General features: G+C 39.9%; 218 protein-coding genes and 1 tRNA gene (2 of these 219 only partly in view). 107 read left to right on the plus strand and 112 right to left on the minus strand.

Translation table 11 applies throughout. The features are described from left to right. On the plus strand, nucleotides 1-164 hold the 3' end of the coding sequence (locus ACEQ81_RS00300; RefSeq protein ID WP_411028842.1) for a DUF983 domain-containing protein. It extends 235 nt beyond the left edge of the window; the window shows 164 of its 399 coding nt (coding positions 236-399); its start codon lies off the left edge, out of view; the stop codon is at nucleotides 162-164. A gap of 15 nt (nucleotides 165-179) precedes the next feature. On the opposite strand, the gene ACEQ81_RS00305 is transcribed toward ACEQ81_RS00300, so the two are convergent. From ACEQ81_RS00305 to ACEQ81_RS00360, 12 genes are all read right to left on the minus strand, one after another. Further along, a complete protein-coding gene (locus tag ACEQ81_RS00305; protein WP_411028843.1) occupies nucleotides 180-683 on the minus strand; it encodes a hypothetical protein in 504 nt (167 codons plus the stop codon). Between the two features lie 116 nt (nucleotides 684-799). Continuing rightward, nucleotides 800-1,504, minus strand: a complete 705-nt coding sequence (locus ACEQ81_RS00310; RefSeq protein WP_411028844.1) for a LytR/AlgR family response regulator transcription factor — start codon at nucleotides 1,502-1,504, stop codon at nucleotides 800-802. Further along, nucleotides 1,497-2,564, minus strand: a complete 1,068-nt coding sequence (locus tag ACEQ81_RS00315; RefSeq protein ID WP_411028845.1) for a sensor histidine kinase — start codon at nucleotides 2,562-2,564, stop codon at nucleotides 1,497-1,499. The genes ACEQ81_RS00310 and ACEQ81_RS00315 overlap by 8 nt, the downstream gene beginning before the upstream one ends. Nucleotides 2,565-2,653: 89 nt before the next feature. After that, nucleotides 2,654-4,852 (minus strand): DUF5916 domain-containing protein, encoded by a 2,199-nt coding sequence (locus ACEQ81_RS00320; protein ID WP_411028846.1) that lies wholly within the window; start codon nucleotides 4,850-4,852, stop codon nucleotides 2,654-2,656. A gap of 165 nt (nucleotides 4,853-5,017) precedes the next feature. Next, nucleotides 5,018-6,079, minus strand: a complete 1,062-nt coding sequence (locus tag ACEQ81_RS00325) for an NAD(P)/FAD-dependent oxidoreductase (protein WP_411028847.1) — start codon at nucleotides 6,077-6,079, stop codon at nucleotides 5,018-5,020. A gap of 129 nt (nucleotides 6,080-6,208) precedes the next feature. Continuing rightward, nucleotides 6,209-7,111 (minus strand): gliding motility protein GldN, encoded by a 903-nt coding sequence (gene gldN, locus ACEQ81_RS00330; RefSeq protein WP_411028848.1) that lies wholly within the window; start codon nucleotides 7,109-7,111, stop codon nucleotides 6,209-6,211. A gap of 101 nt (nucleotides 7,112-7,212) precedes the next feature. Then, on the minus strand, nucleotides 7,213-8,784 hold the full coding sequence (gldM, locus tag ACEQ81_RS00335) for a gliding motility protein GldM (protein ID WP_411028849.1): 1,572 nt from the start codon (nucleotides 8,782-8,784) through the stop codon (nucleotides 7,213-7,215). Between the two features lie 55 nt (nucleotides 8,785-8,839). Further along, nucleotides 8,840-9,487, minus strand: a complete 648-nt coding sequence (gene gldL, locus ACEQ81_RS00340) for a gliding motility protein GldL (protein ID WP_411028850.1) — start codon at nucleotides 9,485-9,487, stop codon at nucleotides 8,840-8,842. An 82-nt stretch (nucleotides 9,488-9,569) separates the two neighbouring features. Next, the gene (gene gldK, locus ACEQ81_RS00345; RefSeq protein WP_411028851.1) at nucleotides 9,570-10,928 is read right to left on the minus strand and encodes a gliding motility lipoprotein GldK; all 1,359 of its coding nucleotides are present in this window, start codon (nucleotides 10,926-10,928) and stop codon (nucleotides 9,570-9,572) included. A 116-nt stretch (nucleotides 10,929-11,044) separates the two neighbouring features. Then, on the minus strand, nucleotides 11,045-12,202 hold the full coding sequence (locus ACEQ81_RS00350; protein WP_411028852.1) for a formimidoylglutamase: 1,158 nt from the start codon (nucleotides 12,200-12,202) through the stop codon (nucleotides 11,045-11,047). A 123-nt stretch (nucleotides 12,203-12,325) separates the two neighbouring features. Beyond that, nucleotides 12,326-14,815 carry a type I DNA topoisomerase gene (gene topA / locus ACEQ81_RS00355; protein ID WP_411028853.1) on the minus strand — a complete coding sequence of 830 codons (2,490 nt, stop codon included), beginning with the start codon at nucleotides 14,813-14,815 and terminating at the stop codon, nucleotides 12,326-12,328. A 120-nt stretch (nucleotides 14,816-14,935) separates the two neighbouring features. Further along, nucleotides 14,936-16,177, minus strand: coding sequence for an LVIVD repeat-containing protein (locus ACEQ81_RS00360; RefSeq protein WP_411028854.1), 1,242 nt, complete (start codon nucleotides 16,175-16,177; stop codon nucleotides 14,936-14,938). A gap of 154 nt (nucleotides 16,178-16,331) precedes the next feature. On the opposite strand from ACEQ81_RS00360, the gene miaB reads away from it, so the two are divergent. The 7 genes from miaB to groL all read left to right on the plus strand — a co-directional run bounded on the left by miaB (nucleotide 16,332) and on the right by groL (nucleotide 23,157). Beyond that, the gene (gene miaB / locus ACEQ81_RS00365; RefSeq protein ID WP_411028855.1) at nucleotides 16,332-17,777 is read left to right on the plus strand and encodes a tRNA (N6-isopentenyl adenosine(37)-C2)-methylthiotransferase MiaB; all 1,446 of its coding nucleotides are present in this window, start codon (nucleotides 16,332-16,334) and stop codon (nucleotides 17,775-17,777) included. 97 nt (nucleotides 17,778-17,874) lie between these two features. Beyond that, a complete protein-coding gene (locus tag ACEQ81_RS00370) occupies nucleotides 17,875-19,149 on the plus strand; it encodes a sigma 54-interacting transcriptional regulator (RefSeq protein ID WP_411028856.1) in 1,275 nt (424 codons plus the stop codon). Between the two features lie 32 nt (nucleotides 19,150-19,181). Continuing rightward, nucleotides 19,182-19,700: an LPS assembly lipoprotein LptE gene (gene lptE, locus ACEQ81_RS00375; RefSeq protein ID WP_411028857.1), complete on the plus strand. Its 519-nt coding sequence runs from the start codon at nucleotides 19,182-19,184 to the stop codon at nucleotides 19,698-19,700. Between the two features lie 3 nt (nucleotides 19,701-19,703). Then, a complete protein-coding gene (locus ACEQ81_RS00380; protein ID WP_411028858.1) occupies nucleotides 19,704-20,633 on the plus strand; it encodes a hypothetical protein in 930 nt (309 codons plus the stop codon). After that, nucleotides 20,633-20,983: a preprotein translocase subunit SecG gene (gene secG, locus ACEQ81_RS00385; RefSeq protein WP_411028859.1), complete on the plus strand. Its 351-nt coding sequence runs from the start codon at nucleotides 20,633-20,635 to the stop codon at nucleotides 20,981-20,983. The genes ACEQ81_RS00380 and secG overlap by 1 nt, the downstream gene beginning before the upstream one ends. 145 nt (nucleotides 20,984-21,128) lie before the next feature. Continuing rightward, the gene (groES, locus tag ACEQ81_RS00390; protein ID WP_411028860.1) at nucleotides 21,129-21,407 is read left to right on the plus strand and encodes a co-chaperone GroES; all 279 of its coding nucleotides are present in this window, start codon (nucleotides 21,129-21,131) and stop codon (nucleotides 21,405-21,407) included. Between the two features lie 115 nt (nucleotides 21,408-21,522). Beyond that, a complete protein-coding gene (gene groL, locus ACEQ81_RS00395) occupies nucleotides 21,523-23,157 on the plus strand; it encodes a chaperonin GroEL (protein ID WP_411028861.1) in 1,635 nt (544 codons plus the stop codon). Between the two features lie 57 nt (nucleotides 23,158-23,214). On the opposite strand, the gene ACEQ81_RS00400 is transcribed toward groL, so the two are convergent. From ACEQ81_RS00400 to ACEQ81_RS00420, 5 genes are all read right to left on the minus strand, one after another. Next, complete coding sequence (locus ACEQ81_RS00400; protein ID WP_411028862.1) at nucleotides 23,215-23,943, minus strand: heavy-metal-associated domain-containing protein; 729 nt, start codon at nucleotides 23,941-23,943, stop codon at nucleotides 23,215-23,217. Nucleotides 23,944-23,954: 11 nt separating this feature from the next. Further along, nucleotides 23,955-24,785: an NHL repeat-containing protein gene (locus ACEQ81_RS00405; protein WP_411028863.1), complete on the minus strand. Its 831-nt coding sequence runs from the start codon at nucleotides 24,783-24,785 to the stop codon at nucleotides 23,955-23,957. A 53-nt stretch (nucleotides 24,786-24,838) separates the two neighbouring features. After that, the gene (locus tag ACEQ81_RS00410; RefSeq protein WP_411028864.1) at nucleotides 24,839-25,465 is read right to left on the minus strand and encodes a heavy-metal-associated domain-containing protein; all 627 of its coding nucleotides are present in this window, start codon (nucleotides 25,463-25,465) and stop codon (nucleotides 24,839-24,841) included. A 34-nt stretch (nucleotides 25,466-25,499) separates the two neighbouring features. Then, complete coding sequence (locus tag ACEQ81_RS00415; protein WP_411028865.1) at nucleotides 25,500-26,270, minus strand: hypothetical protein; 771 nt, start codon at nucleotides 26,268-26,270, stop codon at nucleotides 25,500-25,502. A 141-nt stretch (nucleotides 26,271-26,411) separates the two neighbouring features. Continuing rightward, nucleotides 26,412-26,819, minus strand: coding sequence for an HYC_CC_PP family protein (locus ACEQ81_RS00420; protein WP_411028866.1), 408 nt, complete (start codon nucleotides 26,817-26,819; stop codon nucleotides 26,412-26,414). A gap of 142 nt (nucleotides 26,820-26,961) precedes the next feature. Here ACEQ81_RS00420 and ACEQ81_RS00425 point away from each other — a divergent pair, with 142 nt between their 5' ends. From ACEQ81_RS00425 to rodA, 7 genes are all read left to right on the plus strand, one after another. After that, entirely contained in the window at nucleotides 26,962-27,414 is a 453-nt protein-coding gene (locus tag ACEQ81_RS00425) for a GAF domain-containing protein (protein WP_411028867.1), read from the plus strand. Nucleotides 27,415-27,611: 197 nt separating this feature from the next. Continuing rightward, nucleotides 27,612-29,141 carry a bifunctional phosphoribosylaminoimidazolecarboxamide formyltransferase/IMP cyclohydrolase gene (gene purH / locus ACEQ81_RS00430; protein WP_411028868.1) on the plus strand — a complete coding sequence of 510 codons (1,530 nt, stop codon included), beginning with the start codon at nucleotides 27,612-27,614 and terminating at the stop codon, nucleotides 29,139-29,141. Nucleotides 29,142-29,196: 55 nt separating this feature from the next. Continuing rightward, nucleotides 29,197-30,225, plus strand: a complete 1,029-nt coding sequence (locus ACEQ81_RS00435) for a rod shape-determining protein (protein WP_138657482.1) — start codon at nucleotides 29,197-29,199, stop codon at nucleotides 30,223-30,225. A gap of 82 nt (nucleotides 30,226-30,307) precedes the next feature. Next, nucleotides 30,308-31,126, plus strand: coding sequence for a rod shape-determining protein MreC (gene mreC, locus ACEQ81_RS00440; RefSeq protein WP_411028869.1), 819 nt, complete (start codon nucleotides 30,308-30,310; stop codon nucleotides 31,124-31,126). After that, nucleotides 31,116-31,625 (plus strand): rod shape-determining protein MreD, encoded by a 510-nt coding sequence (locus tag ACEQ81_RS00445; RefSeq protein WP_411028870.1) that lies wholly within the window; start codon nucleotides 31,116-31,118, stop codon nucleotides 31,623-31,625. Before mreC ends, ACEQ81_RS00445 begins: the two co-directional genes overlap by 11 nt. A gap of 64 nt (nucleotides 31,626-31,689) precedes the next feature. After that, nucleotides 31,690-33,558, plus strand: coding sequence for a peptidoglycan D,D-transpeptidase FtsI family protein (locus tag ACEQ81_RS00450; protein ID WP_411028871.1), 1,869 nt, complete (start codon nucleotides 31,690-31,692; stop codon nucleotides 33,556-33,558). Beyond that, nucleotides 33,548-34,831: a rod shape-determining protein RodA gene (rodA, locus tag ACEQ81_RS00455; RefSeq protein ID WP_411028872.1), complete on the plus strand. Its 1,284-nt coding sequence runs from the start codon at nucleotides 33,548-33,550 to the stop codon at nucleotides 34,829-34,831. The genes ACEQ81_RS00450 and rodA overlap by 11 nt, the downstream gene beginning before the upstream one ends. Here the strand turns inward: rodA and ACEQ81_RS00460 are convergent. From ACEQ81_RS00460 to ACEQ81_RS00470, 3 genes are all read right to left on the minus strand, one after another. Then, nucleotides 34,828-35,628 (minus strand): DNA/RNA non-specific endonuclease, encoded by an 801-nt coding sequence (locus ACEQ81_RS00460; protein WP_411028873.1) that lies wholly within the window; start codon nucleotides 35,626-35,628, stop codon nucleotides 34,828-34,830. The genes rodA and ACEQ81_RS00460 overlap by 4 nt on opposite strands. A gap of 73 nt (nucleotides 35,629-35,701) precedes the next feature. After that, the gene (locus ACEQ81_RS00465) at nucleotides 35,702-37,279 is read right to left on the minus strand and encodes an aryl-sulfate sulfotransferase (RefSeq protein ID WP_411028874.1); all 1,578 of its coding nucleotides are present in this window, start codon (nucleotides 37,277-37,279) and stop codon (nucleotides 35,702-35,704) included. Nucleotides 37,280-37,432: 153 nt separating this feature from the next. Then, a complete protein-coding gene (locus tag ACEQ81_RS00470; RefSeq protein ID WP_411028875.1) occupies nucleotides 37,433-39,562 on the minus strand; it encodes a carboxy terminal-processing peptidase in 2,130 nt (709 codons plus the stop codon). A gap of 313 nt (nucleotides 39,563-39,875) precedes the next feature. On the opposite strand from ACEQ81_RS00470, the gene surE reads away from it, so the two are divergent. From surE to ACEQ81_RS00495, 5 genes are read left to right on the plus strand one after another with little or no spacing between them, the layout of a single operon-like run. Next, complete coding sequence (gene surE / locus ACEQ81_RS00475; RefSeq protein WP_411028876.1) at nucleotides 39,876-40,652, plus strand: 5'/3'-nucleotidase SurE; 777 nt, start codon at nucleotides 39,876-39,878, stop codon at nucleotides 40,650-40,652. Then, nucleotides 40,642-40,926 (plus strand): hypothetical protein, encoded by a 285-nt coding sequence (locus ACEQ81_RS00480; protein ID WP_411028877.1) that lies wholly within the window; start codon nucleotides 40,642-40,644, stop codon nucleotides 40,924-40,926. The genes surE and ACEQ81_RS00480 overlap by 11 nt, the downstream gene beginning before the upstream one ends. Next, complete coding sequence (gene lpxB, locus ACEQ81_RS00485; RefSeq protein ID WP_411028878.1) at nucleotides 40,927-42,039, plus strand: lipid-A-disaccharide synthase; 1,113 nt, start codon at nucleotides 40,927-40,929, stop codon at nucleotides 42,037-42,039. A 33-nt stretch (nucleotides 42,040-42,072) separates the two neighbouring features. Further along, nucleotides 42,073-42,627 carry a C40 family peptidase gene (locus ACEQ81_RS00490; RefSeq protein WP_411028879.1) on the plus strand — a complete coding sequence of 185 codons (555 nt, stop codon included), beginning with the start codon at nucleotides 42,073-42,075 and terminating at the stop codon, nucleotides 42,625-42,627. A gap of 1 nt (nucleotide 42,628) precedes the next feature. Beyond that, entirely contained in the window at nucleotides 42,629-44,647 is a 2,019-nt protein-coding gene (locus tag ACEQ81_RS00495) for a ComEC/Rec2 family competence protein (RefSeq protein ID WP_411028880.1), read from the plus strand. Nucleotides 44,648-44,663: 16 nt separating this feature from the next. On the opposite strand, the gene ACEQ81_RS00500 is transcribed toward ACEQ81_RS00495, so the two are convergent. Further along, entirely contained in the window at nucleotides 44,664-46,196 is a 1,533-nt protein-coding gene (locus tag ACEQ81_RS00500) for a peptide MFS transporter (protein ID WP_411028881.1), read from the minus strand. A 17-nt stretch (nucleotides 46,197-46,213) separates the two neighbouring features. Then, nucleotides 46,214-48,379: a S9 family peptidase gene (locus tag ACEQ81_RS00505; protein ID WP_411028882.1), complete on the minus strand. Its 2,166-nt coding sequence runs from the start codon at nucleotides 48,377-48,379 to the stop codon at nucleotides 46,214-46,216. A 167-nt stretch (nucleotides 48,380-48,546) separates the two neighbouring features. Here ACEQ81_RS00505 and ACEQ81_RS00510 point away from each other — a divergent pair, with 167 nt between their 5' ends. Continuing rightward, nucleotides 48,547-49,869, plus strand: coding sequence for a hydroxymethylglutaryl-CoA reductase, degradative (locus ACEQ81_RS00510; RefSeq protein ID WP_411028883.1), 1,323 nt, complete (start codon nucleotides 48,547-48,549; stop codon nucleotides 49,867-49,869). Beyond that, nucleotides 49,866-50,789 carry a GYDIA family GHMP kinase gene (locus tag ACEQ81_RS00515; protein WP_411028884.1) on the plus strand — a complete coding sequence of 308 codons (924 nt, stop codon included), beginning with the start codon at nucleotides 49,866-49,868 and terminating at the stop codon, nucleotides 50,787-50,789. The genes ACEQ81_RS00510 and ACEQ81_RS00515 overlap by 4 nt, the downstream gene beginning before the upstream one ends. Before the next feature lie 10 nt (nucleotides 50,790-50,799). Here ACEQ81_RS00515 and ACEQ81_RS00520 read toward each other — a convergent pair whose 3' ends face one another. The 7 genes from ACEQ81_RS00520 to ACEQ81_RS00550 form a co-directional block, all read right to left on the minus strand. Beyond that, complete coding sequence (locus ACEQ81_RS00520; RefSeq protein WP_411028885.1) at nucleotides 50,800-52,923, minus strand: peptidylprolyl isomerase; 2,124 nt, start codon at nucleotides 52,921-52,923, stop codon at nucleotides 50,800-50,802. A 91-nt stretch (nucleotides 52,924-53,014) separates the two neighbouring features. After that, nucleotides 53,015-54,304: a hemolysin family protein gene (locus ACEQ81_RS00525; RefSeq protein WP_411028886.1), complete on the minus strand. Its 1,290-nt coding sequence runs from the start codon at nucleotides 54,302-54,304 to the stop codon at nucleotides 53,015-53,017. A 2-nt stretch (nucleotides 54,305-54,306) separates the two neighbouring features. Then, nucleotides 54,307-54,510: a hypothetical protein gene (locus ACEQ81_RS00530; RefSeq protein WP_411028887.1), complete on the minus strand. Its 204-nt coding sequence runs from the start codon at nucleotides 54,508-54,510 to the stop codon at nucleotides 54,307-54,309. Further along, complete coding sequence (lptC, locus tag ACEQ81_RS00535; RefSeq protein ID WP_411028888.1) at nucleotides 54,511-55,110, minus strand: LPS export ABC transporter periplasmic protein LptC; 600 nt, start codon at nucleotides 55,108-55,110, stop codon at nucleotides 54,511-54,513. It lies immediately after the preceding gene. A gap of 1 nt (nucleotide 55,111) precedes the next feature. Further along, complete coding sequence (locus ACEQ81_RS00540; RefSeq protein WP_411028889.1) at nucleotides 55,112-56,482, minus strand: tetratricopeptide repeat protein; 1,371 nt, start codon at nucleotides 56,480-56,482, stop codon at nucleotides 55,112-55,114. A 40-nt stretch (nucleotides 56,483-56,522) separates the two neighbouring features. Beyond that, entirely contained in the window at nucleotides 56,523-57,791 is a 1,269-nt protein-coding gene (locus ACEQ81_RS00545; protein WP_411028890.1) for a hypothetical protein, read from the minus strand. Beyond that, a complete protein-coding gene (locus ACEQ81_RS00550) occupies nucleotides 57,792-58,520 on the minus strand; it encodes a type III pantothenate kinase (protein ID WP_411028891.1) in 729 nt (242 codons plus the stop codon). 179 nt (nucleotides 58,521-58,699) lie between these two features. Between ACEQ81_RS00550 and ACEQ81_RS00555 the strand changes: the two genes are divergently transcribed. Beyond that, nucleotides 58,700-58,772, plus strand: a tRNA-Phe gene (locus ACEQ81_RS00555). An 82-nt stretch (nucleotides 58,773-58,854) separates the two neighbouring features. On the opposite strand, the gene ACEQ81_RS00560 is transcribed toward ACEQ81_RS00555, so the two are convergent. The 3 genes from ACEQ81_RS00560 to ACEQ81_RS00570 form a co-directional block, all read right to left on the minus strand. Continuing rightward, on the minus strand, nucleotides 58,855-59,763 hold the full coding sequence (locus ACEQ81_RS00560; RefSeq protein WP_411028892.1) for a TolB family protein: 909 nt from the start codon (nucleotides 59,761-59,763) through the stop codon (nucleotides 58,855-58,857). A gap of 190 nt (nucleotides 59,764-59,953) precedes the next feature. After that, entirely contained in the window at nucleotides 59,954-60,331 is a 378-nt protein-coding gene (locus tag ACEQ81_RS00565; RefSeq protein ID WP_411028893.1) for a hypothetical protein, read from the minus strand. Between the two features lie 123 nt (nucleotides 60,332-60,454). Next, entirely contained in the window at nucleotides 60,455-61,516 is a 1,062-nt protein-coding gene (locus ACEQ81_RS00570) for a Gfo/Idh/MocA family protein (RefSeq protein WP_411028894.1), read from the minus strand. Between the two features lie 223 nt (nucleotides 61,517-61,739). On the opposite strand from ACEQ81_RS00570, the gene ACEQ81_RS00575 reads away from it, so the two are divergent. Further along, on the plus strand, nucleotides 61,740-62,189 hold the full coding sequence (locus ACEQ81_RS00575; RefSeq protein ID WP_411028895.1) for a RidA family protein: 450 nt from the start codon (nucleotides 61,740-61,742) through the stop codon (nucleotides 62,187-62,189). Nucleotides 62,190-62,228: 39 nt separating this feature from the next. Next, the gene (locus ACEQ81_RS00580) at nucleotides 62,229-63,140 is read left to right on the plus strand and encodes a RimK family alpha-L-glutamate ligase (protein WP_411028896.1); all 912 of its coding nucleotides are present in this window, start codon (nucleotides 62,229-62,231) and stop codon (nucleotides 63,138-63,140) included. Between the two features lie 72 nt (nucleotides 63,141-63,212). Here ACEQ81_RS00580 and ACEQ81_RS00585 read toward each other — a convergent pair whose 3' ends face one another. Both ACEQ81_RS00585 and ACEQ81_RS00590 read right to left on the minus strand, forming a co-directional pair. Continuing rightward, nucleotides 63,213-64,178, minus strand: coding sequence for an NAD(P)-dependent alcohol dehydrogenase (locus ACEQ81_RS00585; RefSeq protein ID WP_411028897.1), 966 nt, complete (start codon nucleotides 64,176-64,178; stop codon nucleotides 63,213-63,215). Between the two features lie 51 nt (nucleotides 64,179-64,229). Next, the gene (locus ACEQ81_RS00590) at nucleotides 64,230-64,625 is read right to left on the minus strand and encodes a hypothetical protein (protein WP_411028898.1); all 396 of its coding nucleotides are present in this window, start codon (nucleotides 64,623-64,625) and stop codon (nucleotides 64,230-64,232) included. Between the two features lie 245 nt (nucleotides 64,626-64,870). Here ACEQ81_RS00590 and ACEQ81_RS00595 point away from each other — a divergent pair, with 245 nt between their 5' ends. Then, a complete protein-coding gene (locus tag ACEQ81_RS00595; protein ID WP_411028899.1) occupies nucleotides 64,871-65,023 on the plus strand; it encodes a hypothetical protein in 153 nt (50 codons plus the stop codon). A gap of 11 nt (nucleotides 65,024-65,034) precedes the next feature. Then, nucleotides 65,035-65,496, plus strand: coding sequence for a hypothetical protein (locus tag ACEQ81_RS00600; RefSeq protein ID WP_411028900.1), 462 nt, complete (start codon nucleotides 65,035-65,037; stop codon nucleotides 65,494-65,496). A 251-nt stretch (nucleotides 65,497-65,747) separates the two neighbouring features. Here ACEQ81_RS00600 and ACEQ81_RS00605 read toward each other — a convergent pair whose 3' ends face one another. The 6 genes from ACEQ81_RS00605 to ACEQ81_RS00630 all read right to left on the minus strand — a co-directional run bounded on the left by ACEQ81_RS00605 (nucleotide 65,748) and on the right by ACEQ81_RS00630 (nucleotide 68,954). Further along, nucleotides 65,748-66,443: a DUF4386 domain-containing protein gene (locus ACEQ81_RS00605; RefSeq protein ID WP_411028901.1), complete on the minus strand. Its 696-nt coding sequence runs from the start codon at nucleotides 66,441-66,443 to the stop codon at nucleotides 65,748-65,750. A 248-nt stretch (nucleotides 66,444-66,691) separates the two neighbouring features. Then, the gene (locus ACEQ81_RS00610) at nucleotides 66,692-66,991 is read right to left on the minus strand and encodes a type II toxin-antitoxin system RelE/ParE family toxin (protein ID WP_411028902.1); all 300 of its coding nucleotides are present in this window, start codon (nucleotides 66,989-66,991) and stop codon (nucleotides 66,692-66,694) included. Further along, a complete protein-coding gene (locus ACEQ81_RS00615) occupies nucleotides 66,984-67,235 on the minus strand; it encodes a type II toxin-antitoxin system ParD family antitoxin (protein ID WP_411028903.1) in 252 nt (83 codons plus the stop codon). Before ACEQ81_RS00615 ends, ACEQ81_RS00610 begins: the two co-directional genes overlap by 8 nt. 199 nt (nucleotides 67,236-67,434) lie before the next feature. Beyond that, a complete protein-coding gene (locus ACEQ81_RS00620) occupies nucleotides 67,435-67,929 on the minus strand; it encodes a hypothetical protein (protein WP_411028904.1) in 495 nt (164 codons plus the stop codon). Between the two features lie 48 nt (nucleotides 67,930-67,977). Then, entirely contained in the window at nucleotides 67,978-68,460 is a 483-nt protein-coding gene (locus ACEQ81_RS00625; RefSeq protein ID WP_411028905.1) for a DMP19 family protein, read from the minus strand. Between the two features lie 146 nt (nucleotides 68,461-68,606). Next, complete coding sequence (locus ACEQ81_RS00630) at nucleotides 68,607-68,954, minus strand: helix-turn-helix domain-containing protein (protein WP_411028906.1); 348 nt, start codon at nucleotides 68,952-68,954, stop codon at nucleotides 68,607-68,609. On the opposite strand from ACEQ81_RS00630, the gene ACEQ81_RS00635 reads away from it, so the two are divergent. Both ACEQ81_RS00635 and ACEQ81_RS00640 read left to right on the plus strand, forming a co-directional pair. Further along, nucleotides 68,852-69,400: a hypothetical protein gene (locus tag ACEQ81_RS00635; RefSeq protein ID WP_411030385.1), complete on the plus strand. Its 549-nt coding sequence runs from the start codon at nucleotides 68,852-68,854 to the stop codon at nucleotides 69,398-69,400. The genes ACEQ81_RS00630 and ACEQ81_RS00635 overlap by 103 nt on opposite strands. Nucleotides 69,401-69,708: 308 nt before the next feature. Continuing rightward, nucleotides 69,709-69,879, plus strand: a complete 171-nt coding sequence (locus ACEQ81_RS00640; RefSeq protein ID WP_411028907.1) for a DUF6747 family protein — start codon at nucleotides 69,709-69,711, stop codon at nucleotides 69,877-69,879. 171 nt (nucleotides 69,880-70,050) lie between these two features. On the opposite strand, the gene ACEQ81_RS00645 is transcribed toward ACEQ81_RS00640, so the two are convergent. Then, nucleotides 70,051-71,616 carry a glycoside hydrolase family 32 protein gene (locus ACEQ81_RS00645; RefSeq protein WP_411028908.1) on the minus strand — a complete coding sequence of 522 codons (1,566 nt, stop codon included), beginning with the start codon at nucleotides 71,614-71,616 and terminating at the stop codon, nucleotides 70,051-70,053. 219 nt (nucleotides 71,617-71,835) lie between these two features. Here ACEQ81_RS00645 and ACEQ81_RS00650 point away from each other — a divergent pair, with 219 nt between their 5' ends. The 5 genes from ACEQ81_RS00650 (at nucleotide 71,836) to ACEQ81_RS00670 (ending at nucleotide 75,929) form a co-directional block, all read left to right on the plus strand. Continuing rightward, nucleotides 71,836-72,465 carry a TIGR04282 family arsenosugar biosynthesis glycosyltransferase gene (locus tag ACEQ81_RS00650; RefSeq protein ID WP_411028909.1) on the plus strand — a complete coding sequence of 210 codons (630 nt, stop codon included), beginning with the start codon at nucleotides 71,836-71,838 and terminating at the stop codon, nucleotides 72,463-72,465. Further along, entirely contained in the window at nucleotides 72,455-73,270 is an 816-nt protein-coding gene (locus ACEQ81_RS00655) for a purine-nucleoside phosphorylase (RefSeq protein WP_411028910.1), read from the plus strand. The genes ACEQ81_RS00650 and ACEQ81_RS00655 overlap by 11 nt, the downstream gene beginning before the upstream one ends. Then, a complete protein-coding gene (gene arsM / locus ACEQ81_RS00660) occupies nucleotides 73,267-74,232 on the plus strand; it encodes an arsenosugar biosynthesis arsenite methyltransferase ArsM (RefSeq protein WP_411028911.1) in 966 nt (321 codons plus the stop codon). The genes ACEQ81_RS00655 and arsM overlap by 4 nt, the downstream gene beginning before the upstream one ends. 76 nt (nucleotides 74,233-74,308) lie before the next feature. Continuing rightward, nucleotides 74,309-75,232, plus strand: a complete 924-nt coding sequence (locus tag ACEQ81_RS00665) for a DUF547 domain-containing protein (RefSeq protein WP_411028912.1) — start codon at nucleotides 74,309-74,311, stop codon at nucleotides 75,230-75,232. Then, a complete protein-coding gene (locus tag ACEQ81_RS00670; protein WP_411028913.1) occupies nucleotides 75,219-75,929 on the plus strand; it encodes a TIGR04283 family arsenosugar biosynthesis glycosyltransferase in 711 nt (236 codons plus the stop codon). The genes ACEQ81_RS00665 and ACEQ81_RS00670 overlap by 14 nt, the downstream gene beginning before the upstream one ends. 10 nt (nucleotides 75,930-75,939) lie before the next feature. On the opposite strand, the gene ACEQ81_RS00675 is transcribed toward ACEQ81_RS00670, so the two are convergent. From ACEQ81_RS00675 to ACEQ81_RS00700, 6 genes are all read right to left on the minus strand, one after another. After that, nucleotides 75,940-76,971 (minus strand): N-acetylmuramoyl-L-alanine amidase family protein, encoded by a 1,032-nt coding sequence (locus ACEQ81_RS00675; protein WP_411028914.1) that lies wholly within the window; start codon nucleotides 76,969-76,971, stop codon nucleotides 75,940-75,942. An 83-nt stretch (nucleotides 76,972-77,054) separates the two neighbouring features. Next, nucleotides 77,055-78,038: a hypothetical protein gene (locus tag ACEQ81_RS00680; protein ID WP_411028915.1), complete on the minus strand. Its 984-nt coding sequence runs from the start codon at nucleotides 78,036-78,038 to the stop codon at nucleotides 77,055-77,057. Nucleotides 78,039-78,067: 29 nt separating this feature from the next. Beyond that, nucleotides 78,068-79,327: a POTRA domain-containing protein gene (locus ACEQ81_RS00685; protein WP_411028916.1), complete on the minus strand. Its 1,260-nt coding sequence runs from the start codon at nucleotides 79,325-79,327 to the stop codon at nucleotides 78,068-78,070. Between the two features lie 174 nt (nucleotides 79,328-79,501). After that, nucleotides 79,502-80,503, minus strand: coding sequence for a glycoside hydrolase family 113 (locus tag ACEQ81_RS00690; protein WP_411028917.1), 1,002 nt, complete (start codon nucleotides 80,501-80,503; stop codon nucleotides 79,502-79,504). 48 nt (nucleotides 80,504-80,551) lie between these two features. After that, the gene (locus ACEQ81_RS00695; RefSeq protein ID WP_411030353.1) at nucleotides 80,552-81,427 is read right to left on the minus strand and encodes a hypothetical protein; all 876 of its coding nucleotides are present in this window, start codon (nucleotides 81,425-81,427) and stop codon (nucleotides 80,552-80,554) included. A gap of 28 nt (nucleotides 81,428-81,455) precedes the next feature. Then, nucleotides 81,456-82,178: a DUF547 domain-containing protein gene (locus ACEQ81_RS00700; RefSeq protein WP_411028918.1), complete on the minus strand. Its 723-nt coding sequence runs from the start codon at nucleotides 82,176-82,178 to the stop codon at nucleotides 81,456-81,458. 237 nt (nucleotides 82,179-82,415) lie between these two features. On the opposite strand from ACEQ81_RS00700, the gene ACEQ81_RS00705 reads away from it, so the two are divergent. The 17 genes from ACEQ81_RS00705 to argH all read left to right on the plus strand — a co-directional run bounded on the left by ACEQ81_RS00705 (nucleotide 82,416) and on the right by argH (nucleotide 100,686). Beyond that, nucleotides 82,416-83,762: an NAD(P)/FAD-dependent oxidoreductase gene (locus ACEQ81_RS00705; RefSeq protein ID WP_411028919.1), complete on the plus strand. Its 1,347-nt coding sequence runs from the start codon at nucleotides 82,416-82,418 to the stop codon at nucleotides 83,760-83,762. A 14-nt stretch (nucleotides 83,763-83,776) separates the two neighbouring features. Continuing rightward, nucleotides 83,777-85,360 (plus strand): 4Fe-4S binding protein, encoded by a 1,584-nt coding sequence (locus ACEQ81_RS00710; RefSeq protein ID WP_411028920.1) that lies wholly within the window; start codon nucleotides 83,777-83,779, stop codon nucleotides 85,358-85,360. A 43-nt stretch (nucleotides 85,361-85,403) separates the two neighbouring features. Beyond that, nucleotides 85,404-85,889: a toxin-antitoxin system YwqK family antitoxin gene (locus ACEQ81_RS00715; protein WP_411028921.1), complete on the plus strand. Its 486-nt coding sequence runs from the start codon at nucleotides 85,404-85,406 to the stop codon at nucleotides 85,887-85,889. After that, nucleotides 85,889-86,578, plus strand: a complete 690-nt coding sequence (locus ACEQ81_RS00720) for a glycosyltransferase family 2 protein (protein ID WP_411028922.1) — start codon at nucleotides 85,889-85,891, stop codon at nucleotides 86,576-86,578. The genes ACEQ81_RS00715 and ACEQ81_RS00720 overlap by 1 nt, the downstream gene beginning before the upstream one ends. 1 nt (nucleotide 86,579) lies before the next feature. Continuing rightward, a complete protein-coding gene (locus ACEQ81_RS00725; protein WP_411028923.1) occupies nucleotides 86,580-88,064 on the plus strand; it encodes a cellulose synthase family protein in 1,485 nt (494 codons plus the stop codon). 169 nt (nucleotides 88,065-88,233) lie between these two features. Then, nucleotides 88,234-89,595 (plus strand): polyprenol phosphomannose-dependent alpha 1,6 mannosyltransferase MptB, encoded by a 1,362-nt coding sequence (gene mptB, locus ACEQ81_RS00730; RefSeq protein WP_411028924.1) that lies wholly within the window; start codon nucleotides 88,234-88,236, stop codon nucleotides 89,593-89,595. Between the two features lie 220 nt (nucleotides 89,596-89,815). Continuing rightward, on the plus strand, nucleotides 89,816-90,442 hold the full coding sequence (locus ACEQ81_RS00735) for a GNAT family N-acetyltransferase (protein ID WP_411028925.1): 627 nt from the start codon (nucleotides 89,816-89,818) through the stop codon (nucleotides 90,440-90,442). A 52-nt stretch (nucleotides 90,443-90,494) separates the two neighbouring features. Further along, nucleotides 90,495-91,685: an argininosuccinate synthase gene (locus ACEQ81_RS00740; RefSeq protein WP_411028926.1), complete on the plus strand. Its 1,191-nt coding sequence runs from the start codon at nucleotides 90,495-90,497 to the stop codon at nucleotides 91,683-91,685. Continuing rightward, a complete protein-coding gene (gene argC, locus ACEQ81_RS00745) occupies nucleotides 91,678-92,652 on the plus strand; it encodes an N-acetyl-gamma-glutamyl-phosphate reductase (protein WP_411028927.1) in 975 nt (324 codons plus the stop codon). Before ACEQ81_RS00740 ends, argC begins: the two co-directional genes overlap by 8 nt. Nucleotides 92,653-92,728: 76 nt before the next feature. Then, nucleotides 92,729-93,529, plus strand: coding sequence for a pyrroline-5-carboxylate reductase (gene proC / locus ACEQ81_RS00750; protein WP_411028928.1), 801 nt, complete (start codon nucleotides 92,729-92,731; stop codon nucleotides 93,527-93,529). Further along, nucleotides 93,526-94,653 (plus strand): aspartate aminotransferase family protein, encoded by a 1,128-nt coding sequence (locus ACEQ81_RS00755; RefSeq protein ID WP_411028929.1) that lies wholly within the window; start codon nucleotides 93,526-93,528, stop codon nucleotides 94,651-94,653. The genes proC and ACEQ81_RS00755 overlap by 4 nt, the downstream gene beginning before the upstream one ends. After that, a complete protein-coding gene (locus ACEQ81_RS00760) occupies nucleotides 94,650-95,846 on the plus strand; it encodes a glutamate-5-semialdehyde dehydrogenase (RefSeq protein ID WP_411028930.1) in 1,197 nt (398 codons plus the stop codon). The genes ACEQ81_RS00755 and ACEQ81_RS00760 overlap by 4 nt, the downstream gene beginning before the upstream one ends. A 1-nt stretch (nucleotide 95,847) precedes the next feature. Next, nucleotides 95,848-96,609: a glutamate 5-kinase gene (gene proB / locus ACEQ81_RS00765; RefSeq protein ID WP_411028931.1), complete on the plus strand. Its 762-nt coding sequence runs from the start codon at nucleotides 95,848-95,850 to the stop codon at nucleotides 96,607-96,609. Beyond that, complete coding sequence (locus tag ACEQ81_RS00770) at nucleotides 96,609-97,544, plus strand: N-acetylornithine carbamoyltransferase (RefSeq protein WP_411028932.1); 936 nt, start codon at nucleotides 96,609-96,611, stop codon at nucleotides 97,542-97,544. Before proB ends, ACEQ81_RS00770 begins: the two co-directional genes overlap by 1 nt. Next, nucleotides 97,541-98,320: an acetylglutamate kinase gene (gene argB, locus ACEQ81_RS00775; RefSeq protein WP_411028933.1), complete on the plus strand. Its 780-nt coding sequence runs from the start codon at nucleotides 97,541-97,543 to the stop codon at nucleotides 98,318-98,320. The genes ACEQ81_RS00770 and argB overlap by 4 nt, the downstream gene beginning before the upstream one ends. 2 nt (nucleotides 98,321-98,322) lie before the next feature. Further along, a complete protein-coding gene (locus tag ACEQ81_RS00780) occupies nucleotides 98,323-99,387 on the plus strand; it encodes a M20 family metallo-hydrolase (RefSeq protein WP_411028934.1) in 1,065 nt (354 codons plus the stop codon). 15 nt (nucleotides 99,388-99,402) lie between these two features. Further along, nucleotides 99,403-100,686, plus strand: a complete 1,284-nt coding sequence (argH, locus tag ACEQ81_RS00785; RefSeq protein ID WP_411028935.1) for an argininosuccinate lyase — start codon at nucleotides 99,403-99,405, stop codon at nucleotides 100,684-100,686. 46 nt (nucleotides 100,687-100,732) lie between these two features. On the opposite strand, the gene ACEQ81_RS00790 is transcribed toward argH, so the two are convergent. From ACEQ81_RS00790 to ACEQ81_RS00810, 5 genes are all read right to left on the minus strand, one after another. Next, a complete protein-coding gene (locus tag ACEQ81_RS00790) occupies nucleotides 100,733-101,557 on the minus strand; it encodes a pseudouridine synthase (protein ID WP_411028936.1) in 825 nt (274 codons plus the stop codon). Between the two features lie 79 nt (nucleotides 101,558-101,636). Further along, the gene (locus tag ACEQ81_RS00795; RefSeq protein ID WP_411028937.1) at nucleotides 101,637-102,587 is read right to left on the minus strand and encodes a carbon-nitrogen hydrolase family protein; all 951 of its coding nucleotides are present in this window, start codon (nucleotides 102,585-102,587) and stop codon (nucleotides 101,637-101,639) included. After that, on the minus strand, nucleotides 102,587-103,492 hold the full coding sequence (locus ACEQ81_RS00800; protein ID WP_411028938.1) for a geranylgeranylglycerol-phosphate geranylgeranyltransferase: 906 nt from the start codon (nucleotides 103,490-103,492) through the stop codon (nucleotides 102,587-102,589). Before ACEQ81_RS00800 ends, ACEQ81_RS00795 begins: the two co-directional genes overlap by 1 nt. 10 nt (nucleotides 103,493-103,502) lie before the next feature. Then, nucleotides 103,503-104,441 carry a mevalonate kinase gene (locus ACEQ81_RS00805; RefSeq protein ID WP_411028939.1) on the minus strand — a complete coding sequence of 313 codons (939 nt, stop codon included), beginning with the start codon at nucleotides 104,439-104,441 and terminating at the stop codon, nucleotides 103,503-103,505. 73 nt (nucleotides 104,442-104,514) lie between these two features. Further along, the gene (locus ACEQ81_RS00810) at nucleotides 104,515-105,597 is read right to left on the minus strand and encodes a diphosphomevalonate/mevalonate 3,5-bisphosphate decarboxylase family protein (protein ID WP_411028940.1); all 1,083 of its coding nucleotides are present in this window, start codon (nucleotides 105,595-105,597) and stop codon (nucleotides 104,515-104,517) included. 94 nt (nucleotides 105,598-105,691) lie between these two features. On the opposite strand from ACEQ81_RS00810, the gene ACEQ81_RS00815 reads away from it, so the two are divergent. Continuing rightward, nucleotides 105,692-106,165: a TspO/MBR family protein gene (locus tag ACEQ81_RS00815; protein WP_411028941.1), complete on the plus strand. Its 474-nt coding sequence runs from the start codon at nucleotides 105,692-105,694 to the stop codon at nucleotides 106,163-106,165. Here ACEQ81_RS00815 and ACEQ81_RS00820 read toward each other — a convergent pair. Next, nucleotides 106,162-106,704 (minus strand): DUF1697 domain-containing protein, encoded by a 543-nt coding sequence (locus ACEQ81_RS00820; protein WP_411028942.1) that lies wholly within the window; start codon nucleotides 106,702-106,704, stop codon nucleotides 106,162-106,164. The two genes, ACEQ81_RS00815 and ACEQ81_RS00820, sit on opposite strands and share 4 nt — an antisense overlap. 108 nt (nucleotides 106,705-106,812) lie before the next feature. Between ACEQ81_RS00820 and glpK the strand changes: the two genes are divergently transcribed. Together glpK and ACEQ81_RS00830 are read left to right on the plus strand one after the other, a co-directional pair. Beyond that, nucleotides 106,813-108,309 carry a glycerol kinase GlpK gene (gene glpK / locus ACEQ81_RS00825; RefSeq protein WP_411028943.1) on the plus strand — a complete coding sequence of 499 codons (1,497 nt, stop codon included), beginning with the start codon at nucleotides 106,813-106,815 and terminating at the stop codon, nucleotides 108,307-108,309. Between the two features lie 12 nt (nucleotides 108,310-108,321). Then, entirely contained in the window at nucleotides 108,322-109,050 is a 729-nt protein-coding gene (locus tag ACEQ81_RS00830) for an MIP/aquaporin family protein (RefSeq protein WP_411028944.1), read from the plus strand. Nucleotides 109,051-109,072: 22 nt separating this feature from the next. Here the strand turns inward: ACEQ81_RS00830 and ACEQ81_RS00835 are convergent, their stop codons facing one another. Together ACEQ81_RS00835 and ACEQ81_RS00840 are read right to left on the minus strand one after the other, a co-directional pair. Then, entirely contained in the window at nucleotides 109,073-110,356 is a 1,284-nt protein-coding gene (locus ACEQ81_RS00835) for an NAD(P)/FAD-dependent oxidoreductase (RefSeq protein ID WP_411028945.1), read from the minus strand. After that, complete coding sequence (locus tag ACEQ81_RS00840) at nucleotides 110,356-111,108, minus strand: glycerophosphodiester phosphodiesterase (protein ID WP_411028946.1); 753 nt, start codon at nucleotides 111,106-111,108, stop codon at nucleotides 110,356-110,358. The genes ACEQ81_RS00835 and ACEQ81_RS00840 overlap by 1 nt, the downstream gene beginning before the upstream one ends. A gap of 191 nt (nucleotides 111,109-111,299) precedes the next feature. Between ACEQ81_RS00840 and ACEQ81_RS00845 the strand changes: the two genes are divergently transcribed. After that, complete coding sequence (locus ACEQ81_RS00845) at nucleotides 111,300-111,725, plus strand: hypothetical protein (RefSeq protein WP_411028947.1); 426 nt, start codon at nucleotides 111,300-111,302, stop codon at nucleotides 111,723-111,725. Between the two features lie 85 nt (nucleotides 111,726-111,810). Here ACEQ81_RS00845 and ACEQ81_RS00850 read toward each other — a convergent pair whose 3' ends face one another. The 4 genes from ACEQ81_RS00850 to ACEQ81_RS00865 are packed head-to-tail and all read right to left on the minus strand — an operon-like array spanning nucleotide 111,811 to nucleotide 117,712. Beyond that, nucleotides 111,811-113,697: an alpha-amylase family glycosyl hydrolase gene (locus ACEQ81_RS00850; protein WP_411028948.1), complete on the minus strand. Its 1,887-nt coding sequence runs from the start codon at nucleotides 113,695-113,697 to the stop codon at nucleotides 111,811-111,813. 4 nt (nucleotides 113,698-113,701) lie between these two features. Further along, nucleotides 113,702-116,008 carry a glycoside hydrolase family 65 protein gene (locus ACEQ81_RS00855; RefSeq protein ID WP_411028949.1) on the minus strand — a complete coding sequence of 769 codons (2,307 nt, stop codon included), beginning with the start codon at nucleotides 116,006-116,008 and terminating at the stop codon, nucleotides 113,702-113,704. A 1-nt stretch (nucleotide 116,009) separates the two neighbouring features. After that, nucleotides 116,010-116,666: a beta-phosphoglucomutase gene (gene pgmB, locus ACEQ81_RS00860; RefSeq protein ID WP_411028950.1), complete on the minus strand. Its 657-nt coding sequence runs from the start codon at nucleotides 116,664-116,666 to the stop codon at nucleotides 116,010-116,012. A gap of 20 nt (nucleotides 116,667-116,686) precedes the next feature. Beyond that, nucleotides 116,687-117,712 (minus strand): LacI family DNA-binding transcriptional regulator, encoded by a 1,026-nt coding sequence (locus tag ACEQ81_RS00865; protein ID WP_411028951.1) that lies wholly within the window; start codon nucleotides 117,710-117,712, stop codon nucleotides 116,687-116,689. 381 nt (nucleotides 117,713-118,093) lie between these two features. Between ACEQ81_RS00865 and ACEQ81_RS00870 the strand changes: the two genes are divergently transcribed. The 4 genes from ACEQ81_RS00870 (at nucleotide 118,094) to ACEQ81_RS00885 (ending at nucleotide 124,860) form a co-directional block, all read left to right on the plus strand. Continuing rightward, on the plus strand, nucleotides 118,094-121,156 hold the full coding sequence (locus ACEQ81_RS00870; protein ID WP_411028952.1) for a SusC/RagA family TonB-linked outer membrane protein: 3,063 nt from the start codon (nucleotides 118,094-118,096) through the stop codon (nucleotides 121,154-121,156). A gap of 16 nt (nucleotides 121,157-121,172) precedes the next feature. Next, on the plus strand, nucleotides 121,173-122,723 hold the full coding sequence (locus tag ACEQ81_RS00875) for a RagB/SusD family nutrient uptake outer membrane protein (RefSeq protein WP_411028953.1): 1,551 nt from the start codon (nucleotides 121,173-121,175) through the stop codon (nucleotides 122,721-122,723). 149 nt (nucleotides 122,724-122,872) lie between these two features. After that, nucleotides 122,873-123,805 (plus strand): YeiH family protein, encoded by a 933-nt coding sequence (locus ACEQ81_RS00880; RefSeq protein WP_411028954.1) that lies wholly within the window; start codon nucleotides 122,873-122,875, stop codon nucleotides 123,803-123,805. Nucleotides 123,806-123,858: 53 nt separating this feature from the next. Continuing rightward, nucleotides 123,859-124,860, plus strand: a complete 1,002-nt coding sequence (locus ACEQ81_RS00885) for a LacI family DNA-binding transcriptional regulator (RefSeq protein WP_411028955.1) — start codon at nucleotides 123,859-123,861, stop codon at nucleotides 124,858-124,860. Nucleotides 124,861-124,877: 17 nt separating this feature from the next. Here ACEQ81_RS00885 and ACEQ81_RS00890 read toward each other — a convergent pair whose 3' ends face one another. Next, on the minus strand, nucleotides 124,878-125,420 hold the full coding sequence (locus ACEQ81_RS00890; RefSeq protein WP_411028956.1) for an NADPH-dependent FMN reductase: 543 nt from the start codon (nucleotides 125,418-125,420) through the stop codon (nucleotides 124,878-124,880). Nucleotides 125,421-125,544: 124 nt separating this feature from the next. On the opposite strand from ACEQ81_RS00890, the gene ACEQ81_RS00895 reads away from it, so the two are divergent. The 3 genes from ACEQ81_RS00895 (at nucleotide 125,545) to ACEQ81_RS00905 (ending at nucleotide 129,322) form a co-directional block, all read left to right on the plus strand. After that, entirely contained in the window at nucleotides 125,545-126,432 is an 888-nt protein-coding gene (locus ACEQ81_RS00895; protein WP_411028957.1) for an aldo/keto reductase family oxidoreductase, read from the plus strand. A gap of 26 nt (nucleotides 126,433-126,458) precedes the next feature. Continuing rightward, the gene (locus ACEQ81_RS00900) at nucleotides 126,459-127,616 is read left to right on the plus strand and encodes an LLM class flavin-dependent oxidoreductase (protein ID WP_411028958.1); all 1,158 of its coding nucleotides are present in this window, start codon (nucleotides 126,459-126,461) and stop codon (nucleotides 127,614-127,616) included. Between the two features lie 161 nt (nucleotides 127,617-127,777). Then, entirely contained in the window at nucleotides 127,778-129,322 is a 1,545-nt protein-coding gene (locus ACEQ81_RS00905; protein WP_411028959.1) for an SLC5 family protein, read from the plus strand. A gap of 123 nt (nucleotides 129,323-129,445) precedes the next feature. Here the strand turns inward: ACEQ81_RS00905 and ACEQ81_RS00910 are convergent, their stop codons facing one another. Beyond that, on the minus strand, nucleotides 129,446-131,098 hold the full coding sequence (locus ACEQ81_RS00910; RefSeq protein ID WP_411028960.1) for a solute:sodium symporter family transporter: 1,653 nt from the start codon (nucleotides 131,096-131,098) through the stop codon (nucleotides 129,446-129,448). A 202-nt stretch (nucleotides 131,099-131,300) separates the two neighbouring features. On the opposite strand from ACEQ81_RS00910, the gene ACEQ81_RS00915 reads away from it, so the two are divergent. From ACEQ81_RS00915 to ACEQ81_RS00940, 6 genes are read left to right on the plus strand one after another with little or no spacing between them, the layout of a single operon-like run. After that, a complete protein-coding gene (locus tag ACEQ81_RS00915; RefSeq protein WP_411028961.1) occupies nucleotides 131,301-134,621 on the plus strand; it encodes a VCBS repeat-containing protein in 3,321 nt (1,106 codons plus the stop codon). 43 nt (nucleotides 134,622-134,664) lie between these two features. Then, a complete protein-coding gene (locus ACEQ81_RS00920; RefSeq protein ID WP_411028962.1) occupies nucleotides 134,665-138,012 on the plus strand; it encodes a VCBS repeat-containing protein in 3,348 nt (1,115 codons plus the stop codon). After that, nucleotides 138,005-141,256 (plus strand): VCBS repeat-containing protein, encoded by a 3,252-nt coding sequence (locus tag ACEQ81_RS00925; RefSeq protein ID WP_411028963.1) that lies wholly within the window; start codon nucleotides 138,005-138,007, stop codon nucleotides 141,254-141,256. The genes ACEQ81_RS00920 and ACEQ81_RS00925 overlap by 8 nt, the downstream gene beginning before the upstream one ends. After that, entirely contained in the window at nucleotides 141,228-142,604 is a 1,377-nt protein-coding gene (locus tag ACEQ81_RS00930) for a vanadium-dependent haloperoxidase (protein WP_411028964.1), read from the plus strand. The genes ACEQ81_RS00925 and ACEQ81_RS00930 overlap by 29 nt, the downstream gene beginning before the upstream one ends. 4 nt (nucleotides 142,605-142,608) lie before the next feature. Beyond that, nucleotides 142,609-143,523 (plus strand): hypothetical protein, encoded by a 915-nt coding sequence (locus ACEQ81_RS00935; RefSeq protein ID WP_411028965.1) that lies wholly within the window; start codon nucleotides 142,609-142,611, stop codon nucleotides 143,521-143,523. Nucleotides 143,524-143,527: 4 nt separating this feature from the next. After that, nucleotides 143,528-144,376, plus strand: a complete 849-nt coding sequence (locus tag ACEQ81_RS00940) for a hypothetical protein (protein WP_411028966.1) — start codon at nucleotides 143,528-143,530, stop codon at nucleotides 144,374-144,376. Here ACEQ81_RS00940 and ACEQ81_RS00945 read toward each other — a convergent pair whose 3' ends face one another. Continuing rightward, entirely contained in the window at nucleotides 144,377-148,069 is a 3,693-nt protein-coding gene (locus ACEQ81_RS00945; RefSeq protein ID WP_411028967.1) for a metallophosphoesterase, read from the minus strand. It lies immediately after the preceding gene. A 55-nt stretch (nucleotides 148,070-148,124) separates the two neighbouring features. On the opposite strand from ACEQ81_RS00945, the gene ACEQ81_RS00950 reads away from it, so the two are divergent. Continuing rightward, complete coding sequence (locus ACEQ81_RS00950) at nucleotides 148,125-149,318, plus strand: Pycsar system effector family protein (protein WP_411028968.1); 1,194 nt, start codon at nucleotides 148,125-148,127, stop codon at nucleotides 149,316-149,318. An 18-nt stretch (nucleotides 149,319-149,336) separates the two neighbouring features. On the opposite strand, the gene ACEQ81_RS00955 is transcribed toward ACEQ81_RS00950, so the two are convergent. Beyond that, nucleotides 149,337-151,706, minus strand: coding sequence for a GAF domain-containing protein (locus tag ACEQ81_RS00955; RefSeq protein ID WP_411028969.1), 2,370 nt, complete (start codon nucleotides 151,704-151,706; stop codon nucleotides 149,337-149,339). A gap of 114 nt (nucleotides 151,707-151,820) precedes the next feature. On the opposite strand from ACEQ81_RS00955, the gene ACEQ81_RS00960 reads away from it, so the two are divergent. After that, the gene (locus ACEQ81_RS00960) at nucleotides 151,821-152,717 is read left to right on the plus strand and encodes a metallophosphoesterase (RefSeq protein ID WP_411028970.1); all 897 of its coding nucleotides are present in this window, start codon (nucleotides 151,821-151,823) and stop codon (nucleotides 152,715-152,717) included. 45 nt (nucleotides 152,718-152,762) lie between these two features. On the opposite strand, the gene ACEQ81_RS00965 is transcribed toward ACEQ81_RS00960, so the two are convergent. Then, complete coding sequence (locus tag ACEQ81_RS00965; RefSeq protein ID WP_411028971.1) at nucleotides 152,763-153,485, minus strand: energy transducer TonB; 723 nt, start codon at nucleotides 153,483-153,485, stop codon at nucleotides 152,763-152,765. A 287-nt stretch (nucleotides 153,486-153,772) separates the two neighbouring features. Between ACEQ81_RS00965 and ACEQ81_RS00970 the strand changes: the two genes are divergently transcribed. Continuing rightward, entirely contained in the window at nucleotides 153,773-154,405 is a 633-nt protein-coding gene (locus ACEQ81_RS00970; RefSeq protein WP_411028972.1) for a hypothetical protein, read from the plus strand. 16 nt (nucleotides 154,406-154,421) lie between these two features. Here ACEQ81_RS00970 and ACEQ81_RS00975 read toward each other — a convergent pair whose 3' ends face one another. Both ACEQ81_RS00975 and ACEQ81_RS00980 read right to left on the minus strand, forming a co-directional pair. Further along, entirely contained in the window at nucleotides 154,422-156,593 is a 2,172-nt protein-coding gene (locus ACEQ81_RS00975; protein WP_411028973.1) for an acylase, read from the minus strand. 72 nt (nucleotides 156,594-156,665) lie between these two features. Continuing rightward, nucleotides 156,666-156,881 (minus strand): alkylphosphonate utilization protein, encoded by a 216-nt coding sequence (locus ACEQ81_RS00980; RefSeq protein ID WP_411028974.1) that lies wholly within the window; start codon nucleotides 156,879-156,881, stop codon nucleotides 156,666-156,668. A gap of 146 nt (nucleotides 156,882-157,027) precedes the next feature. Between ACEQ81_RS00980 and ACEQ81_RS00985 the strand changes: the two genes are divergently transcribed. Continuing rightward, nucleotides 157,028-158,764 carry an ABC transporter ATP-binding protein gene (locus ACEQ81_RS00985; protein WP_411028975.1) on the plus strand — a complete coding sequence of 579 codons (1,737 nt, stop codon included), beginning with the start codon at nucleotides 157,028-157,030 and terminating at the stop codon, nucleotides 158,762-158,764. Nucleotides 158,765-158,802: 38 nt separating this feature from the next. Here the strand turns inward: ACEQ81_RS00985 and ACEQ81_RS00990 are convergent, their stop codons facing one another. The 7 genes from ACEQ81_RS00990 to trmB all read right to left on the minus strand — a co-directional run bounded on the left by ACEQ81_RS00990 (nucleotide 158,803) and on the right by trmB (nucleotide 163,524). Next, nucleotides 158,803-159,132, minus strand: a complete 330-nt coding sequence (locus ACEQ81_RS00990) for a 2Fe-2S iron-sulfur cluster-binding protein (protein WP_411028976.1) — start codon at nucleotides 159,130-159,132, stop codon at nucleotides 158,803-158,805. A 16-nt stretch (nucleotides 159,133-159,148) separates the two neighbouring features. After that, nucleotides 159,149-160,198, minus strand: coding sequence for an NAD(P)/FAD-dependent oxidoreductase (locus ACEQ81_RS00995; RefSeq protein ID WP_411028977.1), 1,050 nt, complete (start codon nucleotides 160,196-160,198; stop codon nucleotides 159,149-159,151). Between the two features lie 75 nt (nucleotides 160,199-160,273). Then, nucleotides 160,274-160,513 (minus strand): NifU family protein, encoded by a 240-nt coding sequence (locus ACEQ81_RS01000; RefSeq protein ID WP_411028978.1) that lies wholly within the window; start codon nucleotides 160,511-160,513, stop codon nucleotides 160,274-160,276. A 2-nt stretch (nucleotides 160,514-160,515) separates the two neighbouring features. Beyond that, nucleotides 160,516-161,655 carry a P-loop NTPase gene (locus ACEQ81_RS01005; protein ID WP_411028979.1) on the minus strand — a complete coding sequence of 380 codons (1,140 nt, stop codon included), beginning with the start codon at nucleotides 161,653-161,655 and terminating at the stop codon, nucleotides 160,516-160,518. 157 nt (nucleotides 161,656-161,812) lie between these two features. Continuing rightward, complete coding sequence (locus tag ACEQ81_RS01010; RefSeq protein ID WP_411028980.1) at nucleotides 161,813-162,148, minus strand: MGMT family protein; 336 nt, start codon at nucleotides 162,146-162,148, stop codon at nucleotides 161,813-161,815. A 74-nt stretch (nucleotides 162,149-162,222) separates the two neighbouring features. Then, entirely contained in the window at nucleotides 162,223-162,849 is a 627-nt protein-coding gene (locus ACEQ81_RS01015; protein WP_411030354.1) for a LysE family transporter, read from the minus strand. A gap of 3 nt (nucleotides 162,850-162,852) precedes the next feature. Further along, nucleotides 162,853-163,524, minus strand: a complete 672-nt coding sequence (gene trmB / locus ACEQ81_RS01020; RefSeq protein ID WP_411028981.1) for a tRNA (guanosine(46)-N7)-methyltransferase TrmB — start codon at nucleotides 163,522-163,524, stop codon at nucleotides 162,853-162,855. Between the two features lie 73 nt (nucleotides 163,525-163,597). Between trmB and ACEQ81_RS01025 the strand changes: the two genes are divergently transcribed. Beyond that, on the plus strand, nucleotides 163,598-164,710 hold the full coding sequence (locus ACEQ81_RS01025) for a glycosyltransferase (protein WP_411028982.1): 1,113 nt from the start codon (nucleotides 163,598-163,600) through the stop codon (nucleotides 164,708-164,710). On the opposite strand, the gene ACEQ81_RS01030 is transcribed toward ACEQ81_RS01025, so the two are convergent. Continuing rightward, nucleotides 164,635-165,690 carry a sensor histidine kinase gene (locus ACEQ81_RS01030; protein WP_411028983.1) on the minus strand — a complete coding sequence of 352 codons (1,056 nt, stop codon included), beginning with the start codon at nucleotides 165,688-165,690 and terminating at the stop codon, nucleotides 164,635-164,637. The genes ACEQ81_RS01025 and ACEQ81_RS01030 overlap by 76 nt on opposite strands. Next, entirely contained in the window at nucleotides 165,690-166,376 is a 687-nt protein-coding gene (locus tag ACEQ81_RS01035; RefSeq protein ID WP_411028984.1) for a response regulator transcription factor, read from the minus strand. Before ACEQ81_RS01035 ends, ACEQ81_RS01030 begins: the two co-directional genes overlap by 1 nt. A gap of 181 nt (nucleotides 166,377-166,557) precedes the next feature. Between ACEQ81_RS01035 and ACEQ81_RS01040 the strand changes: the two genes are divergently transcribed. The 5 genes from ACEQ81_RS01040 to ACEQ81_RS01060 all read left to right on the plus strand — a co-directional run bounded on the left by ACEQ81_RS01040 (nucleotide 166,558) and on the right by ACEQ81_RS01060 (nucleotide 172,759). Then, on the plus strand, nucleotides 166,558-169,380 hold the full coding sequence (locus tag ACEQ81_RS01040; RefSeq protein WP_411028985.1) for a TonB-dependent receptor domain-containing protein: 2,823 nt from the start codon (nucleotides 166,558-166,560) through the stop codon (nucleotides 169,378-169,380). 21 nt (nucleotides 169,381-169,401) lie between these two features. Next, nucleotides 169,402-170,592, plus strand: a complete 1,191-nt coding sequence (locus tag ACEQ81_RS01045; protein ID WP_411028986.1) for a multidrug transporter — start codon at nucleotides 169,402-169,404, stop codon at nucleotides 170,590-170,592. 291 nt (nucleotides 170,593-170,883) lie between these two features. Then, nucleotides 170,884-171,192: a T9SS type A sorting domain-containing protein gene (locus tag ACEQ81_RS01050; RefSeq protein WP_411028987.1), complete on the plus strand. Its 309-nt coding sequence runs from the start codon at nucleotides 170,884-170,886 to the stop codon at nucleotides 171,190-171,192. A gap of 199 nt (nucleotides 171,193-171,391) precedes the next feature. Continuing rightward, nucleotides 171,392-171,715, plus strand: coding sequence for a T9SS type A sorting domain-containing protein (locus ACEQ81_RS01055; protein ID WP_411028988.1), 324 nt, complete (start codon nucleotides 171,392-171,394; stop codon nucleotides 171,713-171,715). Between the two features lie 66 nt (nucleotides 171,716-171,781). Beyond that, a complete protein-coding gene (locus tag ACEQ81_RS01060) occupies nucleotides 171,782-172,759 on the plus strand; it encodes an acyl transferase (protein WP_411028989.1) in 978 nt (325 codons plus the stop codon). An 11-nt stretch (nucleotides 172,760-172,770) separates the two neighbouring features. Here the strand turns inward: ACEQ81_RS01060 and tyrS are convergent, their stop codons facing one another. After that, nucleotides 172,771-174,069 (minus strand): tyrosine--tRNA ligase, encoded by a 1,299-nt coding sequence (tyrS, locus tag ACEQ81_RS01065; RefSeq protein ID WP_411028990.1) that lies wholly within the window; start codon nucleotides 174,067-174,069, stop codon nucleotides 172,771-172,773. Between the two features lie 175 nt (nucleotides 174,070-174,244). On the opposite strand from tyrS, the gene ACEQ81_RS01070 reads away from it, so the two are divergent. Further along, nucleotides 174,245-175,249, plus strand: coding sequence for an NAD-dependent epimerase/dehydratase family protein (locus ACEQ81_RS01070; RefSeq protein ID WP_411028991.1), 1,005 nt, complete (start codon nucleotides 174,245-174,247; stop codon nucleotides 175,247-175,249). Here the strand turns inward: ACEQ81_RS01070 and ACEQ81_RS01075 are convergent. Genes ACEQ81_RS01075 through ACEQ81_RS01085 form a run of 3 tightly spaced genes read right to left on the minus strand, consistent with a single transcriptional unit; the run spans nucleotide 175,230 to nucleotide 177,731 of the window. Then, nucleotides 175,230-175,670 carry a DUF4296 domain-containing protein gene (locus ACEQ81_RS01075; RefSeq protein WP_411028992.1) on the minus strand — a complete coding sequence of 147 codons (441 nt, stop codon included), beginning with the start codon at nucleotides 175,668-175,670 and terminating at the stop codon, nucleotides 175,230-175,232. The two genes, ACEQ81_RS01070 and ACEQ81_RS01075, sit on opposite strands and share 20 nt — an antisense overlap. Further along, the gene (locus ACEQ81_RS01080) at nucleotides 175,667-177,001 is read right to left on the minus strand and encodes a dihydroorotase (protein ID WP_411028993.1); all 1,335 of its coding nucleotides are present in this window, start codon (nucleotides 176,999-177,001) and stop codon (nucleotides 175,667-175,669) included. The genes ACEQ81_RS01075 and ACEQ81_RS01080 overlap by 4 nt, the downstream gene beginning before the upstream one ends. Before the next feature lies 1 nt (nucleotide 177,002). After that, the gene (locus ACEQ81_RS01085) at nucleotides 177,003-177,731 is read right to left on the minus strand and encodes a polyprenol monophosphomannose synthase (protein ID WP_411028994.1); all 729 of its coding nucleotides are present in this window, start codon (nucleotides 177,729-177,731) and stop codon (nucleotides 177,003-177,005) included. A gap of 124 nt (nucleotides 177,732-177,855) precedes the next feature. Here ACEQ81_RS01085 and ACEQ81_RS01090 point away from each other — a divergent pair, with 124 nt between their 5' ends. From ACEQ81_RS01090 to ACEQ81_RS01100, 3 genes are read left to right on the plus strand one after another with little or no spacing between them, the layout of a single operon-like run. Next, the gene (locus ACEQ81_RS01090) at nucleotides 177,856-179,529 is read left to right on the plus strand and encodes an ArnT family glycosyltransferase (RefSeq protein ID WP_411028995.1); all 1,674 of its coding nucleotides are present in this window, start codon (nucleotides 177,856-177,858) and stop codon (nucleotides 179,527-179,529) included. Next, a complete protein-coding gene (locus ACEQ81_RS01095) occupies nucleotides 179,529-180,185 on the plus strand; it encodes a DUF4271 domain-containing protein (protein ID WP_411028996.1) in 657 nt (218 codons plus the stop codon). The genes ACEQ81_RS01090 and ACEQ81_RS01095 overlap by 1 nt, the downstream gene beginning before the upstream one ends. A gap of 5 nt (nucleotides 180,186-180,190) precedes the next feature. Further along, complete coding sequence (locus ACEQ81_RS01100; RefSeq protein ID WP_411028997.1) at nucleotides 180,191-180,937, plus strand: uroporphyrinogen-III synthase; 747 nt, start codon at nucleotides 180,191-180,193, stop codon at nucleotides 180,935-180,937. A 33-nt stretch (nucleotides 180,938-180,970) separates the two neighbouring features. Here ACEQ81_RS01100 and pckA read toward each other — a convergent pair whose 3' ends face one another. Next, nucleotides 180,971-182,587, minus strand: coding sequence for a phosphoenolpyruvate carboxykinase (ATP) (pckA, locus tag ACEQ81_RS01105; RefSeq protein WP_411028998.1), 1,617 nt, complete (start codon nucleotides 182,585-182,587; stop codon nucleotides 180,971-180,973). Between the two features lie 67 nt (nucleotides 182,588-182,654). Beyond that, nucleotides 182,655-183,041: a DUF423 domain-containing protein gene (locus tag ACEQ81_RS01110; RefSeq protein WP_411028999.1), complete on the minus strand. Its 387-nt coding sequence runs from the start codon at nucleotides 183,039-183,041 to the stop codon at nucleotides 182,655-182,657. An 82-nt stretch (nucleotides 183,042-183,123) separates the two neighbouring features. On the opposite strand from ACEQ81_RS01110, the gene ACEQ81_RS01115 reads away from it, so the two are divergent. Both ACEQ81_RS01115 and ACEQ81_RS01120 read left to right on the plus strand, forming a co-directional pair. Continuing rightward, entirely contained in the window at nucleotides 183,124-184,497 is a 1,374-nt protein-coding gene (locus tag ACEQ81_RS01115) for a saccharopine dehydrogenase family protein (RefSeq protein WP_411029000.1), read from the plus strand. Between the two features lie 135 nt (nucleotides 184,498-184,632). Next, nucleotides 184,633-185,103 carry an Lrp/AsnC ligand binding domain-containing protein gene (locus ACEQ81_RS01120; protein WP_411029001.1) on the plus strand — a complete coding sequence of 157 codons (471 nt, stop codon included), beginning with the start codon at nucleotides 184,633-184,635 and terminating at the stop codon, nucleotides 185,101-185,103. Nucleotide 185,104: 1 nt separating this feature from the next. Here the strand turns inward: ACEQ81_RS01120 and ACEQ81_RS01125 are convergent, their stop codons facing one another. From ACEQ81_RS01125 to leuS, 3 genes are all read right to left on the minus strand, one after another. Further along, on the minus strand, nucleotides 185,105-185,800 hold the full coding sequence (locus tag ACEQ81_RS01125; RefSeq protein ID WP_411029002.1) for a zinc metallopeptidase: 696 nt from the start codon (nucleotides 185,798-185,800) through the stop codon (nucleotides 185,105-185,107). Nucleotides 185,801-185,900: 100 nt separating this feature from the next. Further along, on the minus strand, nucleotides 185,901-186,158 hold the full coding sequence (locus ACEQ81_RS01130) for a SemiSWEET family sugar transporter (RefSeq protein WP_411029003.1): 258 nt from the start codon (nucleotides 186,156-186,158) through the stop codon (nucleotides 185,901-185,903). Between the two features lie 94 nt (nucleotides 186,159-186,252). Next, a complete protein-coding gene (leuS, locus tag ACEQ81_RS01135; protein ID WP_411029004.1) occupies nucleotides 186,253-189,084 on the minus strand; it encodes a leucine--tRNA ligase in 2,832 nt (943 codons plus the stop codon). A 170-nt stretch (nucleotides 189,085-189,254) separates the two neighbouring features. Between leuS and ACEQ81_RS01140 the strand changes: the two genes are divergently transcribed. From ACEQ81_RS01140 to ACEQ81_RS01160, 5 genes are all read left to right on the plus strand, one after another. Further along, complete coding sequence (locus ACEQ81_RS01140) at nucleotides 189,255-190,133, plus strand: cell division protein FtsX (RefSeq protein WP_411029005.1); 879 nt, start codon at nucleotides 189,255-189,257, stop codon at nucleotides 190,131-190,133. Nucleotides 190,134-190,142: 9 nt separating this feature from the next. Then, nucleotides 190,143-190,412, plus strand: coding sequence for a DUF3098 domain-containing protein (locus tag ACEQ81_RS01145; RefSeq protein WP_411029006.1), 270 nt, complete (start codon nucleotides 190,143-190,145; stop codon nucleotides 190,410-190,412). 1 nt (nucleotide 190,413) lies between these two features. After that, a complete protein-coding gene (locus ACEQ81_RS01150) occupies nucleotides 190,414-191,208 on the plus strand; it encodes an undecaprenyl-diphosphate phosphatase (protein WP_411029007.1) in 795 nt (264 codons plus the stop codon). Between the two features lie 30 nt (nucleotides 191,209-191,238). Next, the gene (gene truB / locus ACEQ81_RS01155; protein WP_411029008.1) at nucleotides 191,239-191,928 is read left to right on the plus strand and encodes a tRNA pseudouridine(55) synthase TruB; all 690 of its coding nucleotides are present in this window, start codon (nucleotides 191,239-191,241) and stop codon (nucleotides 191,926-191,928) included. Nucleotides 191,929-192,010: 82 nt separating this feature from the next. Next, nucleotides 192,011-192,736, plus strand: coding sequence for a hypothetical protein (locus ACEQ81_RS01160; RefSeq protein ID WP_411029009.1), 726 nt, complete (start codon nucleotides 192,011-192,013; stop codon nucleotides 192,734-192,736). Here the strand turns inward: ACEQ81_RS01160 and ACEQ81_RS01165 are convergent. From ACEQ81_RS01165 to ACEQ81_RS01190, 6 genes are all read right to left on the minus strand, one after another. After that, a complete protein-coding gene (locus ACEQ81_RS01165) occupies nucleotides 192,719-193,354 on the minus strand; it encodes a thioredoxin family protein (RefSeq protein ID WP_411029010.1) in 636 nt (211 codons plus the stop codon). The genes ACEQ81_RS01160 and ACEQ81_RS01165 overlap by 18 nt on opposite strands. 94 nt (nucleotides 193,355-193,448) lie before the next feature. Further along, nucleotides 193,449-194,384, minus strand: coding sequence for a YitT family protein (locus ACEQ81_RS01170; RefSeq protein ID WP_411029011.1), 936 nt, complete (start codon nucleotides 194,382-194,384; stop codon nucleotides 193,449-193,451). Between the two features lie 27 nt (nucleotides 194,385-194,411). Further along, complete coding sequence (locus ACEQ81_RS01175; protein WP_411029012.1) at nucleotides 194,412-195,821, minus strand: TolC family protein; 1,410 nt, start codon at nucleotides 195,819-195,821, stop codon at nucleotides 194,412-194,414. Next, nucleotides 195,818-197,170, minus strand: a complete 1,353-nt coding sequence (locus ACEQ81_RS01180) for an HlyD family secretion protein (protein ID WP_411029013.1) — start codon at nucleotides 197,168-197,170, stop codon at nucleotides 195,818-195,820. The genes ACEQ81_RS01175 and ACEQ81_RS01180 overlap by 4 nt, the downstream gene beginning before the upstream one ends. 5 nt (nucleotides 197,171-197,175) lie before the next feature. Further along, complete coding sequence (locus tag ACEQ81_RS01185) at nucleotides 197,176-198,843, minus strand: peptidase domain-containing ABC transporter (RefSeq protein ID WP_411029014.1); 1,668 nt, start codon at nucleotides 198,841-198,843, stop codon at nucleotides 197,176-197,178. After that, nucleotides 198,836-199,522: a TetR/AcrR family transcriptional regulator gene (locus ACEQ81_RS01190; protein ID WP_411029015.1), complete on the minus strand. Its 687-nt coding sequence runs from the start codon at nucleotides 199,520-199,522 to the stop codon at nucleotides 198,836-198,838. The genes ACEQ81_RS01185 and ACEQ81_RS01190 overlap by 8 nt, the downstream gene beginning before the upstream one ends. 157 nt (nucleotides 199,523-199,679) lie before the next feature. Between ACEQ81_RS01190 and ACEQ81_RS01195 the strand changes: the two genes are divergently transcribed. Together ACEQ81_RS01195 and ACEQ81_RS01200 are read left to right on the plus strand one after the other, a co-directional pair. Further along, nucleotides 199,680-200,063, plus strand: a complete 384-nt coding sequence (locus ACEQ81_RS01195) for a hypothetical protein (protein WP_411029016.1) — start codon at nucleotides 199,680-199,682, stop codon at nucleotides 200,061-200,063. A 215-nt stretch (nucleotides 200,064-200,278) separates the two neighbouring features. Then, on the plus strand, nucleotides 200,279-200,554 hold the full coding sequence (locus ACEQ81_RS01200; protein WP_411029017.1) for a hypothetical protein: 276 nt from the start codon (nucleotides 200,279-200,281) through the stop codon (nucleotides 200,552-200,554). A gap of 18 nt (nucleotides 200,555-200,572) precedes the next feature. Here ACEQ81_RS01200 and ACEQ81_RS01205 read toward each other — a convergent pair whose 3' ends face one another. Then, nucleotides 200,573-201,496, minus strand: a complete 924-nt coding sequence (locus ACEQ81_RS01205) for a LysR substrate-binding domain-containing protein (RefSeq protein ID WP_411029018.1) — start codon at nucleotides 201,494-201,496, stop codon at nucleotides 200,573-200,575. A gap of 116 nt (nucleotides 201,497-201,612) precedes the next feature. Here ACEQ81_RS01205 and ACEQ81_RS01210 point away from each other — a divergent pair, with 116 nt between their 5' ends. The 6 genes from ACEQ81_RS01210 (at nucleotide 201,613) to ACEQ81_RS01235 (ending at nucleotide 205,481) form a co-directional block, all read left to right on the plus strand. Further along, nucleotides 201,613-201,921, plus strand: a complete 309-nt coding sequence (locus tag ACEQ81_RS01210; RefSeq protein WP_411029019.1) for a hypothetical protein — start codon at nucleotides 201,613-201,615, stop codon at nucleotides 201,919-201,921. Nucleotides 201,922-202,204: 283 nt separating this feature from the next. Continuing rightward, nucleotides 202,205-202,612 carry a hypothetical protein gene (locus ACEQ81_RS01215; RefSeq protein ID WP_411029020.1) on the plus strand — a complete coding sequence of 136 codons (408 nt, stop codon included), beginning with the start codon at nucleotides 202,205-202,207 and terminating at the stop codon, nucleotides 202,610-202,612. Further along, a complete protein-coding gene (locus tag ACEQ81_RS01220; RefSeq protein WP_411029021.1) occupies nucleotides 202,590-203,555 on the plus strand; it encodes a sodium-dependent bicarbonate transport family permease in 966 nt (321 codons plus the stop codon). The genes ACEQ81_RS01215 and ACEQ81_RS01220 overlap by 23 nt, the downstream gene beginning before the upstream one ends. Nucleotides 203,556-203,676: 121 nt before the next feature. Then, nucleotides 203,677-204,240: a DNA-3-methyladenine glycosylase I gene (locus tag ACEQ81_RS01225; protein WP_411029022.1), complete on the plus strand. Its 564-nt coding sequence runs from the start codon at nucleotides 203,677-203,679 to the stop codon at nucleotides 204,238-204,240. Continuing rightward, complete coding sequence (locus tag ACEQ81_RS01230; protein WP_411029023.1) at nucleotides 204,227-204,811, plus strand: hypothetical protein; 585 nt, start codon at nucleotides 204,227-204,229, stop codon at nucleotides 204,809-204,811. The genes ACEQ81_RS01225 and ACEQ81_RS01230 overlap by 14 nt, the downstream gene beginning before the upstream one ends. Further along, complete coding sequence (locus ACEQ81_RS01235) at nucleotides 204,798-205,481, plus strand: DUF2490 domain-containing protein (protein WP_411029024.1); 684 nt, start codon at nucleotides 204,798-204,800, stop codon at nucleotides 205,479-205,481. The genes ACEQ81_RS01230 and ACEQ81_RS01235 overlap by 14 nt, the downstream gene beginning before the upstream one ends. On the opposite strand, the gene aat is transcribed toward ACEQ81_RS01235, so the two are convergent. The 3 genes from aat to ACEQ81_RS01250 all read right to left on the minus strand — a co-directional run bounded on the left by aat (nucleotide 205,464) and on the right by ACEQ81_RS01250 (nucleotide 207,493). Next, complete coding sequence (aat, locus tag ACEQ81_RS01240) at nucleotides 205,464-206,105, minus strand: leucyl/phenylalanyl-tRNA--protein transferase (protein WP_411029025.1); 642 nt, start codon at nucleotides 206,103-206,105, stop codon at nucleotides 205,464-205,466. The genes ACEQ81_RS01235 and aat overlap by 18 nt on opposite strands. Nucleotides 206,106-206,236: 131 nt before the next feature. Further along, a complete protein-coding gene (locus tag ACEQ81_RS01245) occupies nucleotides 206,237-206,614 on the minus strand; it encodes a DUF3127 domain-containing protein (RefSeq protein WP_411029026.1) in 378 nt (125 codons plus the stop codon). 3 nt (nucleotides 206,615-206,617) lie between these two features. Beyond that, nucleotides 206,618-207,493, minus strand: a complete 876-nt coding sequence (locus ACEQ81_RS01250) for a flavin reductase family protein (RefSeq protein WP_411030355.1) — start codon at nucleotides 207,491-207,493, stop codon at nucleotides 206,618-206,620. Between the two features lie 117 nt (nucleotides 207,494-207,610). Between ACEQ81_RS01250 and ACEQ81_RS01255 the strand changes: the two genes are divergently transcribed. Together ACEQ81_RS01255 and ACEQ81_RS01260 are read left to right on the plus strand one after the other, a co-directional pair. Beyond that, a complete protein-coding gene (locus ACEQ81_RS01255; RefSeq protein ID WP_411029027.1) occupies nucleotides 207,611-208,759 on the plus strand; it encodes a sensor histidine kinase in 1,149 nt (382 codons plus the stop codon). Nucleotides 208,760-208,761: 2 nt separating this feature from the next. Further along, complete coding sequence (locus ACEQ81_RS01260; RefSeq protein ID WP_411029028.1) at nucleotides 208,762-209,118, plus strand: hypothetical protein; 357 nt, start codon at nucleotides 208,762-208,764, stop codon at nucleotides 209,116-209,118. Here ACEQ81_RS01260 and ACEQ81_RS01265 read toward each other — a convergent pair. Next, nucleotides 209,105-209,497: an HIT family protein gene (locus ACEQ81_RS01265; RefSeq protein WP_411029029.1), complete on the minus strand. Its 393-nt coding sequence runs from the start codon at nucleotides 209,495-209,497 to the stop codon at nucleotides 209,105-209,107. The two genes, ACEQ81_RS01260 and ACEQ81_RS01265, sit on opposite strands and share 14 nt — an antisense overlap. Before the next feature lie 74 nt (nucleotides 209,498-209,571). After that, the gene (greA, locus tag ACEQ81_RS01270) at nucleotides 209,572-210,048 is read right to left on the minus strand and encodes a transcription elongation factor GreA (protein ID WP_411029030.1); all 477 of its coding nucleotides are present in this window, start codon (nucleotides 210,046-210,048) and stop codon (nucleotides 209,572-209,574) included. 135 nt (nucleotides 210,049-210,183) lie between these two features. Here greA and ACEQ81_RS01275 point away from each other — a divergent pair, with 135 nt between their 5' ends. Both ACEQ81_RS01275 and ACEQ81_RS01280 read left to right on the plus strand, forming a co-directional pair. Beyond that, nucleotides 210,184-210,621, plus strand: a complete 438-nt coding sequence (locus tag ACEQ81_RS01275) for a hypothetical protein (RefSeq protein WP_411029031.1) — start codon at nucleotides 210,184-210,186, stop codon at nucleotides 210,619-210,621. 36 nt (nucleotides 210,622-210,657) lie between these two features. Then, entirely contained in the window at nucleotides 210,658-211,644 is a 987-nt protein-coding gene (locus ACEQ81_RS01280) for an aldo/keto reductase (protein ID WP_411029032.1), read from the plus strand. A 4-nt stretch (nucleotides 211,645-211,648) separates the two neighbouring features. Here the strand turns inward: ACEQ81_RS01280 and ACEQ81_RS01285 are convergent, their stop codons facing one another. Beyond that, the gene (locus tag ACEQ81_RS01285; RefSeq protein ID WP_411029033.1) at nucleotides 211,649-213,820 is read right to left on the minus strand and encodes a TonB-dependent receptor; all 2,172 of its coding nucleotides are present in this window, start codon (nucleotides 213,818-213,820) and stop codon (nucleotides 211,649-211,651) included. Nucleotides 213,821-214,123: 303 nt separating this feature from the next. On the opposite strand from ACEQ81_RS01285, the gene ACEQ81_RS01290 reads away from it, so the two are divergent. Next, the gene (locus ACEQ81_RS01290; RefSeq protein WP_411029034.1) at nucleotides 214,124-216,595 is read left to right on the plus strand and encodes a hybrid sensor histidine kinase/response regulator; all 2,472 of its coding nucleotides are present in this window, start codon (nucleotides 214,124-214,126) and stop codon (nucleotides 216,593-216,595) included. Here ACEQ81_RS01290 and ACEQ81_RS01295 read toward each other — a convergent pair. The 8 genes from ACEQ81_RS01295 to ACEQ81_RS01330 form a co-directional block, all read right to left on the minus strand. Beyond that, nucleotides 216,570-217,904: a sigma-54-dependent transcriptional regulator gene (locus tag ACEQ81_RS01295; protein ID WP_411029035.1), complete on the minus strand. Its 1,335-nt coding sequence runs from the start codon at nucleotides 217,902-217,904 to the stop codon at nucleotides 216,570-216,572. The two genes, ACEQ81_RS01290 and ACEQ81_RS01295, sit on opposite strands and share 26 nt — an antisense overlap. A gap of 148 nt (nucleotides 217,905-218,052) precedes the next feature. After that, nucleotides 218,053-218,355: a hypothetical protein gene (locus ACEQ81_RS01300; protein WP_411029036.1), complete on the minus strand. Its 303-nt coding sequence runs from the start codon at nucleotides 218,353-218,355 to the stop codon at nucleotides 218,053-218,055. A 279-nt stretch (nucleotides 218,356-218,634) separates the two neighbouring features. Then, entirely contained in the window at nucleotides 218,635-218,934 is a 300-nt protein-coding gene (locus ACEQ81_RS01305; RefSeq protein WP_411029037.1) for a hypothetical protein, read from the minus strand. A 200-nt stretch (nucleotides 218,935-219,134) separates the two neighbouring features. After that, nucleotides 219,135-220,676 (minus strand): DUF4301 family protein, encoded by a 1,542-nt coding sequence (locus ACEQ81_RS01310; protein ID WP_411029038.1) that lies wholly within the window; start codon nucleotides 220,674-220,676, stop codon nucleotides 219,135-219,137. After that, complete coding sequence (locus tag ACEQ81_RS01315) at nucleotides 220,673-221,236, minus strand: AAA family ATPase (RefSeq protein ID WP_411029039.1); 564 nt, start codon at nucleotides 221,234-221,236, stop codon at nucleotides 220,673-220,675. The genes ACEQ81_RS01310 and ACEQ81_RS01315 overlap by 4 nt, the downstream gene beginning before the upstream one ends. Beyond that, nucleotides 221,191-221,829 carry a nicotinamide riboside transporter PnuC gene (gene pnuC / locus ACEQ81_RS01320; RefSeq protein ID WP_411029040.1) on the minus strand — a complete coding sequence of 213 codons (639 nt, stop codon included), beginning with the start codon at nucleotides 221,827-221,829 and terminating at the stop codon, nucleotides 221,191-221,193. The genes ACEQ81_RS01315 and pnuC overlap by 46 nt, the downstream gene beginning before the upstream one ends. After that, a complete protein-coding gene (locus ACEQ81_RS01325; RefSeq protein ID WP_411029041.1) occupies nucleotides 221,813-222,073 on the minus strand; it encodes a thiamine-binding protein in 261 nt (86 codons plus the stop codon). Before ACEQ81_RS01325 ends, pnuC begins: the two co-directional genes overlap by 17 nt. A gap of 81 nt (nucleotides 222,074-222,154) precedes the next feature. After that, nucleotides 222,155-222,796, minus strand: coding sequence for a 4'-phosphopantetheinyl transferase family protein (locus tag ACEQ81_RS01330; protein ID WP_411029042.1), 642 nt, complete (start codon nucleotides 222,794-222,796; stop codon nucleotides 222,155-222,157). A gap of 83 nt (nucleotides 222,797-222,879) precedes the next feature. Between ACEQ81_RS01330 and ahcY the strand changes: the two genes are divergently transcribed. Both ahcY and ACEQ81_RS01340 read left to right on the plus strand, forming a co-directional pair. Then, entirely contained in the window at nucleotides 222,880-224,196 is a 1,317-nt protein-coding gene (gene ahcY / locus ACEQ81_RS01335) for an adenosylhomocysteinase (protein WP_411029043.1), read from the plus strand. A 213-nt stretch (nucleotides 224,197-224,409) separates the two neighbouring features. Next, a complete protein-coding gene (locus tag ACEQ81_RS01340) occupies nucleotides 224,410-224,898 on the plus strand; it encodes a DUF1569 domain-containing protein (RefSeq protein ID WP_411029044.1) in 489 nt (162 codons plus the stop codon). 45 nt (nucleotides 224,899-224,943) lie between these two features. On the opposite strand, the gene ACEQ81_RS01345 is transcribed toward ACEQ81_RS01340, so the two are convergent. From ACEQ81_RS01345 to ACEQ81_RS01375, 7 genes are all read right to left on the minus strand, one after another. Beyond that, nucleotides 224,944-225,243 carry a hypothetical protein gene (locus ACEQ81_RS01345; RefSeq protein ID WP_411029045.1) on the minus strand — a complete coding sequence of 100 codons (300 nt, stop codon included), beginning with the start codon at nucleotides 225,241-225,243 and terminating at the stop codon, nucleotides 224,944-224,946. 23 nt (nucleotides 225,244-225,266) lie between these two features. Then, a complete protein-coding gene (locus ACEQ81_RS01350) occupies nucleotides 225,267-225,605 on the minus strand; it encodes a DoxX family protein (protein ID WP_411029046.1) in 339 nt (112 codons plus the stop codon). A gap of 73 nt (nucleotides 225,606-225,678) precedes the next feature. Beyond that, nucleotides 225,679-226,020: a helix-turn-helix domain-containing protein gene (locus ACEQ81_RS01355; protein ID WP_411029047.1), complete on the minus strand. Its 342-nt coding sequence runs from the start codon at nucleotides 226,018-226,020 to the stop codon at nucleotides 225,679-225,681. 159 nt (nucleotides 226,021-226,179) lie between these two features. After that, nucleotides 226,180-226,440 (minus strand): 50S ribosomal protein L27, encoded by a 261-nt coding sequence (gene rpmA / locus ACEQ81_RS01360; RefSeq protein ID WP_099544685.1) that lies wholly within the window; start codon nucleotides 226,438-226,440, stop codon nucleotides 226,180-226,182. A 19-nt stretch (nucleotides 226,441-226,459) separates the two neighbouring features. Continuing rightward, on the minus strand, nucleotides 226,460-227,056 hold the full coding sequence (rplU, locus tag ACEQ81_RS01365) for a 50S ribosomal protein L21 (protein WP_411029048.1): 597 nt from the start codon (nucleotides 227,054-227,056) through the stop codon (nucleotides 226,460-226,462). A gap of 137 nt (nucleotides 227,057-227,193) precedes the next feature. Beyond that, nucleotides 227,194-227,649: a DUF4199 domain-containing protein gene (locus tag ACEQ81_RS01370; protein ID WP_411029049.1), complete on the minus strand. Its 456-nt coding sequence runs from the start codon at nucleotides 227,647-227,649 to the stop codon at nucleotides 227,194-227,196. 183 nt (nucleotides 227,650-227,832) lie between these two features. Next, complete coding sequence (locus ACEQ81_RS01375; RefSeq protein ID WP_411029050.1) at nucleotides 227,833-228,699, minus strand: DMT family transporter; 867 nt, start codon at nucleotides 228,697-228,699, stop codon at nucleotides 227,833-227,835. 11 nt (nucleotides 228,700-228,710) lie between these two features. Between ACEQ81_RS01375 and ACEQ81_RS01380 the strand changes: the two genes are divergently transcribed. The 3 genes from ACEQ81_RS01380 to ACEQ81_RS01390 all read left to right on the plus strand — a co-directional run. Then, on the plus strand, nucleotides 228,711-229,187 hold the full coding sequence (locus tag ACEQ81_RS01380) for a hypothetical protein (RefSeq protein WP_411029051.1): 477 nt from the start codon (nucleotides 228,711-228,713) through the stop codon (nucleotides 229,185-229,187). Between the two features lie 136 nt (nucleotides 229,188-229,323). Next, complete coding sequence (locus ACEQ81_RS01385; RefSeq protein ID WP_411029052.1) at nucleotides 229,324-230,346, plus strand: transporter; 1,023 nt, start codon at nucleotides 229,324-229,326, stop codon at nucleotides 230,344-230,346. 90 nt (nucleotides 230,347-230,436) lie between these two features. Beyond that, a protein-coding gene (locus ACEQ81_RS01390; protein ID WP_411029053.1) for a hypothetical protein crosses the window boundary here: on the plus strand, nucleotides 230,437-230,686 show its 5' portion. Its footprint extends 179 nt past the window's final position; only the first 250 of its 429 coding nucleotides appear in the window; its start codon is at nucleotides 230,437-230,439; the stop codon falls past the right edge of the window.

Here is a 230,686-nt window from a genome sequence, read left to right on the forward strand (position 1 = left end):
CATTTTTGGTCATCGGAGCCTCCTTGGTACATACTTTCATCGCCATTGTTGTTACCATGGTTTTTTCTTTGCCCATTATCATTAGGCTATCTCGGAATATTTGGATCAACTTTTTCTTTAAGTACGATCCCGCAGCATCCAAAGAGGGGATAACTACAAGATAGGCCTTTATGCCGCTATTATATTTCTTTGAACCGATTCTTTAATATGGTTTGGGTTAGCCCTTTTTCTAACAAATAGGCATGTAGATCTTTGGCATTATCACCTCCTTTTTTGGTATGGTGAAGCAAGGTGAGCCCATGGGGACCAACAGCATTAAGCAATTGTGGATAAGCTTCTATTAGATTTATTACCAAGGTTGTTTTTCCCAAAAAGCTAAGGGCAAAAATATCTAGGGCACAACCTTTGCTCATCAAATAGGATACAACCTCATGCAACCCCATATGGGCAGCGGCACCCATGGCAGTCTCAAAATCGCCGTTTCCCCAGTCCCACGAGGCATTTAAAAGCGTTGGCGTTTTTTCCAACATGGTTTTCACTACACTAAAATCGGAATGGGCGATTCGTACAAATTCTTGTACCATTTCCGGATCAAGTCCTTTTAAAATGGCTACTGGCGAGTTGCCCAATAATTGATAGGTGGGAAATAAGAATATGGAGGACATGCCAACCGTGTTTTTCATGAAGGCTCTTCTAGAGTTTTTCATTATTTCAGTAATTAGGGTTTCTCCAATTTACTCCGCAAATAGAGGAAACATGGGTTATGTGGGATAAAATGATCTTATTTAGGTACGAACGCTTAGCCGATGAGTTGTTTCACCGTCTCGCGATACGACTTAGACGATGGGATGCTTTTGGAGTTAGACATGGTAAAGAGATAATCTCCATGACAAATGTGCTTCATTTTGAGAATTTGCAACTCATTGATTATGTACTTCCTATGTATTCTAGAAAACTGATGGTCCAATTCGGTTTGAATGGCAGTAAGGGAAGTTCTCTTTTTTACCACTTTGTCTTTTAAGCAAATTAGAACGTAGTTTAGGGCAGATTTTATATAAATGATTTCTGCCAATGGTATGCGGTGTACTTCCTTTCCATCCTTGGCCAGCACATATTTATTCTCTGGTATTTGCACTTTACCCAAATGTTTGAGCATTCGCTTCACCAACTTGGCAAACCTAACATCATCAAAAGGTTTCAGTAAATAATCCAAGGCCTCCTGCTCAAAAGCTTTGATGGCATATTGGCCGTGGGCGGTAATAAAAACCAAAATATGATAGTCCGCCGGAGTTAGGATCTTTAAGATTTCGAAACCGTTCAATACGGGCATCTCTATGTCCAAAAGCACTACATCGGGCTTATAGGACTTAATGGCCTTTAACGTTTCCATACCGTTGGAGGTTTGCGCCACCACCCTAAAGTTTGGATACTTTTTCAACTGAGCCACTATCCTTTCCCTGGTAAGTGCCTCATCATCCGCCACCAATACCGTATAGCTAGTCATCTCTTAGTTTTTTAGGAATGGTAATCTGTACACTGGCACCCGGATGAAGGTCTTTAATAGTTAAATCAAAATCTTTGTTATAAAAATAACCCAATCTGTTTTTTAGGTTGTTAAGCCCAGTACCCAATATCGTATTTTTAGCGTCCATATTGAAACCTGGCCCGTCATCCAAAACGGCCAAAACCAAGGTTTTTTCGGTAGCCTTAATTTCTATTCTTATCTTCATTGGTCTTCCTGTCTTTGCAAATCCATGTTTGATAGAATTTTCTACCAAAGGTTGTAACAACAAAGCCGGGATGAGGACCAAACTTAATCCGTCTTCAACTTGTAACGAATATTTAATCTTATTACCGAATCTAAGTTTTTGAAAGTTGAGATACTTTTGGGTAATATCGATCTCCTTTTCCAACTCTGTAAAGTCATTGTTCAGTTGATTGATTGAAAACCTTAGAATATCACTTAGATTGGTAACTGCTTTATCGGCCAGTTTTTCATCCTTATAGATTAAATTGGAAATGGTCTGCATACTATTAAATAGAAAGTGCGGTTGCAATTGATATTTAAGGTTCTGTATTCTGGACTGCACCAAATTTTCTTCTAGTTTTGCCTTCAACTCAGAGACTTTCCTATTTCTTAAGTAAAGCATATACCCTGTGAGCAATCCGACTAAAATAACGTAAGTGATAAACCCTTCTACCAAAACCTCTCCAAAATAGTTAGACAGGTATTGCGGAAAGTTCATATGGTCTCCCCAAAGGCCCAATATATTCTGTGTTTCGTAATCCAACCTTAAAAAAAGATACCCCTGTATTGGCAAGAGGACCATTGCAACCAATAAATGAAAGGATACTATGGTATACCATTGCCATGACGAGGCAAACAAAATATTGGTGATTAGTAAAATCAGCGGGGTAAGCAATATCCACAGTACGGAGGAGTTAAAATTAAATAAAAAAAGATGGCTCCAATGGACCTCTTTACCTACCGACAAAAGGTAAATACTATATTTAAAACTAAGCAATAGTGCAATTAATATCCAAATAAGTGTTATTACCATCATAAACCTGGACCATTTTAACCCTCCCAGTAAATTATGATTTTCTTTAGGACCCATCCTTAGGTAGATTTTAATTTGCCGTTCATTTTGTTTTAGAACTGTTTAAGATAAGTAATCTTGGTAATAAACTGCCGGTTATTTATTACTGGTTCTAGGCTGTTTATCTGGGAGTCATTAAAAACCAAATAAATAAAAGACAATGGGGAATATTCCCAGCCAAGGCGTACATTCCATCTGCCCTGATCATCAAAAGAATTGAACTGATAAAATGTGGAGAGCTGTGCTCTTGGGTTTAGGGCCAATCTTAGGCTTGCCGTATACAAATCGGTCTCCAAGTCTTGGGAATTGATTCCTATGCTGTTTAGATTGTTATGTTCATAATCACCCGTTAATGCTATATGGGGAATGGGGGCATACCTAATTCCGGCCGTATAGGTATTTCTTTGCCCATCGTAGAACTTTCCAAAATCGGCTCCTATGGAGGCAGACCATTTTTTAGAGCGATCCGTTCGATATCTAAAGCGATATCGATTATAGAAATATCTTCCCTGCTCTATCTGCAGTCCAAGAGGTGCAAAATTAAAATTAATATTCTGCCACGTAGGCGTGGTGGAAAGTTCGATAAAGCTGTTGTCTTTAAACCATGTAAATACTGGAAAGATGTAAAGGCTGGCCTGTTGAAATTCCAGAGTCCCGGTGGCATCGTGATTGTAGTTTACGAACACTCCCGGATCCCATTGTCTTATCCAATCTGCCTTTTTGGGGCGCCAGATATAAAATCCGCCGGGATTATGACTTACAATATTATTTTGGCGAACAAATCCTATTCTGGGGTTATACTTCTCATCAATAAACTCCGTAAGCCATTCAAAACTAAACTTATTACTATTGTTGTTCACTGCAAGTCTTGCGGCATAACCGGTATCTCCGGTTACCTCATCCGTGGCCACAGAAGCCAAATAACTGATGCCCCATTCACTTTTAGGGCGTACCAAACCATCTATGGTTATTGTAGTGTTATTACTGTTTTCCAGGCCTAGAGCATTACTTTTTTCATCCAATCTATGGGTTAGCATAACACCAACATTATTTTCTTTGCCATAATTCTGTTGATATCGGAATACGGAGAAATTAGCAGCCTGGGCATTATCTGCTTCGCGTTGATGCACGTACAACCCAGCTATGGCCCTCTTTTCATTCCGTTCAGTGTATCTGGCACCTACATCTATCGGTGCAGGTGTAGCATTAAATTCGCCTTGTAATCCTATCCTCCTACTAAAAAAAGGAGTTATTGATGAGTTATTGGCACCCGCCCAAATCCCAGAATTTTCTAAGAAGAACTGTCTTTGTTCCGGAAAAAAAATATTAAAGCGCTCCAAGTTGTTTACCGCTCTGTCCACATCTGCCTGGGCAAAATCAGTGTTCACAGTTAAATCAACAACTGCTTTTGGGGTAATTGCCCATTTAACATCTACACCCATTTTTAAATCATTGGACGAATCTAAAGTGCCATTGCCACTTTTGCTTTCGTCATATTGATAAAGTGCATAGGGTTCTACCCGTATGTTCGCTGCTGGCGGTGGGAGTTCTATGCCTATTAACTTTGCCGCATAGGTCATTCTATAGGGTGTAAACGACTGTGGTATAGCCGGAAAAGTAGTTTCCTCAATATCTCGTCGAGCGTAGCGAACAAGGGTCATCCCCCAACTTATAGCCTTTCCCTTTTCCGGCAAATCATACCGCAAGGACTTAAATGGGATGGCAAATTCCGCATAATATCCTGTTGCTGTTTTATGCGTACGTACACGCCATAGGGTGTTCCATCCTATATCAAAGGAATCGCCATTGAAATTTTGAAAATCGCGCTGGTTGCCATACGGTGTGGTTTGAAACCCTACTGCGTATTGTTTCAGGTTCTGTGGATCCAATGCGATACCGATGATATCATTTTCCCCCCATGTAAAATCGCGTCTAAGGTCTTGGACCCTAATACCCTTTATCCCTATAGAATCACTACAGAACGCCCCTACATATAAATTTTTGTTATCGTATAGAAAACGTACTTCGGTCTTGTACTTATAATCCCCACCCTGTCTTGGTTCCCTTCTAAAAAAATCATCAGTGATTACTGCATTTTCCCAATCGGCTTCATTCAGTTTACCATCAATTTTAATAGTTCTGATAGCCCGGCCAACCAATACTTCCGCAGCTGTCTGTGGCGGGGCAAAAGTTTCTTGTCCGTAAACCGTCATCACGGTTATCAAAAAAAAGGGTAAAACGAAAATTCTCATAGAGCATACTTAGTTTAAGAATGGTATTTCTTTGCTGGTAAAACTAAGTGCCCTTCCGGCGCTAAAGTAAAAAACGCATATGGAAGCATCCTATTTGGGGATGAAAATTGGTGGGGCGCATTTTCTAGGCAAAAAAGGAGTTATAACACTGTTATGGGCCGAAGATTATTTATGAGGTAAAAAGTGCTTATTTGTAAAACGTGCAATATCCATTTCCGGATCTAGTTGCGCTCCTTGTTCTATGAAGTGGTATAGTTGTTTGGCGGCATAGGGAGCAATCATTACCCCTCTAGAGCCCAATCCGTTAAGGACATACAAATTTTGGTGTTCTGGATGCCTTCCTACCAAAGGTCTTCTGTCGCTTACCGTTGGGCGTATACCGGCCACATGGCTTACAACTTCATAATCCACTTTTAAAAAAGATGCTAACTTCTCCAAAAGCTCTGATTTGGCGTCTTCCGTGGGAATATTTGTCTTGTCTTTCCATTTGTAGGTTGCGCCGACACTGTAAAGATCATTCCCAAGAGGTATGATGAACACCCCGGATTTAATAATATTACTTTCCCTTAGGTTGGGTATTTTAACGGTCAATAATTCGCCTTTTGTTCCATTCAATGGTAAATAGTTGAAATATGGATCTTTTCCCAGACCAAATCCCATCGCAAAAACCAAATGTTTGGCTTTTAGCGACTTGTAACGTATTGCATTTCCCTTCATTTGTAGTGCCTCAAAATCAAAAGCTTCTTCTTGCAAAACGTTCTTACTTCTTAAATAATTGGCATACTCAAAAATCAGTTTTTTGGTGTTCACACGACCTGTTTGCAATACTTCGCCATAGCCATGCGGTGCATCGATTGCAGCATTTATGTTTTGCACAATTTTGGTAGATAGGTAGGGTCCTAGTTGTGGTCTGTCAGCAGCTTCGAACCAAAGATTTTGTTCTTCAACGGAGGCAAACCTTCTGTAGACCGGTATTCTAGAATCCAAGGTTACCGATAGTTTTTTTTCTAAGTCGGCATAGAACGGAAAGGCCATGGTCAGTTGTTCTTTTGCCTTCCAAGCCAATGTAAACCGTTTTAAGATCACCGGGTTATACAACCCCCCGGCCACTTGGGAAGCCTTCTGGGAGTCATTGTTTATTACGGTGAAGGTCTTTTGGTTTTTTTCCAGAACCTCGCAGAAAGAAATGCCCGCCAATCCCAACCCAACGATTAAATAATCTTGCATGGGTTAAAGGTATATAATCTTTAAAAAATCCGTGGTATGGGTACTGACTTTTGGGAATAAAAAGAGAGGTTGCCTTTCGACAACCTCTCTTTCATTTTATGAATTGAATTGGAATATTATTCTACAGACCTAATACGCCCACATATCTTGTTCCCTATCTCGGATAGTTTCTTTAATACGTTTGGCCTCGAGTAATTGGAAAAGGGCGTTATCTGCCACATAATCCTTAACCCGACGGTCACCGTGAATGTTATCTTCCTTGTAAATAGTAGCGTTGAACCGTCTTGCATTCAAGAGCATATCAAAGGAAATGGGTTGGGCAGAATTGCGCTGGTTAAAAACTTTGGCATCGTGTAATATCTGCCTAGCTCCCGGAAACCATACCCAGAAAAGGGCAACTTTGGCTTCATCCGCATCCATATTGTCGTTATCAATGAAGTTAACGTCTGGCGCAACTGGGGCAATACCCAATAAACGGTACTTAAGCTCTCCTTGACGTTTGTCAAAATACCACATTCCTTTTATGAGGTATTCTTCCAAGTCGGCCGCGGTAAGTTCTCTCTGGTTAATATATTCAGGAGAAATTTCCTCACCGGCATTGTACTGTTCGTAGCCGTAATCTGTGGTATCTGTCTTCTTCAAGGTGGCTTCTAGATCACTAAATTCTCTCTTCTCAGTGAAATAAGAGTCCACATATACATCTTTAAGTTTTCCATTTTTGATATTCTTCAATAGAACATCATAAAGAGACCGTCTGTCGGCACCAATATCTACGGTATCTATTGGATAATACAATGGAAAATTAACACGCTCGTCCAGGTCAATAACCTCCCATATGGTCTTGGACCAAAGGATATCCCTATCGTCTACGTAACCATATTCTAATGGAGCATCATTATCCAGTGCTTTCTGCGCTTCTGTTTTTTTTCCAATTTCCTCGGGCCTTTTGGCATTCAAAATATTTGCCTGGGCCATCATGGAAATGGGTAACAGTGTTACAGCTCCTATTAATAAAACATTCTTCCAATTCATTTGTTAAAATTTATTTTAATACGTCAAATGTAATTCGCCATTAAGAATCATTTGGTTACAAACTATCCGTCATGGCGAATTTCATAAATTTAGTTTACTTACTAGTTTGTAATCTCAACAATTACAGGAGATACTTTCTTTAATTTATATGTCCTGTTGTTGGTAATATAAGCTTCTATGTCAAAAATCTGTAGGGCATCTCCACGTCTTGCTCTTTTTAAGGCAGACTTGGCCCTACTATCTAGTTTTCCTCCTCTAACGTTAACTGTAGGCTGTCCTGGCACTTTAAATTTAAAGCCGCTAACTGCTAGGTTAAGGTCAAAATCAAAATCTTCCAATAGCGCACCAACAGTGGCAATTTCCAAGTTTCTTCTTGGCATTTTAGCACTTCCTGTTTCTCCTCTAATAGATCCTGCAGGTCTAGGGATATCTTTGATCCTAAATTCTGCTGGGGTAGAGATACGTTGTCCATCTGGTAACACACCAGAAGCTACAATCTTTATAGTTCTACCTTTTCCTGGATTCATGATATACTTACTACCACTTCTCTTGGTAAGACCAGGAGCGGAAGCAGTTACTTTATTATCAGGGATGCCTGGTATAGAAATTGTCATTGGGTTGGCAACTCCACGATAAACCACGTTCATTTTATCAGCAGCAATAACGGCTGCATTTGGTTTATTGATCGTAGAGAATACGTTGTTTACGTCTACTGGGATTTCTTCCCCGTCTTGCATGTAAAACAACTTACCTTTCAATTCATGGTCACCAGCACTACCAGCGCTGATCAACATTTTTACACCACCAGATTCAAGGGCATAATCTCTGTCTTGCGTCAATTTTCTACCGTCAAGAGTCAACTCAGCACGTACTGGCTTTGAGGACTTATCGGTTTTACCTAGAACAATGCTTCCATCGAACTTCTCACCTGCATAGAATACAGATTTCTTCTGATCTAATAAGGTTTGGAAGTTAGAAAGTGATATTTCACCTGTAAGCTGATCTTCCAACATGGCTTTAAGCGCATCTTGTTCGGTAGACTTAACGTCGGCCTGGATCTGTGTGATCTTGGTAAGCGAGGCAACTAAAGGAAACCCTTCGAAATGGTAGTTTAACCAATCTAATCTGTTTCCGTCTCGGTTGGTAACCTTACCGTCCTTATCGCCGGTTTCAAACCTAGCGTTGGCCGAGGTTCTTACCTCTTTAAATTGCTCATCGGAAAGGATTGTTGCAACCTGAGTACGGTAGTCATTGATCCTTTTCATGAATTCCTTACCTTCTTTACTTAGGTTATCTCCTTGGAAAAATCGTTGATCCAAGAAATCGGTTTTGTCCATGACCTCATATTCCGTTGGGTCTTCCAAACCTTCCTTCATCTTCTTCTTAAGACCTTCCAAGTATGAATAATACTCTTGTGATAAGTCTTTTATCTTGGTAGCTTTTTCGTAGAGCTTACTATATTTCTCTGCGTTTTCAGACGCTTTGGTTTCCAAGCCGCCTAAGAACGCTAGATTGTTCTGATCGGCCTTTATATTAGAAGCTTCTAACTTTTCGTTCAAAAGACCGAAAGCGGATAGAACTTCTTTACTCATATTTAACGCCAGCATAGCGATGAAGATCAAATACATTAAGTTGATCATCTTCTGACGTGGTGATAGCTTTCCTCCTGCCATGTTTTCTAATTAGATTTAATTGTTACTTTGATTTGGGTTTGGTCCACTAATCTAATTAGTTTCTGTTCATTGCAGTTAACATACCACCGTAAACTCCATTCAAGGAAGAAAGGTTAGTAGCTAAGGATTCCATCTGATCTTTAAGAGCACCGGCATTCTGAACAACTTCCTCGTTGATAGAAGCTTGTCTGCTTGCGCTTTCTAATTGTACCTTATAAAGACTGTTCAAAGATTCCATCTGAGAAGCTGCTTGTGATAACTCTTCTGAGTATTTCTTGGTATGTTCAATGGCATCGGCTGTAGGAGCGATTCCTTTGGCAGCACCTTCAAAATTTCTAATGCTGTTACCTAAGCTATCGAATAATTGGGCATCTATATTGGCTTCTTTTAGTAATTCATCCAACTTTCTTGAAAGGATACCTTCGGCTTCCTTAGCTTCGGCAGCTGCATTTTTACCATTGGATTGTCCACCACTCAATTCTGGATATACTAAAGACCAATCATATTCATCATCTACTGGTTCAAATGCACTGATCGCAAAAATAAGTGCTTCTGTAATAAGACCAACTGCTAGTAAAAGTCCACCTGTAAGTGGTCCAAACTCCCAGTGAAGAATTTTAAACAATGCACCTATAATTACTACGGATGCACCAAGGCCATAGGCCATGTTGAATAGTTTTTTTGTTGATTTTGACTGTGCCATAATTCTAAATTTAATTTAAAGTTTAATGTTAATAATAAGTATTTGGTTTTCGTTTAAATAAGGTTTGCGTAACTACTTTTTTTTATTGTGTTGAATCTTCTTCTCCCATGTAATCTTGTACCGTTCTAAAACCGATATAGCTACGGGCAGAATCTTTATATTCATAATCCCTGGTACTTACTTGTAAGAAATAAGCAACGTCTTTCCAAGATCCTCCGCGAATTACCCTACGGGCATTTTGGTTGCTATCGCTCCCATTGGGATTCATTGTGGAAACATAGTCATAAGCACTTGGATCGTAGGTAGAATTTGTCCATTCCGATACGTTTCCTGCCATATTATATAAGTTGTAATCATTGGGTTCATAGGACTTGGCTTCTACGGTATACAAGGCCGCATCTGCTGCATAATCGCCACGTTGTGGTTTAAAGTTTGCCATAAAGCAACCAGTGTCACTTATTACATAAGGACCACCCCAAGGATAGCTACCTCCTTCAATACCACCTCGGGCGGCATATTCCCATTCTGCTTCCGTAGGTAACCTAAATTGATTTACAAATTGTTTACCTCTGTCTTTCTGATCATCGTTCTTAAACTTGGTCCTCCAGTTACAGAAAGCTTTTGCTTGTTGCCAAGAGACACCCACTACAGGATATTCGCTATAGGCATCGTGCCAAAAATAATCGTTGTGCATTGGTTCGTTATAGGAGTATTCAAAATCCCTGATCCAAACCGTGGTATCTGGGTAAATCTCCAATTGCTCCTGACGGATAAAATCTTTTCTTCTGCCCGATCTAGATCTTGCAGCTGCTTCAATATCCATCCAACTGTAAGAATATTTTAATTGGGTAACGTCTATAGTTCGTTGGCCGTTGTACGATTCCTCTTCTGGGATGTACAAAGAATCCATAACCTCGGCATAGTACTCATCCGGATAATCCGATGTGTCCCAAATTAATTCTTCGTCTTTGTTAAGCGCCCTACCCTCGTAGCCGGTCTCTCCCATGCCAGAATAATTATCCAACATGTACTTATCATAAACCGAGGCTTTGGTAGTATCGGCATCTTTAAAAGCATACTCTCCAATTCCTTCATCTTCTGGACCTAGTCCTAACTCGTCTGCAAGGATGGCCAATTTGGTTCTGGTAATAGAATCTTTTACCCACTCTACAAACTGACGATATTCGCTGTTTGTAATTTCGGTATCGTCCATATAAAAAGAACGCACCGTTACTGTCTTGGTAGGAGCGTTCAAAACCTGTGCCATATCCTCTTCACTTTTACCCATGATAAAAGATCCACGTGGGATTAATTCCATTCCATATGGTTTCTCGGGATACCACTTTTTGCCTTTGGCCCCGACTAGTTCTCCTTTTGTTTTGGACCCACAACTTGTGAGTAAAAAAACAAATGCTATAGATAATAACAATAGCTTCTTCATACTTATAGGTTAATTTCGATTAAGATCATAAATTGCAAACACAATTATTACTTTCTAAAACTACTTTTTAAGCAATTTATTGTATAAAACTATTTATGCGTTAAAAATATTTTTGATCATGTAAAGCCTTTCTTATAGGCCTTAAACCACCTTTCTGGAATATTCTGATTACATGCGTCCAAATAATCCCCTTCGGTGCATGGTAATAACGCAGGTGAATTGGTTTTAGTATGTGAAGTTAAAATAGAGGGTACTTCTACCCACCATCTATCTGTAAGATCGCTTTTGTAAAAGATAAGTTCCTCGTCTTCAGTAGGAACCATGAACTTTACAAAACCCTTATTTTGCTCTTGTGGGGATTCGTCCACCCGGAAGTTGAAACCTTCTATAAAATACCAGATAATCTGGGCCATAAGTTGGAAGGATTGCACGGTATTTTCACTTTCGTAAATGCCAAAAACCGATACATTATCACTTATTCCTGCATATCTGGATATGGCACAAATTTCCCTTCCGTTAAAGCCGTTGGGGGAAAAATTATCGGACATGCCTACCTCCCCGGCCCTAATGGCCCGGGCATCGACACTTACGATATGGGCACTTCTAAGAATGGGTTCTACCGAAGAAATATCCGAAACGATCTCGCCCAACCGATAGGCATCAAAAAAAAGACGCTCCATCAAATCCACCTCCTCTTGGGCATTGAAATAACTTTGATATCCAATATTGGAAAAATTAAAAAGGTTATTGGGCTTGTCCGTAATAATTTTGCTCATATAGGAACTGGACGAAATTAGTTCTTCATCCGCGCCAAAATCGAACCTGCTATCCACGGCAACCAGGTTTATCATATCCTTTATACCATCAAAGGCCCTATAACTTGGGTAGGTAATATCTTGTGTTGCACCAATGATAACGGGTACAATATTCTCTTCCAAAAGACCTGCAACAATTTCCTTTACAACAAAATAGGTGTCCTCTACCGTTTCTCCTTCTTCAATATCGCCCATATCCACAATAGTGGAATTCCAATTTCCCAACAATAGTTTGTACAGTTGTATTCTAATCTGGGAAATATCCAAGCGCTCTTTTTTCTTTTCAAAAGCGTTGCGAGACTCGTTTACTCCCATAATTGCAATGGAAGCATTTGCAAGTACGGGCAATCCTTTTCTAGCAGAGTGTTTGTGTATGTTCTTTCCGAGTGACTGGGGCGGAAGCAGTTCGCAATGGGCCAATACTTTATCCGCTACAGGAACTAAAAAGTCAAATGCCATTTTTGGGACCTTTACAAGGTTTGTCAGTTATTTTTGTGCTGTCCTTTTGCACATTATTATGTAAAAATAACTTTTCCAAACTTCCTAAAACAACATTCTTAAAAAAAATACTGTGATGGCCGATTATTTTTTGGCCTTGGGTTTTGCTTTTGCCTTTTTCTTTGGTGTTTTCTTTGCAATAAGTTCTTTTGCATTTTCTAGCGACACCTTGGTAGCATCCACATCTTTTGATAGTTCAACCTTGATTTTCCCCTTAATTATGGTATGCCTACCCCATCTGGCCTTCTCTATGCGTATGCCTTCTTCTGGCCAATCCTGAACAAGTTTGTCGATCTCTTTCTGTTTTTTCGTCTCGATCAATTCAACAATATCATCTTGGGAAAGATTGTCAAAATCGTATTTTTTGTTCACGTTGATGAATATGCCGTTCCATTTAATGAAAGGTCCAAACCTACCTACGCCTTTGCTAACATCCTTACCCTCATAATTACTGATGGGGGCATCTGCCCGTTGTTTCTCCTTAATAAGTTCTATGGCCCTATCCAAATCTATATCCATGGCGCTGTCTCCTTTACCCATGGAGACAAACTTTTTACCAAATCTTACATAGGGTCCAAAACGTCCTACATTGGCCTCTATTTCTTCGCCCTCATAAACACCTAGTTTTCGGGGAAGTTTAAAAAGATCCATAGCCTCCTCAAAAGTGATGGTGTTTAAAGACTGATCGGGTAACAGGCTTGCAAAGAGCGGTTTTTCCTCTTCTTCTACTGTACCCACTTGTACCATGGGGCCAAATCTTCCCAAACGCACCGCTACCTGTCTGCCTGTTTTGGGATCGCTTCCAAGTACACGTTCGCCACTGGCCCTAACGGCATTCTCTTCCACATCTACAACTGTAGGATGAAATTCTTTATAGAAGTCCTTCATCATTTTTTGCCAGTCCTCATCGCCAGCAGCAATTTCATCAAAATCTCCCTCTACTTTGGCCGTAAAATTATAATCGAGAATGTTGGCAAAATGACTCACCAAAAAGTCGTTTACAATCATACCTATATCTGTAGGTACAAGTTTTCCTTTGTCGGAACCTACCATTTCCGTTAAATTCTTTTCAGATACTTCGTTGGATTGTAGTAGCAGTTGCACATATTTTCTTTGCGACCCTTCTACCGTTCCTTTTTCTATATACCCCCTATTCTGTATCGTGGAGATGGTAGGGGCATATGTAGATGGTCTTCCTATACCGAGCTCTTCCAATTTCTTTACCAAGGATGCTTCCGTATATCTATAAGGTGGTCTTGAGAAACGTTCTGTGGCGGTAATAAAGTTATTATGGAGTGTATCGTTCATTTTCATGGCCGGAAGTCTTCCTTCCTCCTCTTCCACAGAATCTTCCTCATCCTTACCTTCCATGTATACTTTAAGGAAACCATCAAATTTTATAACTTCTCCATTGGCACTAAACGCTTCGCCATGGGTGTTCGCTTTTATCTTTACGTTGGTACGTTCCAATTCGGCATCACTCATTTGTGAGGCCAGCGTACGTTTCCATATTAATTCATACAATTTGGACTGGTCGCGTTCCAAGGATGGTGACTGCCTTTTCATATCGGTAGGACGTACCGCCTCATGGGCCTCCTGTGCCCCCTTGGCCTTTCCTTTAAAATTTCTGACTTTACTATAGGAGTCCCCATAATTTTCAATTATAGCTTCTTTTGCCGCATTTAAGGCCTCCGGAGATAGGTTAACACTATCGGTCCTCATATAGGTAATCAATCCGGCCTCATATAACCGTTGGGCAACTTGCATGGTTCTGCCCACTGAAAAATAAAGTTTTCTTGAAGCTTCTTGCTGTAGCGTAGAAGTTGTGAACGGTGCGGCGGGAGATTTTTTGGCCGGTTTTTTATCCAGGGCCGCAACGGAAAAATTGGCTCCGATATTCTTCTTCAGGAACTCTTCGGCCTCATGCTTCTGCGAAAATGTTTTATTCAATTTTGCCGAGAAAACTGCGCCATTGGCGGTCTTAAACTGTGCAACCACCCTATAGGATGCTTCGGGTTTAAAAACGTCAATATCGCGTTCTCTTTCTACTATTAACCGCACTGCTACGGATTGTACCCTACCTGCAGACAATCCGGGTTTTATCTTTTTCCATAGTACAGGAGACAGCTCATAGCCCACCAGCCTATCCAATACCCTTCTTGCTTGTTGTGCATTTACAAGATTGTAATTGATATCCCTAGGGTTTTCAATGGCGTGTTGAACTGCAGATTTAGTAATTGAATTAAATACGATGCGCTTGGTCTTGTCCTTATCCAATTTTAACTCTTCCACCAAATGCCAAGAAATAGCCTCCCCTTCTCTATCCTCATCACTTGCCAGCCATATAGTTTCTGCCTTGGCGGCCAAATCCCTCAGTTTTTTAACAAGAGCTTTTTTCTCTTTATCAACAATATATTTTGGCTTAAAATCATTCTCTACGTCTACGCCCAATTCTTTGGAAGGAAGGTCTGCTATGTGCCCAAAACTGGACTCTACCTTGTAATCCTTACCTAAAAATTTCTCTATCGTTTTTGCTTTTGCAGGAGACTCTACAATTACTAAATTCTTTGCCATCAATGAATTCTTTAAGGTCACAAAAGTATGTCAATTTTTTTATTTAACATTTTATGATTGTGTTATCAATAAAAAAAACGCCCGTGTATAGCGGACGTTTTAATCTATTTAAGGTGTAAATTAATCCAATGGTAGCGTACTGATTAACTGGATTGAACTGTCCAAATATTTATATTGATACAAGACCTCGTCCCCAACCATCAAAAGATTCTCCTCCATGGGGATTACATCAAAAGTTACTATATCTTCAAAATGATTAAGTGATGTTAGGTTTTCAATATCGGTTTTATCATAAACCTTTAGTCCGGAGGCTCCATCGCATACAAAAAGCTTTTCGTCTTTTATACCTAAGCCGTAGGGTTCGTCCATAGGGTAGGTCTCTGCCAGAACCGGATTGGTAATCTCCGAAATGTCTACAATGAACAAGCCACTTTCGGTAGCTCCACAATTATTGCCCCCACGAAGGGTAACATAGGCATAGTCCCCATCTACCACAACAGGGTCGCAAGCAGTACCGTGTTGAAATTCCGAAACAAAAGTAGGCGTGGCCGGAGAGGAGATATCATAGATATACATTCCCCGCATACTTCCTAAAAATAGATGTTGCCCTCTATTAAAGATAGTCTCTATATCAAAACCTGCATAAACGTCTTCCAAATCTTCCGGGTTCTCCAAATCTTGGATATTGAATACGTTGATGTTATGGCTATCCACGGCATACAGAAAATCATCAACGATCTTAAATCTGGCCAAGGATCCGCCTTGACCTACTGCGTTGTCACCAGCAGCTTCGGCCAGTGCAAAATCAATGGTATTGAAACGTTCATCAAATTCGCTTATCAATCTACGTTCGGTGGTGGTTTCCCACCCAACAATGATCTCGTTTTGATGATCTATCTCCCCATATTCAAAAAAATCGGCGTCAAACGGAAAAAATACGTTGTTTCTAAGCACATTTTCCAACCTATTTACTACACTAATATTGGAAATGTCGGAAATGTCGAGCACTACAAGGTCCATAAGACTATCCGCATAGAGATAATCGTCTTTGACGGAGATATCCACATTCCCGGCAATTTTGATAAAGGATATTTTCTTGGGGGATTCCGGATTGCTGTTATCAATAACATGCACTCCCTTAGCCTTGTCGTTTACAAAAACATAATCTTTATAGGCATATATCTTCCCAGATAGGTCAATAGGTCGTGGGGCAATTATGTCCACGCCATCTTTAAATTCGGTGATGCTAATCTTTAATGGTCTTGCCACTAAATAATCTGCATACTTACCATCATCATTGTCATCGCAAGAAATAATCATAAGAAAAGCGATGAACAACAGGCATACTTTGTTCTTTTTCATATTGTTTGTTTAATGGTGTTGTTATCCTGTAGATGTAAACCTTTGGTCCTAGTTGCGCTGATTTTTGCTAAATATTTAACTGTCATATTGTCACTAAAATGAATTTAGTACTATCTTTGCAGACCCATATAAGGGTTAAGTCAATTCATAATAAATGGAGAAGATCATAGACGAGGCAATTCAGGGAAATACCCTTTCTATAGAAGATAGCAAGCAAAATACCCGCAAATTGTATATTGAAAGTTATGGTTGCCAAATGAATTTTTCGGACAGCGAAATTGTAGCTGCTATTTTGGCGAAGGAAGGATTTAATACCACTCAAAATTTAGAAGATGCGGACTTGGTATTGGTAAATACCTGTTCTATCCGTGAAAAAGCGGAGCTTACGGTTCGCAAACGTTTGGAAAAATTCAATGCTGTTAAAAAATCGCGCCCAAATCTAAAAGTAGGGGTCTTGGGGTGTATGGCGGAACGGTTGAAAAGTAAATTTTTGGAAGAGGAAAAAATTGTGGACCTGGTGGTTGGCCCGGATGCCTACAAAGATCTTCCCAACCTTATCCAAGAGATAGACGAAGGAAGAAATGCCGTTAATGTTATCCTTTCCAAAGACGAGACCTATGGCGATGTAGCACCTGTACGCTTAAATTCGAACGGAGTAACCGCCTTTGTTTCCATTACACGGGGATGCGACAATATGTGTACGTTCTGTGTGGTTCCTTTTACCAGGGGAAGGGAAAGAAGCAGGGATGCGCAATCTATCATTGCCGAAGTAAACGACCTTTGGTCCAAAGGTTTTAAAGAAGTAACCCTATTAGGACAGAACGTTGATAGTTATCTCTGGTTTGGAGGCGGCTTGAAGAAAGATTTTGACAAGGCATCGGAAATGCAAAAAGCAACTTCCATAAATTTTGCCAAACTCTTGGAAATGGTGGCCAAGGCCCAGCCTAAGATGCGGATCCGTTTTTCTACATCCAATCCTCAGGATATGACCTTGGACGTTATAGAAACCATGGCCAAGTATGAAAATATCTGCAACTATATACATCTGCCTGTGCAGAGCGGAAGCAACAGAATTCTGAAAGAAATGAACCGCCTGCATACCCGTGAGGAATATTTTCAATTGATTAAAGATATACGAAGCATTATCCCAGATTGCGCTATTTCTCAGGACATGATTTCTGGCTTTCCAACGGAAACGGAAGAAGATCATAAGGACACATTGTCTTTAATGGAATTTGTGAAATACGATTTTGGTTTTATGTTCGCCTATTCCGAAAGGCCAGGTACTTTGGCAGCGCGTAAGTTGAAAGACGACGTGCCTGATGAAATTAAAAAAAGGAGACTGACCGAAATTATAAATTTGCAACGAGGGCATGGATTGTACCGTACGCAGCAACATGTTGGCAAAGTAGTAGAGGTTTTAATTGAAGGAACCTCCAAAAAATCTGACCAACATTGGATGGGCCGTAACTCCCAAAACACGGTTGTGGTGTTCCCAAAAGAGTATTATAAGGTCGGGGAGTTTGTAAACGTAAAAATAGAGGATTGTACTTCTGCCACACTTATTGGTAAGGCAATAGCACACAGCAAAAATAATTAACAACGGTTCCCTTGCGGAATCCAATAAATACGATGATGTCCTTAACTGTTCCATTTAAACACCAACCAAGGGCATAACACATAGGAATATCTTTAATATGGAAACGATACAGGCAATAAAACAACGTTTTGAAATCATCGGCAGCGATGTAAAACTGAACCGTGCCATAGAAAAGGCCATACAGGTTGCACCTACGGATATTTCTGTTCTGGTTACTGGTGAGAGTGGGGTTGGTAAGGAGTCTATCCCTAAAATTATCCATTCCCTTTCGCATAGAAAGCATGCCAAATATATTGCTGTAAACTGCGGTGCCATTCCGGAAGGAACCATAGATAGTGAGCTTTTTGGGCATGAGAAAGGTGCCTTTACAGGGGCCACATCTACCCGTAGTGGTTATTTTGAAGTAGCAGACGGAGGTACCATTTTTTTGGATGAGGTGGGAGAATTGCCATTGACCACACAGGTTAGACTGCTTCGGGTTTTGGAAAATGGCGAGTTTTTAAAAGTGGGCTCATCCCAAGTACAGAAAACCAACGTTCGGATTGTTGCCGCAACGAATATCAATATGTTCGAAGCGATTAAAAAGGAAAAATTCAGGGAAGATCTTTACTATAGGTTAAGCACTGTAGAAATAAATATTCCGGCTTTAAGGGAAAGACAGGGCGACATCCATTTGTTATTCAGAAAATTTGCTTCAGATTTCGGACAGAAGTATAAAATGCCTACGATTCGGTTAGAAGACAATGCCGTTCAGTTATTGTTAAAGTATCGCTGGCCCGGTAACATACGTCAACTTAGGAATATTGCTGAACAAATATCCGTATTGGAGGAAAAAAGGCTCATTTCTTTGACTACCCTTAACGGTTACCTTCCCAATTCTGGAGAATCCAATCTGCCTGCTGTTATTGGCAGTGAAAAGAAGGGGGCCGATTTCAGTAACGAGCGTGAAATTTTGTACAAGGTGCTTTTTGATATGAAGGGCGATTTAAACGACCTCAAAAAACTTACGCTAGAACTGCTTAAAAACAAGGATACTGAAAAGGTACAAGAGGAAAATGAGAACCTTATCCGAAAAATTTACGGTGAAAACGGAGAAGGAACCCCAAGGGAAGAAGAAACCACCAAATCGGTAGAAGTACTTCAGCTTCCCGAACCTACTACAGGAAGCACCTCAGGGCCTGCCCCACGGGAAGACAAGTATCATTTCGCCGAAGAAATAGAAGAAGAAGAAACCCTATCTTTACAGCAAAGAGAGATTGAATTAATAAAAAAATCCTTGGAACGTAATCGGGGGAAACGTAAAGCCGCAGCGTCCGAACTTGGAATTTCGGAACGTACGCTCTACAGAAAGATTAAACAATATGATCTTTAATACCTGTAGTTTTTTACAAAGATGTAATTTGAATGAAAAGAACTAGCATAATAATCTCAGTTGTATTTAGTGCCTTATTGGCATTTAGTTGTGGAGTTTACAATTTTACTGGCGGCGACGTAGGTTCAGCAACCACCTTTCAGGTAAATTACTTCCAAAACTATGCTTCCCAAAGCCCAGGTTCTACTTTTGACCCAGGGTTGGACAGGGATTTTACCTTAGCACTGCAAGATGTAATCCTTAACCAGACCAGTCTAGATTTAGTAACTTCCAACGGAGACCTACTCTATGAGGGGGAAATTGTGGAATACAGGGTATCGCCAATGACGGCAACAGCACAGCAAACCGCAGCCCAAAACAGATTGACCATCGCAATTAAAGTCCGGTTTTTTAACAATACAAAGGAAGATGCCGATTTTGACCAGCGTTTTTCCTTCTTTTTTGATTACGACGCAACCTCTCAACTGTCCGCGGTTAGATCAGAAGCCCACGAAGTTATATTTGAACGTTTAACACAAGATATTTTCAATGCCTCATTAGCAGATTGGTAACCCATGAACGTACCCGATTTTACATATCTGTTGCAACATCCGCATAAAGTGGTCTCCCCCATGCAAACCAAGCAATTGGAAGATGTACTGCAAGAATATCCGTATTTTCAGGCGGCAAGGGCAATACAATTAAAAGGTCTTAAAAACCTGAACAGTTTTAAGTACAACAACGCGCTTAAAGTTACAGCTGCATATACGGCAGATAGAGACGTTTTATTCGATTTCATAACCTCAAAGGAATTTCTTCAAAATACCATAGCAGATAGCATATCGGGCAAAACCCCATCTTTAAAAGACCAAGAAATAATTTCAGAAGAGGTGGTGCCAAGTGAGGCTACAGAAAAAACACTTATAGACGGATCACAAGACAACCCTTTGCCACAGACCGCTAAGGATGCCGATCAAATTTTAGACCCTTCCCTTTTTAAATCCAAAGATCCCGAAGTGGACAAGGCCATTGCGCAAGAAAAAAAGAGGGCACAGGAAGTGTTGGCATTGGGCGAACCATTACCCTTTACCAAAAAGGAAAAATATTCCTTTGTGGAATGGTTGCAACTTACATCATCAAAATCCATAAAAAGAAAAACTACGGACCAAGAGGTAGAACCTCTTAAAGAAATACACTTTCCTTTAGAGGAAAATCCGGAAAAAAAGAAAAAGTTTGAACTCATTGATAAGTTCATTGAGAGCAATCCAAAGATTAAACCTACCGAAGACAAAACCGCCAAAGTTGACATTAGCGAATCCATTAAACTGGATAAAAATGAACTAATGACAGAGACGCTGGCAAAGGTATATCTAGAACAGAAAAAGTATAAAAAAGCTATACAGGCTTATAAAATTTTAAGTTTGAAATATCCGGAAAAAAGTGGTTTCTTTGCAGACCGAATTAGGGCAGTAGAAAAAATTCAACAAGAAAATACAAATTCATAATGAGTACGTTTTCAATATTTTTGATCCTAATAATCACAGTATGCCTATTGTTGGTGCTGGTTATTATGGTACAAAATCCTAAAGGAGGAGGATTATCTTCTTCATTTGGAGGTGGGGGCAATCAGGTCGTTGGTGGTGTTAAAAAAACAGGTGACTTTTTAGATAAGAGTACATGGACTTTGGCCACTTTGCTCATTGTATTGATATTATTATCGAATGTGGCATTGAAAGGAAATTTTGGGGAAGCAGATTCCAAGTTGCTTCAAGGTGATGATATTGAGACAACGGTACCTGAGGAGGTACTACCAGATGAAGTTCCATCGACCAGTCCTTTGGATACCATCCAGTAATTAAAAAAATAGAAATGTTCTAACAAAATGCCAGCCTAAATGACAAGCTGGCATTTTTGTTTTACAAACTGTCAGTTATTTTTAAATGGCATAATTTCTGCCATCACAAACAAGAATTTTAAACTTTCAACTAAAAATTAAAAATATGGCTAAAGTTAACATCAAACCATTAGCGGATAGGGTTCTTATAGAACCCATGGCAGCCGAAACCAAAACTGCTTCCGGAATTATTATTCCGGATACCGCTAAGGAAAAACCACAAAAGGGTAAAGTAGTGGCCGTTGGCCCTGGCACCAAAGACGATAAGATTACTGTAAAGGTTGGTGATACCGTACTTTATGGTAAATACGCAGGTACCGAGTTAAAATTTGAAGGTGCCGACTACCTAATGATGCGAGAAAGTGACATTTTAGCAATAATATAAAGTCCTCGTTTGCCTCGCTGTTCGGTACGATTAATTCGGCAGGGGCCAAACCAAAACAAACTAGTATAATCAAATAAGGTTCTCTCCTAATAGGGAACTACAAACAAAACCAATTATGGCAAAAGATATAAAATTTGATATTGAAGCTCGCGATGGCCTTAGGAGAGGTGTTGATGCCTTAGCCAACGCAGTAAAAGTTACCTTAGGACCTAAGGGAAGAAATGTAATTATAAGTAAATCCTTTGGCGCCCCACAAGTTACAAAGGATGGGGTAACCGTTGCCAAGGAAATTGAGTTGGCCGAAGCCCTAGAGAACATGGGTGCCCAGATGGTGAAGGAAGTGGCTTCCAAAACCAATGACCTGGCCGGTGATGGTACAACTACCGCTACGGTACTTGCACAAGCCATTGTTAAGGAAGGATTAAAAAATGTAGCAGCTGGGGCCAATCCTATGGATCTTAAAAGAGGTATAGACAAAGCTGTTGAAGCCATTGTTGCCAATTTAACAAAGCAATCCAAAAAAGTAGGAGATTCTTCTGAGAAGATTAAGCAAGTTGCATCTATCTCTGCCAATAACGACGAAACCATAGGTGACCTAATTGCCCAAGCTTTTGAAAAAGTTGGAAAAGAAGGCGTTATTACCGTAGAAGAAGCAAAAGGTACCGATACCTATGTAGATGTTGTTGAAGGAATGCAGTTTGATCGTGGCTATCTATCTCCTTACTTTGTAACGGACTCCGAAAAAATGATAGCCGATTTGGAGAATCCGTACATCTTACTTTTCGACAAGAAGATTTCGGCAATGAAAGATTTACTGCCGGTTTTAGAACCTGTGGCACAATCTGGTAAGCCGTTATTGATCATTGCAGAAGATGTAGATGGTGAAGCATTAGCTACCTTAGTGGTTAATAAACTACGAGGTTCTTTAAAAATAGCCGCAGTGAAAGCTCCTGGCTTTGGCGATAGAAGAAAGGCTATGCTAGAGGACATTGCTATTTTGACCAATGGAACCGTTATTTCTGAAGAAAGAGGATTTACTTTAGAAAATACATCCTTGGATATGTTGGGCAGCTGCGAAAAAGTAACGATCGATAAAGACAATACTACCATAGTAAATGGTGCAGGTGCTGCTAAAAACATTAAGGCAAGAGTAAGCCAGATCAAATCACAGATTGAAACCACTACTTCCGATTATGACAAGGAAAAGTTGCAAGAGCGCTTGGCCAAATTAGCGGGTGGTGTAGCCGTACTTTATGTAGGTGCCGCCTCCGAGGTTGAAATGAAGGAGAAAAAGGACCGTGTTGATGATGCCCTACATTCTACAAGAGCAGCTGTAGAAGAAGGAATAGTTGCTGGTGGAGGAGTGGCCTTAATACGTGCCAAATCTGTACTCTCCAAAGTAAACGTAGAGAATTCCGATGAGGAAACCGGATTGCAAATTGTAACCAGAGCCATAGAATCACCATTGCGTACCATTGTTGAAAATGCTGGTGGGGAAGGTTCTGTTGTGGTTGCAAAAGTGTTGGATGGAAAGGGAGATTTTGGTTATGATGCCAAATCCGAATCTTATGTAGACATGCTAAAAGCCGGAATTATAGATCCTAAAAAAGTAACCAGGGTAGCTTTAGAGAACGCTGCTTCCGTTGCTGGAATGATCTTGACCACGGAATGCGCATTAACGGATATTAAGGAAGATACTCCTGTTGCTGGCCCACCAATGGGCGGCGGCGGAATGCCCGGAATGATGTAATGACATCTATCCCATATAATTTTATAAAAACGCTTCGGAAACCCGAAGCGTTTTTTGTTAAGGCAGTGCAAAGAATAACATCCAAATGGCCATTACCAGCATAATGGCATTTTCTATAAATGTTGCTTCGGTCATGGGAAGTTTTAAAGCTGTTCCCAAGCAGGCACAGCGAATGCTCTTTTTATCTAACAGGGTTTTGGTTACCCCAATAGTGGTGATTCCTAAAACAATTAGGGTAATCGTAAGGGCAGTTTGGATCTGAAACCGCATTAAGAACATAAGTCCCAAGATTACCTCAATAAATGGATAAATCCACCCGTAAGCAGGTACCGCCTTTGCCAAAGGATCATACATCCCAAAACTCTCTGGAAAACCCTTCAGATCCAAAAGTTTAAAAAAACTGAACACAATATAGAAGAGCCCCATAAAATCTAACATAGCGCTCCCCGTATCCCAGTCATTTATATTCAGCAAAAAAGAAGTAGTAAAAAGATATAGGAAAATTAAAAATAGTGGTTTTAACTGCTTCCATTTAGAAGTTGACGCTATATCGGTTGCAGCCATTGATGAAGCCCTTGGCAAATCCTTTTTGGAAATTGTAAATTTATCCGGTAGGGCCGCTCTAAAAATTCCTAATAAAATATGGCGGTCCATAGTTATCTCCGCCTCTTCTTTTTCCAGGTCTACCACTACCTCCGTAACACCATCTACCTTTATGAGCTCGTTGGTAACCGTGGCAACACAGGAATTGCATGTCATCCCTAACACTGAATATGTATGTGTCATCGGCTATGTTTTTAGATTTTCAACTTTTCCTTTAACTCGTACCGGTTTAATCTTCCATCTCTATAGTTAATTATCAACAACGCATCATCCTTTATTAAAATATCCGTTGGTTTATGAATCGCTTCTTTTAATTCTTGCTTTAGGTTTCCTTCAAAATCGAAAATCAAAACCCGGTCGTTCTCAAAGTCTGTCACAAAAACTTCCCTATCAGAAACGTAGATACCAGTGGCTGCGTTCATTTTTTGATCAACCCCGATCATCCGAAGAAATTCTCCCTGTTTATTAAACACCTGGACTCTATTATTGTATGCATCGGCTACCCATATCCTATCAGATGTTATCTGGACATCGGTTGGGTAATAAAATTCTCCGGCGGCATTACCTTCCTTTCCAAATGTTATCCAAGCGTTTCCATTACTATATAAGATTCTGTTGTTGTAAAAATCTGCAATAGCCTTTTCATTCTTATAAACGGATATCCCTGCAGGGGCATCCAAACTATCTTTCAACACCAACGCAGTTTTCTTGCCGTTGTTAAAAACAGCTACATTATCTAGCCCATATTGTGGTATAAACAGCGCGCTTTCGTCCGCGGCAATATGCATGGGTCTATCTAAAGAATCTATTGTCTTAACAACCTTACCCTTCTCATCTATCTTTACCAGTCTATTGTGATCCCCATCGGAAAGCCAGATTTCACTATTTAATGCTGCAATTCCTATAGGATTGACGCCCTCTATCTGAATGGTCTCTGTTAAAGACCAAGCCATTTCCTTCGGTGCTTTTTCCGAACATCCAAGAATTATTGCGATCAAACTCGATACTAAAATTACCTTTTTCATTTTAATTATGAATTATAAAAATGCCCTGCTCCTAAAAACAGGGCACAAAATTATTATTGAATTCTCTCGTAATGGCAACAAGCCGGAAGGTTTCCGTAGGTATCTGTTTTAGCCGCATGGTTTTTCGTATCGTGCCCTACCTTGGCAATTGCTTTTTCAATATCGGACATGGAGGCCTTATCTTGGTCAAAGCTTACAGATAACAGTTTGGTCTCCTTGTCCCATGTGGCACCGACCACTCCTGTCACATCCATGGCCGCCTTGGTTATCCTTGCTTCGCACATGCCGCAATTACCGGCAACCCTTACCTGTTTTTCTTGCAAACTTGCCGCACTTTCCCGGTTTATTGGTTTACTCCCGGATTCTTCCACAGTACCATCTGCCCGTACAATTTTGGAAGTGACAGGTGTATACCCGGCCTTCTCTACCTGTTTGGTAACTGCTTCCATACTAAGGGCTTTCTCACTAGGGTAACTAAAACTGAAGTCACCCGTTTCAATATCTATTTTTACTTGTTTTATTCCTTTAAACTCTTTAAACTTCTTTTCCAGTCCATAGGCACAGAAAGGACAGCCAAGTCCATCTACCTGCACCAGAAAATTATCCATCGCCTTCTGCGCATTTGCACTGAAGACAGTCAGTATTGTTATGACCAAAGTTGTTACTATTGTTTTTTTCATGATTCTTTAATTTTATAACAGATTCATTGTTTTGTTAAAAGGTGTATCTCGTTCCCAAGAATATACTATAGTTTAATTTCCTTCCATTGTCTACATCATTTACAAGGGGTACTTGTACGGCAAGATCGAACGTAATGTTCTTTCTGGCGTATTGTATTCCCTGTGCATAAAGCAATTGATACCAATCCCTGCTTGTGAACCAAGAGTTGGTGTACTCAAAATAAAGGTTCAATTGCTTATTGGGATACTGTGGTTTTAATAAAGGAAGTCCAAAACCCAATTTATACCTTAGTTCATCCAAGGTGCCGTTTGGCATCCAATTATAACCTACTTCGTTAGAAATACCATATTTTAAGGACTCATACCCGGCGACAATACCAAAATATCCGGCGTATTTTCCGGTGCTAATGTCCACGATGTCTAGCTCTTCGCCTGTAGGCAAGGTCTGCAAGGTCTTAGCTACCATGCGAAAGGTTTTGCCGGTGCCGTCCTTGCGCAAGAACTGATACTTGCCCATAATTTTAATATCTGCCAAACCGCTGCCATCCGAACCATTATCAAAATCATAGCCCAGGTAAGGTAGGTGCAGGGCCACCAAAGAATTTGACGTAGGCAAAAAATGTAGCATAACGGGGATATAAGTAAATGTTCCACGTTCTGTATTTCTAATCTCCACCAAGGTTTTGGTGGTAAAACTACCACCACCCAACATAATGGGTTTATCTGCGGTAATCGGGGGGCCTTGTGCATTTATTCTTCCTATAAGTAGAAAAAGAACAAGACAATACCAATATTTATATCTCATGTTTTTACTTTTGATTTAAACTTTTGACGGTATCGGAAATTCCGATGTACGTCCTTGCTTCCCACAAAGCGTGTGGAATCTCGAGTTTCGAGAATGGCAATCAACACCCAATAATTAATAATTAGGGTGTGTACGTCTAAATCAAATCAGGAATACTTGGTCCAACAGCTGAATGTTCTTGACCAATATAGGAGGTGGATAGGTATCATGGGGAACTATATGTTCCGCAAGTCCTTCAAATAAATCAATAAAAGTGAAGGTAAACGCTGCTAAAAAAATGCTGTTGTCCAAACTAAGATCGTTGAACGATAGTTTTAAATCGTCCTGACCATCAATTGCAATGACCTCATCATCACAGCAACTCATTTTTTCTACCAGTGTATCTTTGGTAAGGTCCGCTTCCATACCACACCTATCCGCTTCGGTAAAGAAGGCAATATCTACCAAATGCCCCATACAATAGTGCTTACCAACCATCCATGAGGTGGTAGAGGCCAATAACAACAAGGCCATGGCTACGGAAGCTATTTTATGGAAAACACCTTTCATCTTCGCAAAAATACAAAATAATTCATTTCTCCTAATTTACCTTCCATCCTTTAACTAAAGTTTAAGTGACATTACACTGTAAATTTTTGAATAAAAACTCGACTTAAAAGCTTCTATTTAAATATTTTTGTGAAAACGTATTATGCTTAAAACTCTAGAACCTCAAGTAGCTCAAATCCTCGAGAATACGGATTTAGAGGTAGATATCCGTCTAAAAAAAGTATGCGACCTCTTAAAAAAAAGTGTTCCTTACTATAACTGGGTGGGTTTCTATTTTAAGAATGGTGACAAACAAGAGTTAAAGTTAGGCCCATACGCGGGTGAACCCACGGACCACACCATTATTCCTTTCGGCAAAGGAATATGTGGACAAGTGGCCGTATCTAATGAAAATTTTGTTGTGCCAGATGTAGCTGCCCAAGACAATTATATTGCTTGTAGCCTTACTGTAAAATCCGAAATTGTGATTCCCTTGTTCCTAAATGGGGAGAATATTGGTCAAATTGATATAGATTCCAATACCCCGGACCCATTCACAGAGGAAGACGAGCGTTTTTTGGAATTCGTAAACCAAAAAGTGGCCCAAATTCTTTAAAACTTTAACGGTTTTGTTAATAACCCTTCTCTTTTTTTAAGCTCAAAAAAATTACATTTGTGCGATTGTCAATCGTTGTCCTTAAGACAGTATTTGGGCCAATGTCTCAACACTTTCTAAAAAGACAACTAAGTATAAAAGCCCTTCCAAGGCGCTTAGTTTTTGGGAGGACGTTTCCTTAACCATAAGCACATAAAATGAGCACTTCCAAAAAAGCCACTTCAGCTTTGATCTCTGTATTTCACAAAGACGGTCTGGCACCTATCGTTAAAAAATTAGACGAACTTGGCATCACCATTTATTCTACAGGTGGTACCGAAAAATTCATTAAAGAGCTGGGAATAGAAGTAGTTCCTGTAGAGGAAGTTACTAGCTATCCTTCAATTTTAGGGGGAAGGGTTAAAACACTTCACCCCAAAGTTTTTGGGGGTATTTTGAACAGACAGGACAACGCCGGGGATGTTGCCCAATTAGAAGAATATGAAATTCCCCAGTTGGATATCGTAATCGTTGACCTATACCCCTTTGAAAAAACCGTTGCCGATGGTGCCTCTGAGCAAGACATTATTGAAAAAATAGATATAGGTGGTATTTCATTGATTAGGGCCGCAGCAAAGAACTTCAAAGATGTACTTTGTGTTTCTTCCATGGAGGATTATACCGAATTTTTAGATCTTATTAGCAATAGCGACGGGAATACATCCTTAGCAGACCGCAAACATTTTGCCACCAAGGCTTTCAATATCTCCTCGCATTACGATACAGCAATCTTCAACTACTTTAACCAACACCAAACACCAGTTTTAAAGATTAGTGAAACCAAAGGGAATGTGCTGCGCTATGGAGAGAACCCGCACCAAAAAGGATTCTTCTTTGGCGATTTTGATGCCATGTTCACAAAACTACATGGGAAGGAGCTATCCTATAATAATTTGTTAGACGTGGATGCTGCGGTAAATTTAATGAATGAGTTTAAGGGTGAAGAACCTACTTTTGCCATTCTTAAACACAACAACGCCTGTGGACTAGCACAAAGGACAAATATTCACCAAGCTTACGTGGATGCGTTGGCCGGTGATCCTGTTTCAGCCTTTGGCGGTATTCTGATCAGTAACGTGGAAATTGACGAAGCAACCGCCGAAGAAATACACAAACTGTTTTGTGAGGTGGTTATTGCTCCTAGTTATTCCGATGGGGCACTGGAAATCCTTAAAGGAAAAAAGAACAGGATTATTTTAATCCAAAATGAAGTTTCTCTCCCAGAAACTTTGGTACGTACTTGTCTAAACGGAGTACTGGTACAGGACAAGGACAACAGAACCGATTCCGTTGATGATTTGCAATATGCTACGGAGAAAAAACCTTCCGAAAAAGAGTTGGAAGATTTGATCTTTGCATCAAAACTGTGCAAACATACCAAAAGTAATACCATTGTTCTGTCCAAAGACAAACAACTATGTGCTAGCGGAACCGGACAGACATCGAGAGTGGATGCACTTAACCAAGCCATTCACAAAGCCAGCTCGTTCAAATTTGATTTACAGGGTGCCGTAATGGCCAGTGACGCCTTCTTTCCTTTCCCTGATTGTGTTGAAATTGCCCATAAAAGTGGTATTACCAGTGTTATACAACCGGGAGGATCTATAAAGGACCAGTTAAGTGTAGATTATTGTAATGAAAACGGAATTTCGATGGTAATGACTGGCACACGCCATTTTAAGCATTAATTTTGCTACTTTTGCCGATAAAACTTACTTTTAATCCGAAACCAAACTAATTATAATGGGATTTTTTGATTTCTTAACCGAGGAAATAGCGATTGATCTAGGCACCGCCAACACGCTTATCATTCATATGGACAAAGTGGTGGTTGACAGCCCATCTATAGTGGCAAGGGATAGGATCAGTGGTAAAATCATAGCGGTCGGTAAGGAAGCGAACATGATGCAGGGGAAGACGCACGAGAACATAAAGACCATTAGACCACTTAAAGATGGTGTAATTGCGGATTTTGATGCCTCGGAAAAGATGATCAATATGTTCATCAAAAACATTCCTGCACTAAAGAAAAAATGGTTTCCACCTGCATTAAGAATGGTAATATGCATCCCTTCTGGTATAACGGAAGTGGAAATGCGGGCCGTTAAGGAATCTGCAGAACGTGTAAACGGCAAGGAAGTGTATTTAATTCATGAACCAATGGCTGCGGCCATAGGTATTGGGTTGGATATTATGCAGCCCAAAGGAAATATGATCGTTGATATAGGTGGTGGAACCACTGAGATTGCGGTTATTGCATTGGGTGGTATCGTTTGTGACAAATCCGTAAAAATTGCGGGTGATGTGTTCACCAATGACATTATATACTACATGAGAACCCAACATAACTTGTATGTGGGCGAGAGTACTGCGGAAAATATTAAAATAGAAATTGGTTCTGCCACTGAAGATCTGCAAACCCCACCGGATGAAAAATCGGTGCAGGGACGAGATCTACTGACAGGTAAACCCAAACAAGTGCAAATTTCATATCGGGAAATTGCCAAAGCCTTGGATAAATCTATTCTTAGAGTAGAAGATGCTGTAATGGAAACTCTATCGCAGACACCTCCAGAACTGGCAGCGGACATTTACAATACAGGAATTTATTTGGCCGGGGGAGGATCCATGCTTAGAGGCCTAGACCGAAGATTATCCCAAAAAACAGATCTACCGGTTTATATTGCAGAAGACCCGCTAAGAGCTGTTGTACGTGGGACGGGAATTGCACTAAAAAATTTGGAGCGCTATAAGAGTATACTCATCAAGTAAATCTTGTAACATCTTACCGGATTTTCTTGATCAACTTTCCATAGCCCATTTACAAACATAGTACCCAAAATCGTAAAAGTGGATGCAGCAGATAATCAACTTCATAATAAGATATAAAACTTCGTTGCTTTATTTCTTATTGTTGACCATAGCCTTGGCATTCACCGTTCAATCGCACAGCTACCACCGCTCAAAATTCTTCAACTCTTCCAATTGGCTAACAGGTGGTATCTATGAGACCTTTTCCGATGTAACTTCATATTTCAATCTAGACCAAGAGAATAAAACGCTTCTTGAAGAAAACCAGCGACTAAGAAAACTGCTTTTCAATCTTAAACAACCCGATTCCGTAGCTATTGATACCTCTAACGTAGCTTTTACCATTACATCGGCACAAGTAGTAAAGAACAGTTATTCCAATCAAAGAAATTACATCACTATAAACAAGGGGGAGAAACAGGGAATAGTCCAAGATATGGGGGTAATTACACCACAAGGAATACTCGGTATCGTGGAGAATACCTCATCTAACTATGCAAGCGTCCAGAGCATCCTTAACACACGATCCAATATCAATGCCAAAATTAAAAATTCCGAGCACTTTGGATCCCTGATATGGAACACCGAGCAATATAATGTGGTACAATTGGCGGATATCCCTAGACTGGTAACCCTGTTTGTAGGGGATACCATTGTTACCGGAGCCATGTCCAGTATTTTTCCCGAAAATATTCCTATTGGAATCATCAAAAAGTTTGACCTGAACACCTCACAAAGTTTTTACAATATAGATGTAGAGTTGTTCAATGACATGACAAACATTAAAAATGTGTATATCATTAACAATACAAACAGGCCAGAAATCTTGCAATTGGAATTAGAAACAGCCAATGATCAGTAATTATTACTACATAAACGTTATTCGGTTTATCTTACTCATATTAGTGCAAGTTTTGGTATTCAACAAACTGAACTTTTTTGGTTTTATAAACCCCATGGTCTATATACTGTTCCTGTATTGGTACCCTATCAAGGAAAATAGGTCTATATTCATCGTGGTAAGTTTTGTACTTGGTCTTGCCATTGATTTCTTTTCGGACACTATGGCCCTCCATGCTGCGTCTACAGTAACTATCGCCTATTTAAGGCCAGCAATAATGCGGTTTTGTTTTGGTGTTAACTATGAATTTCAAAGTTTTAGATTATCTGGTAGTACCCGGGCACAACAAATTACTTTTTTAGCGTTATTAGTAGTAACGCACCATCTTGTTTTCTTTACTCTGGAAATCTTCGATTTAGCCAGCTTTGTATCCATTATAAAGAAAACCTTGTTTACGGGCGGGGCCACATTAATTTTGTGTCTTTTGTTTAGTTCGTTATTTAGTGTAAGTAAAGAATGAATTATCTTTATCTTAACCTGCGTGAAATTGTTTTAATTATGCCCTTAGGCCAAGTAATAAATAGATGAAGAAGATTCTGTTATCGTCGATTATCCTAATAATCGGGATTACCTTTATCGGTAGGTTGTCCTATCTTCAAATATTCAGTTTTTCTACGGATCAGGTACTGGAAGACCCTGCAATAAAAGCCATTTATGATTATCCGGAGCGTGGCTATATTTACGATAGAAATGGGAAATTATTGGTTGCCAACCAGGCCGCTTACGACGTAATGGTAATTCCTAGGGAGGTTAAACCCTTGGATACTTTAGAGTTTTGCAACCTTCTTGGAATAGACAAGGCCAATTTTATAAAAACCTTAAAACGAGCAAGAAGGTACTCCCCAAGACTTCCGTCGGTACTGGTGCCACAACTATCCAAAGAGGATTACGCCAGTCTTCAAGAAAAAATGAGGAAGTACGAGGGTTTCTACATTCAAAAGAGGTCCTTGCGATACTATGCTACCAACAGTGGTGCCAATGTGCTGGGTTATATTAGTGAGGTCAACGATCGCGATTTAGAGCAAAACCCTTATTATGTAGCAGGAGAACTAACAGGGCGTACCGGAATCGAAAAAGAATATGAAGAGGTTTTAAGAGGAAGAAAAGGGGTTATGTATATCCAAAAAGATCGGTTTAACAGGGATATTGGCCCCTATAAGAACGGTAAACTGGATACCATACCAGAGCAAGGGAAAGAGTTGCATGTTACTTTGGATAAGGTACTACAGGAATACGGTGAAAGGCTAATGCATGGGAAAAGAGGGGGAATAGCGGCTATAGAACCAAAATCGGGAGAAATTTTAGCGCTTATTTCTGGCCCAACCTATGATCCGTCTCTTCTAGTGGGCAGGGAACGATCAAAAAATTACACAAAACTTTATTACGATACCATTGCCCAACCCACTTGGGACCGCTCTATATTGGCAGAACCTTCTCCGGGATCCCCATTTAAAACTTTAAACGCATTGGTGGCTTTGCAAGAAGGTGTTATTAAACCAGAAACTACCATAAGATGCTATAATGGTTTTTTTGTAGGTCGAAAGAAAAGAGGGTGTCATTGCGGAGGAGGAATTCGAAATATGAATTCTGGCATTTACAAATCTTGCAACGCCTACTTCGCCGGTACTTTTAGAAAAATATACGACAAATACCCTACTACCGACGAGGCGCAAGATGTCTGGGAAAAACACATGAAAAGTTTTGGTTTGGGCAACTATCTTGGGTATGACCTCCCCACCGGCAGACGTGGCAGGATTCCCAGTAAAGAATATTACGACAAGGTCTATGGAGACAATAGATGGGCCTCGTCTTTTATAATTTCCAATTCTATTGGACAAGGAGAAGTTGCTGCCACACCCATTCAGTTGGCGAATATGACCGCCGCCATAGCCAATAGAGGTCATTATTTTACCCCACACGTACTTAAGAAGATCGGGGACAAAGAAATTAGCAAACCCCAATTTACGCAAGCCAAGCATACTACCATAGACAAACAACATTTTGATCCTGTAATACAGGGTATGGCAGAAGTCTACAAAAAAGGAACTGGTAGGTGGGTACAAATACCCGATATAGAAATTGCGGGTAAAACCGGAACTGTTGAAAACTATACTAAAATTGACGGGGTAAAAACCCAGCTGACAGATCATTCTGTTTTTGTGGCTTTCGCTCCGGTAGACAATCCCAAAATTGCTATTGCGGTATACATAGAAAATGGGTATTATGGTTCTAGATATGCAGGCCATATAGCTTCGCTTATGATAGAGAAGTATCTCAAAGGCGAAATTACCCGTAAAGATCTGGAGCAACGTATGCTGGAAAAAACTTTAGAGCACGAATATGCCAAACCATATAGTGGGCAACCCTTTGAGATAAACCAATATGTCTGGTAGAAGTGCCCTTAAGCGGGTAGATTGGCTTACCGTTTTTCTATACATCTCACTGATTGGTATCGGATGGTTGAACATCTATTCGAGCACCTTTTCAGAAGACCATCCGTCTATCTTCAATTTTGGTCAGTTATATGGGAAACAACTTTTTTTTATTGGTGTTAGTCTTGTAAGTATCGTGGTAGTGCTTTCTTTGGAAGCAAGTTTTTACGAACGTTTTTCAAGCCTATTATACATAATTTCAGGAGTACTATTATTAGGGCTTTTTGTCTTTGGAAAAACCATTGCAGGTGCCACTTCCTGGTACAATTTGGGTTTCTTTAATTTTCAGCCTTCCGAGTTTGCGAAAATTGCTACCGCCCTGGCCTTGGCCAAATATCTAAGTGATATACAGACAGACATTAAAAGAAGAAAAGATCAGTTTTATGCATTTTTGATCATTTTAATTCCTGCTTTACTGATAATTCCACAGCCAGATCCGGGAAGTGCCCTGGTTTTCTTTGCATTAATATTTGTGTTGTTTCGCGAAGGTCTACCTCTTTTTTATCTTGGTATAGGTCTATTGACCATAGTGGTTTTTATTACTACACTAATGTTCGGCACTATTTGGGTAGCTATTGTATTGGCCTTGTTAATAGCGCTGTTTTTGTTACTAAAAAGATCCTCCTTTAAAGTGCCTATTTTGCCTTTGTTGTCTATGTTTGTAGTGGCCGTGGCCTTTTCCCTATCAGTAAATTTTGTTTTTAACTCTGTATTTGAGCAACGTCATAGAGATAGGTTCAGTCTTTGGTTGAGATTGGAAAAAGATCCGCAAAAATTAGAGGAAATTAGAAAGACAATTGGTTATAACACCTATCAGTCTGAAAAAGCCATAGAATCTGGCGGTTTTTTTGGCAAAGGTTTTTTAGAAGGGACAAGGACCAAAGGAGATTTTGTTCCGGAGCAACATACCGACTATATTTTTAGCACGGTAGGTGAGGAATGGGGATTTTTGGGTACTACTACGGTAGTGTTACTTTTTACACTACTGCTCTTGCGATTAGTGTACTTGTCCGAACGTCAAAAAAATGCGTTTAGCAGAATGTACGGTTACGGCGTTATCTCCATTCTCCTTATTCATTATTTCATAAACATTGGGATGGTGATCGGTGTACTTCCAACCATTGGTATTCCCCTACCCTTTTTTAGCTATGGCGGCTCTGGACTTTTAGGTTTTACCATATTACTCTTCATCCTTTTAAGATTGGATGCCAACCGGTTGAACGAATGGCTTTAAAATTTCCAACCTGTCGGATCTGCTTTGCGTTCCAAGTCATATTCCAGGGTTTCCGATAAATCTGCAAAAAAATCTATTCTGGTGAGTTCTTCCAACTTATCTACGGTAACCAAAAAATGGGTTAATTCGGCAGCACTTTCTTTATGCGGAAATAAAAAGGCGATTACCTCAAAATTGTCTCCCCTTTTCTTACAGACGATCTTATAATAGTAATTGGGTACGGACACGTCTTCTTCCCCTATGCTAGGTAGTCCTTTTTCCAAAACCCCACCGGTAATTACAAAAAGGGTTCCATGGGTTTTTGCCCAAAACCTTATTTTTTGCTCTAACCTATTCCAAATACCTGCATTAAAAGCCGCATCTTGTGGTGAGATATTGCTTGTGTAAAAAGTTTCATTATAAGCATTTTCCGAAAATCTACGATCCCCTGCTGGGCAGAGATGTCCCCGATCGTAACCAGAACCTCGATAGTTCCTCCAATCTGCGGACTTGGTCCTTACTTTAGGATCTTCAATAAAATAAGGTCTTTTTCTATCGTCATAGGTTAAGTGCTCTTTTTTCAATGTATAGGCCACCCATTCTGCCTGCTCGTAATCTTCTCGGTACGACAGTGTAAAATGATTGTGGTGCACAAGTTCACCGGTAGTGGAACTGGGTAGCAATACGGTAGGGATTACCGTTTTCTCGTTGTTATCCAAATCCTTGGAATAGGTATCGGGGGTATAGAAATTCTCGAACACCCAAAAACCAATCAGACATAGGGCCAACAGCACGGAATACGTTGTTTTCTTATTCATTTAGGTTTGATGGTCCTTCAAAGTTAATCGTTTTATCAAAGCCAAATATTTGATCCCTTTAGGCGAGATCCCTTTAATTGGCGTAAAGTGATAACCGCTCGGTTCTATGAAGCGTAATGATATCAAAAAAGGCCGAAGGAGGTGTAATGGTTGCTTCAAAAATAAGTTCTTGAGTATCGTAATCCACTTCGATGGACTTTCCGTAAAGACTTCCATTGAAGCTAACAGCTCCTGGCGAAAAAAGCACATGATCCACAGATTCCAAATAATCCACATCCGAGACAATTCTAGAATATGTTTCTTCTCCCCGTTCCTTGCCGTATTGCCACACTTGTTGTATGGTTTTATTTAACCCATCAACCCCAAAGGCTACTGCCCTGCTGTAATCTTCATTACCGGTAAAGTTGCGGTTATCGCCATTGTCAAAAAGCATTATGTTTCCATTTGGCATTATTAAGGGCGCATGTTGATACCAATTCCACTCAAAATCGGGATGGTTTTCATCCCCATCCAATACCGCCTGTTCTACAATTGGTTGGCCATCTACATCTAGTGGTTGCAACAAAAGTGTATTAAGATCTATCCCATTGCCAGATATGCCCCAATCCTTATGAGGCCCCATGATCCATATCACTTCGTTCTCGGAATTTAGCTTTACTAATGCTTGTGTTCGCCCAGAAACTAAAATGGTATCGTCGGTATCGTCGTAGCTCACAGCATTGGCATGGAACCAGTCTACTAAATCGTTGGTCAATGCCGTCCTTGTATTTTCCATGGAAAGGTTTAAATCCCAAACGTTCACAATTTCCTTTGAGACCCTATCAATTTCTATTATATGGTCTTCTATGGTAGCCGCTGACAACTTGTTTACCGTAACCAGAAAGTTACCATTGGGTTTTTCCAAAACTTCGTGATGAAAACCGTATCCGGGCATGTCCCAGGTATTAATGACATTACCAAAAAGATCTATTTCGTAAATAAGGTTATCTCCCCCGGCTCCAAAGGCATTTCCCCCAGAACCAAAATAGAAATTTCCATTGGCCAATTGCGCTATACCATCGTCATAAAAAAGGTTGTTCAGTTGGGGATGTAAACTAAAATCCAAGTACCATCTTATATCTCCATAGGAATCAAAAATGAAAGGTCTCTGGGGAAATAAGGATCCGTTATGTCCAAAGTAACTCACCAACGTCATCCCTTCTGCCATCTGATCTCTTTTTGCCTCTTGGATGGTAATTTGAGGCATTTCCGAGATTAGGGATGCCGTTTGTACTTGGTACGTTTTAGATCCTAGATTATTACCAGAGCCATCTTCAAAACTTAATATTACCGTGTTATTAAGACTGGCATAAAGGCCGTGTACCGGAATGTCGAAGGTAGTACCCAAGCCAGGAAAATCCTGAACCAAATCGGAACCTACCCCATTCTTTCCAATTATCTTTAAGCTTACCCTAGCTTCTTCGCTGGTCTGCAACAATATCTTTGCCGAAAGTGGGGCATAACCAGAAGGGTTTAAAATTAATTCATCCGAAACTACAACCTCTGTTTCATTGGGTGTAGGGTCGCCCACAGCTTCACCAGAATCGTCGCTCTGGCAAGCGATAACAAAAATACAGAGGAAAGTAATTACAACTATTTTCCTGATTGGCATAATACAGAATATAAGACAATAATATAGGTGAAATTATGAATTTCAACTCGTTAAGACCAATGATATTTTGTGAAATAACACTGGCCATAATCTATACACAAAAAAACCCGGTGATAACCGGGTTTTAAAAGCGTTTATAAACTATCCAAATCCTTAGCCTTTTACACTGGCCAATTTGGTAGGCTTAATATTATTGATTTTTAGGTCTTGTAAAACATTTACTGCTTCCTCTACATAAACGTCCTTGGCCAAATTCTTATGCCAGCGGTCTCTCTTTTCCCTAAGAATGGAATCTTTTGTGAATAACTCCTGCTCGTACTTCAAGGATTCGAAAGTAAGTTTGGAATCGTAATCGGACAGGGATTTAAAATAGTCCGATTTTTTCTTTACCGCCAATTCTTTGTTCTTGTAGTCCCTATAATTTAGGGAAACGATTACCTCATCTTGCTGTACTTTTAGCCATTTGGCGTTTTCTTCTATCAGTGATATTTGTGAATTACCCGCCATACGTCTTTCACTATTGGCTATGGTCTGTTCGTAATCTATATATCCATCCCATACTTGATAATCCGCTGGCGAAATCTTGTCCCAAGCTAAGGGGTTTTGTTGATCTCTTTCCCCTAAATCTATATAGCTATATCTGTCCGGTACCACCACATCACTTTTTACGCCTTCCAATTGAGTGGATCCGCCGTTTATTCTATAAAATTTTTGGGTGGTAAGTTTAATGGCTCCTAGGTCCCCATGTTCGTTGCTACGAACAATGTTATCTAAAGGAATTACGTTCTGCACGGTTCCTTTTCCAAAGGTCTGTTTACTACCAATTACCACGGCCCTTTTATAATCTTGCATTGCGGCCGCCAATATTTCGGAAGCGGAAGCCGATAGCTCGTTTACTAAAATCACCAAAGGACCATCCCATTGGATACGCTCGTCCTTATCATCATAGACCTCTTTGTTTTTACCAGAAGAACGTACCTGAACAATTGGGCCGTCCTTAATGAAAAGTCCAGACATCTCCACTACTGTTTTTAGGGATCCGCCGCCGTTATCTCTTAAATCTAGCACCAAACCTTCTATACCTTCTTGCTTTAAACGTTCTACCTCCTTGGCCACATCAGTTGCGGCATTTCTTTCACTATAATCATCAAAATCTACATAAAACTTGGGAAGGTTTATAAGTCCAAATTTTTGATCGCCTTTAATAATATTGGCCGATTTTGCGTAGGACTCTTCCAACTCCACTACGTCTCTAGTAAGGGAAATAACTTGCGTAGAACCATCTACCTTTCTTACAGTTAGGTCTACAATAGTTCCTTTTGGGCCTTTGATCATTTTTATGGCATCATCTAGGCGCATGCCTACAATATCCACAGGGGTGCCTCCTTCTTGCCCTACCTTTATGATCTCATCCCCAACTTCTAATTGTTGATCTCGCCAAACTGGGCCTCCAGAAATAATCTCCACTATTTTGGCACCCTCAGGTTTTTTCTGCAAACGAGCTCCGATACCTTCAAATTTTCCTGACATACTAATATCAAAGCGCTCCCTATCTTCGGGTGCAAAATAAAAGGTATGAGGGTCAAACTCATCCACAATAGTATTTATGTATTGTACAAACCAATCTTTGCGTTCCAAATCATCGATGAAATCAAAAAATTCATCCAAGGTATTTCTGGTAGATTCCCTAGACGCTAGTTCAATTTCCTCTTTAGAAAGTATCTCCGCTGAAGGATCTTCTTCTTTTTTCTTCTTTTGGTTCGTTAATTTTCCATCATAGGTGCCGAGGGTGGCGTATTTCAATTGCTTTCTCCATCGTTCTGTCAAATCTTTTTTAGAATCTGCAAACGCCTGATTATCGTATTTGATATTTATGGTCTCATCCCTACTGTAATCAAAAGGCTGATCCAACACTTTTTTATAAATCTCCTTTGCATCTCCCATACGCTTCATTAAGCGCTGATGTACCAAGTTAAAAAAGCTTATATCCGTATTCTTGATCTGATCATCTATTTGGAACTTGTATTTTTCAAATTCAATAATGTCCTGCTCCAAAAAGTATCTCTTTGTAGGGTCTAGGACATCAATAAAATCTTCAAAAATATTTACTGAAAAATCATCATCTATATCTTTTGGTTCATAATGGCCTTTTTCCAAGACATAGGCAATAAGGTCTAACAGTAGTTTGTCCTTATCATCATTTTCAAAAGATTTATTTGTAAAGCTGCAAGAAGCTACAGCAACTAACATTATCAGTAAAGCCAGGGCAAAATTCTTTTTCATATGCTGATCTTTTTAGATTTTTTTGCAATCTGTCCTTTCAGACGGATTGTGCTTGGTTCTTAATACAATATGAATTCTCTAAGATAGTGAAAAAACCATGCCAGCCTTGTACGTAGGCATTAATTTTTTGTTAAACGGTGGGGCCTCCGAGCATTCGTTCATTACTATTTGGCTGTTACCACCTCTTACTTGCACCATCTGAGGTTATCCCTTATAAATCCTATAAACCAGTAACTAGAATATCGCCGGGATAGGGTAGATTTATACCAATAACCACATTAAAAACGTATTTTTACACTTTAAATTATATCGAATGGCAAAACCGTTGATTCTTGTTACCAATGACGACGGCATAACCGCTCCCGGTTTAAGGGCCTTGATCGGTTTTATGAAAGAAATTGGAGAAGTGGTGGTCGTAGCCCCCGATAGCCCACAATCTGGAATGGGACATGCCATTACTTTGGACAATACCCTATACTCCAAAAGGGTTAAAATAGACCAAGGAGATACCATGGAATACAGTTGTAGCGGTACCCCGGCCGATTGCGTAAAAATGGGCCTGCAAGAATTGTTGGAGAGAAAGCCGGATATTTGTGTCAGTGGTATTAACCACGGATCCAATTCCTCTATCAACGTAATCTATTCGGGAACCATGAGTGCGGCCATAGAAGCTGGTATAGAGGGCATACCGGCAATTGGTTTTTCGTTATGCGACTACTCCTGGAACGCCAATTTTGAGCCTGTAGGGGAGATTGTAAAGAAAATTGTTTTGGAAGCTTTAGACAAGGGAATACCAGAAGGTGTAGTACTCAATGTTAACCTTCCAAAAACTGAAAAAGACGAAATAAAAGGTATTAAGGTTTGCCGACAGGCCAGGGCAAACTGGAAGGAAAAATTCGATAAAAGAACCAATCCAATGGGAAAGAATTACTATTGGCTAACCGCAGAATTTGAACTTTTGGACAAAGGGGAGGATACAGACGAGTGGGCATTGGCAAACGGCTACGTTTCCGTGGTACCTACCCAGTTCGATCTAACGGCCCACCATGCCATACAACATATCAACAATTGGAACTTACATGAACACTAAAAAAGAGATTTTAATAGGTATTGTGGTAGGTGTTATCGCAAATACCATTGGCTCACTATTGTATATTGTTATATTTTCCGACCTAAGTATTTCGGACACGTATAAAGCCGCTGTGGCCCAAGGACACGTTGGCAGCCTTTTGGCCTTGGGAGCCATTCTTAATTTAATCGCTTTTTTTGGTTTTCTTAAACTTCATCGAGACCATCGGGCAAGAGGGGTAATAATTGCTACCTTGCTTACCGCTATGGTAATTCTTTACTATAAATTGTTTTAGATGAAGTACTATATCATCGCCGGAGAGGCATCTGGCGACCTCCACGGGTCTAACCTTATCAAAGCACTGAAAACTAAGGATGCTGACGCAGTTGTGCGTTGTTGGGGAGGTGATCTTATGCAAGAGGCCGGGGGCGACTTGGTAAAACATTACAAAGACATGGCTTTCATGGGTTTCTTGGAGGTTTTGTCTAATTTGGGCGCAATTTTCAGGAACATTGCATTTTGTAAAGAAGATATAAAGGCATTTCAACCCGATGTAGTGATATTTATAGACTATTCCGGGTTTAACCTGAGAATAGCCAAATGGGCCAAGGAGCATCATTACAAGACCAACTATTACATTTCTCCACAGATTTGGGCCTCTAGGGAGAGTCGCATCAAAAAAATAAAACGAGACATAGATGCCATGTACGTTATCCTTCCGTTTGAAAAGGATTTCTACGAAAAAAAACACGGTTTTCCGGTTCATTTTGTCGGTCATCCCCTCATAGACGCCATTGGAGACAGGCCACCTAAGGATGAAAAAGTATTTAGAGAGCAAAACAACCTAGATCTAAACAAACCAATTATTGCCCTTTTACCTGGCAGTCGCAAACAGGAGGTTCAAAAAATGCTATCGGTAATGCTTTCGGTAACCAAATCATTTGAAGCATATCAATTTGTTATAGCGGGGGCACCAAGTTTGGAGCGCGATTTCTATGCAATTTTTCTAGCCGATCCAAAAATTGGTTTCGTAGCCAACAAAACCTATGATCTGCTTAGCTTCTCGTATGCCGCATTGGTAACCAGTGGTACAGCTACCTTGGAAACGGCACTTTTTAAAATACCTCAGGTGGTATGTTATAGGGGTAACTGGTTGTCTTATCAAATAGCAAAACGTATTATTACCTTGGATTATATTTCACTGGTAAACCTTATTATGAAAAAGGAGGTTGTAAAAGAGTTGATACAAAACGATTTGAACACCAAAAACCTTACTGTAGAGCTTACCAAAATTCTTGATGGGGGCCATAGGGAAAAGCTCTTTGAGGCGTATTATGAGCTAGAGCAAAAGCTGGGAGGAAAAGGGGCAAGTACTAAAGCCGCCACCTTAATTGCAGAAAATGCTTAATTTTGATATCCAAGAGACTCAAAATTAACTTGGATGGTCCGCAAAATCTTATCTTTTTCCCTACTGTTTTCACTCATCGGCTGTGGTGTCGTAAAGAAAAAAACGTCCTACGCAAAACCTAGAACAGTATCTGTTGAAGGGACTACCAAATCCGATAGTATTCCCAAGGAATCCAATCCAAAGGAAATTCCCAATACCGTACTCACCAAAGCGGACGGCATTATAAATACCGCCATGACATACTCTGGGGTACGCTACAAATTTGGGGGCACCACAAGAAAAGGGATGGACTGCTCCGGACTCCTTTTTGTATCCTTTGCCGAGCATAATGTGGCCCTTCCCAGAGCTTCTTACCAGATGGCAGATGATGCCAAGCGTATAAAATTGGATAAGGTAACCAAGGGAGATCTCTTATTCTTTAAAACCAGCCGCAAAGGAAAACGGATAAATCATGTAGGTCTTGTGGTAGATGTTATTGGGGACGACATTAAATTCATTCATTCCACCAGTTCTCGAGGTGTAATAGTCTCTTCATTAAGAGAAGGCTTTTGGAACTATGCCTTTGTAAAAGCTGCCCGGGTGCTTTAGTATGCAGTTATTAAAATTTGTTCCTATTAAGCTTACCTTTTTCCTTGTGTGCGGTATCCTCATCGGACACTATTCAAATTTTGGGGTTTACGGTCCATTGACCTTTGCAATTACATTGCTAACACTTCTTGGTATTTCCCTAGCTCGAGAGAAACGTCCTTTCTCATCTATTTTTGGGATGCTTACCTGTTTCACAGCAATCGCCATCGGAGTGTTGTCCATTTCCCTTTCGCAACCAAAAAATCAGGAAAATCACTATACCCACAAAGCATCATCCGGAATACATGTATGGCATGTAAAAATAAGGGAGGTATTGAAACCAACCCCATTTTCAGATAAGTATACCGCCGAACTGATGGGTTTTGAAACGCAACGGGTTTCTGGCAAAATACTTCTGAACGTAAAATCGGATGCCCTAAAGACGAAACTGAAGGTTGATGACGAACTTATGGTGAAGACCTCTTTAGCAGTTATAGCTCCACCATTAAATCCGCATCAGTTTAATTATTCGGCATACATGGAAGGCCTGGGTATTTACCATCAGTTGAACATATCTAACGGCACGTATTTTAAGTTTCAAAATTCGCGTAAAACCCTTTTCGGTTTTGCCTCAATTTTACGAGAAAAAATCATATTAAAATTAAAGCAAGAACACTTTGGAGATCAGGAATTGAGTATCATTCAGGCACTTCTGCTTGGACAGCGCAATGATATTTCTGAGGTTACCTATGACAACTACAAGAAGGCAGGCGCAGTCCATATTTTAGCCTTATCCGGGCTTCATATAGGTATTATCTTGTTGTTGTTGCAGTTTTTTCTAAGCCCTATAGCGCTGTTTCCCCACGGTAGAACATTAAAAATGATTTTAATTGTAGTGCTGCTTTGGGCATTTGCGTTGTTGGCAGGTATGTCTGCGTCTATTGTACGGGCAGTTACCATGTTTTCCTTTGTTGCATATGCCATGTATCTGAATCGGCCAGCCAATACCTATAATATTTTGGCGCTATCCATGTTTTTTATTCTCCTTGTCATTGATCCGCGTTTATTGTTCCAAGTAGGATTCCAAATGAGTTATGCCGCAGTTTTTGCCATAGTTTGGATCTTTCCTTTACTTCAAAAATTCTGGTCCCCTAAAAACTATCTCCTGCAAAGGTTGTGGCAATTGTTATCGGTCAGTATCGCTGCTCAGCTTGGCGTTTTGCCCATTAGCCTATTCTACTTTCATCAGTTTCCAGGTCTGTTCTTTGTATCTAACCTACTGGTTGTTCCTTTTCTGGGCATAATTCTGGGGGCAGGTATTTTGGTAATTGTTCTTTCTTTGTTAAACAGCTTGCCTTACTTTTTAACTGTTGCTTACAACTCCTTAATTTATTTCATGAACACTGTCATTGCATGGGTGGCGCGACAAGAGTTATTTATTCTAGAAGCTGTTTCTTTTAATTTAACCGCACTAGTGATTAGCTATGCCCTCATAATTTGTGTAGTACGCCTTTGCACCCAAATGACCTATAAAAAAGCAGTTACCCTTTTGGTTGTAATTATGATTGCACAATGCTGGGCCTTTTACAATACCCATCAGATCCGACAAAAAGAATCGTTGTTGATAATGCACCAAAGCAGAAACACTGTTTTGGCATATCGGTGGGGAAGTGACTTGAAGGTATTTTCAAGTAACCCCCAATTGGCCAAAAATGTTATGGAGAACTATAGGATTGGGGAATACATAGATTCTCTAAGTTACCTACCCTTAAAAAATGGCTACAGTTTTGCCAACAAGCAGCTTTTTGTTGTGGACAGTTTTATGATTTACCCTCCAAAAGAGCTAAGGCCCGGGCACGTACTATTAACACAATCACCCAAGATTAATTTGGAAAGGCTAATAGATTCTGTTAGGCCCCAAGGTATAATAGCAGATGGTAGTAATTATAGAAGCCATGTAAGGCGTTGGAGGAAAACTTGCCAGAAAAAAAAGCTCCCTTTTCACTTTACTGGAGAAAGGGGAGCCTATTATTTTGAATAGTTAAAAATCAATTCAACTAGTGTACATTGCCCATTAATCTCTTCATTAAGGGTGAAAAAATAAGTACCACTACCCCTGCGGTAAGTGAATACTTTGCAATTAAGCTAAACCCATCTAAGTATACGTACAGGGTTTCGAACCCGCCTACGTTACTATCTGTACTTTCAATGGCCAACTTTTTTGAAATGAAGCCTACAATTTGAAAAGCATAGGCCGAGGAAAGAAACCATATACCCATCATAAATGCGACGATTCTTTTGGGCGATAAATCCGTTATCTTTGATAGTCCAACGGGCGACATGAACAATTCTCCTACAGAAATTAGAAAATACAGTAGCAATAAATAAGAAAAGGGTACCATACCATTTTCATCTGCACTGCCCCCGCTCAAAGAGAGTACATAAAAACTTATTCCTGCCAAAATAAGCCCCATACCAAATTTATAGGGTGTACGTGGATTGATTTTCTTTTTGGCCAAATAGGTCCATAAAAGCGATATAGGTATCGAAAGAATTACAATGAACATGGAATTTAATGCATTTGTCTGACTAGCATTTATCATTGTAAGATCAACATTTCTTGCCGCAAAAAGTGTTATAACACTTCCATGCAGTTCATGGAAACCCCAGAAGATGGTCATAAAGAAGGTAATTAAAATGGCCATAAAAAGCTTCTTACGCTCATCCAAGGTAGCCTTGTACATAATGTAGCCCATATAGAGCAAGATTGATACACCAATAAGTTTAAAAGCAATGTTTACCAGATTTTGCCCTTCTAGAAAAGACCCTTCACCACCTACGGATTTGTAAGAATAGAGAAGATAGGCTATTAAAGGTGCGGAAAGAAATGTGAGTATTGGTATAAGATGTTTTTGCGGTATGCCCCACACTTTTTTCTCATAAACTTCTATGTTGGGGGGAAGCCCTCTGTTTCCAAAAACGTTTTTCTTAATACCGCTCCAAAAGGCCAACAAACCTGTAAGCATCCCTATACCTGCCAAGCCAAATCCGTAGTGCCATCCATATGTTTCACCAAGCCACCCACAAAGCAGTGGTGCCACAAAACCTCCTATATTAATGCCCATATAGAAAATGGTAAATCCGGAATCTTTTCTAGGATCTCCAGCTTTGTAGAGCGTCCCTACAAAAGTAGAAATGTTGGGTTTAAAGAACCCATTGCCTACGATTATAAAGGCAAGGGCCAAAAAGAAGGTAACGTTATTTTCTATGGCCAGCACAAAATGTCCTAACGACATTAGAACTCCACCCAAGAAAATGGACTGCCTCATTCCCAAAATTTTATCGGAAATTCGTCCGCCAATTACGGTAGAGGCATAAACAAGGGATCCATAAGACGCATATACAGCGGCGGCGGCATAGTCCCTAGTAGATAAGGCCTCAAAAATTACATTTACCATGTAAAGGGTAAGCAGGGCCCTCATGCCATAGAAACTGAAACGCTCCCATAGTTCTGCAAAGAAAAGATAGAACAGTCCTTTTGGGTGTCCTAAGAGTTGTTGTTGGTCTTCTGTGGTTATTGTGTCTGCCATAAGTTAAATGGGTTGGTTTATAAATTTTCCTTAATAAAGTCGGTCATTTTGGTAAATAAGTGCAGGCGGGTATTGCCTCCATAAATACCATGGTTTTTATCTGGATAAATGGCCCAATCGAACGGTTTATTGGCCTGTACCAAAGCTTCTATCATTCTCATCGTATTCTGTACATGTACATTATCATCTCCTGAACCATGAACCAAAAGATACTTACCTTTTAACAACTCGGGATAATTAAAGGGAGAGTTCTCATCATAACCGCTAGGGTTTTCTTGTGGCGTTTGCATATACCGTTCCGTGTAAATGGTATCGTAAAATCTCCAAGACGTTACAGGCGCAACGGCAATGGCCATTTCAAAGACATCACTGCCTTTTAGGATACAGTTTGTAGACATAAAGCCTCCGTAGCTCCAACCCCAGATGCCTGTTCTGCTCTCATCAATATAGGCGAGTTCGCTAAGTTTCTTGGCCGCTGCAATCTGATCTTCCACTTCGTATTTTCCCAATTCTTTTTGCGTTACTTTCTTAAAATCGCGTCCTTTGAAACCCGTACCTCTTCCGTCAACGCAGACAATGATATACCCTTGTGATGCCAGCATTTGATACCACAAATCGTTAGCGCTCATCCATCTGTTGGATACTTGCTGCGATCCGGGACCGCTATATTGAGACATAAAGAGCGGATACTTTTTTGAAGGATCAAAATCCTTGGGCTTAATCATCCACATATTTAGATCGTTGCCATTAATTGCAAGAGTAGAGAATTCTTTAGGGCTTATCTCATAACCCCCCAATTTGGACAATAGGGTCTTATTGTCCATAATATCCTTCAATTTTTTACCGGTTAAGGCTGTATGCAAGGTATATGTATAAGGGGTATTCGCCGAAGAAAACGTATTGATGAAATACGTAAAGTCGGCACTGAAATCGGCAGAGTTTTGCCCTTCATTGGACGTTAGCCTTTTCTTTTTTCCACCTTTAATATCAACACTATAGACATCTCTATTTATAGAACCGTTTTCTGTGGACTGATAATATATCCGGTTTTTATTTTGGTCATAACCGTAATAGCTAGTTACTTCCCAAGGACCTTTAGTTATTTGGTTCAATAACGACCCACTACGATCATAGTGATAAATATGATGGTTTCCGTCCTTCTCGCTGGTCCAGATGAAACTATCGTCCTCCAAAAAGGTTAGATTATCCGTTACATCTACATAAGCATCGTCCTTATCTTCCAAAAGAAGCTCTACCGTATTGTCCTTAGCATTTACGGCATGTAACTTTATGGCATTCTGATGGCGATTTAGCGTTCTAACGCTAAGGTAATTTGGATTGTTCATCCATTTTATCCGAGGGATGTAATACGGATTCCCTAAATCTACCTGTGAAATAGCGCCAGATTGCACGTCTAGCATATGTAAGGATACCTTGGCATTTTCTTCTCCTGCCTTAGGGTATTTAAAAACGTGAGGTTGTTGGTAGAGTTCGGTACCATATACATCCATGGAGAATTCGGGTACATTGGTCTCATCGAACCGTAAAAAAGCTATTTTAGATCCATCGGAATTCCATTCAAAGGCTTTAACGAAGGAAAATTCCTCTTCATACACCCAATCCGTTACACCATTGATAATGCTATTTTTTTTGCCATCTGTGGTGATTTGGTTCGTTGTACCATTGCCAATGTCAAACACATACAGATTGTTTTCGTATACATATGCCAGCTGACTATTATCAGGAGACAAAGTTGGCTCTTGTATTTTATGTTCCGCAATTTTTAGTGCCGCTTTGGTGGCAACGTCATAAACGTAATAGACCCCTAATCTGGAGTGTCTAAAAATAGGTTCGATCTCTGTAGCAAGTAATACTTTGGTCTCATCCGCACTAAACTCGTACGAACTAAACCTAGGGATAGTTTCAGAATCGGAAGAAGCTACAATGGTCCCTACTTTTTCCAATGTTTTGTAATCATATTTATCTATTGAAGTAGCGCCCTTAGACCTATCAAAATTTAAAATGGTGTATTGTTTCCCATTTTTCATAGAACGCAGAACATCCAATCCTTCTGTTCTAAATTCTCCTCCCCAAATTTCTTCAAGTGTTATTTTCTTTTGTTGAGCGCTAAGGGTAGCAACAAAGGCCAGCACAGAAAGTGCCAAAATCACAGTTTTCTTCATACGGAACTAAAGATTGTTTAAAATTTTCCAAGTTTACTAATAATTTAACAGAAAACTAAACTTTAGTTGCAAATTGTCATTTATTAAAAGCCTTTTGGTCGCAATCTGCCCAAATCCTACAATTATTTGCTTTATGCCTATCTTTGAATCTCGAAACCGACAATTTTATGATTACTCCTATCAAGGGATTTTCCAAACTGACCAAAGCCAAGAAAATCGATTGGATCGCTACTAATTATACGGACAACCCTGAGGAAAGCATACGCATCCTTAAGCAATATTGGAATGCAGATGCAGCTTTGCAAAAGCTTCATGACGAATTTATAGAAAATACACTCACCAACCATTACCTGCCCTTCGGCATTGCACCTAACTTTCTAATTAACAAAAAGTTATATGCTATTCCTATGGTCATCGAAGAAAGTTCGGTGGTTGCGGCGGCCAGTAAATCGGCCAAATTTTGGTTATCCCGTGGAGGATTTAAAACTAGCATTATAGGCACTCAAAAAAATGGGCAAGTACATTTTATTTTTAAGGGTGATTTTAAAAAACTACAAGAATTTTTCATTTCTATTAAGTCAAAATTGATCCAGGACGTACAACCCATCACCAAAAATATGGTGAAGAGAGGGGGTGGTATTGTGGATGTTGAACTAAAAGACAAGACCGAAAAGCTTAAGAACTATTACCAGTTACATTGCACTTTTGAGACTTTGGACGCCATGGGGGCCAATTTTATAAATTCGTGCTTGGAGCAATTTGCCAAAACACTTACTGCCGAGGCACAACACTTTGCTTCATTTTCCAAGGAGGAACGTCATGTAGAGGTGGTTATGAGTATTCTTTCCAATCATGTGCCCAATTGTACGGTACGGGCCGAGGTGAGCTGCCCTGTGGAAACTCTCAATGAAGACCCTTCCCTAAAACCCTTGGAATTTGCGGAAAAAATGGTTCAGGCGGTAGCCATCGCCAAAGCCGAGCCCTATAGGGCAGTGACACATAATAAAGGGATTATGAACGGCGTGGATGCGGTAGTGCTGGCAACCGGAAACGATTTTAGGGCGGTAGAGGCCGCGGTACATGCCTATGCTGCCAAAGACGGCACATATTCTTCTTTAACAAACGCTCATATATCCGAGGGCATATTTACCTTTTGGATAGAACTCCCCCTGGCATTGGGTACTGTGGGTGGACTTACCAAATTACATCCACTGGTAAAATTGGCATTGGAAATTTTACAAAAACCTTCGGCACCCCAACTAATGCAAATCGTTGCCGTAGCCGGACTTGCACAAAACTTCGCTGCGTTACGTTCTCTGGTAACCACTGGCATCCAGGAGGGGCATATGAAAATGCACCTGTTGAATATTCTAAACCAATTGGGTGCCACGGAATCGGAAAAAGCAGTGTTAATCAATTATTTTAAGCACGAAACCGCAACCCATAGTGCTGTTGTAGATGCTTTCAATGGGCTGCGAAACAAACCATGAACCAAGAATTCTACAGTAGCGGCAAATTATTACTTACCGGCGAATACGTGGTGCTCGATGGTGCTATTGGGCTAGCCATACCCACCAAGTACGGCCAAAGTCTTCAGGTAAATGAAATTACCGAGCCTAAGCTCGTTTGGAAAAGTTATGATCACCAAGGCAAAGTATGGTTTGAGCATGTTTTTAATTTGCCACTTGTTGAACATTTAAATATGGTAGATACGGATACGGAATTCACTACCATCATAAATACTTTATATAAAATCTTAAAGGAAGCTACAGTCCAAAACCCAAGATTCCTTTTTGGCGAAGGAGGGTACTCCGTAAAAACAAACCTCAATTTCCCAAGGGATTGGGGACTGGGCACCTCTTCTACCCTAATCAACAATATTGCCCAGTGGGCCAAGATAGACGCTTATGGGTTGCTATGGAAATCTTTCGGGGGAAGTGGTTACGATATTGCCTGCGCACAAGCCAAAGGTTCTATCTCTTATCAGCTAAAAAACGGAGTGCCAATTGCCAAGGAAATTCATTTTTCCCCATCCTTTACGGATCGATTCTACTTTGTTTACCTCAACAAAAAGCAAAATAGCAAAGAAGGTATTGCCAGTTATAGAGCATCTGCTATTGATAAAGAAAAAGTGATAAAGGAAATATCGCTTATTTCACAAAAAATATTGGTATGCGACCAAATGTATGACTTAGAGCTGTTGTTGCAACAGCATGAGCATGCTATTGCTAGAATTCTTGGGGTTTCTTCTATAAAAGAATCGTTATTCCCGGATTTTAAGGGAGCAGTTAAAAGCCTTGGTGCTTGGGGGGGTGATTTTATATGGGCAATTGGAGGCGAAAAAACCCCCGCGTATTTTAACGCCAAGGGTTTTGATGTTGTTATTCCTTATTCTAAGATGATCCTATAAATATCTTGTACTAATAATAGGTGTCTCTATTATCCTCTATTTCCGCATTTTTCTTCAATGCATCGTAAACGGCAGTGGTTACTTTAGCTGCACTGGATGATTGTAAGGTATTTGCATATGTACTGTAGTTATCTAACTCTGGGGCTTCTTCTTTTTTGGTTACCGTAATCATAAAAACCCCACTTTCTCCTTTAATAAGTCCGGATGTTTGGTCTAGATCCAACGCAAAAGCACTACCCACCACCAAAGGCTCTCGCCCGGCTCCTGGTATAATCGGCGACTTAACCGTTAGGGCCGACGCTGTTGCTGAAGTTAGGTTATTGTCCGTCGCCAATGCATCTTTGGACTTTCCGGTATTGGCACTAATAATCTGTGTTGCCTTACGTTCTTTTCTGAGTATGGGAAGTACTGTTGCCGATGCATCTTCAACAGACATAAGGCCTTCGCTATATTTAGCGGTCAATTGCACAACCGCATAACCATTGTTAATGTTAAACCTTTTTATATCGCCTGCTTCGGTCTCTTCATTAAACGCCCATTGTACAATTTTCCTCTGTGCAGAAAGGCCGGGCAAATTTTCATCCATGGCCTTTATTTTGTTTACCGGTCTTACCGTCAGTTCACTTTCTTTGGCTAGATCAACAAAGGACTTTTCCGAAGATGTAGTAGCCATTTCAAACTTGGTAGCTTCGGTAAATAAAGTATTTATGGTTTCATCGGAAGGCTCAATTTCCCTTACTAAAGTGGCTATTTGTACTAAATCTTGCTTATCATCAATCTTTACAATATGATAACCGAAATCGGTTTCTACCAAATCAATGGTACCAACTGGGTTACCAAAAGCAAAGTCGTTAAATTTATCGGTCATCACTCCTTCTTGGAAATAGCCTAAGTCGCCACCTCTTGGGGCCGATGGGCCATCTGAATTATCACGGGCCAATTCAGCAAATACCGCATCGTCCTTTTGAGCATCCTTCAATAGCTCTTTAGCTCTTTTTTCCGCTTCCTCCTGGGTTCTGGTTACCTCAGGATTTGCTCTTTCCGCTCCTTGGTAAGTAATTAGGATATGACTTGCCTTTACTGAGCCATTTGGTCTTTTACCTACCATTTTGGAAACTTTAAAAGCATCGTCGTCGCGGTAAGGACCATACATCTCACCCACCTTAAGTGCTATCAAGGTATCGGCAAATTTAGTCGGAAGATCTTTTTTGGCCTTGTAGATCGTGTCGAATTTAACATCGGAATTTCGATCCAAAAAGGCGGTCAGGTCGTCAGTGCTCCTAAAGCCAGCAATGGTGTCGTTGGTATCGGTACCAGAGTTATATTCTACAGTATCATCCAACAAAGCGGTAATCTGCGTATTGATAGCCCCTTCATCTTCCAAGGAAGGTTTTTCTTCAAAATATACAAACTGTATGTCTCTAGATTTTTCTTGTTTGTAATTTTCCTTATGCTCGCTTATATAATTTTCAATTTCCTTTTTGGATATTGTTATGGTGCTATCGGCAATGGAAGCATAAGGTACCCTTACGTAATTAATGTCTACTTTGTCATTGGCCAATTTATATTCCAATTCACCTTCCTTTAAGGTTGCTCCTACACCCGATCTTATTAAATTAAAATAGGTTTGTTCCTTGGCACTTTGTATAATGGCTTCTTCATCTTGCAACCAAAGTTGGTATTGGGAAGGACTATTTACTTTTAGGTCTGCAATGAATTCCCTAAACTTAATTTCATCAAAAACCCCACTTTCATTTAAGAATTGCGGGCTTTGCGAATATGCAGGATTGGATTTGATAAAATTTATGATTTGATCTTGTTCTATATCTATTCCTAAATCGGCAAATTGTTGTCCTAGGATAGTGTTTCTTACTTCTTGGTCCCATACGGTGTTCACCAACTGCATGGAAGACGATGTAGGCCCAAACCTTCTGGATGCCGCTTCTATTTTTTGCCTAAACTTATCTATGGACAGCTCATCGCCATTGATTTCGGCGACAGTGGATCCTATTTTTCCACCTCCCCCTAAGTCGTTACTGGTAAAAATACCCGATATAACAAATGCAAAAAGGGCCATCCCAATAATTAGTATCAATATAGTGGTCCTTTTTCTAATATTTTCTAAAATCGCCATTGCATGGATTGTTTAAAATCAGTTCGCGAAAATACCATTTTAATTGAAATAATAAAAACTAAAGCAAGCCTATCTAAGGCTTAATAGACAGTTAGTCCTTTTCTAGGACCTGCAGTGAAACCAAATCTATTTTTGTGCTAGAGACCTCTAAAATGGTAAATAAAAAGTTCTCTATCGTTATTTCGGAATCTTGTTCGGGTATTTCCCCGGTCTCGTGCATAATAAGACCTCCCAAGGTTTCATATTCTTCACTTTCGGGAAGTTCCAATTTGTAATTCTCATTTACATAATCTACCTCAATTCTGGCCGAGAACTTATATGTGTTTTCATCGAGTTGTTCTTCCTGTAGATCGGTAGAATCGTGCTCGTCCTCTATTTCTCCAAAAAGCTCTTCCACAATATCTTCTACTGTCATTATGCCGGACGTGCCACCATATTCGTCCAACACCACCGCAATACTCTTTCTCTTTTTGGTTAGCACATTTAGAATATCGTTTATCAACATAGTTTCGGGCACAAACTCAACGGGCAATAAAATACTTTTTACGGTTTTGGGTTTTTTAAATAGTTCATAAGAATGCACATATCCGATAATGTTATCTATGGTACCCTTGTATACCAATATTTTTGAGTAGCCGGTTTTTGTAAAGAGTTTAGTCAAATTCTTTGGGGTCTCGTGCAGTTCCACGGCCATAATCTCTGTTCTTGGAACCATTACTTCCCTAGCCTTTACGGCAGAGAAATCCAAAGCATTCTGAAAAATCTGTATTTCGGAATCTACCTCGTCCTCTTCCTCAACAGTTTCCATTTGCTCTGTAATGTAATCTCCAAGTTCCATTTTGCTAAACGCCAATTGGGTTTGATCGGAATCGGTTTTAAAAAATGTTTTTAAAATAAAATCGGATACCTTAATCACAAAGTCCGAAACAATGGAGAACAGCAAATAGAACAGGTACGCCGGTAATGCAAAAAATTTTAAAAGGGTATTGGCATAGATTTGAAAGAGTACCTTGGGTAAAAATTCTGCGGTAAGTAAAATGATTATTGTTGAAATTATCGTTTGGGTAACCAAGGTAAAATCTGTTAACAACAGATCTAAAAAGCTATAGGAGGTGGGGTATATGCTGGTAAACCAACCCATTAAGAGATCGCCCATAAAAAGCCCATAGACAACCAATGCTATATTGTTTCCTATTAGCATAGTGGCAATAAACTTGGAGGGTTTTTTGGTAAGCCTTGTGAGTATTAGGGCCAAAAAACCTTCTTGCTTCTTCTCTATTTCTATATGGATTTTATTGGCGGATATAAAGGCTATTTCCATTCCCGAAAAAAAGGCCGAGAGCACTAAGGAAATACCAATGATTACAAGGGAGGTTTCCAAAACTACTTTTTATTTTCGTTTTTACGCCGCTCGAATCTTCTTCTATAGTTTCTTCTAAAGAAAAACATCCCAGTGGAAACCAGGGCAAAAAAAATAAATATATAGGTGCCTTCCCTGTCTGCTTCCCATAATTCAAAAATCTTGTAGACCGATACAATGGCAACTACTAAGTAAAGGTATTCTGTATATTTTAAGATCTTAATCATTTATTCTTCTTTTATTGTCATGAGACCGTAGGTTTTATGGGCGTTAAAGAAACTGAAATCCCTATTGAAATCCATGCCTTCGCCATCCATTAACGTACCATCTTCGGGGTTTGTATACTTAAATTTGGCTTGGGTAAATATCCATTCGTTACCTCTGTCCCAATACAGTTGCGGACTTTCCAATTTTTTACCGTCATGGCTTTCAATGACTACATTACCCTGCAAATCTATCAAATTTGTAGCCGAATAAATAATTCCATAATCGGCTTTTATAATGCTTTTGTTATTATCCTCATCAAAGAAATCTACCTGAAGTCCGTTCGGAAAGGTTCTATATGGAAATCTTAGGTTCTCAAAATCTTCACTTATGGGGCTTGTTAAAACCGCTACGATTCTAGACGAGGCGGTATCTTCATTTTTCACCTCTTCGGATGTTTCGGTATACGTAAGCACAAAGTTGTGGGCCACTCCCTGCGGGAAAATCTCTTTTTGGGCCTCATCCCCTATTCGCTTGTAGTTGTCCTTACAGGATAAAAACAGCATTGCCATAGAAAATACTATGGCAATGCTGAAAAAATTATTTCTAAAATGTTTTGTCATCTTATAGGGCGGGCACTTTTACGCTTCCCCCTACCCAGCAACTGAAAGAAACGGTCTGACCTGCTTTTCCAGAATTGAATATATCGGTTTTAGATGGTGCCTTTGCATTGTAGCTGGCAGCTGTTTGTCTTGCCCTACCGCTCAATGATGGATCTACTCTGCCTGCTTTACGGGCCATTTCTGCAGCCTTCCAGTATATGGCACGTTTTTCAAAAGGTGTGCTTCCACATTGGTTGGCACTACCCGCGTATAGGTTGGCAATCAATAAATACGCTTTTCCATTTGCCGAATTGGCGTTGATTGCTTTTTGGGCATAGCTCCTTGCGGTAGACTTACTTCCTCTTCTATAGATCGTAGCAATCTTGTACAAAAGATTGGACTTTCTGTAAGAGTCCGTTTCCAATTCCACGGCCTTGTTAAAATCAGCAATAGCACCATTGGCATCCCCAGCTTTTTGCTTTAAGGTACCGCCATAAACGTAAGCATCAGCGGATGGATCTAAAGCAAGTTGGGCTTCAAACAATTTTTTAAACATAGGATCGTCCGTACATTCTTTGCTAAACATTCTTCCAACGGCTCTTTTTACCCATGTAACATCACCTTTTTTGGATTCAAAGCTTTTCTCATATAGTGGAATAAGGTTCTCACATTCTGCCAAAGCTCCAAGTTTAGAATCTATACTCCCGGCAATTTTACCAAAAGACTCGGAGTTTGTAGTGGCAACTTTAAGTCTTCTCTTTTCTTTTGAAGTAAGCGTGCCCTCTTCTTCCTTGGGAAGTAATTTGGCAATTACACCGGTAAGCTTTTTATTCTCTTCCTCAATTTTTTCCGTAACGTCATCATAGGTATCAAATACCGTCTGCAAATCCTTGCTGCCTGCATTATGCAAATCTACGAGGTTAGAGAAATACAGATACAGCGCCTTGGGGTTTTTAAAGTTGGCCCTGTCTTCGTTAAATGCATGTAACAGCATATCATAGATTTCCTGATCGGAGGCCATTTTGTTATCATAAAGCATCATAGCTTTATCTATCATCACATCTGCCATCTTCGCTTTCTTAGGGAAATACTTCATGCTGTTTTCCCCTAATGTGATGATATCCTTAATATAGCCTTCTTTCTCCGCTCCTGAAGCTTTTCCTATTTTATCTCGAAGGATTCTTTCACCATAGGCAAAAGTGGCCCAGTTAAGACCGGGACAACTTTCATATACCATTTTCCATGGTGTATAGGCGGCGTCATAGTTTTTTACTTTCGCATGTTCTGAAAATATGGAAAGGTTGGTCATACATTCCGGATTTTGAGCTTGAGCATTGGTTACGCCTACAAATCCCAAAACCGCAACAACCATAATGTAAAGGTTCTTTTTCATCTTAGTATGTATTTAAAGGTCTCAATTTACTAAATTTTTATCAATTTATTTTTCTTTTCTGGAACCATCTATCGTTTAAAGATAGGCCAATGTTCACTTTTAGATAACTTTCTTCTATTAGGTTGGCATCTGTAGTTCCCCTTCTTCCCACCTCAAAACCAAGGTTTAGATTGGAGAAACTTGCTCCAGACGGTAACCCCAATCCAAAAGTTATGCCAAAATTATTTATTTCTTTGTTGTTGACCATTAAACCGGACTTGGTGTATTTAATACCAGCTCTGTAAGTAACCCTTTTAAGAAAGCTCGAAAAAGAACTGTAATCTGGTATGAAATATCCTCCAATAGCTATGTTACTGGCATCCTTGTACATAAAATTATCCTCAACATTTATAAAGTCGTTATTGAAGGAGCTCAATTTCTGAAAACTGTATTCACCTCCAATAAACCACTTTTTGTCCTGTCCAAAACCTAGGCCCAAAGTTGTGGTCGTAGGTATTTTTAATTCTGTATTTCTTAGCCCACTGGCATCTAGATCTACATTTATTATTTCAATGTCCGTACCGTTAATGTTAGAGAACGAACCTATTTCTTGTTGATTTTCGGACACCAAATTAGCTTGTGTATTTATCACCGCCGAGGTGTAGAGTGTGTATTTTTCCTTGATGGTAGGTGTATAATTGGCTGCAAAGACGAAATCGAGACCATTTACCTGAGATTCCCTTCGGTCTAAAGTACCAAACTGTACATTTTCTACCCGCTGCAGCCTATCGTTCTCTAGAGTACCGAAATTAAAATTAGTGGTTGCCCCTATCGTAAGATTGGGCAATATCTGATAACCCAATGAAAAATACACCTTGTTCAATCCTCCTTCGCCCGAAAATGCATTGGTTACCTCAGCCCCATTTTGATTTACGCTCTGGGATGCAATACTATACCCAACAGAAGAAAAGGGCATAAGTCCAAACCCCATTCCAAATCCTTTTCCTAAGGGAAACCCAATGGATAGGTAGTCCAAATTGGTAACGGAGGTGTTTTCCTGACTCTCAAAACTTTTAAAACGAAACTCTCTGTGAGAAGCACCAATAGTGTATGCCGTAAGTCTTAATTTGCCATATGCGGCCGGATTACGCAGATTTATATGAATACTATCCGCATACATACTAAGCCCACCCATCATTTGGTTCTCCACCGTACCTACGGACCTTAGCTCTCCAACACCGAAAAAAGAATATGGGGAAACCGTACCGTCTTGTGCGTACGTACTACTAGCAATGCACAGCAACATTGCAACTACAATTTTTTTAACCATCTAGCTTTTATTGTATTCCAGCAAATAATTTAATCCTTCCAGGAGAAAATTGGAATGCGCAAATATGGTATTTTTTAATCGTTTTGACAAAAATTGGGCATCCCCCCCTGTTAAAATAACTGTTAAATCTGAAAAACGGGAACTGTATTGATCAATTACGCCGTCAATTTCCATGCATATACCATTAATTATACCACTGTGGATACTGGTTTCGGTGGTATTCCCTATAAAGTCCAATAGGTCTATAGGCTCTAACAAAGGAAGTTTGGAAGTTTGGTTGTGCACGGCCTTATAACGCATAATTAAACCTGGGGAAATGGCCCCTCCAAGATATTCGCCATAATCGTTTATCATATCATATGTAATGCAGGTACCGGCATCTATGACCAAGGTATTGCCCTTAGGATTGTGATAGAAAGCGGCTGCCGCTAGGGCTATTCTGTCTACCCCTAAAGTTTGAGGGGTAGCGTAAGAATTTTTAAAAGGGGTTTTGGAAGCGTGGTTTAGCACGTGTACCTCACAAAAAATAGAGAGCATGGCAATACGTTGCTTACCCAAATGACCTACAGCGGAAACTATTGCTCTTCTGATATCGGGGAATTGATCGAAAAACGCCTTTACTTTCGTCGAAAAATCGGTTAGGTTTACTTTTTGCAAATAGATAATGGCATCTTTATCAAAGACGGCGAGCTTAACAAAAGTATTACCGGCATCTATTATCAGGTTCATAATACGAAGGTCTTATATTAGAAAGGCCTGTAGGGTTACATTGCGCAACTGTAAAAATAGCGGTTATAATTGTTAATTGTAGAAATTTGAGGCCTTTATAAAAAAACTGATTCCTTTTTTCCCTTTTTTGTTTGTATATCCTAAATTTGAAATTATATTTGCACCCGCCTAAACGGCATGGTACCTTAGCTCAGTTGGTAGAGCAACGGACTGAAAATCCGTGTGTCCCTGGTTCGATTCCTGGAGGTACCACAAGAAAAAACCGCATTCATCTGATATACAAGATGTTGCGGTTTTCTTGTTTTCTTAAGGGATCTTTTATTTTAGTTCCCTATCAATATACAAGTTTAATCTTTTCGATTGTGCCGTTAGTAAGGTTAAACATATGAAGGCCCTTAGCGCCCTCGTGATGCCATTCGAAAATCAATTTCTTTCCTAAAGGATGCCATTTGGCATGAAGCTCTTGCCCTGCCATAGAAGTGATTTGCCTAAGACCCGTACCATCCGCATTAATCATATAGAGATTAAAATTTCCCGAATCGCTTAACGATGGATCATCTTGATTTGAATGAAAGAGTATTTTAGTTCCATCAGGAGAATATTCCGGAAACCAATTGATACCATCAATAGATGTTAATTGCCGAATATCGGAACCATCTAAATTCATGCTGAAAATATCATAGTTATCCTTTTCCTTAAAATCTGACGTAAAGACAATTCGGTTTTGGGTTGTCATCCGTGGATACCAATTTTGCCCATCGGGATTGTGAAGTTCCCTAATGTTGGAACCATCTGCATTCATTATCAACATTTGGACCTTTCCATCTTTTGGAACGGTATTAAAAACGATTTCATTTCCATTTGGTGACCAATTAGGCTCCACATTATATCCGGCTAGGTCTGTCAGCTGAGCTAGATTTTCTCCATTTGAATCCATCACAAAAATTTGGGCACCCTCATTAAGGTCTGCATGAAAAGCTATTTTCTCGCCATTGGGAGACCATACCGGGCCTTTTTTTATACGAGCACTGGTAAAATGGGTGAGCTGCCTAACGTTTTCGCCATTGATATCCGCGGAATATATTTCCCAAACATCTTTAGATGCGTCTTTCGCATAAATAAAAGCAATTTTATTTCCGTTAGGCGAAATATGAGGTCTTCCTATGTGTCCTATCAACTCCGTTTTATCCGAAATGCAATTCGTGAGTAGAATAATTATAAGAGTAAGCAGTAGATTTTTCATAAGCTAATTTACAGCTATGTTTATAGACAAAATCAGTACTGGATAACAAATATTAAATATATGCTTTACCTGAACAATAGTTAACTTGAAATATGAAGGGTTTTTAGAAAGACCTCTAGGATAGTGGCCAAATTGAACCATACAAATTAGTTATGGTTAAAACAATTCATTGGGTTGGTTTTAAAATTGATTAACGCACCAGCCTAACAACCACTTCGTCGTCTGCAATACCTGGATCGTCCAGATAGGTCAGTTCTAAAACCGAACCCTTCCTTTTTTGAACAAATTCTGCCCCTTCTCCAATAACAAGATTGTTTCCTTTGCTACCATAGAACAATTCCCTAGACTCTATAAGCTCCCCATCTCCATCAACAATTCTTATTGTTAGTGTATTCGCTTCATTGTCGAATATCCAATGTTCGGTAGAACCCTCCTCTGGTGGGCCACAAAAGCAAACCCTTTCTACCAATCTATACGTTCCTTCTGGTAAGCCGAAGTTATCCCCGTCATCATTGGTACAAGATAAGATCATGTAAAAACCGAACAATGCTAGAATGATATTTCTCATGTTGGTGTTTTACTTTAAAGATTCAGTTACAAACAAAAGGTTGCTTAAGTGTTTTTAAGAATCTGACCACCCTGCTTGGCTAAGAAACCAATAACACAAGATTTCACAAAACTTTTAACCCCACTATAAAAACACGGTCTTACCTGTTTTAAAGGCTTTATCTGCGGCCAAAACTATATTTAAACTGCTGATGGCATCTTCAATATGCTGGGTTAAGTCTACGTCTTTTTCTACTGCATCCAATAAAAACTCCTGCTCTAGTTGGCACAAGGCATCGTGGCTTGGCTCATTTTCCGTAGCGATAAATTCATCTTTTTTAACGAAATTACCGTGTTCATCCAACATACCATGGTGCAATTGCAAACATCCTGTTTGTGTATGCCCTTCTATATTATCGGATTCTTGATTACTTTTCTCTACGATACTTATACTTCCCCGAGGTCCAATTACATCTTTGACAAAAAAAGCGGTTTCGCTCATCATTGGCCCCCAACCGGCTTCGTACCAACCTACGGACCCATCTTGGAAAGTTACTTGTAATTGACCATAATTATACATATCCGGAGCAATTTCATCGGTCAAATTTGCACCAATGGCACTTACTTTAACAGGTTTGGCATTTACCATCTGGCACATTACATCAACATAGTGAACACCGCAATCTACAATCGGGGACATAGAGTTCATTAGTTGTTTATGGGTATTCCACTGGCTTCCATAACTTTGTTGATTCAAATTCATACGCATTACCAATGGCTTCCCTAAAGTTTGGGCAACTGCCACAAATTTACGCCAGGCCGGATGCACCCTTAAAATATAGCCTACCACCAATTTTAATCCCGCTTTTTTAGCCAAATCGGCAAGTTCCCTAGCATCTTCAACCGTTGTGGCAAGGGGTTTTTCCACAAAAACATGCGCTTTGGCAAGTAAACTTTTGCGCACATAATCGGCATGGGTTTCGGGATAGGTATTTATAGAAACAACATGTGGCTTTGTTGCCCTTAACGCTTCCTCAAAATCCGAAAAAGTGGGCAAACCGCCCAACTCTTCGGCCAATTTGTTCCTACTATCGGGATTGCGACTAACAAGTCCCACAATTTGAAATTTGTTCAATTTATTATAGGCGCGGGCATGGGAAGTTCCCATATTACCGCAACCGACCACGAGCACCTTATATGTTTCCATTAAAACCGATTTTTTGGATATCCTTATGCTGTAATAACCTTTATGTCTTTAACCGAAGGTAGCCAATTTAGTAAAACTTAGGTTATATGGTGCAGGTTAGAAACCCAAAATTCCCCACAAAGTAACTAGCCCCGTTTTTTATTAAGATCCATCCATCATTATTTCTTAAATTGATCCTCCTAAGACTAGGAAAAGAGAAATCTTCTAACAAACAGCTCTAAAAATGATCACAGAAAGATTAAAAGCATTGGGTTATACGTATGAACCTGCAGATTTAAAGGTATTAGACTTTCATCAAGCGGTGCGGACCGGAAATCTAATTTTCACCTCTGGCCAGACTTCTGTTCTTGGGGATATGGTTATTAAAGGCAAGGTAGGGGAAGATGTAGACGTGGATACTGCCTACAAAGCAGCGGAAATCTGTGCTTTTAAGTGCCTTAAGGCCGTAGGCGCAATTGCCGATGTAAACGATATTGTTAAAGTTGTAAAAGTATTTGGGATGGTAAATACCGGAAAGGATTTTAACAATACCTCCGGTGTAATCAATGGGGCCACCCATTTCTTGAACAAAATTTTTGGAGATAGCGAGAGTCATGCACGGTCTGCCGTAGGTATGGTGATCCCGGGAAATTGGGCGGTTGAAGTAGAAATGGTGGTAGAAATGAAGCAATAGTGTTTTAGCATCCTGTCTCCTTCAAAGGCAATAAACACAATGGACAAAGGCAACGACCAAACAACATCCAAGAGCACAAACGGCCTTAGGCTGGGTATTGTAACTTGTAGTACCGTTCCCAATTTAACGGAAAGCGAGCAAGCCCTGATCCCTCTTTTTGCGACACAAGAAATAATTGCGGATGCCCTGGTATGGAACGATGCTTCCATTGTTTGGAAAGATTACGATTATCTTATCATTAGATCTTTATGGGACTACCACCTGCACCTCAAGGATTTTCTTAAATGGTTGGAAGATTTGGAAAATTATGGGGTAAAAACGCTAAACGCCCTACCACTATTAAAATCCAATGCCCATAAATTTTATTTGAAAGAACTGGAAAAACAAGGGTTTACCATTGTCCCCACCATTTTTCATGAAAAGACAAAACCTTTGGACCTTTCTTCCCTACAAGGAAGCGGATGGAAAAAAGCGGTGATTAAACCTGCAGTTTCGGCCAGTGCTTTTTTAACGGAAAAATTTGAGGTCGGTAATTTTGATAACATTGAGAAAAAGTTCAATGGCCTGGCCCATGGCCGCGACTTATTGATACAAAAATTTATGCCCCAGATACAAAGTTTCGGGGAATTATCGATTATATTTTTCAATAGAAAGTACTCGCATACGGTATTAAAAACGGCCGTACCCAATGAGTTTAGGATTCAGTCCGAATTTGGGGGAGTGGCCCACGGCTATGAGCCCAATGCCAGTATTATTGAAACCGCCGCCCATATCCTCTCGGCCTTTGAAGGCGATATTTTATATGCCCGTGTAGATGGCTTGGTACACGATGGTAATTTTATTTTGATGGAGTTGGAACTTATAGAACCCGAGCTGTTTTTTGATCACAAAAAAGGTGCTTTGGAACGTTTTGTGGAAGCCACCTTAGAAATTATCACCTCCAAGACCTAGTATACATATTAACTGGGTATTGCAAGTTTCCTTCCTTTAGTTTTTAGGGTGATGAAACACCTGAAAACAACATCAATCGACCACCATTACTACATTGCCCCGTTTATGGCCCTGTTCTATATAGTTATGGGCATCAGGGACCTCATCAATCGAAAAACGTTTATCGATCACTGTTTTCAGTTTACCTTCCTCCATCATTTTTTTAAGGAAATCCAGTTCTTCCTTATTTGCTCGGGTAAGTCCGGTCATTATTCTCTTCTTACTTGTTAATCTGGCCCATAGGCCTTTGAGCAAACCCGATATGAGGGGAACGGCGGTTATGTAGCGTCCTTTCTTATTTAGCAGGCGCATACTTTGTCTGTACGAAAGCGCACCCACTACATCAAAAACCAGATCGTATGAGGTTCCCAGCTTGCTAAAATCGCCTGCCTTATAATCAATTACTTTATCCGCACCTACGGCTGTTAGCATTTCCAATTTGTCGGCGCTATCCACTGCAGTTACCATAGCCCCAAAGCATTTTGCCAATTGCACGGCATAGGTTCCTATACCACCCCCGGCACCGTTAATAAGTATGTTATCACCAGCTTTTATCCTAGCTTTTTTTAGAAAATGTAAGGAGTCTAGGCCTAACCCCATTGGGGCAACCTCTTCATAAGTAGCCTCGTTGGGCATGGAGGTTAAGGCGCCACTGGCCAAAAGACATAAATACTCCGCATGTGCACCAAAACCTTCGCTAATACCAAAAAGCTTATCGCCTTCTTTAAATGTATCCACGTCTTGCCCTGTTTGGGCCACTTCCCCGGCCCAATAGCTGCCCAGTATTCTTTTTTTGGGTTTTCTAATCCCAAAAAAGAGCCTTACAATAAACCAGGTGAAATTGGGTATTTTGGGGCTCCGCATTTCACAGTCGCCCATAGTTATGGCCGCGGCCTTAATTTTTATCAAAATTTGCTTGGGCTTGGGTATTGGTTTTTCTAGTTTTTTAAGTTGAAGCACCTCTGGAGGTCCATAGGTATCGTAAAAGATTGCTTTCATATGGCAAGCGGAATAGGTTTGGATTAGGTATACAACGAAAAACTACCGGTACTATTTTGTTTTTCTAAAATATGAAGCCAGCACAAAGACCAATAATATAAAAGCCAGGCCAAAACCAACAATACCAATATTAAGGCCAAAAAGGGTCTTTTCGCTCCCATCCAGGTATTTCATAGACCCGCCATAAAAGCCTTTAAGTGCAAAAGCCAGTAGAAAACCACCGGTAACCAACATACTCAATAGGGTACTGAGTACTATTTCCTTTTTAGACCATACCAACCAAAGACATAGCAGGCCAATACCGCTATTTGTAATCAGCTGCCAAACCTCATGGATTCTCACATGTGGGGTCCAATCCGGATTAAAAACATGGGTGGCGTTAATCTCCAAATAGGGAACTGCTACCGCATAAAGAAAAATACTGAAGGTAATTATTGCGCTACGCATGGGTTAGTTTGTGTTTAGGGTAAACGTTCATCAGTACCTGCATTTGTATGTCTCTAAGATAGGAAATACTTGTTTGCAGCTATTAAAAAGTCATCCAAACTTTTCTGATAACTGTTCAAACCAATTTGCTCTAATAAATCTGTATTACAAAAGTGACTTTTTACGAAAAACTGTGTCTTAGGAAATAAACGTAGAACACCTATAATTGTACCGATTTTGCTTTGGAAATTGGTAACTTGGGAGGAATGAATTTACCAAGTGCATATGGGTCATGGCCTATAGGTGGTGGAGATAACCCTGGGGTTTTGGGAGAAAAAGTTAGAACTGCTAACTCTAGAGGCGTTGTAGTGAATAAAAATGGTGGCAGGGCAAGGTCAAATACAGGAATATGCAATTAAAATATTTTGTTATGAACAGAATCGTAATCTTAATGTTTGGCACATTTGTTTTTTGCTCATGTTCGGAGCCATCAACAAACGAAAGCGCATTGCAAAATTTCCTTAAGATACTCAAAAATAGCCATGTTAACGTTGATCAGGTAAGACAGAAAGCCCTTGCGCTTAACGATATGAAAAACCATAAGGCTGCCCAAATAAGAACTAGGGATAGCATAGTAGATTCCCAACTCCTGGCGATGCGAACTAAGTTTAATTCTTGTGATATTGTTTCTTACCTGACTTATGACCAAGTAAAAAAAACAGTTGAAGCAAAAAGCTTAGAACCAATGCCAAAGGCGGAAAATGAGAATCAAAGTGTATACTATATTACCTGCAATGATAAAGTTATTACTCCTATACTCTTAGAGAGTGGAAAAGTGGCAAGCACAACTACCATGACCAAAGGAACAAGAAGGTATTTTATTAGGTTTTAGTTTTTGATCCAACCTTTGAGAAATGTTCGTGGGTGGCGTTAATTTCCAAATAGGGAACGGCAATCGCATAAAGAAAAATACTGAAGGTAATTATTGCGCTACGCATGGGTTAGTTTGTGTTTAGGGTAAACGTTCATCAGTACCTGCATTTGTATGTCTCTAAGATAGCAAATACATCTTTGTAATTTCTAAAAACGTTTGGCAATACTGGATTATAGCCGTTGTTTTGTGTTCGTTTTAAATGGTACTATTTAATTTAGTTTTCTTCCTTTTACTAAAAGCCATACCATAAAAATCAATTCTCCAAAGAAGGTAAAGAACAAGAAATCCAAGTCCCAATCTGGAATAAAAAAAGTACCAAGTGTATGGGTCAAATATCCAAAACCAGCAATTAATAGTAGAATTCCAAATACATTTGGAACATAGGAAGATTTGTAAACCAAATAACCCAAAAGTAAAAGGTATATGCCAAAAATCACCAGTCCAAAAGACCACTCTAGCTGAAATGAGCTGAAATAGAACATAACCGAATCGGCTAGCTCACCATGCTCCGCCTTAGCGGAAATTCCAACGAGGTTCAGTATCTTGATCAAATTTGTTAGCGCTACCAAATACATTGCGGTATAGATCAATCTAAACCAGGCCGTAAGTAAAGAAAAACTTTTCATTACCGGCTTAAGGAATATATAAAGTGCCCAAGCCACAACTATATCGCAAAGCAGCGTAATAAAATGAAGGAAAATACTTGTTGTAAAAAGCATTTTATTGCTCAAAATATTATTTACCGTTTCTGTTGGATCATCACTTATGAGTTTAGGGAAAATGTAAAATTCCGCGAAAGGAACGGTCAAGGCCATAAGCAATAGGCCTAATCCTGATATTAAAGCTGCTTTGCCCAAAGAAATTTGATTAGTAATAATTTCGTTATTGGTTTTAATGGTCTCCATTTTTATCTAATTTCTCTATTAAGACTGAATTAGGGAAGATTTGTTACTGCGAAAATGTTTTTTAATGGCGTATAGTGGTCTCATGGATGGATAGTGGGGCAGTAGAAAGCGATAAAATTTAGGGTTTGCACTGAGCGAAATTTTTCCATTTTATTCATTCATTCTTAAAGGCCATCCGACCGTTCGACGGATGGCAGTCTTTGTAAATAAACACAAACCTCTCGGAAAGCCTTTACTAGCTATGTTTTTTATTCGGTTATTTTTTTCTTTAAATCCATTCTCTCGTGTAAAATCCTCGTAATTTCAACATATTTTTCATTTAAAGTTCGGTAAAATATGATATGTCGATTCACTTTCATACCGAGCAGACTTTCGATAATTCCATCATAGTTTTTTCCTAAATGTGGATTATCTGCAATTTCTTGACAATTTGAAATAAGTGATTCATAATATTTGTCGGCCTGTCTTTCCGACCAAACTTCAAATGTATAATCCCAAATTTTCGATAAATCCTCAACGGCTTTATTCGTCAATTTAAATTCAGGCATTCCTGTGCTTTTTCGCTTTTAGGAATTCAAGATGTTTTTTGGGGTCAAAATCGTGTGCAATACCGCTATCTATTCCGTCCTGAATTGCGTTCTTCAATACTATCGCTTTGCTTTCTTCCTCTTCTAAAAGTCTTAATCCTGCACGTATAACCTCGCTAACATTTTTAAACCGACCTTCGCGTATTCTACTTTGAACGAATTGATCAAAATAATCTCCGAGTGATATAGATGTGTTTTTACTCATTTTAGCACTGTTTATTTCAAATATACCAAAAATTGGTAACAATGAAAAATCAGCAAATTACGTATAACGGTCTTGTGTATGAAAGATAGCGTTTAGAAAGGCACTACATTTCCCCACGACTATAGGGATGGTGGTACTTTGTAAATACACAAAGATTAGGCTCAAAACCCGCTTTACTTAAAGGTTTTGCGGTGGAGCGTTATTTATTCATTCTTTCTACGACTTCTTGGGCTATTCTTTTTGAGGAAGTTCGAAATATTTCAATCTTATATTCAGTCGCAATGACCTCCATAATGTTATCCTTAAAAGTCAAGAGGTAATGTTTTCTGTTTTCCCATCTAGATTCATCATAATATGGATGAACTTTCTGGATCTTTTTCAATTCCGCGACCCATTTTGAGTTTTCCACTATTTGCGCCCATTCCAACCCTTGGCCGTAAAGAGGAAGTCCACTAAAAACTTCATCATTTGCAATGCCAAACTTAAAAGTATTTCCTTCAAACTCTACCAAAGCGTGAAACCCTTCATATCCGTCATGCTCAAGTGTCCTAAAGTCCTCAATTGATTCTTCATCCCAATCGGCTACGATATAAGTTAAGTATACCTTTCCGTCGTTAGAAAAAACTTGGGGCATTGGTGCTCCACCGTCCCATTTTGGTTTCCAATCTATTATTTTGATTTTTTCTGTATTCAAAACAAATTTTAACAACTTACAATTGCTTATAGCCAGTGCTGTAACACGTTATTTTTGAAAGTCAGACTTATTTGCATTTATAAACTCAATCAACAAACTAGGTATGTCATCAATTTCTATCTCTCCAGTCTGTTCGTTAGGTCCATAAAATTTGAAGTTAAGCGTATTCCAATTGTCAGAGGCTCTCTCTGTTATCATGTCCAAAATTTCGCCTCTTTTATCCCTTTCTTTAGGAACCTGTCCATTTGGAAACTCTGAGTTTGCACTTTTAACTATTTCGGCAGTTTTTTTCGCTCCGATTTTAATTAGCACATCTACTGTTTCATTTGCGTAGTCTCCGCTAGAGTTCCAATAAAATTGATGAAATCCTCCATTGTTGATTTCTCTTTCTAGATTCTCCACAATAACTAAAACTCTTTGAGAAGAATTAAGTTTTTCCATTTCCTCTCCATATTTAGATTTTTCATTAAGATAGCTATCGATTTCCATAACTATCATATCCTCTCTGTCCATTTCCAATATCTTCTCCAAATCAAATTTCGTTTGAGAATTACAACTAGAACACAAAAAGGCAGATATTATTAATAGAATTTTCTTCAACGTTTATGGTTTTGCATAATGTGTTACAACAATTGTATACGACCGTTGATCATATCTGCATTATAAATTTAAAATAACTAATCTTCACCAAACAACGCTGCAATATCCACATTCAGTGCTTTGGCGATACGGTTCAGCGTTACCAAACTTGTATTGATTTCGTATCGTTCAATTCTACCTACTTGGTTTTTGGGTATGTCGGCCTCTATTGCCAAATCATGCTGAGACATGCCTTTTCCATTACGCAAAGCCTTGATTCGCAAACCTACTTCACGAATTATTTTAAAGTCGTCTGGAGTATATTCTTTAAACACACTCGAAGATGAGGATTCGATTAATAGTATTCGGACACATCGTTGGGTTTTTTGTAGTAATTTTACTATACTTGTACTACCAAATCCTAAGAAGCACCATGCACAAATCATTACCTACTGCCCATCGCCTACCTGCCACGCCAACAACCCATCTAAACACATTGCTAAAAACCTTTTTGGACCAAGACGCGCACAAAACCCTAAACCTATTGTTCGCCACCCAAGAGATCCATAACCACAGCCTAGGACAGCCACCCAAAACACTGGTACGGCAGCACCGCAAGCTAACGATCTATAAAACGCCCTACCCATATCTGGCCCAAATGCTAGTGACGGACGGCCTTGGTTTTAACTTTGACTTCTATTTTAGTACTGCCATTGCCCGTAGTTACCATTTAGATGCTATGCTACGCCTGCCCAAACCGCTTTGCAAAGGTTATTTTGAAGTGCATCCGCAGCAACTGGTCCTAGGGTTTACCATTACCGCCCCAAATGCAGCACATGCCATATCCGTAAGACATGTGTACACAGGCGTTAGGGCGTTAAAAAACCATTAGCCACCATGGCAAAGGCCCAGCCCTCGGCCAAGTGTCCTTTTTTACGGATGAACACAACAACGTATTATTTGTTTTAGCGTAGCATCGGCCCAAAACCCCATAAATAGGGCCTTTAACGCTGTTTTTAAGTGAAAACCTCCTGTAAATTGTATCGCACAATAAAATTCGACCAAATGCCAATTATATCCATCTAGTATCGGGCAGGTGTCGTTCATCGGTATTATACCTTGCTTGCGCCAAAAATTGGGGTTTACGGAAACTCTGTAACGACCTTTGTATTTAAATCAGTACTAATAAACATATAGTGTATGAAGACAATATTACTCGTAAAAGAAATCTATTTGGAAGGGTTTAAAAACCTGGGGCACCTTTTGGTAACAAAATACTTTAAGGTCTTCGCATGGTTCAGCTTTGTTATGTTCGCCGTAGTACTCTACGCTTTCATATTTAGGGTGGCCACCGGATTTGCCTTTGACTAATTATTAAAAGAAAATTGAAGAATATATTGTTCAGAACCCTGCAAAAACTGGGGCGGTTTTTAGTTACTTACTACATTACCGCCCTGGCTTTGTTATGTTTTTTGGTCTCTATCTATATTCTTCTTACCTACCCGTTTTAGCCTTGCCGCATAAATTGCGGTAATCCTGTCTTTACCAGATTGATTTTATGGTCGATATGGTAAACTCCCGGAATGTAGTCTCTTCTTCGGAAGTATTTTGCAGTTCTAACAAACTATAGTTTTCCGTAGGGAAAATTTGATCTGTCATAACATACTGTCCACCGTTGACAAATAGTTCTACGGACGACCAATCTATAAGTATCCTAATTTCCAAAAGTCCTTCGGGCAAATTATCTACGGGCATATAGTGGGGGGTCTTGCCAAAGTCTACCTGAAAATCTTTATTCCCCGAGGCCGTTCGGTCCAATACAACTTTACTGTTTTTTCCATCGAAATGGATTACCGTTTCTTCGCCCTTGGTATTTTTAAAGCTTAGCATAAAATTTCTGGCCAAGGTCTTAAACTTAACCTGGGTCTGGTTAAAATGATCAAAAGAAACGCTATCTTTTTCCATGCCCCCAATGGTCAGCTGTTTGCTAAGTTGCGTTTGCAAAAGGGTGTCCAAACTTTTTAAGGGGTAATTTATAAGTTCATGCTTGTCTCCTATTTTTTTTAATGATAATTTTCTGGGTACCGTCATGGCGCTTCGCCATTTTTTGGTCGGTGTATCGCGGGCATATTGCCAATTGCTCATCCATCCTATAAAAATTCGATCTCCATTTGGGATATTATTATAGGTAACCCCCGCATAGTTATCGGTTCCCCAATCTATCCATCTAGGTTTTTGCTGGTCGGTGGTAAAGCGTTTTCCATCAAAATCGCCCACAAAATATTGAGTGCCACTTCCCCCGTTGGGAGCACCGGGATTAATGCTGATCAGTAATACCCATTTTTCCTCATCGGTACCTTCAACTTTTAGGGGAAACATATCCGGGCATTCCCAAACTCCGCCATGGGCACCTTGTGTATGTCCAAACTCGCTTACCTTTTCCCATTCCTTTAGATTATCGGAATCCCATATCTGTAGGTGATCTCCGGCAACAAGAAGCATGGTCCACTTATTTATTTTATTGTTCCAAAAGACCTTGGGGTCTCTAAAGTCTTTTATACCACTATTGGGAATCACCGGATTGCCCCCATACTTTGCCCAGCTGTCCCCATTATCCAAACTATAGGCTATTCCCTGTGTCTGATAATCGTTTCTGCCAGCCTCTTCGCCTTCGCTAAGATGATAGGTAAAAATAGCCACCAAGGGAGGGTTTTCCATAGTTCCGAAACCAGAACTGTTTTCCTTGTCCACTACTGCGCTACCAGAGAAAATATAACCGTGTTCATCTGGGAAAAGTGCTATGGGTTTATGCTCCCAGTACACCATATCCTTGCTTACCGCATGTCCCCAGTGCATGGGTCCCCATACAATATCGTCCGGATAGTACTGATAAAAAAGATGGTATACCCCTTGGTGGTAGACCAATCCGTTGGGATCGTTCATCCATTTCTCTTGTGGGGAAAAGTGATATTGCGGTCTATAGGCCTCCTTATACGTATTGGCCAGGTTAACGGGTTGCATGGGCAATTCATTCTTTGGAACATCTTTACATGCCCCGATTAATACTAAGACCAGACTAAAGGTTAAAAGTAAAGTTGTCTTTTTCATCCTCTTAGGAACTTTCAACTAAAATAGCGTAATGACATCAAATTTTAACTATCTCCACAACATTAATTGCAAGTAATTCTTAACATCAAAATGGTATATTTGTCCTCATTAATTATCAGATGTGAAACTTTTTTTCCATCGATTTTGGAATGGCTCACTAAGACTTAGTACCATTCTTTAAGGGCGAAAAAAGTATTTTGGTGAAAGATTAATAGAAATTTGACAGATAAAGAAAATCAGCTTCTCCTCATCTTTACCCGCAATCCCGAACTGGGAAAATGCAAGACTCGGTTGGCGGCAACGATAGGGGATCAGGCCGCTTTGGAGATATACCGATTTTTGTTAAACCATACGGTAACAATTACCAAGGGACTGGCCGGCAGCAAAACGGTGTATTATTCCCAATCTGTTTGGGAAAACGATATATGGGACAGCACCCTATACGGTAAGGAACTACAGCAAGGCAGCGATCTGGGCCAACGTATGGAAAATGCCTTTAGGGCCGCATTTAACGCCGGTTTTAAAAAAGTAATGGTCATTGGCAGCGATATGTACGACCTGGATACGACAACCCTACAAGAGGCCTTTGACCATCTAGACCAACACGATTATGTACTAGGGCCTGCGCTAGACGGCGGCTACTACTTGTTGGGGATGACGGTCTTTACACCTGCCCTTTTTGAAAATAAGGCATGGGGGCAAGAAACCGTATTGGCCGACACCTTAGAAGACCTAAAAAACGAAAAATATAAATTGATGAACGGCAGAAACGATATAGACCTTTATGAGGACATAAAGGACATAGAAGCGTTTCGGCCCTTTTTAAAAAATTACATCCATGACCAGTAAGCAATTAGAAGAATCTACCGCCTATCTTAAAAACAAGGGGTTTGATACTCCCGAAATAGGCATTGTCCTGGGCACGGGCCTGGGTAAATTGGTAGAGGAGATAGAAGATCCTATTGAAGCGCATTACAACCACATCCCCTATTTTCCATTAGCCACGGTAGAGTTCCACACCGGAAAGCTTATCTACGGCACTCTAGGTGGAAAGAAGGTAGTGGTTATGCAAGGTAGATTTCACTTGTACGAAGGTTACGATCTAACGGATGTTACCTACCCCATACGGGTAATGCACCAACTGGGCATACAGAAACTATTTATTTCCAACGCAGCCGGGGCCATAAACCTAAACTTTAAAAAAGGGGATATGATGCTGATAAAAGATCATATTAACCTTCAAGGTGGCTCTCCCCTTGCCTTTAAAAATGTTGCGGAATTTGGCGATCGGTTCGTGGATATGGGGGAACCCTATGATTTGGCCATGGGCAATAAACTGGTACGGATAGCGGAAAGGGAGAACATTTCCCTTAAGCAAGGCATCTATGCCTCTGTAGTAGGGCCGCAACTAGAAACCAAGGCCGAGTATCGGATGCTAAAGATCATTGGGGCAGATGCGGTGGGTATGAGTACAGTACCCGAAGTAATTGTTGCCAATCATTTACGACTACCTATTATAGCGGTCTCTGTTTTAACCGATGAGTGTGACCCGGACAACCTACAGCCGGTGAACATTGCCGAAATTATTGAAATTGCAGGGAAGACCGAGCCCAAAATGATAAAATTGTTCAAAGAACTAATTAAAGAAATATGAGTTATTTATCTGCAACCAACGATTTATATAAGGAAGCTGCCTTAACCCCAGACGTGGGGCTTTGTTGTACCACAAATCCTATTTGGCAGTTCCCGGGGCTTTCCATCCCAAAAATAATGCAAGAGATGAATTACGGTTGCGGCAGTACGGTCTCGGCCCAAGACCTCATCAATAATCCAAAAGTACTCTACGTTGGTGTTGGCGGCGGCATGGAACTCTTACAGTTTTCCTACTTTTCCAGACAAAAAGGCGGGGTTACCGGTGTAGATGTGGTAGATGAAATGCTGGCAGCCTCTAAAGAGAACTTTAAAATAGCCGAGCAAGAAAACGATTGGTTTAAGAGCGAATTTGTAAACTTGGTAAAAGGCGATGCGCTAAACCTTCCCATAGCGGATGAAAGTATGGACGTAGCGGCGCAAAATTGCCTTTTCAATATATTTAAGGCCGAAGATCTTAAGAAGGCCATAGCGGAAATGTACCGGGTATTGAAACCTCATGGCCGATTGGTAATGAGCGATCCTACTTGCGAACAACCCATGAACGACACCCTTAGGAACGACGATAGGCTTAGGGCCCTTTGCCTAAGTGGAAGCATCCCCATCAAAGACTATGTTAAGGCACTTACCGATGCCGGGTTTGGAACCATTGAAATACGGGCAAGAAAATCTTACCGGGTATTGTCTCCCAACCATTACCCAACGGACGAACTGGTCTTTATAGAATCTATAGAAATAGCTGCGATAAAAGATCCTATGCCAGCGGACGGCCCTTGCGTCTTTACAGGAAAGACCGCTATCTATTACGGCGACAACGAATATTTTGACGATAACAAGGGTCATGTGCTAATGCAAAATCAACCCTTGGCAGTTTGCGATAAGACCGCAGCCGCCCTAGCGAGGGCCAATGACGAGATTCATATTAGCGAAAGCACCTGGCATTATAATGGCGGCGGTTGTTGCTAACCGATGGTTTTTTTACCAGAAATAGTAAGCTAAACACATTCCCTACGTCCAAAAGGGTATATTCAACAGTGAATTTATGTTCAAAAGCAAACTGTTTTTAATAATCGGCGGTGCGTTTTACCTATCGTGTGGGGCACAACACAAAATGAATACCGCCAATATTGCCAGTGCCCAAATGCCCGTTGAAACATCCACGACTATTTCAGGGAAAGAAAAAGAAAATTTGGAGATGGTGACTGCTACCGATCCCGTAAACGAAGTTATGGAAGCCACCGCCATAGATACCACTGTAACACAATTACCAAAAGTAAAGGAGGATGAAGAGCCCATACCTCCCAAAAAAGCTAGTAAGGCCCCGGACCATGCTCTTTGGAACACGCTTCTTGGAAAACATGTGGCGGACGATGGCAATGTAAACTACAAAGGTTTCGCAAACGATAATGATAAACTACAAACCTATCTAATGTATTTGGCTGAAAACGCACCGACGGACAGCTGGAGCAAAAATGAACTTTTGGCCTATTACATTAATCTCTACAATGCCGCTACCGTAAAACTGATCATAGACAATTATCCCCTTAAGAGCATTAAGGATATAAAGGGGCCCTGGGATAAAAAAGTAGTAGTTGTGGGTGATAAAAAGTTGTCCCTAGGGGAAATTGAACATAAAATATTGCGAAAAATGGATGAACCCCGCATTCACTTTGCTATCAATTGTGCCTCCTATTCCTGCCCAAAATTGCTTAATGTGGCCTTTTCCGCTGCAGAAATGGAAAAATTGTTACAACAAACCGCTAGTGAATTCGTTAATGATTCTAAGCGCAATATACTGTCTGTCAATACTATACAAATATCTCAAATCTTCAAATGGTTCAAAAAGGATTTCACCTCCAACGGATCGTTGATAGATTTTGTCAATAAATACGGAAAAACAGAAGTTGCAGCAGGTGCAAAGGTGACGCACTTAAAATATGATTGGAGTTTAAATGAAGCAAAGTAGTCCCTCATCCATTAGCATAATAATTCCTGTCCTAAACGAGGAAAACCATATTGGAAGGTTGTTGTCCTACCTAAATAAAACTGCCTCCCATAATAATGTTATAGAGATACTTGTGGTGGATGGCGGTAGCAAGGACCAAACGGTACAGGTAGCCAAAACCGGGGGTGCAAAAGTGCTACATTCACCAAAAGGAAGAGCCGTACAAATGAACCATGGTGCCCATTATGCCAAAGGGGAAATCTTCTATTTTTTACATGCCGATACTGTACCTCCCCAACAATTTGACACCTATATTTTAGATGCGTTTTCAGAAGGTTTTAAAGCAGGTTGTTTTAGAATGAAGTTCGACTCCAACAGTAGATTTCTTAAGTTCTTTGCCTTTTTATCGAGGGTCAACCATAGAGTTTGCAGGGGTGGTGATCAGTCGTTGTACATAACAAAAAAATTATTCCGCCAAAGCAAAGGTTTTAACGAAGACTATATCATCTATGAGGATACGGAATTTATCGGCCGTTTGTATAAAATGACCAATTTTAAGGTACTTGCGCCAAAAGTAATTACCTCGGCAAGGAAGTACGAACAGAAAGGTGCTTTTACCCTACAATATCATTTTGGGGTTATTCATTTAAAAAACCTTTTTGGCGCGGGCCCAGACCAATTATATCATTATTACAAAAGGAAAATTTCTACCAGATAGCGGTCCGGTCTTATTCTTCAAAATCTAGTAAAAGTCCTTCACTGATCCATTTGGCAAGGGCTTGCCGATTGTCCGCTTCCAAAATTCGCTTTTGATCTTTTATATTCCGGATATTTCCAATTTCTATAAATGCCATTGCCGGCCAGGTTTTCTTTACCATATACAAATTGCTCCTATCCTCAAAGGTTCCATTATAAATTCTATTGGGTTGATATTTCTTATACTTTTTTTGAAACGTCTTATGAATACTTTCCGCTAGTTTTCTTCCGCTCTTACTTTTCTCGTGATGATAGAAAAAAACATCAATGTTCTGCCCCTTGCTCCTACTGTCCACATGGGTAACGATAAGACGTTGGTATTTTCCTTTATTTTCTGTGTACAATTTGTTTACCGTTTCTACCCGTTGTCTTAATCTGGCTAATTGATTCAGGGGAATGGTTTTATTTGGGTAGACTACCTCATCCCTATCCATTTCCAAAATTCTTTCGTCTCTTATGCCATCGTTCTTATCTTGGACAATAATAAATACCGTTGCTCCATGAGATAGTAATTCCTTGGCTAAACGCAAGGTAACGTCATAGGCGTATTCATCTTCCGATATTGGTTCTCCACGATGGGTGGTCATGGCACCGGGATCCGGGCCGCCATGTCCGGAAACAAGATAATACACAGCCCCCCTAAGTCTTTCGCTCTTTGGAATTACCCCCGAATGCTTCTCGCCAAAAATTGGGTAATCTTTACCTATTATTTCTTTTATCTCCGTAGTTTGTTTCTGAATGGAATCTACAACCGCTACCGTATCTAACGTAATTGTAGGGATAAGATAGGTTTTACCTTCATAGAGATGTACACTATCTCTAAGGTTATCCACGTTCAAAGCAATAAAAGCATCAAAATTTTCATAAGGGTTTACCCCAGATCTTCTTAAAAGCGAATAAACCCCATCGCCCTGTTCGGCAATCAACGTCCTTAGCCCGTCCTGGGCAAAACCTGTAAAGCAAAAGGAGAATACAAACAAAAAATTAATGACCCGATACCACATCTATTACAGAATTACTTTTACAACTAGGTAATAACTTAAAAGTGTTGGTTAGGTTAGATAGGTTTTGGCAATAAACATGCCGATCAATTATCTTCAAAATCCAATTTGGAATAATCCATAAGAATCCCTTTGGCAATTACATCGGTAAGACTCTTTTTACTAAAAGCGGTCTCAAAGGCCGTCCTTCCATTTTTCGCGTGCTTCCCAATCTCTATATACGTCATGGTAGGCAAGGTATTCTTGGCAAAATACAGATTGTCCTTATCGGAAAAGACTTCTGAGTAATTTTTGAAATATTTTTGTCGGATGCTTCTTTTTTCAAACATCTGTTGAATATTACTTGCCAATTTTTTTCCTTCTTCACTACCTTCGTGGTGGTAGATGGTTACACCAATCTCCGATGGTTGGCTGCCATCATTCTCTCCAATTACCAACAACCTTTGATATTTCCCGCTATGTTTTAGGTAACGTTTGTTCACCGCGTCTATATAGGCATCCAGGGTTTCGGTTTTGGCACCGCCGGCTTCAGGCGTTTCCCCATCTTCAGCATTCGCAGACAGTAGCTGAAAATCTTCTAATAGATATACCTTAGCTCCGCGTTGCAATAGCTCCTTGGCCAAGCGCTGGGTAATATCATTGTGTAAAGAAGTACCCGTATTTTTCTTTTCCGTTTCGCCGGTGGCCGAGCCCGCAGATATCAAATAGTAGACTACATTTCTTAATGAGCTGTCTTTTCGGATAAAATGAACCACCTCTTTATCAAAAATTGGCGTCTCCGTACCTTGAGGCAATTGTAGCCTAAGTCCCATTTCCTTAAAAGATTCCGGAACAGAGGGAATAAAGTAGGTTCTGCCAACATACAACTGGCTACCCGCTCTTAGGTTGTTTTCATTTAACTCGATAAAATCTTTATAGTAGGCTACCGGATCTATGCCCTGTTTTCTTAGAATGGAATAAATACCATCTCCCTGTTGGGCCACTGCCGTTCTCACAGAATCTTGGGCAAACAGGTGGCCTACGAACACTAGGTTAAGCAGACCGGCAATAACAATTTTGCGAACGGACATTTAGGCGGGATTGTTTGTTACAAATATTATCAAAAATACTGACCAATTCCAAATACAATTCCACGAGCCGAATCTTTTGTAATGCCATACCCATAATCTATCCTAAAAATAGCATTAAAAATATGCTTATGAATAAAACGCAGCCCAAAACCAGGATAAATACGGATGTTCTGATCATCGCCAAAATCACTGAAATCTCCCCCTGGGTTTCGCCAAGAGCCACCATCTACAAAAACATTACTTTGCAGTACAAACCAATTCTTATCCACAAGGGTATGCCTGTATTCTGTATTGAGTACTATGGCTGCCGTACCCCGATCTATAGTGTTGCCTACACCCCTGATATTTAGGTTATTATCTACCGCAAACGGCGCAAAAGGTGTATCTATGTTGCTAGCGAGCCCAAGCCGTAAGCGAGTGGCCCAATTGCCAAACTTACCTATTCTATTAAAATACACGAAATCATTAAATCCGATCAAAAACTTTGGCAAGCGGTCATCCGAACTGTTGACATATTGAAAATTAAGGGTGCTCTTAAAACCAGAAAGGTATTGGTAATAATATTTAATACTGTCGAAATTATATATGAGCTTGTACAAATATTTGTCTACCTCCAAAGCCTGAGGAACATCTGGATTGGTAGCGCCAGAAATATATTCGTAATCCTCGGTGAAAAAATTTACTCCCAATTCCAAACTGTTTTTTCTATTGATCTGATACAATCCCAATATTTCTATAGACTCGTTATTATATCTGTAATTGGCCGTGGTATCATCGAAAAAAACAGGTTCTTCCGTAGTTAGATCTGTATAACTTAGTGCAAGGCCCAATTTGTTGCTAAACAGAAATGGCGCCCTAAGGTTAACGCCATAGGAACTAAAAATATCTTCTTGAAAAAAACCGCCCAAGGTTATGTTTCTGCCCAACAAATTAAATTCTTGTAATCCAATTCTAAAAGCAAAATCGTCATTGGTAGAGGTATACAGATTAGCAAAGGGGATAAGTGTAAAATTTTCTTCAATATTGTAGAAAACGTTGACGGTGTTTTCCGCAGCCTTAAATACCTGAAAATAAGCGTGTGATATGGACGGCAATCTTTTTAAACGGGTAATGTCTTCTTCGATAGCAAGGGAATCCAACAAGGAACCGGCCTTTACCTGCACCAATTTTTTAAGAAAAGTTGCCTTGGTCTTTTTGGCCCCTTGGATCTTTACATCGGCAATCGATAACTCTTGCGAGCTTACCATCGCAACAGTACAAAACAGTAAAAGCGACAGATAAAATCTCATTGCGTACGTGATTAAAATCTTCCCAAATATAGATGATACCTTGTTAAAAAAGTTCACAGTTTTATCACGATCCGCAAATAGTTAAAAAATGCACCCCGCTAACACTGGGATATGCCAATTGTTATTCCAAAAATATTTTGATGAAAAGATGCCGTACCAATACCTGCTGGCAGATCAATACATTTTGTAGAACTGTTGTAGTACAATCTGGGCAGGTTTATTCTGGGGCGTAAACCGGTTACATTCGGCCCCTCCGGCACTATTATGATCCAAAAACCATTTCCAAACAAAACCACCGGCAAACCATTGCTCTCCCCAAAACTCCTCAAAAATCGCTTCTTGTGCGTTCGCCTGTCCTTCAAAATTTACATCCATTTGATTACGATCTACCAACCAAGGTTTTTTCGCGGTAAAATCCATACTTCGGTACCCATATTCGGTAAATAAGACCGGTTTATTTTTAGTGGCCGCCAGTGCCGCAATTTTTTCCTTATGCGGTTGCCAAGCGGCTCTAAGGCTATTTACCGAAGGTGTTTTTGCCTCGGATAATGGAAAATACGCGTCTATCCCGATAAAATCCAAATCCTCCCAAAAAGACGTCCTAGGGTATTCGTCCCAATTGGCCGCATAGGTAAGCTTGCCCTTGTATACAGCCCTTATTTTTTTGATCAGGTTTTTCCAATACTCCGGTCTATTTTTTACAAATTGTTCTAATTCCGTACCTATGCACAGTATTTCTGCGCTTGTTTGCTCGGCTACCTCGGCATAGGTCATTATAAATTTTTCGTAATCCTGTTCCAGCACCTTCCAGTCGCTCTCAGAGTTCATTTTTAGTCCCCCGGTAAACTCGCCCCTCCATATCCAAATCTGAGGTTTAAGCATCACTTTTATCTTATTCTTTTTCAGAATACCAATATACTGCTCAGCTCCTTTTCTAGTTTCACCAAACCATTGTCTGTCGGTATCAAAGATTACCTCTGGCGAACTCAAATTTCGAATAAATCCAAAAGGCATTACCGCTGCATAACTGGCATGTACCTCTAAAACGGGTTTAACATCGGCCTGGGTAGCCTTCTCCCTCGAGGCCACAAAACTAACACCATTTATTTTTTCTTTGGGTTGACTCTGACAGGAGAGTTGCAACAAACAAATTAAGAGAAGTCCAATTTTTTTCATACCACATCTAGAATAGGACTTCTAAAATAAGACAATATGCCTTTTGTTTTAAAAAATACCCCGTAATCCTATGTTAAATGTTTCGCCCAAACCTGTATTACTCCCCCGTACAAAATTGGTGTAGAGGAACTCCAAGTTTAAGGCCTTGGTAAGCTGATATTTTACACCACCGCCCAGTGCCGTAAAATCTTGGGCAAAATCGTTACCCAAATCTATGCGCTGCGAATGTTGTGCCAAAGCCAAGACGGTAAAGTTAGATGTTGGAAAGTAACTAAGGAAAACTCCTGGGGTAAGGTTTAAACTATTGTTGGCAAAACTTTCCTCTTTATCGCCAAAACTTAATTCGGAATTAAGTTCGGTAAACAATTGCCATTTATCTCCCGGAAAAGTATAGTCATAGAAGAATCGGTTCTGCCAGATAAATCCTTTTTGATCTAGAAAAACACCGTTTTCTGTCTCGTTGTCCACCAGCGGAATAAAAAAGGAACTTTGAATAGAAAAGTTACTTACCGAGGCAAAGGGCACAAATTTCACAGAAGGTGCAATTGAGGTTAAACCGGAACGTGCCGTGGTATCATCACCATCAAATTTAAATACATCCAAGGCCTTACGCCCTCCCACAACGTTAGATCTAAATTCCAAGATCACACCTACGTTCCATCTGTTATTTTCCCCTACACCGGTATAGGCCTCCAAAGTGGAAGTGAAAAAGGTTTGCCTGGGCTCATCACCATCGGTAAAGGTACTTTCTGTTTGTGTATATAGGTTATTAAACCATTTTAAATCTACTTGTCCTTTCCCTATTAATTTGGAAGGCGTGTATTGTTGAATATTACTTTTATCTTCTTGTGCCGTCTGGGCCAATATATTTAACGAGATAATTAGCATTCCCGCGAGTAGTCCATATTTTTTAATTGGTCTCATCATTATAGTTTTAAAGTTTATAAATTAATTAGTTGATTGCGTTTAAGGTCCAATCATAAGGGTAGTAAGAAACCTTTGTCCCTTTCGGAAGCTTTTCTGTTCTGTATTGATTAACAAAATCTACCAGGTTGTTGCCGCCTTTGATAAAATCTCCTTTGTACCATTCAAAAATTTGTGAAAGTTTCACCTTGTTTTTGGCAACTTGGATAAAAGAATTATCATTCAAGGCCAATCTGGTCTGTCTTTCCAATTGGGCTTCCAAGGTGGTCGGCAAATAGGCTTCGCTGATTATCGGAGGGCATCCTAGTCCGGCGCAGACCAATACAAAATGAAATCTGGCCTCGTCGGGAAAATTGCCCCGCAGTAATTTATTCTCAATATCGTTCAATGTAATTTTTTCGCCCCCAATATCATATTTGATCTTATCAAAAAAACCAGCCTTGTCCAAAGGCGATTTTATGGGGTAGTTGGCAACGATGCCTTCTATTACGGATAGGTTATAACCGTTTATCCAAAAGGCCTGATATTCTTTAGATTTACTTTTTGAAACGGATATTCCTTTTGCAAGCACCAAAAGTTCGTTAAGATCGGTAGCATTCTCCTTAAGGCCTTTATAGTTCACCTTCCCATTTTTTACATATTTGCTAAAAAATGTATCGGCCTTGGTGAAGAATTCCGAAGTGTCCTGGCCATATCCAACGACACATGTAAATAAAAAAAATGCGGTAAAATTAAGTAGTAGATTTTTCACTGTTAATGGTTTTAAATGAATTTTACTGCCGCTTAGGTCGACAAGATTTTTAGAACCCTACAGTAATCTTAAAATTTTATGATTTATTTAAGATATTGTTAATCAGCATGTTACGCGTACGTGAAAGGTATGCAAACCTTACAATAAAAAGCGATATTTAAAATCTTTCTAAATTGACACTTGAATATTAAGTTCTTATATTTAAGGGCGACCTAATATAACATCCAACAAGAGCAAATGGAAAACATAGTTATTATCGGCAACGGTATCGCCGGGGTATCGGCTGCCAGACATATCCGAAAACTCTCCGACAAAAGAATCATCATCATATCTGCTGAGACCGATTATTTCTTCTCCCGTACAGCACTAATGTACGTGTATATGGGACATATGAAGTTTGAACATATTCAACCGTATGAGAATTGGTTCTGGGAAAAGAATAGAATAGACCTTGTTAGGGGTTATGTAACCCAAGTAAATCACACGGAAAAAAAATTATTGGTAGACAACTCCAGAACAGTGGCTTATGATAAACTAATTATTGCCACAGGGTCTAAGCCCAATAAATTTGGATGGCCAGGACAAGACCTGCATGGCGTGCAAGGTCTTTATTCCAAGCAAGATCTAGATCTGTTGGAGGTACATGCCCCCAATAAGGAAGTTTGTAAAAGAGCGGTCATTGTTGGCGGAGGACTTATAGGCATAGAGCTTGCGGAAATGTTGAGAAGTAGAGACATCCCCGTTACCTTTTTAGTTCGCGAAAAAAGTTTTTGGGACGGTGTACTACCCCAGGGAGAATCGCAAATGATCAATGAGCATATTTTGGAACACCATATCGATCTAAAATTAGAGACCAATCTAGTAGAGATTATTGCTGATGAAAATGGCAGGGCAAAGGCGGTAACCACGGATAAGGGAGAAACCATTGCATGTAATTTGGTAGGCCTTACGGCCGGGGTTTCCCCAAATATAGATTTCCTAAAGGACTCGGGTATTGCGTTGGGAAGGGGAGTAAAAGTAAACCGCTTTCTGGAAACTAATATTGAAGACATTTATGCTATTGGCGACTGTGCGGAACAGCACGAAGCAATAGGCAGCAGACGCCCCATTGAAGCCGTATGGTACACAGGACGTATGATGGGCGAAACCGTGGCACAGACCATTTGCGGCAATAAGTTGGAATACAAGCCTGGCCATTGGTTCAATTCTGCAAAATTCCTGGATATAGAATATCAAACGTATGGTTGGGTCTTTACGGCCCGAAGTAAAAAAGAAAGTGAAGCACATTTTCATTGGAGGCATCCACAGGAAAAAGTCTGCGTTACTATTGCCTATCATAACGAAACTAGACAGTTTTTAGGCATCAACACCTTTGGGATACGGATGCGCCATGAGATTTTCGATAGATGGCTTACTGAAAGCCGAAGCGTTGACCACGTTATGGAATTTCTAAAGGACGCCAATTTTGACCCTGAATTTTACGAAAATTATGAAAAGGATATTATATCAAAATTTAATTCGGATATGGGTACCACATTGGCAGTAAAGAACAAAAGTTGGAAACGCATCTTTAAAACCGCTTAAACCATTATTAAGATATGAGCACTTACGATAAAAGTATGGCCCTTACCGGGCAACCCCCAAGCAGCCTTAGCAAAGGACAAAAAATTGCCACGTTAATAGGTATGGTGGGCCTTGGTATTTTATTGCTTGCCGCGTTCAATATTAATTTCCCAAATAAAGGCCTATGGCTCTCTGTTTCCTTACTTGCCATAATTGGAGGTACGGTATGGTTCTCCAAGGAGGCCTATGGCGGTAAACAGAAGGGTATTAAAAACGATGGGGTTTGGTTTAAATCAATCTCGGCACAAGGGCTTTATGCTTGGTTGGCGGGTATTGCCCTTACCGGGTTTTACATTGTATTGTATTTCTTCCCTGCCTTTCTTGGGCTTTCGGCCAAGGGAGACAATACCGGTGTTATTGCACTTTTTGATCCATTGAGCAAAATGCTGAGCGGTAACCCGGCAAGTCAGTGGTTTGTGTATGGCACGCTGTACACCGTTGCTATTTTGGCTTTTGGTATTAAATTTATTTGGAAATACAGACATAACCGATACGAGGTTATTAGAACCTCTAGCGTTATGTTCTTTCAGACGGCCTTTGCTTTTCTAATCCCTGAAATAATGGCCAGGCTCAATGGTAAAATCCCATATTACGATCTAAAAAATATGTGGCCGCTCAACTACTATAACTTTGAACGGTATAGGATAAACGCCTTTATAGATTCTGGGGATGTAGGCATGGCGATGCTCATTTTCGGTATTGCATCCATTTTTATTATTTCACCTATCCTCACTTTCAAATATGGGAAACGCTGGTATTGTTCGTGGGTCTGTGGCTGCGGAGGATTGGCAGAAACTGCAGGCGATTCCTTTAGGCAATTGAGCGATAAAAAAGTATCTGCCTGGAAAGTAGAGCGTTGGGTAGTACACAGTGTAGTTGTATTTGTAACATTGATGACCACCGCCGTAATCTACTCTTATCTGGGTAACGACACCAGCAAATACTGGCTTACAAAAAGCACCTTTTTAATTGGGGTGGCTTCTATACTTACCCTTGTGTTTGCCTGGGTAATGATATACAAAAGGGAACAACTCCAAAAAGATGCGAAGTACGGAGCTATCGGTTACTTTATAGTTATAATGGCACTGATCGGTTTTCACTTCTTTAGCGGTGATGGTAATGTATTCTTGTTTAAATCCGAAACCCTTCGCAAGACCTATGGATTTTTGATTGGAAGTATCTTTTCCGGTGTTATCGGTACAGGTTTCTATCCTTTGCTTGGCAACCGGGTATGGTGCAGGTTTGGATGTCCCATGGCAGCCATTTTAGGATTTCAACAACGTTTGTTCTCTAGATTTAGGATTACCACCAACGGGGGGCAGTGCATTTCTTGTGGTAATTGTTCTACCTATTGCGAAATGGGTATAGACGTCAGGGCCTATGCACAAAAAGGAGAGAACATAGTACGTTCTAGTTGTGTAGGATGTGGTATCTGTTCAGCAGTATGCCCACGTGGGGTGCTTAAACTAGAGAATGGCCCTTTAGAAGGTCGTATAGACAGTAATCAGGTACTCTTAGGAAATGATGTAGACCTTATGGACCTTGTAAACCAAAAATAAACAGCTGTTTTTGTATCGTTCATAAAAACAAGAAATTATAGCAATGTTCTCCAAATCATTATTACTAACCTTAGGATTAATCCTCTTTGGCAACCTTGTGGGTCCCAAGAATATCTATCATAAAGATTACTATGCCAACGGTACCATAAAATCAGAAGGGTGGACAAACAGTCATGGCAGGGATGGTTTCTGGAAGTTTTATCATGCAAATGGGAACAAATCGGAGCAAGGACATTACCGCCATGATATTAGAGAAAAATACTGGTACTTTTACCGAAGCAATGGAAGCCTCAAAAAAGAGGGACATTATAAACATGGAAAAAGTGTAAATTGGTGGCTTTATTATGACGAAAACGGCAAGGTGAGTCATAAATGTCAGTTAAGAAATGGTAAAAAAAATGGCTACTGCCTTAAATATATGGATGAGAAGTTAAGTTCGGCCGAAAAGTACTCCAACGGAAAAAAAATTAAGGAGTGGTATAGCTTCAGAAGCTTCAAAAAAGAAAACAACCTGTCCGATTTAAAATAATGAAGGATATAAAGGTAATTATTCCGGCGTTCAATGAAGGAGATTCCATTGCCCACGTTGTTCAGGAACTGCCAAAAATGGTTTCGGAAATAATAGTTGTCAACAATAGTTCTACGGATTTAACAGGTGAGAATGCCCTAAGGGCGGGGGCCACGGTACTAACGGAAAATAGAAAAGGGTATGGCCATGCCTGCCTATGTGGAATGGAATATGTGGCCAAACAATCCAAAAGACCCGATATCATCGTATTTATCGACGGAGACTATTCTGATTACCCGGAGGAACTCTCCAAAATAATTAAACCAATCATTGAGGAAAACGTCGATTTTGTTGTTGGCGCAAGGGCTAAGGCACTAAGAGAACCAGGATCCATGACCCCACAACAAATCTTTGGAAACCAATTAGCCACTTTCCTGATGAAATTGTTTTTTAGGGCAAAATTTACAGACCTAGGGCCTTTTAGAGCAATAAAATATGACAAGTTGTTAACATTGCAAATGGAGGACAAAACATATGGTTGGACCGTAGAAATGCAACTGAAAGCCATTAAGAGAGGACTGACATATGCCGAAGTACCAGTACGTTATAAAAAAAGAATTGGAATATCCAAGGTGTCAGGTACCGTAAAAGGTAGTATATTTGCGGGCATAAAAATCCTTGGTTGGATCTTTAAATACAGTATTAAATAATATGGGACTAACAATTGCTTACATCATCATCGGAATTTATAGTATTGCGTTATTGCTGATATTCTTTTATAGCCTTGCCCAATTGAACCTGCTGGTAAACTATTTAGGCTATAAAAGACGTAACCAAGAGGCACCTAAATTTAATCTGCTAGATCCCAAGGAAATCCCGTTCGTTACCATACAACTCCCTATCTATAACGAAGAATATGTTGTAGAGCGATTATTGGAAAACATTGCTAAAATTGAATACCCCTCCAGCAAACTGGAAATACAGGTTCTGGATGATTCTACGGACGACTCCGTAATAGATACGGCAAATAGAATAAAAGCACTTCAGGAAACCGGATTGGATATTACCCATATTAGACGAGAAAACCGCACGGGGTATAAAGCCGGCGCATTAAAAGAAGGGCTAGATATTGCCAAAGGCGATTTTGTAGCAATTTTCGATGCCGATTTTCTTCCCGATGGCGATTGGTTAAAGAAAACCGTAATCTATTTTAAAGATGAAGAAATAGGTGTGGTTCAGACTCGTTGGGGACATATCAACAGAGAATACTCCACCTTAACAAGAATACAGGCTTTTGCCTTGGACGCGCATTTTACCTTGGAACAGGTAGGAAGAAACGCGAAAGGACATTTTATCAATTTTAACGGTACTGCAGGTATCTGGCGAAAAGAATGTATCCTAGATGCCGGTAACTGGGAAGGTGATACGCTAACGGAAGATTTAGATCTTAGCTATCGTGCGCAGCTTAAAGATTGGAAGTTTAAATATTTGGAAGATGTAGAAACCCCTGCCGAACTACCCGTTGTAATCAGTGCGGCCCGTTCACAACAGTTTCGTTGGAACAAGGGAGGGGCAGAAAATTTTAGAAAAACGGTATGGAGCGTAATTACCGCCAAGAATATTTCCTTTAAAACAAAATTCCATGGGGTTATGCACTTGCTCAACAGCTCTATGTTTCTTTGCGTATTTTTGGTAGCCATATTGAGCATCCCAATGCTGTACATAAAGAATATTTACGGGCATTTGGGCTGGGTTTTTGAAGCAACTAGTTTCTTCATCCTTAGTACTATTATCCTCTTTGTCTGTTATTGGTTCACCTACAGAAGTATACAAGGCAACAGTTTCGATAATTTTGTTGATTATATAAAACTGTTCTTTACCTTCTTTTCCGTAGCCCTTGGGTTCTCCTTACACAACTCTATGGCGGTTTTGGAAGGACATATGGGAAAACGCAGTGAATTTGTTAGAACGCCAAAATTCAACATAAACAACCTTACCGATAGCTGGAAAGGAAATAAGTATTTGGCCAAGAAGCTTTCCCCGAACATGATTTTGGAGGCTGCCCTTATGATCTACTTCCTCTTTGGAATGTACAGCGCCATTCCTCTTAACGATTTTGGATTGTTTCCCTTTCATTTTATGTTGTTCTTGGGCTTTGGCTTTGTATTCTTTAAATCACTTACGGCAAAAGCCTAACAAAGCAACATCTTTTTAGAACACAATAACTCCAAGATTTAGGGGTGTTCACCCTTATACCCCTTAAGGCAACGCGGCCTTAGGCATTCCTTTTTCCCCAAAAAATTAACAGGCCCTATTTAAATTTAATTTCTTATTTTTCCATCCCTTACGCCAATTTCAAACCACCATGCCAAAGCGATTGATCCCATATTGGAAGCTTCATAAATTTCCTATACTTATGGTGCTGATAAGTATGGGCTTTTACTTTGCATTTGCTTATAACTTGGAGCGGACGGACTTTCTAAAATTGATTACGCTTTTTACCGGGTTATTTTTTCTTCATTTTAAACTTATTCAGTTCGAAAAATGGAATTTCAAATTCCTTCTGCTTGCCGGAATCTTTTTTCGTTTGGTATTTCTGATGGCGGAGCCAAACCTTTCCCAAGATTTTTATCGATTTGTCTGGGACGGGGAACTTGTGCAACAGGGCATTAATCCATATCTGCATTTACCCGATGCACTAATTCAAGACCAAAACGGTGTTATTGCCAATGCAGCACAACTGCACAAGGGCATGGGAGACCTTAGTGCATCGCATTACAGCAACTACCCTCCCCTCAATCAGTTGATTTTTGCATTGGCGGCTATGCTCTCCGGAAAAAGCATAATGGGAGCTACCATAGCAATGCGCATAATCATAATCTTGGCAGATATCGGCATCTTCTATTTTGGAAGAAAGTTGCTTCAAAAACTGAACAGTTCTCCGCACCTTATTTTTTGGTATTTTATAAACCCATTGGTCATTATAGAATTAACCGGAAACCTCCATTTCGAAGGTGTAATGCTTTTCTTTTTTATCTGGGCACTTTACCTTCTGTTGGCTAAAAAGCTTTTGTTATCGGGCGTTATCTATGCTCTATCAATTTCAATAAAACTAGTACCCTTGCTTTTTCTTCCACTTTTTTTTAAACATTTGGGTTTTAAAAAATCCCTAGTGTTTTATTGTGTTGTTACCATTGTTTCGGTTTTGCTGGTAATACCTTTTTTTACCTCCGAGTTCATTACCCATTATTCCGAAACCGTAGGACTTTGGTTTTCCAATTTTGAATTCAATGCCGGATTGTACAATGTTATAAAACAGATAGCAATACAGTTTGATGCAAAACCATGGGAACTAATAAAGACCTACGGAAAAATTACTCCTATGGTTACTATCTTTATTGTACTTGTTTTCACTTTTTTAAGAAAAAACGAAAAGTTCCATGTGCTCATGGAGTCCATGTTATGGGTATTGGCCATTTATTATTTTATTTCCCCAACCGTTCATCCTTGGTATATAGTCTTCCTTATTTTACTTACAATTTTCACGGATTATAGGTTTTCTTTAGTGTGGTCTTTAGCGGTGGTTCTTAGCTATTGGGCATATTCCAATAGTGATTATAAAGAAAATTTGATGCTGCTGGCCTTTGAATATATTGTAGTGTATGGATTCTTGGTTTACGAAATCCTCAGATTGCGAGGTAAAAAAATACTATTTCACAAAAATTGATCGTTAAATTATGTGTTTTCAGTTTAATTTGTACATTTGATTCGAAATGAATAAGCAAGCACATATATACACTTCTTTCTGGACATCAGCTCCGGTTACTTCATTTGTGCCTACTCGCCGCCGCCCGTAAGGGTGCAATCCAATTATGGAAATAGGTGAGTCCATTTCCGCAGAATCCACACAATTATTCAAGTTTTTATAGTTTTAAAGTTAATCGGCAATGGAAATTGTTATTGCTAACGAAGCACATTTTAAATACGCACAGATCATCTGCGACACTATTGGCGAATCGGCCAAAGTAAGAGGGACCGGAATTGCCAAACGTACCCCGGAATATATCCTTAAAAAATTAGAAAATGGTAATGCCGTAATCGCCTTGGACGGGGAAACCTTTGCCGGTTTCTGTTATATAGAGATTTGGGGGCATAAAAAATATGTGGCCAACTCTGGCCTTATCGTACATCCAACCTACAGAAATCAAGGGCTGGCGAAGAAAATAAAGAAAGCCATCTTTGAGCTCTCCAGAAAAAAATTTCCCAATGCCAAAATCTTCGGGATCACTACCGGATTGGCCGTAATGAAAATTAATTATGAGCTTGGTTACAAGCCTGTTACGTTCTCCGAGCTTACGGACGATCCTGAATTCTGGAAAGGTTGTCAAACTTGTAAAAACTTTGATATCCTAACACGTACCGAGCAAAAAATGTGCTTGTGTACCGGCATGTTGCACGATCCAAAGGCAAAACCGGTAAGCGAAGAAAAAGAAAATCTAAACGGAAGGGCATTTAAAAGATTGAAACGGATAAAAGAAAACCTATTCCTAAAAAAAGCAAAGAAGAACGGCTAGGTCATAAAAAATAATGTTCGACCTGTTTTACATCGAACTCAAAAAAAATAGAATGAAGAAATTAGTTTTAGCATATAGTGGTGGGTTGGATACTTCGTATTGCGCAAAGTATCTATCCGAAGATCAAGGGTACGAAGTACATGCGGTAAGTGTAAACACCGGAGGATTTTCGGAACAGGAAATTGCCAATATTAGGGAAAAGGCATTGCAGTTGGGGGCAAGCACCTATACTTCGGTAGATGCCGTACAAACATTTTATGACAAAGTGGTAAAATACCTGATTTTTGGGAATGTCCTAAAGAACAACACCTACCCACTTTCGGTAAGTGCCGAACGTATTGTACAGGCCATAGAGATTGTTACCCATGCCAAAAAAATAGGGGCCAACTTCATTGCCCATGGCAGTACGGGTGCCGGAAACGACCAAGTGAGGTTCGACATGATTTTCCAGATCATAGCCCCGGAAATTGAAATTATCACTCCAATACGGGACAACAAACTGTCTAGGGAATCAGAAATTGAATACCTAAAAAGCAATGGTGTTGACTACTCCTGGGAGAAAGCAAAATATTCCATTAACAAAGGACTTTGGGGTACATCGGTTGGTGGAGAGGAAACGCTTACATCCAACCTTCCATTACCGGAAACCGCCTACCCAAGTCAGTTAGAGGTAAAGGCACCCAAAAATGTAACGTTAACATTCCTAAAAGGAGAGCTGATCGCAATAGATGGACAGCAAGATAAGGCCATAAATAATATTGAGAAATTAAACACTTTGGCCTCCAAATATGCCATAGGGCGAGACATACATGTGGGCGATACCATTATCGGCATAAAAGGAAGAGTAGGTTTTGAAGCGGCAGCCTCCCTCATCATAATAAAAGCACATCACCTTTTGGAAAAACATACCTTAAGCAAATGGCAACAGTACCAAAAAGAGCAACAGGGTAATTTTTATGGAATGCTTTTACATGAAGGAAACTACTTGGATGAGGTAATGCGAAATATTGAAGCCTTCCTTACGGATACCCAAAAGAATGTTTCTGGCGACGTTTCGGTTACCTTGCTCCCTTATCGATTTGAGCTGAACGGCATCGTGTCCAAACACGATCTAATGAACGCCTCCTTCGGCAGCTATGGTGAAATGAACAAAGGTTGGACGGCAGATGATGCCAAGGGATTCATCAAAATTCTGTCCAACCCAGGAAAAATATACAATCACGTAAATCTAAATCATGATTAAAGCAGGGATCATAGGTGGTTCTGGGTACACGGGCGGGGAGCTCATCAGAATTTTATTGACACATTCCGAGGTGGCGATCAATTTTGTATATAGCACCACAAGGGCAGGGAAAAAAGTAAGCACCGCGCATCCTGATTTATTGGGACTCACCGATATGGAATTTACAGACAAGGTAAATCTAGAGGTAGATGTGGTTTTCCTATGTTTGGGCCATGGTAATTCTACCACATTTTTAAAAACACATGGTTTTTCCAAGAACACCAAAATAATAGATCTAAGTAACGACTTTAGATTGGCAGGGGATGCAAAATTTGAAGGAAAGCAATTTATATATGGCTTGCCAGAACTGAACATGGCTCAAATTAAAAACGCCCAATTTATTGCCAATCCCGGATGTTTTGCAACAACGGTCCAGCTTGGCATTCTACCTTTGGCCAAAGCCCAACTTCTACAGCACCAGGTACATATAAATGCGGTAACAGGTAGCACAGGTGCAGGGGTAAGTCCTTCGGCAACCTCGCACTTTAGTTGGCGAAACAACAATGTGTCTTGGTACAAACCATTTACACACCAACATTTGGGGGAAATTGAGGAAAGTCTTGGTTCGCTACAACAAAATTTTGGTAAGTTGTTTTTCCTTCCCAACCGTGGAAATTTTACAAGGGGCATCCTGGCTACGGCCTACACCAAGTTTAATGGAAGTCTTGAAGAGGCCTGCGAATTATACGGCGATTTTTATTCCGAAGCAAGGTTTACCCATCTTTCAGAAGCACCCATTGCACTCAAACAGGTAGTGAACACCAACCATTGCCATATTCATTTGCACAAGCACGATGATGTTCTACTGATTACCTCTGCCATAGACAACCTTTTAAAGGGAGCTTCCGGACAGGCGGTCCAGAATATGAATTTAATGTTCGGCTTTAAAGAAGAACAAGGTTTACAACTAAAAGCAGGAGTATTTTAAAATAATGATGTTGGACAACATCAAAAAATGTATAAAACCAAATGCCCAAAAATTGGGTATCCAAAAAGATCAAAAAATGAAAATAGCCATCATAGGAGCAGGTAATTTAGGGCTTTCCATAGCCAAGGGCATCTTAAATTCTAACGGGGCCACCACCATGTACCTTACCAAAAGGAATACGGCCGAAATCTCCGATTTTGAAAAGTATGGAAATGTAACGGTAACCAAGGACAATAGGGCGGCCGTAAAAAATTCGGATATCTTAATTTTTGCTGTACAACCAAGTCAGTTAGGGCATATTCTTGGGGACATTAAGGATCTACTTACCGAAAACCATGTGGTAATATCAACAATTACAGGGTTTGGTATTGCTAAAATAGAAACCCTGATCGGCAAGGATAAGAACATCATCAGAAGTATGCCCAATACGGCCATTTCGGTAGGCAAATCCATGACCTGTATCTGTAGTAACGAAAAAGGGAAAAACCGTATTGATCTTGCCAAGGCCATTTTTAATAGGATGGGACATACTATGGAGATTCCGGAAGAACAAATGCAGGCCGCTACGGTGATTTGCGCAAGTGGGATCGCCTTTTGGATGCGTCTAATACGCGCTACAACACAAGGTGCCATACAATTAGGTTTCGATGCCAAAGAAGCACAGGAACTTGCCATGCATACCTGTAATGGCGCCGCAGGATTGTTAATAGAGTCGGGCAGTCATCCCGAGGCTGAAATAGACAAGGTTACCACGCCAAAAGGTTGTACCATTCAGGGACTCAACGAAATGGAACATCAGGGGTTAAGCTCCTCCCTAATCCAAGGGATAGTAGCCTCTTTTGAGAAAATAAGCAAAATAAAAGAGGGTCAGTTATGAATTTGTTCGATGTATACCCCTTGTACGATGTAACGCCGGTGTCCGCCAAGGGTATGGTGGTAAAGGACGATAAGGACCAAGAATATCTCGATTTTTACGGCGGCCATGCCGTAATTTCCATTGGTCATTCGCACCCTACCTATGTAAAACGATTGAAGGATCAGTTAGATAATATCGGGTTTTATAGCAATGCCGTAAAGAATCCGTTACAGGAGGAACTGGCTTCCAAACTGGGAAAACTTAGCAACTGTAAGGATTACAATCTGTTCTTATGCAATTCTGGGGCAGAGGCCAATGAAAATGCATTGAAGTTGGCCTCTTTCAAGAACGGCAAATCGCGGGTAATCACATTTAAAAATAGTTTTCATGGTAGAACCTCAGCGGCGGTAGCCGTAACGGATAATGAAAAAATAAATGCCCCAATCAACAAACAACAAAAGGTAACCTTTTTACCTTTTGACGATATAAAGGCTTTTACCATCGAAATCGAAAAGGGCGATGTATGTGCCGTAATCTTGGAAACCATACAAGGGGTAGGCGGTTTGGATGAACCCACGACCGAATTCTATCAAAATGTAGCCAACCTGTGCAAACAGCATGGGGTAGTTTTAATCGCTGATGAAATACAGTGCGGCTATGGCAGAAGTGGCAAATTTTTCGCCTTTCAGCATCACAACGTGCATCCAGATATCATCACTATTGCCAAAGGAATGGGCAATGGATTTCCGGTAGGCGGGGTACTCATCCATAAAGATATTGAGGCATCATACGGGTTACTGGGCACTACCTTTGGGGGTAATCATCTCGCGTGTGCCGCCAGTTTAGCCGTATTGGAAGTGATAGATGAGGAAAACCTTGTTCAAAATGCCGCCAATATCGGAACGTATTTTAAAGAAAAAGCTGCCACCCTACCACAGGTTCAAAAAACCAAAGGGCGGGGGTTGATGCTTGGGCTTCAATTTAATTTTGACGTATCGGAACTTAGAAAAAAACTGATTCATAAACACCACTTATTCACAGGGGGCGCAAAGGACAAACATGTGCTTAGAATCTTACCTGCACTTAACTGCAAAGAACAACAAATAGATTTGCTGTTCAATGCATTAAAATCAGAATTGTCATGAGTATAAATTCATCCCTAACACAGCGCAATGCGGTGCTCAACACAATGGCCCAACTGGTGAAACAGGAGCGATCTGGCCTATTGGCGGCGAACAAAACAGATCTTGAGGGTTTTGATCAGGACGATATTGCCATGTTAGACCGATTAAAAGTTGACAAAGACAAAATTAACGGCATGGTCCTTTCTTTGGAACAACTTGCCAACGAGCCCGACCCTCTTGGTGTTGAGCGTTTCCGAACAGTTCATGAAAACGGCATGGAGATTAGCAATAAAACAGCTCCTTTTGGTACGGTTTTTATCATTTATGAATCTAGACCAGATGTTACCATAGAGGCAGCGGGGATAGCATTTAAATCGGGCAACAAGATTTTATTGAAGGGCGGCAAGGAGTCCCTGAACAGTAATTTGTTCTTGGTGAAGTTATGGCATAGGGCATTGGAAGAATCGGGTGGTTCAACAGCTTGGGTTACCTATTTGGAATTTGATAGGCAACAAACCCAATCTTTTTTGGAGCATCCCACTCAAAAAATTGATCTTATTGTACCTCGTGGTGGTGAAAAACTCATCGCATTTGTAAAACAGCATGCTAGCTGTCCGGTAATTGTAAGCGGTAGGGGAAACAATTTTGTATATGTGGATACGGAGGCCGACTTACAGATGGCCTTGGACATAGTTGTTAACGCTAAAGTTACCAAGATATCGGCCTGTAATGCCCTGGACAAGGTTTTGATTGCAGCCGATATGCCCAGAAAACAACAGTTTATCCAACGTCTAATATCGGAGTTACAAAAAAGTAAGGTCACAATTCTAACAGATGAGGCGCTCTCTAGTTTAGAAGGCACTTCCAAAATAGAAAACAAGGATATATGGTACGAGGAGTTTTTGGATTATAAGATCGTACTTGGTCAAGTACCCACTTTGGAAGAGGCCATACACAAAATCAACACCTATGGCGGTGGTCATTCTGCAGCAATAGTTACCTCTAATGATGAAAAGGCCGGTCAGTTTATGCAGGCAGTGGACTCCGCTGCGGTATACCACAATGCCTCTACACGATTTACCGATGGCGGACAATTTGGTCTGGGCGGGGAACTGGCCATAAGTACCGATAAATTACACCAAAGAGGCCCTATAGGGCTGCATCATTTGGTTACCAACAAATGGTATGTTAAAGGAAGTGGACAAACACGATGATATGGGAAAGAAAAGAATACTACTTAAAATAGGTTCCAATACCCTCACCAAGGAGACCAATCAGATTTCTAGGGGAAAGATAGAGGATATTGGAAGGCAAATCGCAGCCTTAAAAGACGATTTTGAGTTTATCATTGTAAGTTCTGGGGCCATTGCTGCGGCCAAACAGTTTGTAAAGCTAGAGCACAATGGGGCCGAAATTAATGTAAAGCAAGCGCTGGCGGCCATAGGACAACCCCATCTCATGCGGATATTTCAGGAAAACTTTAGGGAATTGGGCCTTTTTACCTCCCAATGCCTGCTGTCCTATTCGGACTTTGAAAAACCCGCATCCAAAGTCAATATCAGCAATACCATAAATGTATTGGTAGCCAACAATTTTATTCCGATTATCAATGAAAATGATACCGTTGCCACGGACGAGATCAAATTTGGGGACAACGATAAGTTGGCTGCCTTAACGGCAGCTTTATTACAGGTAGATCTATTGATCATTGCTACCAACACGGATGGAATCTATACCAAGGATTCCATTGATCAAAAAAAACCGTTGACCATAAAAAGCGTAACCGATCTGGCCGAGCTTAGGGCAGAAATAAACAATGACCTGTCTTCCCATGGTACCGGCGGTATGCAATCTAAAATAGAGGCGGCCAGCATTGCAAAGGAAGCAAACATTGAAACTTGGGTCGTAAACGGATTAAAGGAAAATTTTATAGTGGATGCACTAAACAATACCAACAACCATACTAAAATATTGTAATGAAGCACTACCTCAGCCTAAAAGATATAGACTCGCTACCGCAATTGGTAGCCGAAGCAACGTCCTTAAAGCAACGTCCGGACGCTCACAAGGCCCTTGGTAAAAACAAGACCATTGGGCTGCTATTTTTCAACAACAGCCTTAGAACACGTCTAAGCACTCAAAAAGCGGCTACCAATCTGGGTATGGATGTTATGGTCATGAACTTTGGCAACGAAGGTTGGGCTTTGGAGTATGAGGACGGTACCGTAATGGACCAAGGCACATCCGAACATATTAAAGAAGCCGCCCAAGTGGTCTCGCAGTACTGCGATATAGTGGCTATTCGTGCTTTTGCTTCCTTGACCGATAAAAAGAAAGATGAGGCTGAACTGGTCCTTAACGGTTTTAAGAAATACGCCAGTATCCCTGTTATAAACATGGAAAGTTCTGTAGGTCATCCTTTGCAGGCCTTGGCAGATGCAATAACGCTGGCAGAGCATCCTACATCAAAACCAAAAGTGGTACTCTCATGGGCCCCACATCCAAAGGCCTTACCGCATGCCGTGGCCAACTCTTTTGTGGAAATGATGCAACGGCAAGATGCCAATTTTGTGATTACACATCCTGAAGGATATGAGCTAAATACAGAAATCACTAAAGGTACACGCATTGAGCATGATCAGTCCAAAGCCCTGGAAAACGCAGATTTTGTGTATGTAAAGAACTGGAGCGGTTATACCGACTATGGGAAAATTTTGAGCCAGGATCCGGAATGGATCATGACCAAAGAAAAATTGGGCAAGGCCAAATTTATGCACTGCCTGCCAGTTAGAAGAAATGTGGTGGTGGAAGATGCCGTATTGGATAGTGACCAGTCGTTGGTAATTGAACAGGCCAATAACAGAACCTACGCCGCGCAAATAGTAATCAAAAAAATACTGGAGAACTTATGAGTTCCGATCTTTCCATAATAAAAATTGGCGGCAACCTAATTGGGGACAATAAGGCACTCGATGTATTTCTCGATGCTTTTTGTGCTATGGAAGGACCCAAAATTTTGGTCCATGGCGGCGGTAAACTGGCTACCGATCTGGCCGACAAACTTGGTGTAAAATCCGAACTTATCGGAGGCCGTAGAATTACGGATGCCCAAAGTCTAGATATTATAACCATGGTCTACGCAGGCCTGGTCAATAAAAATATTGTTTCAAAATTACAAGCAAGAGGTTGTAATGCCATAGGTTTAAGCGGAGCTGACGGCAACACTATATTGGCCCATAAACGTCTGGTAAGAGAAATTGATTTTGGTTTTGTGGGCGATGTGGACCAGATTAATAAAGAAGTCATATCCTCCCTATTAAAAGCGGGCCTTATACCTGTGTTCTGTGCCATGACGCACAACGGCAAGGGACAGTTATTGAATACCAATGCTGATACCATTGCATCGGAAATTGCAATTGCCATGAGTGGAGAACGGACCACCACTTTGTACTATTGCTTTGAAAAAAAAGGGGTATTATTGGATGTAGAGGACGAGAATTCGGTCATTGAACATATCAATTCAAAAAAATACCAGGAACTGTTGGATGAAAAAGTAATAGCGGAAGGTATGCTTCCTAAAATGCAGAATAGCATGCATGCCTTGGCCAATAATGTGAACAAGGTCTGCATTGGCGATATCTCCATGCTAGATCCTTTATCTAAACTATTTACCACCATTACACTGTAATCATGGAGCAACAACAACTTACGGAAAAGGCTATAGACCTTCTAAAAGGACTGATTTCCATTGAGTCATTTTCATCCCAAGAACATGGTACTGCCGTAGCGATCGAAGCATGGTTCTCCTCTCTCGATATTCCTTTTGAAAGAGAAAACAACAATGTCTATGCTTTTAATAAGTACTTTGACAAACGTAAACCCACCTTGTTGCTAAATTCTCATCACGATACGGTTAGACCAAATTCGGCCTACACAAAAGATCCCTTTAATCCGCATATTGAAGACGGTAAACTATTTGGCCTAGGTAGCAATGATGCCGGAGGTTGTTTGGTTTCTTTGATTGCGACGTTCACCTATTTTTATGATCAGAAAGATTTAAACCACAATATTGTAATTGTGGCATCGGCCGAAGAGGAGAGTTCTGGCCCCAATGGTCTCAATAGCATGTTATCTATCTTACCACATATTGATGTCGCCATAGTCGGCGAACCTACGCTAATGAATTTGGCCATCGCCGAAAAAGGCTTGGTAGTCTTCGACGCTGTGGTAAAAGGAACCCCTTCCCATGCCGCCCATCCCAATGACGATAACGCTATCTACAATACCATGGCGGTACTGGAATGGTTTAAGAATTACAAATTTGAAAAAGTCTCCGAGGTGTTGGGCGAGGTAAAGTTAACAGTTACCCAAATAAAGGCCGGAAGCCAGCATAATGTAGTTCCTGCCCAAGTAGATCTGGTCATAGACGTCCGTGTCAACGATTGTTATTCCAATAAGGAGATCGCATCGGTTTTGGAAAAGGAAGCACCTTGTGAGATTAAACCTCGCTCTCTAAGGTTAAATTCATCGTCCATAGATAAGAGCCATGCACTGGTACAGGCAGGGACAGCGCTACAAAGAAGCACATATGGCTCCCCTACACTATCCGACCAAGCTGCGTTAAGCTGTCAGTCCTTAAAACTGGGACCTGGGGATAGTACAAGATCCCATTCTGCGGACGAGTTTATTCACCTACACGAAATTGAAGAGGGTATTGATTTGTACATAAAGATTTTAAAAAAATTCTTACTATAACTGATAATTGAACATATGAAACTCTGGGACAAAGGATTTAGCACAGATAAAAAGATCGACCATTTTACGGTGGGCAACGATAGGGAATTGGATCTTCTTTTGGCAAAGTATGATGTGATAGCCTCCAGGGCCCATGCAAAAATGTTAGGAAAAATTGGGCTGCTTACCGATGGGGAAACCAAAAGTTTGGTGGCCGAACTCAACGCAATAGCCAGTACTATAGAAAAAGGAACATTTACTATTGAAGATTCGTTTGAGGACATGCACTCTAAAATTGAATTTCTCCTTACCGAGAAACTTGGGGATACCGGCAAAAAAATACACACCGCGCGCTCACGAAACGATCAAATCTTGGTAGCCATGCAACTGTATGTTAAGGATGAGCTTTTGGAAATATGTTCCGAAATCAAAGACCTTTTTGATCTTCTATTGCAAAAGGCCGAGCAATACAAAGAGGTATTATTGCCGGGTTATACGCATTTACAGATTGCCATGCCCTCTTCCTTTGGTTTATGGTTTTCGGCTTATGCCGAGAGTTTAATAGACGATGTTTACTTTATAAATGCTGCATACAAGGTCGCAGACCAAAATCCGTTGGGAAGTGCCGCCGGATATGGAAGTTCTTTTCCCATCGACAGGGATTTTACTACCAAGGAGATGGGATTTAAAACCCTAAAATATAATGTGGTAGCTGCCCAGATGGGCAGGGGAAAAGTAGAAAAAGCCACTGCTTTTGGCATAAGCAGTGTGGCATCTACCTTATCCAAAATGGCCATGGATATTTGTTTATACATGAGCCAAAACTTTGATTTCATCTCTTTTCCCGATGAACTTACCACCGGGTCTAGTATTATGCCCCATAAAAAAAACCCCGATGTTTTTGAGTTAGTGCGGGCCAAGTGCAACAAAATACAGGCGGTTCCCAATCAGTTGACTTTGATTACCAATAACTTGCCCAGTGGGTACCATAGAGATTTACAACTCATAAAGGAAGTAATAGTACCAGCTATCCAAGATGTTAGGGCTTGTTTGGAGATTATTTCGTTTAGCCTAAAGGAGATTAAAGTGAATGCAGCCATCTTGGAAGATCCCAAGTACGATTACCTTTTTAGTGTGGATACATTGAACGAGTTAGTACAGCAAGGGATGCCTTTCCGGGATGCCTACAAAAAAATGGGACAAGAGATTCAGGAAGGTAGTTTTACTCCGAAAAGGGATATTGAACATTCGCACCAAGGAAGTCTAGGCAATCTTTGTTTGGAGGAAATAAAACAGAAAATGGAATACGTTAATTCCTAAAATAAATTTAATTGAAGCGCTATTATGGATCAACGGTGACCGTCCTTTAAGCCATTCCCAAATTAATAAGTTCTTGTTTGGTTAAATGGCGCCAATGGCCGCGGGGCAGATCTTTTTTGGTAAGTCCGGCATAGACCACGCGATCCAATTTTACAACTTCATAATCCAAGTGCTCAAAAATTCGACGTACAATACCGTTTCTGTTGCTTCTGATCTCCATACCCACCTCTCGTTTGGGAGCATTATCGATATAACTGATTTCATGCACTTTGATCGGCCCGTCGTCCAATGTAAGCGTTTCTTGGATTTTTTTAAGATCGGCTTGTCTCAAAGCTTTGTTCAACTCTACATGATAAATTTTACGCAGACCGTTTTTTGCATGGGTAAGACTCTTGGCAAAATCTCCATCATTGGTATACACTATTAGACCAGTGGTGTTTTTATCCATTTTCCCTACTGGTGATAATTTGGCCTTGGAAGCTTTGATGATGAGTTGGTTTGCAGTTCGCCTACCTCTTTCATCGTTCGTGGTAGTTACAAAGTCCTTGGGTTTGTTCAATAGCACGTATTCTTTTTTCTCCGGATTTAAAAGTCGCCCATCGAACTTAACAACATCCGTAAGCTTCACTTTATAGCCCATTTCGGTAATGGGTTTGCCATTTACGGTAACGTTGCCCGCCGCTATATAGATATCGGCATCCCTACGCGAACAGACGCCAGAGTTGGCCACATAGCGGTTTAATCTGATTAGATTGGGATCTTTGGGTTTTTGAAGTTCTGTGCTTTTCTTTTTTGCCTGGCCCTTGCCAGCATTCCTGTTCTTTCTAAAAGCACCTCCCCTTTTGCCTTTGTTGGCATCCGACCTATCCATAACCTAAAAATTTTTGCAAAGTTAGCGAAGCCATACGGATTACCCCCTATATGCATGCATCAAATAATTCATGTGAAGGTTAATCCTCAAAATGTACGGTAGATTGTCGTTGTCGATTTACCGATAACTGGGTAACGTCTGGGCGCGAATAATGCCCCGAGGGGTCAAAATTCTGCCGTTCTTCATAAATACGATTGAAATCGAGTTCTTGATAGATCAGTCCTTCTTTGTGTAAAACTGGTTCTACGATCCACTCCCCATCCGGACCTGCAATACACGAACCCCCATTGGCCAGTACATCGGGCGAAGTTTTCAATATTTCATCTAAATGAGGTGTGGTCTCAGGGAAATCTTCTTTACGCATCATAGAGGACACAGAAACTACAAAACTTCTAGACTCCCTTGCAATAAACCTTGTAATATCTTTGGTATTATGTTCATTTCCAGGCCATACGGCGATATGAAGGTCCTCACCCAAACCATAGAGTGCCGTTCTGGGCAAGGGCATCCAATTTTCCCAGCAATTAAGCCCTCCTACCGTAAATTGTTTAAGCGGGTGTACTTGCAGGCCATTGCCATCTCCAGGAGCCCAGGTAAGCCTTTCATCATAAGTGGGCTGTAGTTTTCGGTGCACAGATTTTATCTCCCCATCTTCATTGACATATACCAAAGAGCAATACAAGCTATGACCTCCCCTATCCTTGGCGCGTTCCATAATGCCAAGATATACGGAAATTTTGTGCTCTTTAGCAAGATCACAGATGCTTTTTAGTTCGCCGGCTTCAACCTGTATGGAATTTCTAACATAGTGTGCATGCAGTTCCTTGTTTACCTTTAAGTCCCAAGCCGCTCCGTTAGTCAATGCCAACCAAAAAGGATAGCCAGGTAATAGGGCTTCTCCAAAGACCACTAATTCTGCCCCCTCCTCGGAAGCTTCCACAATTGTATTTTCAATTTTTGTAAGGGTAGCGGTTTTATTGAGCCATACCGGAGCAATTTGGGCCATGGCCACTTTTAGAATATTATCCATTAGAGAATTCTGTTTAATACTAAATCTATATCTATCAATAAGATGCTAAACACCCCTATGACTATAATCATTTTAAGGATGTTGTGTAGCCAAACATAGTGCATTTTCGTTTTTGATCGCCATAACAAAATTAGGAACAACAATAGTAAAAGAACACACCCAATAAAGTAAAGATACATATACCCCACATCAAAATTATAAATTAGCAACAAAGCCGGAACCAAGGTTAGCACTATTAAAATACTTATCAAGGTTTTTGAAAGGGATGCGCCATACAAAATAGGTATGGTTTTATAGTTTTGCGCCAGGTCTCCTGCTATGTTCTCTAGATCCTTAATCATTTCCCGAGCTAAAATCAACAGAAAGAGGAACATGGCATGCACAAATATTACGGTCTCAAAATTCTTATAGTACACAAATACCGCAAAGAATGGGGAAATGGCCAAGGTAGCAGAAACGAAATTTCCTGCGAACGGCACTTTCTTTAACTTATGTGAATAGAACCAAATACCGAAAATATACGCGGAAAAGAACAGTACGGCCCTAAAGGATACATAACTGGCAAGGAAAACGGACAAAAAATTAAGTACAAAGTATGTAGTTAGTTTAGTGCGCTGGCTTACCAAGCGATCTAGCATGGTCTTTCTGGGTTTGTTAATCAGATCTTTCTCGGCATCATAAAAATTATTAATGATATAGCCTGCGGCAATTACCAAAGTAGAGGCTAGTACAATTACAAAAAGGTTAATATCCAGAACCACTTTTCGCAAAGGTAGGTCCGGGGCCAATATATAAATGGAGGCCAAGTATTGGGCCAAGGCTATAATTAAAATATTATAACCCCTAACAATAGAGAACAGACTCAAAAACTTTAAAAGTAGGAGCTTGTTTCGTCTGCTAAGCATGTACGGAGTATTAGAAGTTGTAAACCACTTCCAAGTTGTGCCCTTTAAGTGAATTCCTTGCCTTATCTATATCTTGGGTAAAGCCCAAAATATAACCGCCGCCACCAGAACCGCATAGTTTTAAATAGTAATCATTGGTGTCTATACCTTGTTTCCAAAGGGTATGGAACTCTGCTGGTATCATCGGCTTAAAATTATCTAAAACTATATGGGAAAGTTGTTTTAGGTTACCGAAGAGTGATTTCATGTCTCCTTTGATAAAATCCTCAACACAGGCATCGGTATGTTTGATGAATTTGTTTTTAAGCATGGTTCTAAAACCTTCCTGTTTCATATTCTCCATAAATAATTGTACCATAGGGGCGGTTTCCCCTGTAGTACCGCTATCCAACAAGAAGACCGCTCCCTTACCTTCCATATTCTGGGAAGGAATGCTGGTAGATTCTATATTGTCTTTGGAATTTATAAGTATTGGTAGGCTTAAATAGCTGTTAAGGGGGTCTAGCCCCGAGGATTTACCATGAAAAAAAGACTCCATTTTACCAAATATGGTCTTTAATATCAGTAATTTTTCCCTGGTTAGGTTTTCTAGAACGGTAATTTTATCCTTGGCGTATTTATCATATATCGCCGCTACCAAGGCACCACTACTTCCTATGCCGTACCCTTGGGGGATTGAACTATCAAAATACATTCCTGAAGCAATATCTTTTTTTAGGCCTTCCAGATCAAAGGTTACCAATTCTGGTTCCTCATGTTGTACCCTATCTAGATACGCTGCAAAGGCTCCTAAGCTAAGATTGGATTTTCTTGCCTCTTCCGAAGGATTTTCATCCGTCTTAAGGGCACCCTTAAAAAAATTGTAGGGAATGGAAAGTCCTTTGGAGTCTTTAATAATCCCATACTCTCCGAAGAGTAGAATTTTGGAATAAAATAGGGGTCCTTTCATAATAGCTTTTGCGGATAAAGCGTTTCCAAACTTTTTGTATTAAACGTACAATATTGCCCGTTATGATTTCAAATTACAGTTTTTTAGCGCCAATTCCAATTTCGTCGCAAATATACTGCCCGTTTTCACAATATACAACCAACTCATCTTTAATAAATTGCAAAACTTCCGCTGCTTCATTTTTTGGATATAGCAGATGCACATTGGCCCCTGCATCCAAGGTAAAGCAAAGATGGGTTTTTGAAGCCTTTCTAAAGTCCCAAATGGCATTTATAATTTTAAGCGTATTGGGCATCATAAGCACAAAATATGGGGAACTGGTCATCATCATGGCATGTAAAGTAAGGGCTTCTTGCTCTACTATGGCTACAAAACCCTCCAAATCCCCACTGGCCAAAACCGATTTCAGTTTTACTAAATTTTCATGGGCCTGGTTAAAACGTTGTGCTGCAAAGGGGTGATTGTGCATTAAATTATGCCCCAACGTACTACTCACCTGTTTTTGCCCCTTGTGTACCAATAATATGGTATCGCGATAATTCTTGAAGACCTTATGCACTTCATCGGAATATTTGACCGCATAAAGATCGGAACTGGTGGCAATAGCCTTATGTATACCCCATGTTATAATCTCCCCATCAATACTTCTACACGCACTTCCAGAACCCAAGCGTGCCAAAAAAGATGCCTTCCTCTTAAAAAAATCTTCGTCAGCACTGAGGTTAAGAACTCTTTCTATATCCATTAGGCATAGGGCCAGGGCGGCCATTCCACTTGCAGAGGAGGCTATACCGCTACTATGGGGAAAGGTGTTTGAGGTATTTATTAAGAAATGATAGTCCTTCAGAAAAGGCATATATTCTTCGATCTTAACAAAAAAGCTTTTGATTTTAGGCTTAAAATCTTCTTTGGGCAAGTCGTCAAAAAGTAGATCGAACGAGAAGTTATCTGATCTGGAAGAAAGTTTTTTATAAGAAACCGTAGTGGTTGTTAGGCACTTGTTTAGCGTGAAACTAAGGGACGGATTCGCAGGAATCTGGTTTCCCCTTTTTCCCCAGTACTTTATTAGAGCTATATTGCTAGGTGCTTGCCATGTTACGCTTCCTTCTTCCCTGTCTGCTGTATAAGCACTGGGAACAAAGTCTATTTCCGTCATTGAAATTACAATTTACACAAAGATAGTTTTTAACCGCTTTTGGGGTGGTGCCAAAACAAATTAATTACTATTTTAGTTGACTTACATCTCAAAATTGAAAAAGACTGCCACCCGTATCGCCATTGCCGTAAGTATTTGTCTGCTTATTGGGTTTCTTTCTGGATTTGCTACACAAACTTCGGTCAACGATTGGTATACCACACTCAATAAACCAAGTTTTAACCCTCCAAACTGGATATTTGCTCCTGTATGGACCGTACTTTATATTTTAATGGGGGTATCTGCCGGCATTGTTTGGGCCAAAGGATTTTATCATATTTGGGTTAAGACCGCTTTGTACCACTTTGGCTTTCAATTGCTTTTCAATGCGCTTTGGAGTATTATGTTCTTTGGATTTCGGAACCCTTTTTGGGGTCTATTGACCATCCTTATTTTACTTATTTTAATCTTAGCTACCATAAAATGGTTCAAGGTAGTTAGCAAAACTGCCGCATATCTCTTAATTCCTTATTTAATATGGGTTAGCTTTGCCACTATGCTGAACTACAAAATTTGGGTTTTAAATTAATGGCCAGCAAGCTTTAAAAGATTGGTTACCGTCCTATCATTCCTAGTTGTTGCCCTCACACTCAATTTTTTCTCGAAAAAGTTATTGTTGCACTTGGCTTTTCCATAACCCTTGGCACATCTTAGATAAATGCATCGTTTGGCAATAACAAATGCCTCGTTTTCGTACGTTTCTTTTTTTAAAGATAGAATATGCTCCTCCTTTGGGACCTGCTGCAAAAAAACATAGTATATTCTGTTCTCTTCAATATCTTTTTTATTATGGAAAGGATTGGCTTCATAGATACCTTTTAATTGATCTACTGGGAGTACCAAAACGGTTATATTAAATCCATAGGCTTCAAAAATCAATTTGTTAATTGCCGCTTCCAACACCATGGTATTTTTTTCATTACTGTTAAAGACCAAGTTGCCGCTCTGGATGTAAGTAATTACATTGACTATGGTTTTGCATTCCAATGTTTGCTTTAAATCGGCCATTTTTATCTTTTTCTGACCGCTTACATTTATTCCCCTTAATAGTGCAATATAGATAGTCATATACCAAATTTAGTTTTTATGGTTTGATTGAATTATAAAATGGATTCGATTCATTTTATTTGTTAACTTATACCCGCTAAATTAATTCTTAATCCACCAATTTATATTATGGAAAAATATATTCTTGCCTTAGACCAAGGCACTACCAGTTGCCGAGCCATTGTTTTTGACAAAAAAGGAGATATCGTCTCAACGGCACAAAAAGAATTTACACAACATTTTCCGAAACCGGGGTGGGTTGAACATGATGCAACTGAAATCTGGTCTACACAAGCGGGGATGGCAGCGGAAGCCACTACCAAAAAGGGACTTAATGGTGATAACATTGCGGCCATAGGCATTACCAACCAGCGCGAAACGGTTGTAGTCTGGGACAGAAATACCGGCAAACCTGTTTACAATGCCATTGTATGGCAAGACAAACGAACCGCAGACTTTTGCGATGAATTAAAAAAGCAGGGCAAAACAGAACTTATAAGGGAAAAGACCGGGCTAGTTATAGATGCCTATTTTTCTGGGACAAAAGTAAAATGGATTTTAGACAATGTGGAAGGTGCCAGACAAAAAGCCGAAGCCGGAGAATTGGTTATGGGCACCATAGATTCTTGGCTTATTTGGAATTTTACCCACGGAGATCTTCATGTAACCGATGTCACCAATGCATGTAGGACATTGCTTTTCAATATAAATACCATGGATTGGGATGATGAGCTTTTAGCACTTTTGACCATTCCTAGAAGCATGCTTCCAGAAGTAAAACAGTCTAGCGAAGTTTATGGACATACAAAAGGAACGATCTTATCTAGCGAAATCCCTATCGCAGGGATTGCAGGGGACCAGCAAGCGGCTCTTTTTGGGCAAATGTGCACAAAACCGGGTATGGTTAAGAATACGTATGGTACTGGCTGTTTTATGTTGATGAATATAGGCGAAAAGCCACTTATCTCGAAAAATAATCTGCTGACTACGGTTGCTTGGAAAATAAACGGAAAAACACACTATGCGCTTGAAGGTAGCATTTTTATAGCCGGGGCCGTAGTGCAATGGCTGCGCGATAGCCTAAAAATTATTGCGAATTCTGCGGATGTGGAAAAACTTGCCGGAAGTGTTGATAGTTCGGAAGGCGTTTATTTTGTGCCTGCCTTTGCCGGCTTGGGAGCGCCCCATTGGAATCAAAAAGCACAAGGCACTATTTTTGGAATAACAAGGGGCAGTACGGATGCCCACATTGCCAGGGCCGCCTTAGAATCTATCGCCTATCAGACCATGGATATCTTAACGGCCATGGAAGCAGATTCGGGAATCTCCATACAGGAATTAAGGGTAGATGGAGGTGCTACGGTCAATAACATGCTGATGCAATTTCAATCCGATGTACTCAATACGGTTACGGTAAGACCCAAGGTAATAGAAACTACGGTCATGGGAGCCGCCTATTTGGCAGGCCTTGCGGTAGGTTATTGGGAAAGTATGGAAGAAATACAAAAAATTTGGCAGACCGACGTCCATTTTAAACCTACCACGGAAAGGGCAGAAATAGACAAGGGTATAAAAGGTTGGTATAAAGCCATAAATGCTCTTCAATACTGGACAAAAGAAAACTAATCCATCAACATTATGACACCATTTATAGCCGAAATCATTGGCACCACGTTATTGATTTTAATGGGTAACGGAGTAGTTGCCAACGTAATATTAAAAGGTACCAAAGGAAACAACAGTGGTTGGATCGTAATTACCACCGGTTGGGGCTTGGCGGTTTATATAGCTGTAGTTGTAGCTGCTCCGTATAGCGGAGCCCACATTAATCCTGCAGTAAGTATTGGTCTGGCCCTGGCAGGAAAATTTGATTGGGCAGCTGTACCCATGTATGTTTTAGCACAGTTTATAGGCGCCATGCTCGGTGCCGCAATGGTTTGGCTTATACACAAAGATCATTTTGAAATAACGGAGGACAAAGTGGTAAAACGATCGGTTTTTTGCAACACGCCAGCCATTGCCAATAGGTTTTTAAACCTTTTCACTGAATTTGTAGGCACCTTTGTACTAGTGTTTACCGTACTTTATTTTACCAGTGCAAGCATAGAAGATACAAATGCGGTAGTTGGCTTGGGATCTCTTGGGGCACTTCCTGTGGCTTTGCTGGTTTGGGGGATAGGATTATCGTTAGGAGGCACCACGGGTTATGCCATAAACCCAGCACGGGATTTAGGGCCTAGAATAATGCATGCCCTCCTGCCCATAAAAGAAAAGGGTTCAAACGGTTGGGGCTACTCATGGATTCCTGTAATTGGACCTATTTTGGGAGGTGTGGCTGCAGCGCTATTGATGCTGGCGCTCTCTTAAATTATAATGGCCGACCATTATACTATTCTTTGGTGATGGCTTGGGCTGCAATGTAGGCCCCTGTCCAAGCATTCTGAAAATTAAACCCTCCGGTTATTGCATCTACATTGATTACCTCTCCTGCGAAGTATAGGTTAGACCGTAATTTACTCTCGTAAGTCTTAAAATTTATTTCTTTTAATTCTATTCCCCCTGCGGTAACAAACTCTTCTTTGAAAGTGCTCTTACCATCTACAACGAAGATCGATGCCGTTAACTGCTCGGAAAGGCTTGCCAAATGATCCTTGGAAGTATCGGCCCATTTCATATCGTCGGCAATACCCGCTGCCCTAACTAAATTGATCCATAATCTTCTAGGAATATCCACCCCATGGGTTCTAAGAACCGTTTTCTTTGCCTCTACCTCTTTAATTTCCAACAAAAGCTGTTGCACCGCTTCATCATAGTAATCTGGAAGCCAGTTTACCTTAACCTTAAATTTGTAGTTTCTTTCGTTGAGCGCTCTAGCACCCCATGCAGATAGTTTTAGTACCGCAGGGCCACTGATGCCCCAATGTGTAATTAACAATGGTCCTTCGGATTCCAATTTTGGGGTTTGTTCAATCTTACTTTTTAATTTGACAGTAATCTTGGAGTCGAATATTTTTTTGGGTAGCACGGACACCCTAGCGTATGTGCTTACTCCCGGGATACCTTGGATACGGGGGTCTTTGATGTTAAATGTAAATAAAGAAGGAACAGGGGATTGTATAGTGTGACCCAAGGCTTCCATCAAGTTCCAAATTTTGGAGCTGCTGCCCGACGCAATTAATATTTTTCTGGCACTATAGGTTTTTTTAATAGTCTTTACTTGCCATACTTGAGTAGTTTTCGCATCTACCTCAACAGAGGTAATGTTGGTTACCGCACTGTGTCTAAGCAGGGTAACGCCCAACCTATCGATCTCGCTCATGAAAAAGTCGATAATGGTTTGCGAAGTATTGCTTTTGGGAAACATTCTGCCGTCTTCCTCCGTTTTGAGGGAAATTCCTTTTCCTTCAAAAAACGCAACGGTATCCCTGCTGCCATGGGTATAGAAAGGTCCTAGTAGTTCTTTTTCTCCTCTGGGATAGTTTTTAACCAGTTCATTAGGGTCAAATTCGGCATGCGTAACATTACACCTACCTCCACCCGAAACCCTTACTTTAGCAAGAACTTCTTTGCCTCGCTCCACAATGGCCACCTTTAGTTGTGGTGCCGTTTCCGCGATATGAATGGCTGCATAAAACCCTGCGGCTCCACCCCCTACTATAATAACGTCAAACATTAGTGTGCCCGCTCCGGAAAGTTGGTGAAAATACCGTCTACACCCATATTTTTAATACGTTCTATGTCATCGGCGCTGTTTACCGTCCAAGTATATACCTTAAACCCAGCGTCGTGTATTTGTTTCACGGTTTCTACATCCAACTTTTCAAAATTGGGATTAATGGACTCTGCTTTTAGTTCCTTTGCTATCGGAATAGCTTCCAAAGGGTCTCCGTCCGTAAGCACGGCAATGGCCATTTCCTTGTTTAACTCTCGGGTTTTTTTTAGTTCATCCCAGTTAAAACTGGAAATCAAAAAATTATTGGGTGCCCATCCATTGTTCTCTATATACTTTCCAGTAATAAAATTCACCCGGTCAGCGGTATTGGCTCCCTTTAATTCAATATTTAATCTCACTTTATTATCGATCAATCGCAAAACCTCCTGTAGCATAGGGATTTTATGGTTACCATCTAAAATAAGTTGTTTTAGATCTACTATGTTGTATTCTTCTATTCTGCCACCACCATTGGCCAAACGTTCCACACGTTCATCATGGAAAACTACAATTTCCCCACTTACTATTCTAAAAACATCGATCTCTATCATGTCAACCCCCAAATCCAATGCCTTTTGTACGGAGGCAAGCGTATTTTCGGTTTCGTGGCCCATGGCCCCGCGATGCCCTATTACCATAAGTTTGTTATTTTGACTTATACAGGAGGAAAACAAAACAATTCCGGTTAGATAAAGAATGTACTTTTTTTTCATATTGCAAATTAATTTTAAACGTAAAAATACAATTTGAAACTGAGATTTATAGGTTCCTTTTGCAAACAATTCAGCCCTTCTTTTTTTAGTTTAATTTTATCATATGTGCATAAATCTTCTTTTATTTTAGTGATATCTATAATTTTTCTTTGATATATTTGTAAATATATTAACCAATTAATAACTAAATTATGTTTTCAAAATCAAACTTGCTGGCCACTTTGGCCGGTTTTGCGGTAATGTTCTTACTTGGATATGCTATTTGGGGGTTCGCTACCGTAGATTTTTTTACAGAACATTCACTTAACAATGTGATGAAAGATCCGCCCAATATGGGCATAATCGCATTAAGTAATTTAATTGCTGTATTTGCCATAAGTACACTTTATGGAAAATGGGCAAGGGGTGTACACAGTGCCAAAGAAGGTTTTCAATTTGGTGCATGGATAGGTGTTTTCGTTGGTTTTGGCCTTGGACTTTTATGGTTTGCGACTTCGGAACTTATGGATATTACCGGACATATTGCAGAAGCCGTTATCGATGTTATTTTCTACGGTATAATAGGAGCGGTAATTGCCATGGTCTATAAGGCAACTGCTAAAAAAGCACAATCTTAAAAAAACAATGAGCGGAACTGGGAGTATTGTTTATAAAGCCCGGTTCCGTTTAAACAAATAAAACCCCTTGGTTATACATTATGTCCTAGGGTGTAACCCTAAAAATAAAGGATTCCAAGGCCGAAATTGAAACATTTAATTTACCAGTTCCTTCCACAACGGTCATAATAATTTCTATTTCTTCCCCTAATTGATCGGTTGCTTTGTACGAACCATCTTTTAATCCCCATTTTGTTATTATCTCCTTAGGAACTTTAAGTTCAAAGGAGTAATTCTCTTGGGCATCAAAATTGGAAACCACGATCAGCTTTTCTTCTGTTGACCATCTTACGTAAGACAGTACACGATGATTGTAATTGACAGTATGGTCCCTATTGTAATAATGGATATCCTCATAGGCTCCCATAAGGGCGCTACTCTTCACTGTAAAATTTAGTAACCGTTTGTAGAAGTCCCTCAGTTCTCTTTCTTCTGCCGATAACCGACCTCCATCGAACTTTTTATCGTTTACCCATCGTTGATGATGTGGTACTCCTATATAGTCAAAAATAGAGGTGCGACTTGGTTGTCCAAACCCAGCATTTTCTGCTCCAGGTTCTCCTACTTCTTGTCCAAAATAAATCATGGTTGGAGAGGTACCAATTGTTGCCGATACCACCATTGCCGGTTTCCCTTTTTTTGCATCGCCGGCAAATTCGGGACTCGCAATTCGTTGCTCATCATGGTTTTCCAAAAAGTGGAGCATATGATGCTCAATATCTAGCAAGCCCTTTTGAACTACAGGTATATGATCTGTCCATCCATGACCCTGCATAATATGCTTTAACGAGTCATACAGTTCTACCTTGTCGTACAAATAATCCATTTTACCCCTATGTATAAAATCTCGGTACAGGTCTGGATTGTATACCTCGGCCAATAAAAAAGCTTTAGGATTCTTCATTTTGATAGAAGAATTCATATAACTCCAAAACTCCACAGGTACCATTTCTGCCATATCAAACCGAAAACCATCAACACCCAGAGCCATCCAATATAGGGCAATGTCTCTAAATTTTTCCCAAGAATTAGGTACTTTCTTTCCTTCCCAAAATTCAAAATGGGCTTTGTGGTCCTTGTGACCAAAATCTTCGGGAAGCGTTTCAAAATCCAAAGACCCGTTGGGCCGCACTCCATAGTTGATTTTTACTGTCTCGTACCAATCATCAAAATTAGGCTGTGCCAAGCGAGAACCGTTCCCTGTCCATTTAGCGGGGTCTTCTTTAAATTTCCCATCGCTAAAGGGATGCATGCCATTACCCAATGGCAAATAACCATTCTCCCATTCTGGCACCTTAAAAGTCTCATTTGGGATGTAATAAAAATTGTTATCGCGGTGGTAATCTACTGAGGAATCATCGGAAGCGCCAAAGGGCTCGGCTCCTTCAGGGGTAGAGCTTCCCTCATAATTTCTGGCCACATGATTGGGTACTATATCAATCAAAACTTTTAGACCTGCCTTGTGTGATCTATCTATCAATGCTTTAAATTCGGCAAGCCGATCTTTGGGATTTTCGGCCAAATCGGGATTAACATTGTAATAGTCTTTTACTGCATAGGGAGAACCAGCTCTGCCCTTAACCACATCAGGATCATCCACGGAGATCCCGTATTGGGTGTAGTCTGTGATCACCGCATGGTGCGGCACTCCGGTATACCAAACGTAGGTAATCCCTAAATCCTTGATTTCGTCTAACGCCTTATCGGTAAAATCATTGAACTTCCCAACACCATTTTCGGTAAGCGTACCCCAAGGTTTGTTGGTGGTATTTGTATTGCCAAAAAGTCTGGTGAATACTTGGTATACAACTTCTTTGTGTTTTTCTCCTCCTTGTTTTGGGACTGTTGAATTTGGCATTTCCTTTATTTCGTTTTTACACCCCAGAAGAAACAAAATAGCTAGCATTTTACAATAAATAGCTACCGTGTTCATATTTTTAGGCAAAAGTTGTTTCTCCGGGTTTTAATGCCAATCTTTTTCCGTTAAAACGAATAGACATCTCTTCCGTACCGGTTAGTTCAAAACTGGTCTCCTTATCGGTAACCTTTATTCTCAAGATCCTGTTCCTAAAATTTATTTTAAAAGAATATGCGCTCCATTGCTTTGGTATTCTTGGTGCAAAAGATAATTTATCGTCCGCAATGCGCATACCGCCAAATCCTTCAACGATGCTCATCCACGTTCCTGCCATTGAGGTTATATGTAAACCTTCTTCCACTTCTTTGTTATAGTCGTCCAAATCCAATCTAGACGTTCTCAAATAAAAGGTATAGGCCTGCTCCATTCTATCCAGTTTTGCTGCCTGAATACTATGTACGCATGGGGATAACGAAGATTCGTGCACGGTAAAGGGTTCATAAAAATCAAAATGTCGCTCCAGCTCTTCAGTAGTAAAATGATCTTCGAACAAATAGAAGCCTTGTAATGTATCGGCTTGTTTAATATAAGGCGAACGAAGAATTCTGTCCCAGCTCCATTTTTGATTTATTGGTCTTTGGGATTTATCCAAATCTGCAACGGTTATCAATTCCTTATCCAAAAAACCGTCTTGTTGCAAAAATATCTGATACTCTTCCGAGTATGGAAAATACATTCCCTGGGCCACTTCTTCCCATAATGCCGTCTCTGCTTCCGTTAGTTTGGTTTGTCCTATGATCCTTTGATAATCTTCCGGATATCCCTCCTTTACTTTTTGTAATTGTGTAATGGTATAATTAATACACCATTTGGCCAGATAATTGGTATACCAATTGTTGTTTACATTATTTTCATATTCATTGGGACCTGTCACTCCCAGAATTACATACTTGTTTTTATCCTTTGAAAAGCTAGCGCGTTGATGCCAAAAGCGACTGATTCCTATTAAAACCTCAAGACCCATTTCTGGAATGTAAGTATAATCCCCGGTGTACCTATAGTAATTGTAAATGGCAAAGGCAATAGCTCCGTTTCTGTGTATTTCCTCAAAGGTAATTTCCCATTCATTATGGCACTCTTCGCCGTTCATGGTTACCATGGGATATAGAGCAGCTCCGTTGGTGAACCCCAACTTTTGGGCATTTTCAATTGCTTTTTCCAAATGGTTATACCTATATTTTAATAGTTTTCTGGCTACCTGTTGGTCTTTGGTGGCCATATAGAACGGTATGCAATAGGCCTCGGTATCCCAGTAGGTACTCCCTCCGTATTTTTCGCCAGTAAACCCTTTTGGACCAATGTTGAGCCTAGAGTCCTTCCCTAAATAGGTTTGGTTTAACTGAAAAATATTGAATCGTATTCCTTGTTGGGCCTTTATATCACCTTCTATGGCAATATCACTCATGTCCCATATATCTGCCCAAGCTTGTGCCTGTTTGGCCAATAAACCCTCAAACCCAATGGAAACAGCCTCTTTTAGTAATCTTTTTGCGGCATTTACGAGCTCCGAAGGTTTATGATTGGTAGATACGGTATAGCCTCCAAATTTGTAAAGTACAGCAGATTTGCCCTTTTCCAGATGCACTTCATGTTCCATCCCTATTTGCACATCTGTTGTGTCGGCGCTAGATTTACCCGCTACAGTCTTGCCATCACAGATTAGTTTGGATTCCATAAAAGTGCAGGTCGCAAAATTGGTTTTCATGGTATGCGCTTCAATAAAGGCCTGCTGCCCATCCGAAAATACATTGGTGGTATTCCAAAATTTATCGTCCCAATTGGTATCCTCATTGGTAATACCACTGTCTAAATAAGGAATAAATTTTATGTCAACGTCTCCATTCAGGGAAGTTACTTCGTACTTAATAGCCCCCACCTCGTCTATATCCAAACTTAAGAACCTTGTGGCCCTTACCTCTAACTGGGCACCCTCGGCCATAGTAGCTACAAAGCGGCGTTGATACCAGCCCTCCTTCATATTCAACTCGCGCTGAAACCCATCTACCTTTTTACAAGTATTCAGATCTAAAGGCTGTTCATTTACAAATACGTTGATCCCTATCCAGTTTGGAGCATTAAGCACTTTGGCAAAATATTCTGGGTAACCGTTTTTCCACCAACCTACCCTAGTTTTGTCCGGATAATAGACCCCTCCGATATAACTTCCTTGAAAGCTGGGACCCGAGTATTGTTCCTCAAAATTGGCCCTTTGACCCATTGCCCCGTTTCCAATACTGAAAAGGCTTTCCGAAGACTTTACGCGGTCTTTGTTAAATCCCTCTTCTATTAAGGACCACTCATCTGGTTTAATGTAATCTTGATTCATTTTAACTATTGGTTAGTTGTTTTATAAATTCTAGGTCGATTTCGGTAAAATCCTTAAAATTATAAGTAGCCTGTGATAAAATTTCGGCATCGCCAATACCTACGGTTAGCATACCTGCGGCATTGGCAGCCTCAATCCCAGCAACAGCATCCTCGAATACTACACAATTTTCAGGGGAGGCATCCAACATTTCCGCTGCCTTAAGGAAAACCTCGGGATCTGGCTTCGCCTTAGTAACTTCATTGCCATCCACGATAGCATCAAAATAACTCAATAAGTTTACCTTTTCCAAAATAGGGCGAGCATTTTTGCTAGCAGACCCTAGGGCCATGGCAATATCTTCTTGCTTCAAATACTTTAAAACCTTAGGGACATCTGGAAGAATTTCGGACTCGTTCATAGTTTCAATATACCCCAAATAGTCCGTGTTCTTCTCAACAAGCCAATCTTCAAACTGTTGCTTAGGTACCTCTACGTTGCCCATTTCCAGTAAAATTTCCAAACATCTTCTTCTGCTTACTCCCTTAAATTGTTCATTTTGTTCTTCCGTAAAATCGAACCCCAACTGATTTGCCAGTTTTTTCCATGCCAAATAGTGGTATTTGGCGGTATCAACGATAACCCCATCCAAATCAAATATAAATCCGGTTCGTTCCATGTATTTTAAAATAAGTGTAATCAGTTGATGGTAGATTCCCTTTCCATTAGGGTAGATTTTAGAATCTCCGTTCTATAGGTCTCCTCTTCACTTTCATCTTCTATTTCTACTTTTTCGATAAGCATCTGTGCTGCAATCTCTCCCATACGTTGCCCGTGTTGGGCGATAGCTGTTAAACTTGGGTTGGCGTATTTGGACAATATGCCATCTGTAAAACCAATAAAAGATATGTCTTCCGGGATTCTAAATCCCTTTTTCTGTATTACGCGCATGCTATGAATAGCAAATATTTCGTTCACACAGAGCACGGCATCTACCTCCACACCATCAAAAAAAGTTCTTATTGCATTTTCGTCTATATGCATGTAGGGTAATTTAAGAATAAGCTCATCTTTAACCTCCAGGCCATTTTCCAACAACGCCTGGCAATATCCCTCCATTCTACTCTTACTTACACTGAGATAACTTTCTGTTGTTATCAACGCAATTTTTCTTCTGCCGTTATCTATTAACTTTTTGGTGGCCTCATAAGCACCTTCTTTGTCATTAATTATAACCTTATCGCAAGCCACCTCATCCGTAATACGATCGAATAGTACCAGAGGTATGCCCTGTTCCGTTACCTCCTTCAAATGATTATAGTCGTTCTTCAATTGGGTCTCTGAGGATAATGACATAATAAACCCATCTATACTTCCGTTGGCCAACATTTCCATATTAATCACTTCCTTATCAAAGGATTCATCGGAAAGACATACGATTACGTTGTAACCTTTGGCATTGGCGTACTTTTCTATCCCTGTGATCACTGTTGTGAAAAAATGATGTACGATCTCAGGAATAATTACCCCAATGTTTTTGGTACGCTTATTTTTTAGGCTAATAGCGATGTTGTTGGGCTTGTAATTGTAAAGCTTCGCAAAGGCCTGTATTTTCTCTTTGGTATCCCTGCTTATTTCTTCGCTATTTTTTAGAGCTTTGGACACTGTTGAAATAGAAACCTCTAATTCCCTGGCAATATGTTTGAGTGTTATTTTCCTTTTCAAATTAAAAAAGTTAGTTTAAGGTATCCTGCAAAAATGGAATTTAAGTATTAAAAAAACAACAACGGTAAGTTCCGGTTTTTTTAACAAAAAAATCGTCAATCTTAATTTTGTGATTATTTTGGATCAGGTTTTCTTAAAATAGTATTAAATAAAAAAAGCTATATTTGTTACTAAAATTGTCAATTCCCAAACTTTTTTCGACATATTATAAGGATATCATAATTTAGAGGATAATAGATTAAGGTTCTATTATTTTCCAAAAGTTATTAACACGAAACCGTTTTCGTTGTTCATTAAATCGCAACTCAAAGGAATTTAACATTTTTTTTATATATGTTTAATGCTTGAATTAAAATTAACTAAACTTAAAATTAACTATTTATGAAGATTACGCTACTAAAAAGCTTTGTGCTTTCCGGGGTTTTTCTATGCTTTGGAATTACGCAGGCTCAAGAGGTATCAGGTACGGTTTCCGATGCAAGTGGTCCTTTGCCCGGGGCCAGCGTTGTGGTAAAGGGAACCACAAATGGTACACAAACAGACTTTGATGGTAATTATACCATTAGCGACGTAGGCAGCGATGCTACGTTGGTTGTAAGCTACATTGGCTTTAGTACTCAAGAAATTGCGGTCAACGGCCAAACAACTATCAACGTAACCTTGCAAGAAGATGCAAGTGAGTTGGATGAGGTGGTGGTTGTAGGTTATGGTACACAAACTAGAAGAACAGCCGTTGGTGCCGTAGAAAGCGTTAAGTCGGAAGAGTTTAACAAAGGTGTTATCGTAAACCCGCAACAATTGATCCAAGGTAAAACTGCAGGGGTTCAAATTTCGGCCACTACAGGTGAACCAGGAGCAGCTGTTAACGTTAGGATACGGGGTACGGCTTCTGTAAGATCTAATAACAACCCGCTTTACGTGGTAGATGGTGTGCCTTTGAACGGAGGCGACACTTCCGGTGTTTCTGGAGGTGGTAACACAGATATTGGAACAGGTGCAGCTTTAGATCCATTAAGCTTTTTGAATCCAAATGATATTGCGAGTATCGATATACTAAAAGATGCTTCCGCAACTGCAATTTATGGTTCTCGTGGGGCAAACGGGGTAGTACTTATTACCACTAAAAAAGGTAGGTCAGGTAGAAGCGTATTAGAATTTTCTTCTACTTTTTCAGTGGGCTATATTCCGAACCAATTGGATGTTTTATCTGTAGACCAGTTCCTTGGAGCTCAGGGAGATCTTGGCGGAACAGTAGCTGATTTTGATTTTGGGGCTAGAAACAAGTGGCAAGACGAAATCTACAGAACTTCCTTTACCCAGAACTATAACCTCTCTTACGGAGGTGGTAACGAAGATGGTAACTATAGACTTTCCTTTGGATATCAGGATCAGGAAGGTGAGGTTGAAGATAGTACTTTCGATCGTTTAACGGCACGTTTCAATGCTTCACAGTTTTTCTTCGACGATAAACTGAGACTTACAACACAAGCAACTATCTCCAATATTGAGGCACAAAGACCTCCTATTGCGGATAACCCAAATGCAAGGGGAGATTTATTGGCCACGACGTGGGCATTTAATCCTACACAGCCGATATTCTTAGCTGACGGTAGTTTTAATCAGCCTACCTTTGAAACTCGTAATCCGCTTGCAGTTCTCGGTTTGTCCAGAAACGTTGCAAGTACACTTAGAGCGCTTATAAACGTTGGAGCGGAGTACAGATTTTCGGATAACCTAAAGTTCAATACAAACGTAGGATTGGACAAATCAGCGTCTTCTGCAAATTCAGCAATTAATTCAGCTTTTAATTCAGAGCAAACTCTTGGAATAGGTAGAGCCAACTTCTTTGAAGTTGATTTAACAAATACAACTTGGGAATCTTACTTTAACTATAACAAAAGTTTTGGAGAGGATAATAATGTACTGGATATTACTTTAGGACATTCTTATCAAGAATTTGTTGCGGAAAGTCTTACGATAAACGCAGCAAACTTTAGAACCGCTGATTTGTTTCAAATGGTGAATAACCTGGCTTCTGCTACAACGTTCTCCAATCAATCAGCGCTGACAAGAGATGAACTACAATCATTCTTTTTAAGGACCAATTATTCTCTTAAAGGAAAGTATAATTTTTCTGGGACTATAAGAATTGACGGTTCATCAAGATTTGGTGGTAATAATCAATATGGAACTTTTGGAGCCGTGGGTGCTTCTTGGGCACTATCCGAAGAAGACTGGTTTCCAGAATTTTTCGATACGTTTAGGCTTAGAGCTGCTTATGGGGTAACAGGTAACCAAGAAGGGCTTGGTAATAACCAGTTTACTGCTCGTGAAAGATTCAATGTAGGTAACATAGATCAAACTCCCCCAGCAACTGGTGGTATAGACAATGGAGGTAACTTTAATCCAGGCGGTACCTTATTCGCAGCATTCGACAATCCTGATTTGAAATGGGAGGAAAACGAACAGTTGAATATTGGTGTAGACTTTGCATTTGCCGATAATAAGGTTAGCGGTTCCGTAGAATACTATAGTAGAATTACATCAGGTTTCTTACTGCAAGTGCAAAGTGCGCAACCCGCGGTACAACCTTTTGTTTTCGAAAACGTAGATGGAGAGATAAAGAACTCTGGTGTTGAACTAAATTTAAACGTTACTCCTATAGAAAATGATGATTTCACTTGGGACATCAATTTCAATATAGGGTATAACGACAACACAATCCAGAACTTTACCGGGCAGCCTATTCAAACGGGTGCTATTAACGGTCCTGGATTAACTGGAGCTTTTGCGCAACAATTGGAAAATGGACAACCGCTGTTCAGTTTTTATATGAACGAGTGGGTAGGACTTACACCAGTGGCGGATCCAAACAATATTGGGCCTACTGAAGGGGTGAACATTTTCTTGGATGCCAATAATGAAGAATCTAATGTGGGTACACCGAGGTTTATCGGAGAAAGTGCTTTGCCAGACATTACATTAGGTTTTACACAAAACTTCCGATACAAAAACTGGGATATGAGTATCTTCTTTAACGGTCAGTTCGGACAATCGGTTTATAGCAACAACAGAAATGCGTTCTTCGCTATAGGTAACTTGGCGCAAGGTAGGAATGTAACCACAGATGTTTTACCGTTTGTTGGTAGGGAGAACCCACTTAACATTGCTGAAGTATCTTCAAGATTCTTAGAGGATGCTTCCTTCCTAAGATTGCAAAATGTTAGTATAGGGCACAATGTTCCCGTTTCAGAAACAAGTATCTTCAGCGGGTTTAGAGTTTTTGCCAATGTGCAGAACCTTTTTGTGATTACCGATTACAGTGGACAAGACCCTGAAGTTTCTGTAGATAGAAATTTAAATAACGTACCTTCATTGGGAATAGACTTGACAGCCTTTCCAAGACCTACCACAATTTCTTTAGGCTTTAACGCAAGTTTTTAATATAAAAAAAATAGTAATGATGAGAAAAAAAATGATTACAAATCGATTGGCCCAATACCTTGGACTAGCCACGTTATTCCTGGTAGGGCAAGCATGTACGGATTTGGAGCCGCCTTTACAAGACTCCGTTTCCGTTGAATCTTCGGAGGGTACTTTTGGTGGTGTTACCAGTACTACCAACTCTTTGGAAGCACTCTACAATAACATTGAAAACCTTAATGGTCAAAACAACGAGTATGCGTTGATGGAGGTGACTGCGGATAACGTAGCGGTTTTGACTAGAGGGGCTGACTGGGGTGATAATGGTGTTTGGAGACAACTTCATAACCATACTTGGAATGCAACACAACTTTATGTGTTGAATTCTTGGAATAACAGAAACTCCCAGATCTTGGCTGCAACCCAATTATTGGATCCTGCATCCGGTGCTGATGATATCATTACCGCACAGGCAGAAGTTATTAGAGCCATTAACATGTTTATGGTACTAAATTTCTTTGGTCAGGTTCCTTTTAGAGGTGTAAACGAAGGTGTAGATGTTGATCCTACCGTTCTAAGCGCACAGGAAGCATTTGATGCCGTAATTCTAGATTTAAATAATGCCATATCTAGTGGTAATCTTCATACTGATGGTCCGGATGGTGATCTTTTTACCATTGGTGAGGCCGCAGCGCGCTTCATTAGGGCCAAGGTGAATTTAAATTCTGCCAGTATCCTAGGAGCAGCTCCTGCAGGTGCCATGGATGCGGTAATTGCCGATGTAAATGCTATTGAGGCCTTAGGATTTAGCTTAGATCCTGGGACTGGCCCCAATGCCTATTTCGATATATGGGACTTGTCCGTTGGAAACGATGAAGTTATAATGGCGTTGGACGTAGGTACCGGTCAAAGGGTATTTAATATGATTCACCCGAACCAAACGGGATGGAATGGTTTTGTTACCCTTACCGAAACATTTAGATTACACGGTACTAGCGACGTAAATGAAGATGCTCGTTTAGGTTTAGCCGGTCCTGATTTTAACGGATTGTCTACGGGTTATTTAAGAGGCCAGCAATTGAATGGCAGTGGCGATATGCTCTTTGACAGACAAGGTGCGCCGCTGGTTTATGAAGATGAGTTGTTGACCAGTTTAGAGATTAATAATGAGCGTAATGGTATACGTATCGTTAAGTATCCTCAGAGAGGGGGAGATGGTTTCCCTGATCCATCCAATGATTTTATTTTCACAAGATTTGCGGAAGCACTGCTTATGCGTGCCGAGGCAGAACTTAGAGGAGGTTCCGGATCAACTTCAAGTGCATTGGCAGATGTAAATGCCATTAGAACACGAGCTGGTGTTGCTACCCTTGGTTCCTTAAGTTTAGAACAAATGAAGGATGAAATCACCAAGGAAATGAATTCTGAAGCCAATATTGCCGGGAATAGAGCCGTGCAAATCCGCTTTGGAACGTTCGCGGACACTTGGGAGATGAAAGATATACAGGACGAGTTTAGAAAATTATTCCCTATTCCTGCTACTGCCTTGGGTTCAAATCCAAATTTGGTACAAAACGAAGGATACTAGTTTAAGATAAAGTTTAAGTTTTAAATGAGAGGAGAGGGCAATTGCCCTCTCTTTTTTGTTTTAGAAACTAGTCCATGTTATTGGAGAGCGTTTTTTTAATCAATAATGTAAACGTTTACATTATTTATTCTTAAATTCGCCGAATAACTATGCTTTCAAAACCAGCATCATACATTTTAGCCGCTCTAGTATTACTAGGCACCCTTTTGGGATATATATCCCCTGCCATTGCCTTATCTATAGGTATGGTAAACGGAATATTTCAAACCGTGGATAAAGAGCTGGTTCAGCAAAATGTGGGGTTTCAAAAAACCTTACTTCAGTTGTCCGTGGTAGGTCTGGGTTTTGGTATTCATATTCAAGAAGCCCTTGTAATGGGTTCCAATAGCTTTTTTGTAAGCCTTATTGCAATAGTCTTTACTTTTATCATTGCGTTTACCATTGCAAAGATTGCTAAGGCCGAAAAAATAACTACCATTTTGGTCGCCTCTGGAACTGCCATTTGTGGAGGTAGTGCTATTGCTGCCGTAAGCCCAAGTTTAAAAGCCAGTTCTTATCAGACATCCATTGCCTTGGCCATTGTATTTCTTTTAAATGCCATAGCTCTTTTTATTTTCCCAACAATAGGCCACTTCTTCGATTTAAATCAAGGGCAGTTTGGACTTTGGTGCGCCATAGCCATACACGATACAAGCTCCGTAGTTGGGGCCAGCGAATTGTTTGGCGAAGAATCTTTGGCTATCGCTACCACAACAAAACTGGTAAGGACCCTATGGATCATTCCTCTAGTGCTGATCATTTCTTTTGGCTCCCAATCCAAGGACAAGTTTGCTTTCCCATGGTTTATTCTGGGTTTTTTACTGGCCATGATTTTGTCGTCTTATGTTCCACAAATGGAAGCAGTAAGTGAGAAAATTGTATGGTTGTCTAGAAAATTGCTGATTTTTACTTTATTCCTAATCGGACTTCAAATCAATATAGCACAACTTAAAAAACTTGGTTTCAACATTTTGATCGTAGGGGTTTTAACCTGGTTGATTTTAGCTGTTGTTTCCCTTTCCTATATCGTAAATTATACTTAGCATAAGGAAAAGTATCATCGGGTTACAAGAAAAGTACCTAATTTTACCATACTATGGCAGGAATAAAGGACATCGCCAAAATAACAGGTCTATCGGTCGCAACCATATCCAGGGTATTCAATGATAGCCCCTTGGTTTCTCAGAAGACCAAAACAAAGGTACTACAAACTGCCAGGGAACTAGACTACCAGCCCAATATGATGGCGGCAGCGTTGCGAAGCGGCAAGAGTAAAATTATTGGCGTCATAGTCCCTGAAGTAAACAACAATTTCTTTAGCAGTATTATCAACGGAATTGAACAAAAAGTAAGTGATTTGGGATACAACATCATTATTTCCCAGTCGCACGAATCCGAAAAAAATGAAAGCGCTGCCTTGCAATCCTTTGCACAACTTAATACTGATGGTGTATTGATGTCCCTTTCCAAGGAAACTACGGACTTTTCCCAAATCCGGAAATTGATAAGAGGTAAAATACCCATAGTGTTTTTTGATAGGGCCCCGGAAATAGAACAAGTAAATTCGGTGGTCCTCGATGATTATCAAGGAGCTTTTTTAGCAACGCAGCATCTTATTGATCAAGGATGCAAACACATCGTACATATCGCAGGAGATGTTAACGTATCTATTTTTAATGAACGTAGGCTGGGTTTTAGTGGAGCAATGAAAAAAAATGGAATTACCTGTAACAAAAAAAACATTATTGAACTGTATTGGAACATCCAAGCGGATAAAACTTTACTAAAAGAGTATCTAGCGCAAAACAAATCCACGGATGGTATTTTTGTTTTTGGCGATGAGGGTTGTCTGTATGTAATGAATATCCTAAAAGAGTTGGGTGTAGACATACCGGGACAGATAAAATTAATTGGTTTTGGTAATGCAGATTATAGTGCCTTCGTAAATCCTGCAATAAGTACTATAGACCAAAAATGTGCAGAGATGGGACTTTGGGCGGCCGAAATATTGCTCAAAAATCTAGGGAGCGATCAAGCTACTTTTTCCAAACGCGTATTGTCTCCGGAACTAATCGTTAGAGATTCCACTAGAAAGTAATAACAAGACGTAAGAATTTAGAACCCTAAAAACTGATCAATTTGTTTTTGAAGGCTTTTCATGGCATCCTCGCTTAGGGTATTGCTCTCCTTACTTAGTTCTTTGTAAATAGAGGAAATGGGGTTTTTGTTAGGATGAACGTACATTCCTAAATGATTTAAAACATCCGCCAAATGATCCATTCCTCTTAAATTTCCTGCCCTACCCGATGCAATACCGGTTATACACGCTTTTTTACCCCCAAAACTAATGTCGTAATCCCTCACTGACATAGAATCCAAAATCAATTTTAGTATTCCCGGATAACTGCCGTTATATTCCGGAACAAAGAACCAAAGCTTTGTAGAGGGTATAAAATAGGTGTCCTGTACATATCTAATAATCTCAGGTTGTTCAGAATCCTTATACATGGTTTCGCTCACCATATTAGTGTCTAAATCGGACAAATCCAGAAAACGAACCTCGGTTTCTACCTGCTCGGATAATCTGTCGCACACGTGCTTCGCAAAATGTACGGTCTTATTGTTTTTTCTGTTGGATCCGGAAATAATAGTTATCATTTTGTCCTCTAATTCTTGTATTCGGTAAAAGAAGGATAAAATTAATAAAATTTTTAATGTAAACGTTTACATTTTTTGTTTTTTTGCATATATTTGATGGAAGTCATTTGAAATTACCGAAAAAATGCTTAACAAAGAAAATATATCTCCCTATATCATAGGCACTATGCGGTTGGGATCTTGGGGCAACAAGCTTTCGACCAAGGCATATGAAAAATTCATTGAGCAATCTTTGGATTTAGGCCTCATGGATTTTGATCATGCGGATATCTATGGGGACTACACTACTGAAGGTGACTTTGGAGCGGTCCTAAAGAACAGATCGGATTTAAGGCAAAAGATGCGGATCATTACAAAATGTGGCATAAAAATGATGGCTCCGCAACGTCCAGACCATAAGTTAAAATCCTATGACCTCAGCAAAGGTCACATTTTGGATTCTGTGGAAAATTCGTTGAAAAACCTGCATACAGATTACATAGACCTTTTACTATTACATAGACCAGATTATTTGCTAAACCCCCACGAAATAGCGGAGACATTTGAAAAATTGAAAAAAGAGGGAAAAGTGAAACATTTTGGTGTTTCCAATTTTACGACCTCACAATTCAACCTTCTAAACACTTTTACACCATTAGTTACCAATCAAATAGAGGTTTCCGTATTACATAGGAATGCTTTTGCCGATGGTACGTTAGACCAATGCCTTCAACTGAATACAATTCCCATGGCCTGGTCCCCATTGGGTGGAGGATCCTTATTCCAAAAATCGGATAAAAGCAATGTTAAAGCAATACAGAAAACACTGGGCCAACTTGCCGACAAATACAATTTGGCCATAGACCAAATGCTTTACGTTTGGTTGCGCAAGCATCCATCGGGTATTATACCTGTGTTGGGCACCTCAAAGATTGAACGAATAGAAGCGGCATGTGAAGCGCTCAAAACAACTATTACTCACGAAGAATGGTACATGCTTTGGCAAGCTGCCATTGGAAAAGAAATTGATTAACAACAGCAATAAAAAGAAATTTTAAAATGGATACAAGCAAAATAACAATAAGATCACCACATTTAGAAGGCGCCGAAGTGTCTTGGTTTGCCCCTATTTGTAATGGGGACGATCGCTATTTAGGTGAAAGGGACATGGCTTATAAAAGTACATTTGAAAATGCTTCTCAAATTTTATTGACAGCAGATAAAAATGGGTTTCGCAACATTCTTTGCCCCTCATCCTATCAGGTAGGACAGGACACATTGCCATTTGCGGCGGCTGTGGCCCCAATGACCGAACAGATTAATTTATTGGCTGCCATACGATGTGGTGAAATTCATCCTCCCATGTTGGCAAGAACCTTGGCTACTATAGATCATATTTTAAAGGGAAGGTTTACAATAAATATCATATCCTCAAATCTCCCGGGAGAAGACTTATCCTCAGAGGATAGATACCAACGTTCCAGAGAAGTGATAGAAATTCTAAAGCAGGCATGGACACAAGACGAGATAGATTTCCAAGGAAAGTTTTATAATATGAAACTACCATCCCTGCCCACCAAAACCTATCAAAAAGATGGTCCGTTACTCTATTTTGGAGGATATTCCCCCGCAGCTGTAGACCTATGTGCCGAACATTGTGATGTATACCTTATGTGGCCAGAAACCGAAGGCAACCTAAAAACCTTGATGGAGAATATGAGCGCCAAAGCTGCATCATATGGCCGTAAAGTAGATTTTGGGCTAAGGGTTCACGTGGTGGTAAGGGAAACTGAGGAAGAGGCAAGAGCTTATGCCGATAGTATTATTTCCAAATTGGGTGTTGAACAGGGAATAGAAATGAGGGAGCGTGCCTTGGATGCCAAATCCTATGGTGTTAGCAGGCAAGCCCAAATGCGCGAAATTTCCAAGGACGACGGTTATGTAGAACCAAATATGTGGACGGGTATTGGTAAAGGGAGATCTGGTTGCGGGGCTGCGCTTGTTGGCACTCCTGACCAAATTGTAGAAAAATTAAACAGATATATGGACATGGGCATCCGAGCCTTTATTTTCTCTGGGTATCCCCATAAAGAAGAATGTGAGCGCTTTGCCAAATTGGTTTTGCCAAAGCTTAAAACCTTTTCCATGCCCATTGCACAAGGTAAAGTTTCTGAGGAAGTACCTATGTCTCCCTTAGCAGCAGGAATTAGGGTTTAAACGCTGGTTTTTTGCGGACAAAACCTTATATTACAATACTATATAGACCAACCATAACTACCAAATGACCAAAGCAGAGCAATTGTGATCTGGTGTTTTATGCGTTGCCCTAAATTTAGATTTTAACCTAGGGAAATAGACTAACTTAAATAGAATACTTCATGATCGATTTACTTATTGTCTGCGCATACTTTATTATTGTTTTTGTAACTGCAATAACCGGAAAAACCTCAAAAGAAGCTACCACAGAAGAGTATTTCTTAAGTTCTAGAAACTTACGCTGGCCCTCTATAGCCTTTTCTACTATTGCAACCAATGTGCAAGGATATCAGTTTTTGGGTTTTATGGGATCTGCCTACCTATATGGTTTGGCCCAGGCAAATTTTGAAATAAATGCCATTCAGGGACTCTTTCTGGCAGCTTTCATATTTGTACCCATGTATTTTAGGGAGCGTATAATTACCATTACCCAATTCATAAAGACACGTTTGGGAAGTACTGTGGCCTTATTGTACTCGGCCACAAACATTCTGCTTTTTTCTACCATTACCTTGGGTGCCGCATTGTTCTGGGGCGCCTATTCCGTTGATATTGTATTTGCCGATTATTTAACTTTTATCCATGAAGACCGCTTAATCAGAATTGCTATTTTAATTGTTTTTTTAGGGCTTTTCTCGGCTACCTATACTTATTTTGGAGGATTGGCGGCGGTAGTGCGTACCGATGTTATTCAGTTTGCCATATTACTTTCTGGCGGTATCGTGGTTATGTTGATTGCCATACATCATCTTGGCGGCTGGTCTCAATTGTATACCAAGACCGGCGATTTAATGCATCTTCATTTACCTGCAGATCACGATAAACTTCCTTGGATTCATATCTTCGGAGCTTTTTTATTGAACATTAATTATTGGTGTGCAAATCAGTCCGTAGTGCAGCGTTCCTTAGCTGCCAGAAGCCTTAAGGATGTACAGATAGGACTTATGGTAGGTGGTTTGATGAAGTATTTTATGGCCGCTATAATAATCCTTCCCGGAATTGCCCTAGTTGGTATTTTAGGTGATGGAGGGCTTGCCGATCCGGATTCTGCCTTCCCTTACCTCGTAAATACTTACTTGCCAGTTGGTCTAAAAGGACTTATCCTATGCGCCTTGTTCGCTTCGTTGATGAGTACCGTGGATTCTACCTTTAACTCCTTGGCCACGCTTTGGTCTATTGATATTTATAAGCCATACATAAATAAAACCGCCACCGATCAGCAAGTAGTTAAGTCTGGTAAAAAAGCTATTCTAATTTCCTTTATCTCGGGTGTTCTGATAGGTGTGGTATTGTTATACATAAAATTTCAGGATTCCGGTGCGGCATTTACGCATACGTTAAACGAAATACGTTATTACATAAACAGTGGAATAGTGGTATTGATATGTGCCGCAGCCTTCTTGATGGCGCCCAAACATAAACTGGCTGTTTTTGCCTTCATCTTTACCGTACCCCTACAATTTGGGATTACTTATTTCTTCCCAGAAATGAATTACTTTGTAAGAGCCATGTGGGTAATCATTATTGGATTTACAATTATCCTAGTAGGGTCTAAAGGAGGGTTCATTAAAGACAAGCTGTATTTTGAACCTGCCACCCCTACAATGGCAAAAGTAGGGTTTGGGATGCTGTTATCGCTGGTAGCGCTGCATATTATATTCCATTAAAAGTCACAAGAAAGATTGTCTGTTAGACATTTCTTGCACTCATAAAATTAGACATTACAAAAAGGGAGAACCTATACGGTTCTCCCTTTTACTTGCTTTAAAAATTAATCTTTGATTCTTTGATTACTGGGCAAAATAGATATAAATGCCTATTACTATTAAACAAATAGAAATAGATACTTGTTTCACATATTTATAGGGAACAATATCTACCTGCTTCGTGTATTCTTGCACATAGGCTTCTTCTCTAGGGATTATCTTTCCGATGACTAACATAATAACCACATTTAAAACAAATAGTATTGCCATTACATGTAAAAAGTGAGGGTAAGCATCCGCCTCTATTTGGGTCAAAACAGTTTCATCAACAATACCGTTGGCCTTTGCATTATCCAAGGCATTTCCCACGAAATGGGGTTTTAAGAAAAACTGGCTGATAATGTAAAGGAGAGAGCCCGAAATTATTCCGATTTTTGCTGCAATTGCCGGCACCTTTTTGGTAAGGTAACCTACTACAATTATGGTTAGAATAGGAATACTATATATGCCGTTTACCTCCTGAAGATACGCAAAAAGACTTCCTGCATTCGCTATTAACGGCGCTATGAACATGGCTGCCAACGCCAAGACAATACCAAACATCTTCCCATACTTCACCACAGTCCTTTCCGGGGCTTCTTTATTAATATGTTGCTTGTAAATGTCTATTCCAAACAGTGTAACGGAACTATTTAGCACACTATTAAAAGAACTAAGAATTGCGCCAAAAAGTACAGCCGCAAAAAATCCGATCAGATATTCTGGCAGCACTTTGTTTACCAACGCCGGATAGGCCTGATCTGGCACCTCTAAGTTTCCTTCGAACATATGGTATGCAATAATACCCGGAAGTACTACGATAAGCGGACCAAGGATTTTTATGAAGGAGCCTAAAAGCAATCCTTTCTGACCCTCTTTTAGGTTTTTGGCGCCAAGGGCTCTTTGAATAATTTGTTGGTTGGTACCCCAATAGAACAACTGCACCAGCATCATTCCCGTAAATATAGTGCCAAAGGGTACCGAAGCGGTACTACCTCCAATTGAATCAAATTTTTCTGGGTTGTTATCATACAATACATCGATCCCAGCAAAAAGACTACCATCCCCAATAGCGACAAGCCCAAAAATAGGTATAAGAATACCACCGATCAACAAGCCTATGGCATTAATACTATCCGATACTGCCACGGCCTTAAGGCCACCAAATACGGCATATATGGACCCAATAATGCCAATACCCCATACACATAATTTTAATGCCATGGTATCGGAAACTCCCAAAAGCGATGGCACATCGAACATAGTACTGATCGCCAAAGAACCGGAATAGAGAATTATCGGTAAAAGTACAACCACATAACCGGTTAAAAACAAAACCGAAGTAATGGTTTTTGTACTGGTATCGTACCTATCCTGTAAAAACTGTGGTACCGTGGTTATCCCACTCTTAAGATATCTCGGCAGCAAAAAAACGGCTGTAACCACCATGGCTATTGCCGCCAAGGTCTCCCATGCCATCACAAGTATCCCTTCTGTATAGGCCTGCCCGTTTAACCCTACGATTTGTTCGGTAGATAAATTGGTTAACAACAACGATCCGGCAATTACACCTGCAGTAAGACTTCGACCTCCCAAAAAATATCCATCGGACGATCCTTCATCGGTTTTTCTTGTAGCCAAGTAAGCTATGACCCCTACCAAAATGGTGAAGCCTAAAAAAGATAATATTCCTAACATTTTAGTTTGTTGGTTTGATTATACCCCTAAATATATTGGATTATTTACAAAAACATCCCAACGAAACAAATAATATCACAAAATCATGCACACTTCATCCAATAATTCAAAAAAGTATTTGTCAGCACCCCAAAATATTAACTATTATCAACTTCTTTGTTCCTATAAGAATACTTATATTGCCGGCCTATTTTTGGCAGATATGAAAAGGAATTTAGGGCTCTTTTTAGCAACATGTATGCTGGTTTCCGCCTGTTCAAAGGTGGAAGAAAAACGCTTTAAGAAAGTACCTGTTTCCGTATCCCATATTTCGTTCAAAAATGAACTTAAGGACACCCCTCAACTAAACATACTTACCTATCTTTATTATTATAACGGTGCGGGCGTTGCCTCGGCAGATTTTAACAATGATGGGTTGGTAGATTTATATTTTACATCCAATCAAGGGGAAGACAAACTCTATCTGAACAAAGGAAACCTAAGTTTTGAAGATGTTACCCAAAAAGCGAATATCAGTAATGTGGGAAATTGGACCACTGGGGTTACCCATGTTGATATTAACAACGACGGATTGTTAGATATCTATGTCTGCAGGGTTGGTAATTATAGAGGGCTAAAAGGGAGGAACTTGCTCTATGTGAATCAGGGAGTGGATTCATTGGGCATCCCTTCTTTTAAGGAAGATGCGTTGTCTTACGGGCTTGGATTCTCGGGGTTTTCTACCCAAGCCAGTTTTTTCGATTACGACTTGGACGGAGATTTGGATATGTACCTTATGAACCACTCCGTACACCCCAACCGTACTTATGGGAAAGGTTCCCAAAGATCGGTAGTAGATTCGCTTTCGGGAGATCGTATGTATAGAAACAATGGAAACCATTTCACTGATGTTTCTTCCGAAACAGGAATATTTCAGGGTAAATCCGGTTATGGTCTTGGATTGGCCATAAGCGACCTCAACAATGATGGATATCCTGATATCTATATTGGAAATGACTTTTTTGAAAACGATTATCTATATATAAACCAACAAGACGGTACTTTTAAAGAACATATTTCGAGCAACGAAAAGAGCCTGGGACATACGACCCATTTCTCCATGGGCAACGACATTGCAGATATCAACAATGATGGCCTAACGGATATCGTTTCCTTGGACATGTTACCCGAAGATTTGGAAACCTATAAAACATCTGGGTTGGAATATGCCTATCCTACCTACCTGTATTATCTCAAAAATGGATACGCCCCCCAATTTATGCAAAACACACTGCATTTAAATTTGGGGAACAACAATTTTAGCGAAATTGGTAATCTTAGCGGTATTTCTGCCACAGAATGGTCTTGGGGCAGCTTATTGGCCGACTATGACAACGACGGGCATAAAGACCTGTATGTTTCCAATGGCATTAAAGGAGCAACCAATGATATGGATTTTATCAATTTTATAGCCAATGATAACATTCAAAAAAGAATAGATCAAGGAATGGCCAAAGAGGATATGGCCTTTATAGATGAGATGCCCGAAAAAAAAGTTCCCAACTATTTTTTCAGAAATAACGGCGACCTAACTTTTACCAATGTAACAGAAGCGTGGTTCGGCAAAGAAAATTCATTTAGCAACGGCTGTATCTATGCAGACCTGGACAATGATGGAGATTTGGATCTGGTAGTAAACAATATCAACGAGGAGGCCTATATTTTACAAAACACATCGGTTACCAAGGAAAAGGCCAATTTTTTAAAAATCAATTTTAAAGGAGCCCAAGACAATCTTTTTGGAGTAGGCACCAAAATAATCGGCTACCAAAAGAGCAACATTATAGCCCAAGAACATTTTAACACCAGGGGATACCTGTCCGCAGTTTCCAATACCGTGCATATGGGGATTGGAAAAGATTCCATATTAGATTCCTTAAAGATAGTTTGGCCAGGAGGAAGATATCAAACCCTTAAATCCGTACCTGCCGGTATGTTGACGGCTTCTTTTAAAAATGCACAGGGAGATTTCTACCGGATGACAAAAACAGGGGAAGAATCCTTTCTAGCGCAACAAGACAGCCTTGTCCCTTTTGAGCATATAGAACCCGAAACCGTAGAATTTGGGAGAGACCCATTAATTCCGTTTGCAAACTCCAATAACGGACCTGCCATTTCGGTTGAGGATTTTAACGGTGATGGCCTCGATGATGTTTTTATAAGTGGTGCAAAAAAACAAGCCTCTTCCCTATTTATACAAAATGCTTCCGGTTCCTTTAAGAGTGTACAAGAAGAAATTCTGAAAGAAGATGCCATGAGCGAGGATGTTTCCCATGTGTTCTTTGATGCCAATGCGGATGGCAAAAAAGATCTATTGGTTGTAAGTGGGGGCAATGAGTTTAAAACGTCGGAAAGATTACAACCCAGGCTTTATCTAAACTTTGCTGGTAGTTTGCAAAAGGATAAAAATCAATTTGCCGGGATTGCGGTAAACGCCTCCAAAGTAGTTGCCGTAGATTACGACAACGACGGGGATATGGACATTACAATCAGCTCAGATCAAATCCCCTGGCAATTTGGAAGAACACCCCAACAATACATTTTTAGCAATGACAGTACCGGTAACTTTACCGACGTTACCCCAGAGATAGCAAAGGAGTTTCAGACTATTGGAAATGTAAAGGATGTTGTTTGGACAGATTTGGATAATAACGGATATAAAGACCTTATTGCAGTGGGTCACTGGATGCCCATATCTATATTTATGAATAACGGACAGCAGCTAGTCCCCGCAAAGGAAAACGGTTTAGGAAATACAGCTGGTTGGTGGAACACATTATCCGCGGACGACTTTGATAAGGACGGAGACGTGGATTTTGTAGTGGGCAATTGGGGCTATAACAGCAAATTTAAGGCTTCAAAAGAAAAGCCTATAAGACTGTACAGTTTTGATTTTGATGATAATGGAACAGTAGAACCTCTGGTTACCTATTATCACAAGGACAAGGAAACGCCTTTTGCCTCTAAGGATGAACTGGTAAAACAGATGCCATTCTTAAACAAGAAGTTCTTATCCTACGCAAGCTTCGCGAAGGCCGATATTGAGAGTTTGTTTTCTGTCGAAAAATTAAAACGTGCTTACAAAAAAGAAATCTACGAGCTTGGCAGTTGCTACTTTGAAAACGACGGCAAAAATAACTTTAAACTACGCGCACTACCCAATATGGCCCAAATATCTACCGTTTACGATATTCTTGTGGATGATTTTAACAGTGACGGATTTAATGATCTGTTCTTGGTGGGTAATAATTATGAAATTAGTACCCAGTTGGGTAGGATGGATGCATCCCATGGTTTAATTTTACAGTTTGATAAAGAACAGGGTTTTAACAACATACAGCATCAAAATCTAGATGTTTCGGGCCCGGCAAGAACTATAAAAAAAATACAAGTAGATAGTACCGAATATGTTATCATCGGAATAAACAACCACCCCCTTATCTTTTTACAAAAACAACCTCCGTATGTTAAGGGTGAGCACTAATAGTGTACTAAAAAGATTGGACTATAGAACCAAAAAAGATACAATGAAGAAAATATCCTTATACCTATTTTTTGTCGGAATTTCTATAATTTTATTTTCCTGCGACCAAACCAACAAGGAAACCAAAAATCTAGAAACAAAACCGTATAACAACTCGTTGTTTGCACTTTTGGATACGGAGACAACTGGAATAGACTTTGTAAATGAAATAAAAAACCAAAAAGATTTCAACATATTCACCTACAGGAATTTCTATAACGGAGGAGGTGTCTCAATAGGTGATTTAAACAATGACGACCTTCCCGATATTTACCTTACTTCCAATTTTGGGAAAAACAAACTATACCTCAATCAGGGTGGGTTTAAATTTAAGGATATCTCTGCCAGTGCTAAGGTAGAAGGTGGCAGAGCATGGTCTACCGGTGTGGTAATGGTAGATTTAAATGCTGATGGCTTGCTCGACATCTATTTGTGCAATGCCGGAAATATCGAAGGAGACAATCAAAAAAATGAACTTTTCATTAATAATGGAGACCTCACCTTTACAGAAATGGCGGAGGAATATAACTTGGCCGATAGCGGTTTTACCACCCATGCATCGTTTTTTGATTATGATAGGGATGGCGATCTAGATGTCTACATTCTTAATAACAGTTTTATTCCCGTTAGTAGCCTCAACTACTCCAACAAGAGAGATTTAAGAGCCAAGGATTGGAACGTGCCCGAAATTTTAAAGGGTGGTGGTGATAGACTAATGCGCAATGATAATGGGAAATTTGTAGACGTAAGCGCCGAAGCGGGTATCTATGGAAGTCTTATAGGTTTTGGGCTTGGAGTTACCGTGGGTGATGTTAACAACGACCTATACCCGGATATTTACGTTTCCAACGATTTCTATGAGCGCGATTATCTATATATAAACCAAAAAGATGGTTCTTTTAAAGAGGATATCAAAAATTGGGCCTCGCATACGAGCCTTGCCTCCATGGGAGCCGACATGCAAGATATCAACAACGATGGTAAACCAGACATTTTTGTAACGGACATGCTCCCCGAAGGAGATGTAAGACTTAAAAACACCACGGCATTTGAAGGGTATGATATTCATAAAAGAAAACTCGATTTGGATTTTCATCATCAATACATGCAAAATTCGTTACAACTAAATACTGGCAATCAGGAGTTTTCCGAAGTAGCCTATTTTAGTGGCGTTGCCAAAACCGACTGGAGTTGGGGAGCTCTATTGTTCGATATGGACAATGACGGCTACAAGGATATTTATGTCTGTAATGGCATCTATCAAGACCTTACCAATCAAGATTTTATAGATTTCTTTGCGAATGAGATCATACAGGAAATGATACTTACGGGCGAAAAACAAGAGCAAGATTCCATAATCAATAAAATGCCTAGTACCCCCATCCCCAATTATGCATTTGGAAACAACAAAGACATAACCTTTGCGGATCGTACCGAAGAATGGGGTTTTAATATCCCCAGTTTTTCAAATGGTGCCGCATATGGTGATCTAGATAACGATGGGGATTTAGACTTGGTAATCAACAATGTAAATCAACAAGCTTTTGTTTTTAAGAACCATACTCAGGAAACAAGTAAAAAGAACTACATTAAACTCAATTATAGGGGAAAGTTTGAGAATAAATTTGGAATAGGTACTATCTCGGAAATCTACATTGAGGACCAGATTATACGGCAAGAACTAATCCCTTCCAGAGGTTTTCAATCTTCCACGGAATATACTCAGACCATTGGCCTTGGAGAGGCTCAAAAAATTGACTCTCTAAAGGTATACTGGCCAGATAGCAGCACCCAAACCCTCAGAAACGTTGGGATAAACAAAAAAGTTACGTTAAATCAGTTCGATGCCTTGATCAACTACGGAGAAGGGGAACGCTTATCCCCCACATTGCTGGAAGAGGTGCCCAATAACATGGCCAATCATAGAGAAGACACACATGTAGATTTTGATTATGAGGGACTTATTTCTGAAATGTTATCCCAAGAAGGCCCAGCACTTGCGATAGGGGATATCAATAAAGACGGTAATGAAGACATCTTTATAGGAGGTGCCGCAGGGCAAGAAGGCTCTATATACACTCAAAACAACAATGGCAGGTTGGCCAAAACTACGCAATCCGTAATTACAAAAGATGCTGCGCTAGAAGATACAGCGTCCGCTTTTTTTGATGCCGATGGCGATGGGGATTTAGATCTTTTGGTTTCTAGTGGTGGCAACGATCCTAATAAAAGTGACACGTACACCAACAGATTATACTTTAATACCGGTAGGGGAAAATACACCAAAAGCGCAAAGCTACAATCAACAAACCACAACGTATCCGCCATTGCTCCTTCAGATTTTGATGAAGATGGGGATGTAGATCTTTTTATTGCCAGTAGAAGCGTACCGGGAATTTATGGGATCAACCCAAAACATTTGTTACTGGAAAATAATGGTGATGGCACCTTTAAGGACGTAACGGAAAGCAAGGCCTATGATATTAGGGATGTAGGCATGATTACAGATGCCAAATGGGCCGATATGGATGGTGATAATAAGAAAGAGCTTGTTGTTGTTGGAGATTGGATGGCTCCATTGGTCTTCAAAAACAGCGGTAAACGGATACGACTACAAAAAACATCTCTGGATAGCCTTACGGGCTGGTGGAACGCTGTTGAAATAGTAGATTTGGACAACGATGGGGACAAAGATCTTATTCTTGGAAACCAAGGGCAAAATACGCCTTACAAAGCTACTGCAGCAACACCTATGAAATTGTTCATCAATGACTTTGACAATAACGGTACCATAGAACAGATAAGCACTAGAACAATCCAGGAAAGAGATATGCCTGTAGTTCTAAAAAAAGAACTCACCAATCAGATTGCATCACTTAAAAAGCAGTCTTTACAATATTCCGAATATGCCAAAAAATCCGTGCAGGACCTTTTTAGTGAAGACGTAATAAAAAATTCTATTTTGAAGACCGCGGTAGAGGGAAGAAGCGTCATTGCCATTAACAACGGCAATAATACCTTTACAATAACAGCACTTCCTGCAGAGGTTCAGTTTTCGTGCGTTTGTGGTATTAGTTGCAGTGATATTGATAAGGACGGTAATTTGGACATACTATTGGGAGGTAACAATTACGATCTTAAACCGCAATATTCTAAACTCGATGCCAACTATGGAGGCGTACTGCTTGGGAATGGCAAAGGTGATTTTAATTGGGTTCCTTATCCGGTATCGGGCTTCTTTGTAAAAGGGGAGATAAAAAGTTTAAAAAGGGTTAAGAACAAAAAGGGAGACGACCTCTTTATAGCAGCTCTTAATAATGATGCTCCAAAAACCTTCAAACTCAATGATTAAAAAAATCATTACATATAGCGCATGTATGTGCATAGTTCTAAGTTGTAGCAAAAAGGAATCCGTTCTTTTTGAGGAACTTCCCTCAGAAAAATCAGGAATTGACTTTGCCAATACCCTTTCGGAATCAGATGGCCTAAGCATTCTGGACTACCTTTATTTTTACAACGGCGGTGGAGTGGCCATTGGGGACATCAATAACGATGACCTTCCGGACATCTATTTTACAGGCAACCAAGTAAAGAACAAATTGTACCTCAACAAAGGAAATCTTGTCTTTGAGGATATCACCGAAAAATCGGGAGTGGCGGGCAGTAGCGATTGGAACACGGGAGCGGTTATGGGAGATGTCAACGGGGACGGATTGTTGGATATTTACGTTTCGGCCGTAGTGGGTGTCAATGGTTTTGATGGCCATAATGAGCTTTTCATAAATAATGGGGACAGTACTTTTTCGGAGCAGTCCCAAAAGTATGGTTTAGATTATGACAACTATAGTTCCAATGCCGCTTTTTTGGATTTTGATCTCGACGGTGATTTGGACATTTATCTATTGAATCATGCCATACACAACGAAACTTCCTTTGGTAAGGCAGAAATACGTAACAATAGAACTTATGAAAGCGGGGACAAGCTCTTGCGCAACGATGGGGAAATGTTTACTGACGTTAGTGAACAGGCAGGCATCTATGGTGGCACCAATGGTTATGGGTTAGGAATTGCAATCTCTGATTTTAATTTGGACGGTTATCCCGATATTTATGTGGGCAACGATTTTCACGAAGATGATTACTACTATCTAAACAATGGAGATGGTACATTTACAGAAAGTCTAAAAACGTATTTTGGCCATACAAGTAGATTCTCCATGGGTAACGATGTGGCAGATATAAACCATGATGGTTACCCCGATCTTATTTCCCTGGATATGCTACCCGATAAAGAAAAGGTATTAAAGGCTTCCGGAGGTAGTGACAATGTGGCGATGTTAAAAATGCGCACAGAAAAGTTGGGGTATCATTATCAGTACTCCCGAAATATGCTTCAAATCAATAATGCAGGCCACTCATTTACAGAAACAGCGTTGTTAAGTGGTATCGCAGCAACAGATTGGAGTTGGAGTGCTCTTTTTAACGACTACGATCAAGATGGGGAACAAGACCTATTTGTGGCCAACGGTATCCCAAAACGACCTAACGATCTGGATTTTATAAATTTCACATCCAACGATCAAATAAGAGATAAATTAAACAATACCAAACTGATAGATCAACAAGCTTTGGACCTTATGCCCTCTGGCTACATCCACAATATGATGTTCAAAGGAACAGGCAATTTGGGATTTGAGGATAAATCTGGCCATTGGATTCTTAAGGACACTATAATATCTACAGGAGCGGCCTATTCCGATTTGGATAACGATGGAGATTTGGATATTGTTACGAACAACCTAAACACGAATCCTTCGGTATATATCAATCAAATAAACAACGTAAACAATTATTTAAAATTTAGGTTAAAATACAAGGATAAGAACCCCTTTGCCATTGGAACAAAAATTACCATATATAACGAGGGTGTTCAACAATCCAAAGAACTATATACTGTTAGGGGGTTTCAATCCTCTTCAGAGCCTATTATTCACTTTGGAGTGGGACAAGCAAAGACTATTGATTCAATAACCATTGTCTGGCCCGATCAAAGCCGTGGCATTTTAAGAAACCAGGCCACCAATCGGCTTTTAGATATCAAATACGAACAGAACAATAACAACCTACCTTTCTCTTCAAAGGACCAAAATAAACTATTCAAGAAAGTAGAAGGAAATCTTGGGCTCAATTTTAAACATCGCGAAAATGACTATATTGATTTTGATTTCCAAAAGTTAATTCCTTATCAAGTATCAGACCGTGGTCCCGCAACCGCCATTGGTGATTTAAACAATGATGGTAAAGAAGACCTCTTTTTTGGCGGGTCTTCCAGAATACCTTCTCAAATTTTTACACAACAAGACTCTTCCTTTACCAGGTTGGAGGCTTCAACACTCTACTCAGAAAAAATCTATGAAGACGTAGGAGCTGTAATCAAAGATTTTGATAAGGATGGCAGCAATGAAATAGCCATTATTACCGGTGGAGGACAATTTGTGGGAAAAACAAATGCGGTTTTAGATAGGCTATATGCCCTCCATGGAAACGATTTTGCGAAAAAAGATTTTCCCAAATATTACGCCAATAGTTCTGTAATAAGGTCGCAAGATTACGATGAGGATGGTTATACAGATCTTTTTGTAGGAAGCTTATCCGTTCCTAGGGACTTTGGAAAAATAGTGCCTTCCTATCTGCTTAAAAACAGTAAAGGAATTTTTGAAATACAGGAAATTGAAGCTTTAAATGACCTTGGAATGGTTACCGATGCCATTTTCACCGACTTCGATAACGATGGGTTGCAAGATCTAATTATTGTAGGGGAATGGACCAGCCCTAAACTTTTAAAGAACACTAAGGACAATTTTATCGATGTGTCCGAAAAATATCTCTCACAAAAACTAAACGGCCTTTGGCAATCCATTGCACCGTTCGATATAGATAATGATGGAGACCTAGACTATTTGTTGGGAAATTGGGGCGTTAACTCCAAATTTAAGGCGAGCACAGATTACCCTATGTTAATGTATTATGGTGATTTTGATGCCAACTCGTCTACTGAGACCATTGTGGCCATTGAAAAGGACGGTAATTATTACCCCATTGCAGGTTTGGACGAGCTGTCGGGCCAATTGATATCACTTACAAAGAAAAAATTTCCAGCCTATAAAGATTTTGCAGGTAAAAGTCTCTTTGAAGTGTTCGATAAAAATGTTCTGGCAAAGGGAAAACTTATGGAAATACATGAGTTGGCCTCCGGTTATCTTAAAAATGAAGACGGTAAATTTACGTTCTATCCTTTTTCGCATATCTTACAAGTTGCTCCCATAACTAAATTTTTGATTTCGGATTTCGACGGGGATCATAAAGAAGAAGCCTTGGTGGCAGGAAACTATTTCGGGGTAATTCCTTATCACGGAAGATTCGATGGTTTTGGCGGGGCTTTGATAAAAGGGGAAGATCAAATACTTTTGGGGCATCAAATAGGCCTTAACTTTACACAAAAAGCCGTTCGCGACTTAAACATAATCTCTTTAAACAATAAAAACTATCTTTTAGTAACCATAAATAATGATGAAGCGGAAATTTATAAATTTTAGTTCGAAAGCTGCTACTTTAGCATGCTGTATAAGCCTTTTCATAAGTAGTTGCACAAAGGAGGCAGGTACCATTGTAATTAGTCCGGAACTTTACCATACCTCGGTAGACAAAGTCACGGAAATTATGATCCATGATATTTTTTCCCCTCCGGTGGCCAGCAGAATATTTGCATATCCCAACATTGCGGCCTACGAAATTATAGCTCAGTCTAATCCAAGTTACAGGTCTCTTGCCGGGCAGGTGCATGATCTGAAACCTGTTCCCAAGCTCGATTCAACAAAAAACATCAACCCACAATTGGCCGCATTAATAGCCCATATGGATGTGAGCCGAGAACTTATCTTTTCGGAAGATAGAATGAATTTGTTACGAGATAGTCTATACACTGATTGGAAAAAAGTAAATGATGCCCAATTTGAGGCATCAAAAGCATATGGTCTAGAAGTGGCGGATCATATCAAAGATTGGATGTCCAAGGACAACTACAATCAAACCAGAACCATGCCTAAATTTACGGTAGTTACCGAAGACGAATCCAGATGGCAACCTACCCCACCGGCTTATATGGACGGTATAGAACCACATTGGAGTAAAATTAGGCCCTTTACCCTAGATTCTGCCAATCAGTTTAAACCAACAGGACCACCGCCTTTTTCCATGGAAAAAGATTCCGATTTTTACAAGGAGCTGAAAGAAGTATATGATATCAGCAATGAAATAACCAAAAAAGGTGATGAATCCGAGGAAATCGCTATTGCCCAATTTTGGGATTGTAATCCGTATGTTTCTACAACAAGGGGGCATTTAATGTTCGCTACCAAAAAAATTACACCAGGGGCGCATTGGATCGGTATTACCAAAATTGCTACTAGACTTGGCAAAAGCGATTTTGATCATGTGGTTTTCAGTTATACAAAAACTTCCATCGCCATTGCAGACGCGTTCATTAGTTGTTGGGACGAGAAATATAGAAGTAACCTTATTCGTCCAGAGACCCTGATTAACCAGCATCTAGATGAAAACTGGAAACCCGTCTTACAGACTCCACCGTTTCCCGAATATACAAGTGGGCACAGTGTTGTTTCTGGAGCTGCGGCTACTGCTTTAACAGATATTTTTGGAGAAGACTTTGCCTTTGACGATGATACTGAGGTAGCTTATGGCCTGCCGGTAAGAAGTTTTAAATCATTTAACCAAGCCGCAGATGAGGCGGCCATTAGCAGAATGTATGGCGGCATACATTACAGATCTGCTGTGGATATTGGTGTAAAACAAGGACGTGATCTGGGTAAATTCTTAGTGGGCAAACTCACCATGAGGGATAAATCCAAACCAACTGCCAAATAATCCTATGGGCAAGGGTAAACGGATTATATTGGCCGTAGCCGCCGTGTTGTTAATTAGTGGTTTTTGGTATTTGAATATCAAAGATCATGATTATCGGATTAAACTTACCAAAACAACAGCACCGGGCACTATATACCAACACATTTCCAAATGGGGGAACGCTCTTGAAAAGGAAGGGGAGTTAACGGTCTTAAAAACAACAGGCCAGCCATTCTCACATTTTGAGCAAACCCTTAAAATTGGAGATAGTTTAATTCGGATGAATTGGAAATTGGAAAGTATGAACGATTCCGTAACCGAAATAACGATCAAGATTCTGGATTTGGATCATAGCCTAGCTACAAGGCTTAAAAATTTGTATACGGATCCGCCACTTAAAAATATGTTTTTGTCAAAGGCGACCAACTTTAGTCAAAGTTTGGATTTTCACTTAAAAAAACATAAAGTTAAGTTTGTTGGGGATGCTTTAATTCCTGAAGCCAACTATGCGTACATCAGTACCGAAAGTTCCCTTTCCAAAAAGGCTGCTGAAATGATAGATAAGAACGGGATAATACTACCTTGGTTAAAAGAAAAAAACATTAAGGTCTTATCCGAACCCACCGTAAAGGTTACTTCGTGGGACATTGAAAACGATCATATAAGCTTCGATTTTATGTTCCCTATCAATAAGCCGGACTCACTTCCCTTTCATCCAGACATCAAATTCCAAAAATACGGTGGAAACAAAGGAATAAAAGCCATTTTCAATGGTAATTATACCATATCGGACAGAGCGTGGTTTACACTCAAGGCCTATGCGGAGAGAAACAATATAGATGTTGAATATACGCCGGTGGAGTTTTTCTTCAATAATCCTATGGAAGGAGGCAGTGAACTAAATTGGAAGGCCGAAGTTTATTTACCTATAAAAGAATAAAATAATGAAATTTTTGAGTCTTTTCTTATTTGGTTTTCTCGTGAGTTGTTCCAACTACGGGCAACTTACATTTGTTGCCAAACTGCCAAAAAAAATAAAGGAGAGCTCTGGTATTACAAGTCTAACCGATAAATCAGTTTGGATCATAGAAGATAACGGAAACCACGATAAAATTTTCGAGGTTGATTTAAACGGGAAGATCCTAAAAGAGTTGAAGGTAAAAGGAGCCAAAAATAGGGACTGGGAAGATTTAACAAAGGACGACAAAGGGAATGTCTATATCGCCGATACGGGTAACAATGCCAATAAACGCGACGATTTGGTGATATATAAGATCCCAAATCCTGAACTCGAAAAGGGAGACAAGATCCGTGCAGAAGAAATAAGGTTCAATTACCCGGAACAAAAGAGGTTCCCTCCAAAAAAAGATAGTTTGTTTTTTGATTCGGAGGCCTTATTTTACTTTAAGGACAAGCTGTACATTATTACAAAGAATAGGGCAACACCTTTTACAGGAAAAGCCTTGGTCTATAAGTTACCTTCCAAAAAGGGAACCTACAATGCAACATACATCGGTAGTTTTACACCTTGCACAACCAATAAAATCTGTAGGGTAACCGCAGCGGATGTTTCCCCAGATGGTAAGAAAATTGCCTTGTTGGGATATGGTAAGCTTTGGGTCTTTACCGATTTTGAAATGGAAAATTTCACTACAGGTAAAATGGAAACCATAGACTTGGGTGCCACAACACAGCTAGAGTCGCTCTGCTTTAAAAATAACAACACCCTATATCTAGCAGATGAACAAAGTGCCCATACCGGGCGAAACCTCTATACCTATACCCTGGATTGATTAGAACCCGAACCCAAGCCCGAAGGTAAAGCGTAAACCATCATCACTGGAAAACAGTGCTAAATTTACCGAGGTTATATCTACGATATTCAGGAAAAAGCCGCCGCCAATAGACGTATGCCATTGATCGGAATCATCATCTCCCGGAAACCAGACCCTGCCATAATCGAAGCCTGCAAACAACCCTGTAGACAACGGTAAAAAGCCAGCTTTCAGTTTGCTCAGACTTAGTCTTAAATCTGTATTTTGATAGAATGACGTTTTCCCCGTAAAACGTTGGTTTCTAAATCCTCGAAGCCCATCAAACCCTCCAATACTGGCACCCTGATAAAATTCGTAATCGTCCCCAATATTAAAATGTGCCTTGCCTTTTGTTGCCAAAACCAACTGTCCGCTAGGCACCAGTTTATAGTCAAAAGCAAGGCTCGGAATAATAAAGCCATAACTTTGGCCGCTATTTTCTGTGCTGGTTTTGTAGCCTACATGCAACGAAGTGGCCATCCCCAACGTGGGAAAAGCATCGCTATCGGAATTGGCATAACTGTATTCAGCATCTACACCAAAAAAATTGTTTTCGGTTTCTTCGCCATTCTGCTGAAAAAATGTGTTTATAAATCTGCCATCTGTTTCCTCTACCTCTATACTTTCATAAGAAACTCCTGTTCTTACTTTGGAACCAAAATCGCCCCGCCATACCAAAGAGGGAGCAAACCTGAATGTCTCTAACTTAACTCTGTTAAAATCCAAATCCAGATCATCATCCATATTTTCGGATCCGTTTCCAAAACCGAAGAAGTTGATACTAAAGTTTGGGCTGGTAAATTTGGCCGAAAGTTCTAGATTGGCCTTACCCACAACGTTTGCAAATTCTCCTGTATATCCTAAATCAAAACCACTAGTGGCAAAATAAAAAGAAGCATTAAACGTATGTTGGCTTGTAAACGGGTTTTGCTCAAAACCGTTATAGGTGTACGTATCCGAAATACCTATTCTAAGACCATCATCTGGGTTAGCGCCTATGGTAGGTATAATCTGATTGCTACTGTTCTTAATTAAAATAGGCCTATAGGTATTGGTTTCGTAGTCATTCGTAAGTCGTTTCCTTGCTCCTTTTACACTTTTAAAGGTATTCTTCTTGGCTTTATTATCATAAATATAAACTCCCTTACTATTTTCTACATCATAAATATCGTTGTTCTGGCCTCCTACGATCCTAATTTTAGGTGTTCCATTTTTAACTCCCCTTACCTCAAAATAATCATCATCATCCAAGCCATATATCCAAACTTCCTTGGTAACCGATCTGTCATATATCTTCTTAAAAAACTGATCCCCTTTTTTTCCATTTTTGATACGATATCCTGTCACTTCTACTTTTCCATCAGGCATTCCGGTAACGGTAAAATGATCATCCTTGTCCGTCCCGGCCACTACGGAAAATTTGTTTATGATTCCGTAATACTCGCGCGCGGTTTCTACCAAGGTATTCTTTCTTGCCAGTAATACGCGCTTTATCCTTGCCATGGCCCCTGCGTCCCTTACCTCCACTGGAAAGGACAACAATGCTTTATCAATAATCTCAGGAGTTATATTTGTTTGTAAAAACGTAGCTTGTTCTTCCCAAACATCTAGATTGGTCTCTGGGAGCAGCGCCATATCCAGTGCAAAAGTCATTGGGGATGAGGTAAATCCTTTTACACTTCTAATTTCTTCGTTAAATCCCTCAAAAATTCCTAAAGATGGCACCAATTTGGTAGCCAATTTCATAAGTGCGCCATCCCCCATTAGTGAAAATGCTTGATCTCTATCTCTTGGTATTGGCCTGTACAACATATCTCCAGTCTTGTCATCCTTAAACTCTGCCCATCGCCATTGGTCCACGTGCCTATCCCAGTCGCCTATTAACATATCAAATAGTCGCGCTTTTACATAGGCCGTCTTATCTACACTATATTTTTCATCTTTACGCAATTTTTTCAGTAGATCGTCCGTACTTTCCAGTTTGTTTGCATATCCAAAACTTGCTTGATCACCATGTCCGTCCGTAGTGCGCTCCTCTATCATATAGAGTTCGTCACCAAACTCATCATCGAAACCCGTCAAGGCTTTCTGCTTAGGGACGTAGTACATCACCGGATTGGTATGGTATATCCCTGCGGCCTCGGACAGTGTGCCTATGGCAAAAGGGGCATATGGGTGCGCCCCGGTGTAGAAATCCAAAAGTAGCTCCTCCACATAACTGTCTTCAAATCGTCCTAATACGTATTTGTCCTTAAAGGCAATAGCCTGCAAATACACCTCTGCACTTTTGCGCAGGGCACGCATCACATATTCTTTGCCTTCCTTGGTTTCTAAACGAAGTGATTTGGACTGATGGCCACCTCCTTTACGAGTAACTTTAAGACCGCCGAACAAGGTATCCAAATCCACTGTAGGCGCGGACACTTGCTTAGCATAGACATCACGATAGCGTTCTCCCCAAATGGATTTGAAAAAGTTGCTTTTTTCAATTTCCTGGGTGCTATAAATAGAGCTTTTTACTTCAGCAGGAAAGGTTTTGGGGTATTCTTTTACAGCATCTTTTCTTTCTGGAGGTAGTACTTCGGAGGTAAATAGAAATTCTTCATTACCATCTTGCATTACCCCATAATATCTAACTCTGGAAGATCCGTCTTTATACACCTCCATGGTGGCATATCCCATTTTCCCAGTAGAAAATTTACTCCCATTCAATAAGCGTGTAGCGCCTTTTTTAGCCCCAGAACCGCTTACTATCTGTGGTGTGTTCTCTTCAACGATATATTGCAAGCTATGCTCATGGCCAGACGCAAATACTACTTTTTCCGAGTACTGAGCCAAGGTTACTATACGCTTGCGAAGCTCTGTGTACCTTTTGTTCAGCACATCTGTTGTAGAAGCTCCCGTAGTTCTTCTCAATACGTTCACAAAACTGCCTAGGACAGGGATTACTTGGTGCTTAAAGGAAAAATGGCCGCCATGGACTCCATAGGTAAATACGGGATGATGCATAGCCAATATGGTGGTCTTATCCAGATTTTTTTTGATGAGACCTTCAAGTTCTTCAAAGAATTTCTCCCTATCTTTTATTTCACATTCGTCGTTCATGGTAGGGTGCCTATCCCAGTTGGTTAAATACCATTCTGTATCAATAGCTATTACAACCACATCATCATTGATATCGATTTTTTGCATAGGGCAACCGTCTTCTGGAAAAAAGACCTCCTTGCTATTAAGCTGCTTTTCTATATACTTTTGCTGACGCTCCAACCCTTTTAATCCCTCACTGTACCAATCGTGGTTTCCAGGAATGAAAACGGTCTTCCCCTTGTATCCTTCCACGGTCTTCAATTGCGCATCCAGATTGTTCTTGGCCACACTATGCCCCAGATCATCTTTTTTGGATGGCATTCCTGCCGGATAGATGTTATCTCCCAAAAAAATGGCCGTACTATTTTCGTTGGAACCATCCAGTCTTTTTTTGAACTGTTTTAAAGCTGGGTTCAACTGCCCCGAAGGTGAAAGACCAGCATCGCCAATAAAATAAAACGTATGCGAAATTTCTTTGTCACTACTAACATCATTGGCTGCTGTTGGATCTATGTACTTTGCATTATATGTTGCACATGCCGTAAAAAGGAAAATTAATATCAGGAAAAAGTAATATTTCTGCATACCGATGATTTTAAAATTCAAAATTTCGTATTTTGGGAATTCTAAGTTGCTATATATGTCGGATATAATTGAAAAAACTAAATCTTATGTTACAGAACTGTTGTCTAAACAATTAGATTCCAAATACCTTTACCACAATTTAAAACATACCCAACGTGTAGTTAAAAGTACTAAAGAATTGTTAAACTCTTTCGACCTTGACCAGAAAGAAAGAGAGATCTTACTTTTGGCGACATGGTTGCATGACACGGGATATACAAAGGGATGGGAAAATCATGAAGAGGGTAGTTGTGCCATAGCTGAGGAGTTTTTGGAAACTCAGGGGTACCCTGCTGAAATGCAACAGCGAGTTAGCGATCTTATTTTGGCGACCAAACGACATTATGAACCAAAAACCATTTCTGAAGAAATAATTAGAGATGCGGATGCTTCGCATTTTGGCCAGAAAAGTTATTTGGAAACTTCCGATTTTTTAAGGGAAGAACTTGCCCAACTGGGTATTGCCACCTATACTACCAAAGAATGGTGCGACGCCAATATTGCCATGTTTAAAAAAGAACATCGCTATTATACGGAATACGCAAAGGAAAACTGGCAAGAAACAAAGGACAAAAACCTAAAAAAACTTATCAAAGAGAAAAATACCGAAAAGGAAATAGCCAAAAAAGAAGCCCTTAAAGCCAAATATAAAAATGAGAGCCCCGATCGTGGCATCCAGACCTTGTTTAGGGTAACCTTAAAAAACCACCTTACCCTAAGTGACATTGCAGATACCAAAGCCAACATTTTGCTGTCTGTAAATGCAATTATTATTTCACTTGCCTTGTCCAACCTAATACCCAAATTGGATAATCCCTCTAACAAGTATTTGCTTTATCCTACGATTATTTTCATTATTTTCAGTGTAATATCCATGATACTGGCGGTTTTGGCAACAAGGCCAAATGTTACTAGCGGGCAGTTTACCAAGGAAGATGTAACCAATAAAAAAGTGAACCTATTGTTCTTTGGTAATTTTCATAAGATGAAATTGAGGGATTATGAATGGGCCATCCAAGAACTGATAAAAGACAAAGAATACGTATACTCCTCACTTACCAAAGATCTCTACTTTTTAGGCTTGGTATTAAATAGAAAGTATAAGATTTTACGTTGGACCTACACTATTTTTATGATAGGTATGATAGTCTCCGTAATAGCTTTTGGTATTGCTTTCCGGTTCTTCGGCCCTGAACGAATGACTTTTTAAAATCGTAAAGAGTTATGGTTACGCCTTAAGCTCTTCCATTAAATCGTCGTAGGTATAGGTCTTTTCGGTTTCCTTGCCTTTTTGGTACAGTATTTCTGCCCTAATGGCCTTAAGACCAGTTACCCCTTGGAGTCCCTCGAGTTCTACAATCTCTATATTATTGGTGAAATACCCTTTGGATTTAAGAAAACTGATGTACCTCAAATATTCCAGTTCATCCTTTTTCTGCGAATAGACTATGGCCAACTTCCCTTTTTGGGTTAGCCGTTCATTGGTGCCTTTAACAAAAGATTTATCAATTCTCTTTTTAATGATTTCGTATCGGGCATTGTAGGTACCATCCACATCAAATTGCTTCTCATCCATACGGAAACGGATAGACAACGACGTGTTGTATACTAACACTAAGGAAGAAACATCCAATTGTACTGGTAAATGTGGTTTTAGATTGTAATACCTATTTTCCATATCGCACATTACCTGCAACTGCCACAACCTAAGATTGTTTAAATACAAATGATCAAACTCCTTATCGCTTACAATAGAATCGCCAATATATAGGTTATGCTCAACACCATCCGTTTTGTAACGCTCAAAATAATGTGGAAACATTTCCTGGGCCTCTATTTGTTTTTTGTCTATAACAGCGACCAGCTTTTTATTGATTTGCATTACGCTTTCGTCATAGTTTCTGCGGTGATCATAATAAGACTCCGTACCCTGATCAATTTTGGACTCGTACTCCTCTATGATTTCCACCAGGGAAGCGTCTTTCCTTAAATGGTCTAGCACTGGCCTGATCTCTTCCTTTATAAAATCGAAAATGGCCTGTTCACTATTTGTGTATAGTACCTCTTTTACACTATCGATATGATTGTTAACCCTAAAGATGAGTTCTTCATAAATGGGTAGTTTATTCTTTTTCCAAGCCGCATCGAGTACGTTATTGATCTCGGAAAGCTGAATCATTAAATCGCGTTGAATGGCCGAATTTCTGGCTTGCGAAGAATCTTTAATATCTATCTGCCCGTAAAGTGGATATACATCTTTAAAGACTATTTCCTTAAATGAAGGCTGTCTGCCTTCTAAATCGTCAATAATGAAACGTTTTGCCTCTTCCTGAAATTTCCAATAAACAGATGAATGCACCGAGGTACACTCATTTTGGATTATGGCATCTATTAGATTTTCTTCCTCCGCTTTGGAGCGTAATACCGCAGAAACAATATAGGGCATTACGTCATCCAATTTAGTGGAATTAACGCTATTGAGCTCATTGACCCTGGTAGAGACCAGTTCTAAAACCCCCAAAAGTACTCCATCATTTGCAATGGGTGCAAAAATTGCACTCTTATACCCTTGCTCTTTTAAACTCTTATACGGTGCGATGCCCCCAGAGAGTTTAAAATATTTATCCACATCGGCTATGGCGAAATAGGTGTTTTCTTGCAGTAATTTTGAATAGGAGCCTTGGCACAATGCTTCCTCACAAGATTGTTCATCGTTATCTTGGAGGATAAAACTATCGATGCCCTTGCCGTATACCCTTTCAAACTTATCTTCTTTTGGGTTATAGGTAACAAAACCTACACGTATTTCCGGAAGATTGAAAAAAGATTTAAAGGTTTCCTGAAGATCTACCATAAAGTTTTCACTGCCACGTTTATCACTGGCAATTAACTCTGACTTAATCTCGGATATGGAATGTTCTGCAGTAACATCAAACATATTGGAAATAACAAATCCTTTGGCAATAAAACTATTGGGTGGTATTTTCTCTTTCCAAAGTTCTAAGTTATCCGAATTCTCAAGAAGTTCATCTACGTCTTCTTGGGTAATCTCCTTAACAACATCGGTAGGGATTATTTCCATGAAATCCGCGTTGTATAAAATCCGATAATGGTGCATTACACCATTTTTATCGGGAATATCATAAAAAAATGGTCGTCTAAAATCCAAGTTAAATCCGTAATAGAAACTTAGGATAACCGTACACGCCATTACATAATTTACACCATCTTCCTGATTTCTAATGGTGGGTACAAAGTCCGGGCCTGCTTCGGCCAGTATTTTTCGGAACCGTTTAGAAGAATTAAAGATAAGGTTGTTATAAGGTAAAGAAGCTACCTTAATTTCGTTTTCACCAAGAATCTCAGAAAAAGTATCTTCCAAGATCAAGCTTATTACATCCTCGTACTTCTGTAGTAAGCTTACATCGGTAAAGCCATCTCGCAATTCAGGATAAGGAGCTTGGGCATCCAAAACACGCTTCGCCTTAGCGACCATAAAAGCATCCTTGCTTTTCGCCATGGTATCATAATGCTCCAACAATTTGTTAAAGCTAATCAATCGTGCTAAGGGTAATTCTATGTCCTTATCGCCTACCATTTTAGTATTAGTACCATTAGAACCACCAAAATTACAAAGAAAAATCGTAAATTTTGTTAAAGGAATGTTTATGCCGTTCTGAGGTTTTTTTGGATATTTATGGAAATTTCCGCTATGTCGTCCCGCACAAGGCTAACCAATGCCTACAAAAATGCCCAGGTAATACCCTTTAATAATGACTCAAAATTTGTGTTCTTCAGCGATTGCCATAGGGGGGATAACAGCTTTGCGGATGATTTTGCAAATAACAGAAATATATACTTCCATGCCCTAAAACACTACTTTCAGAAGGGTTTTACCTACTGCGAACTTGGTGATGGGGACGAACTTTGGGAAAACCGTTCTTTTGAGCCTATTTTTGAAGCCCACAAGAATATCTTTCTCCTTATGAAGCAGTATCACCAGGAGGGTCGCCTTCACATGATATATGGCAACCACGATATGGTATACCGCAATCCGGCTTACGTAAAAAAATATTTATATTCCTATTTTGAGCCCAAGGAGGAGCGCAAAGAGACTTTGCTGCAAGATTTAATATACCATGAAGCCATTATTTTAAAACATCGGGAAACAGAACAGGAAATCTTTCTGACCCATGGCCATCAGGCAGATTTTATGAATTACCATGGATGGCGAATCAACCGTTTTTTGGTTCGTGTCTTGTGGAAACCACTTCAGGTTTGGGGCATAGCAGACCCTACTAGTCCGGCCAGAAACCACAAGGAGCTGATAAAAGTTGAAAAGCGTATAAAACGTTGGATTCTTCAGAACAATCTTATCATTACCGTTGTTGGGCACACGCATCGGCCCCGTTTTCCAGAACCTGGTGACATTCCATTTTTTAATGATGGTAGTTGTGTGCACCCAAGGAGTATCACCGGAATAGAAATAGAGGATGGAAAAATGTCGCTCATAAAATGGCAAATAGCCACAAAGGATGATGGCACTTTACAGATTGTCCGTATTTTGTTGGAAGGCCCACAGAAATTAGTGGATTATAAAAGGGCATAGGGCGATTGAGATAACCGCCCCATTACATTTGTCTGGCAAACCAAGTTATAGCATTTTAAAGTGGACCGGTATGCTATAAGGTACCCTTACCGCCCTTCCGCGTTGCATTCCGGGAGTCATTTTGGGCAAGGAAGCCATGATACGACTGGCTTCTTTTTCTAATATCCTATCTGGGCCACGGGTCTTGATACCGGACACATGGCCTTTCGTATCAATTATAAAGTATACAAAAACCTTTCCCTGCAACCCCATTTCCAAGGCACTTTGGGGGTATTTAAAGTTCTCATTTATGTGTTCTTGTATTTTTTTTTGAAAACAGGCCTTTCTCTCCTCGTTATCACCATCTTCGCAACCTGGAAAAACGGGTACGTTCTCAATTACGGCAAAGGGCACCGTAATTTCTTCCTCCAATTCTTCCACAGCTACATCATCCACACTAACAATGGCATCCTCTATGATGGTTTCCTGACTCATTTCAGTACTTTCTATTACTGTTTCCTCAATTTCTGCCACATCTTCAACAATTTGGATTATTTCTGGAGCCGCAGGCGGTGGAGGTGGTGGCGGAGTGTTTATATGCTCTGTAATGGGTACTTCTTCTTTTACATCATCCACTACCTGAACAATTTCTACAAGCGCTTCGTCCTTGTCATATGTTTTAAGCTCCAATGCCCTCCATGTGAGAAAAAGGACAAGGGTAAGGCCAATTACAAAAAAAAGGCCACTATCACGATTTAAATCTACGTTGGGATTCTTTTTTGGTTTCATAACGGTAGCTTTTAAATACTTGAAGTTAAGGTAGATACGACAGAATTACTATGACATTTATCAGGTTTTGTATTACCAGAATTAAACCCAGAATGCTAGTTAGTTATGCTTCTTTAAAACTCAGAAGTATGGCAAATTTGACTACAAGAAGGTTATCATCATATTGAACCCTAGAAATCCAAAATTGATCTGTTCCTAAGGTCCCTCGGCGAATTTAACAGCAATTTAAAACGCTATGGCAGGGTATTTGTTATTTTTGAAAGGTATTTACGACTGCTTATGTGCCTATGAAATTTTTGCTCACAGCTTTGGTAGTATTTATTTTGCCCCTAATTGGGTGGGCGCAGACAGATATTCCATTGTCTCAACCGCTCAATATTGAAGGTGATGTTAACCCCAATCAGGGAACTGCACTTAAGATGCCGTCCATATTGGACAAGAAGCCAACCTATAATCTAAGGGATTCCCTTACTGCCAGAAACATTAAAATGTTACCAGATCGTGAACTGGTAGACGCAGGCCGCGATTTAAAGATAGATCCCAAAATTGGCGAACGGGAAAAAAAGGGGGGTAAAAATACGCACTACGGTGACCAGTATCTGGGTGATGTAAAAACCAGTTCATTGTTTGTGGGTATCGTATGCAGAGACCATGAGTATGTAGACGGAGACCGAGTAAGAATTTATGCAAACGGAACGGTCGTAGAGCCCAATATTCTTTTAACATCGGCATTCAAAGGAGTTAACCTAGACTTGGACAAAGGTTTCAATAGGTTGGACTTTGAGGCGCTGAACCAAGGTTCCTCTGGCCCTAACACCGCCCAGATAGATGTCTATGATGATCATGGGCAATTGATTTATTCCAACCGATGGAATCTTTCTACAGGCTCCAAGGCATCCCTGATTATTGTTAAGGATTAATGCCCGTACGTATCCGCTATCTTTTTCCTGGCTTATAGGTTTCCTTAGCTCTTTTTAATACATCTTCTTTGTAATAGGGAACATCCTTAAATTGTATGTCCGCATAGCGCGATGCCTGATCGTTAAAATGGGGAGATGTAGGATCCCCACTTTGTCCACCTGCCAGTATAGTCTTCGCCTTTACTATATCTCCAAACTCCACTACGGCTACAAAACTATTGCCCCGGGTACCGTAAATTTTCTTGGTGTTGTTCGTATATCTTGCTCCATAGGCCGCCAGAGCGCCCCAACGCCCAGAAGCCATACCAATGGGTATACTGGGTTCATTATCGTTAAAAGGCTGTAGAATGTCTCCGTTTATCCTCTGATAGCGGTTAATTTCGCCCCATGGCGTATCCCAACCGCCAAAATCTTCCTCCAAACCGACTACCGTTTCCGAAAATATGGCCAATCGTTCTTCCAAAGGTGATTGTGTCCCAAAATAAGTCATCAATTCCATATCGCTCATGGCACTCAAAGGGCGCTCTCCCTTTTCGCCGTACAAAGTTCCATAAAAATGTGCCAATGACATGGCCACGGAGGTTTTAGAAGTTTTATAATCCCACGAACGTAGCATTTCTATTGCTTCTTTTAGCTGAGGGTCTTTGGGAAATGATTTATCGTAGGCTTCTATGAGCCCTGGAATGAGCCTTTCAAATGCTGGCAGATACGGATCATGGCCAAGGGCAATTAGACTATCCAGGGTGTATCCGCTTCTGTCCGTTAATAAATCTATGGCATGGACCCCCCTAAAATTCTCCCGGTCCAAAGACATGTACTTTGGGTAATCTTTCTTTTGAGGACTATATTCCAGGGCAGCGGTAAAAGGTGTGGAATTACAATTTTGGATCCACCCGTTGGCCGGGTTCAACAGCAGTATATTTTCATCTACGGAATGCAACCCTTTCCAATCGGTATCAGGATTGCTTCCATCAACCACTTGGGTATAGTCAAAGATCGTATCTCTTACCGGGATAAAATTTCCATGGAAATAGGCAATATTGCCTTCAGCATCGGCATAGACCGTATTGTTGGAGGAGTTGGTACGTATATCCATCATTTTTCGGAAACCGGAATAACCTGTTTGCTTAGTGCGGATATAGGATTGTTCCAGAGCTTTTACCGGTTCCCACATCATGGCAGTAGCTACCCATCTGTCATCTTTCATATGGGTAATGGGTCCGTGATGTGTATGGTAGGCGGGGAAGGTTCGCTGAGCCAGTGTATCACCAGTTTTATATTTTAAGGTGATTTCCGAGATCTGCACTTCGCGCAATTCTTCGCCGTATTTGTAAAACAATTCTCCATCTACTTCCATGATGGTTTCCGCAAATTCGTCCAAAACATCGGTGTAGGTAGACGTATGCATCCAACCTGTTTTTTCATTGAATCCCTGATATACAAAAAACTGGCCCCAGGTTACCGCCCCATATGCATTTAGACCCTCTTCACTTACCGCATGCACTTCTCCCCTAAAGTAGAATGAAGTATGCGGATTAATTAGCAACATGGGATTACCAGACTGGGTTAATTTACCCGAAATGGCCAATCCATTGGATCCTTGTGGCTCCAAAGCCTCCTTCTTCTTTTTAGCTTCTAGTAACAAAGTCTTGGGCATTTGCATTCCACTTTCATAAAACGCCTTTATCTTTTGGGTAGAAATTCGTTCAATATCGCCCCCTATGGATCCTTCACTGAAATACATGGGCATCCAAGGTTCAAACTTTGTGAGTAATCTTGGGGTTACCTCAGGGTGTGTATGTAAATAATAGTTAATACCATCCGCAAAGGCATTGCAAAGTTCCTTAAGCCAAGGTGCACTCTTTTCATAATTTATCCGTGCCTCTTCCTCTGTCATAAACAATTTGGCCCTTAAATCACTATACAAAGCTTTTTCGCCTTCTACCTCTGCCAAACGCCCTGTAGCCCAAATGTAGTTCTGTTCTACCCGGTTAAAATCATCCTCACATTGTGCATAAAGTAATCCGAAGACGGCATCGGCATCGGTTTTACCATAGATATGGGGCACCCCAAAATCATCTCGTATTATAGTTGTATTATCCGCATGTTCTTGCCAACGTTTTAAGTCATCATTGTGGTTCTTGGCCCCACAAGCAGTTAATAATATTAATAAAAACAATATTCTCATAAGTTTAGATTTTTGTGAAACTCTGGTATCGTCATATTTAACCCAACAGTTTTCGAGGGATAATTTGGCAACCTATGGCCATGCTTTTTTTAAAAACTGGGTCTTTAGAACAATTTGAGCTTTCCCGATCCTACATTCCACCTCCTGATTATTGGAAGTTAATCTTATGTTCTTAATAATATTGCCCCTTTTCAGGGTTTTTGACATGCCCTTAATTTTTAAATCTTTGATTACATGCACATTATCTCCATCCTCTAGACTGTTCCCATTACTGTCTTTTACGTCCATATCTTTAAACCTTTGGTTGGTGAAATTAATGGTCTTCCCTTTGAAATACTAATTTTGACTTAAAAAAACAACTCCATGGAAAATGCATGGGAATTACATTCTTTTTTAAAGTAACTTGCATGCTCTAAAATTGCATTACCTGCTTTATGCCCAATAAAAAAGTTAGTATCCTAAAAGCTTTTAAGACCATCATCTGGCCAAGACGTAACTTGGTTTTCATTGGACTATTGCTCATTGTCATCAGCAAAGCGGCAAGTTTTGTAGCTCCCTTATCCCTAAAATATTTGATGGATGATGTTATTCCCAACAAAGATATAGGCCTGCTTAAAATTCTTGTCCTTATTGTAGGTCTAGCCATTCTTGCCCAGGCGATTACCTCTTTTTTATTAACGAAAATCCTAAGTGTACAGGCTCAGTTCTTAATATCGGAATTACGGGCGCAAGTACAGAAAAAAGTACTCTCCTTACCAATTCGTTTTTTTGACAACACCAAATCCGGTGCCTTGGTATCGCGTATTATGACAGATGTAGAGGGTGTAAGAAACTTAATTGGCACAGGACTTGTACAGTTGGTGGGTGGTACGGTTACGGCCATAGTATCGTTGCTGCTTTTGATAGATATTAGCCCGTCCATGACCCTGTTTACCTTGGTACCCTTGGCAATTTTTGCCATAATTGCCTTAAAGGCCTTCAAAATTATACGTCCTATCTTCAGAAATCGGGGAAAAATAAATGCCGAAGTCACAGGCAGGCTTACAGAAACTCTGGGAGGCATACGCGTAATCAAAGGTTTTAACGCTGAGCGCCAGGAGCATACGGTGTTTGAGTCTGGGGTGGACAAATTATTTCAAAACGTAAGACGAAGCCTTACGGCCACTGCGTTTATGACCAGTTCCTCTACTTTTCTTTTAGGTGTAGCAACCACCGGTGTTATGGGCATGGGAGGTTATAAAATAATGATGGACGAACTTACCGTGGGCGAATTTTTGACCTTTACTTTTCTTTTGGGTCTAATGATTGCCCCTATTGTACAAATGAGCAATATAGGTAGTCAGCTTACGGAGGCCCTAGCCGGTCTGGACCGTACTGAAGAACTAATGAACATGACGCCCGAATTGGATGAAAAAGATAGAACCATTGAACTTCAGAATATTCATGGCGATATAGAATTTAACAATGTTTCCTTTGCCTATGAGGAGGACAAGGAGGTGTTGCATAACATAAGTTTTACGGTAAACCGTGGGGATGTGGTGGCTCTTGTGGGCAGCTCCGGCTCGGGAAAATCTACGATAGCAGGCCTTGCAGCCACTTTTTTAAATCCGCTTTCGGGTACCATAACCATTGACGGTTCTGATTTGTCCAAGGTTAGTCTTACCAGCTACAGGCGGCATTTGGGAGTAGTGTTACAGGACGAATTTCTATTTGAAGGCACTATAAGGGAGAATATCTTGTTCCCCAGACCAAACGCATCGGAAACGGCGCTCCACAATGCTGTAAAAGCGGCTTATGTTGATGAGTTTACGGACCGATTTGAAGAAGGTCTTGAAACTTTGATCGGGGAGCGAGGTGTAAAACTGTCGGGAGGGCAACGACAACGTATAGCCATTGCAAGGGCAGTCTTGGCCGATCCAAAAATCTTGATTTTGGACGAGGCAACTTCTAGTTTGGACACCGAAAGTGAAGCATTGATTCAAAAGAGTTTGGCCGAACTAACAAAAGGCCGTACCACTTTTGTTATAGCACACAGATTAAGTACAATAAGAAAAGCCGATCAAATTTTGGTTATCGAAAATGGACGGATAGAAGAGCAAGGGACCCATGAAGAACTTATTGCCTTGGAAGGAAGATACTATAATCTGTTTACTTATCAGGCGAGGATTTAAACCCAACCGAAAATGATGGTATTGTTGTTATAGCATTATTAGCTTTCTGGTGCCAGCTCTACTTCCAAACCTTCCAATTCTGATGTTATATGGATCTGACATCCCAAACGGCTGTTGTCTTCCACATAAAAAGCCTCGGCCAACATAGCATCCTCATCATCCGACTTTTCGGGTAGATTATGATCCGAATGAACATAACACTGGCATGAGGCGCACATCGCCATACCCCCACATACCCCTATGGTACCTTCCGGTGCCAGTTCATAGGACTTAACCACCTCCATAAGGTTCATATTCATATCCGTTGGCGCATCTATCTCATGGGTTACCCCATCCCGATCTTTTATCTTTATTTTTACGTCTTGCATCTACTGTTCTAACTTGCTATTCTATTTTTTTTACTACTGCTTTGGGAGCTTCTTTCTTACTGCCATCAAAACCTTGTACTCCTCCCACGGTGGTATACTTCATGATGTATTTTTTATCCGGAAAAATGCGCTGATACGCACTTTGGCACATAAGCGTCGCCTCGTGAAAACCGCATAAGATCAGTTTCAATTTTCCGGGATAGGTATTTACATCCCCAATGGCATAAATACCAGGAACGTTCGTTTGGTAGTCAAAAGTATCTACTTTTATAGCATTCTTCTCAATTTCTAAACCCCAATCAGCTATTGGTCCTAATTTTGGCGAAAGTCCAAAAAGTGGTATAAAACTATCGACTGATATGGTTACTTCTTTATCCTCTTTTCTTACCACTACGGCTTCCAAATTATCGGCACCTCTAAGTGCTATTACCTCGGCCGGTGTTATTAGATTTATCTTTCCCTGATCTTTCAGTTGTTGTACTTTTTCTACGGAATCCAAGGCGCCCCTAAACTCATTTCTGCGGTGTACCAGAGTTACTTCAGAGGCCACCTCCGACAAAAAAATACTCCAATCCAGGGCAGAATCACCACCCCCGGAAATCAGCACTTTTTTGTTCCTGTATATTTCGGGGTCTTTTATGATATACGCCACACCCTTATCCTCATACTTCTTTAAATTCTCCAACAGTGGTTTTCGTGGCTCAAAACTCCCCAACCCCCCTGCAATCGCCACTATGGGAGCATGGTGTTTGGTGCCCTTATTGGTAGTAACAATAAAGGACCCATCTTCCAATTTCTCAATTGTCTCTGCCCGTTCCCCAAGAGTAAAGCCTGGTTGAAAAGGTCTTATTTGATCCATAAGATTGTCTACCAATTCCCCAGCAAGTATTTCTGGAAAACCGGGAATATCATAAATGGGTTTTTTTGGATAAATTTCTGAGCATTGTCCTCCTGCTTGTGGCAAAGCGTCTATTAAATGACATTTGAGCTGTAACAAGCCAGCCTCAAAAACTGCAAAAAGACCCGTAGGTCCTGCGCCAATAATAAGAATGTCTGTTTTTAACATGGAAAAAGCGTTCTAAAGAATGGCAACAAAGCTATTATGTGATTTGAAAAGGATACATGACTTTTATCATAATATCTAATCCACACTGATAACTTCCTCTATTTGTGGAACGTATTTCTTAATGGTCATCTCCACTCCACTCTTTAAGGTCATCTGATTTACACTACAACCTACACATGCACCTTCCAATCTCACCTTTACCGAAGTATCGTTATCAATGGATATTAAGGAAATATCCCCTCCATCGCTTTGCAAGAAGGGTCGGATTTCATCCAGCGCCTTTTCTATGTTCTGTTTTATTTGTTCCGATGTCATACCTATTTCTTATTAACGGCCGAACAACCCGCCATTGTTGTTATTTTAATTGCCTCCGTGGGAGGTAAGCTCTTGTTTCGTAGTACCACCTGTTGTACCACGTTTTTTGTTATTTCTTCAAAGGATGCCTCTATGGGCGTAGCTGTCTGCATTGCCGCGGGCCTACCTATGTCACCGGCCTCTCTGATACTCTGAACTAAAGGTATTTCTCCTAAAAAGGGGACTTCCAAGTCTTTAGAGAGATATTTTGCCCCTTCTTTACCAAAGATATAATATTTATTGTTGGGTAGTTCTTCTGGTGTAAAATAGGCCATGTTTTCCACGATTCCCAGTACCGGAACGTTTATAGACTCTTGCTGAAACATGGCTACTCCTTTGCGAGCGTCGGCAAGGGCCACTTCCTGGGGGGTGCTTACTATTACAGCACCTGTTACCGGTAGGGACTGCATTATGCTTAAATGTATATCTCCTGTGCCCGGTGGAAGGTCTAACAACATAAAGTCCAATTCGCCCCAATGGGCATCAAAGATCATTTGATTCAATGCTTTTGCTGCCATGGGTCCTCTCCATATTACAGCCTGATCGCGTTGGGTAAAAAAGCCAATGGACAAAATCTTTACGCCGTGATTTTCCACGGGTCTCATTTTAGATTTACCTTCAATATTGATCGCCAACGGTTTTTCATTCGCCACATCGAACATAATGGGTGCAGAAGGACCATAAATGTCGGCATCCAACAAACCTACCTTAAAACCCATTTTTGCCAATGTAGCCGCCAAATTAGCTGTTACCGTAGATTTTCCAACACCGCCTTTCCCAGAAGCAACTGCAATAATGTTCTGGATTCCGGGTATTGGTTTGCCCTTTATTTCGTTCACCTTGGGTTTAGCTGGTGCATCTACCTTAACATTTACAGTAATCTTGGCCTTCTCGTATACCCTCTTATGTATTATTTTTAGTATTTCTACCTCGGTTTTCTTACGAGCTTGTAAACTGGGGTTGGAAACGGTAATATCCACAACCACTTCATCACCAAATACCATTACATTGGTTAGGGCGCCGCTCTCTACCATATTTTGTCCTTCGCCGGGAACGGTTATTTCCTCCAACGCCTTAAGAATATCCTTTTTATCGAGCTTCATGTATTACAACGGCTAGTAGCCTCTAATTAAATTGATTCTAAATTACAAAGATAGGGTATCGGTCGGAGAATAAGAAGCGTCCCAATTGAAAACAAACATAGGTGTATAGGTTAAATTTATCTACTTATACCAGGTTTAGGAATGACGTTTTTCTTGCTTAGATCAACTCTGTTGCCGGATCCCAAAAACACTTTTCAAAATCCACAATCTGATGGTCCACAACCTTTATACCTTCATTTTCCAAAAGCTGTTGCATAAGCGTGGTACCATCAAAATGGTGTTTCCCGGTCAACAGACCCTTACGGTTTACCACTCGGTGGGCAGGAACATCCTCCTTACTTCCAGAACCGTTCATGGCCCAACCCACCATTCTTGCACTTCTTGCCGCACCTAAATACTTGGCAATGGCTCCATAGGAAGTTACCCTACCGTATGGAATTTGACGGGCCACATCATAGACTTTTTCAAAAAAATTCTGATTTTCCGGCTTCATTTTTTAGGATAAAAGAGTGTTTCAATTATTATATCAAAATAGTCGTCTTAACTGCTAAGACCTTTATAGAACAATCAATAAAAAATACGGCCAATCGTAATTACCAAAAGTACAAGCATAAGAGCACTGAGGATATAATTGGAATTTTTTGAAAACTTCCTTGTTTTATTTTCCAACTTATAGAAATAGATCGTATACATATAGAGTACTGAAAATGTACCACATCCGGCCGCCAAAATAAAGACAGCTATGTCCCAAATCTCAAATTTTATCCACCCAGATGATGTCCACATTACGTTAAGTCCGCTATAATACGGAATTGTCAGTAGGTTTAGCGCTGCCAACAATATACCCTTGAAGAAACTGTTCTTTTTGCTCATTTTCACAATCTTCATTTTGGTTTTGGCATTGCGTTTTGCCTTTACAAAAAAGTAGATTGCAAAAAATGCGAAGACTACTAGTGCTATTTTAAGTAGCAGATCAATTACTTCTGGGTTGTTATACAGGAATTTGGATATCATAACGGCAATATATGCCTGGATCATGATCATGGAAGAAACTCCGATACTAAAGATAATTCCGTTTAACTTCCCTTTTTCTACACTGGTTTTGGCGGCATTCATGTTTAACAGTCCCGGAGGCACGGTAGCCATAAAAGCTGCGGAAAAAGTAACGAAGAACAGTATAAGTAGGTGCATTATTGGTTATGTAATCCTAAATTGGATATAGGTTATTGGTTTTCCTTCTTCAAGATACTGATTTTCGTAGAAAGTCTGTATCTCTAAAACTTCTTTTGGGCTTCCTTCGTTTTTATAGACATCGTGATTGGCATATAATACCTCGCACCCCAAACCATGTAAGAGACCCAAGGTATATCCATGCATAAATTCGCTATCGGTCTTAAGGTTTACTAGGCCTTGCTCCTTTAAAATATATTTATACTTCTGCAAAAAAACATTGTTGGTAAGTCTATGTTTGGTGCGTTTATACTTTATTTGGGGATCCGGAAAGGTAATCCATATCTCGGACACTTCGCCCTTGTCAAAAAGTAGATGTATCATTTCTATCTGGGTACGAAGAAAGGCAACGTTTTCCAAACCCCGTCCCAAAGCATCTTTTGCCCCTTTCCAGAATCGTGCCCCTTTTATATCTACCCCTATAAAATTCTTTTCCGGGTTTTGCTCTGCCAATCCTAAGGTATATTCTCCCTTACCACATCCCAACTCTAAAACAATGGGTTTATCATTTCCAAAATGTTTGGCCCAATTGCCTTTTAAATCACATCCCCCTTTTAAGACTTCATCCCTATCTGGTTGGATTACATTTTTGAACGTTTCGTTCTCCTTAAATCGTTTTAGCTTGTTTTTGCTACCCACCGAAACCAAAATTTAATGATTTCACAAAACTAAGGAAATCTTCCTATGTTTTTTGTGTTGTTGCTTTGTAGTTATGGACAATTCTAAACGGATCTTGGTGGCCCCCTTAAATTGGGGATTAGGGCATGCTACAAGATGTATCCCATTAATTAATGCCTTGCTGCAAAGTGGTTTTGTCCCCGTAATTGCCTCGGATGGATTGGCCCTTGCACTACTACAAAAAGAGTTTCCGGGGTTAACTTCGGTAATACTTCCGTCTTATAATATCACATATGCCAAAAAAGGGAAAAACTTCAAGTTAAAAATGATATGGGATTCACCAAAAATGCTAAAAGCGATCCGTAGGGAAAAGAAAGAGACCAAAGCCCTTGTTAGGTCTTTAAAGATAGGTGGTATAATTTCCGACAACAGACTGGGTGTCTACAGCAAAAAAGTCCCCTGTGTCTTTATTACCCACCAGCTAAATGTGCTTACAGGAAACACTACATGGATGAGTTCTAAGGTGCATCAAAAAATTATTAAAAAGTTTGCGGAGTGCTGGATTCCCGATGTAGCGGGAACTCCCAATCTCTCGGGTAAGTTAGGGCACCTGAAAAAAACAAACTTGCGCATTAAGTACATAGGCCCACTCAGCAGGTTTAAAAGGACAAACCTTTCCATAGTGTATGACCTTATGATCCTTTTATCCGGACCAGAACCTCAGCGAACAATATTGGAAAACAAAATTACCGCCCAACTAAAGGAATATTCCGGTAGGGTACTCTTCGTTAGGGGGGTAGTTGAAGATGACATTAAAAGCAAAACCGAGATTTCCGAGAAATTGGTGGTTACTACTTATAACTATATGAAATCTGCCGAACTTCAAAAAGCTTTGGAAGAGAGCAATATGATACTTTGTCGCTCTGGGTATACCACCATAATGGATCTTGCCAAATTGGAAAAACCCGCATTTTTTATACCTACCCCTGGGCAATACGAACAAGAATATTTGGCAAAGCGCCTACATAAAATGCGTATGGTACCATATAGCGGGCAAAACCAATTTACAATAGGAATGCTAAATTCGGTAGGTCAATTTAAGGGTCTTAAAAGTTTTGGCCCGGAACTAAATTATGAGTCGTTATTTTCAGTCTTTTCTAGGGTAAAGGAAAATTCGGAACCCACGTCCACAACACTTTCTACATAAATTTTTTCATCATGGGCTTCAATAATATGCTTTACAATGGATAGTCCCAACCCTGAGCCTCCTTCCCTTCTACTGCCGCTTTTGTCTACTCTGTAAAACCGTTCAAAAAGTCTGGGTATGTGTTGGTGCGGGATACCTTCACCGTTATCGGTGATCCTAACGATAACCTTATTCTTTATTAGATTCTCCACGCTAACTTCCGTGGTACCGTTCTCTTGTCCATATTTTATGGAATTTACCAAGAGGTTGGATACTACCTGTTGAATTTTATCCCTATCTGCTTTTACATAAACCGGATGCTCATAATCCATATCAAAAGTGAGTGCAATGCTCTTTTTGGCAGCCTTCATCTCTAGGAGGTCGAACACATTCTGAATCAATTCAATAATATTGAAATCTTGCAATTCTAGATGAAGATCGCCAACTTCCAACTTGGTGATCAAATCCAAGTCTTTTACGATATAGATGAGTCGTTCCACGCCTTTATTGGCACGTTGCAAATATTTTTTTCTAACGTTTTTGTCCTCTAGCGCACCATCCAACAAAGTAAGGATATACCCTTGTACGGTAAACAAAGGTGTTTTTAATTCGTGCGATACGTTTCCTAAAAAATCTTTTCTATATTCCTCCCTAATCCTCAGCGTATCTATTTCTATCTTTTTGTCCAAGGCAAACTTTTCAATTTCCTTGGTCAATGTGGTCATATCTGTGGTAATGGTACCGGAATCGAGCGTTTTAGATTCTAACAGGGAGACGTCATCGTAGATCTTTTTTATCCGTCTATAGATAAATTTTTCTATTCGTAACTGAATAATAAGAAAAGGGACAATGAAAGAAATAAGTCCAAAAAAAAGGAGCAACAACCAATCTGGCACATTGGCATACCAAAGAATAAGAACAGAGAAAGCAACTAAAATTAAAGCGATAAATAAGGCCGACCGGAAAGCAAACTTATATGACTTTTTTAGTCGTATCGCCATTATAGAACAAACTTATACCCTACACCTTTGACCGTCTTAAAGTGGTTATCGCCTATTTTTTCCCGAAGTTTACGAATATGCACATCTATAGTACGGCCTCCTACCACAACTTCATTCCCCCATACTTTATCTAAGATAACCTCTCTTTTAAAGACCTTGCTGGGTTTAGAGGTAAGTAAGGCCAACAGTTCAAACTCCTTACGAGGAAGAATAATCTCTTTTCCGTTGTTCTCAATTTTATACTCTTCTCTATTGATTACGATATTGCCCACCTTTACAATATCTTCGGTCTCTGCGTTATCTTCTTTCAACCTTCTTAAAAGCGCCTTTACCTTGCTTACCAATACTTTTGGCTTAATGGGCTTGGTAATATAATCATCCGCACCGGCATCAAAACCTGCCACTTGGGAATAATCTTCTCCACGAGCGGTTAAAAAGGTAATAATGGTATTTTCCAACCCGGGGGTTCTTCGCATTATTTCGCAGGCTTCAATACCATCCATTTCTGGCATCATAACATCCAAAACAATAAGGTGAGGTAGTTTTTTCTTGGCCTTTGCTACGCCTTCAAGACCATTTTTTGCAGTAAACACCTGATAGCCTTCGGCAGAGAGATTGTAGTTTACAATTTCCAAAATATCCGGTTCATCATCTACCAATAAAATCTTGATATCTTTTTTTTTCATGAGCTAAAACATTGCTTATATCTCTCAAATGTAAATATAATACTATTACGACAAAGCCACTTAACATTGATTTAATATGCTAACGTTAAAGTAACGCTAATGCAATAAATGTTTAACATGCGGGTAACACGGCTTTAACGGCACCTAGCGTTCTTTGCTGCTGAAATTGAAATTCAACCCGATGAAACAACTTTTTACTTTTCTAATACTATTAGTAACCTTCCTTAGCAATGCGCAGGACACGGGAAGCATCGTAGGTAAATTAACTGATAAAGAGCTAAATAATGATCCCTTGGCATTTGCCAATGTAGTTATAAAGGGTACCACTAAAGGTACTACTTCAGATTTTGACGGCCTCTACGAAATTGATAATGTAGAACCGGGAACGTACATATTGGTCATTAGTTTTTTAGGATATGAAACCTTGGAAATTCCTAACGTAATTGTAGAAGCGGATAAGGTTACCCAAGTAAACACTGGTCTTGGTGCCACTAGTGTTGGGTTAGATGAAGTAGTGGTTACAACAAGCGCAAGGAAAGATTCGGAAATTGCCTTGTTATTGGAACAAAAGAGAGCTGTAGAAATAAAGGAATCCATAAGCGCGGAAGCACTTACCAGAAAAGGGATCGATGATGCGGCCGCGGCGGTAGCTCAAATTTCCGGTATCTCTAAACAGCAGGGATCTAGCAATGTTTACGTCAGGGGCCTTGGAGATCGATATCAGAACACTACAATGAATGGATTGTCCTTACCCTCCAATAATGTAAACAAGAAGAACATAGACCTAGATCTTTTCTCCTCTAGCATTATCGAAAACATATCTGTTAGCAAAGCCTATACCCCATCTTTTTATGGAGATTTTGCGGCAGGTAACGTAAATATAGATTCTAAGGAATATTCCGGTGATGGATATTTCGAAGTTTCTTTGGGAAGCGGACTTAATTCTAACGCTTCAGGGGAAGATTTTGTAAGAAGCGAAGGGCCTAGTGACTTTGGTTTTTACAATAGGTATGATAATGATCCTTTTGCCATAGTACTTTCACATGGTGTGGATCCTCAGGATTCTTGGTCGCCGATAAACTTTTCGGGAGCCGTTGAGGGAGGATACTCTTTCAATTTTGGAGACGAATCAAGACTCAGTTTTTTTGCAACCGGAAGCTTTAGTAACGGTTACGAACTACGTGAGGGTCCGGCCACCGATTTTACCAACGTACTTAAAGTAAATTTTCCCAATGTAAGGGAGTTTGCTTATAATACCACTACAACGGCCTTAGGTAATATTACGTATAAAATAGACAACAACAATAAGGTAAAGTATAGCACTCTTTTTATAAACAGTTCTTCGGATAAAGTTGGATACTTTGGCACCGAAGGTAGGGGAACCAACCGTGATGCAATCTTAAATACGGATGAAGGTTTTTATATCATGAATGTTCAGTTTAATCAGGACATGATCTTTGTGAACCAACTTACCGGCAGGCATACTTTTGATGAGAAATGGACGTTGGATTGGGGCGCTGGGTTCAATAAAGTGTTTTCCGATGAACCAGACAGAAAGAGGATCACCCTAGAGAACTACCAATTTGCTTTAGATGGGGACAATACCACAAATCCTGTATTCTATACCAATATTCCTTTTGATAACCAACGGTTTTTTCAGAGTATCGAAGATGATGAGCTCAACAGTTTTATCGATCTAGGAAACCAAATTTCGGAAAAAGTAAAACTAAACTTCGGGTACAACGGCAGAAGAAAAGAGCGTAGGTTCAACAGTATCAGATACGGCTACGATATTCAGGATCGAGACAATACCCCGGTTACGGACGTAAACAATTTCAATTCCATATTTAATGTAGATAACATCAACATACCTTCGGGGACAGGATTGTATGATCTCTTGGTCTTAAATCCAATAAGCAATGAAATAGGGAATAGAAACAGACCAGGACTCCCCGAAAACACATATAAAGGTAATTTAAATGTGCACAGTGCTTATGTTACGGCAGAGCTAAGCCTAGGGGAAAAATGGCTTTTGATACCCGGCATTCGAGTAGAATCTTTCGATCAAAAAGTAGTTTATGATGTTATAAACATAAATCCGGACGATCCTCGTTTCAGGGAAGTATATGAAAATATTTTCTTGCCAAGTTTAAACGTTAGGTATGCGCTGAACGATGATACCAACCTACGTTTCTCCTTCAGTAAAACGGCCTCTTTTCCCGAATTTAAAGAAGTGGCCCCCTTTGTATATGAAGATGTTACACAAAGAATTGGCGGTAACCCGGATCTTCTTGGAGGCTTGGATGGTTCTGGTGCTACCTATTCGGATATATTCAATTTTGATCTAAAATACGAGTGGTTTTTAGACCGAGGCGAAATTATTTCCTTAGCGGCTTTTGCCAAGACCATAAAAGATCCCGTAAACAGGGTTGTAGCAGCAGATGCTACCGGAACACAACGTTATTTCCGCACGGGAGAACAGGCCGATATTTTCGGTGTAGAATTGGAGGTGAGAAAAAATCTCTTAAAAGACGAGGACGACAATGGAGTTGTTTCCGTGGGGCTTAATGCTGCCTACACCAACACAGATCAAGATTTAAAAGATATTCCTGCTGGCGAAGAAAACAGTTTTGGGACATCCTTTGACAGATCCTCGGACGAATTGGAAGGTGCTTCTTCTTTAATAGTAAACACAGATTTAAATTATAGTCCCACTTTCGGGAATTTTAAGCCCAAGGCAACCCTTGTGTTTTCCTATTTCTCCGACAGGATATTTGCCCTTGGTGCAGGTAGTCTGGGAAATATTGTGGAAAAAGCGGTACCCACCTTGGACTTTATTTGGAAAAATTCTTTTGGCGAGCACTTTGAAGCCAATTTATCAGCTAAAAATCTTCTCGATCCTGATATCTCCTTAGTAAGGGAAAATACAGGGATCGGAGATGTAACTATACGTGAGTATAACCTTGGGGTTAACGTTGGGCTAACCCTTAAATATAAATTTTAATTTTTTTTTAAATTCAAAACAATGAAAAACAAGTTTTTATTTTTAGGTATAGCCGCTGCTTTATTTATTGCATGTGAGAGCGACGATACCTCAGACATCGTAATAAACGATAACAGTGTAACTAATAACACCACAGGTGGTGGTGAGCCTCCTGCGGAGACGACTATTGACTTAAACGGTTTGTACTTGGAAGATTTAACCTTGGACCCCGCCATTGAATACATTATTACAGGACCGGTATTAATGGCTAGCGGTACCACATTGACCATCCCTGCAGGTATGACCATAAAAGCTGAGCCTATTGGCGTAAATGCTTACATCGCAATCCAACAAGGAGCTAAAATCAATGCTTCCGGTACATCTAGCAGTCCTATTGTATTGACCTCCAATGCCAGCAACCCTGCCGGTGGAGATTGGGGTGGTTTGGTGCTTTTGGGTAAAGCTCCCATCAACTCAACACCGCTTGCCTCGGAAAACATTGCTACTTCTGAAGTGGGCGCCCTTGCCTACGGCGGAAATACCCCTGACGATGATTCCGGTACCATTGAGTACATGCGAATTGAGTATGCCGGTGGCGCCATTGACGGAAACGCAGAACTAAACGGACTTTCCGTTTATGCGGTAGGAAGTGCCACTACAATAGATTACGTTCAAGTATTTGAAGGATCTGACGATGGATTTGAATTTTTTGGTGGAACCGTAAATGCCAGTCATCTTGTTGTGGTTAATGCCGAAGATGATTCCATAGACTGGACAGAAGGTTACGTAGGGACCCTAACCGACGTATATGTACAACATGGCACAACTCATGACAAAGGTTTTGAGTGCGATGGTTACAACACGGATTTTAGCAACGAGTCCGGAGAATTCTCCAAACCAACCGTCACCAATGTAACTGTAATTGGCGCCAACGATGCTGGTGAAGCTATAAGGCTACGTGCAGGAACCCAAGGTTTGTTTACCAACGTGCTTATACAAGATTTTGACGAAGCTTTTGATCTTGATGGTGATGCTGGTGACAACCCAACCGGACAAGGTGTGTTGGATGACAATCTAATGGTTACCGATGTAACTTTTACCAATGTTGTAACAAAACTTAAGAACGATACCACCTTTATTTTTACCGAAGCCGATTTTATCGCCGGAGACGGTAATGGAACTGGGACAGATATTGCTACCTGGGGTGCAGGGTGGACCGTAGGTATCAACTAATTCCGGACAACAATATAGTTTAAAAAACCCCGCCGTGAGTGGGGTTTTTTATATTCTTCCCCTATCAATTTCAACAAATAGGCAGAACTTTTTCTTTTTAGGGTATACCGTTCAACGAAAATTTCAAAAAACGATAAAAAAATCTCAACTTTTTCCGGTCAAATGCTAAAAAAAATTAAAAAATATGCGCTTCATGTACCCTTTTTTACATCTTGGCTAAATTTTTGTAGTTATCTGGCTAATTATGAACATCAAAGGCCAAAATTATTATCTTTGCGTATATATTTATCTATGAAGCACTTTTACCTACTTATACTCTTCTTAGTAACTTCTTTAGGTTTTTCCCAAGATAACCCTGGCAGGGGCAATATTGAGGGATTTAAACTATATCCCAATCCTACTACCAACGGAAAAGTTTACATTAGCACTTCCCAAAATGCACCGAAAAACATACTTATTTACGATGTTTTGGGCACTCAGGTCCTAGAGACCACCATATTGGGCAGGGAACTGAATATTTCAGATTTGGATGCCGGTGTTTATGTACTCCGTGTTTTTGAAAAGGATAAAGTGGCTACTCGTAAGCTGATCATAAAGTAATACGGTCCTTTTAAGGAAGTATGCACTTTGCTGATTTTCAGCAAATAACTTCATTTTTTATATCGATAAAAAGTAGAAAAATCCGACGAAATGATGGGTGGTTCGATTTTACCTACAAAAAACCTTGTTTCACAACATTTTATGCGCGTGCTGTGGTACCTTCCTTATATTTACAGTGTTGATCCCAAATCAATACCAAATGAAAAAAATCTACTTCGCCATTTTTATGGTGTTTACCGTGGTAATGTCAGCACAAGAGGTGGTAGATACGAGCCAACTCACCAACGCTGAGAATATCAGTTTTAAACTGTATCCCAATCCTGCTTTTGACGATGTGGTCTATGTAACCACAAAAAGAAACAGCACCAAGGAAATTGTTGTTTACGATGTTTTTGGAGAAGTAGTTTTACGCGATAGAATTTTTAACCATGCTCTGAATATTTCTCGCCTGGTTCCAGGTGTTTATGTACTTCAGGTTACCGAGAATCAAAATACCATGACCAGAAAACTGGTCGTAAAATAATCTGTCTCCCTTTTAGGCACCAAGATCGGGTTTTTAATTTGCTACTTTTGTGTTAGTAAAAAGAAGATGGATACCCGAAAGATATTTGAAATTAACACCCCTACCGCATTTAAATCGTTGGCGCTAGATACTTTTAAGTTTCAATATCAAAACAACAAGATATACCGGGATTTTTGCACACATTTGGGAAAGAACGCGGATAACGTTGAATCCGTAAGCCAAATTCCTTTTCTATCTATTGGTTTTTTTAAATCGAAAAAAATATTTTGTGGCAACGCAGATCCCGAAATGCTATTCGAAAGCAGCGGTACCACCGGAAGCATAACCAGCAAACACCACATAAAAGATAGCTCCTTATACCAACAAAGTTACCTAAGGGCCTTTGAACATTTCTACGGGCCAATAGGTAATTACTGTGTTCTGGCACTTTTGCCTTCTTACTTGGAAAGAACAGGATCTTCCCTAGTTTACATGGTAAACGATTTTATTGCCCGAAGCAATTCCGCGGAGAGCGGGTTCTACCTTAACGATATAGCGGCCCTGAGGAAAAAACTGATAGCACTGAACGCCAAGAAAACCAAAGTGCTGTTGATAGGCGTTTCGTTTGCCCTTCTGGATATGGCAGAAAATCAAGAACTAAAACTACCAAATACCATAGTCATGGAAACCGGGGGTATGAAAGGAAGAAAAAAGGAAATGATACGAGAAGAACTACATGCCGTTCTAAAAAAAGGATTTGGAACTACCCGTATTCATTCGGAATATGGAATGACCGAGCTTTTGTCCCAGGCCTATTCCCAAGGCCAGGGAGTTTTTAAAGCCCCTCCTTGGATGAAAGTACTGATCCGAGATCCCGAAGATCCATTAACCCTACAATCACCAAACAAAACAGGCGGGGTTAATATAATAGACTTGGCCAACCTTTGGTCTTGCTCTTTTATAGCTACCCAAGATTTGGGTAAGATCCATGAAAGTGGAAGTTTCGAAATTCTAGGTCGTTTTGATAATTCCGATATCCGCGGATGTAATTTAATGGTGCTCTAATATGCCCTAGACTAGTCCTCCATTACCAAAAGAAAGTAGTTCTTCTTACCGCGCTGTAATAACACAAACCTGTCATTGATAAGATCCGCTGTTGTTATTACCCTACTTTCCACCACTTTTTCTTTATTTACGGAAATGGAATTTTGTTTTAACTCCCTTCTTGCCTCTCCGTTAGAGTTCAGAAATCCGGTCTTGGCAGATAACGCACTAATAATGTCCAATCCGTTTACCACATCTTCCTTGGAAACGATGGCTTGTGGAACGCCGTCAAAAACATCCAAAAAGGTCTGTTCATCTATCTTTTTTAAATCGTCCGAGGTAGATTTGCCAAAAAGAATGTTACTGGCGGCCAACGCCCTATTAAGATCTTCCTCGGAATGTACCATTACGGTAATCTCCTTGGCAAGGCGTTTTTGTAGTACCCTAAGGTGAGGAGCTTCGCAATGTTCCTTAACCAAAGCCTCTATCTCTTCCCTGGTTATGAATGTAAATATTTTGATATACTTTTCGGCATCTTCATCGGAAGTGTTCAACCAATACTGATAAAATCTATAGGGTGATGTGCGGTTCTTGTCTAACCAAATATTACCTGCTTCCGTTTTTCCAAATTTTGAACCATCGGCTTTGGTGATCAGGGGACAAGTAAGCGCGTAACCCTTACCGCCACCTATTCTTCTAATCAGTTCCGTACCTGTGGTAATATTTCCCCACTGATCACTACCTCCCATTTGTAAGGTGCAATTATAATTTTGGTAGAGGTATAAAAAATCATATCCCTGCACAAGCTGATAGGTAAACTCCGTAAACGACATCCCTTCCTTAGCATCGGAAGAAAGGCGTTTTTTTACAGAATCTTTTGCCATCATATAATTAACCGTAATATGTTTCCCAACATCCCTAATAAAATCTAGAAATGAAAAATCCTTCATCCAGTCATAATTGTTGACCAAAACCGCTGCATTTTTTGCATCACTTTCAAAATCCAAAAACCGGGATAACTGACTCTTTAGAGCCTCTTGGTTTTTTTTAAGCGTAGCTTCATCCAATAAATTTCGCTCGGCAGACTTGCCCGATGGGTCGCCAATCATGCCTGTAGCACCGCCTACCAAAGCATAAGGTTTATGACCTGCCAACTGAAAATGCCGTAACATCATTACCCCAACCAAATGACCAATATGTAAAGAATCTGCTGTAGGATCTATACCCACATAGGCAGATTGCATTTCACTTAACAAATGCTCACTGGTACCTGGCATGGCATCATGTAACATTCCTCTCCATTCTAATTCTGCTACAAAATCTAAGGCCATTATTATGCTTGCTTTAAAGAAGTTTGCTGCAAATATAAGTGCATTGGTCGTTTTTTAGTACTGAATTGGATCAAAAATTAATGCCGAAGTCCCCTTGCTCGCTTTTGGAATCTGCCTAAGTGCAAAAACTCGCTTTTTGAGTTATGTATTCTTCAATATTAAGTACATTTGAATTATGATTTTGGTCACCGGAGGTACTGGTTTGTTGGGTTCCCATCTTTTACTGCATCTATTGGGCACGGAAGAAACCGTGACCGCCATTTATAGGCCAAACAGTGATTTAGAAAAGGTTAGAAAAGTATTCTCTTACTACCACAAGGATGCGGACACCTTATTCTCCAAAATTAATTGGGCAGAAGCGGACCTCAACGATATTCCTGCTTTGGAGAAGGCTTTTGAAGGGGTAACACATGTATATCATTGTGCCGCACTGATCTCATTTGATCCCAAGGACTATGAAATCTTACGGAAAATAAATGTAGATGGAACCAGTAACATTGTAAACCTTTGTATTGAAAACCATGTGGAAAAACTGTGCTATGCCAGCTCCATAGCCACTATTGGAAAAAGCATCAATGAACCAGCGACCGAGGAAACGGAATGGTCCGGGCAAGACCACAACGTTTATGCCCTCACCAAATATGACGCCGAATTGGAAGTTTGGCGAGGTTCACAGGAAGGGCTTCCTGTAGTAATGGTGAACCCGGGATTAATCGTCGGACCAGGATTTTGGAATAGTGGTAGCGGAAAACTATTTACAGTAGCAGCTAAAGGCTCTTCGTACTATCCTCCCGGAGGTACAGGGTTCGTCACCGTAGACGATGTGGTTTCCATAATGAAAAAAATTATGGAGTCTCCCAACAAAAACCACCGCTTTATTACAGTAGGTCAAAATTTAACCTACCATGAGATTTTAGAAAGAATAGCCTCCACGTTAAATCGAAAAGTACCCACCAAAGCAATTTCGCATTGGCAATTACAGATTTTATGGCGATTAGATTGGTTAAGGACAAAACTAACCATGGGAGAACGTAAACTAAGTAAAATTGCCGTAGCTTCACTAAAGCATAGACAACGGTATAGCAGCAAAAAAGTAATGGGATTTTTGGGTATGGAATTTAATGATCTTACCGAAACCATAAGGTTCTCTTGCAACCTATTTAAGGAAGAGAATCCTTGACTTGTATTGCCGAACTGTCCTTTGTAACCTTCTTTTTTTTGTCCGACACCTTTTCAGCAGCCTTTTTATTAACATCCTCCCGCATCTTTTCCAGCCTTTTCTTTTCGGACTCAAGATTATCTGCCACATTGGTATAGATAGCCTCATAAACGGCCGGCAATGAGGCGTAATAACCATCGCTCTCAACAAACTGTACGCTATCTATATCGTATTTGGTATAGATATAGTCCATGGTCTCAATGTTGTTTTCCTTTAAAACAGCGGCATTACTACTTTTGGCCGCTCCAAGAATTGCCAGGTCATACAGGATCTTTTCCATCTTCTTTTCCGGAATTAGATTTTTGGGCTTCTCTATTAGCTTTTCGTTACAAGCAGCCAGTAAAGTAAAGGAAAGTATTAAAAATAGAAACCTTCTCATCATCTATCAAAAGTTAACCTCGATGCTTTTCTCTCTTTGGAAAAATGTCCATTAGCAAACGCCAAATGTCCGTTTACAAAAGTATGCGTTATTTTGGATCTAAACCTGGTTCCCTCAAAAGGCGACCAACCACACTTGCTCAATATATTATTTTTATTCACCTCCCATGGGTCGTTCATATTTACGACAGTTAAATCCGCAAAATATCCGGGTTTTATATATCCTCGCTTTTCAATCTGAAAAAGTTTGGCCGGATTGTGACACATTTTCTCCACAATTTTTGTCAGGGATATTCTTCCGTTCAAATGGTTTTCTAGCATTGCAGGAAGGGCATGTTGCACCAAAGGCCCACCAGAAGGGGCTTTCCCATATTCATTGTCTTTTTCTTCCATAGTGTGCGGTGCATGGTCCGTAGCTACCACATCAATTCTATCGTCTAACAATGCCTTCCAAAGTGTTTCTCTATCTTCTGCTGTTTTTACCGCAGGATTCCATTTAATAAGTGTACCCTTGGTTTTATAATCCTCATCTGAAAACCATAGATGATGGGTGCATACCTCAGCAGTAATCTTCTTTTGCTCCAAAGGAATATCATTGGCAAATAGCGCAGTCTCCTTTCCCGTGGAAAGATGAAATACATGCAAACGGGCACCGGTCTTCTTGGCTAGGGCGATAGCTCTCGAAGAAGATAGGTAACAGGCCTCTTCACTCCTTATTGCAGGATGAAACTCTATAGGAATTTGTTCACCATACTTCTCCCGATAGATCTCCATGTTTTTTCTAATAGTGCCCTCATCTTCACAATGCGCCGAAATCACCATTTCAGTACTCCGGAATATCCGCTCTATTACCTCTTCATCATCTACCAGCATGTTTCCCGTAGACGATCCCAAAAACAGTTTTACGCCAGAACATGCATTTTTATCTAGCTTCTTAATTTCTTCCAGATTGTCGTTGGTTCCGCCCAATAAAAAGGAGTAATTGGCATAGGAAGTTTTGGAGGCCGTGGAAAATTTTTCTTCCAACTTTTCTATGGTAGTGGTTTGGGGAACGGTATTGGGTTGTTCCATAAAGGTTGTTATACCCCCCGCTATAGCTGCCTTACTCTCAGATGCAATATCTCCTTTATGGGTAAGGCCCGGCTCTCTAAAGTGTACCTGATCGTCTATTATACCCGGAAAAACATAGTTGCCCTCCACATCTATAACGTCGGCATCCAAAGCACTTAAATCCCTGTCGACCTTTAGAATAATATTGTCCTGTATAAGAATATCGCCTTCAAACAGGGATCCTTCGTTTATTATATTGGCGTTCTTTATCAATTTCTTGGCCATACTAAAATTTATGTTTTCGGAACAAGCTCCATATTTTCATTTTAAAAACGCCAAAAATACCCTCCCTAACTATGGATGAGCTCATCTTGGATTTACCTTTCTCTCGATCTCTGAAAATTATTGAAACCTCCTCTATTTTGTATTTCTTAAGATAGGCCCTAAATTTCATCTCTATTTGAAAGGCGTATCCGATAAATTTTATTGAATCTAGATCTATGTCTTCCAACACTTTTCTTTTATAGCACACAAAACCTGCGGTTGGATCGTGAATACGCATTCCGGTAATGAATTTCACGTAAAAGGAAGCCCCATAAGACAACAAGATTCTATAGAGTGGCCAATTTACCACATTAACACCCCGTTTGTATCTAGAGCCAATGGCTACATCTGCCCCGTTAAGGCAGGCCCTGTATAATCTTGGCAGATCGTCCGGTCTGTGAGAGAAATCGGCGTCCATCTCATAGATATAATCATAGCCTTTGGCAATGGCCCATTTAAATCCATGAATATATGCGGTGCCCAAACCTGCTTTTTCTTTCCTAACTTCCAAAAAAAGCTTATTGGGAAACTGGTTTTGCAACTTTTTTACTTCCTCCGAAGTTCCATCGGGAGAATTATCATCCACCACAAGGACATCAAATTCCTTTTGCAGTTCAAAAACAGCCTTAACGATAGCTTCTATATTCTCTATCTCGTTATATGTTGGGATAATGACCAGGCTGTCTGTCATGGGCCAATTGAAGTTTGGGCAAAAATACTATTTTAAAATCTGATTAGAAATCCTGTATGTATTTTATCATTTCTTTAAACTTTACCAAAGTTTAATAATTCGTAATTTTGGCAAGAATCAACAAATGGAAATGACATCAAAACTGCCCAGGCTTTTCCTGTACTTATTAACTGCCTTATTTTTTCTAAACCTAGTCCAGAGTTATTTTACAGAACTTATTTTTGATGAGGCCTATTATTGGTATTATGCCCAACAATTGGACTGGGGCTATTTTGATCATCCTCCAATGGTGGCGCTGCTCATAAAAATGGGGGCTATTTTTTTTGATGGAGAGCTTGGAGTGCGATTTATGAGCTGCTTACTGTCCGTAGGCACCTTTTTGGTACTCTGGCTTCTCATAGAAAACCCCAAAAAGGATAAATACGTTCCGCATTTTTTTGTTCTAGTATTTTCCATGACGCTTTTAAACGTATATGGGTTTTTTACGCTCCCAGATACTCCATTGCTTTTTTTTACGGCTTTATTTTTATTGGTCTATAAAAACTACATCAAATCACCCAATTTGGGGATGGCAACGGTAATGGGAATTGTTATGGCCGCATTGATGTACAGTAAGTATCATGCGGTTTTGGTTATTGTTTTTATCTTGCTTTCCAATATTAAACTAATTTTTGACAAATACGCTTGGCTATCTGTATTTGTGGCCTTGCTATGTTACACTCCTCATTTTTTATGGTTGTATCAAAACGATTTTGTCTCCATTAAATATCATCTCACGGAAAGGCCTAATAGAGCCTATGAATTTGAAGATTTTACTTTAGGATTTTTCGTTAACCTCGTGGCCATATTTGGACTGTTATTTCCCTGGATGTACAAATCGCTCTTTAAGACCAAAGCCACGGACAAGTTTGTTAAAGCCTTGCTGTATCTAAGTTATGGGGTTATCTTGTTTTTCTTCATATCTAGTTTTAACAGGCGGGTGCAAACGCAATGGATTATCGTAATCTCCATACCCATGGTGATCATTGCCTTTAACTATCTTCTGGAACATCAGGGCTTTAGAAAGTGGGTCTTTAGAGTGGGCTTGGTGAGCACTATAATTATTTTGTTCTTGCGCGTTGGACTCATTTACCAACCCCTTTTCCCCGTTATTTATGAATCCCATGGCAATAAGGCTTGGGTACATGCTATACAATCACAAATTGGTGATATCCCGGTTGTTTTTGAGAATTCGTACCGCCAAGCCCCTATGTATGCCTTTTATTCCGGAAACCCATCTTTTTCACTCAACAACATATACTACAGGCAAAATCAGTATACTATAGACAACTCGGAATCTAAAGTACAGCACAAGAAGGTGTTGTATGCGTCCAAGTATATGAAAGGGGGCGATATAACCTATCTCAATAATAAGGGCACCCCTCATTTTGGAATATACATAGATGATTTTGAGTCGTTCCGTAAACTCAGATGCATAGTAGAGGACAGGCCAATATCACTCCAAGAAGATCGTGAAATTTTGGTGGAACTGTACAATCCGTATAACTATGATATTGATTTGCAAAAGCTCCAGTTTAAGTTGGCATACCTCAACAAGTACAAACAGGTAAAGGAAGTTACTGCTTTGGAGGCCGTATCCATTCTTCCCAACGTCTCTATAATTAAATCCAAGGACACCGTGCCATTTACCTTTAAATTACCACCGCCCAAAATGGCAAACCCCTATTATTTTAAGGTGGGGATATCCGAGAATGGCTTATATTTAGGACTCAACGGCCAAAACGTTAAATTGGAATAATGGAACCTATTCTTAGAAGTATCTCCAATACAGACTGGATTACCTTGGTAATATTTACCAGCATCCTATGCGTTGTTGCCGCAAAAGGAATCTTCTATGTTCGATTTATGAACTTTGTTATTCTGCCTTTTAACAACAAGTATATCTTTATGTATAATAAGAAGGATCGATTGTTAAACTGGTTCCACATTCTTTTCACCTTTTTTCAAGTGATGAATTTTGCGCTCTTAATATACTTTATAAAGGACATTTTTTTTGCTTCCGAAAATACAGATTCCTTTATGACTTATTTGCTTATTTTAGGGCTATTGCTATTGTTCTTACTAATAAAGGTATCCCTGCAATTGGGAAATGGTTTCATTTTTGGGACCAATAAGACCATCTCCGAATTTATCTTTAAAAAACTCTCCTATCTAAACTACAGTGGCATAATTATGTTTTTGGCCAATGTTATTCTTGCGTTTGTGGCAAAGGATTCAAAAACTGTAGTTTATGTAAGTATCTTCCTAATTCTTTTAATTAATTGCATCGGCTGGGTCACAGTGGTTAAAAATCATCAAAAATTCATAGCAGGTAATTTTTTCTATTTTATTTTGTACCTTTGCGCACTCGAAATTACACCCTTTGTAATAATAGGAAGCTTCTTAAAAGATTGATGCTTATGAAAGTTAGAACGATTTTGGTTTCCCAACCAGAACCGAAAATGGAGAATTCTCCGTACTCAAGACTTATAGAAAAAGAGAAGGTCAAAGTTGACTTTAGACCTTTCATTCATGTGGAAGGAGTGGAAGCCAAGAGTGTAAGACAGCAAAAAATTGATTTAAACAATCATACGGCCATTATTCTTACCAGTAGGAACTCCGTAGATCATTTTTTTAGGATTGCCGAGGAAATGCGTTTCAAGGTACCCGATACCATGAAATATTTTTGTCAGTCCGAAGCAGTAGCATACTACCTCCAAAAATATGTTGTATACAGAAAACGTAAGATATACGTAGGCAAGCGGAATTTCAGTGAACTAGTTCCACTATTCAAAAAATACAAAGATGAAAAGTTTTTGTTGCCATCCTCCGATACCTTAAAACAAATCATTCCGGATACCTTGAATGAACTGGGTATTGACTGGAAAAGGGGTGTTTTTTACAAGACGGTAATCAGCGATCTTTCGGACCTCAGGGATGTATACTACGATGTATTGGTGTTCTTTAGCCCTTCTGGCATTGAATCCTTATTGAAAAATTTTCCGGATTTTGAGCAAAACGATACCAGAATAGCCGTTTTTGGCAACTCTACGGTAAATGCCGCAACGGATGCAAGACTACGTATAGATATTAAGGCTCCTACACCGGAGACTCCATCCATGACTATGGCATTGCAAAAATACATTACCCTTGCCAATAAAAAATAATTAAAAAAGGCCTCTTTGTAAAGAGGCCTTTTTTTAGAAAGCATATCGTTGTGGTCCGCCACGCCTTATTTCCTCATTGGCATAAGACTCAAACTTTTTAAAGTTCTCCCTAAAAGCATTTGTTAACTTAAATGCCGTTTTATAATAGGCATCATCATTATTCCATGTTGCCCTAGGACTAAGTACACTGGTTGGCACCCCGGGGCACTCTCTTGGTTGTGCCACTCCAAAAACGGAATGTATATGGTAGGTGTCATAGGTATACAACCCCAATTCACCACTCAATGCAGCATGTATCATAGCTCGGGTATACTTTAGCTTCATACGTGTACCAACACCATAGGGGCCGCCGGTCCATCCTGTATTTACCAACCATACGTTTACTCCGGACGCCGTCATCTTTTTGCTCAACATCTCTGCATATACGGTAGGGTGTAAGGGCATAAAGGGCGCTCCAAAACATGCAGAAAATGAAGGTACAGGTTCAACCACCCCAGCTTCGGTACCAGCAACTTTTGCCGTATATCCAGAAATAAAATGATATGCCGCTTGGCTGGGTGTTAGTTTAGAAATTGGAGGCAGCACACCAAAAGCATCTGCGGTTAAAAAAAAGATGTTTTTTGGATTGGTTCCCATGGACGGTTCCAAAATATTATCAATATGATATATGGGATAGCTTACCCTAGTATTTTGGGTGATTGACGTATCCGCAAAATCCACGGCACGCTTATCATCTAGAATTACGTTTTCTAAAATTGCTCCTTTTTTGATGGCCCCATAAATTTCGGGTTCATTTTCTTTGGAAAGATCAATCACCTTGGCATAGCATCCTCCTTCGAAATTAAAAACTGTATTTTCCTTGGTCCAACCGTGTTCGTCATCACCTATCAACCTACGATGCGGATCCGTAGACAGGGTGGTCTTACCGGTTCCCGAAAGTCCAAAAAATATGGCCGTATCACCATCTTCGCCTACGTTTGCCGAACAATGCATGGGCAGGGTATCCTTAAAGACCGGCAAAATAAAATTCAGTGCAGAAAATATTCCTTTCTTTATTTCCCCTGTATAGCCTGTTCCGCCTATTAGAGCAATTTTTCTGGTGAAATTTAGGATAGCAAAATTTTCTTGACGAGTTCCGTCGGCCGACGGGTCGGCCAAAAAACCCGGGGCATTTACTACAGTCCATTCTGGATCAAAACCCCGTAATTCATCCTCCGTAGGTCTTAAAAACATATTGTAGGCAAACATGTTAGACCACGGATACTCGTTTATGACCCTAATATTCATTCGATAGTCCGCTTGTGCACAAGCGTACGCATCCCTAACATAAAGTTCTTTTCCGTTCAAATAAGAAATGACCTTATTGTATAGGGCATCAAAATTTTCTGGTGAAAACGGAATGTTTATATCGCCCCACCATATCTTATCCTTGGTAATCTCATCTTCAACAATAAATCGATCCTTGGGAGACCTCCCGGTAAATTTACCTGTATTAATCGCCAGAGTACCGTTATCGGTCTCTTTCCCCATATCATTTGCAAGGGTCGATTCTTGCAGTGCATCTGGAGTTAATTGATAATTAATCCTGTCGTGATCAATTCCGTAAGCCCTCAACGAAATCGATTTCGTAACTTGGGTTGATGATTCCATAAAACTGGTTTTTTGTTTGTGCAAAGCTATTAAAAATATGCACTTTTAAAGTGAATTTTACGATTGTTTAGTCAAACTGTTGAAAAACACGGTAACCTAAAACCAACCAGGCAGATAACAATAAGATTCCGCCAATGGGAGTGGCAAGGGCAATAACCCCAAAATCGAAAGCTGTTACCTCATTTGTGGCCAAAAAATAAATAGAAAAAGAAAATAATACAGTACCTAAGGTGGTTAAATAGTATACCCCTCTTTTCTTTTGGGCGGGCAATTGTTTTACACTTCCCAAAACCAACAGAAAGAGTGCACTATACATTTGGTAGTTTACCCCGGTTTTAAAAGTTGTTATAGCTTTGGCATCTATAACGCCTTCCAAGCCATGAGATCCAAGGGCTCCGAGTAAAATCGCCAAAAAACCGAATAGCAATCCGGTAATAAAAATTGTTTTGTTCATAACTTAAATTGATGATATTTTTATAAATGTAACAATTTGATACCTTAGCAGGCGTTATTAATTACAAAAGTAGGTAAAACCCATGTTGCGTAAAATACTGGTAATAGGAGCGGGGAAATCCACCTCATATCTTCTGGATTATTTCTTAAATAAGGCCGAGGAAGAAAATTTATTTCTTACCATTGGAGAACTGAACCCCAAAGTTATCTCGGAGAGCATTAAATCGCATCCTTCGTGTAATGTGTTTAAACTAGACATTTTTAACGATAAGGAACGCAGAAAAGCCATACAGGAAAGCAATATTGTAGTTTCCATGCTTCCTGCACGCTTCCATATTAAAGTAGCGACAGATTGCGTTGCTTTTGGCAAAGATTTGGTAACCGCATCTTATGTAAGTGAAGAGCTAAAAACGTTGGATGCAGAGGCCAAGGAAAAGGGAATTGTTCTTATGAACGAAATAGGTGTAGATCCCGGCATAGACCATATGAGTGCCATGCAAATAATCGATACGATCCGAGAGAAAGGCGGAAAAATATTACTGTTCGAGTCCTTTACGGGCGGCTTGGTAGCTCCGGAAAGCGACAATAATCTGTGGAATTACAAATTTACCTGGAATCCAAGAAACGTAGTACTTGCCGGTCAAGGAGGTGCGGCTAAATTTATCCAGGAAGGCACTTATAAATATATCCCATATCACAAGCTTTTTAGAAGGACAGAGTTCTTGGACATAAAAGGTTATGGCTCCTTTGAAGGATACGCCAATAGGGACTCATTAAAATACCGCGAGGCCTATGGTCTGCAAGACGCACTTACGCTCTATAGAGGTACCATGAGAAGGGTTGGATTTTCCAAGGCATGGAACATGTTTGTGCAACTTGGTATGACGGACGACAGTTATACAATAGAAAATTCCGAAGGTATGTCCTATAGGGAGTATACCAATTCATTTCTTCCCTATTCGCCCACAGATTCTGTGGAGCTAAAACTAAGGCACTACCTTAAAATAGATCAAGATGACATTATGTGGGGGAAATTGTTAGAACTTAACATTTTTGACCCTGATAAGACCATCCGACTTAAAAATGCCACTCCCGCACAAATTCTGCAACAAATCTTAGAAGACAGTTGGACTTTGGCCGATGATGATAAGGATATGATTGTTATGTACCATAAATTTGGTTACAAAATGGGGAATAAAAAGTATCAGATAGACGCCAATATGGTAGTAATAGGGGAAAGTAGCACCCATACGGCCATGGCAAAGACGGTTGGACTTCCTGTAGCTATTGCTACTTTACTTATATTAAATAAAAAAATAACTGCTACTGGGGTACAAATTCCTATTGAGAAAGCGATTTACGAACCCATTCTTTCGGAACTGGCCACTTATGGAATACGGTTCAATGAGTATGAAGTACCTTATTTTGGTTATAATCCAGATTTGGTGGTCCGCTAAATTTTTGGTTAAATCCATTGCTTTTGAAGTAGATACTATCCCCGGTGCCTTCTTATTTTTATATAATCGCCAAGATTATTTTATTAGTATTTGTAACTAACTCGGTATATTTATGATTAGATTGAAATCATAAATATGAAATCGACTAACGAAAAAGTTAAAATAGACGGCATAGATAAAAAAATTCTTAGGTTTTTGATGAGGGATGCCCGAAAACCCATTTTGGAAATTGCCCGAAATATTGGTATCTCCGGAGCGGCCATTCATCAAAGACTTCGAAAATTGGAAGCGTCCGGACTAATAGCGGGTTCCAAATTTGTAATTGCACCTAAAGTGCTTGGTTATACAACAATGGCTTATATCGGAATTTATTTGGACAAGGCCATGAGCAATCCTGCTGCCGTTAAGCAATTGGAAAAAATCCCAGAGGTATTGGAATGTCATTATACAACAGGGAACTGGTCTATTTTAATTAAAGTGCTCTGTAAGGACAATGAGCATTTAATGTATGTGCTAAATAAGGACATACAACAAATAGAGGGGGTATCTCGCACAGAAACGTTTATATCCCTTGACCAACAGATAGATCGGCAGATTACAATTTAAACTAATCCCTTCCGCCAAAAACCTGAAGTCCCCAATATACCAAGGAGGCCAATGCACCCAAAGCAGCCACCAGATATGTTCTTGCCGCCCATTTTAACGCATCCTCGGCTCCGGCATATTCTTCTTGGCCTACCATATTTTTATTCTTAAGCCAAGCTAAAGCCCTATTACTGGCATCATATTCCACGGGAAGCGTTATAAAACTGAACAATGTGGCCATGGCCATCATTGCAAGACCGGCTACGGCAATATAAAATCCGAAACCTACCCCAGCTGCGGCTCCAAGCATAAGACCCCCAAAAACCACCCACATGGACATCCCGGATGTAATGCTTACAACGGGCACCAATTTGGATCGCATGGTAAGCCATTCGTAGGCGGTAGCATGCTGTACAGCATGGCCACACTCGTGCGCAGCTACCGCTGCAGCTGATGCGTTTCGTTGATTATAGACCCCTTCACTAAGGTTTACAGTCTTATTCGTAGGATTATAGTGATCGGTAAGCATTCCTGGAGTAGATACTACCTTAACGTCCCTAATGCCGTGATCGGCCAACATCTTTTCTGCTATCTCCGCACCGCTCATTCCATTGCGAAGCTGAACTTTGGAATAATGCTTAAACTTGCTTTTTAACTTGTTGCTTACCAACCAGCTTACCAAAGCAATGGCTCCAAGCAATATATAATATGTCATCATACGTTTTTACTTTTAAATACTATTATAAATATACCGTATTAAATGCAAAAACCTGGCCAAACGAACCGGGGTATATTCTACTGACAAAATGTCTAGCCTATCACTTATGTCTTAACTTGAGAAATATCACCAGAAAAGCCAAAATGGCCGTTATACCGTTAGCCAATATGATGGCCAAACTTTCATGATAAATTCCGTAGAAAAACCAAAGAATGGTCCCAATAATGAACACGATGTACATGGACAGTGAAATGTCCTTGGTAGACTTGTGCTTCCATGCCTTGTATACCTGAGGCACAAAAGATGCTGTTGTACAGGTGGCAGCAATCAGTCCAATAACTTCAACATAGTTTATCATTAGTCTTCCAGATTTAACATAACTCAATCCCCTTTAACACCGGTAGTACTATTGTTCTCCCTAACTAAAATATAGACATGGGCAACCTACAATGCTATCCCACAATATTTACAATCTTGCCCGGCACAATGATTATCTTTTTAGGACTACGTCCTTGCAATTGCTGTTGTGTTTTTTCATGTGCCATTACAGCTTCCTCTATTTCTTGCCTGTCCATGTCTAATGGTAACTTCATAGTAAAACGCATTTTACCATTGAACGATATTGGATATTCTTTACTGTTTTCTATAGTATGCTGTGCTTCGTACTTGGGAAAAGGGGCAGTGGAAATACTATTTGTATTTCCAAGGTGGTGCCAAAGTTCTTCTGCAATATGAGGCGCATACGGAGATATCAAAATGGCTAGCGGTTGTAAAATGGCCTTGCTTGAACATTTTTGTGCCGACAGCTCGTTTACGCAAATCATGAAAGTGGAGACTGTAGTATTGAACGAAAAAATTTCTATATCCTCCTCTACCTTTTTAATGGTCTTGTGTAAGGTCTTTAGGTTCTCTTTTGTGGGTTCGTTGTTGGTAAGCTTGATGCCATTTTCATCAAAATACAACTTCCATAATTTCTTAAGAAAGGAATGCACTCCCGTAATTCCGGCTGTGTTCCATGGTTTCGCCTGTTCCAATGGTCCAAGGAACATTTCATATAATCGAAGAGAATCCGCGCCATATTGGACGCATATTTCATCCGGATTTACTACATTATACCATCGCTTGGACATTTTTTCAATTTCACGTCCAACAATGTATTTGTCGTCTTCCAGTACAAATTCGGCCTCCTTAAATTGGGGCTGCCAATTTCTTAATCCTTCCATGTCCAATTCATCGGAAGCATTTATCAACCCTACTTCTACCCTAATCTCATCTACCTTGTGGTTATCTTTTAGGCCTTTGGAAACATAAGTGTTTGTTCCGCTTATTCTATAGACGATGGCACTGGTACCCAAAATCATTCCTTGGTTAATCAGTTTTTTGGCATACTCCTCTTTTGGGACAATCCCTTTATCAAACAAAAACTTTTGCCAGAAACGCGAATATAACAAATGTCCCGTGGCATGCTCACTGCCTCCTATGTAAAGATCTACGTCTTGCCAATAACCTATAGCTTCCTTAGCAAATATCTCATTGTCATTGCTCTGGTCCATGTATCGGTTAAAATAGAAAGAACTACCTGCCCAACCTGGCATTGTATTCAACTCCAAAGGATAAACCCCGTTTTCATTGGATATTAAGTCGTTGGAAACCACCTGATTGCTTTTGGTGTCCCACGCCCAGTGCAAAGCGTTCCCCAAAGGTGGTTCACCAGTATCTGTGGGTAGGTATTTTGCCACTTCGGGTAACTTTAAAGGTAGATGTTCATGGGCTATCATTTGTGGCATTCCGTTTACATAATACACAGGAAAGGGCTCTCCCCAATATCGCTGCCTGCTAAACACGGCATCGCGTAAACGATAATTAATCTTGCCCGTACCTTGTTTTAATTTTTCCAATTCCTCTATTACTCGTTTAACTGCTTTGTGGTAGGGCAGATCATTTAAAAAGTCGGAATTGGCTATTATGGTACTTCCCTTATCCGCAAAGGCCTCTTCTGAAATATCTACCCCTTTAAAAATATTTGGGATGGGAATATCAAAATGTTTCGCAAAATCGTAATCGCGCTGATCTCCGCATGGTACGGACATTACGGCACCTGTACCGTAACCGGCCAGTACATAGTCGCCAATCCAAATAGGAATAGGGTCTCCTGTAAACGGGTGTTTGGCATAAGCTCCTGTAAATGCGCCTGTTATTACCTTTACATCGGCCATCCTATCGCGCTCCGACCTTTTGGAAGTAGCTTCTATATATGCATCCACTTCTACCTGTTGGGCCGGTGTAGTTATTTTTGAAACCAGTTGGTGCTCTGGTGCCAAGGTCATAAAACTAGCCCCAAAAATGGTATCTGGTCGTGTTGTAAAGACTTCAATGGGGTATTCCTTTTGGTTTTCGTCTGTAGGTATGGTCATAAATGTTACTTCCGCACCTTCGGACCTACCTATCCAATTGGTTTGGGAATCCTTTAGTGGTTGTGGCCAATCTATTTTACCCAAGTCATCCAACAAGCGTTGCGCATAAGCAGAAATACGCATGCTCCATTGTAGCATCTTTTTTCGGACTACAGGATAGCCACCCCGTTCGGAAACTCCATTGACAATTTCGTCGTTAGCCAAAACCGTTCCCAATTCGGCACACCAGTTTACCTCGGTCTCGGCCAAATAGGTCAACCGGTATTTCAAAAGGGTCTGTTGTTGCTCTTTACTGGAAAATTGTTTCCAGTCAGCAGCTGAAAATGCTTCAACCTCATCATCACAAACTGCATCTACCGTAGTATTCCCGCTTTTTTCAAAAATTGAAATTAGCGTATTCATATCCCTTGCCTTATCGGCATCCCTATCATACCACGAGTTGAAGAGTTGGATAAAAATCCATTGGGTCCATTTATAATATTTAGGGTCAGAAGTCCTTACTTCACGGCTCCAATCAAAAGAAAATCCCATCTGATCTAATTGAGCCCTATATCTATTGATGTTGGTTTCCGTAGTAATGGCCGGATGCTGACCCGTTTGTATGGCGTATTGTTCTGCCGGTAGCCCAAAAGAATCATACCCCATAGGGTGTAGTACATTAAAACCTTTGTGTCTTTTATAACGCGAATAGATATCACTGGCAATGTAACCTAACGGATGCCCTACATGCAATCCGGCACCAGATGGATAGGGAAACATGTCCAACACGTAAAACTTCGTCTTGTCCGCATTGTTCTCCGCTTTAAACGTTTGGTTCTCTGCCCAATATTTCTGCCATTTGGCCTCAATTTCGTTGAAATTGTAGTTCATTCTGGATATCTCATTTATGTACCGCGCAAAAATAAGTTTAATCCCTGAAAGGCGAAAGTTTCTTGGGAAGACAATCTATTGGGAATTGCAAAGGTTAGAATGCTGTTAAAGCTATATCCAAACAAGGTTATTAAAATTACTTTGCTATTTTTACGTATTCATTTTGCATTATGAGTAAATCTTTTGAACGCTATCAAAGACGAAAACTGATATCCTCTTATTTCTCAGTGGCTCTTAGCATAGGACTGGTACTGTTTTTATTGGGCATTCTTGGACTTCTTGTTATAAACACTAAAAAACTAGCCGATCATTTTAAGGAACAGATTGCGATAACCGTATTTCTAAAGGATAGTGCCAAGCCTGTTGAAGTAGATCAATTGCAGAAAAGTTTGGCCATGGCGGATTATACCAAATCTGCACTTTATGTTTCCAAGGAAGAAGCGGCAGAACAGCATAGCGAAGACATTGGGGAGAATTTTATGGATTTTTTAGGATACAACCCCTTAAAAAATTCTATCGATGTTAACCTTAAAGCCGATTTTGTCTCTACGGACCAAATTGAGGCTATTGCCCGGGATTTAGAAGAAAAGGGTTATGTGGAAGAGGTAAGTTATGACAAACCGTTGATAGCCCTATTGACCGACAATGTAAAAAGAATAAGTTTTTGGATCTTGGTTGCCAGTGCGGTTTTCACCTTTATAGCTTTTTTGCTCATTAATAGCTCTATCCGCTTATCTATATATTCTAAACGCTTTATTATTAAGACAATGCAAATGGTAGGCGCCACAAAACGATTTATTCGAAGACCGTTTATTTGGACCAACATTAAGTTGGGAATGTTGGGAGCAGCCTTGGCTTTATTGGCTTTGGGGGTTGTCCTATATTATGTGAACGAGAATTTTCCCGAACTTGGATTATTCAATGATACCGTGATTCTTGCTATATTATTTGTAGGTGTTTTTGTTTTGGGTGTTATCATTTCGTTAATAAGCACCTATTTTGCCACCCAACGCTTCCTAAATCTTAGAACGGACGATTTATATTACTAAATTTGCACAATGAGCAAGAAACAGAAAAAAAGCAACGGTCAACAAAACAAGCCCGAGTTTATCTTTCAAAAAAAGAACTATCTATTTATGTTCATTGGAGTGGCATGTATTGCCCTAGGGTTTATTTTGATGAGCGGAGGTGGAAGTGACGACCCTAATGTCTTTAATGAGGAAATCTACAACTTTAGAAGAATACGCTTGGCTCCTACCTTGGTTCTTATAGGATTGGGCATAGAGGTTTATGCCATACTATTGAACCCTCACAATAAGAAACAATAGGTTGGATATTTTAGATGCAATTATCTTAGGGGTCATCCAAGGGTTGACTGAGTTTCTTCCTGTTTCTTCTAGCGGTCATTTAGAACTTGGCAAGGCATTATTGGGAGACCATTTTGTACCACAAGAAAGTCTTTTATTTACCGTAATACTGCATTTTGCCACCGCCCTAAGTACTCTTGTAGTGTTTCGCAAGGACGTATGGGAAATAACACGAGGGATGTTTCAGTTTAAATGGAACGAAGAAACCCAATTCTCTTTAAAAGTTATTACCTCTATGATACCTGCAGTATTTGTAGGCCTATTTTTTGAAGAACAGATGGAAGCCTTTTTTGATGGCAACATCCGTTTTGTGGGCTTTATGCTCCTAATAACCGCAGTATTGCTCTACTTTGCGGATAAAGCTAAAGACACCGATAAAAAAGTAACCTTTGTAAGTGCCTTTATTGTTGGACTGTCCCAAGCTATCGCAATTTTACCGGGGATATCCCGAAGTGGTGCAACAATATCCACTTCGGTGTTGTTGGGCGTGGATAAGACCAAAGCTGCCCGATTTTCTTTTTTGATGGTGGTACCATTAATTTTTGGAAAGATGGCAAAGGATATTTTTGGTGGAGAACTAAATTTTGCGAACGAACAAGCCTTTGCCATTGGAGCAGGCTTCATAGCAGCCTTTTTAGCCGGTTTGGTTGCCTGCACTTGGATGATCCAATTGGTTAAAAGAAGTAAGCTTACTTATTTTGCCATTTACTGTTTAGTTATTGGTCTTTTGGCCATTGGGTACGGTTTTTGGGGGTAATTGTCCTGAACACCTTATTTAAACATAGCATTGAAAACCAAAGAAGATTTTTTAAACGGACAGCTGTTGTTAATAGACAAACCCTTGAAATGGACATCATTTCAAGCGGTAAATTCCGTTAAATGGGCTATTCGCAAAAAGTTTGATCTAAAAAAAATAAAGGTTGGACATGCAGGCACTCTAGACCCATTGGCAACTGGTCTGCTTCTGATCTGTACGGGCAAATTCACCAAAAAAATAAGCGAACTACAAGGCCAGGAAAAAGAATATACCGGAACCATTACCCTTGGGGCAACCACACCATCCTACGATTTGGAGTCGGAAGTGGACCATACGTATCCTATTACCCATTTAACCGAAAAGAGCATTTATGATACCGCAATGCACTTTATTGGAGAAATTCAGCAAATACCTCCCATTTTTTCGGCACTAAAAAAAGATGGCAAAAGATTGTACCAATACGCTCGCCAAGGTGAAGAAGTAGAGATAAAATCTAGAACTGTACATGTGCGCGAATTTGAAATTACGAAGATAAACCTACCGGAAGTAGGGTTTAGGATATGTTGTAGCAAAGGAACATATATTAGGTCCTTGGCACACGATTTTGGCAAAGCACTTGGTTCCGGAGGATATTTATCGGAATTACGAAGAACCAAAATAGGCTATTATAACGTAGATAAGGCACTAACGCCTAAAGATTTTGAGAAAGAGATGTTTTAGCTATAATACTGCAATATGTATCTAAAATGCTTTCTTTCATCGAATTATTAAAATATTTTTGACTAAAAGTGGTTATAGCACTATGAATTTGAACCGGAAACAGTTATCATTATTAATAACTTTCTTTTCCATGTCACTAATTGTATTGTTATTGTATAACATACATCTGGGATCCACGGAAGAAGACGAGTATGTTATTGAAATGGTGCTGGCCGATGAAGATTTGGAAGAACTTCTGGAGGAGCAAGAGCGTCAACTACAAGAAATGGCCGAGGCAGACCCCATAAAAAGTCATATGGCCTTTAACGAAACTGCTAAACCCAGTTTTGGGGAGCCCGAACCTTTAAAAACTTTGGATGAGCTTTTAGAGGAAAAACAAGCCTTGGACAATGACGAAGCCAAAGATTTGCTAAGTTCCGATGAGGGTTATGCAGCAAGCCTCCAAGAACTGGCAAAAAAACGTGAAGAAAAAAAACAATTGCTGGGCGAACGTGAGGCCCAAAAGGAAGAACGCACCAATAATCTGGCAAAAAGAAAAACTTCTGTTTCCTTTTCCTTGGTAGGAAGAAACAACTACGACTTACCTCCGCCCATTTACACCTGTATAGAAGGCGGGCGTGTTGTTGTAAATATTAAGGTAGATGCCCTTGGCAATGTTATAGAAGCGGATTATAACGATAAAAGTTCTAGTACTTCCAATGGTTGTTTAGTGGATAACGCCATTGTATATGCCTTGAAGGCTAAATTCAACGTTTCCACCAAAGCTTCCCAAATGGGGACCATTACCTATTTATTTCAAGGAAAGTAAGGACAGCATGTCTTTTACAGTATCTTGCCCTTTGTCTTTATTGTACCACACCTGAAGATCTTGCTTAAACTCTGGCGTAAGCTTACCATGTTCCTCTTTATATGCGGTAACCATCTTGGTAGCGGTGCTGGGCCTAGGACCCCAACTTCCTATGATATTATCGTTTTGTTCGTCAAAGGCGATGAGTTTTGGAATGGACATTGCCTCGTTTGTTAAAAACCTATTCATAAGATCCGTATGCTCATCACGAAGAATGATCTTTAGGTTAACATTCTCATTTAACTCTGCAACTTTGTTCATTACTGGCATGGTAGGAGCCGCGTCCCCACACCAACTTTCAGTAAGTACCAACCATGTAACTTCTTTTTCTGCCAAAGCGATTTTCGTTTTTGCCTCCTCGCTGATTTTTAGCGTTTTATTCCATCGTTTCATACGTTTATCGTTCAACACCGTATAGTTGATGAGCGATTCTGTTTGGTTTGGCCCCGTAGTACTACCATTTTTAGCGTGTTCGGCCACCAACTGGGTATAGGTTTCATAGTCCATTGCTTTAGAGAGGCTTTCCCTAATCAGTTCGTTTGTAGTTTTATCCATTATATCCTTGGCAAATGTTTCCATAGTATTGTGCATTATCATTAAGGATAACATTGGTAGTAATTTAAGCGAAATACTTACATTTCTAGGTCCATTACAACATTTCCCTAAGCAATAGTTATCCTTTAAGCTTCCTTTTCTTTATCATCCCGCCCTTTGTATCATTTATACTGTTCATCACCACAAATGCTTTGGAGTCTATTTTTGCAATTTCAATATTCAGTTTTCTGATCTCCAGCCTTGTAATTACCGTGTATATGACATCATATTCATTGTGTTTTCCTTGTTTACCATAACCTCCCTTGGCCCTATAGATGGTAAGTCCTCTCCCAAGATTTTCGGTAATCATAACCCTAATTTCCTCGCTATGAACAGAAATTATGGTTACTCCTGTATATTCCTCTATTCCATCCACAACAAAATCCAGTGTTTTAGAAGCAGCCAAATAGGTAAGCATGGAGTAAAGGGCAGTCTCTATGGACAACAGATAGGCAGCCACCAAAAAAATAACAACATTGATCAGGATAATTACATCCCCAATTTTGGTGCCCATTTTTTTACTAAGGTAAATGGCGAGTACTTCCGTACCGTCTAGCACACCTCCGCCACGTATGGAGAGTCCAATACCCGCGCCGAGGAAAAACCCTCCAAAGACCGCCACTAATAATTTATCTTGGGTAACCTCGGGAAAACTAACGGTAGCCAATACCAAAGCCAGACCTAAAATGGCCAGCGTGGCCTTTATAACAAATTGTTTGCCTATTACCCTATAGCCAAGTACCAAAAAGGGTAAATTTACAACCACAATGAGGAAGTAGAGCGGTATCGAAGAAACCTCTGTTACTAATAATGAGATGCCGGTGGCTCCACCATCTATAAACCTATTGGGCAGTAAAAAGCTCTCTAGGCCAAAAGCGGCCGCAAAAATACCAAACACCATAAAAAAGGTATCCTTAACAAAGGAAAGGATGCTAATTCGCAATCTACGAGACCTCTTTATGTAAGAAGATGCCTTACCTATTCGCTTATAGTTATTTTTATTTTTTGCTACCATGATATGTTCCTATTCCTTAGACGAGAATCAGAGATTCTCAGGGTTTATTGCCAGGCTATTGAATAGTTTTGCCTTAGCCGTAAAGTACTTGTTCTGCACTTCGTTTCTTTTTAATTCCGAATCGATAAGCTTGCTTTCCCTAGAGTTGATCAAAAACACCGAACTTTCACCAAAACTGAACTTACGCTCCTCGGCGCTCAACAAGGCTACATAATTTTCAACAATATCCCCAATCAATTGGTTTTGTATCTGAAAAGAATCTAACTCCCTATAAATTGCAAAAACCTTGTTCCTAATTTCTACTTGGGCATTGTCCAATTCAAATTGAGCATCACGCAGTTTAAACTTTGCCAGTTTTAAATCTCCCCGCTCCTTTCTTAGAAATAGTGGAAACCAAAAATTTATGCCACCTTTATAATTTTGGGATTCAAAAGAATTTATCAATTCAGGAGTATCTGTCAAAAAATTGTATTCCAAATCAATTTTCGGAAGTAGCTTATTGGTTTTTAGCCGCTTGTCTACAATAAGTCCATCGACCTTAAACCCTAATGATAACAATTTGGGATGATTTTCCAAAGTAAAACTATCCAAAGGTTTCCCCAATACCTCCAAAGTTACATCTATATCTCTTTCCAAATTTATGTCGGGGATTACATTGGGGTTTAGTTCTACTGGAATATTGTCGCTTAACCATATAAAATTGGACAGCTCCAACGATTTTTTGATCAGTTTTATTTTTGCCTGTTCTAACCCCAACGCCCTGCTTTGAAGCGCAATTTTAGCCTCTACAGTATCAATTGCCGCTATATCCCCGGCAAGGGCACTTTTCCGTATCCCTTCAAATCTAATTTGGGCATTTACTAAAAAATCCTGATATACTTTACTGTCCTTATAAGCCAATAACCAATCAAAATAAGCCAGCGAAGCCTTGTACAGAATCTGGTTTACCTGAAGGTCCCGGTCTGCTTTGGACTGCTCCCTAAAATATTTGGCCTTCCTCAACGTGGCCATTCGATCATTTATCCAAAAACCCCGGGCCAAGGACACGGAGACACCTGCGCTATATAGGCCATTGGACGGTACGGTTTCATCTGGGTTTATAAAATCCCCTTCATTTTGTTCAAAATTTCCCTTTAGTTCCACCCCATACCAAGTTGGTATCTTAAATGTGGTATTTAATCTGTCCCAATATTCTACGCCCTTTAGTTTCTTTCGATCATAATCTACCTCTATTTTGGGATCAAATCCTCCGCGGGCTTTCATTAGATTGGCCTGCCCAATATCTATGGTCAATGCCGCTTGTTTTGCAATAGGGTGATATTTCTTCACATAGCCCAGATACTCCTTAAAGTTAAGTACAAGACTATCATTGGATTGTGCTTCTACACTTATACCAATGCAAATTAGAATGTAGGTTAAGTACGTTCTTAAATTCATTTCTTTTCCACTTTGGCGGTTGTACTTGTTGGCTTATAATAGTTGGGCGGAAAACCATTGAGTTGTCTCCATAGTTCAAACCAAATGGGAACATCTTCCAAGAGTGCAATGGTATTGGCACCGGAGCCTACTCTTATTCCTGTTGGCCATTTATGGTCCTCGGGGTCGGGAGCCAAAAGCACCCGGTATTTACCATTGTCACTTATAAATGTCTCTATTGCCACAACTACCCCACCATAGGTACCATAGGATACATTGGGCCAGCCACTAAAAATTATTGCGGGCCAGCCATCGAACTGAATGCGAACCTTTTCTCCCAGGTTTATTAATGGCAGGTCTATGGGCCTTACAAAGGTTTCCACTGCCAATTCATAATTGGAGGGCATTATCCCAACCAATCTATCGCCTTCCTTAAAAGTTTCACCAATGCCTGCTTGTATGGCCTTGTTTATAAAACCACTTTGTGGTGCCTTTATATAGTATAGATCATTTCTAATCTCATAGTTGGCATATTGGTTTTCGAGCTTGGTAACCTGGGCCTCTGAATTGAACTGACTGGATTGGGCCGTGTACATATCGCTCTGGGCCTTGGATATCTTATCGGTATATTCGGCACCCACCCTGTTTATCTCAACAGTGGCATTTATAATCTCATTTCTACTTGCTAGCAACTTATTCTCTTGTGAAACAAGTTTTGCCTGGGTTTCCTGAAGTTTTAGACGCTTTCCTTCTACGTCCGTAACCGCTTTAAGACCCTCTTTTTCTAGTTGTACAACACGATCGTATTGTCTTTCGGCGATATTGATATTGGTTTTGGCCGCTTGCAGGTCTATACTATCGCTTTGCACCTTTAAACGGGCCTGTAAAAGTTTATTCTTGGCTTGTTGCAGTTTTAAGGATCTTTCCTGCCCTAGGGCCCGTATTTGATTGTTGAGCGCCTTTACCTTTTCTTCATAGGACACAACGGACATCGCTTTGGCCTTTATTTGTGCACCGGTACGTTCTACAAGTTTTGGGTCAAAATATTCGTTTTTTATTTCAGATATGAAAAGAATGGTATCTCCCTTTTCTACAAAATCGCCCTCTTGTACGTACCACTTTTCTATTCTTCCCGGAATGGGGGACTGAATGGTCTGTGGTCGTTGATCGGGTTTAAGGGTGGTAAGGAACCCATTGCCCGAAATGTTTTGTGTCCATGGCAGAAAAAGAATGAAGATACCGAACAGGGAAAGTCCAAGCAAGAATCTATTGAAATGCTTGTAATGCCTTTTATGAAAGACCTTTTTGCCCGATTTATAGCCAGAAATATCTACTTTTTGATTAAGTCTGTTGTGTGATATGTTTAGCATATTCCTTACTTTTCGTTTACGATCTTTCCGTTTTCAATGGTAATTATTCTATTGCAACCCACGGTCCATTTAGGATTTTTACTTACCACTAAAAGCGCCCAGCCATTGGAAGGATCTGTAAGAAAATCCATGATTTTCTGAGCTTCCTTTTCGTCAAATTGATCTAGGGGATCTTTAAGGATAAGCAACTTTGGCTTCCGAATAATACTTCTGGCCAAAACTATTTTCTTAGCTACGTTATGGGAAATCTGTTTGCCCTCTGGGTGAAGAACCGTTTTTAACCCTTTGGATTGCTCTTTTACAAATTGGGTAAGCCCGGTTTTTCCCAGTGCCCAATAAATATCTTCCGACGTAATGGATGGGTCTCCAAAGGTGATGTTATCTTCCAACGTACCTTCAAAAGGTGATTCTTCGGTTAAGGATTGCCCCAAATGAGCACGATACTCATTTAAATGAAGTCCTTTTAAGGAAACGTTGTTCACATAAATACTTCCACTGGTAGGCTCTACGATGCCGGCAATGAGGCGCAGTAGAGTAGATTTGCCCGAGCCACTTGAACCTTGGACTAAAACTTTGCATGTAGGCGTAATGGTCAGCGATATATCTTCTAGAATTTTCTTAGTTGCCTTTGGCACCTTATAATCCACATGATCGAATTCCAAGGTAAACCCTTCACCCTCTTTGAAAGGTCGTATGCCATCTTGGGGCTCTAACTCCTTATCCACCACCTGTCCTAATTTTTCCAGGGACGTAAGCACATCGTAAAAGGATTCCAACCCTAAAATAAGTTTTTCCACTGAAGATATTACCAGAAGGATAATAAGTTCTGCGGCCACAAATTGCCCAATATTCATTTCCTGATTAAGCACCAATAAACCACCGATTAGAAGAAGTCCGGCTGTAACCAACACTTTAAACCCGATCATTTGGGCAAATTGAAGCACAAGAATTCTAAAATGACTCTCCCTTGCAGTAAGATAGTCGGCCACCAACGTATCGTTCTTATCCAAGGCATGGGTTGTTTTACCAGACAGTTTAAACCCAATTATAGATCGGGCAACTTCCTGTAACCAATGGGCAACTTTGTATTTATTTTTAGACTCGTCCAAACTTGTTTCCAACCCCTTTTGCGCGGTAAACTTAAATACGATGTAGATAAGCACAAGAAGTAAAATTCCATAAATAATGAAGAACGGGTGATAAAACGACAGTAACATCAACCCAAAAATAATTTGAAGAAAAGCTGCTGGAAAATCGATTAAAATTTTAGCCAGCCCCTTTTGCACCGTTAATGTATCAAAAAAGCGATTGGCTAGCTCTGGCGGATAATAATTGCGTAATTCCCCCATTTTAATCTTTGGGAACCTATATGCAAACTCAAAAGACGCCCGAGTAAAAATTTTCTGCTGTAAATTTTCGATAATCCTGAACTGCATTAATTGCAGCGCTCCTACAAAAGCAACCCCAAGGGTAACCAATATCACCAAAATTATCCAGGACGTGCTTACCTGCGCGCCCTGAATTAAGTTTATGATAGCCTGTATTCCCAGAGGGAGGGAAAGGTTTATTAGGCCTGCAAAAATTGCATAATAGAAGACCTGAAGCACATCTTTTTTATCGAGTTTTAAAAGACCTACTAGCCGCTGCCAAGCGGTTAAAATATTTTTAGCCATTCGTTGTACGGTTTAGGGCATTGAAAATAAGATGGGTTAGATACTCCGTGGGACTAATCTTGTCCGTGCAATCTGTCATGGAAGCAAAGTGCTCCTTTAAAAAGTGTTGGTGCAATGCTCCTTCCACAACCGTGCTAGACAGACTGGAAGGGTACGGGTAGGATGAATTTACCCCATTGATCATCTCGCTTATCCTACTTACCAGCCTTTTGTAAATAACAAAATATCCCTCTTTATTCTCCATGTCCACTTCTTTAGTTAAATAAGATTTGGAGTATTCGTTAATAACTATTTTATTAAGAAGCACTTCATTGATATGGGAATAGGAAGAATCTTCTTTTGTGGCTCTTGTAATAATTTCTATGGCCTTTTTTAATTTTTCACTTGGATCTGAAATACTATTGGTAGAAAACACTAATTGATACTCTAACCAACCCCAGTACCAGGATGTAAGGTACAGTAGCAGCTTGTGCTTGTTTTCGAAATAGCGATAAATGGAACTCTCATTGGACCCAATTTTGCTCCCCAGTTTTTTAAAAGTAAATCCCTCAAAACCCATCTCATGGATCATGATGATGCTTTCCTTTATTATGCGTTTACCCAAATCAGAGGACTCCGGGTCTTTGACATATATTTTTTGATTAATACTAATTTTTACGGACTGCAATAGACGCTCCATGATATTGTTAATTTAATTTTCGAGACAAATATAATAGTATTACTATCATATCTTAATAGTTTAACTAATGTTTAACAATAGTAAAACTAATTTGCAGTGTTTCCTTTTTATATTTGTTAAAGTGAAGTATGCTTACTTCGTAAAACAGAATTAAGATATGCGAATCTTGTTAACATTTATTGGTTTACTTATTTTTTGCGGATCGGTTTACGGACAACCAACGGACGAGGTCTACGTACTGGAGTCCTATGATTTTCAAACAGACCAATCGAGTTTTAGCAACAATAGCGCTGTTGGTATTTCACAAAAGAAAAAACTGATTAGACTTGGAGATTCTACAGTGAATATCATAAACATTTATGGGAGCAGTTTAATCATTGAACGAAAGGAAGAACTTTTAGACGGACGCATACTTTTAACCCTTAGAAGACAAGATGGTAACAACTTCTATGGAAAATACCCTATAGTTAAGGCGAAAATAAACCGTGTAACGGACAATATATCAGCGATAACAAATAGTAGTTTAACTCCTACTGATTGAACAAATGATGATGTTCTTTTAAAAATGTAAACAGTTCTCTGGTGCGCCAGCCGACCCAAATTAGTGTTCGCTAAATAAACAGGGTGTCCTCAGGCTGGCGCTTTTTTAAGGCAAGGGCACTGTTTTACTATATTACAATACAGTCAGCGCTCTTTACCCAAACACTTAAAATTATGATCTTGGTGCACATCATTACTAAAACCAAACCTCAGGCAATGCAAATCATTAATACCTTAATTACCAAAAATCTGCTTTACAATGCTACCGTATCGGAGAAAACCGTTTATGAAAGAAAAAAAGGCGGCAATACGTTGGGAAGCTCAAAACAAACATTGATTATTGGTAAGACCAAGGCACTGCTTTTTAGTGCCATTAATGAGGAGCTACGAAACAAATACCCTAAGAATATGCCTTTACTCTACTCCTTGCCCATTGTTTACGCAGATATCCATCAGGCCAAAGAACTAATGGAAAATACAAAAGAAATTTAGCCTCTTCCCATTATTGAGCTAGTACGCCTCAAACCAATCAAAGGTTTCTTTAATAATACTATCTTTTTCAGTATTAATATATTCCTTAAATGCCATAGCCGCGGGCGAAAGTTTTTTAGACCTCAACCAGATGAGATTCCAGGTAGTGCTTATGGGGAGGCCTTTTACCGGGATAATTTGGACATCCTTGTTTTTTAAAGCATTCTTAATTCCAATCAGGGGCATAATAGAATAACCCAAACCAGCAATAACGGCCTGTTTTACAGCCTCATTGGAGGTTAATTCTATTTTCTTCTGTATAGACAATCCGCTTTTGAAAATAAAACTTTCCATAGCATTGCGGGTGGCCGAACCTTGTTCTCTAAAAATTAGTGGCAACTGCTCAAAAAGCCGTTTCCTACCCTGCTTGCTATCTATGTTTGCAGCAGCGCTACCTACAAAGAAAAGTTTGTTCTGCATAAGTTCTATACGCTCTATCTTCATCTTTTTTGGCAAAACGGAGACCATGGCAAAATCAACATCGTTCTGTTCCAGACTTTCAATAACCTTAGCTTTATTGGTAACATCCATAACAAGATCCACGCCAGGATGCTTGCTCATAAAATTGGATAAGAAATAAGGTATAACGTATTTTGCGGTAGACACCACGGAGATCTTAAGGCGCCCTACGAGTTGTCCTTTATATGCAAGCGTTTTGTGATCTAGCGAATGTACTTCGTTCAAAACTTTTTCCGCGGCCAGTGCAATCTCCTGTCCAAACTCGGTTATGTACAATTTTCTGCCTACGACCTCGGTCAAGGGGATGGAAAACTGATCCTGAAAATTTTTCAGTTGAATGGAAACCGCCGGCTGGGTAAGATACAACTCTTCTGATGCCTTGGTAATGCTCTGATTTTGTGCCACTTTCAGAAAAATTTGCAGCTGATGTAAAGTATAATTCATAAGATATATTAATGTATTACATAATAAATATAAATAAAAATTAATGAATTTAATATGAGAACTTTGCTGCGTGGTCTGTTAATCCACACAAAAATATAAACATAAAACATTTATCCATGAAAACTTTAGAATTAGAAAAAGAAGTGAAAACAGTGCAGAAAATCCAATTGGTAGAGGGAGAATTTACACCCTTTGAGGCACTAGATGTGGTTGTTTCTCTTTTAGAGGAAAAAATCAATTTTCACAAACTACAAAGGCTAAAACTTTATGAAGGCAACTGCGACACTCCTACTTCTTATACTGACGGCCGTATTAAAGAGTTAGAGAAAGAAAAAGATATCGCCAAAGCGTTTATAGCAAGTGTTAGGCACAATGGCAACAAACTAAGGATTAACGGGGTATTGGAAATAACCACCGCCGTATAAAAGTTTCAAAGAGACAATATGCACCATAATGGGCAAGTTTATCGAGTGTCTTTTAAACCCACTACACTAAAAAATCATCTTTAAAAACAAAATATGTTTCGATCAAAATTACAGTTTTACCAAAGCCTAGGCTTACTAATATTTGCAATAATTATGCTCTTCAGCTACTTAAACAACAATATGTTTATGGACAAACTTTTGGTGTCCGGATCCATACTTTCCTGCATACTTCTGGTAAGGACGTTGGGAAACAATGATCTTAAGCAATAACGGATGGCATAAAATGATGAAGAAGTTACTGCTTAGGGCGCGGAAATTGATACTTGGCAATAAAGCCACGGTGCAGAAGCAGAAAAACATTGGAACGGCGTTCATGGCCAAAAGCATAAAATTGGTAAAGGGTGCTTTTGAACCAGCGGACGCCGCCGATGTAATATTATCATTGATCAATGACAAAATAAAATTTCATACCATACAATCATTGAACCTTAAAAAAGGCAGTACCGAAGACCAAGAACGTTCTGAACAGCGTATAACCGAATTGACAAAAGCTAAAAAAATGGTTACGGAACTAGTGGTAATTGCAAGGGATCAAGGTTTTGAGATTGAAATAGATAGCAACATAGAAATTACTTTGAAAAATAACAAAAACCGTACTAAACCTTTAAATGGATCTACATTTATTAATTGACAATCTTACCAACCCTGCCCTTCTTTTTTTCTTTCTTGGAATAATCGCCGTTCAACTAAAAAGCGATTTGGAAATACCTTCAAATTCATCAAAATTTATCTCCTTGTACCTTTTATTTTCCATTGGTTTCAAGGGAGGACAAGAGTTGGCCCATAGCAACCTAAACATGGAAATACTTTGGTCGCTTGTACTAGGAATTGTGCTTGCACTGCTGGTACCCGTATACACCTATTTCATTTTAAGAAGAAAGTTTACCGTGGAGAATTCGGGGGCAATTGCTGCTACATACGGCTCTGTAAGTGCTGTAACCTTTGTTACGGCGGTTTCGTTTCTAGAAATGGAACAAATAGACTTTGGCGGGCATATGGTAGCGGTAATGGCACTGATGGAAGCGCCATCGATCATCATAGGCGTGCTATTGATTGCTTTTTTTACCAAAAACAAAAAAAAAGAAGGTGTAGCTTTAAATGGCGTGTTTAGACATTCACTAACCAATGGCAGCGTATTGCTTATTCTGGGAAGTTTAATCATCGGGTTTATGGCCAGCGAGCAACAGGCAAGGGGTATTCAACCCTTCACTACGGACATTTTTAAGGGGTTTTTGGCCGTATTCCTTTTGGACATGGGTATAACCAGCGGTAAAAAACTTTCTACCTTTCTTAAAAAAGGTTGGTTCGCCTTCTTGTTCGCTATAATAGTTCCCATAATAAATGGATGTTTGGTGGCCGTTGTGAGTGGTACTTTTATAGACGGACTGGGCAACCGGTTCCTTTTTGCCATACTGGCGGCAAGCGCTTCCTATATTGCGGTTCCTGCGGCCATGCAGTTGGCAGTCCCCAAAGCAAATCCAAGTTTATACATTCCCATGGCCTTGGCAATTACCTTCCCCTTCAACATTACCTTGGGGATGCCTCTTTATTTGTTTATTATTCAAACTTTTTAAAAAATAGCTCCCAAATTTTATTGCCCAAAGGTTTCGTTTTTTAATTTTAACCCAAGACACTTATAAACGATAATTGATGTTGCCATTAATTTTAATAACTTAACCTAGGGGGCAAACTATTATGGAAAAACATAGATGTGGCTGGTGTGTTGGTGACGAACTCTACGAATCTTATCACGACCTGGAGTGGGGCGTGCCAGTGAGAGATGAACAGATGTTGTTCGAATTTTTGGTATTGGAAACCTTTCAGGCAGGGTTAAGTTGGATTACCATACTTAGGAAACGCGAGAATTTTAGAAACGCTTTCGACAATTTTGATTACAACAAAATTGCAACGTACAACGAACCCAAAATTCAAGAATTATTGCAAAACGCAGGCATTGTAAGGAATAAACTAAAGGTTAGGGCAACAGTTTCCAATGCGCAGGCTTTTTTAGTGGTACAACAAGAATTTGGTAGTTTCAGTAAGTACATTTGGGGGTTTGTTAATAGTACCCCCGTAAAAAACTCCCTGCTGCATTATAAGGATGCCCCTGCCAAAACTGAGTTATCGGATATTTTAAGCAAAGATCTTAAAAAAAGAGGCTTTAAATTTGTGGGTAGTACGGTGGTATATGCACTTATGCAAGCTACCGGTATGGTGAATGATCATGAGGTAAATTGTTTTAGGTATGATGAAGTATAGTCTATTTTTAATACTCTTTCTTTTCATAAGCTTTGGTGTTTTTGCACAAAACAAATACGAAAGGGAACATCGTATCCTTAAGAAACAGTTTCCCAAGAATGCCTTGGCATTTGTGGAGGCTAAGCTAGAAGGAGCAAAACGAGTGAGGTTTTATAGGGAACTTGATAGTGCCAAAACCAGCTTTGAGGTAAAATTTAAAAAAGATCGGTTGCATTATAGTGTGGAGTTTGATGAAAATGGGAACCTAGAGGATGTAGAAATAACGATAAGCGAGATTGATTTACCCAATGAAAGTTGGGCAAACATAAAAGCATACCTCAACAAGAACTTTAAAAAGACCAAAGTTCGAAAAATACAACAGCAATACACCACCTCGGGTCATCAAACCTCTGAGGAAACTTTAAGAAATGCATTTCAAAACCTTTTGATTCCTTCGCTGAATTACGAAATCATCGTAGCCGGAAAAAAGCGGAAAAATTTTGAGCTTTTCGAGGTCCTTTTTGACGCCTCTGGGAATTTTATAAAAATCCGAAAGTCGCTTCCTGCAAATTATGATCATGTCCTATATTAAAAAGGGGGTCTTTATATTTATATTGTTAAACTTATCTTTTTTAAGGGCCCAAGAACATTTTACAGGATACTGGCAACCGCAAATAGCGCTTAATTATAAGCTAACCGATGATTATTCTCACAATTTTTCTGTTAGCCAACGCAATTATATATACAAAAGCGAAACCGTTCGATTGGAGGCAAGACAGATTGACCTAGCTCATTTCTCAACTTTCAAAACAAGCGATAACAAGAGTTTCGGATTTGGAATTCAATATAGATTCCGAGCAATTTTTGAAGATGAAAAACAAAATGAACTAAGACTTACCCAGCAGTTTAACGTTGTGCATAAATGGGGTAATGTTAGACTGGGGCATAGATTTAGGGTAGAACAGCGAATTACATCTTCCCTCACCATGCACAGATTTCGCTATCGTTTCGCATTGGATACGCCATTGCAGGGAGAGAAATTAGATATAGGAGAGCCATATTTGGTTGGAGCAATTGAAAGCCTCCTAAGCCTGGCACGGTCTAACGCTCCCATGTACGATCAGCGGATTACCATAAATCTGGGATGGTTATTAGCCAAAAAAACAAAACTTCAGACCGGATTGGAATATCGGTTTGAAGACTATACCAAGAATACGGAAAACACGCTCTTTGTTCTTTCCTCCCTAATTTTTTCCCTTTAGTAATTTCACAAATTGCGTCCTAGGAATCTCTTCGGCTCCAAGGCTTTCCAAATGTTTGGTATGTAACTGACAGTCTATGAATTTATAGCCGTTTTTTTGTAGTTCCCCAGCTAATTTGATTAAAGCAAATTTAGAGGCATTACTGGTTTTGCTGAACATACTCTCTCCACAAAACACATTTCCAAGATCTACACCATACAAACCACCGACCAAGTTGCTATTCTCCCATACCTCATAGGATACGGCATAGCCTTGCCGGTGCAATCTCTTGTAGGCGAATTGCATTTCGGTGGTTATCCATGTACCTTCTTGCCCGTCCCTAGCTATGTTGGCGCACTGCAAAAGTACTTCCTCAAATTTTTGGTTTTTAGTCAGCTTAAACCGATTGCTTGCCAGTATCTTCCGCATACTCTTGGATATCCTGATCTTTTCCGGAAAGAGTACCATTCTAGGGTCTGGGCTCCACCAAAGAATTAGGGTATCTTCACTAAACCATGGAAAAATGCCATTTCTATAGGCCAATAGAAGACGTTCTGGAGACAAATCACCTCCAACGGCCAACAAACCTTCCATATTGGCTTCTTCTACCGGCGGAAATTCTAATTTTTCGCTTAAAAAGAACATAGCGTTGCTCTTTTTATTATTTTTTTGATAGTCCCCTTTTTTATAACTGTTATGGAGCTAAAACTTTAGTCAAATGAACACAACCAATCCTTTATATAAACAGTTCTGTTAAACGAAGATGTACAATCTAACTAAAATGGAAGATCATCATGATCTTCTTCATTTAGATTGTCGGCCGGTTCAAAAGCTTCCATTGGTGGTACCGGAGGAATATTATCTGCTCCTGCTTCGGTTTGTAGGCTCTCTATACGCCACCCCTGAATTGAGTTGAAATATTTGGTTTCTCCCTGGGCATTTGTCCATTCCCTGCCTCTTAGGTTGATACTTATCTTTACGTCTTGTCCTTCGCTATAGCTATTTAAAAGATCACATTTATCCTGAACAAATTCTACCATAATATGTTGCGGGTATTGTTCTTCGGTTGTAATCACCACTTCACGTTTTCTAAAACCATTGTTTCCATAGGTTTTAGTTTCATCAATTAATTTAATTTTACCTTGTACTTCCATTTTCTATGTATTTGCTAACAGTACTTTCCAAGCGGAGAGTACTTCATTATTAAGTAAATATTCTTGTGCCAATCTATGTAATTGTTCTTCATCATCCGCGCTTACGACTGTCTTTATGGCCACTGAAGACATTACAAATTTCTTTATTTCCTCTAAAGAAGGTATGCTTTCCACATTTCCGAGCATGCCCAGATCATTTCCTGTAAGCACTTTGCTAAGCCTAATATTTGCGGGAATACTCTCCACGCCTATTCCTTTTGAGGTTAAAGGTTTTGGAACTTCGAACATGCCTTTATTGGCTCTACTGTACCAATTACCTCCCATACGCGCAACCAAATCTATTTTATACTGATCTATTGCCCCTTTTGAGTTTAGTACCGATTCGGAAACATGAATTTTTAACACTTCTGAAAAAATAAGATTGCCGGCACCTCCTTCTTTCCCCAGGGCTTCTACTTTTGTGACCTTGCATTCAAACTGTACCGGTGATTCTGCAACCCTATGTGGTTTAACCATATCTGACTTCAACATGGTAAGCCCGGCCTTTATAAATTCGTTCTCCCCTTTTGCATATTCTGTGCTTGCCAAGGACATCTGCTGTACAATGTCATAATTTACCACATTTATTACTACCTCCTTGGTCTTTAGTACATTTTCCAAGCTATGTTTTACCGTGTTATTTCGTACTCTTCGCGCTGGCGAAAAGATCATCACTGGCGGATTTGCACTAAAAACATTAAAAAAGCTGAAGGGAGACAAATTGGGTCTTCCATGCTCATCCATAGTACTCGCAAAAGCTATGGGTCTAGGTGCTATAGCCCCCAAAAGATAGCCGTGCAACTGTGCAGTGGAAACCTCTGAAGGAAGAATGGAAATCATTTTGGCCATAAGGTACAAAGGTACGTAAATTGTATACTATTTGAAATAATAAGGAGAGCTCCAAATGCGCTATGTTTTATCAATTTGCGCTATATTTAGACATAATAAACGGTTAGGATGGTAATTAATCCCAAAAAGAAAACGGCCAACATCATTCTCTTGGTGTCTTCTTTCATTATTGTTAGTCTAATCTTATGGAACACCAACAGTTTTTTTAAAAAATTTAAGGAAGAGGAGCGCCTTAAAATGGAGATTTGGGCCACTGCACAATCAGAACTGTTACAATCTTCAGAAGATCGGGATTTGGGTAACCTCCATGTAAAGATTTTTCAGAACAACACCTCTACACCAATGATATTGGTAAACAAGGATGGTTCCATTAAAATAAACAACATGCCAGATAATACCCCAGAGGATACTGTTTTTCTAAGAAAAAGGATCAAAAGATTTGGGGCAGAGAATACTCCGGTTTCCATAGACTATAACGGAGAGCATTTGGCTACGCTCTATTACGGAAATTCCGAGGTGTTGAACAAACTAAAATATTATCCCATTGCCTTGCTACTTATTATTTTCTTGTTTGGTGCGGTCATATTCTTTTTCTTCAAGACAAATAAGGCTTCTGAACAGAATAAACTCTGGGCTGGGATGGCCAAGGAAACTGCACATCAGATAGGTACCCCGTTAACATCTTTACTAGGTTGGAACGAATTGCTAAAGAGTGAAAAGATCAATCCGGAAATTACAAAGGAGATAGAAAAAGACATTTCGCGTTTAGAGACCATTACGGAACGTTTTTCTAAAATAGGGTCTTCCCCAAAATTGGACAGTCGAGATATTGTTGGGGAAACGCATCAAGCATATGAATATCTTAAGCTAAGAAGTTCCAAGTTGGTTAGCTTTTCCTTTGATTCCAAGGTCGATGAGTTACCTGTTCTATTAAATCCGTCCTTATACAATTGGACCATTGAAAACTTGGTGAAAAATGGAATTGATGCCATGCGTGGTAAAGGAAATATTGCCATCGAGATCAATCCTAGCGGAAATTACGTAAATATTACGGTATCCGATACGGGCCATGGAATTCCAAAGAGCGATTTCCAAACGATTTTTAATCCGGGTTTCACCTCTAAGAAGAGGGGATGGGGATTAGGATTGTCTTTGGTAAAAAGGATTGTTGAAGAATACCATGATGGTAAAATAAAAGTGCTTTCTTCCAACAAAGGGGGCACTGTAATGCAAATATCCCTAAAGGTAAATACGTAGTTATGTCCAAGGAAAAATTAGAGGTAATAAAAGAAGCTGACCTTACCAACAACTGCCCCGAATGCTTTAACCAAGAATTGAAGCTCACTTTCTATCAAAAGCATAAATATAGTCGGCTATTCCATAGAACTACCGGGGAAGTATCCAACGCCATTACTTGCAAAAAATGTAGCTCTACCATCTATCCGGTAAATTGGACCCAGGACATTGAGCGTGTTTTTGATTATTATCAGAAGATGGCCCATCCCGAAAAAAAATCACTAAAATTTAAACCGCTTTTCTATGCGCTGGTACTGTTGCTAATAGCTCTAGTAGCAAGTAGTGCATATCTTTATTTGGAGGGGGTTATTCAATTTTAGTCCTTATTTTTTCCGCAATCTCCTTAAACTCGTCCGCACTAAGGGATACCTTATGCTGAAAGCTTGCATCCTTCATATCGTTCAAAGGAATTAGATGAACGTGCACATGGGGAACTTCCAAACCAATAACCGTTATACCAACCCGTTTGCAATCTACCGTTGCTTCAATGGCTTTGCCTACTTTTCTTGCAAAGGCCATTAAGCCCAAATAAGCGCTTTGGTCCAAATCCAAAATTTTATCCACTTCTTTTTTTGAAACACATAGGGTATGTCCTTTGGCATTTGGGTTAATATCCAAAAACGCAAAATTTTCCTCGTCCTCGGCTATTTTATAACAGGGGATTTCCCCATTTATAATTTTGGTGAATATGCTTGCCATAGTGGTTTGGTTTAGGCTGATACAAAAAATCCTGTCAAAGTTTGACAGGACTAAATATAAAGATTTAAGTGTTTCTAAGACCTAGTAATCTTCAAAATATCGAATTTCAGTACCCCATTCGGTACTTTTATCTCTGCCACATCGCCAACTTCTTTCCCCAAAAGTCCTTTACCTATAGGTGAAGTCACAGATATTTTCCCGGATTTAAGATCGGCCTCGCTTTCGGCCACCAAAGTATATGACATTTCCATACCATTTGTTTGGTTCCTAAGCTTTACGGTAGATAAAACAAGCACCTTTGAAGTATCTAATTGAGATTCGTCTATTAGTCTTGCATTGGCCAATGTTTCCTCTAATTTGGAAATTTTCAACTCTAATAGACCTTGGGCCTCCTTGGCCGCATCGTATTCCGCGTTTTCGGACAAATCTCCCTTATCCCTGGCCTCTGCAATAGCTTGTGACGCTTTTGGGCGTTCTACATCCTTAAGCTGGTTTAGCTCTTCCCGTAAATTTTTTAACCCCTCCGCCGTATAGTAAGATACGTTACTCATATCGTCATCGTTTAATAAATAGGAAAATCCCCTACTTGGACCATGCGTAGCATAGGTTTTTTAGCGAGGATTTAACGCAAATATACATATTTTTTGTTCACTTTTGTCTAACATCTTCTTAAATACAAAGGGTTTATGCGGCATTTATTGGGTTTCATTTTTATTGTTTTGATCTTTTCCTGCAACGGTGATCGATCAGAAAGAAACCCCTTTCTACAAGAAATCGGTTTTCGTTTTGACCTTAATTTAAATCTTCCAGAATATAGCCCGCTTACCAATACCGGCAACGCAATTTACGTGGACAATGTAGGGGTAGGCACCCGAGGCGCCTTTGTAATAAATATAGGTTTCAACCAATTTAGGGTCTTTGAGGCAAGTTGCCCAAACCATGCCCCAAATTCTTGTTCTACAACGGAACTAAGTGGGCAAACGGCCATCTGTTCCTGTGAAGATTATGAGTACAGCTTATTTACGGGCCAACTCCTAAACAAACCCGAAGGGGAAGGCCGTTTTTATGATATGTTGGAATACCGTGCCACTATTAGTGGAAACGTGGTTACCATTTCCAACTAAGATTGATCAAACCAAATTCTTTTAAATACATTAAGCATGAATTATAGACGGCTTGGAAAAACTGGTTTTAACGTTTCGGAAGTATCTTTGGGCACCTGGCAGGTAGGTGGCACTTGGGGTTCAGGATTTGATGATAATACTGCCGAAAAAATACTCAACGAGGCCATAGATAGCGGTATCAACTTTATAGATACAGCCGATGTATATGAAGCCGGTGCCAGTGAGGCAGCCGTTGGCAGGGTTATTAGAAGTAGAAAAGAGAACGTTTATCTTGCCACTAAGTGCGGGAGACAAATTAATCCCCACATCAATGAGAATTACACCCCAAAGGTACTTCGTACATTTGTTGAGGACAGTCTTAGAAATACCGGCTTAGAACGGTTAGACCTTATTCAACTGCATTGCCCACCTACTGAAGTATATTACCGCCCGGAAATATTTGAACTCTTTGATCGTCTAAAGGACGAAGGAAAGATTGCAAATTTGGGTATTAGTGTGGAGAAGGTGGAAGAAGCTCTAAAAGGGATAGCGTTCCCAAATGTTACGACCGTGCAGATCATTTTTAATATGTTTCGGCAGCGACCTTGTGAACTATTTTTCCAAGAAGCACAAAACAGGGATGTAGGAATAATTGTTAGGGTTCCCCTGGCTAGCGGATTGCTTAGCGGAAAATTTACCAAGGATACCATTTTTGATAAACAAGACCATCGTTTTTTTAATAGGGATGGCGCAGGGTTCGATAAAGGCGAAACCTTTTCCGGAGTGCCTTATGATGTAGGCTTGCAAGCTGTGGAACAGCTAAGGACTATCTTTCCCAACAGCCAAAACCTAGCACCCATTGCCTTGCGCTGGATACTAGATTTTGATGAAGTTGGATGTATAATTCCGGGTGCATCCAAATTAGATCATTTGAAATCCAATGTGCTGGCCTCTGATCATATTTCTTTGACCGAAGAGCAACAAAAAGCCGTAGATCGTATTTACGGAACACTTATAAAACCAGAAGTGCATCATTTGTGGTAACCTGTTAAAACCTTAAGGTGGCCCCCATAAGGAAATTGGTACCCGCCTGCGGATAAAAACCCGCTCCTTCAACAGTGGTGATGTCTCCGGTACCGGAAGCCTCATCAAATGTGAAGAAGAAGCCATTGGATTCATAGAGCGAATTAAACACATTGTTGATTAAACCAGATAGCGTAATGCTTCTAATAAAGGAATCGGTGGTGATTACATATTGTACGTTGAAATCGGTCTGGGAATATGCATCCAAAACCGAACTTTCGGCATCTATATTGCCCATATATTGTTTTCCAACATATTTGGTCAATACCGAAAGTTGAAGATTTTCTTTTGGCATATAGGTAAACATATTGCCAACAATTACGTTAGGGGAAAACGAAATATTTGTATCTCCCAGATTCTCCAAGACCCCATCGCGCTGAAACAAGAAATCTTTATTCTTGTTGGTGCTTAGCGCTATGTTAGGTTGTATTTTAAAATGATCTCCCAAATTTAGGTTAGCATCTACTTCTAGCCCCAGACGATAACTATCTCCCACATTGGCTCGTAACGGAGCACCAACATCGTTGAGCTCTCCGGTGAGTACCAACTGATCTTTGTACCCCATATAATATAGGTTTGTATTTACTTGTACATTGGGCGTTACATAGCGCCAACCAAGCTCAAAATCGTTTAACTTTTCGGGCTTTGGGTTTCCATTTTCATAGTCGTTTCGGTTGGGTTCCCTGTTGGCTATGGCAAAAGAAAAGTAGAAATTATTGTTGGTATTCATATCATAAGTAATACCAGCCTTAGGATTAAAGAAGTTAAAGGTATCATCTACCAAGCCTGTATCTTCCCCATTTGCCCTATATCCTACTGTTCTGTATTGTAGATCACCATATATACTCCAATGCTTGTCTAATTTGTAATTGGCCTTGGTAAAAAGGTTAAGATCGGTCTTTGTGGAATTATCCTCGTAATACCTGTCCCTTATATTGGAATCCCCGGCAAATCTGGCCCAGACTATTTCTCCAAAATGGTCTCCTTCATATTTGTTCCATCCTCCACCAAAAATTAAATCTACCATGCTATCCGTATAGTTGCCAGAAAACGTAGTACCGTAGAAATCATTGTCTAACCAGCGCCTCCTTATGACGTCGGTAGTATTTACCAGCTCGCCATTTACGTTTAATGGTTCAAAACCATAGGTGCCAAAGTCATCATCTTCCCTAAATTGCTCAAAAAACCCTCGTCCATGGGTATAGTGTAATGCAATATTGGTGCTCCAGGTATCGGATACCTGTTCGTTCCAATGCAACTGAAAATGGTCTTGCTTGTAATTATCTACCTGATTATCATGAAATTGCGTGTTTCCGTTCTCGTCGGTATATATCCCTGCCGGGTTAAAGGTTCTATCGGCCGCAAGCACCTCGGCATCTACTCCAAACCAAGATTGATATGTAACCTCATGTCCCCCAAATAATAAGGCCTTTATCAATGTATTGTCGTCCACATAGGAACCCTGTAAGAAATAGGAGTCTAGTTCCGAAGAAGCCCTGTCTATATAACCATCCGAGGTTATTCTGGACAATCGTCCGGAAATCTCAATATGGTCGTTCAACAACCCAGAACTAAACCTAATGTTATTCCTAAGGGTATTAAAACTCCCTACTGAAGAAGAAATCTCCCCAAATGGTTCTTGTTCTACTTTGGTGGTCAAAAGATTTAAACTGGCCCCAAAAGCAGCTGTTCCGTTTGTAGAGGTCCCAACCCCACGTTGCAGCTGCAAGCTTTCGGTAGAAGATGCAAAATCGGGCATATTAACCCAAAAAGTGCCATGTGATTCGGCATCGTTATAAGGAATACCATTGATGGTTACATTTACCCTGGTGGCGTCGCTTCCCCTTACTCGGATTCCTGTATAACCTACACCTGCACCAGCATCGGAGGTAGAAACCACGGATGGCAAAAAATTAAGGAGCACAGGAATATCCTGTCCTAGGTTACGAGATTGAATCTGTTCCTTTTTTACATCGGTAAAGGTAACTGGTGATGTCTTGGTGACACGCACAGCGGATACCAGTACCTCATCCAGTACAATCTTTTTACCCACTAAAGAATCATTGGGTTGTTCTTGGGCGTTTACCGCGCCCGCAGTTAGGCCAAAAAGAGCCATTTTTTTGAATATAGTTTTCATTCGTAAAGATTATCTACGAATAAAAGGGGCTATTATTCTTGTTAAACTTGATTTTTTGTTTCCTCGGAAACGTTGGAAATTCCTAATGGTGACTTGCGTCATCCCTTGGCAGCATTACCCGCCCAGGTTCATTGGGTATAATCTCAGCCCGCTTTTAAGCAAGCACCCCTTTGAGATGGCGCAAAGTTACCGCGCCACTTTCTTATTTCATAACAAAATGTAATAAATAATTAACCTTATCAAATAAACCCTAGGGCCATCGACTACGTAGATATAGTAAGCCCCCTTATTGCAATACCTATAATGAACAAGACCAAAAACAAATTTACACTTAGGATAATGTTCAGCTACCTTGTATTGGGTTGTCTGGCATTGGTGGTGGGGTTCTTTATTTTTTCTGAAATACGTGTTTTTTTATCCACAAAGGTTTCCGAGGAAAACGATGCCAAATTATTGAGGACAGGATCGTTGCTCACAGAGCTTTATGAGGCCGAAAGCCTATCCAAATTAGCGTTACAGACCAAGACCAAGAGAAATTTTAGGGCTTATTCCCGAAAAATTGATTCGGTTTTGGAGCAAATAGAAATTCTTAAACAACTTACGGGAAGTGAACAACAGATACGGTTATTGGATAGCGTGGGCATATTGCTCAAGGAAAAAGTAAGCAATGGCAACCAACTTTTAGACCTTAAAATAAAGACTGCACCCGGTAGTTCCATAGACGATGCCTTGGAAGAATTAAACAAAATGGAAGCTTCTTTTGGAAAACTTACCATTGAAAACTTTAATAAGGATCCTGACAAATTAGAGCCTTATAAGCGTAAAATTCTAGAGGATTGGGTAGCCTATTTAAACCAGAACATCCCGGACAATACCTCGGACATGTCGGAGGTAAATAAAATAGATTCGGTACTTTCCGCTTCCAAGTCCATATTGGATAAGGCGAAAGCCAGCGACACTAAAACACAAAAATCCTTGGCTAGGAAGGAGACCGCCCTTAACCAAAACGACATGGAACTCTCCCAACAACTACGGGGTATTATCACCGCTTTTGAAGGAGAGATCATGATCAATACATACAATGACAACCTCAAAAGACAAACCGCTTTTAGAAGAAGTATCCGTTTGGCCGGGTTTGCCGCTTTGTTGGGGTTCGTAATCGTTGCATTCTTTACTTTTCTGATAACTAGGGACTATTGGAGGGTACAGACATACCGCCAAAAGCTGGAAAAGGAGAAAAAATATTCGGAATCGCTCTTAAAAAGTAGGGAACAATTGATCTCTACCGTAGGCCACGATCTACGTACCCCCTTAAATTCTATTACCGGCTATGCAGAGCTCATGGAAAATACATCGCTTACAAACACACAGATTGGTTATTTGGACAAAGTTAGATCGGCATCGCTCTACGTGGATAGGCTTATGAACGACCTGTTGGATTTTTCCAAACTGGAAGCTGGGAAGATCAAAACTGAAAAAACGGCATTTAAACTTTCCGAACTCCTACAGGATACGGCCGAAAATCTTGAAGCTATTCACCGACAAAAAAAGCTGGATCTTATCATTAATATTGATCCTCAACTAGATCATGCCATATTGGGCGACCCTTTAAGAGTACGCCAAATATTGACCAATCTCCTTGCTAACGCGTATAAGTTTACCCATGAAGGGTTTATCAAAATAAAAGCGCAACAAAAAGTAGATGCACACGGTAAGGACATTGTTGTAATACGCGTAATTGACAGCGGTATTGGGATTAAAAAAGAAAAACAAGAGCATATTTTTAACGAGTTTACGCAGGCAGGCGATAATACGGAACGCCAATATGGCGGGTATGGCCTAGGCCTCACCATCTCCAAAAAACTTGCCAATCTATTGGGTGGGTCAATTAGTGTTGAGAGCGAAGAACAAAAGGGAAGTGTATTCTCTTTAACTTTGCCCTTGAAGTTTTCTGACAAGCCTCTGAAAACTCCTAAAAGAACAAGTACTTACTCCTTAAAGGACCTTTCTATCTTAATCCTAGATGACGATCCCGGCATGCTACAACTTTTGAAGGAAGTTTGTCAAAGTTTACAATTATCCGCGCATATCTTCAATGATTTTAATATCATTACCCATTCCATGAAGTTGTCGTATGATGTTGTTCTAACTGATATTCAAATGCCCTCCACCGATGGTTTTAAAGTACTGGAGGCGTTAAAATCTGGCAAATACCATCATTATACTGATCAACCCGTAATTGCTATGACAGGCAGAAAGGATTTGGAGCAAGAGGTGTATTTATCTTCCGGATTTTCTGGAGTGCTTCAAAAACCTTTTACCCGGGCCGCATTTGTGCAGAAGCTAGGCCATCTTTTTCCAAAGGTTGTTTTACATACATCCGTAGTGCAACCAAGCGTTGACGAACAAAGTAATAGTAGTTTGTTTAACCTTAGATCTATATCCTCTTTTCTGGGTACGGATAGGGAGGCTTTGCATGATGTTCTGCATACTCTTATAGCGGATACAACGAAGAATATGGATGCACTTAACGAGTCTATTGTTGTAGGTAATTACAAAGAAGTTAAGGCCATTGCACATCGTATGTTACCTATGTTACGACAGTTGGAAGCCAACGAAATTGTTCCTATGTTGGAAACTTTAGAGCAACTAGATGCCATCAGTGCGGATCCCAAAAAGTTAAAGACAGATTTTACTGCACTAAAACATAGGGTTACCGCTTTAATTCTGGCGATGAATGCCTACCTCTCTAGAAGTCCAAGTTATAGTGATTAATTCTGTTGTAGAGCGTTTTTCTTGTTACCTGCAATAGCTTGGCAGCTTTAGATTTATTAAAATTGGTCTTTTTAAGAGCCTTTAGAATTTGGTCTTTCTCATAAGCGGCTTTTGAAAAATCCTCTCCCATAGTTTTTTGTGCACTGCCCGAGGTAATTTCTTTTGGAAGTGCATCTAACGCTATAAAATCGTTGCTTGTAAGCAAGACTGCCCTTTTAATGACATTCTTTAGTTCTCTAAGATTTCCTGGCCAATTGTACTGATTAAAGTATTCCAAGACCTGGTCCGAAAAGCCCAAAACATTTTTGTTTAAACTTTCATTGGCCTTTTTAAGAAAAAGATCTGCGAACAATGTAAGGTCATCCGACCTTTCTTTTAAGGACGGTATCTCTATGAAGAATTCATTTAACCTGTGATACAGGTCTTCTCGGAAGCTTCCCCTATCAACAGCATCCAATAGATCTTCGTTGGTGGCAGCAATGATACGTACATCAACGTGGATCTCTTTTGTACTGCCCACTCTTTTAATCTTTCGTTCCTGAATAGCCCTTAGAAGTTGTACCTGGTTTTCATAGGTAAGGTTTCCTATTTCGTCCAAAAATAGGGTACCTCCATTGGCAGCTTCAAAATGACCTATTTTATCTTCAATTGCCCCGGTAAAACTTCCTTTTATATGACCAAAAAATTCGCTGGCCGCTATTTCTTTTGGAACCGCCCCACAATCAACAGCAACAAAATTATGGCCATTTCTTTTACTGGTATCATGAATTGCCTTGGCGGTAACTTCTTTTCCGGTACCGCTTTCGCCAGAAATTAATACGGACATATTGGTTGGGGCAACCAAACTTATATACTCACTAAGTTTTTTGGAGGCATCGCTTAAACCCATAACTTTTTGGGTAGATGCTCCTAAGTTATGAAACGCGGTATCCGCGGCCCGGGTATTTTCTTTGGGGTTTAAGGAACTGGTTATCACCATTAATATCTCCTCTGGGGTAAATGGTTTGGAAATGTAGTCATAAGCCCCCTTTTTCATTGCGTCCACCGCGGTACCAACCTCGGCATAACCGGTCATTACAATTACATTGGTAGTTGGGGAAGTATCCTTAATTTCTGTGAGCAACTGAATGCCATCGTAGTTAGGAAGTCTTAGATCGGTAAGTACCAGATCAAAGGTAGTTTCATTAAATATTTTCTTGGCACTGTCAGCATTAAAGCTGGCCTGTACTTCATAACCCTGCTTGGTCAAAAACTTTTGTAGCATTTGACAAAAAGCAGCATCATCCTCAATAATCAAGATTTTGGGCATAAAACTTTCTTACTTTAGGTATCTACGTAAAAATAACCCAAGAAAGCTTTAATCTCTTTAAAAAAAATCATAAAAGAAAGGGGTTGTACAAAGACAACCCCTTTCTAACCAAACCAACTTGATACAAAACAAATAACTCAAGTTAATACTACTTTTCAATCCAATTACCTTCTGCATCTGCATATAAGGTTCCAGATGTGCCATCTTCTAAGGACACCTCTAATTTGTATTGTTGAGCTTCATTAACATACGCCTTGTTAATGGTCGCTGTTGGGTAATTCTTTGTTACGGCCGTGGCCACCGCCTCTGGTAATTCACTTGTCGCTATTTCAGCGAAATCGTCCTGAGCAACTACAACCTCTGTTGCATCTGCCTGACTCTCATCAGCTTCTTGTGCGAAAGCCGTTAAACCTACTAGTGAAAATGCTGCTGCAAAAATTAATTTTTTCATCTTTTCTATTTTATAATTATTGTTTTAAACTTGTTTTATCTACTGAAAATATGATACCAAAACCGACAACAACTTCATTTTAAGTATAACCGTATGATAATCAAATAATTAAATTTTAGACCCTATATTATGGGTTGTGTAATTGTGGGTAAGCCTATAAAAAACTGTGTAAAATATAAACGCTTATGGCCCTTATCACAAAAAAAGCCTCGATACCAATATCGAGGCTTTTCAAACCAAACTAACCAAAAACTAATTAACGCTATAGTTAATATCTGTTTACATTTCTAACCAATTCCCTTCTGCATCGGCAAACAGTTCTGCAATAGAACCATCTTCCTTTGTAATCTCCAATTTATATTGTGATTCGCCATTTACATAAGCTTTGGCAATTGTAGCACCTGGATGATCTTTTGCTAAAGCCTCCGTTATGGGTGCTGGCAATTGTTCTATTCCAATTTCCGAAAAGTCCTGAAAGACTTCAAGGTTTTGAGTTTCATAATTTAAATTTGGGGTGCTCGCCAAAACTGTTGCGATACTTCCTAGTGTCAATGCCATTACAACCAGTGATTTTTTCATCTTGTGCTCTTTTAAGTTAAACTTTTACTTATTATAACTTATTAAAGTAAAAACAGTGCCAACTAAAGAGAAGTGGAAAAATCAATATAATACATTGATAATCAATGTTTTAAAATGTAATTGATATATCTCGGCACGGGTAAATCTGTGTAAGTACATAGGATAACGTGTAAGAATTACACACTTTTAAGACAAGCCGCTTACTTTTTTTGGTGTGCTGGCTTTAACAAATCGTTTACTGTCTTCACCGGATTAAAGGTAGCTATAGGTACTTCCACAAAAATGGTATTCCAGTGTGCCATACCCCCATTCCATAGACCAGGTAATTCTAACGCTTTAAGGTCTCTGCCTTCCTTGGTCTTCTGTGTAATAAACCCTTGCTTAACATCTACAAAATTTAGTAAATTGTATTTCTCGCCTTTATGATTTTTTATACCACAAACGATGTCCACAGGATTAAAGTGCGTAGAATTCTTAAAAATATTAAGTTGTTCTGTATCTGACATATCTACTTGGGCAGACTCCACTATTTGCAAGGATAGGTGATTACTGCGATCGCGTATCCAAAATGGACCGCCTCCCGGTTCACCTTCATTCTTTACCATTCCACAAATACGGATGGGCCGGTTTAATTTGTCTTTTAGTATCCTTATCTGCTCTTCTATACTGAAACTAGAAAAACTTTCGGACAACCTAGCGTTAAGTTCATCTTCCAAAAACCGTTTCATATTATTGAGTTGCTCTGCGGACATGCTTTCATTATCTAGCATCTTGGCATAACGAAACGCTGTTGCCTGAACTTTTAAAAGTAGGCCGGCAAGCACTTTTTTACTATTGGCTACTTTGTTTGCAAATCTGGGTACCACCACGTTGTCTATATTCTTTATGAAAATTATATCGGCAAACTGTTCATTAAGATTTTCTATTAAGGCACCATGACCCCCGGGTCTAAACAACAAAGAGCCATCAGAATTTCTAAAAGGTTCGTTCTCTAAGGTAACGGCTATGGTATCCGTAGCGGGTTTTTGATAGGAGTACGTTACATGAAAGTTGGTCTTGGTTTCCTTGGAAACACGTTCTTTTATCGATTCGAACTCTAACTTGAACAAAGCGCTGTGTTGTTCCGATATTGTAAAATGAAGATGGGCATCATCTGCAGCATTGGCATATTTAGCCCCTTCCTTTAGGTGTTCTTCAAAGGGGGTAGATGCATAGGACCCATAACTATGAAAGGGTAATAATCCTTTGGGGTAAAATCCATAATTAAGGCCTTCGGACAGTAACATTTCCTCAACGAAGAAATAGGCCTCTTCCTCCTTGGTATGGGCTTTACCCTCAATTCTCGATTTTATGCTCTCATAAAAGGGAAAGTTGCTCCATCCATCAAAAAAAACCTTCATATCCTTATTGCTAGGAGATTTCAAATAGGAAGCCAAGGTATCTTTCTTAGGATCAAATGTTTCCAAAAAATTGAACAAGGACTTGAACATTCTTGAGGCGGCCCCTGAGGCCGGAACAAACTTCAACAAGGAAGATCCCTTTTTTCGACCCTCAAACTTGTGAATCAACTGTGCTTCTTCTTCTTTGGAAAACTTGGAAATTCCGTGCGATACTATTGCCGCTGCTTCTAATCTAACAAAGGGAATTCCTTCCTTAAAAGTTTCTATCTGGTCTAGAATTTTAGTCTCTTCTATCCCTTTTTTCAAAATTTGTTTTAAATCGTTCTCGGAAAAGTTGCTCATTTTTCAAGTAGTTTATCAATGTGCTGGATGGCGGTTTGTAATCGAATGGACTTGTTTCCTTTCAAAATAACAAAATTCCGCTTATATTTTTCCAAAGTCTCCTTGAAATACGCAAACATACGCTCGCGTTCCTTGGGTTTGTCCCTTAAATCGTCTTGTACCCAAGGAACATCTATATAAGTTAAAAAGTAAATGTCATAGGTGTTTTCCAAGGCAAATTTTTCCAAAATAGGGTCGCAATGACCAACGTAATAAGCTTCGGAGTATACCTTTGTCTCCAAAAGATCGGTATCGCATACCAATATATCCGTTGCTTTTTTTGTAAGACTGTTTTCCAATTGCATTTGTCCAACAGCTATGGGAAGCAAATCTTCGGGCTCACAGGTTTTGCGTTCATTGTTCCATTTGTTCTGTAGATACTCTCTTGCATATTCTGGCACCCATACGGTGTTATAATGCCTCGCCAACTGTTCTGACAAGGTAGTCTTACCGGTAGACTCTGGGCCAAACAATACTACCTTAATAAGGTCTGCGGGCTCTTGTTTAAGCTTTTCTTCCATGCTTTATATCCGTAGATAGCTATGATTGTGAACAAAAAAAATTGCAGTGAGGTAAATATAAGGCCTTTGTAGAGATATAGTGGCACGGATATTACGTCTCCAATGATCCAATAGATCCAATTTTCGAGTTTCTTTTTGGCCATAAGCCACATGCCAACAAAAAAAATGGCAGTTGTAAAAGTATCTACGTAGGCAGTCCAACTGTCGAATTTATCAAAAACCAGATAAACGCCCCAAACAAAGACAACGGTACAGACAAATAATATTGCGGATCCGTTTTTCTCTTTAGATGTGGTGGTGGTAATCGGAATAAAATGGGTATCATCAACCTTTCGTGTCCAGACATACCATCCGAAAACGCTCATTACAAAATAATAGGCATTTATCAACATATCTCCCAAAAGACCAAATACCAGAAGAATGTATACAAAAATTGCAGTATTAATAATACCTGTTGGAAATACCAAAATGTTTTCTCGCTTGGAGTACCAAACGCTTAAAAATCCAAAAACCACCCCAATCATTTCCAATATCACCAAATGGGTTGGGGTTTCCTGGTATTGGGCAAAGATCCAATCAAAAATGTGGCTCATAATCGCTTCTGTCGGATTTTACGATTTTCATATAGAGAAGTCCCTTGTCCATTAACTCAAATGCCGTTTTTATCTCCTTGTTCAGTATTTTCATTACTTGGTCGTATTCCCCATAAACCTGCGTACTCAGGGGGTTTTCCAAAACGGTAAGCCCAGACTCCCTAAGTTTTAGAATGAACGCTATAATTTGATCTTCAAAAGAGTCTTGCAAGGGGGTTAAGGTAAGTTCTACGGAAATGTTCATCAGAGATATCTGTTAGTGATATTAAATTTAAACACAAAAATATACCTTCTAAATTGCTAAAGCCGCTAAAAAGCAAGAAATCTATTTACCATTTCTTTCAATGGCATATGTACACGTAAAGTCTTCTATTTCAAAAAATGAAATATCGTATAACGATGTTCGCCCATTGTATAGAATTTCACCTACGGTTTTACCGTCGGACAGAGAAAAGTTGCGAATATCAATATGATGTAAGAAACTTAGGCCGTGGGTGGCATAAATCTTATAGAGCGATTCCTTGGCACCCCATACTATGGTCAATTTTCTTATGATGGCATCGGTATTAGCCAAAGTACGGTATTCTTCTATAGGCGTAAATCTGTGTGCTATCCTTAAAATCTTATCTCGTCGCATCTCTATATCTATACCTACCTCATCACTATCGCTAACAATAATACCGGTAAAATAAAAGGAGTGCGTAATGGAAATGTTTTTGCCATCCTTTAAATGGGGTTTCCCTGCATCGTCATAGAACATGTCGCAATCTTCATAACCGGCTTTGGCCAGTAAATGGCGTACGCTAAGGAAACCCCTACGATGTAATTCGGATTTCATCCCCTCCATACGCGATTGACAGTGAGGTGTTAAGACAATTCCCTTGGAAAGTTCGGTTTCTGATTCGGTTATTTTCCAAAGATACACCGACACCGAAGGATTTACTTTTATTGTTTTGTAAATAGGCATGACATAATTTAAGGATTTATTACCTTTGTAGCGATCTTTTGATAGCACAATTGCTGTTTAACTAATGTAAAGATAAAAAAGATATGAGCATTAAAACTGTTTCCTATGTACCCTACAAGGTGAAGGATATTTCCCTTGCTGACTGGGGAAGAAAAGAAATTGAGTTGGCACAAGCGGAAATGCCTGGACTGATGTCACTCCGCGAAGAGTATAAAGAAGAGCAACCCTTAAAGGGAACTCGTATTGCCGGATGCCTTCATATGACCATCCAAACTGCTGTTTTAATTGAGACGTTGGTAGCGTTGGGTGCGGATGTTACTTGGAGTTCCTGTAACATTTTTTCTACTCAGGACCACGCCGCCGCCGCTATCGCAGCAGCTGGTATCCCAGTTTACGCTTGGAAGGGAATGACGGAAGAAGAGTTTGATTGGTGTATAGAGCAAACCTTGTTTTTTGGAGAAGAACGCGCGCCTTTGAATATGATTCTTGATGACGGAGGGGATTTAACCAATATGGTCTTGGACAGGTATCCAGAATTGGCAGCTGATATAAAAGGACTCTCCGAAGAAACCACTACAGGTGTACACCGCCTTTATGAAAGGGTAAAAAATGGCACACTTCCTATGCCTGCTATTAACGTAAACGATTCTGTTACCAAGTCCAAGTTTGATAACAAATATGGTTGCCGAGAAAGTGCTGTAGATGCCATTAGAAGGGCTACGGACACTATGTTAGCCGGAAAACAGGTTGTTGTAGCCGGGTATGGTGATGTAGGAAAAGGTACTGCTGCTTCTTTTAGAGGTGCAGGTTCCATAGTAACAGTTACTGAAATAGACCCTATTTGTGCACTACAAGCCACTATGGACGGTTTTGAAGTGAAAAAATTGGATACTGTTATTGGTAAAGCCGATGTTGTTATTACCACAACAGGGAACAAAGATATTATCCAGTCTCAGCATTTCCGCGCTTTAAAGGACAAAGCTATTGTTTGTAACATAGGTCACTTCGATAATGAAATTGATATGGCTTGGTTAAATGACAACTATGGGAATACCAAAGATGAAATTAAACCACAAGTGGATAAGTACACGATAGATGGTAAAGATTTGATCATTTTGGCGGAAGGGCGCTTGGTAAACCTTGGTTGTGCTACCGGCCATCCAAGTTTTGTTATGAGTAACTCCTTTACCAATCAGACCTTGGCCCAGATAGAATTATGGAAAAATAGCGATAATTATGAAAATGATGTCTATATGTTACCCAAGCATTTGGATGAAAAAGTAGCCAAATTACACCTTGCACGCCTAGGTGCGGAATTGGAAACTTTAAGACCAGATCAGGCCGAATATATCGGTGTTTCTGTAGAAGGTCCGTATAAGCCAGAGTACTATAGGTATTAATAGCAACCGTTTGGTTTTCTAAGGAAAACCACAAATAAACAAAAAGCCCGTGCAGTTTAGCATGGGCTTTTTGTTTAACGCATATCCCTTAAACCCTTGGGCCTATGAGAGATTATAAATTCCATATCCCAAAATCATAAAAAATCAATACCTTAAACATAAAAAAGGTCATAGGGGCCATTTTTAGTATACTGTATTATATTCGCATTAATTATGTATAAACAAGATTCCTTTAATTATACAGACTTTCTAAAGCCGTATTTGCAGGAGTTACAGCTGCATATTGCAAATAGGGATAGCTTTAATCCAAAAGTTTCCAAAGTGCCTGTAGCTTGGCATTTGGACCATAGCCTTAAGGTGATAAATAGTATTTGTAATGCCCTTGCCACGTCAGATCCCAAGGTGTACAAGAGTAATTTTAATGCCTCTAGAATATTTTGTTACACCTTCGGTTATCTTCCCAGGGGAATTGCCAAATCTCCCAGACATACACTTCCTCCGGACACTATTGAAACTGAGGATATCAATGAACAACTGCGAGTGGTCCAATTAAAATTGGAATCATTTGCCGCTTTGGATGACAATGCAAACTTTAAGCATCCTTATTTTAATCAATTAAACAAAAGGCAGGCCAAACGTTTTTTAGAATTACATACGCGGCATCATCTTAAAATAATAGAAGATATTATAGGAAACAAATAAGTGTTAAAACTGGCTTGTTTGCGCAACAAATCGGTATCAAATGAATCAGCCCATCAAGGTATAGGTTTCCAGTTCAAATGTAATTTTATCTTGCTGCATAAATTCTGTCCACTGAACAGTTACCTCCGTAAAGTCCTTGCTTTGCATGCAATTTAGATGTGATTGTTGATCTTCCCATACGAGATAAGTCGCGATGTGTGTATCATTCTCCGCATATAGCGATTTCATCTCAACGAGACCAGGTTGTTTTTTGAATATTTCCGCTGAAACTTTTGACATTTCCAACACTTTCTTTTTAACGGACAAATCCTTTAAATGGGTTCTAGTAATAACGTAATAGGCCATTGGAATAAAGTTTATAGTTAATACTACTTTAGATTTTTTTCAGAACAAAGTACAAAATAAGCCATTGCAATAAACAGCAGAGATATAAATCCGAATACGTACATCTCGTTTGCAAATACCGCCATTGATGCTATGGCAAAGGTTAAGACCAAGGTCCAAGCCCCTATTTCTCTGGTCCTTGCCAGAATCAGTAGAAGGGCGCCCATTAATTGTAAGATTCCAAGTAAAGTTGTAACCAGTGCATTAAAGCCCAAAACTTTAAAAAGTTCGATATCTTCTGGCTGCTGTGTTATTTTAAACAAACCGGTTGCTACGCCCAATAATATTGTAAGTACTAGGATTATCTTTTTTGCTATTTGCATAGTTTTCCAAATTTGGATAACATACGGCTAAAGTAAAAATTTGGGGCGTTTTGGATTTATCGAAAATTGCTTTTCAGTCTTTCCGTAACGACTTTCTATAATTACTTGGCGATTTTCCCCTGTACCGCTTAAAAAGGTTAGAAAACGAATGCACGCTTTCAAATCCCACCTCATTACAAATTCTGAAAATTGGAAGGTCTGTTAAGAGCATTTTTTCGGCGGCTTCCAGCCGTTTACTGATAAGATACTTGTGTGGTGTTATACCGTAGGCTTCTTTAAATAAACGCAGAAAATGGTATTTGGATAAATGAACCTTTTTTGCAATATGATCTAGATCTAATTTATTGGAATAATTTCTGTCGATCAAGATTTTTGCATCCTTTATCCGCTTATATAGATATATTTTAGGGTACATTTCTATTGATGCCTGCTATTTTGCAAATCGGGGTTTGCAATTTTTCAGAGTTAACTTCAAACTACATTTCGTGTTAGGTAGTACAAAATACAAAAACCCTTTCCAATCCCGATGATTTCGAGAGGAAAGGGTTTTTAATACGTATAATGATCTAAAAGCTTAAGCCTCGAAAGGCTCAATGGAAACATAAGATTTTCCTCCGGCTTTCTTTTCAAATTTTACAAGCCCATCTACTCTGGCGTGTAATGTATGATCTTTTCCGGCATACACATTTTCTCCAGGATTGTGTTTGGTACCGCGTTGTCTTACGATGATATTTCCTGCAATGGCAGCCTGACCACCAAAAATCTTAACGCCCAAGCGTTTCGATTCCGATTCTCTACCGTTTTTAGAACTACCAACACCTTTTTTATGTGCCATAATCTATTTTTTAAACTTGTTATTTACTTAAAGCTGCGATTAAATCGGCCTTCTTCATAGAAGATATTCCTTCAATACCTTTGGCCTTTGCCATTTCCTTTAATTCGGCAACGGTGTTTTTGGATAAGTCCACTACCGCTTTCTTTGGAGCTTCCTTTTTAGGTGCTGCTTTCTTTGGGGCAGCGGCTTTCTTAGGAGCGGCAGCCTTCTTCGGAGTTTCCTTCTTAACCGCCTCTACCTTGGGAGCGGCAGCTTTAGGTGCTGCTTTCTTTGGTTCGGCTTTTTTAGCTACTTTTTTGGCTCCGGAAGCAACAATGCTCTCAATAACGATTTCCGTCAAATACTGACGATGACCATTTTTCTTTCGGTAACCTTTACGTCTTTTCTTTTTAAAGACGATTACTTTATCACCCTTAAGGTGCTTAACGACTTTGGCCTCAACGGCCGCACCGTCTATAGCTGGGGCGCCAACAGTTACATTCTTACCGTCGTCTAACAGAAGTACATTGTCAAAAGTAACCTTTTTACCTTCTTCTGTCTGTAAACGGTGAACGTACACTTTTTGGTCTTTCGCAACTTTAAATTGCTGCCCTGCCATCTCTACAATTGCGTACATAGCGTTTATATTTTGCTTTTATTATTCTATGAGGTCTCAATAACATCACAAGACCCTCCGCCCAAGCAACCTTAATTGCAAAAGCGGGTGCAAATATAGGGGTAATTCATTAATTTACAAGCAGTTTTTAAGGGAATTTAAGCGGATCCCTTTTTAAGATTATTAGAGGTCTTAAACAATTGCATAAAAGATAGCGTAAGTACTAGCGTTGTGGCAAAACCCATAACGGCCACGGTAAAGAAAACAATCCCCTCAAAATTTTTAAAATCCTTAAAAAATACCGTTGAGAGCTCCTCCAAAAAACCCGCGTTTATCTCCGTTGCGTACAACGCAAAGAACATCGTAAAAATTAAGGTGGCCACAAAACCCGTAACCATCCCAGCAACAAAACCTTTGCCATAACCAAAGCTCTCCTTATCTCTTAAGCTTAAATATTTAATGGTCTCATAAATTCCAAAAGCCGTAATGACACCATTAAAAAGGCTGAAAAACACATTGGTATGTAGGCCAAACAATGATAAAATTAGAAAATAGGCTATTAGGCAGCCGCTGGTTACCATCCCGAACCGAACAGGCAGAGCTAATTGTTTCATCTTAATAAAATTTTCTGGTTGTGTCTTTTAAATTAAGGAATATTAAGCAATTATCCGACAAATTGTTGTTAAAGAAGTATCTACCACTACCCAGATACCTAATAATTATGGTTTGGAAACCCTAAGGTTTCGCTCTATCTAATCGTAAACAAACCCTTTTTCCAAAGGCAACTAGGCCAAACCTCACCTTCTTCTTCGATTTACCAAATACACTCCCAACAATATAATAGCACCGCCAATAAGTTGGTAAACGTTCATTTTTTCCCCATCCCATACGCCCCATAAAACAGCTACCAAAGGAATGGTATAGGTCACCGATGCCGCAAAGACAGGGCTAGATACATAAATAAGTTTGTTAAAATATATATTGGCCAAAGCCGTGCCAAATAGTGCAAGCAATACCAAATATATCAATGCGGTTTGCATATCCGGACTGTACCATACTTCGTTAAAAAAGCCAGAAAATCCTACCATTATAAGGGCTGGTACAATTACCACTCCAAAACTGGCCGTAGTTACGGCCAACGGACTCAAATGGGAAAGATGCTTCTTAATAATATTAATATTGAAGGCATACCCCAAAGCGGACAATATAATGAATATGGCATACCAATAATTCTGATCGGGACTAAACCTTGCGCCTGCCAAAATAAGTGCAACCGTGCCAAGCAGCCCTACAAATACCCCAAAGACTTGTCTTCTGGTTATTAGAAGCCCAAACATTATACCTCCTACCAAAGTCGTTAAAAGTGGCGCCAAAGAGTTAAAGATAGAGGTTACCCCGCTGTCTATTTCGGTTTGGGCCAATGCAAACAAAAATGGAGGAAAAAAGGAACTAAAAAATCCTGCGGCCAAAATCCACTTCCAATCTTGCTTTTTTATTTCCTTTAAGCTCTTATAACCTATTATAAAGAGAAAGCTAGACGCAAATACTATACGTACACCTCCCAACTGCACGGGTGTTAGCCCCAACAAGGCTTTTTTAATGAGAATAAATGAAGAACCCCATACCACCGATAAAAGGATAAAGTACAACCATTTTTTGTCCATAATTGGCGCTCGTGAAATTTATCACAAAAGTGGTTCTTTTAGCGCAAACTATTGCAGTATTATTTAGTAATTTTGCGGAGAAATCCTGTAAAGGATCGGCTACAAAAAAAAACGTGAAGCAACTGCTCGCATATTGGTTCATTTTACTTTACCTATTGGCTATGGCAAGACCGGTAGGTCCGCTCTTGGAATACATTATTTATGAAGACTACATTGCTGAGTTCTTGTGTATAAATAAAGATGATATTCAATTACAATGTAATGGTAAGTGTTATCTAATGCAGCAGTTACAGGAACAGCAAGACAATAAAAAACAAAATCTTCCGAAAATAGCTATTGAGGAATATCCTATTGGGTTTGTCACTATTTTTAAACTACAAGAAGGACCTCAGGCAGTTTCCAAAATCAACAAATCTTCAACCTATCAAAACAATTATCATTATTTGTTTAGTGATTTTCTTTTTCATCCTCCTGCAGGTCTTTCCTAGTTTTTCGTAGTAATTATTGGGTACGTATTCTCTTTGCGGTGTATCGCCAAAGAGAAAGGCCCTACTATTTTCAATGGCATACAGCAGTTGGACCACAATTCTGACTTGCCAAAAATCAAATTTTAAAATTAAAAGGATGAAAAAATATATTTCCGCCATATTATTTATGGCAACTTCTGTATTAGCAGCACAGGAAACAGAAAATAAAACAGAAAAATGGTCAGCTGGCAGACCCGATGGACATGCACCTATAAGCGTAATGGCAGATCATATGCACGGTAAGGGGGAATGGATGTTTAGCTATAGATACATGTATATGAATATGGAAGATCTTAAGCAAGGTGCCGACGACGCCAGTTTTGACGATGCGCTTGCCGATTACATGGTAACCCCTACCAAAATGCCTATGAACATGCATATGTTGGGCGCCATGTACGCTCCCGGTGATAAGCTAACATTGATGGTAATGTTGAATTATCTTGGTTTGGAAATGGATCATGTTACCCGGATGGGAGGTACTTTTACTACCGAAGCATCGGGGTTTGGAGATATTCAGCTTTCGGGACTGTACCAGCTTGTAAACCAAAACCGTCAAACTGTTCATGGTCAGTTGGGCATCTCCATTCCAACCGGTAGCGTAACCGAAAGTGATGTTATACCCGCCTCCGCCCCTAGCGAGGTAGAATTGCCTTATCCCATGCAAATTGGAAGTGGCACCTTCGACACAAATTTAAGTCTTACCTACCTTGGACAGGCTGAAACCGTTTCCTGGGGCTCTCAACTTAGAGGGGTATTTCGTTTTGGAAAAAACGACCGTGATTACCGCTATGGCAATCGGTACAGCCTCAATAACTGGTTTGCGGTAAAGGCATCTGACTGGTTTAGTCTTTCTGTTCGATTGGAAGGGCTATTGGTGGATGATATCGATGGTGCAGATCCCAACTTAAATCCATTGATGGTGATTACTGCGGATACCAATAACTCCGGTGGTGATTATATCAACTCTGGAATAGGTTTCAATACCTACGTGCCCAACGGGCCATTGAAGAATTTAAGACTCGCTTTTGAATTTGGCATACCGGTTTATCAAAACCTAAACGGAATCCAATTAAAGAACAAAGAGACCCTAACTTTTGGGGCCCAATACTCTTTTAATTAGTTTTTTAAACCGGGGGTAATGTTAACTTCATCGCCCCCGGTAAATTAAAATAGAAGCCGTATTTTAGAGGCAACATTAATAAATTGAAAAATGAGAAAAAACATAGTTTTACTTCTTGTCACCACCATAATACTTTCCGTTTCTTGTAAAGATGATGGCGAGAAGGCTTCACAGATGCAACAGGTAATGGCTATCCATGATGAGGTAATGCCTAAAATGGGAACGCTTGGCAAACTTGTAGCTGAGCTAAAGGGTAAAAAAGATACTACCGCTACCGGTCTTAAATATGCGGAAGCCATGTCTGACCTACAACAGTCCCATACCTCCATGATGGCATGGA

Origin of the sequence: Spongiimicrobium sp. 3-5 (assembly GCF_046557915.1) — a bacterium.
Classification (GTDB): domain Bacteria; phylum Bacteroidota; class Bacteroidia; order Flavobacteriales; family Flavobacteriaceae; genus JBHEBG01.

What these genes read in the sequence shown, in the direction of transcription:
- ACEQ81_RS00305 (WP_411028843.1), bottom strand. Translation starts at nt 683, where the DNA reads ATGAAAAACACGGTTGGCATGTCCTCCATATTCTTATTTCCCACCTAT.
- ACEQ81_RS00310 (WP_411028844.1), bottom strand. Translation starts at nt 1,504, where the DNA reads ATGACTAGCTATACGGTATTGGTGGCGGATGATGAGGCACTTACCAGG.
- ACEQ81_RS00315 (WP_411028845.1), bottom strand. Translation starts at nt 2,564, where the DNA reads ATGATGGTAATAACACTTATTTGGATATTAATTGCACTATTGCTTAGT.
- ACEQ81_RS00320 (WP_411028846.1), bottom strand. Translation starts at nt 4,852, where the DNA reads ATGAGAATTTTCGTTTTACCCTTTTTTTTGATAACCGTGATGACGGTT.
- ACEQ81_RS00325 (WP_411028847.1), bottom strand. Translation starts at nt 6,079, where the DNA reads ATGCAAGATTATTTAATCGTTGGGTTGGGATTGGCGGGCATTTCTTTC.
- gldN (WP_411028848.1), bottom strand. Translation starts at nt 7,111, where the DNA reads ATGAATTGGAAGAATGTTTTATTAATAGGAGCTGTAACACTGTTACCC.
- gldM (WP_411028849.1), bottom strand. Translation starts at nt 8,784, where the DNA reads ATGGCAGGAGGAAAGCTATCACCACGTCAGAAGATGATCAACTTAATG.
- gldL (WP_411028850.1), bottom strand. Translation starts at nt 9,487, where the DNA reads ATGGCACAGTCAAAATCAACAAAAAAACTATTCAACATGGCCTATGGC.
- gldK (WP_411028851.1), bottom strand. Translation starts at nt 10,928, where the DNA reads ATGAAGAAGCTATTGTTATTATCTATAGCATTTGTTTTTTTACTCACA.
- ACEQ81_RS00350 (WP_411028852.1), bottom strand. Translation starts at nt 12,202, where the DNA reads ATGGCATTTGACTTTTTAGTTCCTGTAGCGGATAAAGTATTGGCCCAT.
- topA (WP_411028853.1), bottom strand. Translation starts at nt 14,815, where the DNA reads ATGGCAAAGAATTTAGTAATTGTAGAGTCTCCTGCAAAAGCAAAAACG.
- ACEQ81_RS00360 (WP_411028854.1), bottom strand. Translation starts at nt 16,177, where the DNA reads ATGAAAAAGAACAAAGTATGCCTGTTGTTCATCGCTTTTCTTATGATT.
- miaB (WP_411028855.1), top strand. Translation starts at nt 16,332, where the DNA reads ATGGAGAAGATCATAGACGAGGCAATTCAGGGAAATACCCTTTCTATA.
- ACEQ81_RS00370 (WP_411028856.1), top strand. Translation starts at nt 17,875, where the DNA reads ATGGAAACGATACAGGCAATAAAACAACGTTTTGAAATCATCGGCAGC.
- lptE (WP_411028857.1), top strand. Translation starts at nt 19,182, where the DNA reads ATGAAAAGAACTAGCATAATAATCTCAGTTGTATTTAGTGCCTTATTG.
- ACEQ81_RS00380 (WP_411028858.1), top strand. Translation starts at nt 19,704, where the DNA reads ATGAACGTACCCGATTTTACATATCTGTTGCAACATCCGCATAAAGTG.
- secG (WP_411028859.1), top strand. Translation starts at nt 20,633, where the DNA reads ATGAGTACGTTTTCAATATTTTTGATCCTAATAATCACAGTATGCCTA.
- groES (WP_411028860.1), top strand. Translation starts at nt 21,129, where the DNA reads ATGGCTAAAGTTAACATCAAACCATTAGCGGATAGGGTTCTTATAGAA.
- groL (WP_411028861.1), top strand. Translation starts at nt 21,523, where the DNA reads ATGGCAAAAGATATAAAATTTGATATTGAAGCTCGCGATGGCCTTAGG.
- ACEQ81_RS00400 (WP_411028862.1), bottom strand. Translation starts at nt 23,943, where the DNA reads ATGACACATACATATTCAGTGTTAGGGATGACATGCAATTCCTGTGTT.
- ACEQ81_RS00405 (WP_411028863.1), bottom strand. Translation starts at nt 24,785, where the DNA reads ATGAAAAAGGTAATTTTAGTATCGAGTTTGATCGCAATAATTCTTGGA.
- ACEQ81_RS00410 (WP_411028864.1), bottom strand. Translation starts at nt 25,465, where the DNA reads ATGAAAAAAACAATAGTAACAACTTTGGTCATAACAATACTGACTGTC.
- ACEQ81_RS00415 (WP_411028865.1), bottom strand. Translation starts at nt 26,270, where the DNA reads ATGAGATATAAATATTGGTATTGTCTTGTTCTTTTTCTACTTATAGGA.
- ACEQ81_RS00420 (WP_411028866.1), bottom strand. Translation starts at nt 26,819, where the DNA reads ATGAAAGGTGTTTTCCATAAAATAGCTTCCGTAGCCATGGCCTTGTTG.
- ACEQ81_RS00425 (WP_411028867.1), top strand. Translation starts at nt 26,962, where the DNA reads ATGCTTAAAACTCTAGAACCTCAAGTAGCTCAAATCCTCGAGAATACG.
- purH (WP_411028868.1), top strand. Translation starts at nt 27,612, where the DNA reads ATGAGCACTTCCAAAAAAGCCACTTCAGCTTTGATCTCTGTATTTCAC.
- ACEQ81_RS00435 (WP_138657482.1), top strand. Translation starts at nt 29,197, where the DNA reads ATGGGATTTTTTGATTTCTTAACCGAGGAAATAGCGATTGATCTAGGC.
- mreC (WP_411028869.1), top strand. Translation starts at nt 30,308, where the DNA reads ATGCAGCAGATAATCAACTTCATAATAAGATATAAAACTTCGTTGCTT.
- ACEQ81_RS00445 (WP_411028870.1), top strand. Translation starts at nt 31,116, where the DNA reads ATGATCAGTAATTATTACTACATAAACGTTATTCGGTTTATCTTACTC.
- ACEQ81_RS00450 (WP_411028871.1), top strand. Translation starts at nt 31,690, where the DNA reads ATGAAGAAGATTCTGTTATCGTCGATTATCCTAATAATCGGGATTACC.
- rodA (WP_411028872.1), top strand. Translation starts at nt 33,548, where the DNA reads ATGTCTGGTAGAAGTGCCCTTAAGCGGGTAGATTGGCTTACCGTTTTT.
- ACEQ81_RS00460 (WP_411028873.1), bottom strand. Translation starts at nt 35,628, where the DNA reads ATGAATAAGAAAACAACGTATTCCGTGCTGTTGGCCCTATGTCTGATT.
- ACEQ81_RS00465 (WP_411028874.1), bottom strand. Translation starts at nt 37,279, where the DNA reads ATGCCAATCAGGAAAATAGTTGTAATTACTTTCCTCTGTATTTTTGTT.
- ACEQ81_RS00470 (WP_411028875.1), bottom strand. Translation starts at nt 39,562, where the DNA reads ATGAAAAAGAATTTTGCCCTGGCTTTACTGATAATGTTAGTTGCTGTA.
- surE (WP_411028876.1), top strand. Translation starts at nt 39,876, where the DNA reads ATGGCAAAACCGTTGATTCTTGTTACCAATGACGACGGCATAACCGCT.
- ACEQ81_RS00480 (WP_411028877.1), top strand. Translation starts at nt 40,642, where the DNA reads ATGAACACTAAAAAAGAGATTTTAATAGGTATTGTGGTAGGTGTTATC.
- lpxB (WP_411028878.1), top strand. Translation starts at nt 40,927, where the DNA reads ATGAAGTACTATATCATCGCCGGAGAGGCATCTGGCGACCTCCACGGG.
- ACEQ81_RS00490 (WP_411028879.1), top strand. Translation starts at nt 42,073, where the DNA reads ATGGTCCGCAAAATCTTATCTTTTTCCCTACTGTTTTCACTCATCGGC.
- ACEQ81_RS00495 (WP_411028880.1), top strand. Translation starts at nt 42,629, where the DNA reads ATGCAGTTATTAAAATTTGTTCCTATTAAGCTTACCTTTTTCCTTGTG.
- ACEQ81_RS00500 (WP_411028881.1), bottom strand. Translation starts at nt 46,196, where the DNA reads ATGGCAGACACAATAACCACAGAAGACCAACAACAACTCTTAGGACAC.
- ACEQ81_RS00505 (WP_411028882.1), bottom strand. Translation starts at nt 48,379, where the DNA reads ATGAAGAAAACTGTGATTTTGGCACTTTCTGTGCTGGCCTTTGTTGCT.
- ACEQ81_RS00510 (WP_411028883.1), top strand. Translation starts at nt 48,547, where the DNA reads ATGATTACTCCTATCAAGGGATTTTCCAAACTGACCAAAGCCAAGAAA.
- ACEQ81_RS00515 (WP_411028884.1), top strand. Translation starts at nt 49,866, where the DNA reads ATGAACCAAGAATTCTACAGTAGCGGCAAATTATTACTTACCGGCGAA.
- ACEQ81_RS00520 (WP_411028885.1), bottom strand. Translation starts at nt 52,923, where the DNA reads ATGGCGATTTTAGAAAATATTAGAAAAAGGACCACTATATTGATACTA.
- ACEQ81_RS00530 (WP_411028887.1), bottom strand. Translation starts at nt 54,510, where the DNA reads ATGATTAAGATCTTAAAATATACAGAATACCTTTACTTAGTAGTTGCC.
- lptC (WP_411028888.1), bottom strand. Translation starts at nt 55,110, where the DNA reads ATGACAAAACATTTTAGAAATAATTTTTTCAGCATTGCCATAGTATTT.
- ACEQ81_RS00540 (WP_411028889.1), bottom strand. Translation starts at nt 56,482, where the DNA reads ATGAAAAAGAACCTTTACATTATGGTTGTTGCGGTTTTGGGATTTGTA.
- ACEQ81_RS00545 (WP_411028890.1), bottom strand. Translation starts at nt 57,791, where the DNA reads ATGGTTAAAAAAATTGTAGTTGCAATGTTGCTGTGCATTGCTAGTAGT.
- ACEQ81_RS00550 (WP_411028891.1), bottom strand. Translation starts at nt 58,520, where the DNA reads ATGAACCTGATAATAGATGCCGGTAATACTTTTGTTAAGCTCGCCGTC.
- ACEQ81_RS00560 (WP_411028892.1), bottom strand. Translation starts at nt 59,763, where the DNA reads ATGAAAAATCTACTGCTTACTCTTATAATTATTCTACTCACGAATTGC.
- ACEQ81_RS00565 (WP_411028893.1), bottom strand. Translation starts at nt 60,331, where the DNA reads ATGAGAAATATCATTCTAGCATTGTTCGGTTTTTACATGATCTTATCT.
- ACEQ81_RS00570 (WP_411028894.1), bottom strand. Translation starts at nt 61,516, where the DNA reads ATGGAAACATATAAGGTGCTCGTGGTCGGTTGCGGTAATATGGGAACT.
- ACEQ81_RS00575 (WP_411028895.1), top strand. Translation starts at nt 61,740, where the DNA reads ATGATCACAGAAAGATTAAAAGCATTGGGTTATACGTATGAACCTGCA.
- ACEQ81_RS00580 (WP_411028896.1), top strand. Translation starts at nt 62,229, where the DNA reads ATGGACAAAGGCAACGACCAAACAACATCCAAGAGCACAAACGGCCTT.
- ACEQ81_RS00585 (WP_411028897.1), bottom strand. Translation starts at nt 64,178, where the DNA reads ATGAAAGCAATCTTTTACGATACCTATGGACCTCCAGAGGTGCTTCAA.
- ACEQ81_RS00590 (WP_411028898.1), bottom strand. Translation starts at nt 64,625, where the DNA reads ATGCGTAGCGCAATAATTACCTTCAGTATTTTTCTTTATGCGGTAGCA.
- ACEQ81_RS00595 (WP_411028899.1), top strand. Translation starts at nt 64,871, where the DNA reads ATGAATTTACCAAGTGCATATGGGTCATGGCCTATAGGTGGTGGAGAT.
- ACEQ81_RS00600 (WP_411028900.1), top strand. Translation starts at nt 65,035, where the DNA reads ATGAACAGAATCGTAATCTTAATGTTTGGCACATTTGTTTTTTGCTCA.
- ACEQ81_RS00605 (WP_411028901.1), bottom strand. Translation starts at nt 66,443, where the DNA reads ATGGAGACCATTAAAACCAATAACGAAATTATTACTAATCAAATTTCT.
- ACEQ81_RS00610 (WP_411028902.1), bottom strand. Translation starts at nt 66,991, where the DNA reads ATGCCTGAATTTAAATTGACGAATAAAGCCGTTGAGGATTTATCGAAA.
- ACEQ81_RS00615 (WP_411028903.1), bottom strand. Translation starts at nt 67,235, where the DNA reads ATGAGTAAAAACACATCTATATCACTCGGAGATTATTTTGATCAATTC.
- ACEQ81_RS00635 (WP_411030385.1), top strand. Translation starts at nt 68,852, where the DNA reads ATGAGGATTCGATTAATAGTATTCGGACACATCGTTGGGTTTTTTGTA.
- ACEQ81_RS00630 (WP_411028906.1), bottom strand. Translation starts at nt 68,954, where the DNA reads ATGATTTGTGCATGGTGCTTCTTAGGATTTGGTAGTACAAGTATAGTA.
- ACEQ81_RS00640 (WP_411028907.1), top strand. Translation starts at nt 69,709, where the DNA reads ATGAAGACAATATTACTCGTAAAAGAAATCTATTTGGAAGGGTTTAAA.
- ACEQ81_RS00645 (WP_411028908.1), bottom strand. Translation starts at nt 71,616, where the DNA reads ATGAAAAAGACAACTTTACTTTTAACCTTTAGTCTGGTCTTAGTATTA.
- ACEQ81_RS00655 (WP_411028910.1), top strand. Translation starts at nt 72,455, where the DNA reads ATGACCAGTAAGCAATTAGAAGAATCTACCGCCTATCTTAAAAACAAG.
- arsM (WP_411028911.1), top strand. Translation starts at nt 73,267, where the DNA reads ATGAGTTATTTATCTGCAACCAACGATTTATATAAGGAAGCTGCCTTA.
- ACEQ81_RS00665 (WP_411028912.1), top strand. Translation starts at nt 74,309, where the DNA reads ATGTTCAAAAGCAAACTGTTTTTAATAATCGGCGGTGCGTTTTACCTA.
- ACEQ81_RS00670 (WP_411028913.1), top strand. Translation starts at nt 75,219, where the DNA reads ATGAAGCAAAGTAGTCCCTCATCCATTAGCATAATAATTCCTGTCCTA.
- ACEQ81_RS00675 (WP_411028914.1), bottom strand. Translation starts at nt 76,971, where the DNA reads ATGTGGTATCGGGTCATTAATTTTTTGTTTGTATTCTCCTTTTGCTTT.
- ACEQ81_RS00680 (WP_411028915.1), bottom strand. Translation starts at nt 78,038, where the DNA reads ATGTCCGTTCGCAAAATTGTTATTGCCGGTCTGCTTAACCTAGTGTTC.
- ACEQ81_RS00685 (WP_411028916.1), bottom strand. Translation starts at nt 79,327, where the DNA reads ATGAGATTTTATCTGTCGCTTTTACTGTTTTGTACTGTTGCGATGGTA.
- ACEQ81_RS00690 (WP_411028917.1), bottom strand. Translation starts at nt 80,503, where the DNA reads ATGAAAAAAATTGGACTTCTCTTAATTTGTTTGTTGCAACTCTCCTGT.
- ACEQ81_RS00695 (WP_411030353.1), bottom strand. Translation starts at nt 81,427, where the DNA reads ATGAGACCAATTAAAAAATATGGACTACTCGCGGGAATGCTAATTATC.
- ACEQ81_RS00705 (WP_411028919.1), top strand. Translation starts at nt 82,416, where the DNA reads ATGGAAAACATAGTTATTATCGGCAACGGTATCGCCGGGGTATCGGCT.
- ACEQ81_RS00710 (WP_411028920.1), top strand. Translation starts at nt 83,777, where the DNA reads ATGAGCACTTACGATAAAAGTATGGCCCTTACCGGGCAACCCCCAAGC.
- ACEQ81_RS00715 (WP_411028921.1), top strand. Translation starts at nt 85,404, where the DNA reads ATGTTCTCCAAATCATTATTACTAACCTTAGGATTAATCCTCTTTGGC.
- ACEQ81_RS00720 (WP_411028922.1), top strand. Translation starts at nt 85,889, where the DNA reads ATGAAGGATATAAAGGTAATTATTCCGGCGTTCAATGAAGGAGATTCC.
- ACEQ81_RS00725 (WP_411028923.1), top strand. Translation starts at nt 86,580, where the DNA reads ATGGGACTAACAATTGCTTACATCATCATCGGAATTTATAGTATTGCG.
- mptB (WP_411028924.1), top strand. Translation starts at nt 88,234, where the DNA reads ATGCCAAAGCGATTGATCCCATATTGGAAGCTTCATAAATTTCCTATA.
- ACEQ81_RS00735 (WP_411028925.1), top strand. Translation starts at nt 89,816, where the DNA reads ATGGAAATTGTTATTGCTAACGAAGCACATTTTAAATACGCACAGATC.
- ACEQ81_RS00740 (WP_411028926.1), top strand. Translation starts at nt 90,495, where the DNA reads ATGAAGAAATTAGTTTTAGCATATAGTGGTGGGTTGGATACTTCGTAT.
- argC (WP_411028927.1), top strand. Translation starts at nt 91,678, where the DNA reads ATGATTAAAGCAGGGATCATAGGTGGTTCTGGGTACACGGGCGGGGAG.
- proC (WP_411028928.1), top strand. Translation starts at nt 92,729, where the DNA reads ATGAAAATAGCCATCATAGGAGCAGGTAATTTAGGGCTTTCCATAGCC.
- ACEQ81_RS00755 (WP_411028929.1), top strand. Translation starts at nt 93,526, where the DNA reads ATGAATTTGTTCGATGTATACCCCTTGTACGATGTAACGCCGGTGTCC.
- ACEQ81_RS00760 (WP_411028930.1), top strand. Translation starts at nt 94,650, where the DNA reads ATGAGTATAAATTCATCCCTAACACAGCGCAATGCGGTGCTCAACACA.
- proB (WP_411028931.1), top strand. Translation starts at nt 95,848, where the DNA reads ATGGGAAAGAAAAGAATACTACTTAAAATAGGTTCCAATACCCTCACC.
- ACEQ81_RS00770 (WP_411028932.1), top strand. Translation starts at nt 96,609, where the DNA reads ATGAAGCACTACCTCAGCCTAAAAGATATAGACTCGCTACCGCAATTG.
- argB (WP_411028933.1), top strand. Translation starts at nt 97,541, where the DNA reads ATGAGTTCCGATCTTTCCATAATAAAAATTGGCGGCAACCTAATTGGG.
- ACEQ81_RS00780 (WP_411028934.1), top strand. Translation starts at nt 98,323, where the DNA reads ATGGAGCAACAACAACTTACGGAAAAGGCTATAGACCTTCTAAAAGGA.
- argH (WP_411028935.1), top strand. Translation starts at nt 99,403, where the DNA reads ATGAAACTCTGGGACAAAGGATTTAGCACAGATAAAAAGATCGACCAT.
- ACEQ81_RS00790 (WP_411028936.1), bottom strand. Translation starts at nt 101,557, where the DNA reads ATGGATAGGTCGGATGCCAACAAAGGCAAAAGGGGAGGTGCTTTTAGA.
- ACEQ81_RS00795 (WP_411028937.1), bottom strand. Translation starts at nt 102,587, where the DNA reads ATGGATAATATTCTAAAAGTGGCCATGGCCCAAATTGCTCCGGTATGG.
- ACEQ81_RS00800 (WP_411028938.1), bottom strand. Translation starts at nt 103,492, where the DNA reads ATGCTTAGCAGACGAAACAAGCTCCTACTTTTAAAGTTTTTGAGTCTG.
- ACEQ81_RS00805 (WP_411028939.1), bottom strand. Translation starts at nt 104,441, where the DNA reads ATGAAAGGACCCCTATTTTATTCCAAAATTCTACTCTTCGGAGAGTAT.
- ACEQ81_RS00810 (WP_411028940.1), bottom strand. Translation starts at nt 105,597, where the DNA reads ATGACGGAAATAGACTTTGTTCCCAGTGCTTATACAGCAGACAGGGAA.
- ACEQ81_RS00820 (WP_411028942.1), bottom strand. Translation starts at nt 106,704, where the DNA reads ATGACTATCTATATTGCACTATTAAGGGGAATAAATGTAAGCGGTCAG.
- glpK (WP_411028943.1), top strand. Translation starts at nt 106,813, where the DNA reads ATGGAAAAATATATTCTTGCCTTAGACCAAGGCACTACCAGTTGCCGA.
- ACEQ81_RS00830 (WP_411028944.1), top strand. Translation starts at nt 108,322, where the DNA reads ATGACACCATTTATAGCCGAAATCATTGGCACCACGTTATTGATTTTA.
- ACEQ81_RS00835 (WP_411028945.1), bottom strand. Translation starts at nt 110,356, where the DNA reads ATGTTTGACGTTATTATAGTAGGGGGTGGAGCCGCAGGGTTTTATGCA.
- ACEQ81_RS00840 (WP_411028946.1), bottom strand. Translation starts at nt 111,108, where the DNA reads ATGAAAAAAAAGTACATTCTTTATCTAACCGGAATTGTTTTGTTTTCC.
- ACEQ81_RS00845 (WP_411028947.1), top strand. Translation starts at nt 111,300, where the DNA reads ATGTTTTCAAAATCAAACTTGCTGGCCACTTTGGCCGGTTTTGCGGTA.
- ACEQ81_RS00850 (WP_411028948.1), bottom strand. Translation starts at nt 113,697, where the DNA reads ATGAACACGGTAGCTATTTATTGTAAAATGCTAGCTATTTTGTTTCTT.
- ACEQ81_RS00855 (WP_411028949.1), bottom strand. Translation starts at nt 116,008, where the DNA reads ATGAATCAAGATTACATTAAACCAGATGAGTGGTCCTTAATAGAAGAG.
- pgmB (WP_411028950.1), bottom strand. Translation starts at nt 116,666, where the DNA reads ATGGAACGAACCGGATTTATATTTGATTTGGATGGGGTTATCGTTGAT.
- ACEQ81_RS00870 (WP_411028952.1), top strand. Translation starts at nt 118,094, where the DNA reads ATGAAGATTACGCTACTAAAAAGCTTTGTGCTTTCCGGGGTTTTTCTA.
- ACEQ81_RS00875 (WP_411028953.1), top strand. Translation starts at nt 121,173, where the DNA reads ATGATGAGAAAAAAAATGATTACAAATCGATTGGCCCAATACCTTGGA.
- ACEQ81_RS00880 (WP_411028954.1), top strand. Translation starts at nt 122,873, where the DNA reads ATGCTTTCAAAACCAGCATCATACATTTTAGCCGCTCTAGTATTACTA.
- ACEQ81_RS00885 (WP_411028955.1), top strand. Translation starts at nt 123,859, where the DNA reads ATGGCAGGAATAAAGGACATCGCCAAAATAACAGGTCTATCGGTCGCA.
- ACEQ81_RS00890 (WP_411028956.1), bottom strand. Translation starts at nt 125,420, where the DNA reads ATGATAACTATTATTTCCGGATCCAACAGAAAAAACAATAAGACCGTA.
- ACEQ81_RS00895 (WP_411028957.1), top strand. Translation starts at nt 125,545, where the DNA reads ATGCTTAACAAAGAAAATATATCTCCCTATATCATAGGCACTATGCGG.
- ACEQ81_RS00900 (WP_411028958.1), top strand. Translation starts at nt 126,459, where the DNA reads ATGGATACAAGCAAAATAACAATAAGATCACCACATTTAGAAGGCGCC.
- ACEQ81_RS00905 (WP_411028959.1), top strand. Translation starts at nt 127,778, where the DNA reads ATGATCGATTTACTTATTGTCTGCGCATACTTTATTATTGTTTTTGTA.
- ACEQ81_RS00910 (WP_411028960.1), bottom strand. Translation starts at nt 131,098, where the DNA reads ATGTTAGGAATATTATCTTTTTTAGGCTTCACCATTTTGGTAGGGGTC.
- ACEQ81_RS00915 (WP_411028961.1), top strand. Translation starts at nt 131,301, where the DNA reads ATGAAAAGGAATTTAGGGCTCTTTTTAGCAACATGTATGCTGGTTTCC.
- ACEQ81_RS00920 (WP_411028962.1), top strand. Translation starts at nt 134,665, where the DNA reads ATGAAGAAAATATCCTTATACCTATTTTTTGTCGGAATTTCTATAATT.
- ACEQ81_RS00925 (WP_411028963.1), top strand. Translation starts at nt 138,005, where the DNA reads ATGATTAAAAAAATCATTACATATAGCGCATGTATGTGCATAGTTCTA.
- ACEQ81_RS00930 (WP_411028964.1), top strand. Translation starts at nt 141,228, where the DNA reads ATGATGAAGCGGAAATTTATAAATTTTAGTTCGAAAGCTGCTACTTTA.
- ACEQ81_RS00935 (WP_411028965.1), top strand. Translation starts at nt 142,609, where the DNA reads ATGGGCAAGGGTAAACGGATTATATTGGCCGTAGCCGCCGTGTTGTTA.
- ACEQ81_RS00940 (WP_411028966.1), top strand. Translation starts at nt 143,528, where the DNA reads ATGAAATTTTTGAGTCTTTTCTTATTTGGTTTTCTCGTGAGTTGTTCC.
- ACEQ81_RS00945 (WP_411028967.1), bottom strand. Translation starts at nt 148,069, where the DNA reads ATGCAGAAATATTACTTTTTCCTGATATTAATTTTCCTTTTTACGGCA.
- ACEQ81_RS00950 (WP_411028968.1), top strand. Translation starts at nt 148,125, where the DNA reads ATGTCGGATATAATTGAAAAAACTAAATCTTATGTTACAGAACTGTTG.
- ACEQ81_RS00955 (WP_411028969.1), bottom strand. Translation starts at nt 151,706, where the DNA reads ATGGTAGGCGATAAGGACATAGAATTACCCTTAGCACGATTGATTAGC.
- ACEQ81_RS00960 (WP_411028970.1), top strand. Translation starts at nt 151,821, where the DNA reads ATGTCGTCCCGCACAAGGCTAACCAATGCCTACAAAAATGCCCAGGTA.
- ACEQ81_RS00965 (WP_411028971.1), bottom strand. Translation starts at nt 153,485, where the DNA reads ATGAAACCAAAAAAGAATCCCAACGTAGATTTAAATCGTGATAGTGGC.
- ACEQ81_RS00970 (WP_411028972.1), top strand. Translation starts at nt 153,773, where the DNA reads ATGAAATTTTTGCTCACAGCTTTGGTAGTATTTATTTTGCCCCTAATT.
- ACEQ81_RS00975 (WP_411028973.1), bottom strand. Translation starts at nt 156,593, where the DNA reads ATGAGAATATTGTTTTTATTAATATTATTAACTGCTTGTGGGGCCAAG.
- ACEQ81_RS00980 (WP_411028974.1), bottom strand. Translation starts at nt 156,881, where the DNA reads ATGGACGTAAAAGACAGTAATGGGAACAGTCTAGAGGATGGAGATAAT.
- ACEQ81_RS00985 (WP_411028975.1), top strand. Translation starts at nt 157,028, where the DNA reads ATGCCCAATAAAAAAGTTAGTATCCTAAAAGCTTTTAAGACCATCATC.
- ACEQ81_RS00990 (WP_411028976.1), bottom strand. Translation starts at nt 159,132, where the DNA reads ATGCAAGACGTAAAAATAAAGATAAAAGATCGGGATGGGGTAACCCAT.
- ACEQ81_RS00995 (WP_411028977.1), bottom strand. Translation starts at nt 160,198, where the DNA reads ATGTTAAAAACAGACATTCTTATTATTGGCGCAGGACCTACGGGTCTT.
- ACEQ81_RS01000 (WP_411028978.1), bottom strand. Translation starts at nt 160,513, where the DNA reads ATGACATCGGAACAAATAAAACAGAACATAGAAAAGGCGCTGGATGAA.
- ACEQ81_RS01005 (WP_411028979.1), bottom strand. Translation starts at nt 161,655, where the DNA reads ATGAAGCTCGATAAAAAGGATATTCTTAAGGCGTTGGAGGAAATAACC.
- ACEQ81_RS01010 (WP_411028980.1), bottom strand. Translation starts at nt 162,148, where the DNA reads ATGAAGCCGGAAAATCAGAATTTTTTTGAAAAAGTCTATGATGTGGCC.
- ACEQ81_RS01025 (WP_411028982.1), top strand. Translation starts at nt 163,598, where the DNA reads ATGGACAATTCTAAACGGATCTTGGTGGCCCCCTTAAATTGGGGATTA.
- ACEQ81_RS01030 (WP_411028983.1), bottom strand. Translation starts at nt 165,690, where the DNA reads ATGGCGATACGACTAAAAAAGTCATATAAGTTTGCTTTCCGGTCGGCC.
- ACEQ81_RS01035 (WP_411028984.1), bottom strand. Translation starts at nt 166,376, where the DNA reads ATGAAAAAAAAAGATATCAAGATTTTATTGGTAGATGATGAACCGGAT.
- ACEQ81_RS01040 (WP_411028985.1), top strand. Translation starts at nt 166,558, where the DNA reads ATGAAACAACTTTTTACTTTTCTAATACTATTAGTAACCTTCCTTAGC.
- ACEQ81_RS01045 (WP_411028986.1), top strand. Translation starts at nt 169,402, where the DNA reads ATGAAAAACAAGTTTTTATTTTTAGGTATAGCCGCTGCTTTATTTATT.
- ACEQ81_RS01050 (WP_411028987.1), top strand. Translation starts at nt 170,884, where the DNA reads ATGAAGCACTTTTACCTACTTATACTCTTCTTAGTAACTTCTTTAGGT.
- ACEQ81_RS01055 (WP_411028988.1), top strand. Translation starts at nt 171,392, where the DNA reads ATGAAAAAAATCTACTTCGCCATTTTTATGGTGTTTACCGTGGTAATG.
- ACEQ81_RS01060 (WP_411028989.1), top strand. Translation starts at nt 171,782, where the DNA reads ATGGATACCCGAAAGATATTTGAAATTAACACCCCTACCGCATTTAAA.
- tyrS (WP_411028990.1), bottom strand. Translation starts at nt 174,069, where the DNA reads ATGGCCTTAGATTTTGTAGCAGAATTAGAATGGAGAGGAATGTTACAT.
- ACEQ81_RS01070 (WP_411028991.1), top strand. Translation starts at nt 174,245, where the DNA reads ATGATTTTGGTCACCGGAGGTACTGGTTTGTTGGGTTCCCATCTTTTA.
- ACEQ81_RS01075 (WP_411028992.1), bottom strand. Translation starts at nt 175,670, where the DNA reads ATGATGAGAAGGTTTCTATTTTTAATACTTTCCTTTACTTTACTGGCT.
- ACEQ81_RS01080 (WP_411028993.1), bottom strand. Translation starts at nt 177,001, where the DNA reads ATGGCCAAGAAATTGATAAAGAACGCCAATATAATAAACGAAGGATCC.
- ACEQ81_RS01085 (WP_411028994.1), bottom strand. Translation starts at nt 177,731, where the DNA reads ATGACAGACAGCCTGGTCATTATCCCAACATATAACGAGATAGAGAAT.
- ACEQ81_RS01090 (WP_411028995.1), top strand. Translation starts at nt 177,856, where the DNA reads ATGGAAATGACATCAAAACTGCCCAGGCTTTTCCTGTACTTATTAACT.
- ACEQ81_RS01095 (WP_411028996.1), top strand. Translation starts at nt 179,529, where the DNA reads ATGGAACCTATTCTTAGAAGTATCTCCAATACAGACTGGATTACCTTG.
- ACEQ81_RS01100 (WP_411028997.1), top strand. Translation starts at nt 180,191, where the DNA reads ATGAAAGTTAGAACGATTTTGGTTTCCCAACCAGAACCGAAAATGGAG.
- pckA (WP_411028998.1), bottom strand. Translation starts at nt 182,587, where the DNA reads ATGGAATCATCAACCCAAGTTACGAAATCGATTTCGTTGAGGGCTTAC.
- ACEQ81_RS01110 (WP_411028999.1), bottom strand. Translation starts at nt 183,041, where the DNA reads ATGAACAAAACAATTTTTATTACCGGATTGCTATTCGGTTTTTTGGCG.
- ACEQ81_RS01115 (WP_411029000.1), top strand. Translation starts at nt 183,124, where the DNA reads ATGTTGCGTAAAATACTGGTAATAGGAGCGGGGAAATCCACCTCATAT.
- ACEQ81_RS01120 (WP_411029001.1), top strand. Translation starts at nt 184,633, where the DNA reads ATGAAATCGACTAACGAAAAAGTTAAAATAGACGGCATAGATAAAAAA.
- ACEQ81_RS01125 (WP_411029002.1), bottom strand. Translation starts at nt 185,800, where the DNA reads ATGATGACATATTATATATTGCTTGGAGCCATTGCTTTGGTAAGCTGG.
- ACEQ81_RS01130 (WP_411029003.1), bottom strand. Translation starts at nt 186,158, where the DNA reads ATGATAAACTATGTTGAAGTTATTGGACTGATTGCTGCCACCTGTACA.
- leuS (WP_411029004.1), bottom strand. Translation starts at nt 189,084, where the DNA reads ATGAACTACAATTTCAACGAAATTGAGGCCAAATGGCAGAAATATTGG.
- ACEQ81_RS01140 (WP_411029005.1), top strand. Translation starts at nt 189,255, where the DNA reads ATGAGTAAATCTTTTGAACGCTATCAAAGACGAAAACTGATATCCTCT.
- ACEQ81_RS01145 (WP_411029006.1), top strand. Translation starts at nt 190,143, where the DNA reads ATGAGCAAGAAACAGAAAAAAAGCAACGGTCAACAAAACAAGCCCGAG.
- ACEQ81_RS01160 (WP_411029009.1), top strand. Translation starts at nt 192,011, where the DNA reads ATGAATTTGAACCGGAAACAGTTATCATTATTAATAACTTTCTTTTCC.
- ACEQ81_RS01165 (WP_411029010.1), bottom strand. Translation starts at nt 193,354, where the DNA reads ATGGAAACATTTGCCAAGGATATAATGGATAAAACTACAAACGAACTG.
- ACEQ81_RS01170 (WP_411029011.1), bottom strand. Translation starts at nt 194,384, where the DNA reads ATGGTAGCAAAAAATAAAAATAACTATAAGCGAATAGGTAAGGCATCT.
- ACEQ81_RS01175 (WP_411029012.1), bottom strand. Translation starts at nt 195,821, where the DNA reads ATGAATTTAAGAACGTACTTAACCTACATTCTAATTTGCATTGGTATA.
- ACEQ81_RS01180 (WP_411029013.1), bottom strand. Translation starts at nt 197,170, where the DNA reads ATGCTAAACATATCACACAACAGACTTAATCAAAAAGTAGATATTTCT.
- ACEQ81_RS01185 (WP_411029014.1), bottom strand. Translation starts at nt 198,843, where the DNA reads ATGGCTAAAAATATTTTAACCGCTTGGCAGCGGCTAGTAGGTCTTTTA.
- ACEQ81_RS01190 (WP_411029015.1), bottom strand. Translation starts at nt 199,522, where the DNA reads ATGGAGCGTCTATTGCAGTCCGTAAAAATTAGTATTAATCAAAAAATA.
- ACEQ81_RS01195 (WP_411029016.1), top strand. Translation starts at nt 199,680, where the DNA reads ATGCGAATCTTGTTAACATTTATTGGTTTACTTATTTTTTGCGGATCG.
- ACEQ81_RS01200 (WP_411029017.1), top strand. Translation starts at nt 200,279, where the DNA reads ATGCAAATCATTAATACCTTAATTACCAAAAATCTGCTTTACAATGCT.
- ACEQ81_RS01205 (WP_411029018.1), bottom strand. Translation starts at nt 201,496, where the DNA reads ATGAATTATACTTTACATCAGCTGCAAATTTTTCTGAAAGTGGCACAA.
- ACEQ81_RS01210 (WP_411029019.1), top strand. Translation starts at nt 201,613, where the DNA reads ATGAAAACTTTAGAATTAGAAAAAGAAGTGAAAACAGTGCAGAAAATC.
- ACEQ81_RS01215 (WP_411029020.1), top strand. Translation starts at nt 202,205, where the DNA reads ATGATGAAGAAGTTACTGCTTAGGGCGCGGAAATTGATACTTGGCAAT.
- ACEQ81_RS01220 (WP_411029021.1), top strand. Translation starts at nt 202,590, where the DNA reads ATGGATCTACATTTATTAATTGACAATCTTACCAACCCTGCCCTTCTT.
- ACEQ81_RS01225 (WP_411029022.1), top strand. Translation starts at nt 203,677, where the DNA reads ATGGAAAAACATAGATGTGGCTGGTGTGTTGGTGACGAACTCTACGAA.
- ACEQ81_RS01230 (WP_411029023.1), top strand. Translation starts at nt 204,227, where the DNA reads ATGATGAAGTATAGTCTATTTTTAATACTCTTTCTTTTCATAAGCTTT.
- ACEQ81_RS01235 (WP_411029024.1), top strand. Translation starts at nt 204,798, where the DNA reads ATGTCCTATATTAAAAAGGGGGTCTTTATATTTATATTGTTAAACTTA.
- aat (WP_411029025.1), bottom strand. Translation starts at nt 206,105, where the DNA reads ATGTTCTTTTTAAGCGAAAAATTAGAATTTCCGCCGGTAGAAGAAGCC.
- ACEQ81_RS01245 (WP_411029026.1), bottom strand. Translation starts at nt 206,614, where the DNA reads ATGGAAGTACAAGGTAAAATTAAATTAATTGATGAAACTAAAACCTAT.
- ACEQ81_RS01250 (WP_411030355.1), bottom strand. Translation starts at nt 207,493, where the DNA reads ATGATTTCCATTCTTCCTTCAGAGGTTTCCACTGCACAGTTGCACGGC.
- ACEQ81_RS01255 (WP_411029027.1), top strand. Translation starts at nt 207,611, where the DNA reads ATGGTAATTAATCCCAAAAAGAAAACGGCCAACATCATTCTCTTGGTG.
- ACEQ81_RS01260 (WP_411029028.1), top strand. Translation starts at nt 208,762, where the DNA reads ATGTCCAAGGAAAAATTAGAGGTAATAAAAGAAGCTGACCTTACCAAC.
- ACEQ81_RS01265 (WP_411029029.1), bottom strand. Translation starts at nt 209,497, where the DNA reads ATGGCAAGCATATTCACCAAAATTATAAATGGGGAAATCCCCTGTTAT.
- greA (WP_411029030.1), bottom strand. Translation starts at nt 210,048, where the DNA reads ATGAGTAACGTATCTTACTATACGGCGGAGGGGTTAAAAAATTTACGG.
- ACEQ81_RS01275 (WP_411029031.1), top strand. Translation starts at nt 210,184, where the DNA reads ATGCGGCATTTATTGGGTTTCATTTTTATTGTTTTGATCTTTTCCTGC.
- ACEQ81_RS01280 (WP_411029032.1), top strand. Translation starts at nt 210,658, where the DNA reads ATGAATTATAGACGGCTTGGAAAAACTGGTTTTAACGTTTCGGAAGTA.
- ACEQ81_RS01285 (WP_411029033.1), bottom strand. Translation starts at nt 213,820, where the DNA reads ATGAAAACTATATTCAAAAAAATGGCTCTTTTTGGCCTAACTGCGGGC.
- ACEQ81_RS01290 (WP_411029034.1), top strand. Translation starts at nt 214,124, where the DNA reads ATGAACAAGACCAAAAACAAATTTACACTTAGGATAATGTTCAGCTAC.
- ACEQ81_RS01295 (WP_411029035.1), bottom strand. Translation starts at nt 217,904, where the DNA reads ATGCCCAAAATCTTGATTATTGAGGATGATGCTGCTTTTTGTCAAATG.
- ACEQ81_RS01300 (WP_411029036.1), bottom strand. Translation starts at nt 218,355, where the DNA reads ATGAAAAAATTAATTTTTGCAGCAGCATTTTCACTAGTAGGTTTAACG.
- ACEQ81_RS01305 (WP_411029037.1), bottom strand. Translation starts at nt 218,934, where the DNA reads ATGAAAAAATCACTGGTTGTAATGGCATTGACACTAGGAAGTATCGCA.
- ACEQ81_RS01310 (WP_411029038.1), bottom strand. Translation starts at nt 220,676, where the DNA reads ATGAGCAACTTTTCCGAGAACGATTTAAAACAAATTTTGAAAAAAGGG.
- ACEQ81_RS01315 (WP_411029039.1), bottom strand. Translation starts at nt 221,236, where the DNA reads ATGGAAGAAAAGCTTAAACAAGAGCCCGCAGACCTTATTAAGGTAGTA.
- pnuC (WP_411029040.1), bottom strand. Translation starts at nt 221,829, where the DNA reads ATGAGCCACATTTTTGATTGGATCTTTGCCCAATACCAGGAAACCCCA.
- ACEQ81_RS01325 (WP_411029041.1), bottom strand. Translation starts at nt 222,073, where the DNA reads ATGAACATTTCCGTAGAACTTACCTTAACCCCCTTGCAAGACTCTTTT.
- ACEQ81_RS01330 (WP_411029042.1), bottom strand. Translation starts at nt 222,796, where the DNA reads ATGCCTATTTACAAAACAATAAAAGTAAATCCTTCGGTGTCGGTGTAT.
- ahcY (WP_411029043.1), top strand. Translation starts at nt 222,880, where the DNA reads ATGAGCATTAAAACTGTTTCCTATGTACCCTACAAGGTGAAGGATATT.
- ACEQ81_RS01340 (WP_411029044.1), top strand. Translation starts at nt 224,410, where the DNA reads ATGTATAAACAAGATTCCTTTAATTATACAGACTTTCTAAAGCCGTAT.
- ACEQ81_RS01345 (WP_411029045.1), bottom strand. Translation starts at nt 225,243, where the DNA reads ATGGCCTATTACGTTATTACTAGAACCCATTTAAAGGATTTGTCCGTT.
- ACEQ81_RS01350 (WP_411029046.1), bottom strand. Translation starts at nt 225,605, where the DNA reads ATGCAAATAGCAAAAAAGATAATCCTAGTACTTACAATATTATTGGGC.
- ACEQ81_RS01355 (WP_411029047.1), bottom strand. Translation starts at nt 226,020, where the DNA reads ATGTACCCTAAAATATATCTATATAAGCGGATAAAGGATGCAAAAATC.
- rpmA (WP_099544685.1), bottom strand. Translation starts at nt 226,440, where the DNA reads ATGGCACATAAAAAAGGTGTTGGTAGTTCTAAAAACGGTAGAGAATCG.
- rplU (WP_411029048.1), bottom strand. Translation starts at nt 227,056, where the DNA reads ATGTACGCAATTGTAGAGATGGCAGGGCAGCAATTTAAAGTTGCGAAA.
- ACEQ81_RS01370 (WP_411029049.1), bottom strand. Translation starts at nt 227,649, where the DNA reads ATGAAACAATTAGCTCTGCCTGTTCGGTTCGGGATGGTAACCAGCGGC.
- ACEQ81_RS01375 (WP_411029050.1), bottom strand. Translation starts at nt 228,699, where the DNA reads ATGGACAAAAAATGGTTGTACTTTATCCTTTTATCGGTGGTATGGGGT.
- ACEQ81_RS01385 (WP_411029052.1), top strand. Translation starts at nt 229,324, where the DNA reads ATGAAAAAATATATTTCCGCCATATTATTTATGGCAACTTCTGTATTA.